The 230,686-nt window shown below is 59.0% G+C and carries 196 protein-coding genes and 2 tRNA genes; 110 read left to right on the top strand and 88 right to left on the bottom strand.

Annotation, left to right across the window (positions count from 1 at the left end; translation table 11 throughout):
• The first annotated feature begins 86 nt into the window (after positions 1-86).
• The 7 genes from pgaA (at position 87) to NL123_RS29945 (ending at position 17,569) form a co-directional block, all read left to right on the top strand.
• The gene (pgaA, locus tag NL123_RS29975; RefSeq protein ID WP_248485613.1) at positions 87-2,567 is read left to right on the top strand and encodes a poly-beta-1,6 N-acetyl-D-glucosamine export porin PgaA; all 2,481 of its coding nucleotides are present in this window, start codon (positions 87-89) and stop codon (positions 2,565-2,567) included.
• A 12-nt stretch (positions 2,568-2,579) separates the two neighbouring features.
• On the top strand, positions 2,580-4,577 hold the full coding sequence (gene pgaB, locus NL123_RS29970; RefSeq protein ID WP_494356930.1) for a poly-beta-1,6-N-acetyl-D-glucosamine N-deacetylase PgaB: 1,998 nt from the start codon (positions 2,580-2,582) through the stop codon (positions 4,575-4,577).
• A gap of 2 nt (positions 4,578-4,579) precedes the next feature.
• Positions 4,580-5,920: a poly-beta-1,6-N-acetyl-D-glucosamine synthase gene (gene pgaC / locus NL123_RS29965; RefSeq protein WP_071493227.1), complete on the top strand. Its 1,341-nt coding sequence runs from the start codon at positions 4,580-4,582 to the stop codon at positions 5,918-5,920.
• Positions 5,921-5,922: 2 nt separating this feature from the next.
• Complete coding sequence (gene pgaD / locus NL123_RS29960; protein WP_494356929.1) at positions 5,923-6,405, top strand: poly-beta-1,6-N-acetyl-D-glucosamine biosynthesis protein PgaD; 483 nt, start codon at positions 5,923-5,925, stop codon at positions 6,403-6,405.
• Positions 6,406-6,772: 367 nt separating this feature from the next.
• Positions 6,773-8,494 carry a ShlB/FhaC/HecB family hemolysin secretion/activation protein gene (locus tag NL123_RS29955; RefSeq protein ID WP_494356928.1) on the top strand — a complete coding sequence of 574 codons (1,722 nt, stop codon included), beginning with the start codon at positions 6,773-6,775 and terminating at the stop codon, positions 8,492-8,494.
• 30 nt (positions 8,495-8,524) lie between these two features.
• Complete coding sequence (locus NL123_RS29950; RefSeq protein ID WP_494356927.1) at positions 8,525-17,104, top strand: hemagglutinin repeat-containing protein; 8,580 nt, start codon at positions 8,525-8,527, stop codon at positions 17,102-17,104.
• Positions 17,105-17,110: 6 nt separating this feature from the next.
• Complete coding sequence (locus NL123_RS29945) at positions 17,111-17,569, top strand: SMI1/KNR4 family protein (RefSeq protein ID WP_494356926.1); 459 nt, start codon at positions 17,111-17,113, stop codon at positions 17,567-17,569.
• Positions 17,570-17,631: 62 nt separating this feature from the next.
• Here NL123_RS29945 and NL123_RS29940 read toward each other — a convergent pair whose 3' ends face one another.
• Complete coding sequence (locus NL123_RS29940) at positions 17,632-18,825, bottom strand: IS4 family transposase (protein ID WP_494356925.1); 1,194 nt, start codon at positions 18,823-18,825, stop codon at positions 17,632-17,634.
• 676 nt (positions 18,826-19,501) lie between these two features.
• On the opposite strand from NL123_RS29940, the gene NL123_RS29935 reads away from it, so the two are divergent.
• The 14 genes from NL123_RS29935 (at position 19,502) to NL123_RS29870 (ending at position 29,295) form a co-directional block, all read left to right on the top strand.
• Positions 19,502-19,717: an HNH endonuclease gene (locus tag NL123_RS29935; protein WP_071488113.1), complete on the top strand. Its 216-nt coding sequence runs from the start codon at positions 19,502-19,504 to the stop codon at positions 19,715-19,717.
• Positions 19,714-20,196, top strand: a complete 483-nt coding sequence (locus NL123_RS29930) for a DUF6985 domain-containing protein (protein ID WP_494356924.1) — start codon at positions 19,714-19,716, stop codon at positions 20,194-20,196. Before NL123_RS29935 ends, NL123_RS29930 begins: the two co-directional genes overlap by 4 nt.
• 341 nt (positions 20,197-20,537) lie before the next feature.
• Positions 20,538-20,930, top strand: coding sequence for a DUF2846 domain-containing protein (locus NL123_RS29925; RefSeq protein WP_305432626.1), 393 nt, complete (start codon positions 20,538-20,540; stop codon positions 20,928-20,930).
• 79 nt (positions 20,931-21,009) lie between these two features.
• Positions 21,010-21,705, top strand: coding sequence for a hypothetical protein (locus tag NL123_RS29920; protein WP_494356923.1), 696 nt, complete (start codon positions 21,010-21,012; stop codon positions 21,703-21,705).
• A gap of 58 nt (positions 21,706-21,763) precedes the next feature.
• Positions 21,764-22,645, top strand: coding sequence for a tetratricopeptide repeat protein (locus tag NL123_RS29915; RefSeq protein ID WP_494356922.1), 882 nt, complete (start codon positions 21,764-21,766; stop codon positions 22,643-22,645).
• A gap of 76 nt (positions 22,646-22,721) precedes the next feature.
• On the top strand, positions 22,722-23,195 hold the full coding sequence (locus tag NL123_RS29910; protein WP_494356921.1) for an RDD family protein: 474 nt from the start codon (positions 22,722-22,724) through the stop codon (positions 23,193-23,195).
• Between the two features lie 7 nt (positions 23,196-23,202).
• Positions 23,203-23,631 (top strand): RDD family protein, encoded by a 429-nt coding sequence (locus NL123_RS29905; protein WP_248485623.1) that lies wholly within the window; start codon positions 23,203-23,205, stop codon positions 23,629-23,631.
• Between the two features lie 192 nt (positions 23,632-23,823).
• Positions 23,824-24,405 (top strand): hypothetical protein, encoded by a 582-nt coding sequence (locus NL123_RS29900; protein ID WP_257103013.1) that lies wholly within the window; start codon positions 23,824-23,826, stop codon positions 24,403-24,405.
• Between the two features lie 45 nt (positions 24,406-24,450).
• Complete coding sequence (locus NL123_RS29895) at positions 24,451-25,131, top strand: CsgG/HfaB family protein (RefSeq protein WP_257103014.1); 681 nt, start codon at positions 24,451-24,453, stop codon at positions 25,129-25,131.
• Between the two features lie 29 nt (positions 25,132-25,160).
• Complete coding sequence (locus NL123_RS29890; RefSeq protein ID WP_494356920.1) at positions 25,161-25,523, top strand: DUF4810 domain-containing protein; 363 nt, start codon at positions 25,161-25,163, stop codon at positions 25,521-25,523.
• Positions 25,520-26,170 carry a DUF799 domain-containing protein gene (locus NL123_RS29885; RefSeq protein ID WP_248485625.1) on the top strand — a complete coding sequence of 217 codons (651 nt, stop codon included), beginning with the start codon at positions 25,520-25,522 and terminating at the stop codon, positions 26,168-26,170. The genes NL123_RS29890 and NL123_RS29885 overlap by 4 nt, the downstream gene beginning before the upstream one ends.
• A 186-nt stretch (positions 26,171-26,356) precedes the next feature.
• Positions 26,357-27,979 carry a vWA domain-containing protein gene (locus NL123_RS29880; protein ID WP_494356919.1) on the top strand — a complete coding sequence of 541 codons (1,623 nt, stop codon included), beginning with the start codon at positions 26,357-26,359 and terminating at the stop codon, positions 27,977-27,979.
• Positions 27,980-28,132: 153 nt separating this feature from the next.
• On the top strand, positions 28,133-28,705 hold the full coding sequence (locus NL123_RS29875; protein WP_058426352.1) for an RNA polymerase sigma factor: 573 nt from the start codon (positions 28,133-28,135) through the stop codon (positions 28,703-28,705).
• Positions 28,702-29,295, top strand: a complete 594-nt coding sequence (locus NL123_RS29870; protein WP_494356918.1) for a hypothetical protein — start codon at positions 28,702-28,704, stop codon at positions 29,293-29,295. Before NL123_RS29875 ends, NL123_RS29870 begins: the two co-directional genes overlap by 4 nt.
• A gap of 262 nt (positions 29,296-29,557) precedes the next feature.
• On the opposite strand, the gene NL123_RS29865 is transcribed toward NL123_RS29870, so the two are convergent.
• Entirely contained in the window at positions 29,558-29,779 is a 222-nt protein-coding gene (locus NL123_RS29865) for a hypothetical protein (RefSeq protein ID WP_494356917.1), read from the bottom strand.
• A gap of 345 nt (positions 29,780-30,124) precedes the next feature.
• Here NL123_RS29865 and NL123_RS29860 point away from each other — a divergent pair, with 345 nt between their 5' ends.
• The 6 genes from NL123_RS29860 (at position 30,125) to NL123_RS29835 (ending at position 38,807) form a co-directional block, all read left to right on the top strand.
• A complete protein-coding gene (locus NL123_RS29860; RefSeq protein ID WP_494356916.1) occupies positions 30,125-30,562 on the top strand; it encodes a hypothetical protein in 438 nt (145 codons plus the stop codon).
• Positions 30,563-31,916: 1,354 nt separating this feature from the next.
• Entirely contained in the window at positions 31,917-32,921 is a 1,005-nt protein-coding gene (locus NL123_RS29855; protein WP_240968540.1) for a hypothetical protein, read from the top strand.
• A 43-nt stretch (positions 32,922-32,964) separates the two neighbouring features.
• Positions 32,965-34,377 (top strand): hypothetical protein, encoded by a 1,413-nt coding sequence (locus NL123_RS29850; RefSeq protein WP_494356915.1) that lies wholly within the window; start codon positions 32,965-32,967, stop codon positions 34,375-34,377.
• Positions 34,378-34,499: 122 nt separating this feature from the next.
• Positions 34,500-35,252, top strand: coding sequence for a hypothetical protein (locus tag NL123_RS29845; RefSeq protein WP_168232156.1), 753 nt, complete (start codon positions 34,500-34,502; stop codon positions 35,250-35,252).
• 100 nt (positions 35,253-35,352) lie between these two features.
• Positions 35,353-37,080 carry a hypothetical protein gene (locus tag NL123_RS29840; RefSeq protein WP_494356914.1) on the top strand — a complete coding sequence of 576 codons (1,728 nt, stop codon included), beginning with the start codon at positions 35,353-35,355 and terminating at the stop codon, positions 37,078-37,080.
• Positions 37,077-38,807 carry a hypothetical protein gene (locus NL123_RS29835; RefSeq protein ID WP_256823158.1) on the top strand — a complete coding sequence of 577 codons (1,731 nt, stop codon included), beginning with the start codon at positions 37,077-37,079 and terminating at the stop codon, positions 38,805-38,807. Before NL123_RS29840 ends, NL123_RS29835 begins: the two co-directional genes overlap by 4 nt.
• Positions 38,808-38,939: 132 nt before the next feature.
• Here NL123_RS29835 and NL123_RS29830 read toward each other — a convergent pair whose 3' ends face one another.
• The 9 genes from NL123_RS29830 to NL123_RS29790 form a co-directional block, all read right to left on the bottom strand.
• On the bottom strand, positions 38,940-39,797 hold the full coding sequence (locus tag NL123_RS29830; protein WP_494356913.1) for a hypothetical protein: 858 nt from the start codon (positions 39,795-39,797) through the stop codon (positions 38,940-38,942).
• 89 nt (positions 39,798-39,886) lie between these two features.
• Positions 39,887-42,775 (bottom strand): DUF927 domain-containing protein, encoded by a 2,889-nt coding sequence (locus NL123_RS29825; protein ID WP_494356912.1) that lies wholly within the window; start codon positions 42,773-42,775, stop codon positions 39,887-39,889.
• Positions 42,772-43,044, bottom strand: coding sequence for a DUF3077 domain-containing protein (locus tag NL123_RS29820; RefSeq protein ID WP_256823161.1), 273 nt, complete (start codon positions 43,042-43,044; stop codon positions 42,772-42,774). Before NL123_RS29820 ends, NL123_RS29825 begins: the two co-directional genes overlap by 4 nt.
• Complete coding sequence (locus NL123_RS29815; RefSeq protein ID WP_122554707.1) at positions 43,041-43,325, bottom strand: hypothetical protein; 285 nt, start codon at positions 43,323-43,325, stop codon at positions 43,041-43,043. The genes NL123_RS29820 and NL123_RS29815 overlap by 4 nt, the downstream gene beginning before the upstream one ends.
• On the bottom strand, positions 43,322-43,807 hold the full coding sequence (locus tag NL123_RS29810; protein WP_133257337.1) for a hypothetical protein: 486 nt from the start codon (positions 43,805-43,807) through the stop codon (positions 43,322-43,324). Before NL123_RS29810 ends, NL123_RS29815 begins: the two co-directional genes overlap by 4 nt.
• A gap of 47 nt (positions 43,808-43,854) precedes the next feature.
• Positions 43,855-44,160 carry a hypothetical protein gene (locus NL123_RS29805; protein ID WP_256823162.1) on the bottom strand — a complete coding sequence of 102 codons (306 nt, stop codon included), beginning with the start codon at positions 44,158-44,160 and terminating at the stop codon, positions 43,855-43,857.
• On the bottom strand, positions 44,157-44,474 hold the full coding sequence (locus tag NL123_RS29800) for a helix-turn-helix transcriptional regulator (RefSeq protein WP_082463571.1): 318 nt from the start codon (positions 44,472-44,474) through the stop codon (positions 44,157-44,159). The genes NL123_RS29805 and NL123_RS29800 overlap by 4 nt, the downstream gene beginning before the upstream one ends.
• Before the next feature lie 556 nt (positions 44,475-45,030).
• Positions 45,031-46,266: a tyrosine-type recombinase/integrase gene (locus NL123_RS29795; protein ID WP_494356911.1), complete on the bottom strand. Its 1,236-nt coding sequence runs from the start codon at positions 46,264-46,266 to the stop codon at positions 45,031-45,033.
• A gap of 167 nt (positions 46,267-46,433) precedes the next feature.
• Positions 46,434-46,510, bottom strand: a tRNA-Arg gene (locus tag NL123_RS29790).
• A 371-nt stretch (positions 46,511-46,881) separates the two neighbouring features.
• Between NL123_RS29790 and gabD the strand changes: the two genes are divergently transcribed.
• The 3 genes from gabD (at position 46,882) to NL123_RS29775 (ending at position 51,132) form a co-directional block, all read left to right on the top strand.
• Positions 46,882-48,324 carry an NADP-dependent succinate-semialdehyde dehydrogenase gene (gene gabD, locus NL123_RS29785; protein WP_092248696.1) on the top strand — a complete coding sequence of 481 codons (1,443 nt, stop codon included), beginning with the start codon at positions 46,882-46,884 and terminating at the stop codon, positions 48,322-48,324.
• A 181-nt stretch (positions 48,325-48,505) separates the two neighbouring features.
• Complete coding sequence (gene gabT / locus NL123_RS29780; protein ID WP_494356910.1) at positions 48,506-49,783, top strand: 4-aminobutyrate--2-oxoglutarate transaminase; 1,278 nt, start codon at positions 48,506-48,508, stop codon at positions 49,781-49,783.
• Between the two features lie 140 nt (positions 49,784-49,923).
• Positions 49,924-51,132: an HDOD domain-containing protein gene (locus NL123_RS29775; protein WP_494356909.1), complete on the top strand. Its 1,209-nt coding sequence runs from the start codon at positions 49,924-49,926 to the stop codon at positions 51,130-51,132.
• 42 nt (positions 51,133-51,174) lie between these two features.
• Here NL123_RS29775 and NL123_RS29770 read toward each other — a convergent pair whose 3' ends face one another.
• Together NL123_RS29770 and desA are read right to left on the bottom strand one after the other, a co-directional pair.
• Positions 51,175-52,176, bottom strand: a complete 1,002-nt coding sequence (locus tag NL123_RS29770; RefSeq protein ID WP_058426340.1) for a sensor domain-containing diguanylate cyclase — start codon at positions 52,174-52,176, stop codon at positions 51,175-51,177.
• 188 nt (positions 52,177-52,364) lie between these two features.
• The gene (gene desA, locus NL123_RS29765) at positions 52,365-53,549 is read right to left on the bottom strand and encodes a delta-9 fatty acid desaturase DesA (protein WP_248485630.1); all 1,185 of its coding nucleotides are present in this window, start codon (positions 53,547-53,549) and stop codon (positions 52,365-52,367) included.
• Between the two features lie 166 nt (positions 53,550-53,715).
• Here desA and dibA point away from each other — a divergent pair, with 166 nt between their 5' ends.
• The 6 genes from dibA to NL123_RS29735 all read left to right on the top strand — a co-directional run bounded on the left by dibA (position 53,716) and on the right by NL123_RS29735 (position 59,922).
• Complete coding sequence (dibA, locus tag NL123_RS29760) at positions 53,716-55,629, top strand: phosphodiesterase DibA (RefSeq protein ID WP_494356908.1); 1,914 nt, start codon at positions 53,716-53,718, stop codon at positions 55,627-55,629.
• A 268-nt stretch (positions 55,630-55,897) separates the two neighbouring features.
• A complete protein-coding gene (gene oscA, locus NL123_RS29755) occupies positions 55,898-56,080 on the top strand; it encodes a sulfur starvation response protein OscA (RefSeq protein WP_003170956.1) in 183 nt (60 codons plus the stop codon).
• 65 nt (positions 56,081-56,145) lie between these two features.
• Entirely contained in the window at positions 56,146-57,156 is a 1,011-nt protein-coding gene (locus NL123_RS29750) for a sulfate ABC transporter substrate-binding protein (protein ID WP_016975030.1), read from the top strand.
• 77 nt (positions 57,157-57,233) lie between these two features.
• A complete protein-coding gene (gene cysT, locus NL123_RS29745; protein ID WP_016975029.1) occupies positions 57,234-58,052 on the top strand; it encodes a sulfate ABC transporter permease subunit CysT in 819 nt (272 codons plus the stop codon).
• A 13-nt stretch (positions 58,053-58,065) separates the two neighbouring features.
• Positions 58,066-58,938: a sulfate ABC transporter permease subunit CysW gene (cysW, locus tag NL123_RS29740; RefSeq protein WP_010214166.1), complete on the top strand. Its 873-nt coding sequence runs from the start codon at positions 58,066-58,068 to the stop codon at positions 58,936-58,938.
• A 3-nt stretch (positions 58,939-58,941) separates the two neighbouring features.
• Positions 58,942-59,922 carry a sulfate/molybdate ABC transporter ATP-binding protein gene (locus NL123_RS29735; RefSeq protein WP_034101869.1) on the top strand — a complete coding sequence of 327 codons (981 nt, stop codon included), beginning with the start codon at positions 58,942-58,944 and terminating at the stop codon, positions 59,920-59,922.
• Between the two features lie 64 nt (positions 59,923-59,986).
• On the opposite strand, the gene NL123_RS29730 is transcribed toward NL123_RS29735, so the two are convergent.
• Entirely contained in the window at positions 59,987-60,514 is a 528-nt protein-coding gene (locus NL123_RS29730; RefSeq protein WP_494356907.1) for an Mpo1 family 2-hydroxy fatty acid dioxygenase, read from the bottom strand.
• An 83-nt stretch (positions 60,515-60,597) separates the two neighbouring features.
• Here NL123_RS29730 and NL123_RS29725 point away from each other — a divergent pair, with 83 nt between their 5' ends.
• The gene (locus NL123_RS29725; protein ID WP_248485633.1) at positions 60,598-61,284 is read left to right on the top strand and encodes a Crp/Fnr family transcriptional regulator; all 687 of its coding nucleotides are present in this window, start codon (positions 60,598-60,600) and stop codon (positions 61,282-61,284) included.
• 37 nt (positions 61,285-61,321) lie between these two features.
• Positions 61,322-61,681, top strand: a complete 360-nt coding sequence (locus NL123_RS29720) for a response regulator transcription factor (RefSeq protein ID WP_494356906.1) — start codon at positions 61,322-61,324, stop codon at positions 61,679-61,681.
• 112 nt (positions 61,682-61,793) lie between these two features.
• On the opposite strand, the gene NL123_RS29715 is transcribed toward NL123_RS29720, so the two are convergent.
• A complete protein-coding gene (locus NL123_RS29715; protein WP_248485635.1) occupies positions 61,794-62,798 on the bottom strand; it encodes an AraC family transcriptional regulator in 1,005 nt (334 codons plus the stop codon).
• A gap of 101 nt (positions 62,799-62,899) precedes the next feature.
• Between NL123_RS29715 and NL123_RS29710 the strand changes: the two genes are divergently transcribed.
• Positions 62,900-63,994, top strand: coding sequence for a fatty acid desaturase (locus NL123_RS29710; RefSeq protein WP_494356905.1), 1,095 nt, complete (start codon positions 62,900-62,902; stop codon positions 63,992-63,994).
• On the opposite strand, the gene NL123_RS29705 is transcribed toward NL123_RS29710, so the two are convergent.
• Positions 63,885-64,820 carry a LysR family transcriptional regulator gene (locus NL123_RS29705; protein WP_494356904.1) on the bottom strand — a complete coding sequence of 312 codons (936 nt, stop codon included), beginning with the start codon at positions 64,818-64,820 and terminating at the stop codon, positions 63,885-63,887. The genes NL123_RS29710 and NL123_RS29705 overlap by 110 nt on opposite strands.
• A gap of 97 nt (positions 64,821-64,917) precedes the next feature.
• Complete coding sequence (locus NL123_RS29700) at positions 64,918-66,099, bottom strand: CynX/NimT family MFS transporter (RefSeq protein ID WP_494356903.1); 1,182 nt, start codon at positions 66,097-66,099, stop codon at positions 64,918-64,920.
• Between the two features lie 109 nt (positions 66,100-66,208).
• Here NL123_RS29700 and NL123_RS29695 point away from each other — a divergent pair, with 109 nt between their 5' ends.
• From NL123_RS29695 to NL123_RS29635, 13 genes are all read left to right on the top strand, one after another.
• A complete protein-coding gene (locus NL123_RS29695; protein WP_494356902.1) occupies positions 66,209-67,060 on the top strand; it encodes a LysR family transcriptional regulator in 852 nt (283 codons plus the stop codon).
• A 238-nt stretch (positions 67,061-67,298) separates the two neighbouring features.
• The gene (locus NL123_RS29690; protein ID WP_494356901.1) at positions 67,299-68,111 is read left to right on the top strand and encodes an energy transducer TonB; all 813 of its coding nucleotides are present in this window, start codon (positions 67,299-67,301) and stop codon (positions 68,109-68,111) included.
• Positions 68,112-68,162: 51 nt separating this feature from the next.
• Positions 68,163-68,885 carry a MotA/TolQ/ExbB proton channel family protein gene (locus NL123_RS29685; RefSeq protein ID WP_494358355.1) on the top strand — a complete coding sequence of 241 codons (723 nt, stop codon included), beginning with the start codon at positions 68,163-68,165 and terminating at the stop codon, positions 68,883-68,885.
• 1 nt (position 68,886) lies between these two features.
• A complete protein-coding gene (locus NL123_RS29680) occupies positions 68,887-69,288 on the top strand; it encodes an ExbD/TolR family protein (RefSeq protein ID WP_122489362.1) in 402 nt (133 codons plus the stop codon).
• Between the two features lie 180 nt (positions 69,289-69,468).
• The gene (locus NL123_RS29675; protein WP_014717988.1) at positions 69,469-69,771 is read left to right on the top strand and encodes a transposase; all 303 of its coding nucleotides are present in this window, start codon (positions 69,469-69,471) and stop codon (positions 69,769-69,771) included.
• Positions 69,768-70,604: an IS3 family transposase gene (locus tag NL123_RS29670; protein WP_068935174.1), complete on the top strand. Its 837-nt coding sequence runs from the start codon at positions 69,768-69,770 to the stop codon at positions 70,602-70,604. Before NL123_RS29675 ends, NL123_RS29670 begins: the two co-directional genes overlap by 4 nt.
• A 234-nt stretch (positions 70,605-70,838) precedes the next feature.
• Positions 70,839-71,420: an alpha/beta hydrolase gene (locus NL123_RS29665; protein WP_016975008.1), complete on the top strand. Its 582-nt coding sequence runs from the start codon at positions 70,839-70,841 to the stop codon at positions 71,418-71,420.
• Between the two features lie 49 nt (positions 71,421-71,469).
• Positions 71,470-72,396 (top strand): sigma 54-interacting transcriptional regulator, encoded by a 927-nt coding sequence (locus tag NL123_RS29660; RefSeq protein ID WP_248485641.1) that lies wholly within the window; start codon positions 71,470-71,472, stop codon positions 72,394-72,396.
• Positions 72,397-72,523: 127 nt separating this feature from the next.
• Entirely contained in the window at positions 72,524-73,306 is a 783-nt protein-coding gene (locus NL123_RS29655; protein WP_028615272.1) for a MetQ/NlpA family ABC transporter substrate-binding protein, read from the top strand.
• 492 nt (positions 73,307-73,798) lie between these two features.
• On the top strand, positions 73,799-74,464 hold the full coding sequence (locus tag NL123_RS29650; RefSeq protein ID WP_248485642.1) for an amino acid ABC transporter permease: 666 nt from the start codon (positions 73,799-73,801) through the stop codon (positions 74,462-74,464).
• Positions 74,445-75,104 (top strand): amino acid ABC transporter permease, encoded by a 660-nt coding sequence (locus NL123_RS29645; RefSeq protein ID WP_248485643.1) that lies wholly within the window; start codon positions 74,445-74,447, stop codon positions 75,102-75,104. Before NL123_RS29650 ends, NL123_RS29645 begins: the two co-directional genes overlap by 20 nt.
• Entirely contained in the window at positions 75,101-75,877 is a 777-nt protein-coding gene (locus NL123_RS29640; RefSeq protein WP_248485644.1) for an amino acid ABC transporter ATP-binding protein, read from the top strand. Before NL123_RS29645 ends, NL123_RS29640 begins: the two co-directional genes overlap by 4 nt.
• A complete protein-coding gene (locus tag NL123_RS29635) occupies positions 75,874-76,722 on the top strand; it encodes a transporter substrate-binding domain-containing protein (RefSeq protein WP_494356900.1) in 849 nt (282 codons plus the stop codon). Before NL123_RS29640 ends, NL123_RS29635 begins: the two co-directional genes overlap by 4 nt.
• 134 nt (positions 76,723-76,856) lie before the next feature.
• Here NL123_RS29635 and NL123_RS29630 read toward each other — a convergent pair whose 3' ends face one another.
• Positions 76,857-78,017 (bottom strand): AAA family ATPase, encoded by a 1,161-nt coding sequence (locus NL123_RS29630; protein WP_248485645.1) that lies wholly within the window; start codon positions 78,015-78,017, stop codon positions 76,857-76,859.
• 121 nt (positions 78,018-78,138) lie between these two features.
• Between NL123_RS29630 and NL123_RS29625 the strand changes: the two genes are divergently transcribed.
• The 4 genes from NL123_RS29625 (at position 78,139) to NL123_RS29610 (ending at position 85,744) form a co-directional block, all read left to right on the top strand.
• Entirely contained in the window at positions 78,139-79,221 is a 1,083-nt protein-coding gene (locus NL123_RS29625) for an efflux RND transporter periplasmic adaptor subunit (protein ID WP_494356899.1), read from the top strand.
• Positions 79,218-80,288: an efflux RND transporter periplasmic adaptor subunit gene (locus NL123_RS29620; RefSeq protein ID WP_494356898.1), complete on the top strand. Its 1,071-nt coding sequence runs from the start codon at positions 79,218-79,220 to the stop codon at positions 80,286-80,288. The genes NL123_RS29625 and NL123_RS29620 overlap by 4 nt, the downstream gene beginning before the upstream one ends.
• Positions 80,285-83,341 (top strand): efflux RND transporter permease subunit, encoded by a 3,057-nt coding sequence (locus NL123_RS29615; protein WP_494356897.1) that lies wholly within the window; start codon positions 80,285-80,287, stop codon positions 83,339-83,341. Before NL123_RS29620 ends, NL123_RS29615 begins: the two co-directional genes overlap by 4 nt.
• 228 nt (positions 83,342-83,569) lie before the next feature.
• Positions 83,570-85,744: a glycoside hydrolase gene (locus tag NL123_RS29610; protein WP_494356896.1), complete on the top strand. Its 2,175-nt coding sequence runs from the start codon at positions 83,570-83,572 to the stop codon at positions 85,742-85,744.
• 116 nt (positions 85,745-85,860) lie between these two features.
• On the opposite strand, the gene NL123_RS29605 is transcribed toward NL123_RS29610, so the two are convergent.
• The 12 genes from NL123_RS29605 to NL123_RS29550 all read right to left on the bottom strand — a co-directional run bounded on the left by NL123_RS29605 (position 85,861) and on the right by NL123_RS29550 (position 97,655).
• Positions 85,861-86,487 carry a class I SAM-dependent methyltransferase gene (locus NL123_RS29605; protein WP_494356895.1) on the bottom strand — a complete coding sequence of 209 codons (627 nt, stop codon included), beginning with the start codon at positions 86,485-86,487 and terminating at the stop codon, positions 85,861-85,863.
• Positions 86,488-86,527: 40 nt separating this feature from the next.
• Complete coding sequence (locus tag NL123_RS29600) at positions 86,528-87,172, bottom strand: methionine ABC transporter permease (RefSeq protein WP_058424826.1); 645 nt, start codon at positions 87,170-87,172, stop codon at positions 86,528-86,530.
• Complete coding sequence (locus NL123_RS29595; protein ID WP_494356894.1) at positions 87,162-88,277, bottom strand: methionine ABC transporter ATP-binding protein; 1,116 nt, start codon at positions 88,275-88,277, stop codon at positions 87,162-87,164. Before NL123_RS29595 ends, NL123_RS29600 begins: the two co-directional genes overlap by 11 nt.
• Positions 88,274-89,089 carry a MetQ/NlpA family ABC transporter substrate-binding protein gene (locus tag NL123_RS29590; RefSeq protein ID WP_025855519.1) on the bottom strand — a complete coding sequence of 272 codons (816 nt, stop codon included), beginning with the start codon at positions 89,087-89,089 and terminating at the stop codon, positions 88,274-88,276. Before NL123_RS29590 ends, NL123_RS29595 begins: the two co-directional genes overlap by 4 nt.
• The gene (locus tag NL123_RS29585; protein ID WP_248485653.1) at positions 89,086-90,465 is read right to left on the bottom strand and encodes an LLM class flavin-dependent oxidoreductase; all 1,380 of its coding nucleotides are present in this window, start codon (positions 90,463-90,465) and stop codon (positions 89,086-89,088) included. Before NL123_RS29585 ends, NL123_RS29590 begins: the two co-directional genes overlap by 4 nt.
• The gene (locus NL123_RS29580) at positions 90,465-91,658 is read right to left on the bottom strand and encodes an SfnB family sulfur acquisition oxidoreductase (RefSeq protein ID WP_494356893.1); all 1,194 of its coding nucleotides are present in this window, start codon (positions 91,656-91,658) and stop codon (positions 90,465-90,467) included. Before NL123_RS29580 ends, NL123_RS29585 begins: the two co-directional genes overlap by 1 nt.
• Positions 91,659-91,683: 25 nt before the next feature.
• Positions 91,684-92,925 carry an SfnB family sulfur acquisition oxidoreductase gene (locus tag NL123_RS29575; RefSeq protein WP_248485655.1) on the bottom strand — a complete coding sequence of 414 codons (1,242 nt, stop codon included), beginning with the start codon at positions 92,923-92,925 and terminating at the stop codon, positions 91,684-91,686.
• A 187-nt stretch (positions 92,926-93,112) separates the two neighbouring features.
• Complete coding sequence (locus NL123_RS29570; RefSeq protein WP_494356892.1) at positions 93,113-93,877, bottom strand: hypothetical protein; 765 nt, start codon at positions 93,875-93,877, stop codon at positions 93,113-93,115.
• Positions 93,878-94,170: 293 nt separating this feature from the next.
• Positions 94,171-94,917 carry an L-cystine ABC transporter ATP-binding protein TcyN gene (tcyN, locus tag NL123_RS29565; protein WP_248485657.1) on the bottom strand — a complete coding sequence of 249 codons (747 nt, stop codon included), beginning with the start codon at positions 94,915-94,917 and terminating at the stop codon, positions 94,171-94,173.
• A gap of 3 nt (positions 94,918-94,920) precedes the next feature.
• The gene (gene tcyL, locus NL123_RS29560) at positions 94,921-95,586 is read right to left on the bottom strand and encodes a cystine ABC transporter permease (protein WP_494356891.1); all 666 of its coding nucleotides are present in this window, start codon (positions 95,584-95,586) and stop codon (positions 94,921-94,923) included.
• Entirely contained in the window at positions 95,586-96,380 is a 795-nt protein-coding gene (tcyJ, locus tag NL123_RS29555; RefSeq protein ID WP_248485658.1) for a cystine ABC transporter substrate-binding protein, read from the bottom strand. Before tcyJ ends, tcyL begins: the two co-directional genes overlap by 1 nt.
• A gap of 279 nt (positions 96,381-96,659) precedes the next feature.
• Positions 96,660-97,655: a D-cysteine desulfhydrase gene (locus tag NL123_RS29550; protein WP_248485659.1), complete on the bottom strand. Its 996-nt coding sequence runs from the start codon at positions 97,653-97,655 to the stop codon at positions 96,660-96,662.
• A gap of 165 nt (positions 97,656-97,820) precedes the next feature.
• On the opposite strand from NL123_RS29550, the gene epsC reads away from it, so the two are divergent.
• The 4 genes from epsC (at position 97,821) to mgrA (ending at position 103,813) form a co-directional block, all read left to right on the top strand.
• The gene (epsC, locus tag NL123_RS29545; protein WP_071492510.1) at positions 97,821-98,747 is read left to right on the top strand and encodes a serine O-acetyltransferase EpsC; all 927 of its coding nucleotides are present in this window, start codon (positions 97,821-97,823) and stop codon (positions 98,745-98,747) included.
• A 333-nt stretch (positions 98,748-99,080) separates the two neighbouring features.
• Positions 99,081-101,042 (top strand): choline transporter BetT, encoded by a 1,962-nt coding sequence (gene betT / locus NL123_RS29540; protein ID WP_494358354.1) that lies wholly within the window; start codon positions 99,081-99,083, stop codon positions 101,040-101,042.
• 295 nt (positions 101,043-101,337) lie between these two features.
• Positions 101,338-102,666, top strand: a complete 1,329-nt coding sequence (locus tag NL123_RS29535) for an OprD family outer membrane porin (protein ID WP_248488163.1) — start codon at positions 101,338-101,340, stop codon at positions 102,664-102,666.
• Positions 102,667-102,775: 109 nt separating this feature from the next.
• Positions 102,776-103,813 (top strand): L-glyceraldehyde 3-phosphate reductase, encoded by a 1,038-nt coding sequence (gene mgrA, locus NL123_RS29530; protein ID WP_010214105.1) that lies wholly within the window; start codon positions 102,776-102,778, stop codon positions 103,811-103,813.
• Between the two features lie 142 nt (positions 103,814-103,955).
• On the opposite strand, the gene tauD is transcribed toward mgrA, so the two are convergent.
• The 7 genes from tauD to NL123_RS29495 form a co-directional block, all read right to left on the bottom strand.
• The gene (gene tauD, locus NL123_RS29525) at positions 103,956-104,792 is read right to left on the bottom strand and encodes a taurine dioxygenase (RefSeq protein ID WP_494356890.1); all 837 of its coding nucleotides are present in this window, start codon (positions 104,790-104,792) and stop codon (positions 103,956-103,958) included.
• An 11-nt stretch (positions 104,793-104,803) separates the two neighbouring features.
• Positions 104,804-105,640 carry a taurine ABC transporter permease TauC gene (tauC, locus tag NL123_RS29520; protein ID WP_248485661.1) on the bottom strand — a complete coding sequence of 279 codons (837 nt, stop codon included), beginning with the start codon at positions 105,638-105,640 and terminating at the stop codon, positions 104,804-104,806.
• Positions 105,637-106,416, bottom strand: coding sequence for a taurine ABC transporter ATP-binding subunit (gene tauB, locus NL123_RS29515; RefSeq protein WP_248485662.1), 780 nt, complete (start codon positions 106,414-106,416; stop codon positions 105,637-105,639). Before tauB ends, tauC begins: the two co-directional genes overlap by 4 nt.
• A 16-nt stretch (positions 106,417-106,432) precedes the next feature.
• Positions 106,433-107,410 (bottom strand): taurine ABC transporter substrate-binding protein, encoded by a 978-nt coding sequence (tauA, locus tag NL123_RS29510; protein WP_494356889.1) that lies wholly within the window; start codon positions 107,408-107,410, stop codon positions 106,433-106,435.
• Positions 107,411-107,659: 249 nt separating this feature from the next.
• Entirely contained in the window at positions 107,660-109,243 is a 1,584-nt protein-coding gene (gshA, locus tag NL123_RS29505) for a glutamate--cysteine ligase (protein WP_071493166.1), read from the bottom strand.
• A 214-nt stretch (positions 109,244-109,457) separates the two neighbouring features.
• The gene (locus NL123_RS29500; RefSeq protein ID WP_071493165.1) at positions 109,458-109,841 is read right to left on the bottom strand and encodes a PaaI family thioesterase; all 384 of its coding nucleotides are present in this window, start codon (positions 109,839-109,841) and stop codon (positions 109,458-109,460) included.
• Positions 109,841-112,177 (bottom strand): Tex family protein, encoded by a 2,337-nt coding sequence (locus NL123_RS29495; RefSeq protein WP_494356888.1) that lies wholly within the window; start codon positions 112,175-112,177, stop codon positions 109,841-109,843. Before NL123_RS29495 ends, NL123_RS29500 begins: the two co-directional genes overlap by 1 nt.
• A 357-nt stretch (positions 112,178-112,534) precedes the next feature.
• On the opposite strand from NL123_RS29495, the gene ompR reads away from it, so the two are divergent.
• Together ompR and NL123_RS29485 are read left to right on the top strand one after the other, a co-directional pair.
• Positions 112,535-113,275, top strand: coding sequence for an osmolarity response regulator transcription factor OmpR (gene ompR, locus NL123_RS29490; protein ID WP_016979041.1), 741 nt, complete (start codon positions 112,535-112,537; stop codon positions 113,273-113,275).
• A gap of 117 nt (positions 113,276-113,392) precedes the next feature.
• Positions 113,393-114,706, top strand: coding sequence for an ATP-binding protein (locus tag NL123_RS29485; RefSeq protein WP_021491614.1), 1,314 nt, complete (start codon positions 113,393-113,395; stop codon positions 114,704-114,706).
• 125 nt (positions 114,707-114,831) lie between these two features.
• Here NL123_RS29485 and rimK read toward each other — a convergent pair whose 3' ends face one another.
• From rimK to rimA, 3 genes are read right to left on the bottom strand one after another with little or no spacing between them, the layout of a single operon-like run.
• A complete protein-coding gene (gene rimK, locus NL123_RS29480; protein WP_025855543.1) occupies positions 114,832-115,737 on the bottom strand; it encodes a 30S ribosomal protein S6--L-glutamate ligase in 906 nt (301 codons plus the stop codon).
• Entirely contained in the window at positions 115,734-116,216 is a 483-nt protein-coding gene (gene rimB, locus NL123_RS29475) for a retropepsin-like aspartic endopeptidase RimB (RefSeq protein WP_494356887.1), read from the bottom strand. The genes rimK and rimB overlap by 4 nt, the downstream gene beginning before the upstream one ends.
• Positions 116,217-116,229: 13 nt before the next feature.
• Positions 116,230-117,009, bottom strand: coding sequence for a S6 modification regulatory phosphodiesterase RimA (gene rimA / locus NL123_RS29470; protein WP_058424806.1), 780 nt, complete (start codon positions 117,007-117,009; stop codon positions 116,230-116,232).
• A gap of 115 nt (positions 117,010-117,124) precedes the next feature.
• Between rimA and NL123_RS29465 the strand changes: the two genes are divergently transcribed.
• Complete coding sequence (locus NL123_RS29465) at positions 117,125-117,532, top strand: RNA-binding S4 domain-containing protein (protein WP_058424805.1); 408 nt, start codon at positions 117,125-117,127, stop codon at positions 117,530-117,532.
• A 133-nt stretch (positions 117,533-117,665) separates the two neighbouring features.
• On the opposite strand, the gene NL123_RS29460 is transcribed toward NL123_RS29465, so the two are convergent.
• Positions 117,666-118,469 carry a phosphatase PAP2 family protein gene (locus NL123_RS29460; RefSeq protein ID WP_248485667.1) on the bottom strand — a complete coding sequence of 268 codons (804 nt, stop codon included), beginning with the start codon at positions 118,467-118,469 and terminating at the stop codon, positions 117,666-117,668.
• Between the two features lie 104 nt (positions 118,470-118,573).
• Here NL123_RS29460 and hslO point away from each other — a divergent pair, with 104 nt between their 5' ends.
• Together hslO and NL123_RS29450 are read left to right on the top strand one after the other, a co-directional pair.
• A complete protein-coding gene (hslO, locus tag NL123_RS29455) occupies positions 118,574-119,476 on the top strand; it encodes an Hsp33 family molecular chaperone HslO (RefSeq protein ID WP_248485668.1) in 903 nt (300 codons plus the stop codon).
• 179 nt (positions 119,477-119,655) lie between these two features.
• Positions 119,656-121,197 carry a phosphoenolpyruvate carboxykinase gene (locus NL123_RS29450; protein WP_248485669.1) on the top strand — a complete coding sequence of 514 codons (1,542 nt, stop codon included), beginning with the start codon at positions 119,656-119,658 and terminating at the stop codon, positions 121,195-121,197.
• Positions 121,198-121,251: 54 nt separating this feature from the next.
• Here the strand turns inward: NL123_RS29450 and NL123_RS29445 are convergent, their stop codons facing one another.
• From NL123_RS29445 to NL123_RS29420, 6 genes are all read right to left on the bottom strand, one after another.
• Positions 121,252-122,115: an EamA family transporter gene (locus tag NL123_RS29445; RefSeq protein ID WP_494356886.1), complete on the bottom strand. Its 864-nt coding sequence runs from the start codon at positions 122,113-122,115 to the stop codon at positions 121,252-121,254.
• Between the two features lie 158 nt (positions 122,116-122,273).
• A complete protein-coding gene (locus NL123_RS29440) occupies positions 122,274-122,630 on the bottom strand; it encodes a DUF1493 family protein (protein WP_058424849.1) in 357 nt (118 codons plus the stop codon).
• A gap of 277 nt (positions 122,631-122,907) precedes the next feature.
• Positions 122,908-123,378 (bottom strand): hypothetical protein, encoded by a 471-nt coding sequence (locus NL123_RS29435; protein WP_076955258.1) that lies wholly within the window; start codon positions 123,376-123,378, stop codon positions 122,908-122,910.
• Between the two features lie 294 nt (positions 123,379-123,672).
• A complete protein-coding gene (locus NL123_RS29430; RefSeq protein WP_248485671.1) occupies positions 123,673-123,969 on the bottom strand; it encodes a hypothetical protein in 297 nt (98 codons plus the stop codon).
• Between the two features lie 301 nt (positions 123,970-124,270).
• Positions 124,271-124,870 carry a putative adenosine monophosphate-protein transferase Fic gene (locus NL123_RS29425; protein ID WP_248485672.1) on the bottom strand — a complete coding sequence of 200 codons (600 nt, stop codon included), beginning with the start codon at positions 124,868-124,870 and terminating at the stop codon, positions 124,271-124,273.
• Positions 124,870-125,040, bottom strand: coding sequence for a YhfG family protein (locus NL123_RS29420; RefSeq protein ID WP_016979054.1), 171 nt, complete (start codon positions 125,038-125,040; stop codon positions 124,870-124,872). The genes NL123_RS29425 and NL123_RS29420 overlap by 1 nt, the downstream gene beginning before the upstream one ends.
• 175 nt (positions 125,041-125,215) lie before the next feature.
• Between NL123_RS29420 and NL123_RS29415 the strand changes: the two genes are divergently transcribed.
• From NL123_RS29415 to NL123_RS29405, 3 genes are all read left to right on the top strand, one after another.
• The gene (locus tag NL123_RS29415; RefSeq protein WP_179030251.1) at positions 125,216-126,391 is read left to right on the top strand and encodes a tetratricopeptide repeat protein; all 1,176 of its coding nucleotides are present in this window, start codon (positions 125,216-125,218) and stop codon (positions 126,389-126,391) included.
• 223 nt (positions 126,392-126,614) lie between these two features.
• Entirely contained in the window at positions 126,615-128,552 is a 1,938-nt protein-coding gene (locus NL123_RS29410) for a RecQ family ATP-dependent DNA helicase (protein WP_494356885.1), read from the top strand.
• 22 nt (positions 128,553-128,574) lie between these two features.
• A complete protein-coding gene (locus tag NL123_RS29405) occupies positions 128,575-129,009 on the top strand; it encodes an acyl-CoA thioesterase (protein WP_248485675.1) in 435 nt (144 codons plus the stop codon).
• Positions 129,010-129,042: 33 nt separating this feature from the next.
• Here NL123_RS29405 and NL123_RS29400 read toward each other — a convergent pair whose 3' ends face one another.
• From NL123_RS29400 to NL123_RS29385, 4 genes are all read right to left on the bottom strand, one after another.
• Positions 129,043-129,519, bottom strand: a complete 477-nt coding sequence (locus tag NL123_RS29400; RefSeq protein WP_058424794.1) for a glycine zipper domain-containing protein — start codon at positions 129,517-129,519, stop codon at positions 129,043-129,045.
• 268 nt (positions 129,520-129,787) lie between these two features.
• On the bottom strand, positions 129,788-132,136 hold the full coding sequence (locus NL123_RS29395) for an FdhF/YdeP family oxidoreductase (protein ID WP_494356884.1): 2,349 nt from the start codon (positions 132,134-132,136) through the stop codon (positions 129,788-129,790).
• Positions 132,133-132,972 carry a formate dehydrogenase accessory sulfurtransferase FdhD gene (gene fdhD, locus NL123_RS29390; RefSeq protein WP_071492481.1) on the bottom strand — a complete coding sequence of 280 codons (840 nt, stop codon included), beginning with the start codon at positions 132,970-132,972 and terminating at the stop codon, positions 132,133-132,135. Before fdhD ends, NL123_RS29395 begins: the two co-directional genes overlap by 4 nt.
• Before the next feature lie 97 nt (positions 132,973-133,069).
• Entirely contained in the window at positions 133,070-133,957 is an 888-nt protein-coding gene (locus NL123_RS29385) for a LysR family transcriptional regulator (RefSeq protein ID WP_248485677.1), read from the bottom strand.
• A 132-nt stretch (positions 133,958-134,089) separates the two neighbouring features.
• Here NL123_RS29385 and lysM point away from each other — a divergent pair, with 132 nt between their 5' ends.
• Positions 134,090-134,530, top strand: coding sequence for a peptidoglycan-binding protein LysM (gene lysM / locus NL123_RS29380; protein WP_003187704.1), 441 nt, complete (start codon positions 134,090-134,092; stop codon positions 134,528-134,530).
• Between the two features lie 62 nt (positions 134,531-134,592).
• On the opposite strand, the gene yrfG is transcribed toward lysM, so the two are convergent.
• Positions 134,593-135,255, bottom strand: coding sequence for a GMP/IMP nucleotidase (gene yrfG, locus NL123_RS29375; RefSeq protein WP_494356883.1), 663 nt, complete (start codon positions 135,253-135,255; stop codon positions 134,593-134,595).
• Between the two features lie 87 nt (positions 135,256-135,342).
• Between yrfG and nudE the strand changes: the two genes are divergently transcribed.
• Together nudE and cysQ are read left to right on the top strand one after the other, a co-directional pair.
• Positions 135,343-135,909 carry an ADP compounds hydrolase NudE gene (gene nudE / locus NL123_RS29370; protein ID WP_248485679.1) on the top strand — a complete coding sequence of 189 codons (567 nt, stop codon included), beginning with the start codon at positions 135,343-135,345 and terminating at the stop codon, positions 135,907-135,909.
• The gene (gene cysQ, locus NL123_RS29365; RefSeq protein WP_248485680.1) at positions 135,906-136,742 is read left to right on the top strand and encodes a 3'(2'),5'-bisphosphate nucleotidase CysQ; all 837 of its coding nucleotides are present in this window, start codon (positions 135,906-135,908) and stop codon (positions 136,740-136,742) included. Before nudE ends, cysQ begins: the two co-directional genes overlap by 4 nt.
• Positions 136,743-136,771: 29 nt before the next feature.
• Here the strand turns inward: cysQ and NL123_RS29360 are convergent, their stop codons facing one another.
• Genes NL123_RS29360 through rfbB form a run of 7 tightly spaced genes read right to left on the bottom strand, consistent with a single transcriptional unit; the run spans position 136,772 to position 143,834 of the window.
• Positions 136,772-137,227 (bottom strand): YiiD C-terminal domain-containing protein, encoded by a 456-nt coding sequence (locus NL123_RS29360; RefSeq protein ID WP_494356882.1) that lies wholly within the window; start codon positions 137,225-137,227, stop codon positions 136,772-136,774.
• Positions 137,228-137,253: 26 nt separating this feature from the next.
• Positions 137,254-138,630: a sigma-54-dependent transcriptional regulator gene (locus NL123_RS29355; RefSeq protein ID WP_494356881.1), complete on the bottom strand. Its 1,377-nt coding sequence runs from the start codon at positions 138,628-138,630 to the stop codon at positions 137,254-137,256.
• Positions 138,627-140,435 (bottom strand): sensor histidine kinase, encoded by a 1,809-nt coding sequence (locus tag NL123_RS29350; RefSeq protein ID WP_248485682.1) that lies wholly within the window; start codon positions 140,433-140,435, stop codon positions 138,627-138,629. Before NL123_RS29350 ends, NL123_RS29355 begins: the two co-directional genes overlap by 4 nt.
• Positions 140,436-140,471: 36 nt before the next feature.
• Positions 140,472-141,341: a dTDP-4-dehydrorhamnose reductase gene (gene rfbD / locus NL123_RS29345; RefSeq protein ID WP_248485683.1), complete on the bottom strand. Its 870-nt coding sequence runs from the start codon at positions 141,339-141,341 to the stop codon at positions 140,472-140,474.
• Entirely contained in the window at positions 141,338-141,883 is a 546-nt protein-coding gene (gene rfbC, locus NL123_RS29340) for a dTDP-4-dehydrorhamnose 3,5-epimerase (protein ID WP_248485684.1), read from the bottom strand. The genes rfbD and rfbC overlap by 4 nt, the downstream gene beginning before the upstream one ends.
• A complete protein-coding gene (gene rfbA, locus NL123_RS29335; protein WP_248485685.1) occupies positions 141,880-142,755 on the bottom strand; it encodes a glucose-1-phosphate thymidylyltransferase RfbA in 876 nt (291 codons plus the stop codon). Before rfbA ends, rfbC begins: the two co-directional genes overlap by 4 nt.
• On the bottom strand, positions 142,752-143,834 hold the full coding sequence (gene rfbB, locus NL123_RS29330) for a dTDP-glucose 4,6-dehydratase (RefSeq protein ID WP_058426229.1): 1,083 nt from the start codon (positions 143,832-143,834) through the stop codon (positions 142,752-142,754). Before rfbB ends, rfbA begins: the two co-directional genes overlap by 4 nt.
• 150 nt (positions 143,835-143,984) lie before the next feature.
• Here rfbB and NL123_RS29325 point away from each other — a divergent pair, with 150 nt between their 5' ends.
• From NL123_RS29325 to NL123_RS29315, 3 genes are all read left to right on the top strand, one after another.
• Positions 143,985-146,885 carry an aminotransferase gene (locus tag NL123_RS29325; protein WP_494356880.1) on the top strand — a complete coding sequence of 967 codons (2,901 nt, stop codon included), beginning with the start codon at positions 143,985-143,987 and terminating at the stop codon, positions 146,883-146,885.
• A gap of 121 nt (positions 146,886-147,006) precedes the next feature.
• Complete coding sequence (gene aguA, locus NL123_RS29320) at positions 147,007-148,113, top strand: agmatine deiminase (protein WP_248485687.1); 1,107 nt, start codon at positions 147,007-147,009, stop codon at positions 148,111-148,113.
• A 234-nt stretch (positions 148,114-148,347) separates the two neighbouring features.
• Positions 148,348-148,563 (top strand): hypothetical protein, encoded by a 216-nt coding sequence (locus NL123_RS29315; protein ID WP_248485688.1) that lies wholly within the window; start codon positions 148,348-148,350, stop codon positions 148,561-148,563.
• A gap of 123 nt (positions 148,564-148,686) precedes the next feature.
• Here the strand turns inward: NL123_RS29315 and NL123_RS29310 are convergent, their stop codons facing one another.
• Positions 148,687-150,756 (bottom strand): TonB-dependent receptor, encoded by a 2,070-nt coding sequence (locus NL123_RS29310; protein ID WP_248485689.1) that lies wholly within the window; start codon positions 150,754-150,756, stop codon positions 148,687-148,689.
• Between the two features lie 412 nt (positions 150,757-151,168).
• On the opposite strand from NL123_RS29310, the gene NL123_RS29305 reads away from it, so the two are divergent.
• From NL123_RS29305 to NL123_RS29295, 3 genes are all read left to right on the top strand, one after another.
• Positions 151,169-152,470, top strand: coding sequence for an OprD family porin (locus tag NL123_RS29305; protein ID WP_058426224.1), 1,302 nt, complete (start codon positions 151,169-151,171; stop codon positions 152,468-152,470).
• Positions 152,471-152,675: 205 nt separating this feature from the next.
• Positions 152,676-152,879 carry a tautomerase family protein gene (locus NL123_RS29300; RefSeq protein WP_016979078.1) on the top strand — a complete coding sequence of 68 codons (204 nt, stop codon included), beginning with the start codon at positions 152,676-152,678 and terminating at the stop codon, positions 152,877-152,879.
• 20 nt (positions 152,880-152,899) lie between these two features.
• Positions 152,900-153,601, top strand: coding sequence for an SDR family NAD(P)-dependent oxidoreductase (locus NL123_RS29295; RefSeq protein ID WP_248485690.1), 702 nt, complete (start codon positions 152,900-152,902; stop codon positions 153,599-153,601).
• 15 nt (positions 153,602-153,616) lie between these two features.
• Here the strand turns inward: NL123_RS29295 and NL123_RS29290 are convergent, their stop codons facing one another.
• Positions 153,617-154,504 (bottom strand): AraC family transcriptional regulator, encoded by an 888-nt coding sequence (locus NL123_RS29290; RefSeq protein ID WP_494356879.1) that lies wholly within the window; start codon positions 154,502-154,504, stop codon positions 153,617-153,619.
• 122 nt (positions 154,505-154,626) lie between these two features.
• On the opposite strand from NL123_RS29290, the gene NL123_RS29285 reads away from it, so the two are divergent.
• The 9 genes from NL123_RS29285 (at position 154,627) to pelG (ending at position 168,743) form a co-directional block, all read left to right on the top strand.
• The gene (locus NL123_RS29285; RefSeq protein ID WP_494356878.1) at positions 154,627-155,121 is read left to right on the top strand and encodes a hypothetical protein; all 495 of its coding nucleotides are present in this window, start codon (positions 154,627-154,629) and stop codon (positions 155,119-155,121) included.
• A 470-nt stretch (positions 155,122-155,591) separates the two neighbouring features.
• A complete protein-coding gene (locus tag NL123_RS29280; protein WP_248485693.1) occupies positions 155,592-156,524 on the top strand; it encodes an SDR family NAD(P)-dependent oxidoreductase in 933 nt (310 codons plus the stop codon).
• A 62-nt stretch (positions 156,525-156,586) separates the two neighbouring features.
• Positions 156,587-159,400 (top strand): bifunctional glycoside hydrolase/polysaccharide deacetylase family protein, encoded by a 2,814-nt coding sequence (locus NL123_RS29275; RefSeq protein ID WP_494356877.1) that lies wholly within the window; start codon positions 156,587-156,589, stop codon positions 159,398-159,400.
• A complete protein-coding gene (locus NL123_RS29270) occupies positions 159,378-162,977 on the top strand; it encodes a tetratricopeptide repeat protein (RefSeq protein WP_494356876.1) in 3,600 nt (1,199 codons plus the stop codon). Before NL123_RS29275 ends, NL123_RS29270 begins: the two co-directional genes overlap by 23 nt.
• Positions 162,978-163,003: 26 nt before the next feature.
• The gene (locus tag NL123_RS29265; protein WP_494356875.1) at positions 163,004-163,522 is read left to right on the top strand and encodes a penicillin-binding protein activator LpoB; all 519 of its coding nucleotides are present in this window, start codon (positions 163,004-163,006) and stop codon (positions 163,520-163,522) included.
• A gap of 5 nt (positions 163,523-163,527) precedes the next feature.
• Positions 163,528-164,895: a PelD GGDEF domain-containing protein gene (locus NL123_RS29260; RefSeq protein WP_071497023.1), complete on the top strand. Its 1,368-nt coding sequence runs from the start codon at positions 163,528-163,530 to the stop codon at positions 164,893-164,895.
• Entirely contained in the window at positions 164,873-165,868 is a 996-nt protein-coding gene (locus NL123_RS29255; protein WP_494356874.1) for a HEAT repeat domain-containing protein, read from the top strand. Before NL123_RS29260 ends, NL123_RS29255 begins: the two co-directional genes overlap by 23 nt.
• Positions 165,858-167,372 (top strand): GT4 family glycosyltransferase PelF, encoded by a 1,515-nt coding sequence (gene pelF, locus NL123_RS29250; RefSeq protein ID WP_494356873.1) that lies wholly within the window; start codon positions 165,858-165,860, stop codon positions 167,370-167,372. Before NL123_RS29255 ends, pelF begins: the two co-directional genes overlap by 11 nt.
• Entirely contained in the window at positions 167,373-168,743 is a 1,371-nt protein-coding gene (gene pelG, locus NL123_RS29245) for an exopolysaccharide Pel transporter PelG (protein WP_310863161.1), read from the top strand.
• Between the two features lie 149 nt (positions 168,744-168,892).
• Here pelG and NL123_RS29240 read toward each other — a convergent pair whose 3' ends face one another.
• The 7 genes from NL123_RS29240 to NL123_RS29210 all read right to left on the bottom strand — a co-directional run bounded on the left by NL123_RS29240 (position 168,893) and on the right by NL123_RS29210 (position 179,856).
• On the bottom strand, positions 168,893-169,177 hold the full coding sequence (locus NL123_RS29240) for a DUF3077 domain-containing protein (RefSeq protein WP_494356872.1): 285 nt from the start codon (positions 169,175-169,177) through the stop codon (positions 168,893-168,895).
• 1,053 nt (positions 169,178-170,230) lie between these two features.
• Positions 170,231-173,818, bottom strand: coding sequence for a restriction endonuclease (locus NL123_RS29235; protein ID WP_494356871.1), 3,588 nt, complete (start codon positions 173,816-173,818; stop codon positions 170,231-170,233).
• Positions 173,819-174,331: 513 nt separating this feature from the next.
• Positions 174,332-176,341 (bottom strand): antiviral reverse transcriptase Drt3b, encoded by a 2,010-nt coding sequence (drt3b, locus tag NL123_RS29230; RefSeq protein WP_494356870.1) that lies wholly within the window; start codon positions 176,339-176,341, stop codon positions 174,332-174,334.
• Entirely contained in the window at positions 176,328-177,554 is a 1,227-nt protein-coding gene (gene drt3a, locus NL123_RS29225; protein WP_494356869.1) for an antiviral reverse transcriptase Drt3a, read from the bottom strand. Before drt3a ends, drt3b begins: the two co-directional genes overlap by 14 nt.
• Positions 177,548-178,165 (bottom strand): SLATT domain-containing protein, encoded by a 618-nt coding sequence (locus tag NL123_RS29220; RefSeq protein ID WP_494356868.1) that lies wholly within the window; start codon positions 178,163-178,165, stop codon positions 177,548-177,550. Before NL123_RS29220 ends, drt3a begins: the two co-directional genes overlap by 7 nt.
• 438 nt (positions 178,166-178,603) lie before the next feature.
• Entirely contained in the window at positions 178,604-178,879 is a 276-nt protein-coding gene (locus NL123_RS29215) for a hypothetical protein (protein ID WP_494356867.1), read from the bottom strand.
• Positions 178,876-179,856: a site-specific integrase gene (locus NL123_RS29210; protein ID WP_494356866.1), complete on the bottom strand. Its 981-nt coding sequence runs from the start codon at positions 179,854-179,856 to the stop codon at positions 178,876-178,878. The genes NL123_RS29215 and NL123_RS29210 overlap by 4 nt, the downstream gene beginning before the upstream one ends.
• Positions 179,857-180,643: 787 nt before the next feature.
• On the opposite strand from NL123_RS29210, the gene NL123_RS29205 reads away from it, so the two are divergent.
• A complete protein-coding gene (locus NL123_RS29205; RefSeq protein ID WP_494356865.1) occupies positions 180,644-181,285 on the top strand; it encodes a BRCT domain-containing protein in 642 nt (213 codons plus the stop codon).
• Between the two features lie 169 nt (positions 181,286-181,454).
• Here NL123_RS29205 and NL123_RS29200 read toward each other — a convergent pair.
• Positions 181,455-181,530 (bottom strand) — tRNA-Thr (locus NL123_RS29200).
• Between the two features lie 184 nt (positions 181,531-181,714).
• Between NL123_RS29200 and NL123_RS29195 the strand changes: the two genes are divergently transcribed.
• Positions 181,715-182,122 (top strand): hypothetical protein, encoded by a 408-nt coding sequence (locus NL123_RS29195; RefSeq protein WP_494356864.1) that lies wholly within the window; start codon positions 181,715-181,717, stop codon positions 182,120-182,122.
• 54 nt (positions 182,123-182,176) lie between these two features.
• Here the strand turns inward: NL123_RS29195 and NL123_RS29190 are convergent, their stop codons facing one another.
• Entirely contained in the window at positions 182,177-182,401 is a 225-nt protein-coding gene (locus tag NL123_RS29190; protein ID WP_494356863.1) for a DUF2790 domain-containing protein, read from the bottom strand.
• Positions 182,402-182,988: 587 nt separating this feature from the next.
• Here NL123_RS29190 and bcsQ (NL123_RS29185) point away from each other — a divergent pair.
• The 10 genes from bcsQ (NL123_RS29185) to bcsQ (NL123_RS29140) all read left to right on the top strand — a co-directional run bounded on the left by bcsQ (NL123_RS29185) (position 182,989) and on the right by bcsQ (NL123_RS29140) (position 198,609).
• Positions 182,989-184,023, top strand: coding sequence for a cellulose biosynthesis protein BcsQ (gene bcsQ / locus NL123_RS29185; protein ID WP_494356862.1), 1,035 nt, complete (start codon positions 182,989-182,991; stop codon positions 184,021-184,023).
• Positions 184,020-186,239, top strand: a complete 2,220-nt coding sequence (gene bcsA / locus NL123_RS29180) for a UDP-forming cellulose synthase catalytic subunit (RefSeq protein WP_494356861.1) — start codon at positions 184,020-184,022, stop codon at positions 186,237-186,239. Before bcsQ (NL123_RS29185) ends, bcsA begins: the two co-directional genes overlap by 4 nt.
• Positions 186,236-188,509: a cellulose biosynthesis cyclic di-GMP-binding regulatory protein BcsB gene (bcsB, locus tag NL123_RS29175; RefSeq protein ID WP_494356860.1), complete on the top strand. Its 2,274-nt coding sequence runs from the start codon at positions 186,236-186,238 to the stop codon at positions 188,507-188,509. Before bcsA ends, bcsB begins: the two co-directional genes overlap by 4 nt.
• Positions 188,506-189,702, top strand: coding sequence for a cellulose synthase complex periplasmic endoglucanase BcsZ (gene bcsZ, locus NL123_RS29170; protein ID WP_494356859.1), 1,197 nt, complete (start codon positions 188,506-188,508; stop codon positions 189,700-189,702). The genes bcsB and bcsZ overlap by 4 nt, the downstream gene beginning before the upstream one ends.
• The gene (locus NL123_RS29165) at positions 189,684-193,583 is read left to right on the top strand and encodes a cellulose biosynthesis protein BcsC (RefSeq protein WP_494356858.1); all 3,900 of its coding nucleotides are present in this window, start codon (positions 189,684-189,686) and stop codon (positions 193,581-193,583) included. Before bcsZ ends, NL123_RS29165 begins: the two co-directional genes overlap by 19 nt.
• A gap of 16 nt (positions 193,584-193,599) precedes the next feature.
• Positions 193,600-194,262 (top strand): SGNH/GDSL hydrolase family protein, encoded by a 663-nt coding sequence (locus NL123_RS29160; protein WP_494356857.1) that lies wholly within the window; start codon positions 193,600-193,602, stop codon positions 194,260-194,262.
• Complete coding sequence (locus tag NL123_RS29155) at positions 194,262-194,927, top strand: alginate O-acetyltransferase AlgF (protein WP_494356856.1); 666 nt, start codon at positions 194,262-194,264, stop codon at positions 194,925-194,927. Before NL123_RS29160 ends, NL123_RS29155 begins: the two co-directional genes overlap by 1 nt.
• 17 nt (positions 194,928-194,944) lie before the next feature.
• On the top strand, positions 194,945-196,360 hold the full coding sequence (locus NL123_RS29150; RefSeq protein WP_494356855.1) for an MBOAT family O-acyltransferase: 1,416 nt from the start codon (positions 194,945-194,947) through the stop codon (positions 196,358-196,360).
• Between the two features lie 12 nt (positions 196,361-196,372).
• Entirely contained in the window at positions 196,373-197,497 is a 1,125-nt protein-coding gene (locus NL123_RS29145) for an alginate O-acetyltransferase AlgX-related protein (RefSeq protein WP_494356854.1), read from the top strand.
• Between the two features lie 176 nt (positions 197,498-197,673).
• A complete protein-coding gene (gene bcsQ, locus NL123_RS29140) occupies positions 197,674-198,609 on the top strand; it encodes a cellulose biosynthesis protein BcsQ (protein WP_494356853.1) in 936 nt (311 codons plus the stop codon).
• Between the two features lie 242 nt (positions 198,610-198,851).
• Here bcsQ (NL123_RS29140) and NL123_RS29135 read toward each other — a convergent pair whose 3' ends face one another.
• From NL123_RS29135 to NL123_RS29115, 5 genes are all read right to left on the bottom strand, one after another.
• On the bottom strand, positions 198,852-200,039 hold the full coding sequence (locus NL123_RS29135) for a methyltransferase (RefSeq protein WP_494356852.1): 1,188 nt from the start codon (positions 200,037-200,039) through the stop codon (positions 198,852-198,854).
• Positions 200,020-200,709, bottom strand: a complete 690-nt coding sequence (locus NL123_RS29130; RefSeq protein WP_071497232.1) for an ABC transporter permease — start codon at positions 200,707-200,709, stop codon at positions 200,020-200,022. Before NL123_RS29130 ends, NL123_RS29135 begins: the two co-directional genes overlap by 20 nt.
• 38 nt (positions 200,710-200,747) lie before the next feature.
• The gene (locus tag NL123_RS29125; RefSeq protein WP_058426326.1) at positions 200,748-201,443 is read right to left on the bottom strand and encodes an ABC transporter permease; all 696 of its coding nucleotides are present in this window, start codon (positions 201,441-201,443) and stop codon (positions 200,748-200,750) included.
• A 74-nt stretch (positions 201,444-201,517) separates the two neighbouring features.
• The gene (locus NL123_RS29120) at positions 201,518-202,270 is read right to left on the bottom strand and encodes an ABC transporter substrate-binding protein (protein ID WP_003187758.1); all 753 of its coding nucleotides are present in this window, start codon (positions 202,268-202,270) and stop codon (positions 201,518-201,520) included.
• 13 nt (positions 202,271-202,283) lie between these two features.
• Entirely contained in the window at positions 202,284-203,057 is a 774-nt protein-coding gene (locus tag NL123_RS29115) for an ABC transporter ATP-binding protein (protein ID WP_012721734.1), read from the bottom strand.
• 554 nt (positions 203,058-203,611) lie between these two features.
• On the opposite strand from NL123_RS29115, the gene gabP reads away from it, so the two are divergent.
• Positions 203,612-205,003, top strand: a complete 1,392-nt coding sequence (gabP, locus tag NL123_RS29110; RefSeq protein WP_033896896.1) for a GABA permease — start codon at positions 203,612-203,614, stop codon at positions 205,001-205,003.
• A gap of 44 nt (positions 205,004-205,047) precedes the next feature.
• On the opposite strand, the gene NL123_RS29105 is transcribed toward gabP, so the two are convergent.
• Positions 205,048-205,461: a hypothetical protein gene (locus NL123_RS29105; protein WP_248485712.1), complete on the bottom strand. Its 414-nt coding sequence runs from the start codon at positions 205,459-205,461 to the stop codon at positions 205,048-205,050.
• Positions 205,462-205,486: 25 nt separating this feature from the next.
• Positions 205,487-206,452, bottom strand: coding sequence for an alpha/beta hydrolase family protein (locus NL123_RS29100; protein ID WP_494356851.1), 966 nt, complete (start codon positions 206,450-206,452; stop codon positions 205,487-205,489).
• Positions 206,453-206,635: 183 nt separating this feature from the next.
• On the opposite strand from NL123_RS29100, the gene relB reads away from it, so the two are divergent.
• The 6 genes from relB to NL123_RS29070 all read left to right on the top strand — a co-directional run bounded on the left by relB (position 206,636) and on the right by NL123_RS29070 (position 211,808).
• Positions 206,636-206,830: a type II toxin-antitoxin system RelB family antitoxin gene (relB, locus tag NL123_RS29095; RefSeq protein WP_058426337.1), complete on the top strand. Its 195-nt coding sequence runs from the start codon at positions 206,636-206,638 to the stop codon at positions 206,828-206,830.
• The gene (locus tag NL123_RS29090) at positions 206,817-207,128 is read left to right on the top strand and encodes a type II toxin-antitoxin system RelE/ParE family toxin (RefSeq protein WP_081049318.1); all 312 of its coding nucleotides are present in this window, start codon (positions 206,817-206,819) and stop codon (positions 207,126-207,128) included. Before relB ends, NL123_RS29090 begins: the two co-directional genes overlap by 14 nt.
• A gap of 40 nt (positions 207,129-207,168) precedes the next feature.
• Positions 207,169-208,134 carry an arsenic resistance protein gene (locus NL123_RS29085; RefSeq protein ID WP_494356850.1) on the top strand — a complete coding sequence of 322 codons (966 nt, stop codon included), beginning with the start codon at positions 207,169-207,171 and terminating at the stop codon, positions 208,132-208,134.
• Between the two features lie 87 nt (positions 208,135-208,221).
• Positions 208,222-209,814, top strand: coding sequence for an ArnT family glycosyltransferase (locus NL123_RS29080; RefSeq protein WP_494356849.1), 1,593 nt, complete (start codon positions 208,222-208,224; stop codon positions 209,812-209,814).
• A 157-nt stretch (positions 209,815-209,971) separates the two neighbouring features.
• Positions 209,972-210,532: an HI_0983 family protein gene (locus NL123_RS29075; RefSeq protein ID WP_494356848.1), complete on the top strand. Its 561-nt coding sequence runs from the start codon at positions 209,972-209,974 to the stop codon at positions 210,530-210,532.
• Between the two features lie 628 nt (positions 210,533-211,160).
• A complete protein-coding gene (locus NL123_RS29070; RefSeq protein WP_494356847.1) occupies positions 211,161-211,808 on the top strand; it encodes a DUF4145 domain-containing protein in 648 nt (215 codons plus the stop codon).
• Between the two features lie 619 nt (positions 211,809-212,427).
• Here the strand turns inward: NL123_RS29070 and NL123_RS29065 are convergent.
• Positions 212,428-212,652, bottom strand: coding sequence for a hypothetical protein (locus NL123_RS29065; protein WP_494356846.1), 225 nt, complete (start codon positions 212,650-212,652; stop codon positions 212,428-212,430).
• 146 nt (positions 212,653-212,798) lie between these two features.
• Positions 212,799-213,482, bottom strand: a complete 684-nt coding sequence (locus tag NL123_RS29060; RefSeq protein ID WP_177074514.1) for a hypothetical protein — start codon at positions 213,480-213,482, stop codon at positions 212,799-212,801.
• A 156-nt stretch (positions 213,483-213,638) separates the two neighbouring features.
• Here NL123_RS29060 and NL123_RS29055 point away from each other — a divergent pair, with 156 nt between their 5' ends.
• On the top strand, positions 213,639-214,370 hold the full coding sequence (locus NL123_RS29055) for a hypothetical protein (protein WP_064054109.1): 732 nt from the start codon (positions 213,639-213,641) through the stop codon (positions 214,368-214,370).
• 73 nt (positions 214,371-214,443) lie between these two features.
• Here NL123_RS29055 and NL123_RS29050 read toward each other — a convergent pair whose 3' ends face one another.
• Both NL123_RS29050 and NL123_RS29045 read right to left on the bottom strand, forming a co-directional pair.
• Positions 214,444-214,962, bottom strand: coding sequence for a hypothetical protein (locus NL123_RS29050; RefSeq protein ID WP_494356845.1), 519 nt, complete (start codon positions 214,960-214,962; stop codon positions 214,444-214,446).
• A 686-nt stretch (positions 214,963-215,648) separates the two neighbouring features.
• The gene (locus tag NL123_RS29045) at positions 215,649-216,155 is read right to left on the bottom strand and encodes a DUF4224 domain-containing protein (RefSeq protein WP_494356844.1); all 507 of its coding nucleotides are present in this window, start codon (positions 216,153-216,155) and stop codon (positions 215,649-215,651) included.
• 131 nt (positions 216,156-216,286) lie between these two features.
• Between NL123_RS29045 and NL123_RS29040 the strand changes: the two genes are divergently transcribed.
• From NL123_RS29040 to NL123_RS29025, 4 genes are all read left to right on the top strand, one after another.
• Complete coding sequence (locus NL123_RS29040) at positions 216,287-216,481, top strand: DUF4224 domain-containing protein (protein WP_494356843.1); 195 nt, start codon at positions 216,287-216,289, stop codon at positions 216,479-216,481.
• Between the two features lie 134 nt (positions 216,482-216,615).
• Complete coding sequence (locus NL123_RS29035; protein ID WP_494356842.1) at positions 216,616-216,828, top strand: helix-turn-helix transcriptional regulator; 213 nt, start codon at positions 216,616-216,618, stop codon at positions 216,826-216,828.
• 647 nt (positions 216,829-217,475) lie between these two features.
• Entirely contained in the window at positions 217,476-218,066 is a 591-nt protein-coding gene (locus NL123_RS29030; RefSeq protein ID WP_494356841.1) for a hypothetical protein, read from the top strand.
• 3 nt (positions 218,067-218,069) lie between these two features.
• On the top strand, positions 218,070-219,170 hold the full coding sequence (locus NL123_RS29025) for a helix-turn-helix domain-containing protein (RefSeq protein ID WP_494356840.1): 1,101 nt from the start codon (positions 218,070-218,072) through the stop codon (positions 219,168-219,170).
• A gap of 50 nt (positions 219,171-219,220) precedes the next feature.
• On the opposite strand, the gene mobV is transcribed toward NL123_RS29025, so the two are convergent.
• From mobV to NL123_RS28990, 7 genes are all read right to left on the bottom strand, one after another.
• Positions 219,221-220,189, bottom strand: coding sequence for a MobV family relaxase (mobV, locus tag NL123_RS29020; RefSeq protein WP_494358353.1), 969 nt, complete (start codon positions 220,187-220,189; stop codon positions 219,221-219,223).
• A gap of 513 nt (positions 220,190-220,702) precedes the next feature.
• Positions 220,703-220,954: a hypothetical protein gene (locus NL123_RS29015; protein ID WP_494356839.1), complete on the bottom strand. Its 252-nt coding sequence runs from the start codon at positions 220,952-220,954 to the stop codon at positions 220,703-220,705.
• 2 nt (positions 220,955-220,956) lie between these two features.
• Positions 220,957-227,079 (bottom strand): hypothetical protein, encoded by a 6,123-nt coding sequence (locus NL123_RS29010; RefSeq protein ID WP_494356838.1) that lies wholly within the window; start codon positions 227,077-227,079, stop codon positions 220,957-220,959.
• Complete coding sequence (locus tag NL123_RS29005; RefSeq protein WP_494356837.1) at positions 227,076-229,208, bottom strand: transglycosylase SLT domain-containing protein; 2,133 nt, start codon at positions 229,206-229,208, stop codon at positions 227,076-227,078. The genes NL123_RS29010 and NL123_RS29005 overlap by 4 nt, the downstream gene beginning before the upstream one ends.
• On the bottom strand, positions 229,208-229,747 hold the full coding sequence (locus tag NL123_RS29000) for a hypothetical protein (RefSeq protein ID WP_010563110.1): 540 nt from the start codon (positions 229,745-229,747) through the stop codon (positions 229,208-229,210). The genes NL123_RS29005 and NL123_RS29000 overlap by 1 nt, the downstream gene beginning before the upstream one ends.
• 2 nt (positions 229,748-229,749) lie before the next feature.
• Positions 229,750-230,208 carry a hypothetical protein gene (locus NL123_RS28995; RefSeq protein ID WP_494356836.1) on the bottom strand — a complete coding sequence of 153 codons (459 nt, stop codon included), beginning with the start codon at positions 230,206-230,208 and terminating at the stop codon, positions 229,750-229,752.
• Positions 230,205-230,666 (bottom strand): GNAT family N-acetyltransferase, encoded by a 462-nt coding sequence (locus NL123_RS28990; protein WP_494356835.1) that lies wholly within the window; start codon positions 230,664-230,666, stop codon positions 230,205-230,207. The genes NL123_RS28995 and NL123_RS28990 overlap by 4 nt, the downstream gene beginning before the upstream one ends.
• Positions 230,667-230,686 lie beyond the last annotated feature (20 nt).

The following is a 230,686-nucleotide window of genomic DNA, read 5'->3' as shown; positions in this document are numbered from 1 at the left end:
TCGGGTCACGAGACGCCGACACCCTGATGCAAATTGCTCAGGACCACCTATCGTTACAGCTTTCCGTGTGTAAGGAAGCTCACGATATGCTGCGAACACTCCCACTCAGTGCCTCAGGCCGTTTGCGGCTGCTCATCGGGGTAACCTTGTGCAGCCAGTTGCTGATGCCCACTTTCGCCTTGGCCGACCCGGCCTACGACGCCCTGATCATCCAGGCGCGCAATGGTAACTTCACCCCCGCCCTGACCCAATTGCGCCAATTGCCAGCCGAGCGCCAGACGCCAGGCCAGATCAGCGACCACCTGGTGATCGCTGGTTGGGCCGGCCAGGATGCCGAAGTGCTGAAGGTGTACGAGGCGCAGGGCCAGAATCGCAACCTGACCGCCCAGGCGCTGGCCACGGTTGCGCGCACGTATCGCAATCAGAAGCAGTGGGCGCAGGCCGAAGCGGTCTATCGCAAGGCGCTGTTGCGTGAGCCGAATAATATCGATCTGCAACTGGGCCTGGCCCTCACCGAGGCTGACGGTGGCAAGGCCAGCGAAGCGGTGCAGCGCACCCGCGCACTGGTGGCCGCCAAGCCCGACGATCCCAACCGCCGCATGGCGCTGGGCTACGCCCTGACCCGTGCAGGCTTGCAGTACGACGCCTTGTTTGAATTCGACCAGGCCTTTATCCGTGCCGGCGACAAACCGGAGGTCGCCCGCGAATACGTGGTCGCCCTGCAAAAGGCCCGTCTGCCGCAACCGGCGTTGCGCCTGTCGGCCCAGCGTCCGGGGCTGGTCGATCCGGTGACCCAGCGTCGCCTCGAAGGTGACCTGGCCGCAGAGCGCGTGCGCATCGCCGAGTTCGCCACCCGTACCGAAAAAGAACGCTATGTCATCGCCGACCGTGCGCTCCAGGACTACGACAAGCTCCTCGCCCGCTGGACCCCGGACGCCACCGCCCATGACGACGTGGTGATCTGGCGCATCGACCGCCTGGGCGCGCTCAAGGCACGGGCGCGTACCGCTGAGGTGATCCGCGAGTACGAGACCCTCCAGGCTGAAGGTGTGCGGTTGCCCACCTACGCCAAGCGTTGGGTGGCCGCGTCCTACCTCGACCAGCGTCTGCCGGAAAAGGCTGCACCGTTGTACCGCGAGGCGCTGGACGCACCCGATGCGGACGTGGGCGACCGTGTTGAAGACACCACCGCGCTGTTCTACGCCTTGCTCGAAAACGACCAGGTGGATGAAGCACGTGCGGTCGCCAAGCATTTGGCCGACACCCAGAAACCCCGGGTTGAACTCAAGGGGCTGCCGATTGGCAACCCGAACGATGAGTGGATGGACGCCCAACAATTGTCCGCGCAGGCCGGCACCTACGGCGCCGACCTGCCCTCCAGCGAAAAAGCCTTGGACGACCTGGTGAGCAAGGCCCCAGGCAGCATAGGCCTGCGCCTGGCGCAAGCGGAAATGTACCGCGCCCGTGACTGGCCTCGACGCGCCGAACGCTCGCTCAAGGAAACAGAGGCCCAGGCCCCACGCGACATTGGCCTGGAGGTGAGTCAGGCCTACACCGCCCTGGACCTGCAGGAATGGCGTCAACTCGACATCCTCACCGACGACGTAGTCGCCCGTAACCCCGACAACCGCCAGGTGCAGCGCCTGCAACGCCTGCGCGAGGTGCATGACATGGCCGAGCTGCGGGTCGAGGCCTACACCGGTAAAAGCTTCGGTGGTGGCAGCAACGGCGATGCCGGTGCTGTCTCGGGTAGCCGTGACTGGGGCATTGAAAGCCGGCTCTACACGCCGCCCATCGATGAAGACTGGCGCCTGTTCGCCGGCGCCGGCTATGCCCGCGCCACGTTCGAAGAGGGCACCGGGCAGCATCGTTGGCAGGTGGTCGGTGTCGAGCGGCGGACCCGCGACATGACCATTGAAGCCGAGGTTTCCAACCATTCCTACGGTGATGGCTCAAAACAAGGCGCCGCCGTGTCGATTGCCCGCGACATCAACGACAACTGGCAATACGGCGGCAGCCTGGGCTACCTGCTGTCCACCACCCCATTGCGGGCGCTGAATGACGGAATTACGGCCAACGGCGGCAGCGGTTTCATCCGCTGGCGCGCCAACGAAAGTCGCGAGTGGAAACTGACCCTCAGCCCGTCCCATTTCAGCGACGGCAACGACCGCTTCGAAGCCTTGCTCAGTGGCCGCGAAGGCCTCTACAGCTCGCCGAAAGTGCAAGTGGACCTGGGCCTGGAAGTCGGCGCCAGCCGCAACAGCAAGGAAGACACGATCTACTTCAACCCGAAGTCGGACTTCACCGTGTTGCCGGTCCTCAACATCAACCACGTGCTCTATCACCGCTACGAGACCCAGTGGAGTCAGCAGTTCCAGGTCGGTGCGGGTACCTACAGCCAGCGGGACTATTCCACCGGTGGCATCGGTCTGGTGGGCTACGGCCAACGCTTTCGCTGGAACGATGTACTGGAAGCCGGCGCCAACCTGAGCCTGGTCAGCCGACCATACGACGGTGATCGCGAACGCGATCTGCGTCTGCTCGTCGACCTCACTTACCGTTTCTAGAAGAGCCTGACCATGACCGTCTTCAGCCGTTGCCTGTTGATCCTGGGTGTAATGCTGGCCAGTGCCTGCGCCCAGCAACCCGCGCCTTTCACTCCACCCGCCGAGCGGCCGACTCCGGCCAACGAAGCGCCGTGGCCGAAAAACCATTTCCTGGGCATCGCCTACCACGACATCGAGGATCGCGACCCCGATCAGGCGGTGGTGGCGGTGCGTACCGAGCGTTTGATCGAGCAGCTGGCGTGGCTGCGCGAGAACGGCTACCAGGCGGTCAGCGTCGACCAGATCCTGGCGGCCCGCAACGGTGGGCCGGCGTTGCCGCCCAAAGCCATCATGCTCAGCTTCGATGACGGCTACTCCAGTTTCTACACCCGTGTGATGCCGGTGCTGCGCGCCTATCGCTGGCCGGCGCTGCTGGCGCCGGTGGGCTACTGGATCGATACACCGATGAACCAGCCGGTGGACTTCGCCGGCCAGCCACGGCCACGTGGCGAGTTCCTCACCTGGCAGCAGATCCGCGAAGTGTCGCAGTCGGGCCTGGTGGAAATCGCCGCGCACACCGACAACAACCACAAAGGCATCCTGGCCAACCCCCAGGGCAACCTGGAGCCGGCGGCAACCTCGCTGCGCTTTGACCCAGCCACCGGCAGCTATGAAAGCCAGGCGCAGTTCGATGCGCGCATGCGGGCCGACGTCGTAGCCATCTCCAACAAGATCCAGAACGTCACCGGCAAGAAACCGCGCGTGTGGGTATGGCCGTACGGTGCTGCCAAGGGCACCTCGCTGGCGATCATTGGCGAGCAGGGCTACCAGATGGCCCTGACCCTGGAAGATGGTCTCGACAGCTCTGCCGACTTGATGAACAGCCCGCGCTTCCTGGTGGCTTCCGACCCGGATGGCGAACACTTCGCCAACAGCATCGTCGCGGCGCAAACCAAGGCACCGATGCGCGTGTTGCACGTGGACCTGGATAACGTCTACGACCCGGACCCGGCCCAACAGGCACGCAACCTCGACCAGCTCGTACAGCGGGTGGTGGACATGGGCGCGGGCACCGTGTTCCTGCAAGCCTTCGCCGATCCCAAGGGCGACGGCCTGGTGCATGAACTGTACTTCCCCAACCGTCATCTGCCGGTACGTGCCGACCTGTTCAACCGCGTCTCCTGGCAGTTGCACACCCGGGCTCATGCTGCGGTGTATGCGTGGATGCCGGTGCTCAGCTTTGCCCTCGACCCCAAGCTGCCACGCGTGACGCGTTGGGACCCGAAAACCGGCCAGGTTGGCCTCGACCCGGACCAATACAAACGCCTGTCGCCGTTTGACCCGCAGGTGCGCAAGATCATCGGTGAGATCTACGAAGACCTGGCGCGCAACAACGCCATCGACGGCGTGCTGTACCACGACGATGCGGTGTTCAATGATTTCGAAGATGCCAGCCCTGCCGCGCTCAAGGCCTATGTCGCCGCCGGCCTGCCGGGCACGATCCAGGCCTTGCGTGCCGACCCTGCGGTGATGCAACGCTGGACGCGCTTCAAGAGCCGCTACCTGATCGACTTCACCAAGGAGCTGACCGCCAAGGTCCGCGCCATTGGTGGGCCGCAGTTGCTGACGGCGCGCAATATCTTCGCCGAGCCGATGCTCAACCCAGGCAGCGAAGCCTGGTTCGCGCAGAACCTCGATGACTTCCTCCAGACCTACGACTGGACCGCGCCCATGGCCATGCCACTGATGGAAGGCCAGGAATACAAGACCTCCAACGCCTGGCTGGAGAAGCTGGTGGCGACGGTCAAGGCACGCCCTGGCGCGCTGGAGCGCACCGTATTCGAACTGCAAGCCAAAGACTGGCGCACCAAGGCCGCACCGGACATCGACAGCCAACAGATGGCTGAATGGATGGGTGTGCTCAAGCGCCAGGGTGTCACCAGTTTTGGCTACTACCCGGACAACTTCCTGGAAAACTCCCCGGACCTGAAGACTGTGCGTCCGGCCCTTTCCAACCAATGGAACCCTTGACCATGTTCGATAGAATCCTGGCTTTATTCGTGCTGGCATTGGTATTGGGTGTGCCCCTGGGCCTGATCTTCCTGGTCACCGGGCAGTTCCTGATGGACTTTGTGTTTTTCTACCCGCTGTTCATGTCGGCGTTGTGGATCGCCGGCGGCCTGTACTTCTGGCTGCACTGGGAGCGCCACTGGCCCTGGGAAGAGGACACCCCGGCGCCAACGCTGGCCGGCAACCCGCTGATCTCGATCATCATCCCTTGCTACAACGAAGGCGATAACGCCGCCGATACCATTCATGCGGCGCTGGGTCAGCTGTACCCGAACATCGAAGTGATCGCGGTGAATGACGGCTCCAAGGACAACACCGCCGCCGTACTTGATGCCCTGGCATTGGAGAACCCGCGCCTGCGCGTGCTGCATCTGGCGCAGAACCAGGGCAAGGCCGTGGCCCTGCGCATGGGCGCCGTGGCGGCGCGCAGCGAATACCTGGTGTGCATCGATGGCGACGCGTTGCTCGACAAAAACGCCGCGGCCTATATGGTCGCGCCGATGCTCGACAACCCGCGTCTGGGCGCCGTCACCGGCAACCCACGCATCCGCACGCGTTCGACGCTGATCGGTCGAGTGCAAGTCGGCGAGTTCTCCTCGATCATCGGCTTGATCAAGCGTACGCAGCGGGTGTTCGGCCGGATCTTCACGGTGTCGGGTGTGGTGGTAGCGTTCCGTAAAAAGGCGCTGGACCGCATCGACTACTGGAGCACCGACATGATCACCGAGGACATCGATGTCAGTTGGAAGCTGCAGCTCGATCACTGGAGCATCTTCTACGAGCCTCGCGCGCTGTGCTGGATCCTGATGCCCGAAACCGTCGGCGGCCTGTGGAAGCAGCGCCTGCGTTGGGCCCAGGGCGGTGCCGAAGTGCTGTTCAAGAACATCCGTGGCATCTGGCAATGGCGCCATCGCTACCTGTGGCCGCTGTTGTTCGAGTACTGCCTCTCCACTGGTTGGGCGTTTACCTTCCTGTTGTCGGTGATCTTCTACGTGCTCGGCAAATTCATGGTGCTGCCACCGGCCATTACCGTGGACTCGCTGGTCCCGCCGGCGTTTACCGGGCTGGTGCTGGCGATGGTGTGCCTGGTGCAGTTCGCGGTGAGCATCATGATCGACCGCCGCTACGAGAAAGACCTGTGGAAAACCCTGTTCTGGACCGTGTGGTACCCGATGGTGTTCTGGCTGGTGAGCCTGTTCACCACCCTGGTCAGTTTCCCCAAGGTGCTGTTCAATCAACATCAGAAGCGTGCGCGCTGGGTCAGCCCTGATCGCGGCATCAAACCTACCGAAGAGGAGGCGTGATCATGAAACTGGTCAGAACCCGCCAGCGTTTGGTGATGTGGATTATTGATGTGGTGTTGACCCTGATGGCCTGGGCCGGGTTGATCTGGCTGCTGGCGCGCGGGATCACCTCGATGCTGGAGACTCACGGCGGGCCGCGCATTGAGGCGCCGATCTTTGCCGCGCTCAACACCTTGCAGGTGTACCTGTGGATTGCATTGTTCAACGCCGTGATCCTGGTCACTTGGGCGCGCTACCAGCAACGCAAGGGGCGCAAGTTTGCCCAGCGCCGTGCCGAGGGCAACGCCCTCAGTGACAAGCGCCTGAGCGAGAGCTTCAGCCTCGGTGAAGGGGACCTGGAGCAGTTGCGCCGACCTGGGGTGTTGGTGATCCAGAATGACGACGAGGGCGGTGTGGCGGGTGTGAAGTCCCATGTCTCCCGCGATGTGGAAAAACCGGGGCTGACCCTGGTGCCCGGCAAGGACCAGAACAAAGACGCCAGCTGAGCCAGTGCGCTGTAAGGTCGTTCCCATGCAACGTGGGAACGACCTCGGTTAATCCCGACAAGTGGGATCCAATTCACAAAACGCCCGCGAACTTTTCTGCTTTTTCCGGTACTAACTTATCTCGGCAAGAACTTGATGGCCAATTAATGGCAATTTATAAGTTCTCCGATGAATCGCGATCAATAGTGCTGCCGCTGGTCGGAATAATACTTCCGATGACAAGCCGCTTATCTATCTGATTAAATTTAGTTGTTATTAATCAACAGCTTGCGTGAATAACTAGTACGAATGTGCAACTAGCTCGTTGTTTTGAGTGGGTGCAAGTTCGATGTTAGTTTGCCGGCCCTTGATTTTCGACGGATCGAACATGTCTTTGTTATTGCCACGGACTCGGTACTTTCTGTGCACTTTCCTGCTTGCTTATTTGAGCCTGAACAGCGCCTCGGCCGCCCCTACGCCAGGGGATCAGGACCTGATCCGCGACCGCCAGAACCGTCTTCTGGAAGAGCAGCGTCGGCGCCTGGAAGAACTCCAGGACCTGCCTGGCAAAGAAGCCAAGCCCCAGGCTCCGGCCACGCCGGTCGACACCCGCTGCTTCCCGATCAAAGACATCGAACTCAAGGGCGCCGACAGCCTGTCCGGCGCCGACCGCACGCGTCTGCTCAAGCCCTATATCGGCCAGTGCCTGGGCGTGGCGCAGCTCAATGAGCTGCTCAAGGTGATCACCGACTACTACATCGCCAAAGGCCGCGTCACCAGCCGTGCCTACCTGCCGCAACAGGACCTTTCCAGCGGCCATTTGCAAGTGCTGGTGGTCGAAGGCAAGCTCGAAGGCTTGAAAGGCGCCCAAGGCAGTACCGTCACCGACCGCGAGTTGGCCATGGCCTTTCCTGGCAAGGTCGGCGAGGCGCTGAACCTGCGGGAGGTCGAGCAACTGGTCGACCAGCTCAGCCGCTTGCCGTCCAGGCAGGCGCAGATGGAACTGACCCCCGGCAGCCAGATCGGCGGCAGCGATGTGCTGGTCAAGAACACCCCGCAAAAGCCCTGGCGCGCCAGCCTGTCGCGCAACAACGACGGGCAGAAAAGTACCGGCGAACAGCAATGGGGCGCAGGCCTGGAATGGGACAGTCCCCTGGGCCTGGCCGATCAACTGATCCTGCGCGGTGGTCACGACGCCATCAGCGACCACCAGAAAACCTCGAAAAACAGCATGCTGTATTACAACGTGCCGTGGGGCTGGTGGAACTTCAGTTACACCTACAGCGAGAGCGACTACCGCACGCCGGGCGACCTTGACGGCTACAAGTACAAGCAGACAGGCGACAGCCAGAACCACCAGCTGCGTGCCGAGCGCGTGGTGCATCGCGATGACGTGAGCAAGACCTCGGTCAATGTCGGCCTGACCCATCTGCGCACCAACAACTACTTCAACGACGAGCGCCTGGACGTCAGCAGCAACCGCCTCAGCGAGTTCCAGGTGGGCATCAACCATGGACGCCGCATCGGCAGCGCCTTCGTCAACCTGGATGTCGGCATGCAAAACGGTACCGGCGCCTTTGACGCCCAGAAGGATGACCAGGAACGTATCCGCGGCAACCTCACCCCAACCCCGCGCTACCGCAAATACACCGCCACAGTGAGCTACCTGCAACCTTTCACGCTGTGGGGCGAATCGTTGAGTTTTTCCAGCCTGGCCACCGGGCAGCGCAGTGAAGACGTGTTGTACCCGGCGCAACGCATGAGCCTCGGCGGCTCGTATTCGGTGCGCGGGTTCAAGGACCAGCAACTGACCGGCGACAGCGGCGGCTACTGGCGCAACGAAGTGCGCTGGGCCCGCCCGGTGACCCTCGACTGGATGCGCCCGGCCTTTGTCGAATACGGCGCCAGCGTCGGTTACGACCAAGGCGTGATTCGCCACGATCGCTACAACGATGACCAGCACGGCCGGGTGTCGAGTAACTCCCTCGAGCTGTTCGCTCGCGGCAAAAACGTCAGCACCAGCGTGACCTTTGCCCACTCCCTGGAGCGACCTGGCGTGATGACCGAGCGCGAAGCGCCGATCTATTTCCGCCTGGATTTCTACCTGTAATTCAACGCCCGCTGCCTTGAGATTTTGAATATGGACGTTCGCCCTGTTACTGCCCTTAAAACCCTGAGCCAACGCGGCCTGGCCTTGATCCTGGCCAACGCGCTGTTCTGGCAGCCATTGCTGGCGAGCGCCGAAGGCATCGTGGTCAGTGGCCCCGGTACCACGGTCGGCCAGGCGGGCAACGGCGTGCCGGTGGTGAACATCGCCACCCCTAATGGCAGCGGCCTGTCCCACAACCAGTTCAAGGACTACAACGTCGGCCCCAACGGCGTGATCCTCAACAACGCCAACAGCATTGTGCAAAGCACGCAACTGGGCGGGATCATTGTCGGCAACCCGAACCTCAAGGGCGGCGCGGCGAATGTCATCCTCAACGAAGTCAAAGGCGGCAGCCCCAGCCAATTGCGCGGCTACACCGAAGTGGCGGGCCAGTCGGCCAAGGTGATCGTCGCCAACCCTTACGGCATCAGCTGCAACGGTTGCGGCTTCATCAACACCCCCAACGTCACCCTGACCACCGGTAAACCGGTGATCGATCAGGCCGGGCAACTGAAAAGCTACCAGGTCGACGGCGGTGCCGTGACCATCGACGGCAAAGGCCTGAACGCGAGCAACGTCGACCGTTTCGAGATCATCACCCGTTCGGCCAAGATCAATGCGCAGATCAACGCAAAACAACTCACGGTGATCGCCGGGCGCAATGACGTCGATGCCCAAAGCCTGAAAACCACCGCCCGTGCCGATGACGGCAGTGCCAAGCCGGAGCTGGCGATTGACTCGTCGGCCTTGGGCGGCATGTACGCCGGCGCGATCAAGCTGGTGGGCACCGAAGCCGGTGTGGGCGTGAAGCTCGACGGTACGCTGGCCGCCAGTGGTGGTGACATTCAACTCGATGCCAACGGCCACCTGAGCATGGCCCAGGCTGCCGCCAGCGGCGCAGTGGACATCAAGGCTGCCAGCCTGGAGACCAAGGGTGCGGTCTACGCCGGCACCACCCTCAAGGCACAGACCAAGGGCACCCTGAAAAACAGCAAGACCCTCGCCGCACGCGACAGCATCACCCTGGCCAGCAACGGCCAATTGACCAACAGCGGCATCATCGAAGCCGGGGTCAATCCCGACAACACGCGCAATGCCGGTGGCGATGTCAGCCTCGACAGCCAGCGCATCACCAACACCGGCACCGTGATCGCCAATCGCAGCCTCACCGCCACGGCGCAAAGCCTGGATAACCAGGGTGCGACCTTGAGCGCCAAGCAGGCGCTGAACATCACCGCCGCCAGTGTCGACAACCGCAACAAAGGGCGCCTGCTCAGCGACGGCACGCAGACGCTCAACGTCAGCGGCCTGCTGGACAACAGCCAGGGCGGCATCATCGACAGCAGCGGTGCGTTCACCCTCAACGGCAATAGCCTGGATAACAGCGCCGGTAGCCTGACCGGCGGTGGGGCGATCACCCTGGATCTGATCGGCGACCTGATCAACCGTAACGGCAAGCTGGCCAGCGCCGGGCCGTTGTTGATCCAGCGCGCCGCACACATCGATAACCAGGGTGGGAAGCTCGCCAGCCAGGGCTTGCTGACCGTGTTCGCCAACAGTGTCGACAACCAGAACAACGGCACCCTGGCCGCCAACGATGGCTTGACCCTGACCACCAGCGGCCTGTTGCAAAACAGCGGCAACGGCCTGATCCACAGTGAAAACGCTGGCGTGACCATCACCGCCGGTACCCTCGACAACAACGGTGGTCGCATTGCCGCCAAAGCCGGTGATGCGCAGATCGACGCCACGGATTTCAACAACGGCAACGGCGCGCTGTTCGCCCGCGATCGTGTACACCTGACCGGTATGAATGTGGATAACGGCGGCGAGATCGCCGGCAACCGCATCGACGTCAGCCTCAATGGCGCACTGACCAACCGTGGCCTGATAGAAAGCGCCACGGCCCTCGATGTCGACACCGCCAGCCTGAACAACAGCGGGCAAATGCGCGCCTTGGGCGCCAGCGGCAAGACCCGCTACGCCATCGGCGGCCTGCTCAACAACAGCGGCAGCCTGGAGACCGCCAACGACCAATTGAGCCTCGCCGCCACCCGCTTCCAGAACACCGGCGGCAAGGTGTTGCACGTAGGCACCGGCGTGCTCGACCTCAGTGGCATCAGCCTCGATGACGTCGGTGGCAGCCTGGTCACCAACGGTGACTTGACCTTCGACAAGGCTAATTGGACCAACAGCACGGCGATCCAGGCCGGGCGCCTGACCGTCAACGTGGATAACCTGCAACAGACCGCCACCGGCAAGCTGCTCGGCACCCGTGCCCTGGTCGGCAGCGGCCAGGACTGGACCGTGGGCGGCAGCGTCGCCAGCCAGGGCAGCCTGGATCTTTCGGTGGGCAACCTGCTCAACGACCACGGTTTGATCTTCAGCGGCGGCGACCTGAACCTCAAGGTCGACCGCCTGAAGAACCTCGGCGCCACGATCTACGCCATGGGCAACCTGCGCGTCGACCGCGACGGCCAGGGTGGCCTGGCCACCAGCATCATCAACAGCTCGGGCACCCTCGAAAGCGAGCGCAACCTGATCCTGGCCGCCAGCACGATCCAGAACATCCGCACTGTGCTCAACACCGAGTCCGGCATCTACAGCGCCTCCATCACGCCCACCGCCTGCATCTTTCGCGTGACCGGTGGCGACTGCGACGGCCCCAAGCAGAACCACCCGTTCCTGATTACCCAGCGTGATCACTTCATCGTCAGCCAGGCCACGGCAGCGTCCAGCATCACCTCGGGCGGCAACATGCTGCTCACCGGCGGCGACCTGCTCAACAGCAGCAGCAGCATTGCCGCCGGTGGCAACCTCACGGCCATCGTCAACCAGCTCACCAACGTCGGTGTCGTGACCCACGACACTCAGTACGATCGCGTCTTCACTTCCGAGCGCGAGCGTAAGCCGGGAGGCTGGTACCGCGAGGCGGCGGCCTTCACCCAGCGCTATTCGGCAGGCCAGGACATGGGCGGCGTCGAAGCGGGCCTGGCCTCGTTCATCGGTAAGATGGAGAGCGAGCAGATAGCCCTGCGCAAGACCACCCAGTTAAGCGCGCCAGACCAAAGCTACGCCGCTGTGATCCAAGCCGGCGGCAGCGTGGATGTGAAGGCCCAGGCCGGCATCGACAACAGCGTCGTGCACGGTGGCTACACCTACGTCGGCAGCGGTGCCAACACCCATGCGCCGGGATACTCGACCCTGGTCAGCCTCAACCCGCAACTGCCGCCGGACGTTGCCCAGCAACAGGTCAACCCGCTGGGCCTGCCCGGCTTCGACCTGCCCACTGGCGAGAACGGCCTGTTCCACCTCAACGACAGCGATGGCGCCAAAGGCCTGCCCACCAGCCAGTTCGCGGCCAACCCGCATAAGTACCTGATCGAAACCAACCCGCTGCTCACCGACATGCGCCAGTTCATGAGCTCGGACTACATGCTGAGCAAGCTCGGCTATGACCCGGACACGGCACAGCGTCGCCTCGGCGATGGCTTCTACGAACAGCGCCTGATCCAGCAAGCCGTGCTCGCCCGGACCGGCCAGCGTTTCATCGATGGCCAGACCAGCGACGCCGATCTGTTCAAGCACCTGATGGACAACGCCATCAGCAGCAAAAGCGCGCTGAATTTGTCCGTAGGCGTGAGCCTCACCGCCGAACAAGTCGCCGCCCTGACCCACGACATCGTGTGGCTGGAAAACGCCACCGTCGCCGGCCAACAAGTGCTGGTGCCGGTGCTGTACCTCGCCCAGGCAAGCAACCGCCTGGCGCCTAACGGCGCATTGATTTCCGGCACTGACGTCAACCTGATCACCGGCCGTAACCTCAACAACGCCGGCACCTTGCGTGCCACCGGCAGCCTGTTGGCGAACGCCGGCGGCAACCTCACCAACAGTGGGTTGATGGAAGCCGGTGGCCGCCTCGACCTGCTCAGCGGCAACAACCTGACCAACCGCGCAGGCGGTGTGATCAGCGCGGGCAACGTCAACCTCGCCGCCGGCGCCGACCTGCTCAACGAACGCAGCGTCACCACTCACGCAAGCGCCAGCAACTACCGCACCGAACGCAGCGACTTCGTCGACAGCGCCGCGCGCATCGAATCGGCCAACGATTTGGTCATGCAGGCGGGCGGCAACGTCAACAACGTCGGCGGCGTACTCAAGAGCGGTGCCGACACCACGGTCAAGGCCGTGGGCGACGTCAACATCACCGCCTCGAAAACCCTCGACAGCGGCGCCATCGGCAACCGTTCCAGCTTCACCACCATCGCCCAGCAAGGCTCCGTGGTCGACGCTGGCCGCGATCTGCATGTGATTGGCGGGCGCGATATCAGCGCCGTGGCCAGCCAGGTCGAGGCCAAGCGCGACGTCAACCTGATTGCCACCCGCGACTTCAACGCCGTTGCGGCGGCCAACGAGCAGCACTCCACAGGCAACACAAAAAAGGTCAAGAGCATCGAAGACCACGTGCAGCAAGTGTCCAGCGTGATCAAGGCCGGCGGCGACGCCACCCTGAGCGCCGGGCAGAACCTGCAACTGGTCGCCAGCCAGGTGAATGCCGGCAACGAGGCGTACCTGGTGTCCGGTAAGAACCTTGAGCTCAAAGCCGCGCAAGACCAGGACTACAGCTTCTACAGCAAGACCAAGAAAACCTCCCAGGGCAAAAAATTCCGCCTGGATGAAACCGATGCCGTGAACAACGTCGGCAGCCTGGTCAGCGCTGGCAAAAACAGCACCGTCGTCGCGGGTGCAGACCTGCTGCTGGCCGGCAGTGCTGTCACTGCTGAAAAAGGCGCCACCCAACTGGTGGCCGGCCAGGACGTGAACATCCTCGCGGTGAGCAACGCCGACAGCGCCCGCCACGAACGCAAGGAAAGCAAAAGCAGCTGGGGCGGCCTGAAGTCGAGCAAGGTCCAGGACAAAGTCGACGAAAAACGCACCACCGCCCTGGGCAGTATGGTTTCCGGTGAGACCGTCACCGTCGCCGCCAAGCGCGACGCCACGGTCACCGGTTCCAACCTGGTCAGCACCGGCGACCTCGCCGTCCAGGCCGGCCGCGACCTGACCATCGACGCGGCGCAGAACACCTTCGCCCGCACCGACATGCACAAGGAAAAAAATCGCGACCTCACCGGCGTGCTGACCGGTAACAAGCTCGGTCTGGATGACATGACCGGCAACCAGAAGCTGTACATCAACAGCTCCAAGCACAACGGCACCGCCAATGAAATGACCTTGACCGGCAGCACTATTGGCTCGAGTGCGGGCAATGTGTCGTTGACGGCGGGGCGTGAGTTGAAGGTGGTGGCCAGTGATCTGGTGAGCACCAAGAACATGGCGTTGAGTGGGGCGAATGTCACCGTTACTTCGGGGATGGAGACGGCCAGTCAGACCAGTAAGGACAGTTCCAAGAGTTTGGCGGTAGGGCGGGTGATCGCGGGCTCGGTGGTGGACACCGCCACCAGCATGCGCGACGCCGTCAAAGCGGCCCGTAGTGCTGATGACCCACGACTCAAGGCAGTCAAAATCGCCCAGGCGGCCCTCGCCGCTTACAACCTGAACGGCCAGGCCTCGGACGCCAATGCGCAAAGCTCCGGCTTTAAAAACAAAACCGGCGGTACGCCCGGCAACGGTTCGCTGATCAAGATCGGCACCGAACTGGCTAATAATCGCAGCAAGAACAGCAGCGAATACAACAGCATCACCGCCAAGCAGAGCACGCTCAACGCAGGGCAAGACTTGTCGATCGTTGCCACGGGCGCTGCGACGGGAACTCAGGGTGATATCCAGATCACTGGCAGCAGCTTGAGAGCCGCCAACACCTTGTTGTTAGCCAAAAACGATGTGTTGATGCAAAGCGCACAAAACACCACCGACCGCAAAAACGAAGGGTCGAAAAGTAAAACCGCTATTGGTGCCAGCTTCAATATTGGCGAGCAAAACGGCTTCACCCTCGACCTCGGTGCGCAGGGGGCCAGGAACAATGGCAACGGTAGCTCCGTCACTCAGGTCAACAGCACCCTGGATACAGGCAGCCTGTTGTTACAAAGCGGTGGCGATACCACCCTCAAAGGCGCCCAGGTTCGTGCGGACCGTATCAAGGCAGATATTGGCGGCAACCTCAATATCATCTCCCTCCAGGACACCGAGTCGTCGCGCAGCAAACAGAGCAGCGCAGGCTTCGGCGCGAGTATCTGCATCCCGCCGTTCTGCTACGGCTCTACCGTAGCGGGCTCGGCGAACCTTGCCGCTGCCAATATGAACAGCGACTACAAGGGCGTGACCGACCAGAGCGGTTTGTATGCGGGCACGGGCGGCTACGACATCAATGTCGGCAAGAACACCACCCTGCAAGGTGCGGTGATTGCCAGTGAAGCGTCAGCTGATAAGAACCGGCTCAGCACTGACCGCCTGATCGTCAGCGACATCAAGAATGTCAGCGAAATCAAAAGTCAGTCTGCCGGTATTTCGGTGTCGTCCAGCAGCACCAGCGGTGCCTCGATGGGCGGCAGCATCCCGATAGCGCTCAAGGAAAAAGACCATAGCTACACCCGTAGCGCGGTCAGCGAAGGCACGATTGTGGTTCGCAGTGCTGAAGGCGCCAATGATCTGGTGGGGCTGAACCGTGACACCGCCAATGCCAATCAGAAACTTGACCGGCCTGATGAAAAGGCTATGCAAGAGCGTATTGACCTGATCCAAAGCTCGGCGCAGTTGGCCAGTGGGGTGATCAGTGCGGTAGGCAGGGCGAAGGCCGATGAGGCCAAGAAGCTTGGGCAGGCGGCGAAGGAACAAGCAGACGCAGGCGCGCCTGGTGCTGCTGATACCGCCCGTGCCGCTGATCTGGCTTATTCGGAAGCCAAGCGTTGGCAGTTCGGCGGCGACAAGAAAATGATGGCCGATATCGCGACGGGACTGATCGCCGCGGGCCTTGGTGGCGCGCCCGTTGGTACGACAGTCGGTATCGTTGCCAATACGGCTTCCAGCGAGATCTTCAAGCGCGTGGGTGATTACGCCGAGGCGCAATCCCTCAACCCGAAATCGGACGCGGCCACTCGAGCCGCATGGGCTGAAGGTGGAGCAGCACGTGTCATGTTGCACGCGTTGGCAGGGGCGGCCATTGGGTTGTCCAGCGGCAACGTACAGAGTGGCGCGTTGGGGGCCGGTGCTTCTGCTGCGTTGATGCCCTCGATTGCAAAGGCGCTTGAGAACAGCAAATTATCTGAGGCCAGTCAGGACAACATAGCAGCGTTGGTTGCGACCGGTATCGGCGCTGGAGCAGGCGCCGGGAATGGCACCGGCGGCGCTGCTGTCGGTAGCGGGACCGGTTACGGCGTCGAAGTATTCAATCGACAGCTTCACCTGACCCAAGAGGTGCCGCTACTCAAGAAGAAAGCTGAAGAGTTAGAGAAAACCAGGCTCAAGCCGAAATCGGATGCCTCGTGGGAAGACTTGCTGCGTATGGCAGCAGGATCAAAGGTTGATGCCGTCGAAAACGCCCGTTTAGACGCACTGGAAAAGAACTGGGGCAACGACCCGACGCGGGATTGGTTGGATCGTGATTTGGTGATTGCCAGAGGCGCGATTCAAGAATTGGCTGATCAGAAAATTCCATTAACGTGGAAAGACGGTACCCCAATTATTGCCAATGGCTCTGCGGTGTATGCGTTCAATTCGACCAAAGAGCAGTTTGTAGACACAAGCCTGTTTAATGGTCTGGGCAAAGGCCTTTATGGCGAATTGCCCTTGGCTGACAAATGGGCTCAGTACGGTCGGGAGCAGGCAGATGCTCATGCGACGGAAATCATTAACGTCTCGACCAACGACTTGGCTTCAAAAGACGCGATGTCGAGGCTGTTGGTACTCGCCAGGAAATCGGCTGAATCGGTCACGGCGTTGGATGAGGCGGCCCTTTCGCTCACAGGTGTAGGTCTGGGAGCGAGGATTTCAGAGGTCGTGGCCGCTACCTTTGCGAAAAGGAAATTGGCGACGGAGGCGTCAGGTGAGGTTTTTGTCCTTGGGGCAAACGGTGCAAAAGTGCCAGGTTCTGCTGATACGGGCACGATGGCGGGTAGAAATGTCGCACTTACCACGCCTAAAGCTGATGGTTTTTGGAATAAAACAACAGTTCTAGATAGGACTGTTTATCAACGTAACGACCTCTTTGACCCAGAGGCCGTATCGACCTGGAGAGTACGAGGTAAAACTGTTCAAGGCTCAAACCTTGAGAGGATGGCCTCGGGTCGAGCACCAATTGGGTATGATGGGAAATCAGTTGAGTTACATCATCTCTCGCAAACTGAGGTTAATGGATTCGCTGGTACTCGTGGTTCACTTGCAGAAGTTGGTTCTGTTTTCCATAGCCAGAATAGCAGTGTTCTTCATGTCCCATCCAATGCCGCTCAAAGCTTTAGGTATACTCGTTACAAAGACTCTGCAGAATACAGAAATCCTACGACTGATTATGTTTCAGTTCCTACGGATTTGAATGCAAAAACATTGACAAAGCAGGCTAAAGAGTTTAATTCTTATCAGTCGGATTATTGGAAGTTGCGGGCTCGGAGCGGGGAGTAATTGGGCGTGGATTATTCGAGAATAATTAATCTTATTGAAGAGTCGGATTTTGTTGAGTTTGCTGATTATGGTGACGGGATTGCTGATGAGTGGATTTATAAAGCTGAAGCTCGCCTTGGGTTGAAGTTGCCTGATAGCTATAAATGGTGGCTGAGGTTTTATTCTGGCGGGGAAATATCTGGGGAGGAGATTTATAGTATCTACGAAATGGAATTTGATAGTGTAAGGGGGGGTGATATCGTTTATATGTCAATCGTTAACGGTCGAAATGGGTTGTGTGGGAAGGAGAGGCTATTTATCTGTGAACCGCCGGGTGCAGGGGAATCATTTTATTTTGCCACAGACGATGGTCTTAATGATGGGGAATATCCTGTTTATAGGCTTGATCTTTCTGATCAAACTTCTAGTTTGTATGCGAAAAACTTTATCGGTTTCTTAGAAAAAAGAATAATGTCTTTTAGTTGAATAATAATTCTGCGTTTAAAAAGGGGGAAATAGGGGTCAGACCCTGAGGGATCCCCACAAATTTACTCCAAGCTCTGCGCCTGATGATGCACCTCATCACGCAGAGCATGCTCCAATATTTCTAATTGCTTTCGGTCTCCGAGACCTGTGCAACTGCGCCAATACTCCAGGCCTAAACGCCACAGAGAAAGTACTCGCCGCTCCTTGAGGCTGTTGCTTTGATAACGCCGCTCCAATTGGTTCTCTCGTGCCTGCAACCCTGTTAAGAAGATCAGGTAGTTGGCCAAAGCGGCAATCAGCAACAACACTTCAATGCGCTTTGGACAGTGGCTTCGATGCAGGTTCAAGCCCCATCCCAGGTGCTCACTTTTGACATCCCGGAAGCCTTCTTCGATCTGCATACGCCGCTTATAAATCGCGACGATTTTTGCTGGATTCCACTCGCTTTGCGACAAGTTACTGGCAAGCAACCACGGCTCGCGCTCACGTCTAGCGGACTGCCGGCTTAGTTTGCTTCTAGCGACTGAGCCTGTAACACGTTGGTGTTTGCGGCCCTTTGCTGAATGACGGACACAGTACAAATCGATGAAGTGAGGGGCGCTACGTGTCATCTCGACACGGCCTAACGATTTGGCCGATGAGGTGGCCAGAGCGTACAAATTCTTCACTGGTTGCCAGTCATTGTCTTCGCGACGATAAAGCTCACGATTTCGTATACGGGCCACGTAATACCAGCCCTGCGCTGCTACAGCCTTCATCCAGGGGCGCCGGAAACCTGCATCAGTGACCAGGACTGGAACGCATCCATCAGGCAGTAACTCAGCCAACGTTTTGAGCAGACGGCTTTGATATCTTGGGCAACTTTCGCGTTCATGAACGCTTTCATAAATAGGAAATGAACGTCCCGCAAACGGGACCGCAGCTCTTAACAAAAAAGCGTCGCCAGGCGCATCAATTCTCGACCAGTCGACCAAGATTAAAGGGTGCTTCAAGGAGCCCAGCAATGCCCGCAGCATCGCCCAGTAGAACAATGGCCGCTCCGCTCTCAGGTGTTGATTACCCAACAATCGGTCCACTCGCTTGATTGCATGTTTTGGATACGCTTGACCTGGCATAAAACGTCCGAGCGCAGTCAGCGTCAGGCGACGACCTCGTAGTAACGAACTGACACAACTCACCAGCGTTGTCAGACGGCGAGAATGGATTGAAGGCAGTGCTTGAGCGAGTGCTCTGTGTAAAAATCGGATGGCCTGCATGAGTTCGGGGGTCTTGTTTTTGTGTGGTGCAAACCAAGTTGCCGACTCATGCAGGTGTCTTCAATATTCCAACTTCTTGATTTTCGGTAAGAAAAATCGGGGATCCCTCAGGGTCAGACCACGATTAGTGCACTTATGTATATTGCTGATCTGACCCCTGTTTCCCCTATTTCCCCCGAGTAAATGCACAGCTGGAACCTTCTGCACTTATAACGCCTCATGATTGTTATAAGGAATTGGGAAAAGATAGTGGTCAGACCACGGTTTTGCGCTTTTTAGAGTTCAGCAGAATTGCTCTTTTAAAATATGATTTATTTTTTGTAATTATTCGATTTTGTTGGCCTAGTGATGGGCGGCTAAGCTGTAAGCTCTTATTCATTTGGGGGTTTATATGGCTCGCCGTCCTAGAGTTATACTGCCGGATATCCCGTTGCACATTATTCAGCGGGGAAACAACCGGTCTGCGGGGAAATAGGGGGCAGACCACGATTAGTGCACCAATGTATATTGGTGGTCTGACCCCTATTTTTAATGGAGTCGAAGCGCAGCGTATGGCTAATTATTTACAGGCGCGTGAGGAGCAAGGTTTGCTTAAATACGAAACTGGGCGGCGTTGAAATTAAAACGGAATAGGGGTCAGACCCTGAGGGATGCTAATTTTCCCGCGTCTAACAAAATGTTGGCGAGTCAACTGGGTATTAAAGAAGCTGATGTGGCTCGGTTTATTAGAGAAGAGAAATATACGTGGCATGAGGTTGAAGATATGCGAACACTGCAGTTGGTGCCCTCGTTTATCCATACTGGCAAGGTCGGTTCGATGGATTTTGGTTTGAAATATGGCCATCTTGGCGGAATCGCTGAGAAAAGTTTGCTAGAGGCGCTTAAGAAATGACAGTTATATCAGATAGAGATTTTGGTGAGCTGCATTTTGACGAGGCTTGGACAGGATTGTGTGAAGTGTTTATTTTTGGACGTTTGTGTGAGGTTGAACTCATTGTCCAAACTTTTGATGGTGATTCTATCTCTGATATTCAGAGACTTGCGTTTCGAGAGTTTAGTTCAAATAAAGCTGTCGTCTCTTTGGCCGTAGAAAAGGCTATCTTTAGCTATTACATATGTAGATCTGAGGAATACCGAGAGCGCTTTGATGCTGATGAGGTTGATATCAAAGCCCCTAACGCCCATGCAGTTGATCATATGCGGGACTTGGTCACTCTGAAGTGTATTAAAGTATTGTCTCCCTTTGACGCGGGAATGCGTCAAATTGGTTTTATTTTTGATGCGAATTTTGATCCGCAGCTTGGCTTGGGGGTTCTAGTCACTGATGGTTCTGTGGAGACCGTTGATACTCAGGATATCTTACTAGGTTGATAAAAAAAGGAAAAATAGGGGTCAGTCAAAAAAAGGGGACAGTCTCATTTAATAATTACTTGCCGATCAGGAGAAAATCAGGGCCAGGCCACATTTTGTACAAACCCGCACACGGGATCACAGTGATGGCACAATGCCTCATGTGATGCCTTCCACTGCCGACACACTGGCGATGGCCAGACGCATCAGGAAAGGGTGAACCGGCCTTCGTCGGCGTTTTCGAAACCGCCCCACCGCTACCCACAAGGAAGAAATACATGATCAAGTTGTTCTGCAAAGCCGCTGTTGCTCTGTCCCTCGTCACTCTGTTTGGCTGCTCCTCGACGCCGTCGGTGGAGAAGATGCAAGCCGATGTGGCGAACTATTCGTTGCCTAAGGCTGCTGTCGCCGATAAAGGCTTGGTGTATGTGGTGCGTCCGAGCAACGTGGGGATGATGGTTCGCTTCAACGTGTTCCTGGATGACAAGGAAGCCGACTCGGAGATGGGTTACAACCGCGGTAACCAGTACATCTATTTTTTCGTGACACCGGGCAAGCACGTAATCAGTTCCAAGGCTGAAAACTGGGCGGACATGCCGATTGATGTCAAGGCGGGTCAGGTGGTTTACCTCAAGCAGGAAGTCGACATGGGCTTCGCCATCGCACGCAACAGCCTTAAAGTGCTGAGCGACCTCGAAGGCCGTTACCTGGTCAAGGATGCGTCACTGGGCACCGTGGCAAAAGAAAACAAGTGAGTTGAACCGTTGAAGCCTGCCGGGCTCCAGGTCCGGCAGGCCGTCATTTTTCACCCTGCGCAAACCTTCAAGGACTGATGTGAAAAACCTCCTCTTCATCCTATTTGCCACCCTTATCCTCGGCGGCTGTGTCAGCCATCCCCTTACGCCCGAACACCGCGCCCAGATCAAGACGGTCAAGGTGTTGCCGGTAAAGTGGGAGTCGCAACAGATGGTCTACATGGGCCGTGAGCAAGCATGGGGCGCAGCATTGGGGGCCGGGCTTGGCGCGGGCGTTGGCATGGCCAGCGGTGCATCCAGGTTGGGCACGGCGGCGTTGAGCGGCGCCGGGTTTGCAGGGGGTATGAAACTTGGGCAGTTGGCCGAGATGCCGGCGCCGGTAGCGATCCTTACAGTGATGGAGGCAGAAAAAATCGATTTGGGCGTGTTGCTCAAACAAGGCTTTATCGATGCGTTGGGCAAGACCTCAACCCTCAAAGTGGTGGGTGACGACGAACCCGCCGATGCGCAGATCCAGCTGACCGTGGCCGAGTGGGGCTTTCGCCTGACCCAAGGGTTCAGCAGTGTGGTGTACCCCACCCTCAATGTGCTGGCGCAGATGAATCGCGGCGATGAAATGGTCTGGCGCACCAGCGAGGCGGTCACGCCGTTCAATGGCCAGAACGTCTACGGCTACACGCCGCTCACCTATCGCACCGACCCCGAGGCGTTGCGCCGCGCGCTCACGGGGATTACGCAGATCTCCAGTGGGTATTTGGTGAAAGAGCTCAAATAAGCCAGCGCGTGCGTTAATGCTGGCCTGCCCCTGTTTCCCGATTCCACGGACGCATCACATGAAAAAAGCAATTGTTCTACTGGCAATCACCGGCCTCGTCACCGGGTGTCAAGCTTCCAGGCCGCCAAGCTCCTTTGAGCAGAGTCTGGCCAACGTTCAATGCATGCTGTCCGAGGGCGAGAAAAGCCCCACAGCCGATCAGGTTCAGTTCATTCGTCAAGCCAGCGATAACGGCAACGTGCGCTGTAAGACTGCGCTCGGTGGTTTGTACGAATCCGGTCGTGGCGGCGTGCCACAAGATTTTGCCAAGGCCAGATCGCTTTATGAGTCCGTTGCCGCCGTGGATGGCGTCGGTTACGAAAGGCTGGCGCGCATGGCCGAGGAGGGCCACGGGCAAGTGCGCAACGATGTGGAGGCGCGACGGCTTTATCAGTTGGCGCTGACCAACAGCGACAGCGATAAAAGCAAACTCGCCTTGGCCCGATTGATGGAAGAGGGTCGAGGTGGCCCGCAGGATTTGTTCGGGGCCATGATGTATTACGTGGAGGCCAGCCAGCATGCCGGCGATGTTGCCTGGAAGGGCCTTCAGCGCATTCGCGCTCAACGACCGGTGCTGACGCCTGAACAGGCACAGCGCTACAACGAGGTCTGGGATGACACCAGTCGCAAGAGCCTCAATCGTACGGCACTGGACATCGAGATTGCCTTGAACAAGCAAATCAAACGCGGCAGCGCGAGCAAGCCGGTGACGCTGCAAGTGCAAGGCCAGTCGGGTTCGAATGTGCCGAAAATCCTATTGATCGAAAGCTCGGGCAACGCCGAGGTAGACCAGGCCGTGGTCAACGCATTCGGTCAATACCGCATTCCTGCCGAGCCGCTATTGCAGGCAGGCCAGGACTCCTGGTCGTCCGAGCGGTCTCTCAAGGTCGGTTTGAATTGAAGGGCTGGAGCCCAAATGCCATGACCCGTTCAAACTCAACACAGACCCAATCACCTTGAATCTGGAGCAACACCGAATGGATGCAAGCACCCCCCCTAAGCGCCCGACCGTCCTGGCCAGCATCGGTCGTCGCCTGGCTGCACGGGTCATCGACTGTGCCATCGCAGTACTGATCTTTTTCATCGTGAAGTTCAGCGCCGGTCTGCTGTCAGCCCACGTGCCTGCGGTCACCCCCAAGGCCGGTTTCCTCTCGGCCTTTTTTGCGGCCTTTGCCTACTTTTTGCTGGCCGACGCGCTGCCCAACGGCCAGAGCCTGGGCAAGCGCCTGCTGAGCATCGCCACGGTCGACCGCAAGACCCGCAAAGGTTGCAGCGTTTCGCAGTCGTTCACGCGTAACTCCGGGGCGCTGGTGGTCATCGATTGGGTGTGGATCTTCATGGAGTCCAGGACGCGCCTGGGTGACATGTTCGCCAAGACCATCGTGATCCAGACCGGCAACCTGACGAGCGTGCGCGGCCTGGCAGATATTTATGACAATGGCAGAGGGTAAGGACGTTATGAACGACTCAGTAGCGACTAAAGAAACCTGGGACCTCGCCAGCCCGTTCAGACGGTTACTCGGCTATTTCATCGATATGGCCGTGGTGTTGTTCCTGCTGTTTTTGAACAGAAGCCTGGGCTCTGTCTATCTGGACGCCGCAGCAGGCTCGGCATTGCTCAATGGCCTGCACTACGCATTGTTGTTCCTGGCCTTCGGGTACGGCTTGTTCTGCGATGCGCTACCCAATGGCCAGAGCTTGGGTAAGCGTGTATGCCGCACGGCGGTGGTGGGGTACCCGTACCCCATGAACTGCACGCTGTTCCAGTCGTTCCTGCGCAATGCGCCGAAATTGCTGTTCAGCGTATTGGATGGTCTTTTTGTGTTGTTCGGCATGCGTCGTCGTTTGGGCGATATGTTGGCCAAGACGGTTGTGATCAATACGTAGGCAGGGTGATAGCTTAGAGCCATCACTCTTTCTTTTTGCGGACAAGGCCTTAGCGTCGTTTGCCGGGCTTGCAGGGCAGAACGCCAGCAAAACGGCGCCGCTCAGGCTTTAAAACAACTTGAGAACGCCTTTCAACTCCGTAGAATGCCGCGATTGTTTAAAGCACGATACTTTTCAGGGACGAATTCAGACATGCGCGTGTTTGCCGTATTTCTCGCCGCCTGCCTCATGGCGGGCTGTGCCTCCAAGCCGGCGTATTACATCTCCCCGGCGCCGGTGACTATTCCCAAGACCGCTACCTACTGGCTCGACAACTTCGACGTTGAGGTCAGGGGTAAAAGCAAACACTTCATGGCCGACGACAATGTTCGCAAGGCGTTGGGCGTCGACCTGGTCGATCGTTTGCTCAAGGCCAAGCGCTACGCCGCCAGCAAGGAAACCGCCGATTACTTGCTGGACGTGGATATCGTCTATGTGCGCCACATCATCGACTCCAATGGCGGGCTGAGCAATCTGGTGATCGACGACGGCACCATCCTGCAAAGCATCGATTTCGGCTACAAGGTCAAGGTCAAGAAAGCCGGGGCCGAGGTGTTGCACTTCGGCCAGGGCCGATCAGGCCTGGTGCCCAACAACTGGGTGGGCCAGGCGCAACAATGGAAGACCCTCGGCGGCATCATCACCAATACCGGTAACGCCAGTGTCGAGCGACATTTCACTGACGGCTTGAGCCGCTACATCATCGATGACCTGCGTGATATTCCTGCTCGATAAGCGGTCATCGCGATCATTCTGGATTTCCCTACCTAGGAGCACCCTGTGAACACACTGTCCAAAATCCTGCTGTCCGGCCTCACCGCCGCAGCGCTGCTGACCTTGGCCGGTTGTGCCACGGAGAGCAACCGCGCGATGCCGGTGGAACAAGTCGCCAGCGCCAACGTCGCTTATTCCGGCGTGCGCGTGCCGATTGCCGTGGGCAAGTTCGACAACCGCTCCAGCTACATGCGCGGCATCTTCTCCGACGGCGTGGATCGTCTCGGCGGCCAGGCCAAGACCATCCTGATCACCCACCTGCAGCAGACCAACCGCTTCAGCGTGCTAGACCGCGACAACATGGGCGAAATCTCCCAGGAAGCCGCGATCAAAGGCACCGTACAGAAGCTCAAGGGCGCTGACTACGTGGTGACCGGCGACGTGACCGAGTTCGGCCGCAAGGAAACCGGCGACCGCCAGCTGTTCGGCATTCTCGGCCGTGGCAAGACCCAAGTGGCCTACGCCAAAGTCGCGCTGAATATCGTCAACATCAGCACCTCCGAAGTGGTGTATTCCACCCAGGGCGCCGGTGAGTACGCGCTGTCCAACCGTGAAGTGGTCGGCTTCGGCGGCACCGCCAGCTACGACTCCACCCTCAATGGCAAGGTCCTCGACCTGGCCATGCGCGAAGCCATCAACCGCCTCGTCGACGGCATCAATGCCGGCGCCTGGAACCCGCGCAACTGATCAGCAGCACCTCAAGGAGCAGTACAAGGATGAGCAAGGCAGTCAAGTTGGCGCTGATGCTGACAGCAGTGGCGACGGTCGCCGGGTGCCAAACCGCGCCCCAGCCGTTGTATCAATGGGAAAGTTATCAGCCGCAGGTTTACGAATACTTCAAGGGTGAGCCCAAGGAAGCGCAGATCGAGGCACTGGAGCGTGATCTGCAGAAGATCAACGCCAGCGGCCGCAAAGCCCCGCCGGGTTACCACGCCCACCTGGGCATGCTTTACCTGAGCATGGGCAAGGATGACCAGATGGTGCAGGAGTTTCGCACCGAGAAGGCGCTGTTCCCTGAATCCGCCTCGTACATGGACTTTCTGCTGAAAAACGCCAAGACCGGAGTCGCCACTAAATGAGCCTGTTGAAACTTACGGGCGCCTTGCTGGCCCTGGCCCTGCTCGGCGGTTGCGCAGCCCCCAAGACCATTGATTACACGGCGTACAAGCAGGCACGACCGAAGTCGATCCTGGTACTGCCGCCGCTTAATGAGTCGCCGGAAGTGCAGGCGTCCTACAGCCTGGTCTCGCAAGTGACCTACCCGTTGGCGGAAGCCGGCTACTACGTGTTGCCGATTGCCCTGGTGGATGAAACCTTCCGCCAGAACGGCCTGACCACCGCCAACGACATTCAGGCCCTGCCACCGACCAAGCTGCATGACATCTTCGGTGCGGACGCCGCGCTGTATATCACCGTCACCGAGTACGGCACCAAGTACATGCTGATCTCCAGTGACACCGCCGTGACGGCTTCGGCCAAACTGGTGGACCTGCGTACCGGCACCACCCTGTGGACCGGCTCGGCGCGGGCGTCCAGCGAGGAAGGCAACAACAACAGCGGCGGCCTCATCGGCATGCTGATCACGGCGGCGGTCAAGCAGGTGATCAACAGCTCCACCGATGCGGCACACCCGATTGCCGGTATCACCAGTGCGCGCCTGCTGTCACCGGGGCAACGTGCGGGGATCCTGTACGGTCCGCGTAACCCGAAGTACGGCACGGACTGAGTTCATGTGGGAGGGGGCTTGCCCCCGATAGCGGTAGATCAGTCAGTACATGTTTGACTGACCCACCCCATCGGGGGCAAGCCCCCTCCCACAGTTGGACTGTTATTTGAATCAGGGTTAACCCGAACATCCCGCACCTCGCGTCTGACCTTGTGAACGGATCATTTCATTCACGAGGTTCAGCCCATGTCCCGTCCTCTGCTCTTCCTGCGTCCTGCTGCCCAGGGCTTTGCGGTTACCGTACTGGTAACGCAGGCCGGGTGTGGGTTGTCCTCTTCGCCTGAGCTGGCCAAGCCGGCCGAGCCCGTCGCCGAGCTGCAAAGCGCGTCACCCCAGGGTGCGTTGGTCAAACGCATGGCAATGCCTGCACCGATGCGTATGCAGGAGTCAGCCGCGATGGACTACCGCAGCGAACCCCGCGAGCAATACGAAAACCTGCCGGACAACCCGGTGCACCGCGTGGCCGAGACGCCGGTGTCCACCTTCAGCGTCGACGTCGATACCGGCAGCTACGCCAATGTCAGGCGTTTCCTCAACCAAGGCAGCCTGCCGCCCGAAGGCGCTGTGCGACTGGAGGAGATGGTCAACTATTTCCCCTACCACTACGCGCTGCCCACCGATGGCTCGCCTTTTGGCGTGACCACCGAAGTCGCCGCCACACCGTGGAACCCGCATACCCAGTTGCTGCGCATCGGCATCAAGGCGTCCGACCGCGCCTTGGCGCAATTGGCACCGGCCAACTTGGTGTTCCTGGTGGATGTGTCCGGCTCCATGGACCGCCGCGAAGGCTTGCCGCTGGTGAAAAGCACGCTGAAGTTGCTGGTGGATCAACTGCGCGACCAGGACCACGTTTCGCTGGTGGTGTATGCCGGTGAATCCCGTGTGGTGCTCAAGCCCACCTCCGGGCGCGACAAGGCCAAGATCCGCAACGCCATCGACCAACTCACCGCCGGCGGCTCCACGGCGGGCGCGTCCGGTATCGAACTGGCCTACCAGATGGCCCGTGAAGGCTTTATCGACAAGGGCATCAACCGCATCCTGCTGGCCACCGACGGTGACTTCAACGTGGGCATCAGTGATTTCGACAGCCTCAAGCAAATGGCGGTAGAACAACGTAAAAGTGGTGTGTCACTCACCACCCTGGGCTTCGGTGTGGATAACTACAACGAACACCTGATGGAGCAACTGGCCGATGCCGGCGACGGCAACTACGCCTATATCGACAACCTGCGCGAAGCGCGCAAGGTGCTGGTGGATCAGCTCAGCTCGACCTTGGCCGTGGTCGCGCGGGATGTGAAGTTGCAGGTGGAATTCAACCCGGCGCGTGTCAGCGAATATCGCTTGCTTGGCTATGAAAACCGCGCCTTGAAGCGTGAGGATTTCAATAACGACAAGGTCGACGCCGGTGAGATTGGCGCAGGGCATACGGTCACGGCACTGTACGAAATTGTGCCGAAGGGCGAGAAGGGGTGGTTGGAGCCTCTGCGTTACGCCACTGCGCCTGTGGCCGGGGATAAATCCGCTGAACTGGCGATGCTGCGGGTGCGCTACAAACCTGCTGCGGGCGGTGCCAGCCAACTGATCGAACGGCCCATCAGCCAGGAACCCTCCAAAGCCAGCGATGACCTGCGCTTTGCGGCGGCAGTGGCTGCCTTTGCCCAACAGCTCAAGGGCGATGGCCGCTACACTGGCAGCATGAGCCTGCAGGACACCGCCGCACTGGCCCGCTCGGCCCGGGGTGATGACCCGTTTGGCTTGCGCAACGAGTTCGTGCAGCTGGTGGAGTTGGCCCAAAGCCTCAAACCCTGATCACAGCCATGACAACAATCAAATGTGGGAGGGGGCTTGCCCCCGATGGCGGTGTATCAGTATCAAGTGTGCTACTGACCCACTGCTATCGGGGGCAAGCCCCCTCCCACAGTTAGACCAGCTTCGGCTGATAAAAAGGAGTTCGCCCCCTACATGGCTGTTCCAGATGATCTACCCAGCGACGAATCACTGCTGGCCCGCTACCGCACCGGCGACAGCGCCGCGTTCGAAGCCTTGTACGCACGGCACCGCCAGGGCCTGTACCGATTCCTTGTGTCCTTGAGTAACAAGGCCGAACTGGCCGAGGAAATCTACCAGGAGACCTGGCTCAGTCTGATCCGCAGCGCCACCCAGCCACAAGGCCGGGCGAGTTTTCGCACCTGGCTGTTCCAGATCGCCCGCAACCGCCTGATCGACCACTGGCGCAAGCACGGTGTCCATAACCCATTGCACGACAGCTACGACGAACAATTGCATGCCCAGGCCGACGACAGCGCCGGCCCCGAGCAGCAACTGAGCCTGAGCCGCGACCAGGCGCGGCTCGATGCCGCGCTGCAAGACCTGCCCGAAGACCAGCGCGAAGTCTTCCTGCTGCGCCTGCACGGCGACCTCGAGGTGCCGCAAATCGCCGCCCTCACCAACGCCCCGCTGGAAACCGTGAAAAGCCGCCTGCGTTACGCCCAGCAGAAACTGCGCCGTCTGCTGGCCGAGGAGATACCCGCATGATCGACTCCCGAAACACTCCCGATTCCGACGACGAATTGCTCCAGCACTATCGTCAACACAATACCGTCGAGCCGCCGGCGTCCCTCGACGCCTTCATCCTCAACGCCGCCCGCCGCGAAGCCCCGGCGCCGCAGCCGAACCTGTGGCAACGCTGGCTGCAAGCCTGCCAACGGCCACGCTGGCAGATGGCATTCGCCACCGTTGCAGGGTTGGCCCTGATGATCGGCGTGGTGATGCGCTCGCCTGTGCCGCAGCCCGACATTTCCACCGCGACCTTCTCTGCGCTGCACGACGAAGCACCGCGTCCCGCTGCACCCGCGATGTCCGCGCCAGCCCCCGTCGCCCCAATGGCCGCCGCGCCCCAGGCAGAGAGCGCGCAAGTCATGGGTTCGATGGCGGATGAGTCCAGCGCCAAATTCAGCAAGCGTGCGCCGGTGGCGTTGCCTTCGTTGGAGGAGGGGTTGCAGGAGATTGTTAGGTTGCGTGAAGTGGGAGAAAGCAAGGCGGCAGATGAATACCTGCTGGCACTCTACAAGCGTTTCCCCGAAGAAGATTTGCCTGCGCGGTTGGAGGCACTGCAAAAGCGTTAGGCGGATGCGGCTGGTTTGAACTCTCCGCAGAGTTAATACAAAAAAAGCCCCAGGCCTTTCGACCTGGGGCTTTTTCATCTGTATATGGTGCCCCGGCGTCGTTTGAACTGGACAGTAAAAGGCCCGTATTCATTGGGTATGTTTGGTTGTTATTCGGTTAGGCATACACGTGGGCATACACGGTGCTTCCTTCTGGCCACTTTTTCGAGGTAGATAAAGCAACACCAAATGGTTGCTGATGTGTTGCCATCCATCTGAGTAGTTACTTCTTCGTTCGACCTTCTGCCGCAAGTGAGGCAAGCGCAAGGGTGATAAATCCTGCATTTCCATCCAGGGTATCCAGTGCCCCTCGAATGTTCTGTGCCACTTCTGTAGATACTCTTTGCTCAACCCAGTTTGACAGCTCCTCGATAGCTGCCCCCAGGGCCAGTTGGTTTTCATTCATGCGCTTGAGCAATGACGCAAGCAAAGGGGTGTCTTCCATGATGTTCTCCCGCCGTGTTGTCAGGTAGTCAATCTACCTCGAGCCAGTCGCATTGCATATCAGCTGTCCTCACCACCTGGTGATCGGAAATCTCGCTGGTCATCTTGATTCCCTGATGCGTAGTTGCATGGACTTGACCAGTCGTTTGCATCGGATTTGACCAGCACACTGGGTGGCCTTGATCGGCAAAAAACGGCCAGAAGCGGACGTAATGGCGTTTGTGTAGTATCTGTCTCTCTTCCCACCTGTATGAGGTGTCCGATGTCTAGCCGACACTCCCCATCCCCTACAAGAGCTGCCCTAGACCTGCAAAACGCACGTTCGCTTTTGGGAAAGCGGCTGAGTGTGCTGCTGCACGATCAGTACTATTTCAACGACGAGAAAGATCTAGGATACATAGGTTCTCTAGAGTGGCGTTTTGGCGAGCGAGAAGTTGTATCCATGTATCTCTTGAGTGATGGCGAGAGAGTAGGCGCCGACTTGTTGCCTTCTGATACGCCGGCTTCCTTCGAGATAGAGTCGAACGTGACCTGCTCCTGGAAGAGGGAAAACCTACTTGCAGGTCTATCAGCAACCCACCTCGAGAACACAAAAATTTGCGCAGTTGAGGGGATTCTTGACTCTTTCAACGGGCAAGAGCCTTGGCTGGCCGGATTCAGAGTTACGTTCGAGACCGGTGACTCATTGATCTACCTTAACCAGGGCGACGACGCCGTCGTATTGATTAATGCGCTACCGCCAGTAAGTGTAGGTCTCGAAACCCGCTTCGTTACCTCAATTTAATGACAGCTATGGGTCGACTTCTGCCAATCAGGGCCACCAACCTAGAGGCCAACAATGTGATGTAGGGCCAATTTGGAAAGGCAGCATCAGAGCACATATCCAGCCCCCTCCAAAACTGGTGTAACCGGTGTTACGAGTGTAACGCCCTTCACCAAACGCCCTGTTTCATTGGCTTTCATGCCTGTTACACAGTTGAGCGACATAGCGTACACCCGATGTAACGCTACCCCTGCGTGTAACGCTAAAGTCAGCATCCGGGTATTGTGGGCAGGCGCTTTGCGCTCGAGCCTACCAAGCGAATTTCGCTGGCTCCCCCTTTTGATGAGAGGAAATCAGGCTGGGGACCCTGAGCGCTTTAGCTTCACACGGGGCATGAAACCCGCGGGATCGAGTTAGTGGGAGGTGCCTGAAGTTACTGAAATTTCAATCGTTGAAATTGAAAGGATGTTGAAGAAAAAGGGCCATCGTTACAGCTTCGGTAAAGGTGGCTGTATCTGTTGCTGATAGTGAACACCCGCAGGGCGTCAACCATGGTGATGGGTGTCAACCACGTCAACCTGTCAACCTGTCAACCAACTTAAAAAATCCAGCCGCTAACACGAACGCGCGGGTTTTGTGCCCCGTGTCTGTCCGAACTGCCCAGGGTCCCCAGCGGCTTCCCGATTCATAGGGCAAATGCACGGGTGAACAGCAGTTCACCCGGTTCACCTGTTCACTAAGCTGGGCGCCTTTCCGCTGACACGATCAGGCGGGTTTTCTACCCCGTATCGAGTCAAATTCGCGAGGGACCGGTTGAGTTTAACGTCATAGAAGCATGGTCATGACCTCCGTCGCTGAAGGCTTTTCCTCAAAAGGGGCAAGGGGGGCTAAAAATCGGTGTTACAGGTGTTACTTGTGTAACGGAGCTGGTTAACATATTGATATTTATGATTTTTATAGTCGTTACACTTCTGTGAGACGCTCGCGTGATGAGGTGTTACAAGTGCTAGACGTGTTACATCTGATGCGGCTTGATCTGGCTGCTATTAGTAAGATGGGGTTTGGCTCGGGACCACTTCAGGCATGAGCGGGGAGCTTGGAGGTTTTTAGAGTTCCACCTCGTCAGTATTTGAAAAGCCGATTTAAGCGCGGCTTCCAATAATGGCCGCTTGCCAGTTTATTTGGACACTGCTTGTGTTTTGACCTCACTATAGGCGGCTCCCGCAATTAGAGCGCAGGCGGAGCTCGCTGGTGATCTGCTGTAAACGCGCTGACGCGAGCACGCCATATAACAACTAGGAAGTGCTGGGCTTTTATTGGAGATCGTATGAGCTTTTTTACGGACGAAGAATCAGAGTCGTTGAGGATCAGTAGAATGATCCTACACGTGGTTGGCCCCAAGGACTTTCTGGCGATGCCTGAGCGCTCTTTGGAAGAGGAGGCGTTCTTCATAGGCAAGATACAGGACATGGCGGCTACGCCAGTCTTCATGTTCAAGTCGGTCTCCACAACGCGCCAAGAAATCGAGTCCATAGCGACCGGCGATGTCTCTTTTGAGCATGGAGCGCAGAGTTTGGCTGCCAGCTTTAATCGCAAACACGTCGGCGGCAGCGCTGACGGCGTTCTGTGCATGTTTGAGCTTGAAGTCGCAGATCCAGATGTGAAAATCTACAGCCTGATCAAATATGACTACAAGCTTGCCCTTGAGCAAAATGAGTCATCTCCAGGTCAAGCCTTTCGCAGAATAGTTACGGCCCTGGTGGATGATAAGAAGGCCATCCAGAAGACGGCGCTGGTGCGTGTCGTCGATGGCGTAGCAGATCACAATATCTCAGCGACTGACCGGACCAAGCAAGGTGCTGACCTTGCAGACTATTTCGCCGATTTCCTTTCTGTTACCAGAGCTGTCTCCGATACAGAGCTGAGTGAGATAGCTCGAAAATTGATAAAGGGTGCTCTACAAGCTTGCAAGGCTGATTTGCCTGACCAGGATGTGCCTCGGGCCGTTAAGAGGGCACAGGCTTCCCTGGGCGCTCGTAGAAAAATTGATGAAGAGGCAATTGTCGAGGCGGTCATGGCGGCGGCGGGCCATCCGGAAGACGATAAAGTTGCTAACAGGCTGGAGCGTGAAACCCGCAGGCGTGTGAAGGGGAGCAAAATCCATGAAATAAGCTTCAAGCCAGATCGGCGGATTTTCCGGCAGCCCTACATGCGCAAGATTATGACGGTCGAGGGCGTGACGATTCTGTTCCCGGACAAAATCGAGAATCCTAATGTGCTGGTAGTCGACCTTGACGGAGACAGAAAACAGATCATTGTTGACACCGATAAGGTCATGGAGGACAGCGTTGTCACACCTAAGCCTGGTCAAACTACTTAATTGTCTAGCGAGAACTCAAAAAGCTTTGATCACGGAAGGGGCGATGAGTCTCGTCGCCTCAAATTTGTCAGCCGAAACCACTCTCGAAGTAGCGTGTGCTGCAGCCGAAGGGGGTTGGCCATTCAGCATTGCCGATAGCCATGGCACTGAATACGGTATTGAAGAGGTTGATGCTGATTTTGGACCTTTTCGTATTGCGCTCGAAAAGCCCTTATCTTCCGAACAAAGTGCTTCTGATGATCTGTTTATCGCCACCGAGATTGGGTACAGGGGCTTTCTCCGCAGGGGCCATAGTGCGTCATGCTGGCGCATCCTTGGGTTGACCTCTGCGTTCAGCACCCGGGCCAGGATCTATTGTGGATGGACCGAATCCTTACCATTGATGGAATCACCAGCCACCAAGCCGCCTCGTCTACTGGTTAAAGAATCGGCGAACGTTCGCACTGTTCCAGAAGACGTTCGGCATTGGTTGCTTGCAGAAGGTTATGCCCTCGAACCAAGTGACCCATTCCAAGTGATCTGGGCAGCGCACGCGCTCAATTATCTAACTCGCTGCTTTGCAAACGAGATCGACTCCACTGGTACCACGCTCACCTTTAAAGGACCACCTAAGCTAAGCCTCACGATCAGCCATATGGCAGATGGAGGTGAGGAAGCGTCGCTTGAAAGTTTTGAGATTGTCCAGGAAGCAGCTGGTTGGGTCTTCGACAGTGCGAGGGAGGCTGAGGTAAAACACATCCTCCTATCAGCGGAAATCGCCCGATCCGGTAGGGCCGACGGCTTGGCAGGGGATTACTTCAGGGAATACCTCAGAGGCGCACTTGATTGCGCCAAGATCGCCTATCAAATGGCAGTGTCGGAGATCACCAAGGACACCCTTAAGTCCTTAGGGGAACTGCGCAAGGCTGTCACTGAGGAAACGTCAAAAGCGACAGATGCAACCCGCCAAGCTGTAGCCGCGATAGCTACAGCTTTAACGGTCGGCCTTGGCCTGATCGCAGCCCGACTCACAGTGCAGATCAATCCCTACCTAATTTCCCTAGTCATGGGCGTGGCGTTTGGCTATACCATCATGAGCGTGGTGTCGGGACGGAAATTCATTACCATTCAACAGAGAGTGCGCCAAGAGTGGCAGCCAAAGCTATACCGTTTTCTATCCGGCGAAGAATATAGAAAAATGGTTGCTGAGCCTATTGGCGAAGTAGAAAAGCTGTTCACTCGCGTAAGCAGGTGGGGCTTATCGATGCTGGGCGTGAGTGCTTTAGGGATCGTCATTTTTGCATTCGTTTACGAAATCCCAGCCATTTCCAAAGGCGGTTCTACGGTCCAACCTCAGCATCAGGTTGAACCTATGAAACCGATGCCAAAAGTTAGGCCTCCGATTCCTCTTAACTTCGGCATGGGGATAAGGGCGTACTTCAAGATTACCTCGTTTATATTGGTAACTTACGTGTGATGATGTGTAGCATATCTTTGCTCTTGGAGATCAGCTCAATTTCAATGTTTTTCGTGAGATACAAATAAAGGCGTGTAGTTTTAAACTTCGACTCTCCATCTAAGTTTCAGGCAAGGGATCAAATGAAACCAGTTAAGCCCTCAGATACTCAAGCCAGTAATGATTGGAGGCTTCAAACATTTTCCTACTTGGCTGAGGACTGGGTTTCACCGTGGTCCGGAATTTTATCGCCTAAAGGTACGCGCATTACAGTATCTACAATAATTTCTTTAACAAAGAAAAAGCATCTAACAATTCCGTTGCCTAATGCTTCGGCCTTGCTTCTTAATGCATCTGCGTTAGCATTCATTTCAGCAGGTGAGATTCGTGACCTAAGCGGTATAGACAAAACGCTCCATAAGGAAGTCAATTTTCCGACTGATAAGGACGCATTTAACTATATTGAGAAAATGATCGAGTCGATTGTCTTGGCTTTCACCGCTATCGAGGCATTCGCTAACGAAACAATACCTGCAGATTATTTTTATGCGCGTCATAATAAAAGTAAAGTCATTCTAGAGGCTGCTAACAAAGAGACAATAGAACGCTTCACTTCGTTAGACGAAAAACTGACAGAAGTTCTGCCGGAGATTTTGTGTTGCGCCTCACCAAAGGGCGGGCGATGCTGGCAGGCTTATAAGCAGCTAAAGAATACTAGAGACCGAATAGTTCATATGAAAACTGAAGATCGTCGGTCCTCCGGACCGGAAATAGATACAGTATGGAAGGCAATTATTCTTACGCCGGAACCCTATCTGTCAGCAAAAAAAATTATTGATTATTTTATAAGTGCTATGCAAGAGAAACCGAACTGGCATAAAAATTTCCCTTATTGAACTTAAGTGTTTGGCTGAAGATTGGATATGACGTTAATTGGAATGCTTGTATGGTTCGCGCTCTCAAGCTAGGGGCGAAAATGAGGGAGGGGAAAATTTTATGTCATTGTTATTAGAGCAATTAAGGGAGGCAGCTTCGCGGGGCCAGTTTATGCATGTCTTGAGAGGTAAATTAGAGGAGGATAAGGCTAAAGCTGGGGTGGTTGGAGTATTGGTTGAGCTTCAACGCAGCGGCGATCTTGATGTGTTGTCAGAGTTTAAATCTCTAGAAAAAGTAGATATTGGTTATGAGGCTTTTGCTTTAGTTTCATTATTTAATAAGTTTTTGTTGGCGATTTCAGCTCCTATTGCCGATGTGTTAGATTGCGTGGTGCATGTTGAAGGGCTGATGGAGGGGGCAGGAACTATCCAAGCTTTTGAAGATTACTGTAAAAAAGATCTCGCTCGTTCGCGGAGCGCTCTTGAAGTAGCGCAAGAGTCGTCAATTTTACTCCCGCTCATTAGCCCTATTCTGATCGCGGGATCGACTTATGATTTTCCTTTTTTTCACACCAGAGCCTTGTTACTTTTAAAGTCAGAGTGCGCCATAACTCGTATTCAGGCGCTGATGGCCTGTGCTAGGTTTTCGTATGAAGGTGTAGATGGAGCTCTAGAGAAAACTATTATTTCCATTGATAAGCTTGTCTCGGTCCCGAGTGATGAAGAACAGAGCTCCATAGCCTTAAGAGCATTAATTTCAATAGCGAGTACTCCGGGCAGCAATAATGAGTCATTGAGTCTTGCAGTTATCAAGAAGATTTTACTAGATCATCGCCCTCTCGTTGTTCGAGCCGCAGCGCATGCGTTTGCGATGATAGATATTGTGAAAGCTCCAAAGCTTGCCTATATGTTATTGGGCTTTCTTGAAACAATTGAAGTTGTTGATAAAACTATTTTGGACGTTGTGAGTGTTGGTCTGCACAAATATTTTATTGCTGATAGGTTTTTAGAGGCGTTGGAGTTTGTAGAGAAACTTTTAGAAAAGCATGAGGACTTAACTCTTTCAGGTTTTGGCCATTTTTCATATCTCCTATCGCAGGCAGAAAACAGGTCGTTTCTTGAGATTTTAATTACTAGATGGTTACTATCTAATAATTACAAATTGGCCGGATCTATAGCGACTTTAGTAGCAGGTGATGGCCGCTCGGGGATTCCTATTTCTGTTGATGCAAATATTTTAAGAGCCTTGACTCCTGACTCATACGTATTACTTGCAAAAAAAGCCTGTGCTTATTTTTTTGTATATCCTGTCAGTGCCGCCAGCTATATCATATCTATGATGGCTATACTGCCTGAGAAGGCAGATGCCTTAGTCGGTGTTTTATATTATCCATTAGGTATGAGCTATCCTTCTAGTGTGAAAAAATATATAAATTGCTTGTCGGGGCCGCATCCTAGCTTTTTTCAGAAGGCTCTAAATGCATTCGACGACGCGCTCTCCGAATATCACAATGGATTGAGTGTTGCTGAGGGTGCGGAGGAGTTGCAGCCCTCCGCTGCACAGAGAGAAACATACAATTTGAAATTTCACAGAGAAATGCTGGAATCTTTTAAGGGGGCTAGAAAAGATTCACTCCTTACTCAGTTAATGGGTAAGCCATCGGTGATACTTTACGGCAATAGTTCGATTAACTATATATATCCTGGAAGCGGCAGCGAAAGGCTGAGGCAGGAAACACCAATGCACAGCGTAAGTGCCTCAATGGAATTTCCCTCCTTGGATTACCTAGAACATCACCAGCTCGAGTATTTTCTTCGAGTGTCCAAAGCGACGAGGATTTCTAAGTGAAGCTAATTATTAGAGAGTATTTATCTTCGCTAAAAGAGAGAGGCGAACTGGACGCGCTGCTGCCAGATCTTTTGTCCCAGATGGGACTAGATGTTTTTTCAAAACCAGGTGTAGGTGGTCGTCAATACGGGATTGACGTTGCAGCTGTTGGCAGCATTGATGGCGCACCGGAAACCGTTTACTTATTTTCTGTTAAGTCTGGCAATCTGGGTCGAACAGATTGGAATAACACCGATCAGGCTTTAAGGCCTTCGCTTGATGAAATCCAAGATGTTTATATTCAAACACATCTTCCTCTCGAGCATCGTGACAAACCAATTGAAATATGTTTGTGTTTCGGTGGAAATATAAAAGAGACAGTCCGGTTAGAAGTTAGTTCTTATATCAAACGTCATACCAAAGATAACTTGCGGTTCAGCGAGTGGGATGGTGAAAGGCTCGCGAATTTAATTGAAAAGCATTTTCTTCGAGAGGAATTACTTCCCGAGAACTGCAGGAAATTATTAAGAAAGTCGCTAGCTATTCTTGACGAGCCTGAGGCCTCTCATGGATTCTTTAAAGAGTTGGTTGGTCTGGTTTTAGATGTCGATAGATGCAATCCAGAAAAAGTTTTGATGGCAAGCCGTCAGCTTTATATCTGTCTGTGGATACTATATTCTTGGTGTCGTGAGCAAGGCAATATTGAAAGTGCATATCTAAGTTCGGAATTTGCCGTGCTGCAGGGATGGGATGCCACAAAGGCTCACACACAAGGAACTATTAAAATTTGCCGTGCCGTTACGGCTATTTACGGTGCGATACGCAGCTTGCAGCTTCAGATATCCATTCAATATATTACTTCCGTTATCATGCCGCGCACATCAAATTTGCACGCATTATCGGCTGCTATACGTGGCTCCGCATCAATTGATGTGAATTTGAAGCTATTTGATATATTGGGGCGGTTGGCAATCGCAGGTTTGCATCTTTGCTGGCTGTTCGAGAGGTACTCTCAAGAGCAGCGAGAAACTGAAATAGGTAAAAGTACAGTTCAACAGATAGTTACGCTTCAGCAAGTCATGGCAAATATGATTGAAAATAACCCAGAATTAAATTCGCCAGTTAAAGACGATCATGCTATAGATATAGTGCTCGCATTTTGGTTTATGGGGCTGGATTTCGGCGTTGATAATAATTCAGCGGAATGGTTGCAGCAGATCGTTACTGGTTCCATGTTTCGGTTGGCAATCAAAAGTACCTATCCATGTAACTTAAGCGAGTATCATGAGCTTATTCATCATCCTCGCGCAGACTCAGGCTATTTTGAAGAGGTTACAGCAGGCTCCATACTTTATCCGAGTTTGGCGATGCTCTGTGCTCTTACAGCTGCCGACGAATCGTACAATAATATTCGCGGTTTGAAATCCGAAGTTTTACAACATTGCAATTTTCAAATCTGGTTTCCCGATGCCGCTTCCGAAGATAATTTCTTATCCGGCAAGGCGGCGCACGGGGCTACGCTCTCGCACGTGAAGATACCAAGTGACAAGTTTGAGTACCTACGGGCGATTTTTGATGAGGCAGATCTCTCGTCTAGCTTCTATAGATTAAGTGCGATTGAGCGATCGCAATTCCCATTATTGCTTATAGCATGTAGATATTATCGATACCCGATCCCAGTCCACTTTTTTAAAGCTAGCTATGAAATGGCTATTTCAACTATAGGCGGAGGCAGTAGCGCTAATTAAATTACCTCGACTGCGCTGGGCTTCATTTGGCGCAGTGGCATAAACGTTAGATGATAGTCGTTCCGCTTATTCGCCAAGTGATGCGCGATATTGGCAAGAGTAAACAGCCCGCGAGCGCGGGCTGATTCGGGGTTACGCGGCTAGCAGCTCGGCCAATGAGATATTACGAGCGACCGCTGCCAAATCGGAGCGCTCAAGCCTCGAATGGAAGGGGCCGAAGCGAGGCACCTCCAGCCCAGACAGCCCATCTCCCATTCCGCCTTTTTGGTAGCTGACGGCAAGTAACCGTGCGCCTACAGCGAGCAGTTGTTCGGTCACCGCGTTCCACTCCTCATCCAATGCAAATCCAACCGCGCTCAACGCGGCTGTCTTGGACTCATCTCCACGCTGGCGAGCACTCGTGATTTGAGCCTCAAGAGCATCAAGCTCGACTTGCAGAGCACTGAGGATCAGGTCTTGCCTCCTTACCTGCTCGTCCGTTGTTGCCAGTTGCTTAGCGGCCCTTTGCATTTCGCCGCTTGCTGTTTTTTCCCCTTCGGCATCACCGCTTGCGAGGCATTTGGCGTAGGACGTTGCAGCATCGCGCTCGGCTTGTTGCGCCTTTTCCAGGGCTTGATCGGCCTCTGATTGAATTGTCTGAAACCGCTCGTTCAGGTGCGATTTTTTCCGTTCCAGCGTTTCGACTTCAGCGGTTGCATCAGTCATCGCTTGAATAGCGTCAGCTTTGATCTGACCAATTTTTCCCATCTTCTCCAGGTGTTGAAGCTTGCTATCAATTGATGCCAGCTCACGGGGAATCACATCTATGCGGGCTTTGACGCTTGATAATTTTTCCATAGCCTCGCGGCTTTCAGGGCTTCCAATTATGTTGCCATTCGCACTGAATCCGCTGGGTGCGTTGCGCCATTCGGCCTCCAGTTGTGGCAGGCTTTGTTCCAATGTTTCCAGTTCTTGAATCAAAGCGACTTGTTGCTGTTTTAGCTGGTCCATGTTGCGTTCCTAAAGGCAAAAGGTTGATTGGTTTTTTTCGTTGGCGGGCCAGGCCAAGGTGAGCCTGCATCCTCATGGAGTGGCCGTTATTACGCCGCCTGGGCGCCGTGATCACCTTGTTCTGGCACTGCGACAACCACATAGCAGCGCTGCAAGCCCAGCCCTGGCAGTCGTACTGCGGTCGAAGCTTTGCCATCCTTTCCAGGCTCTAAAACGCCTCGTCGCAGGAGCTCTTTGTTAACCGCACTCAGGTTCATGCCTCGGAAGATTTCGGAGCGCCATGCTTCCGGCAGCACGTAGTAGGTGTTGGTGGTGTGCAGGGCATCGCCCATGCCGTGTTCCATCGTCTTGCGAAAGCCCAACCGATCAATCGTGCGTGGGCCGTGTTCATCGATCTTGGCGGCGGCGGATTCCCAGCGGGTAAAGCGGCTTTCTCCAAATCGCTCGATGACTTGGCGTAGCCGGGCCAAGATTGCATCGCCCTCGAAATTTCCGGCGCCGCCACGCTCTGACAGCCACGCATGCAGGCATACCCTTGCGGCAGTCGTGGCCGTACCATCAGGCCAACCGGTGACGCCGAAGGCGGTGGCCAACTCTCCGGCCGCTGCTGCGAGGCCAAAGCGAAGGGCGGCACGTTGGGCTTGCCCACTGGCCGATGCGGGGAGGTTTTGGGTGATGAACTGCTCCACAGTGCGGCGAATGATCACCGACCACCTGAGCATTTCTCCTGGCGCGCACAGTGCTTGTAGGAAGGCGGTGAGGGGTGTGCCGTAGTATTTGGCGACACGGGCCTTGAGCGCATCAGAGAGGGCGGCAGCATCCTCAAAACCATTCAGCACATCGAACATGCCGAGGCCCTTGCTAGCATCCGCTGGCACCGCAAGCATGCGAACCTCCATGCCCGCTTTCAGCTCCTTATTGGCGTCTGCCATGTGCTGTGCCAACGTCTTCTCGCCCGTCGAGAGAAACAGCAAGCGCCACTCCTGCACCTGTCGGCCTGCTTGTCCTCGATCATTCGCCCGAGCCTTACCGGTGCCGTTGCCGAGCATGTACACCGTCTCGCCAATAATGCGTGGATCGCACATGCCGATTTCATCCAGGACCAGTAGGCCGTCTGAGTGTGCGGCGGCGATGGACTCCAAAGCGTTGTCTGTCGAGCGCCACGAACGCACCAGACGCGGCCCGCCATAGACCGAGGCAGCAACTTGCAGGTGGGTGGTCTTGCCCCCGGAACTGTCGCCATAAAGGTGGAAGCCGCCCGACTCATGCCCCAGCAGGTTCAGCAGAGGCCCTGCAAACGCCACAGAGACGACAAACGCTAAGCGGTGGTTACCGATGCATAGCGCGCCGATTTGCTGCTGCCACTGCTCCAGAGAACCCGCCTCGTTGATGGGTGGAAGCTGCGCCCCGGCTTCATAAAAATGCAGGTGTTCGGCGTGCGAGCCGATCTGTTGCTCGGGCAATAGAAACGCATTGTCGTGCCAGCCCAAGCGCGTCACCAAGCGTGCGCGCTGGGCGCTGTCGAAGCCGCCAAGGTAACTCTGCAGGTCATTGCGTGCGTTGCGCCCTGATCGGCTTCCGGCAAGGCGCAGGCCCATGTCTACCAGCGGGCCGAGTACGTCTTTGCCGAAGTCGCCGGTCATGGTTCGGGCTGGAATGTTCCAACGTTTTTTAGCGCCGTCCGGGTCGTCGAACTCAACCAACAAGCCCCAGTTGTGGCCCTTGTTGTCGCGAGTGCGAGCGATGATTTCTAGAGGCGAACACACGGGGCGTGCCTCACCATCATCGCCGGAATAAAACACTCCTTCGGGAGTCAGGCGAAAGCCGCCCGGCAACAGGTCATTTTTCGATTTAGCAGGACGTTTGGCGGGCGCCTTGGCCTTCGGTTCTTGGGGCTCAGTGGGCTCAGTGACAGTGCCGAAAAACTCGCCGTTACGCACCAGCTCGGTCAGGTGGTCAGCGGTCCATCCTTTGGCTAACGCATCCGCTGCATCATCGCCATCCGCCCATTTGCCACCCTTGATCAGTGTCGGCTTGCCACCTTTGCTGCTGGGCTTGAGCTTGAACACGTCGAGCGAGATTCGTTGCACCGAAGCGGCGCCCAGCTCAATCACCTTGAGCTCGATGGCGTCCATGCAGGCCTTGCCGCTGGCATCGTTATCCGGCCACAGCACAACGCTTCGCCCTTTGAGTGGCGTCAGATCGGCCTTGTGCCAAGAGTTGGAGCCGTTCGGCCAGCAGGTGGCTACGTGGTCGGGCATGAGTTCAGCAGCGGCGTCAGCGGCCTTTTCGCCTTCACACAACACCACAGGCGCATCGGTGCGCTGTACCAGCTCATTCAGACGCAGCAGGGGCCGGGGCTCAGGCAGGCCTTGCCAGCGCCATTGGGTGGTTTGACCATGGGAACGCTTGCACCAGGTCAACGGCGCGAAGACCTTTCGCGGTTTGCCGTCTTCATCTGGACCTAGGTCGAAACGATACAACGCCATGATCGGCTGGCCCTGAGCATCCCGATAGATCCACACCTTGGACGGCACACCGTGTTGCCGGTGTTTGGCTGGGCACTTTTTCATGGCCTCGGCCGGGATCGGCTGAATCGCGATCCACTCCGGCGTTGCGCTCTTGGCCGGTGCGCTTTTGGTGGTCGCAGATCCTGCGGAAACGCTGAGCAGATCCGCCAGCTTTTTACAGGCCTCAACGTCGGTGCCGCCGTCGATGTAGCGCACCAGGTCGATCAGGTCACCGCCCTTATCGCCGGTGGCAAAATCCGCCCAGGTGCCTTTGCTCAAATTGACCTTGAGTGAGCCTGCACGTTTGTCCGTGCGCGTGGGGTTCGGTGCGGTGTATTCCTTTCCGCCGTCGACGCGTTTGCCATTCGGCAGCCAGTGAGTAAGGACGCGGTCGATACTCTTCAAAGCGGCGCTTTTTACGTCGGCAAAGCTGGGACGTTTTGAGGTGTTGCCGGTACGCTGGGTCATGGCGTGGTACTCGCTGCACACAGTGCATCGTTCACGTCATCAATCAGCGCTTTAGCCATCTCGCCCAGGTAGAACGCCGGCCAACTGAAACGCTCGCCTTTGTCACTCATGGCGGCGTCGAAGGTTAGTTGATTGGCGTAGTGCTGAAACAGTGAAATTGCTTCAAGCGCATCTTCAAGCGGCACACCTGCGTTGACCCGGAATAGCTTCTGGTGAGTGTCGTTAGCACATGAGAATTCGGCACGCCCGAGAGTAGTGGCAGTGTTCACAGGGCACCGCCTTTCTGGCCCATTGGCACAGAGGAGGCATCACCGTACAAGGCGAGTGTTTTGATCAAGCCCAAGGTGCCGCGCACGTCCCAAATGACGGATGAAAGCACGCGGTTGGAGAGTACGGGTTTATCGCCGTCTAAATGATCTTCCAGCAGCATCAGAACTGAGTCGGCACGGTCGAGGGCGCAGGTGATGGCATCAATGGGAATACCGGCTTCAACGTCCTGGCTGACGCAGAGCAGATCCTCGGGAAGTGAGAAGCCTGGGAGCATGCTCATTGGGCACCCCCAGCGGCTTCCAGGGCGCGAGCCTTGGACATATGGGCGTTGTAACGGGAAAGGCGTGTAGCGAGGCTGGAGTTGGCGTGTAAAGCGGCGAGAGCCATTGCTCGATGAGCAGCAGCGCGAATTTTGGACGGATTGAAGGCGTGTTTCATCTGTGTAGCTCCTTGATTTGAGGAGCTGCCACGTTCGTTACCAAGCGAATGGGTGGCAGCTGTGCGCAGGTTGGTAAACCGGGAATCAAGGAACCCGGCAGGCACGAATGCCTCCCACGCACAGCCGCCATAACACGTAACTGCGGGCACAAAAAAAGCGCCTGCAATCGTAATGGGGGCGCTGTTGCGCCTTGATTTCGTCGGGTTACCAAGCCCGGTCGCTGAATTTGCAGCGACAGCCAGAGAGTAACGCCCGTTTTTTGAAAGTGCAACTGTGCAGATCACTTGCGGATTTTTTCGATGCGGCATAAATTGATCAGGCATGTAGATTTACCTCAACGCCTCCGGTTGCCGCCGGGGGCGTTTTCGTTTCAGGCATGGATGTCCCAGCGCAGGGAGACAAAGGGCAACAGGTCGTCTTCGAGGCACGCGCGCGCATCCTCGTAGGCATCGATTTGTTGGCCTTCGTCGACGATGATTGCTTGAGGGGCTTGGCAGGGAACTGACAATGCGCACCAGATGCCATCTCTCCATCGCATCACCATCACGTCCCGGTTCAGGCGTTTTTGCTCTGTGCGGTAACGTTCAAAACGCTGCATACCGCGTGATGAGAATCCGACTGTTCTGAGTACAGAAAAGGGCTGCAAAATGGCGTTGTTAGCGGCTCGATTTTTCATGCCGCCACCCTGTCTCGAGCTGCGATTCGTGCACGCGTCCAATCTAAAACTTCAGCCAGTACCCATGCGACGGGAGCGCTACGTGCGCTACTACCGCTTAGTTTTACTGGAATTGGGAAGCCGCTATCCGCTTGCTGCATAAGTTTGTAAATCGTTGGACGTGCTAACCCGACTATGCCCATTACTTCCGGCATACGGATCAGAATCGCTGAAGGATCTGCAGCAGGGTGACTGGTTCGCTTGGCGCTCAGATCGCTCGTTTCGTAAGAGCGGATTTCGGTGGGATTTGCGTACTTGCGGGTATGGTCTTTCATGGATAACCCCTGGTTATGGATACAGGGGTATCTATCTATACATTTATCTAGACGAAGAAAACCACTTTTCCCCTAGACCGATCAATGTGTAGTCAATATGGGGGCAACGCAGGGTGAACGCGGCGGTTTAGTAATTGCGCAGCTAGCACTGTTCGATCAGGTGGCAGGCGTCAGCGACCTGTCCACGGCAGAGATCATAGAGCGGTTGCGCTGAGAGAGATTTGAGCAGACCGCTGGTTAGCGCCGAATGCAGTACGGTTTGGCGATCAGTCATTGCCAAGTGTCTCCTGCGCTGTGTAACCGAAAGTCCCACGCCCTGCGCTTGAAGGGCGGAGCCAGCGAAGGTAGCTTGGTAGGCTCGGGTGAAAAATGGCTGCCCGCAGGACCCGAGCGCTGACTTTTGCGTTACACGTTGGGGCTGTGTTACATCGGATGTACGCTATGTCGCTCAACTGTGTAACGGGTGTGAAAGCCAATGAATTCGGGTACTTGGCGAGTGGCGTTACACGAGTAACACCCGTTACACCGGTTTTGGAGGGGGGCTGGGTATGTGCTCTCATACTGTCTTTCCAAATTGGCCCTGCACCACATTTCCACTCACTAGCGCATCAAGATGATCGGCGTACCACTGCATCATCACTCTACGTTGAGGCAGGTACACCGCTTTGTTATAGACCCCGGCAATACCCTCTTTTGCATGAGAGAGCTGGGCCTCAATGTGATTCTCATCGAAACCCTGCTCATTGAGTATGGTGCTCGCGATGTGACGAAAGCCGTGGCCTGTTTGCCGACCGGCATATCCCAGTCTGCGGAGCGCCATTAGAAAGACGGTGTTACTACGAGGGATTGTCCTGTCTTTCCTGCCTGGAAATAGGAGAGGGTACGCACCTGTAAGTGTTCGTAACTCAGTGAGCGCTTCGATCGCCTGTCGAGAGAGGGGCACCACATGTTCGCGACGACGTTTCATTCGCTCGGCTGGGATCGTCCATAGCTTTTTGGAGAGATCAATTTCTGACCAGCGTGCTTCTCGGATCTCGCTCGGGCGCGATGCTAATAAGGAAAGCAAGCGAAGCCCTATGCGAACGTCCTTTGCGTGAGGGTAGGAGTTGATCGCCCGAAGTAGTGCAGGCAGTTCTTCAATCGAAACGTGTGCATAGTTTTCAGCGCTACGTGATTGCAGGAATTTGCTGAGACCTTCAAGGGGGTTGTGGACGGCTCGTCCTGTTACGCGGGCCAGGTCATAGATCTCTTTGCAAAAGGCGCGAACTCGGCCCATTTGTTCAATGATCCCCTTCTGCTCCATGCCACGTAGAAACTCCATCCATTCCAGGGGCAATATTTCTGTGTACACGCGCTTGCCGAAGACAGGGAACACATGAAGCTCCAGTGCTCCCAGTACTCGTCGGGACGTACCTGCTTCCCAGCTTGTGCGTCTGGCTTCAAACCACTCACGGCCTAACGCCTCAAAAGTGTTGTTGGCAGCAACCTGGTCGGCAACCTTGCGAGCTTGCTTGCTCACTAATGGATTTTTGCCGGTCGATGCGTCTTCCCGCAGTTGAGCTGCTTTCTGTCTCGCCAATGAGCCACTGATATCGGGGTAGCCGCCGAGGCCCAGCCACGACCATTTCCCGTCTGGCTTTTTGTAGCGCAGCTCCCATGATTTTTGCCCGTTAGGTTTCACTCGGAAGTACAGGCCATTCCCGTCCTGCTCACGATACGTAGCGTTCTCCGGCTCCAGTCCTGCAAGTGTGGTGTCTGCTAAGGGGCGGCGTTTGATTTCAGTGCGCTTCACTGCATGTATGCCTCCAGTTATAGGAATCTCAAAGCATACACGTGGGCATACACGGCGGGAAGTTATAGGGGTAGACAGGGATGGATAGCCAGAAACAAGAAAGCCCGCACGGGGCGGGCTTCTTGGGGCGTTTCGTAGACTGTCTGAGACAGCCCGAGACTGCTATATGGTGCACCCGGCGGGATTCGAACCCACGACCCCTGCCTTCGGAGGGCAGTACTCTATCCAGCTGAGCTACGGATGCTTGTGCGGGCGACATCATACCCATGTCGACCTTGGGCGTCCATGCTGGTCTTTGGGCATCCAAGTGTAGGAATTCGCTGCATAAAGGCCCTGGGCCGGGCACCACTCATCAGAAGGGTAGAACCCGGACCAACGACGCTGATCAGAAAGATCGACTAAAAGCGCCGTTTTCGTTCTTTTTTTCGAACAGACTATTGCCCTGCCCCCCCATTGATCCTAGGATTCGTTTGAGATTTCAAACGCTCTGTCTCCCGCGCGCTATTCACGCTATCCCGCGTGCTGGGGCTGATTTCCCTGACGGCAGCCCACAAGGCGCCTTTCAACAACTCTAATTCGCTCCGCGTGCGCGCGGTGCTGTTAAGGAAACCCGACATGCAGCTCAAAGATACCCAGTTGTTCCGCCAGCAAGCCTTTATCGATGGCGCTTGGGTCGATGCGGACAATGGACAGACCATCAAGGTCAACAACCCGGCCACGGGCGAGATTCTTGGCACCGTGCCGAAGATGGGCGCCGCTGAAACCCGTCGCGCCATCGAAGCCGCCGACAAGGCCCTGCCGGCCTGGCGTGCACTGACCGCCAAGGAGCGCGCCAACAAGCTCCGCCGTTGGTTCGAACTGCTGATCGAAAACCAGGAAGACCTCGGTCGCCTGATGACCCTCGAGCAAGGCAAGCCACTGGCCGAAGCCAAGGGTGAAATCGTCTACGCCGCCTCCTTTATCGAGTGGTTCGCCGAAGAAGCCAAGCGCATCTACGGCGATGTGATCCCGGGCCACCAGCCGGACAAGCGCCTGATCGTGATCAAGCAGCCGATCGGCGTGACCGCCGCGATCACCCCGTGGAACTTCCCCGCTGCGATGATCACCCGTAAAGCCGGCCCGGCCCTGGCCGCCGGTTGCACCATGGTGATCAAGCCTGCTTCGCAAACCCCGTTCTCGGCCTTGGCCCTGGTTGAACTGGCGCACCGCGCGGGTATCCCGAAAGGCGTGTTGAGCGTGGTCACCGGCAGTGCCGGCGACATCGGCGGCGAGCTGACCAGCAACCCGATCGTGCGTAAATTGTCCTTCACCGGCTCGACCGAAATCGGTCGCCAGCTGATGGCCGAATGCGCCAAGGACATCAAGAAAGTTTCCCTGGAGCTGGGCGGCAACGCGCCGTTCATCGTGTTCGACGACGCTGACCTGGATAAGGCCGTCGAAGGCGCGATCATCTCCAAGTACCGCAACAACGGCCAGACCTGCGTCTGCGCCAACCGCCTGTACATCCAGGACTCGGTGTACGACGCGTTCGCCGAGAAGCTGAAAGTGGCAGTGGCCAAATTGAAGATCGGCAACGGTCTGGAAGAAGGCACCACCACCGGCCCGTTGATCGACGAAAAAGCCGTGGCCAAGGTGCAGGAACATATCGCTGACGCCCTGAGCAAAGGCGCCAAGCTGCTGGCCGGTGGCAAAGTGATGGAAGGCAACTTCTTCGAACCGACCATTTTGGTCGACGTGCCGAAAAACGCGGCCGTGGCGAAGGAAGAAACCTTTGGCCCACTGGCGCCGCTGTTCCGCTTCAAAGACGAAGCCGAAGTGATCGCGATGTCCAACGACACCGAGTTCGGCCTGGCGTCCTACTTCTATGCCCGCGACCTGGGCCGTGTGTTCCGTGTGGCTGAAGCCCTGGAGTACGGCATGGTCGGCGTCAACACCGGGTTGATCTCCAACGAAGTGGCGCCGTTCGGCGGCATCAAGGCCTCGGGCCTGGGCCGTGAAGGCTCCAAGTACGGGATCGAGGATTACCTGGAAATCAAATACCTCTGCCTGGGCATCTGACCCGGCAAGAGCTTGCAGCAAACGCAAAGGGCACGAGAGCGCTGACCCTTTGCGTGTTTTACCCCGCAATTCGTAGTGACCGGGAAAGCTGTGGCAGTCGATCATCGCATGCTGCCGTAGTTGCCTCCCCGCCACGTATTCCTTGGACCACGCCACCCGATGAGTGGCGAATGAGGACTTTATGAGCAAGACCAACGCATCCCTGATGAAACGCCGCGAAGCCGCTGTACCGCGCGGTGTTGGCCAGATTCACCCGATCTTTGCCGAATCGGCGAAGAACGCCACCGTGACCGACGTTGAAGGTCGCGAGTTCATCGACTTCGCCGGCGGCATCGCCGTGCTGAACACCGGCCACGTGCACCCGAAAATCATCGCCGCCGTGACCGAGCAACTGAACAAACTGACTCACACCTGCTTCCAGGTACTGGCCTATGAGCCTTATGTGGAACTGTGCGAGAAAGTGAACGCCAAGGTCCCAGGCGATTTCGCCAAGAAAACCCTGCTGGTCACCACCGGTTCCGAAGCGGTGGAAAACGCCGTGAAAATCGCGCGTGCCGCCACGGGGCGTGCCGGTGTGATCGCCTTCACCGGCGCCTACCACGGCCGCACCATGATGACCCTGGGTCTCACCGGTAAAGTCGTGCCTTACTCGGCCGGCATGGGCCTGATGCCAGGCGGCGTGTTCCGCGCGCTGTTCCCGAACGAGCTGCACGGCGTGAGCGATGATGATTCCATCGCCAGCATCGAACGCATCTTCAAGAACGATGCCGAGCCGCGTGATATCGCTGCCATCATCATCGAGCCGGTGCAGGGCGAAGGCGGTTTCTACGTCGCGCCGAAATCCTTCATGAAGCGCCTGCGCGAACTGTGCGACAAGCACGGCATCCTGCTGATCGCCGACGAAGTGCAAACCGGTGCCGGCCGTACCGGTACGTTCTTCGCCATGGAACAGATGGGCGTTGCTGCCGACCTGACCACCTTCGCCAAATCCATCGCTGGCGGCTTCCCGCTGGCCGGTGTGTGCGGCAAGGCTGAATACATGGACGCCATCGCGCCAGGCGGCCTGGGCGGCACCTACGCCGGTAGCCCGATCGCTTGTGCAGCTGCGCTGGCGGTGATGGAAGTGTTCGAAGAAGAGCACCTGCTTGACCGCTGCAAGGCAGTTGGCGAGCGTCTGGTGACCGGTCTCAAAGCCATCCAGGCCAAGTACCCGGTGATCGGCGAAGTGCGTGCCCTGGGCGCGATGATCGCGGTCGAGCTGTTCGACGACGGTGACACCCACAAGCCAAACGCGGCGGCTGTTGCTTCCGTGGTGGCCAAGGCGCGTGAGAAGGGCCTGATCCTGCTGAGCTGCGGCACCTACGGCAACGTGTTGCGTGTACTGGTCCCGCTGACCTCGCCGGACGAGCAGTTGGACAAAGGCCTGGCGATCATCGAAGAGTGCTTCTCCGAGCTGTAAGAGAAAGTTGACCTGTTCGACAGAAAAAACCCGCTTCGGCGGGTTTTTTTATGCCCATTGCCGCACATTCAGCCCGTGTTCATTGTACGTAGGCGGCTCCATTGACTAAGGTTGCAAGCATTGCCGATGGAGCGTGCTGGATGACTGCTGTTGATTTACCCGCTGTACCCCGCGTGTTGATTGCCGAGGCGGACCCTTGGTCGCGGGACCTGCTCAAGCAAGTGTTGTTGAATGTGCGCTGCGATGCGCGGCTGGATGTGTGTGCGGACGGCCAGCAAGCGGCGACCCTGCTGCGGGATAAGGCCTACGACCTGATCCTGGCCGATTGGGAGCTGCCGGGCATCGATGGCCTGAGCCTGCTGCGCAGCGTGCGCCAGAAGCGTCGCTCGCCTTTGCTGCCGTTCATTCTGCTGAGCAGTCGCAATGACAGCGCCAGCGTGCGCGAAGCCTTGCCCCTGGCGCCCACGGCGTACCTGACCAAACCCCTGAACATGGAAGGCCTGACCCAGCGCCTGCAGGACCTGCTGCTCAACGAAGGCGAAACGGTGTACTGCGAGATCCCACCGTTGGCGCCCGGCATGACCTTGCCAGTGTTCCTTGAGCGACGCCGCGAAGCGTCCGACGGCGCGCCATTGCGGGTCGATGTGAAAGCCGCCGTGCAACACAGCCTCGGGCCGGAAGGCCTGGACCTCAAGCATCTGGAAGACCAGGTGCGCATGGACCCGCAAATCACCGCCGTGCTCATCGCCGCCGCCAACAGTGCCGGCCATCACGGCGCACCGGTGCAGACCCTGCCCGGCGCCCTGCACAAGCTGGTGCCGGGGCAAAGCATGAACCTGATCCTGGGCCTGGCGCTCAAGCACAACGTGGTACTCGGGGACCCGGCGCTGGTCGCCTATGCCGAGCGGCACTGGCAAGTGTCCCAGGACACTGCCGACTACGCCCGGCGCCTGGCCCGCATGCTTGAGCTGGATCACGAACGCTGCTACAGCGCGGGGATCCTCCATCGGCTGGGCGACCTGGCGCTGTTGCGCTGCCTGGAGGACTGGCGCCAGGATGGCGGTGAACTGGATGACGAAGCGATTGGCGAGTACCTCTACACCTTTGGCGCTGCCTATGGCTCGGCACTGCGTGCGCGTTGGCGCTTGCCGTTGGAGCTGCGCCAGTTGATTGCGGCGATTTACGCGTTGGAGGGCGGTGTGTATGCGCGGGATGCGCTGGTGGTGAACCTGGCGGCGCAGATGGCGCGTTTGACTGAGAACGAAGGCCTAGAAGAACTGGCGGCGGGCAAGACGGCGCGCTTGCTCAAGGTGGGCTTGTCGGAGCTGACCCGAGTGCGCAAATCCTGATGTGGGAGGGGGCTTGCTCCCACCTTTGATCGGTGTTGGCTACTAGCCCGCGATCACGCGGTTCTTGCCCAGGCGCTTGGCCTCGTACATGGCCGCATCGGCGCGGGCGAACAGGCTGTCCAGGGTCGAGTCGTGCTCGGTGAGGCTGGCCAGGCCCTGGCTGATGGTCACGCTGAAGGCCTGGCCTTCGTAGCTGAAGCTGAGTTCCTGGATCTCCCGGCCCAGGCGCTCGGCCACCTGCAGTGCCATCTCCGGCGCACAGCCGGGTAGTACCGCAGCGAACTCTTCGCCACCGATGCGCCCGAACAGATCGCCACGGCGCAGCACCCCTCGACCGCTCTCGGCGATACGCCGCAGCACCTGGTCGCCCTCCAGGTGGCCGTAGCTGTCGTTGATGTCCTTGAAGTCATCGATGTCCAGCAGCAGAAAGGCCAGCGGCGCACCTTGGGCACAGGCACTGTCGAAGGCCTGGTTGGCGCATTCGAAGAAGTGCCGGCGGTTGCTGCTCTGGGTCAGCACGTCGGTGGTGGCGAGACGGTGCAGCTCCAGTTCCAGCTGTTTCTTTTCGGTGATGTCTTCGGCCATGCCCACTACGATCAGCGGCTCACCGGGCTCGACCTGCTGGTTCATGTAGCACTTGTCACTCAGCCAGCGGATCTGCCCGTCGGCGGTGATGATGCGGTACTCGCGGTCTTCCACGGCGCCCTGTTCCAGCACACGAGCCAGGCTGTGTTCGGCGTAGTCGAGGTCTTCGGGGTGGATGCTGTTGCGCCATTCCCGGTGGTCGGCCAGCAGCAGGCCGGCAGAGCGCCCGAAGACGCGTTCGTAGGCCGGGCTCACGTACAGCACGCGGCGGGTTTCCCAATCGATGGCCCACAGCACGGCATTCACGCTGACCAGCATTGAGCTCAGCAGTTGCTCACGTTCGCTCAGTCGCTCGACTTCGCCCTGGGCATGCACCAGCGCCAGCAGGGTCGCCGCCGCTGCTGGGCGGGGATGCTCAGCTGCTGGCGCGTCGATTAAGGAGGACTTTTCGTGAACCATCGGCACAACTCTCTCTGGGCGCGCCGCAAACAGGAGCAGCGGTCACTACAAGGGGCCACCATGATGGCGAAGTGTTCATTGAGAGAGGCGAATTTCAGTGAAGTTCCGTCAACAGGACCGATTGCCGGTGCCCGGTAAATGACGCCAAAAAGCTGATAGGTGGGAGGGCAAGCCCTCCCACCGCAGCATCAGACCGCCGCAGGACGCAGCGAATAAGTCTTCAATTGGTGAGCAAAATCCCGCAGGGACTGGATGCCGCTGGCCTCGGCCTCATGCACCCATTCCTTGATGGCCGCCAGCATATCGTGGCCATTGGAGCTGGTCTTGAGCCAGATCTGCTGCAGCGCAAGGCGCTTTTCGTAGATCACTTTCAGTGCATGGCTGTGTTCCAGCAGGCTCTGGATGCGCACGTGATGGCGGTCATCCAGCAAGCTGGTTTCCCGCGACAGCAGGCGCTTGGCGCGGTGGAACTGATGGCGCACCGAGTGATCGACCTTTTCCAGCTCCTGCTTGACCAGCGGGCCGATCACCAACTTGCGGTATTGGGCCATGATCTGGAAGCGGTTGTTGAGGATGGCCATGGCGGTATCCATGTCCAGGTGGCCCTTGCCTTCCACGCGGTGGGCAATAGGGGCGACACGCTGCACCTTGGCCAGGCGCAGGAAGCTGAACACCTTGATCCACGCCCAGCCCAGGTCGAACTCCCACTTCTTCACCGACAGCTTGGCGGAGTTGGGGTAGGTATGGTGGTTGTTATGCAGCTCCTCGCCGCCGACGATGATGCCCCACGGCACCAGGTTGGTCGCCGCGTCACGGCATTCGAAGTTGCGATAGCCCACGGCATGCCCCAGGCCGTTGATCACGCCGGCGGCCCAGAACGGGATCCACATCATCTGGATCGCCCAGATGGTAATGCCGATGGTGCCGAACAGCAGCAGGTCGATCACACCCATGATCGCCACGCCCAGTAGTGGGTAGGGGGTGTAGATTTTGCGTTCGATCCAGTCGTCCGGGCAGTTCTTGCCGTAGATACGCAGGGTTTCGGGGTTTTCGGCTTCGGCGCGGTACAGCTCGGCGCCTTTGCGCAGCACAGTGGACAGCCCCTTGATGACCGGGCTGTGCGGGTCATCGACGGTTTCGCACTTGGCGTGGTGCTTGCGGTGGATGGCAGTCCACTCGCGGGTGTTCTGCGCCGTGGTCAGCCACAGCCAGAAGCGGAAGAAGTGTTTCAGGCCGGCATTGAGCTCCAGGGAGCGATGGGCTGAATAACGGTGCAGATAGACCGTGACCCCAACAATGGTCACGTGGGTCATCAACAGCGTGACTGCCACCAGTTGCCAGGCTGACAGGTCAAGAAAACCGTTGTACCACATAGGCTGTATGGCCCTCAGATAAAGAAAAGAACAGCTCAAGCATTATCACTAAGCCTACAGAGAAAACCAGCGACCCTTTCAGATAAGACTTACGAGATGTTACTTATTCTATAATCCGCAGCGTTTATAGGGCGATTATGTTTTTTTGGTAAGGATTACTGACCATATGCTGTTTTCATACCGTGGTGCCCTACGCGCGGGGCTGGTATACCTGCTGGTTTCTGTCGCATGGCTCCAGCTCAGCAACCACTTATTGATCAGCTTTCTCGATGAACCGCGGGAGTTGGGACGCTGGCTGCAAGTGCGGGGCTATGTGTGGGTGGCCCTCAGCGCCCTGGCGATTTACCTGATGTGCGCCCGATTTGCGCGTGCCAACCAGTTGCAGCAACCGTTGAAGGAAAACCGCGAACGCCTGCGCCAGGCCGCCGCCGTGTTCGACTGCACCCGCGAAGGGGTGCTGGTCACCGACGCACAAGGGCGGATCGTGCACGTGAACCGCGCCTTCATGGCGATCACCGGCTACAGCCGCGAAGACGTCATGGGCCAGCAGCCCAGCTTGTTCAAGTCCGGGCGCCATTCGTCGCATTTCTACCAGCAGATGTTCCAGAGCCTGGAGCGTACCGGCGAATGGAGCGGTGAAATCTGGAACCGACGCAAAAGCGGCGAGATTTACCCCCAGTGGCAAACCATTCGCGTGATTCACGATGACCAGGGCCACGTCAGCCATTACGTCGCGGTGTTTTCCGATATCAGCGCCATCAAGGACTCCGAGCACGAACTGGCCCACCTCGCCCATCACGACCCGCTGACCGACCTGCCCAACCGCCTGCTGTTCACCGACCGTGCCGAACAGGCGCTGGCCTCGGCGCAGATTCACAAGCGTGGTTGCGCCTTGCTGTTGCTGGACCTGGACCACTTCAAAATCATCAATGACAGCCTGGGCCATAACGTTGGCGACCAGTTGCTCAAAGTCGTCGGCGAACGGCTCAAGGCGTTGTTCGGCCCGGGCGTGACCCTGGCGCGCCTGGGTGGGGATGAGTTCGCCGTGCTGGCAGAAAGTTGTCCACAGGTGGCCCAGGCTGCGGGCCTGGCGCAACGCATACTGGAGGCGCTGAAACAGCCATTTATCTTTGACGGCCACCAGCTGTTTATCAGCGCGAGTATTGGCATCAGCCTGTTCCCCAGCGACGCCTTGAGCGCCGAGCAGTTACTGCGCAACGCCGATTCCGCGTTGTTCAAAGCCAAGAGTGCTGGCCGCGAAGGTTATGCCCTGTACACCGAAGAACTGACCGCCCATGCGCAGAACCGTGTAGAGATCGCCAGTGAGTTGCGCCGTGCGCTTGAACAGCAGGAGCTGTGCGTCTACTACCAGCCGGTGCACGACCTGAACGGCAGCCGCCTGATCGGCGTCGAAGCACTGGTGCGCTGGCAGCACCCGGAGCGCGGTCTGGTGCCGCCGGGCGAGTTCATCCCGATTGCCGAGCGCACCGGCCTGATTGCCGATATCGACGCCTGGGTCATGGACCGGGCCTGCCGGCAAATGTGCGACTGGCTGGGGAATGGGGCGCCACTGAGTTTTATCGCCATCAACGTGTCCAGCCGCCTGTTTGCCCGGCGCGAGCTCTACGAACAGGTCGCCCAGGTGCTGCACGACACGGGCCTGGATCCGGCTTTCCTGGAGTTGGAAGTCACCGAAAGCGCGGTGATGGACGACCCGGAAGTAGCCCTGGAACAACTGCACCGCCTGCGCGAACTGGGCCTACGCCTGGCCATCGACGACTTCGGCACCGGTTATTCCTCGCTGTTGCGCCTCAAGCGCCTGCCGGTGCAGAAGCTCAAGATCGATCAGGGCTTCGTCGCCGGGTTGCCGTGGGACGAGGACGATGCAGCGATCGTGCGCGTGGTGATCGCCCTGGCAAAAAGCATGGGCATGCAGGTGCATGCCGAGGGGATCGAGCAGGTGGAACAGGCGCGGTTCCTGTTGGATCAGCAGTGCGATATGGGGCAGGGGTATTGGTTTGGCCGGCCGATGCCGGCGGGCGAACTAGATTGGTCCAAGGCACCCGCGATCCGAACCTGAAATGCCTTCAAATGTGGGAGGGGGCTTGCCCCCGATAGAGGTGCATCAGCCCCTCATTAGTTGACTGACACTCCCTCATCGGGGGCAAGCCCCCTCCCACATTTGAGAGCAATCTGCGCGCAACCCCGCGTCCCACCAGAAAATTCTTTCTGGTTATATAAACATTCTTAAATAGTATTTTTAAGAATATCTGCGCTTATCTACTATCGCCCTCACGCCGCAAGCAGTGCCGCCACTGCGAGGCACTATTCATTTCAGGAGCGAGACCATGAGCGCATCTCTACGTAGCGTCGACGGCCAGGACGAAGCAGCCATTTTGCGTGAGATCCAGAGCGCCCTGCGCGATCTGCGGTTTGGCGCGGTGGAAATCACGGTGCACAACGCCCAAGTGGTCCAGATCGAACGCAAAGAAAAATTCCGCCTGCAGAACCCGGGTAACAAACCGAGCTGAGCAAGAACGGCGATAGACCCGCAACTATAAAAAAAGCCAACACCCCAAGAATTTCAGGAGCTTCTATGTCGTCGATTCGCCGTTACGCCCTGGCCGCCCTGGCCAGCGCCGTGTTTGCAGGTTCCGCGGTTGCCAAGGACTACGAGTTGCTCAACGTCTCGTACGACCCTACCCGTGAGCTGTACCAGGACTACAACGCTGAGTTCACCAACTTCTGGAAACAGTCCCACCCAGGCGACAACGTCAAGATCCAGCAATCCCACGGCGGTTCGGGCAAGCAAGGCCGTGCCGTGATCGACGGCCTGCGCGCCGACGTGGTCACTCTGGCCCTGGCCGGTGACATCGACGAAATCGCCAAGCTGGGCAAGACCCTCCCGGAAAACTGGCAGACCCGCCTGCCGGACGCCAGCACCCCATACACCTCGACCATCGTGTTCCTGGTGCGCAAGGGCAACCCTAAAGGCATCAAGGACTGGGGCGACCTGATCAAGAAAGACGTATCCGTGATCACCCCGAACCCGAAAACCTCCGGCGGCGCCCGTTGGAACTTCCTCGCCGCCTGGGCCTATGGCCTCAAGGCCGGTGGCAGCGAAGCCAAGGCCCAGGAATACGTGAAGGAGCTGTTCAAGCACGTACCGGTGCTGGACACCGGCGCTCGCGGCTCGACCATTACCTTCGTCAACAACGGTCAGGGTGACGTGTTGCTGGCCTGGGAAAACGAGGCGTTCCTGGCCTTGAAAGAAGACGGCGGCGCCGACAAGTTCGACATCGTCGTGCCTTCCCTGTCGATCCTCGCCGAACCACCGGTTGCCGTGGTCGACAAAAACGCCGAGAAAAAGGGCAACACCGAAATCGCCACTGAATACCTGAAGCACCTGTACAGCCCGGCTGGCCAGGAGATTGCGGCGAAGAACTTCTACCGCCCACGCGATGCAAAAGTGGCTGCCAAATACGCCCAGCAGTTCCCGAAACTGGACCTGGTGACTATCGACAAAGACTTCGGCGGCTGGAAAACTGCCCAACCGAAATTCTTTAACGACGGTGGCGTGTTCGATCAGATTTACACCGCGCAGTAAGCCGAGCAACAACCCGCCCACAGAGCCCGCATTCACCTGCGGGTTTTGTGTGTCAGTTCCCTTAACCAAGGACTCTTATGTCGCGTCGTATCTCCCCCGTCATACCCGGCTTCGGGCTGACGCTGGGCTACACCGTGGTGTACCTCAGCCTGATCGTACTCATCCCGCTGGCGGCGATGTTTGTACACGCTGCTCAACTCACCTGGGATCAGTTCTGGAACATCATCTCCGCACCGCGTGTGCTGGCGGCGTTGCAACTGAGCTTCAGCACCGCACTGTACGCCGCGCTGATCAATGGCGTGATCGGCACGCTGCTGGCTTGGGTGCTGGTGCGCTACACCTTCCCCGGTCGCAAGGTCATCGATGCGATGATCGACCTGCCGTTCGCCTTGCCCACCGCTGTCGCCGGCATCGCACTGACTGCGCTGTACACGCCTAACGGGCTGGTCGGCCAGTTCGCCGCCGACCTGGGCTTCAAGATCGCCTACACCCCGTTGGGCATCACGCTGGCGCTGACCTTCGTCACCCTGCCGTTCGTGGTGCGCACGGTGCAGCCGGTGTTGGCCGATATCCCCCGGGAAGTCGAAGAAGCCGCCGCCTGCCTGGGTGCCAAGCCGTTGCAGGTGTTCCGCCACATCCTGGTGCCGGCGCTGCTGCCCGCCTGGTTGACCGGTTTTGCGCTGGCGTTTGCCCGTGGCGTCGGTGAGTACGGTTCGGTGATTTTCATCGCCGGCAACATGCCGATGAAAACCGAGATCCTGCCGCTGCTGATCATGGTCAAGCTCGATCAATACGACTACCGCGGCGCCACGTCCATTGGCGTGTTGATGCTGGTGGTTTCCTTTGTCCTGCTGCTGCTGATCAACTTGTTGCAGCGGCGCATCGAACGTCCATAAGGAGGCGCGGAACATGTCCCAATCGTCTATTTCCGCCGCGTCCTCGGCCAACGCTGCCCGCCGTGGCAGCGCCGCGTCGCGACGCATCCTGATCGGCCTTGGCTGGCTGGTGTTCGCCCTGTTCCTGTTGTTGCCGCTGTTTATCGTGGTGACCCAGGGCCTGAAGAACGGCCTCGGCGCGTTCTTCACCGCGATCCTCGAACCCGACGCGCTGTCGGCGTTGAAACTCACGGTGATCGCCGTGGTGATCTCGGTGCCGCTCAACCTGGTGTTCGGCGTCAGCGCCGCGTGGTGCGTGAGCAAGTACTCGTTCCGTGGCAAGAGCATCCTGGTGACGCTGATCGACCTGCCGTTCTCGGTATCGCCGGTGATCGCCGGCCTGGTCTATGTGTTGATGTTCGGCGCCCAGGGCTTCTTTGGCCCGTGGTTGCAGGACCACGACATCCAGATCGTGTTCGCCTTGCCCGGCATCGTGCTGGCGACCATCTTCGTCACCGTGCCTTTCGTGGCCCGTGAACTGATCCCGCTGATGCAAGAGCAGGGCACCCAGGAAGAAGAGGCCGCGCGCCTGCTCGGTGCCAATGGCTGGCAGATGTTCTGGCATGTGACCGTGCCGAATATCAAATGGGGCCTGATCTACGGCGTGGTGCTGTGTACCGCACGGGCCATGGGTGAGTTCGGCGCGGTGTCGGTGGTGTCCGGCCACATTCGCGGCGTGACCAACACCCTGCCGCTGCACGTCGAGATTCTCTACAACGAATACAACCACGTTGCCGCGTTTGCGGTGGCGAGTCTGTTGCTGATCCTGGCGCTCTTCATCCTGCTGCTCAAGCAGTGGAGCGAGAACCGTATTAACCGCCTGCGCGCCGGTGCGGCTGAGGAATAAGTCATGTCGATCGAAGTCCGTAATGTCAGCAAGAACTTCAACGCCTTCAAGGCCCTGAACAGCATCAACCTGGACATCCAGAGTGGCGAGTTGGTGGCCTTGCTTGGCCCGTCGGGCTGTGGCAAGACCACCTTGCTGCGCATCATTGCAGGCCTGGAAACCCCGGATGACGGCAGCATCGTGTTCCACGGTGAGGACGTCTCCGGCCACGACGTGCGCGATCGCAACGTCGGCTTTGTGTTCCAGCACTATGCGTTGTTCCGCCACATGACCGTGTTCGACAACGTGGCGTTCGGCCTGCGCATGAAACCGAAGAACCAGCGCCCGAGCGAAAGCCAGATCGCGGTCAAGGTCCATGAGCTGTTGAACATGGTGCAACTGGATTGGTTGTCGGATCGCTACCCGGAGCAGCTTTCCGGTGGCCAGCGCCAACGTATCGCCCTGGCCCGCGCCCTGGCGGTCGAGCCTAAAGTGTTGCTGCTGGATGAGCCCTTCGGCGCCCTCGACGCCAAGGTGCGTAAAGAACTGCGCCGCTGGCTGGCACGCCTGCACGAAGACATCAACCTGACCTCGGTGTTCGTGACCCACGACCAGGAAGAGGCCATGGAAGTCGCCGACCGCATCGTGGTGATGAACAAGGGCGTGATCGAGCAGATCGGCTCACCGGGCGACGTCTACGAAAACCCGGCCAGCGATTTCGTCTATCACTTCCTCGGTGATTCGAACCGCCTGCACTTGGGTGAAGACAAGCACGTGCTGTTCCGTCCACACGAAGTGTCGCTGTCGCGGCATGAGCTGGAAGACCACCACGCCGCTGAAGTGCGGGATATCCGCCCGTTGGGTGCGACAACCCGTGTGACCTTGAAGGTCGAAGGCCAGAGCGAGCTGATCGAAGCCGAAGTGGTGAAAGACCACGACAGCCTGACCGGCCTGGCACGCGGCGAGACCCTGTTCTTCAAGCCCAAGGTCTGGCAGAAAGCCTGATAACCCCGCACTACCCAATGTGAAAATGGGGCCAATGTGGGAGGGGGCTTGCCCCCTCCCACATTTAGGCCTCTCTCGGCTTCAGATCGCGTCGAACCACCGGTCCCGAGCGCTCCTCTATCTGTTGCTTCAAACCCTGCCGCAACCCCAGCAGAAACGCCAACTCCGCCACCACAAACAACGGCCCGACGATCAGCCCCGACACATCATCGACAAACGCAGGCTTCCTGCCTTCGTAGTAATGCCCGACAAACTGAATCACCCAACCCACCACGAACAGGCCGATGCCGCTGCTGAGCCACACCAGCGTGCTCTGCGCCGCCAGCACGTGTCCGGCCCACACCGACAGCGCCATCAGCACGGTCATCAACACGCCCAGGGCCAATTCCAGGCGCAGGTAAAACCACGCAGAGAACAGCGCGAGAAGAACGGCGGGTGAGATCCATATGCCAGCGACGGCCCATTCCGGGCGTGACAACAACACCGCAACCGCCACCACGATCAGCGGGATGCCAACAAAGTGGCTGGCGATATTGCGCGGATCGCGGTGGTAGGCAGCGTATTGACTCAGGTGATCGACGAGGCTTTTCATTGTTATTCCTCCTGTAGGATGTTTGATCATGCCCCGTCAGCCTGTGGCGAACTGTCAGCTGGGCGACAATCTTCGGAGTTCACATGGACGCAGAACAATGGCGCGCCCGGTTGGCCAGCGGTCACTGGTTCAGCCACCTGGCGGCGCCTTTTCAGCATAGTCTGCTGGCCCATGCCCGGCTGCGGCAGCTGACGGCGGGGCAATACCTGTTCAAGCGCGGCGACCCGCCCTGTGGCTTGTATGCGGTGCTCGACGGCACCCTGCGGGTCAGCGCGGTGAACGAGCAGGGCAAGGAGGCGATACTCAGCCTGGTGGAGGCACCTTTCTGGTTCGGCGAAATCTGCCTGTTCGATGGCCTGCCGCGCACCCACGACGCCTGCGCGGTAGGTCCCAGCACACTGTTGCAGGTGCCGCAGCAGGCGCTGCTGGGCATCCTGGACGAGACCCCGCGATACTGGCGCGACCTGGCCCTGCTGATGAGCCAGAAGCTGCGCCTGAGTTTCATCGGCCTCGAGCAGCTCAGCCTGATGCCGGCCCCGGTGCGGCTGGCCCACCGCTTGTTGATGATCGTCGAGGGCTACGGCGACAACGAACATGCTAAACGCGTGCTGCAATTGCCCCAGGAAGACCTGGCGGCCATGTTGAACCTGTCGCGCCAGACCACCAACGCTTTGCTCAAGGACCTGCAAGCCGCCGGCGTCGTGCGCCTGGGCTACGGCGAGATCGAAATCCTCGACGTACAGCGGCTACGGCAGGCGGCGCACCCCTGAGGGTGTTAGCCTGCACGCCTATCAATCGAGGTGTGTTATGCGCGTGCTGTTAGTGGAACATGAATCCGACGAGGCACAGCGGATGGCCGTGGGCCTGAACGAGGCCGGCTACACCGTGGAGGTGGCGGCCAATGGCATGGCAGCGTTGCGCTTGGTTGAAAGCACCGAGTACGACCTGGTGATCCTGGATGTGATGCTGCCGGGGCTCAATGCCTGGAAGTTGCAGCAGGCGATTCGGCAGAAGGGCCAGACGCCGATGTTGTTCCTGACCACGCCCGGCGGGATTGAAGACCGCCTGCGCGGGTTGGAATTGCATGAGGATGACTATTTGCTCAAGCCATTTGCGGCCAAGACGCTGGTGGCGCGAGTGAAGAAGCTGCTGCGGCGGGGGCGGTGACTATTCTGATGCTATCGGGGGCAAGCCCCCTCCCACATTTTTGAACGTATTCACAGATCAACAGTGGGAGGGGGCTTGCCCCCGATGAGGCCCTCCCAGCCACTACAAATCCCTACCTCAGCCCATCCCGAAACTGCCCCGGCGTCATTCCCGTCCAGCGCTTGAACGCCCGGTTGAAGCTGCTGGTATCGGCAAAGCCGAGCAAATGACTGATCTCGGCCAATGAGCACTGTGGGTCGCGCAAGTGCAGCAAGGCCAGGTTCTCGCGGCACTCATTGAGCAGCGCATCAAACCGGCAGCCTTCATCCGCCAGGTGACGCTGCAAGCTGCGCAGGCTCAGGTGCAGCGCCTGGGCGACGCGTTCGGCACTTGGCTCGCCGTCGGGCAACTGCGCTTCGATCACTCGACGTACCTTGCGCTCCCAGGTCAGTGGCTGCAATTGAGCGAGGGTGCGCTTGAGCACGGTTTCGTTGTGCTCGGCCAACTCAGGGTTGGCGTCGTCGAGGTGGCTGTCGAAATCGATGGCGGCAAACTCCAGGCGGTCTTCTTCGGCGCCGAAAAATACCGGCGCACGAAACACCGTGTGCCACGGCTTGGGGTCTGCGGGCTCGGGTCTTCGCAGGTACACCGCCAGCGGCGCGTATTCACGCCCCAGGCGATTGCGGCAGGTGCGCACGTAGATTGCTGCAAACGCATCGATGGCTTCGAAAGCCGGCGCCGGGTTGCCGGGCAGTTGCAACAGGCGAAACCGATAGCGCTCGCCATCGCCGCTCAGCTCCAGGGTCAGCGCATCGCTGACCACCTGGTGGTAGCGCACGATGCGCTCGAACACTTCCCGCAGGCTGCCGCTGGCCACCAGCGCATAGCCCAGCGCGTGAAAGGTGGTGGGGCTGACGAACCGCGACACCCGCAAACCAATCGCCGGGTCGCCGCTGGCCTGCACCGCCAGCGCCCACAAACGCGTGGTCGCCGACAGCGGATAGCGCGCGTTGGGATCGTCCATCAGCTGCGGGTCGAGCCCGGCTTGCAGGCACAACGCGGCGCTGTCTAGGCCCAGGGCGTCGAGTTGCTTGCGCAGGGCGCGGGTCCAGCTGGCGAGGGAGGTGGGCTCGGTCATGGCGATTGGCGCTTGCGGTCAACAGGTTGGCGTGTGTGGCCGATGCCCTGGCGGACCGCTTGGGCCAGGATGCATCCATCAATACACCAGAGGATGGAAGCATGGACGGTACTTCTGCAAGTCCCCAGCAGATGAACGCACAACAGCGCTCGGCGCATATCCGTGACGTGGTGCTGGCCGAGGGCGTGCGCCTGCGCCAGCAGCATCCCTGGCTGCTGCATCAGGACGCGTTGGGCGCGGGCATCCTGGCGTTTGCGTTGCTGGGCATGCTCGGGTCGGCGGCGCTCTACATCACTGGTCATATGGCTTGGTGGGTCTGCCTGCTGCTTAACGCGTTCCTGGCTTCACTGACCCACGAGCTGGAACACGACCTGATCCACAGCATGTACTTTCGCAAGCAGCGCGTGCCCCACAACCTGATGATGGGCCTGGTATGGCTGGCGCGGCCCAGCACCATCAACCCGTGGGTACGCCGGCATCTGCACCTCAACCATCACAAGGTCTCCGGCACCGAAACCGACATGGAAGAGCGCGCTATTACCAACGGCGAGCCCTGGGGCTTTGCGCGCTTGCTGATGGTGGGCGATAACGTCATGTCGGCCTTCATCCGCATCCTGCGGGCCAAGACCTGGACGCACAAACTGACGATCCTCAAGCGCTCGCTGCTGGTGTACGCGCCACTGGCGCTGCTGCATTGGGGCGCGTGGTATGTGTTCCTCGGCTTTCATGCCGCCAATGGCGTCGCCGGCCTGCTGGGTGCGCCGATCGACTGGTCGGCCGGCACCTTGCAGATGATGCAGGTGATCGATATCGCCGCCGTGGTGATCATCGGCCCTAACGTGCTGCGCACCTTTTGCCTGCACTTCGTCAGCTCCAACATGCACTACTACGGTGATGTGGAGCTGGGCAACGTGATCCAGCAGACCCAGGTCTTGAACCCCTGGTGGCTGTGGCCGTTGCAGGCGTTCTGCTTCAACTTCGGCAGCACCCATGGCATCCACCACTTTGTGGTGAAGGAGCCGTTCTACATCCGCCAGATGACCGCCAAGGTGGCGCACAAGGTCATGGCGCAGATGGGCGTGCGCTTCAATGATTTCGGGACGTTTGCACGGGCCAACCGGTTGGGTTTTCCAGCGCCTGCAGGGTTTCGATCAACGCCTTCGCCGCAGGCGACAAGCGCACCCCAGCGCGGCTGATCACCCCGCAGCGGTTGCTCAGGCTGTCCAGGGCGTGCGGCAGGTTGCGCCAGTGCAGTGCGTGCAGCTCGCCCTTGATGAACTCCTCGACAAACGCCTCTTCGGCGCCCAGGCCAATGGCATCGGACTGGCGCACGATGGTGGCCAGTGCGGCAAGCTGCTCCAGCTCGATGGCGGGCGCGAAGTCGACGAGCCCGCTGAGATTGGCCAGCAGTTTTCGGATGCCCGGCGCGATCAGCGGTGTGGCCAGCGGGTAGCCGAACAGGTCGTTGGTGGACAGGCTGTCCTTGGCCAGCAGCGGGTGCCCTGCACGGCAGAAAAACACGCTGCGCCGAGGTGTCAGGGCCAGGGTCTGGAAGTTCGGGTCCGCCTCGAAGTGACGCACATCGGCGATAAAGAATTCGATCTCTTCACGGCTCAGGCTGCGCCCGAGTTTTTCCCAGTTGTCCACCTGCAACACGGTGCGCACTCTGGGGTAAACCGTGATGAACCGCGCCATGGCCTGGGGCGCCAGGTTCACCGCGGCCACGGCGTCGCTGCCGAAGCGCACTTCGCCGGCGTCGAGTTTGGTCATGCGCGTGACTTCATGGCTCAACAGGGCCGCGCCTTGCACCAGGCTCAACGCGTGTTGCAGCACCACCTGGCCTTCGGGTGTGGGGCGCAGGTCTTTATGGGCGCGGTCCACCAACACGCAGCCGAACTCTTGCTCCAGGCCCTGGATGCTGCGGCTGAAGGCGGGCTGGGTGATGCCCATGGCGTCCGCCGCACGCACAAAACTACGGTGCTCGTTCAGCGCGATGAAATAGCGCAGTTGGCGAAGGTCCATGGTGTGCCCGGCATCCTGTAGGAGAGCCAGGATTTTAAGGGCACTACTTATTCCGTCAACGAAGCATTTTTGTTTTATCTAGATCTTAAATGTATATCTATAGAGCAGGTGCCGTGCGGTACGTCGCCGGGCTGAACACCCGCGTCACCAGCAGCATGGCCACGGCTGTCACCGTCAACACCACCCACGCGCTGACAAAGCTGCCGGTGAGTTCACGCAGCCAGCCGGTCATCCATGGCGAAATCGCATTGATCAAAAAGCCCACGCCCTGCACGAACGCCGCCAGTTGCCCGGCCTGGCGCGGGTCGCGGTGGTGGTCGAGGGTCAGCAACAGGCTCAGGGCAAAACATGCTCCCAGGCCAAAGCCGCACAGCGCCACCCACAGGTGGGGAAATTCCAGCGGCGCCAGCAACAGGCCGAGGTAGCCGAGGGTCTGGGCCAGCAGGCTGATCCACAGCAATGGCCGACGGTCGACCCCGCGTTGCGCCAGCACCGGCATCAACAGCGCGGCGATCACCTGGAAGATGGTCATGAACGCCAGCAGCGAACCGCTGGGCAACACGCCCCAGCCCAGTTGCTGGTAGTAGGCCGGCAACCACGCCACCAGGCTCATGTAGCCGCAGTTCACCAGCCCGAAATACAGCGCCAACAGCCAGGCACGGCGATTGCGCAGGCCCTTGAAGGCAGGCGGCACCTGTGGGTTTTTCGCTGCGCCCAGCGGCAACCAGGCCCACAGCAATAACGCCGCCAGCGCGGGTAACAACCACACACCCAACCCGGCTTCCCAGTGCTGGAAATACGTGGCGGCCACCGGGCTGAGCAGCGCCGCCAGACCGCCTCCCGCCATCAACGAAGCCGAGTAAACGCCCATCGCCACAGGCACGCGGTGATGGAATTCGCGCTTGATCATCGCCGGCACCAACGCCTGGATCAGTGCCACACCGGCGCCGCCGAGCAAGGCCGTGACCAGCAGCGTCGAGCCCTGGCCCATCAGCCAGCGCGCCAGGCACGCCAGCAGGATCATCAGCAGGCCCAGGGCGATGCCGCGTCGCTCACCCAGTTGCGCTTCAACGCGCACGCCCACCAGCGCCACCAGGCCCATGCACACCACGGGCAGGCTGGTGAGCAGGGCGCTGCTCTGGAAGCTGAGGCCGGTGGCCAGGCGGATCTCGCCGAGCAACGGGCTGATGGAACTGAGGATCGGCCGCAGGTTCAGTCCCAGGACCACCAGCAGGCCCCAGCCGGCGAACCGGCCTGCGATTGAAGAGTTAAGCGACATGCAGAACCTATGGCGTGTGCAAAGGAGGCGTGAAGTATCGCCAGTCGCCGAGGTATTCTGAAATTAAATATAACCATGCCAATCAGTGGAAAATGGAATGGTGAGCGACATGTTCGATCCTGTGTTGTTGCGCAGCTTTGTCGCCGTGGTGGACTGCGGCAATTTCACCCGTGCCGGCGAGCGACTGCACTTGACCCAGTCCACCGTCAGCCAGCAGATCCGCCGCCTGGAAGACGCGGTGGCGTGCCAGCTGCTCGACCGCGACCAACGTCGTGTGGTGGCGACGGCGGAAGGCGAGCGCCTGCTGGCCTATGCGCGGCGCATCCTTGCGTTGCATGAGGAAGCCGCCGATGTCTTGATCAATCAGCAAAGCGACGGCGTGCTGCGCCTCGGTGTGCCCGAAGACTTCGCCGCCGAACGCCTGATGCCGCTGTTATCGGCTTTTGTGCTGGCGTATCCCCGGGTGCGCCTGGAAGTCACCAGCGGTCTTGGCCCCGAGTTGCAGCGCCAGTACCGCAGCGGGGAGTTTGATGTGTTGCTGGTCAAGCAGATGGGCGACAGCGATGACTGCCTGGCCTCCTGGCCGGAGCCGTTGTGCTGGGTAGACAGCCGCAGTACGCCCTCCCTGAGGCGCGACCCTTTGCCGTTGGTGGCCTTTCCGGTGGGCGGTCTGTACCGCAATGAAATGCTGCAACACCTGGAAGTGGGCGGCTGGCGCTGGCGCATCGGTTACTCCAGCGCGAGCCTGGCCAGCGTGTGTTCGGCGGTGGCGGCGGGGTTGGGCATCAGTCTGTTGCCCCGGCGTGTGGTGCAGGCCGGGCATGTCGTATTAGGTGCGGACAGTGGTTTGCCCGCGGTGCAGGGCGTGCGGCTGGCGTTGTATGGGCGCACTGGCCTGGGGGCGGCGGGGCAGAGCCTGCAGCGTCAGTTGCTGGATTTGTGCGCAAACAGCCCTGCCTGAACCATGCCTTTGCCGAATATTTTTTATGCCTGGAAAGCATGCAAAAACATCGCCTGGACGCCAGCCCTTGCAGGACGGGGCTTTGGCGTTTCAGCATGGTTTGTTTATTCGTTCTAGATCTATGTATAACTTCAAAGATTACTTTAAGAGATAAGCGTCTGGCCCGGATGATTCACTCCTCGACGGCCTTCCATGCAGGCCTGTCGGTTTTTTGTTTTAAAACCGTAGGAGTGAATCAATGGGCAATGTCCAGACCGCCGCCAGTGCACACGAGGCGCCGTGGCGCCAGGCACCGGGTGGTGAGTTGGTCGACCTTGGCCGGCCGCACCGGGCGCCGTTGGGGCAATTGCGCACGCAGAAAACGCCAAAGCGTTTCTCCAGCCGTCGCGAAGGCATTCTGCTCGGCCTGCTGGTGCTGGCCCTGCACGGTGCGGTGATCTACTGGGTGAGCCAGAAGCCGACCCCGGTGCTGCCGATTGTGCCGCCGGAAATTCCGCCGATGACCATCGAATTTTCCCAGCCGGCGCCGCCGGTGGTGGAACCACCACCGCCTGTGCCACCACCACCGCCGCCGCCCGTGGTCGAGCCACCGCCGCCGGTGGTGGATGAGTTGGCCGCCAAACCGGCGCCGCCTAAACCGATTCCAAAACCCAAGCCGAAGCCAGTGCCAAAGCCTGAGCCCAAGCCCGCACCGAAACCGGTCGAGCAGCCGCCTGCGCCACCGACACCCGCGCCGCCTGCGCCTCCCGCTCCACCGGCGCCGGCCCCGGTAACGCCTGCTTCGGCCAACGCCGCGTACCTGAAGAACCCTGCGCCGGAGTACCCGTCACTGGCTCAGCGGCGCGGTTGGGAAGGCACGGTGTTGTTGCGGGTGCATGTACTGGCCAGCGGCAAGCCGGGCGAGATCCAGATCCAGAAGAGCAGCGGTCGCCAGCAACTCGATGACGCCGCACTGACCGCCGTGAAGCGTTGGAGCTTCGTGCCGGCCAAGCAGGGCGATGTGGCCCAGGACGGCTGGGTCAGCGTCCCGATCGATTTCAAGATTCACTAACTATTCGGCTGCGGTGTGTTGCACACGCCGCGACCCGCACAGAGGGAAGACATCATGGCATTAGCATCTCCACTTGAATCCATCGAAAGCGCGGTGATCTGGCTGCTGGTGGTTTTTTCGGTCGCCACCTGGGGCCTGGCCCTGCTCAAGGGCGTGCAGTTCGGTCGCCTCAAGGCGCAGGATCGCAAGTTCCATAAACAGTTCTGGGCGGCGTCGAGTCTCGACGCTGCCGCCGAACTGGCAGAAACCCAGCCGGGCGCTGCCGCCCGTGTCGCCCAGGCCGGTTACGCTGCGATCCAGGTGGGCGAAACCCCACACGCTACCGACCTGAGCCAGGCGATCAACCACCAGGACCGCCTTGAACGCGCCCTGCGCCAACAGATCGTGCGTGAGCGGCGCTCCCTGGAAACCGGTCTGGCGGTGGTCGCCAGTATCGGCAGCACCTCGCCGTTCATCGGCCTGTTCGGCACCGTGTGGGGCATCATGGAAGCGCTCAAGGGCATCAGCGCCGCCGGTTCCGCCAGCCTCGAAACCGTGGCCGGGCCGATCGGTGCAGCCTTGGTGGCGACCGGTGTGGGTATCGCCGTCGCGGTACCGGCGGTGCTGGTCTACAACTATTTCCTGCGTCGCCTCAAGCTGACGGCTGCCGACCTTGACGACTTTGCCCACGACTTCTACAGCCTGGCGCAGAAGAATGCCTTCCGCGTATTGCTGCACCCAACCCTGAACAAAGCCGGCGCCGGCACCCCGCAGAAAGTGAAGGAGGCCTCCTGACATGGCCTTCTCCACGCAAGACAGCGATGAAGTGCTGAGCGAGATCAACGTCACGCCGCTGGTGGACGTGATGCTGGTGCTGCTGGTGGTGTTTATCGTCACCGCGCCGCTGTTGACCAACGCGATTCCGATCAACCTGCCCAAGACCGAGGCCGTGGCCCCGGTGGAGCAGAAGGACCCGTTGGTGGTGAGCATCGACGGCGCCGGCAAACTGTTTATCAACAAGGACGAAATCCAGCCGGACCTGCTGGAATTCAACCTGCAATCGGCCAAGGCCAAGGACCCCGATGTGCGGGTGCAATTGCAGGCTGACGATGGAGTGAACTACGGCGAAGTGGCGCGAGCCATGGCGTCGATTGAACGCGCGGGCATTACCAAGCTGTCGGTGATTACCGCCCGTTAATTGCAAAAGCCTCGACAATTTTTTGGCCGTCTCCTTGGCAGGGTGCGGCCTTTTTTTTTGCCTGCTTTTCAATCCTCTACTTGAAATGCAATCAATGTGGGAGGGGGCTTGAACTGGCCTAATGATTTTGGACACTTCAATCGGGCGCTATGATAGCGCCCAAATCTGAGGTGTTTGGATATGCGTAAATCTTATTCGAGTGAGTTCAAGCTCAAGGCTGCCAGCATGGTGTTGGATGAAGGTCAGCCGGTTACCGAAGTCTGTGCCAGCCTGGATATCGGCCCCACAGCCCTGCGCCGCTGGGTTGATCAAGTGCAAAAAGAACGCTTGGGCTCGACTCCGGTGGGGGCCAAGGCGATTACCGCTGATCAACGAGAAATCCAGAGACTCAAAGCTCTGCTCAGAGAGAAAGACCTGGATATCGAAATCCTAAAAAAGGCCAGTGCTCTCCTGCTTTTGGACGCCAAGGATCATTCACGCTGATCAATGAGCTGGACGAGCAGTACGGCGTTAAAAGGTGTTGCCAGGCGTTTGGGGTCAACCGCAGTAGCTTCTACGCCTGGCGCCAGCGCCAAGGCAGAGCAAATCCTGAACGGGACAAGCTCAAAGCCGCGCTGGTCAGGCACCACAAGGCGTCCAGAGAGTCAGCCGGCGCACGTACTTTGTCCAAGGAGCTACAAGCCAAAGGGCATCGTATCGGACGTTATATGGCTCGCAGTTTGATGCGCGAAGCTGGCATCGCTAGTCGTCAGCGCAGGCGCCATAAGTACAAGTCGCCGGGCGTGGAGGCCTTGGTGGCGCCGCACGTGCTCAAGCGAAAATTTGATGTGACGGCGGTTAATCAGGTGTGGTGTGGCGACGTGACCTACATCAAGGTCGGCAAGCGGTGGATGTACTTCGCCGCCATTCTGGATCTGTACGCTCGCAGGATCGTAGGCTGGTCGTTCTCGATGATTTCTGATGCCAACCTGACCTGCGAAGCGCTACGCATGGCGGTTGAGCTGCGCGGCCATCCCCAGGATGTGTTGTTTCATTCTGACCAGGGTTGCCAGTACACCAGTCATAAATTCCGAAACGCGCTTGTGAAGCATGGGTTTAGGCAAAGTATGAGCCGTAAAGGCGAGTGCTGGGACAATGCCCCGATGGAGCGTTTCTTTGGTAGCTTGAAGTCCGAGTGGGTGCCTGAAACGGGCTACAAACTGGAGCATGAGGCGCGGGCAGATGTGCAGCGCTATGTCTCGCGCTACAACATCAGCAGGCCTCACAGCTATAACGACTACAGGTCGCCGGTCGTGAAGGAAAGGTTGGCGGCGTGAACCGTAATCGGTGTCCAAGATTACTTGACCAGTTCAGCTTGCCCCCGATTGGAGTATGTCAGCCAATCAATCTGTAACTGATACACCGCCATCGGGGGCAAGCCCCCTCCCACATTTTGAACTTCATTAATTTTTATTTTTTGGTTATTAATAAATAGCTTCTTATTCCTTAACGAATATAACCCCCGTCCCTATACTGTTCAGCAACGTTAAACGCTGCAGGAGGGCACACCCATGCACAGCGAGTCGATTCGTTACCTGATCGTGCCGGGCTGGCAAGGATCGCCAGAAGATCATTGGCAAAGTCACTGGCAGAACAGCCTGCCCAACAGCGCTCGCGTGGAGCAGGCTGACTGGCTGACCCCGCGCCGCGAAGACTGGGTCGCCGCGCTGGCCGAGGCCATCGCGGCCGACAGCACGCCGGTGATCCTGATCGCCCACAGCCTGGGTTGCATCACGGTGGCGCATTGGGCGGCCACCGCACCGGTGCAGTTCCTGCGCCAGGTACGCGGTGCCTTGCTGGTGGCCCCGGCCGATGTCGAACGGCCCGCCTGCTCTCCTGCGTTGCGTAATTTTGCGCCGATCCCGACCGACCTGTTGCCGTTCCCCAGCCAGGTGGTCAGCTCCGACAACGACAGCGCTGTCAGCGCCCCGCGAGCCCTGGAATTGGCCCGCAACTGGGGCGCCGAAGCCGGCATTCTGTCGGGGGCGGGGCACATCAATGTGAAGTCCGGCCACCAGCGCTGGGAACAGGGGTTCGCCTACCTCTATCGCCTGCAAAGCCGCCTTGAGCATCACGCCCGGCGTACTGCCTGAATTTTTTCAACGCCCCGTCCCTTGAGTGGATTGGGGGCGGGAGCCTGCCATGAGTCTGCATGAAACCTACGGCCAGCCATTGCTGACCTTTCCCGACGCGGAAAAAAGCCCGCTGAGTATCCGCGCCAAGGCGTTGGTGTTTGTCGACCCGCGTTCGCGGCAACTGCGCGAAGACCTCGAAAGCCTCGCACCGCGTGCCTTGCCCGTGCTGATCCGTGGCGAGACCGGCAGCGGCAAAGAATTGCTGGCGCGGCATATTCACCGGGGCAGCGACCGCACCGGTTTGTTTGTCTCGGTCAATTGCGGCGCGATCAGCCCGACCTATGCCGATGCCGAATTGTTCGGTTATGCCGCCGGCAGCCACAGTGGTTCGGCCAGCAGCCGGGCCGGCTGGTTTGGCTCGGCGAATGGCGGCACCTTGTACCTGGACGAGATCGGCGACCTGCCGCTGCCGATCCAGGTCAAACTGCTGGCCGCCCTGGAAAACCACGAAGTCACCCGCGTCGGTGCCCATCAGCCGAGCCCGGTGGATGTGCGCCTGGTGGCCGCCACCAGCATCGACTTGGCCCAGGCCGTGGCCGCCGGTAAGTTCCATGAGCGCCTGTTTCACTACCTGAGCGAAGGCCGGTTGGAGTTGCCGGCGCTGCGCGAGCGGGTCGGTGACATCCTGTCCCTGGCCGAATACTTCCTGGGCATCTACAGTCAGCGCCTGGACCTGCCGGTGCCGCTGATCAGCGATGCCGCGCAGCGTGTGCTGGAACACCACAGCTGGCCGGGCAATACCCGCGAGCTGGAAAACGTTATCCACTTTGCCTTGCTGGTCAGCAGCGGCGACGAGATTTTGCCCGAACATTTGAATCTGCCGGTGGCGGGTTCTGCGCTGGAACAGGTGCAGCGGATCTTTGAGCGCGCCAGCCCCGCCGAGCGGGAAACGTTGAGCAAATTCCTGCATGAACAAAATGGAATATCAACGTGAATAAAAGATATTGTTCGGGAATAAAAAAACTAGGTATTGTCCCTCCCACGCCGCGATAGCACTTCGCTGGCACACTACATAAAAAACGGTCGTCAGAGACGCCCCGGAATTTCGATAAGGACACTGCATGAAAAAGGTTCTGTTGTTTACCGCACTGGCGGCTGCCCTGACTGCAAGCTTCGCCCAGGCCAACGAGAAACTGGTGGTGGCCGCCACGCCGATCCCGCACGCCGAGATCCTCGAACTGGTCAAGCCGACCCTGGCCAAAGAAGGCGTGGACCTGGAAATCAAAGTCTTCACCGACTACGTGCAGCCAAACGTACAAGTCGCAGAAAAGCGTCTGGACGCCAACTACTTCCAGACCCTGCCGTACCTGGAAAACTTCAACAAGGGCAAGGGCACCAACCTAGTCACCGTGGTCGGTGTGCACGTTGAACCGTTCGGCGGTTACTCGAAAAAGATCAAGAACATCTCTGAACTCAAAGATGGCGCCACCGTGGCCATTCCTAACGAAGGCTCCAACAGCGGCCGCGCCCTGTTGCTGCTGCAGAAAGCCGGCGTGATCACCCTCAAAGACCCGACCAACGCCCTGGCCACGCCAAAAGACATCAAGGACAACCCCAAGCACCTGAAATTCAAGGAGCTGGAATCGGCCCTGCTGCCACGTGTGCTGGACCAGGTTGACCTGGACCTGATCAACACCAACTACGCCCTCGAAGCCGGCCTGAACCCGGCCAAGGACGCGCTGATCATCGAAGACGCCAAGTCGCCGTACGTGAACTTCCTGGTGGCTCGCCCGGACAACAAGGACAGCGACGCGATCCAGAAGCTGTCCAAGGCCCTGACCAGCCCGGAAGTCAAAGCCTTCATCGAGAAGAAGTACAACGGCGCTGTAGTGCCTGCGTTCTGATGTAGCCCAAACCCCCTTCAAGGTTTGAACGCCGACGGCTGTTACAGCGTCGGCGTTTTTTTATGCCTGAAATCTGGAATGCAATCCAAATGTGGGAGGGGGCTTGCCCCCGATTGCAGTGGTTCAGTCAGCATATTTTTTGCTGACCCACCGCCATCGGGGGCAAGCCCCCTCCCACATTTGATCCGCTTTGATCTAGAGAACTCTGCTATTGATCGCCCTGCGCAGCGCCATCAACCACTTCACCAGTTCCTGCGGGTCCATCGGTTTCGCTTCGTTCATTGTTCGATCCCTCGAATCTCAGACCTCCAAACCATAGCTCTCACCCGCCAAACCCGCGAATCCGCCGGTTATCTTTTTGGGTGATATCAATATGCTATTTAGGTATTTAAAATTTGCTTTTTATACCTTTAAAGTTCGCGCTACCCGGCGTTACCCACGCCGGATCGGATTGCGCTCGCTGCATTACCCTTGCGGCGTCATGGACTGGAAATGACCTTCGATTTCGCTTTTATCCTCAGCACCCTGCCGGCGTTTCTAAAGGCCGTGGGGGTGACGCTGCAAGTGGGCCTGATCGCCATTGCCACCTCCCTGCTGGTGGCGCTGATCAACGCGGCGCTGCTGGTGTTTCGCACGCCGTACCTGTCGCGCCTGGTGGCGCTGTATGTGGAGCTGGCGCGCAACACGCCGCTGCTGATCCAGCTGTTCTTCGTGTACTTCGCGCTGCCCGCCCTGGGCTTCAATATCTCCGGGTTCTGGGCGGCAATCATCACCATGACTTTCCTCGGCGGCGCCTACCTCACCGAAGTGCTGCGCGCCGGTGTGGAAGCGGTGCCGCTGGCGCAGATCGAGTCGGGCAAGTCCATCGGCCTGTCCGACTGGCAGCTGCTGCGCCATGTGATCCTGCCCCAGGCCGGCATCCTCAGCCTGCCGGCGCTGTTCGCCAATTTCATCTTCCTGCTCAAGGAGACCACCGTGGTCTCCGCCGTGGCGGTGCCGGAGATTCTCTACACCACCAAGAACTACATCGCCCTGTACTACAAGACTTACGAAATGCTCGCCGTGCTGACGCTGATTTGCGTGTTGCTGTTCCTGCCGCTTTCACTGTTGCTCAGCCGTCTGGAAAGGAGGCTCCAGCATGGCCAGTTCGGGTCTTGAGTTGTTGTGGGTGTCGTTGCCGCAACTGGGCAAGGGTGCTGCGCAAACCCTGTCGATTTCATTTTTGAGCATCGCCTTCAGCACTGTCGGCGGCGTGTTGTATGGCGTGCTACGCACCTTGAACAACCGGCTGGTCAACGGCGTGCTGCGGGTTTACCTGGAGTTGTTCCGTGCGATCCCGGTGCTGGTGTGGTTGTACCTGCTGTTTTTCGGCCTGCCGATTTTCTTTGGTTTGAGCATTCCGAGCTTCTGGTGCGCGGTGCTGGTGCTGTCGCTGTGGGGCGCCAGTGAAGTGGGCGAAGTGGTGCGCGGCGCGTTGCATTCGCTGCCCCGTGGCCAGCGTGAAGCGGGCTTGTCGATTGGCCTGTCCGACCCGCAGCTGTACGGCTACGTGCTGCTGCCGCAAGCGCTCAAGCGCATGACGCCGCCGACCATCAACGTCTACACACGCATTATCAAGACCAGTTCCCTGGCGGTGCTGATCGGTGTGGTGGATGTGATCAAGGTCGGCCAGCAAATCATCGAGCGCACCTATGAGTCCGTGTTGATTTACGGCGTGCTGTTCCTGTTTTTCTTCTTTATCTGCTACCCGTTGTCGGCCGCCTCCAAGGTGCTGGAACGGCGCTGGGGCCAGGCATGAACGCATTGATCGAGTTCCAGGGTTTCAACAAATTCTTCGGTGAGCAGCAGGTGCTCAAGGGCATCGACCTGAGCGTGCAAAGCGGTGAAGTGGTGGTGATCCTCGGCCCCAGCGGCTGCGGCAAAAGCACTTTATTGCGTTGCCTCAATGGGCTGGAAGTCGCCCATAGCGGCAGCCTGCGTTTCGCCGGCAAAGAGCTGTTGGACAAGCACACCGACTGGCGCCAGGTGCGCCAGGACGTCGGCATGGTGTTCCAGAGCTACCACCTGTTCCCGCACATGAGCGTGCTCGACAACATCCTGCTCGGCCCGCTGAAAGTGCAAAAACGCGACCCCCGTGAAGCCCGCGAACAAGCGGAAAAATTGTTGGCCCGCGTCGGCCTGGCGGACAAGCGCGATGCCTTCCCGCGCCAGCTCTCCGGCGGCCAGCAACAACGCATCGCTATCGTCCGGTCGCTGTGCATGAACCCCCAGGTCATGCTGTTTGACGAAGTCACCGCTGCCCTTGACCCGGAGATGGTCAAGGAGGTGCTGGAAGTGATCCAGGGCCTGGCCCGCGATGGCATGACCCTGCTGATCGTCACCCACGAAATGGCCTTCGCCCGCGCCGTCGCCGACCGCGTGGTGTTCATGGAGGCCGGTCGCATCCTCGAACACAACACCCCCGAGGCATTCTTTACGAACCCGCAAACCGCACGCGCGCAGCAGTTCCTGGAGAAGTTCTCCTTTGTTTCAACACTGCCGAAGAAAACCCAGGAACTGGAGCTGATATGAAAAAGTTACTGCTGCCACTGTTTGCCGTCGCCCTGCTGGTCGGTTGCGATAAAAAGGCCGAAGAGCCGGTAAAACCTGCCGCTGTCAGTTATATCGAAAAAATCAAAGCGCGCGACAAGCTGATCGTCGGCGTGTTCACCGACAAACCACCGTTCGGCTTCGTCAACGAAGCGGGGCGCTACGTCGGCTTCGATACCGACATCGGTCGCCAATTCGCCAAGGACCTGTTGGGCGATGAAAACAAAGTCGAATTCGTCGCCGTGGAGCCGGCCAGCCGCATTCCGTTCCTGCAAAGTGACAAGGTCGACCTGATCCTCGCCAACATGACCGTGACCCCGGAGCGCAAGCAAGCGGTGGACTTCACCAACCCCAACCTGAAAGTCGCGGTACAGGCCCTGGTGCCGAATGACAGTGCGGTAAAAAGCCTGGATGACCTGGCCACCCGCACCACCATCGTCACCACCGGCACCACCGCCGATATCTGGCTGACCAAGAACCACCCGGACTGGAAACTGCTCAAGTTCGAGAAAAACTCCGAGTCGCTGCAAGCGCTGTCGGCTGGCCGTGGCGATGCCTACGCACAGGACAATCTGGTGCTGTTCAGCTGGGCCAAGCAGAATCCCGGCTACCGCGTGCTGGAAGAGAAACTCGGCGACGAAGCGCCGATTGCACCGGCGGTGAAGAAGGGCAACATCGAATTGCGTGACTGGGTGAATGCCGAGTTGGCGAAGTTGGGCGAGGAGAAATTTTTGCTCAAGCTGTATGACCAGTATGTGCGTAAAGAACTGAGCGATGACACCAAGCCTGAAAGTGTGATTGTTGAAGGCGGGAAGTGGCAGGGCTGATTGTTGATTGATTGTTCTGGCCTCATCGGGGGCAAGCCCCCTCCCACACTGGGTTGGGTTCACAAATTTTGATGTGTGAATACCGTCAAATGTGGGAGGGGGCTTGCCCCCGATGAGGCCAGAGCAGCCACCGCCTATTCCGGCCAATGCCAGGCGGGGGCATCCAATATCCCCTGCCCGACGATCCGGGTTTCCCCCAGCACCTTCTCCAGCACAATCGAATTACACCCCTCGTCCTGCTGCAACGCCGCAATCAACCGGCTGGCATGGGACACCACCCATACTTGGCACTGCCGCGACGCCTGGATAATCAAGCGCGCCAACGCCGGCAGCAAATCCGGGTGCAGGCTGGTCTCCGGCTCGTTCAGCACCATCATGGTCGGCGGCCGAGGCGTAAGCAGCGCGGCGATCAGCAGCAGGTAGCGCAAGGTGCCGTCCGACAGCTCCGCCGCTGACAAGGGCCGTAGCAAGCCTTCCTGGTAAAACTCAATCGCAAAGCGCCCCCCCTGCAGCGGCTCGATATTCAAGCGTGCGCCGGGGAATGCATCGCTGACCGCCCGCTGCAGTGCGTCCGGGTCGCCAATCTCCCGAATCGTCTGCAACGCCGCCGCCAGGTCGCGCCCATCGTGATGCAGCACTGGTGTGCGCGTGCCCAGTTGGGGTTGACGTACCGGCGCATCCACATCGCTGCGAAAGTGATCGTAAAAGCGCCAGCCACGGATGCTTTCGCGCAGCAGCAACACCTCCGGCGAACCGCGCAGGCTGCCGACCTGGTCGAACAGGCTGTGGTAGTTGGGCGTGTGCTGGGCCAGTACATCCCAGGCGCGGCCCTCGCGGGCGCGCACCATGGGGCCGGAGCGCTGCACCAGCAGGCTGGCGGGGCGATAGATATGGCCGGCCCAGATGCATTCCTTCTTTACTTCCGGGTCCAGGGAGAAATACGACAAGGTCTTTTCCGGCAGCCCCAGGGAGATGGCGTAGCTGAAATCTTCAGCGGCAAAGCCCAGGCGCAGGCGTTTGACGCCTTGGCGCACGATGGGCTCCACCGGCACTTCCCCGTTGCGCATGCGTCGGCTGATACTTTCCGGCCCGGCCCAGAAGGTCGAATCCAACCCACCCTCACGGGCCAACGCATTGATCACCCCACCCTGGGCGGTTTCCGCCAGCAGGCGCAGGGCGCGGTACAGGTTGGACTTGCCGCTGCCGTTGGGGCCGGTGATCAGGTTCAGCCGGTCCAGGGGCACCACCAATTTATTGATCGAGCGGTAATTGGCCACCGCGAGGGTCTTGAGCATGGGCATCCAGTCGGCGTGGGAACCATTGGAGTATGGGAGCCTCCATGCAGATAAGGAACCCTGAACTAAGCTCACAGTCGCATACACACTGGCACGTCGGCATCACGCAAAAGGAGCCTGCATGGGCGCTCGCATTTCCACCTGTATTTTCGGCCTTGGCCTACTGGCGCTGTTGAGCGGCTGTGGCGAGGACAAGGCTGAACCCAAGGCCCATTCGCGGGTGTTCGTGCAGACCGTGCAGCCGGCGGATTTTGCCGCGGCGGTGACCCTCACGGGTGATATCCAGGCCCGGGTGCAAACCGACCTGTCCTTTCGCGTGGGCGGCAAGATCATCCAGCGCATGGTGGACGTGGGCGACCGCGTGACCGCCAAGCAAGTGCTGGCCAAGCTCGATCCCAAGGACTTGCAGACCAACGTCGACTCCGCCCAGGCCCAGGTCGTGGCCGAACAGGCGCGGGTCAAGCAGACTGCCGCCGCCTTCGTGCGCCAGGAAAAACTCTTGCCCAAGGGCTACACCAGCCGCAGCGAATACGATTCCGCCCAGGCCGCATTACGCAGCAGCCAGAGCGCCCTGGCTGCCGCCCAGGCCCAACTGGCCAACGCCCGCGAGCAACTCGGTTACACCGCGCTGATCGCCGAAGCGCCCGGGGTGATTACCGCGCGCCAGGCCGAAGTCGGCCAGGTGGTGCAGGCCACCGTGCCGATTTTCAGCCTGGCGCGTGATGGCGAGCGTGATGCGGTGTTCAACGTCTATGAGTCCCTGCTGGTGGAGCCGCCGCCGGATGCGCCGATCACCGTCAGCCTGCTGGATAACCCCAGCATCAAGGCTGTGGGCAAAGTCCGGGAGGTCACCCCGGCAGTGGCCGCCAACACCGGCACCGTACAGGTCAAAATCGCCCTGCAAGCCTTACCCAAGGGCATGGAGCTGGGCTCAGTGGTAAGCGCCACCGCCAATGGCCCGGCCAAGGCCAGTATCGAATTGCCGTGGGCCGCGCTGACCAAAGACCTCAGCGAACCCGCCGTGTGGTTGATCGACGGCGATGGCAAGGCGCAGCTGCACAAGGTCACCGTGGCGCGTTACCTCACCGGCAAAGTCATCATTAGCGACGGCCTCAAGGGCGGCGAAAAAGTCGTGGTGGCCGGCGGGCAATTGCTGCACCCCGGCATGATTGTCGAGATCGCCCAGCCAGGAGCCCAGCCATGAAGCGCCTTATGGGGATACTCGCCGCCAGCCTGCTGCTGGTGGCCTGCTCCAAGGAAGAACCTCCGCCCGAGCCGGTGCGCCCGGTACTGTCCATGGAAGTGAAGGCGGAAGACCAGGAAAACCTCGGCCGCTTCGCCGGCACCATCCAGGCGCGCTACGAAAGTAATTTAGGCTTCCGCGTACCCGGCCGCATTGCCCGCCGCGCCGTGGACGTGGGCGCCGAGGTGGAGAAGGGCGCCTTGCTCGCGGTGCTCGACCCCACCGACCAACAGAACCAATTGCGCTCGGCCCAGGGCGACCTGGCCCGCGTGCAGGCGCAGTACATCAACGCCCAGGCCAATGCGCGCCGCCAGCAGGAGCTGTTCAACCGTGGCGTCGGCGCCCAGGCCCAACTGGACATCGCCCAGACCGACCTGAAGACCACCCAGGCCTCGCTCGACCAGGCCCAGGCCTCGGTCAACCAAGCCAAAGACCAGCTCAACTACGCCGAACTGCGCACCGACCACGCCGGCATCGTCACCGCCTGGAATGCCGAGGCCGGCCAGGTGGTCACGGCCGGTCAGCAAGTGGTGACCCTGGCGCGCCCGGATATCAAGGAAGCGGTGATCGACCTGCCCGCTGGCCTGGCCGAGCGTTTGCCGCCGGACGTGGTGTTCCTGGTTGCCGGGCAGCTAGACCCCAGCGTGCACACCACCGCCATCGTGCGCGAGATCGAACCCCAGGCCCAAAGCGCCACGCGTACCCGGCGTGCGCGCTTGACCCTGGCCGAAACGCCGCCCGCGTTCCGCCTGGGTACGGCGATCAGCGTAACGTTGAGCACTGCCATCGCCCCGCGCATCGAAGTGCCCCTGAGCGCCTTGCAGGAGGTCGACGGCCAGACCCGCATCTGGCTGCTCGATATCCAGAACCAGACCGTGCAACCGCGTGACATCAGCGTGATCAGCCGCGATGCCGACAGCGCCTTGCTCTACGGCGGCGTCAAACCCGGCGAGCGCATCGTCACCGCCGGCGTGAACAGCCTGAAACCCGGGCAAAAAGTCAAAATCGACGAGGACAGCCCGCGATGAAAGGGAGCTTCAACTTATCCGACTGGGCCCTCAAGCATCAGTCCTTCGTCTGGTACCTGATGTTCGTCGCGCTGCTGATGGGCGTGTTTTCGTACATGAACCTGGGCCGCGAGGAAGACCCTTCCTTCACCATCAAGACCATGGTGATCCAGACCCGCTGGCCGGGCGCGACCCAGGAAGAAACCCTCAAGCAGGTCACTGATCGCATCGAGAAAAAGCTCGAAGAGCTCGACTCCCTCGACTACGTGAAAAGCTACACCCGGCCGGGCGAGTCCACGGTATTCGTGTTCCTCAAGGACACCACCAGTGCCAAGGACATCCCCCATATCTGGTACCTGGTGCACAAGAAGATCGACGACATTCGCGGCAGCTTCCCACCGGGGTTGCAGGGGCCGTCGTTCAACGATGAGTTCGGTGATGTGTTCGGCTCGGTGTACGCGTTTACCGGCGATGGCCTGTCGATGCGCCAGTTGCGTGACTACGTTGAGCAGGTGCGCGCCGAGATCCGTTCGGTGCCGGGGTTGGGCAAGGTCGAGATGATCGGCCAGCAGGACGAAGTGATTTACCTGAATTTTTCTACGCGCAAACTCGCGGCACTGGGGATTGACCAGCGCCAGGTGGTGCAGAGCCTGCAATCGCAGAACGCGGTGACGCCGGCCGGGGTGATTGAGGCCGGGCCTGAGCGGATTTCGGTGCGCACCTCGGGGCAGTTCGCCTCGGAGAAGGACCTGGCCAACGTCAACCTGCGGCTCAATGACCGGTTCTATCGCCTGGCGGATATCGCGGACATCAGCCGGGGTTATGTGGACCCGGCGCGGCCAATGTTCCGCTTCAACGGCAAGCCGGCCATCGGTCTGGCGATTGCCATGCAGAAGGGCGGCAATATCCAGTCGTTCGGCAAAGCCTTGCATGAGCGCATGGACGAACTGACTGCCGACCTGCCGGTGGGCGTCGGTGTGCACAAGGTGTCCGACCAGGCGGAAGTGGTCGAAGAGGCGGTCGGCGGTTTTACCAGTGCCTTGTTTGAGGCCGTCATCATCGTGCTGGTGGTGAGTTTCATCAGCCTGGGCATGCGCGCCGGGCTGGTGGTGGCGTGCTCGATTCCGTTGGTGCTGGCGCTGGTGTTCGTGTTCATGGAATACAGCGGCATCACCATGCAGCGCGTGTCGCTGGGGGCGCTGATCATCGCCCTCGGCCTGTTGGTGGACGACGCGATGATCACCGTCGAGATGATGATCACGCGCCTGGAAAAGGGCGAGACCAAGGAACAGGCGGCGACCTACGCTTACACCTCGACGGCGTTCCCCATGCTCACCGGTACGCTGGTGACGGTCGCGGGGTTTGTGCCGATCGGCCTCAACGCCAGCTCGGCGGGCGAGTACACCTTCACCCTGTTCGCGGTGATTGCCGTGGCGATGCTGGTCTCGTGGGTGGTGGCGGTGCTGTTTGCGCCGGTGATCGGCGTGCATATCCTGAGTGCCAACGTCAAACCTCACAACGCAGAGCCGGGGCGGATCGGCCGGGCGTTCAATGGCGGCATGCTATGGGCCATGCGCAACCGCTGGTGGGCGATTGGCATCACCGTGGCGCTGTTCGTGGCGTCGGTGTTTTCCATGCAGTTCGTGCAGAACCAGTTCTTTCCCTCGTCGGACCGCCCGGAGATCCTTGTCGACCTCAACCTGCCGCAAAACGCCTCGATCAACGAGACGCGCAAGGCTGTCGACCGCCTGGAAGCGATCATCAAGGACGACCCGGACATTGCGCGCTGGAGCACCTATATCGGCCAGGGCGCGATCCGTTTCTACCTGCCCCTCGACCAGCAACTGGAAAACCCCTACTACGCGCAGTTGGTCATCGTGAGCAAGGGCCTGGAAGAGCGCGGCGAGTTGATCGCGCGCCTGCAAAAGCGCCTGCGTGATGACTTCGTCGGCATCGGCAGTTACGTGCAGCCGCTGGAAATGGGCCCGCCGGTGGGCAGGCCGATTCAGTATCGCGTGTCGGGCAAAGACACCGACCAAGTGCGCAAACACGCCATCGAACTGGCGACCTTGCTGGACAAGAACACTCACCTTGGCGAGATCATCTACGACTGGAACGAGCCGGGCAAAGTGCTGCGTATCGACATCGCCCAGGACAAGGCGCGCCAACTGGGGCTGTCGTCGGAAGACGTGGCGCAGTTAATGAACAGCGTGGTCAGCGGATCTTCGGTGACCCAGGTGCATGACGATATCTACCTGATCAATGTGGTCGGCCGTGCCGAAGACGCTGAACGTGGCACGCCGGAAACCCTGCAGAACCTGCAGATCGTCACGCCCAACGGCACCTCGATTCCGCTGCTGGCCTTCGCCACCGTGCGCTACGAGCTGGAGCAGCCGCTGGTATGGCGTCGCGACCGCAAACCGACCATCACCATCAAGGCCTCGGTGCGCGATGAGATCCAACCGACGGACCTGGTCAAGCAGCTCAAGCCGGAAATCGACAAATTCAGCGCCGGCCTGCCGGTGGGCTACAAGGTCGCCACCGGCGGCACCGTGGAAGAAAGCGGCAAGGCGCAGGGTCCGATTGCCAGCGTGGTGCCGTTGATGCTGTTCCTGATGGCAACCTTCCTGATGATCCAGCTGCACAGCGTGCAGAAGATGTTCCTGGTGGCGAGTGTCGCTCCGCTCGGGCTGATTGGCGTGGTGCTGGCGTTGATCCCCACGGGCACGCCCATGGGCTTTGTGGCGATCCTTGGCATTCTGGCGTTGATCGGCATCATCATCCGCAACTCGGTGATCCTGGTGACGCAGATTCATGAGTACGAGGTGGCCGGCTATACGCCGTGGGATGCGGTGGTGGAAGCCACCGAGCACCGGCGCCGGCCGATCCTGCTTACGGCAGCGGCGGCGAGCCTGGGCATGATCCCGATTGCCCGTGAAGTGTTCTGGGGGCCGATGGCCTACGCGATGATCGGCGGGATCATCATCGCGACTTTGCTGACGTTGTTGTTCCTGCCGGCGCTGTACGTGGCCTGGTACAAGATCCGCGAACCCAAGCCGGAGCAACGCGGTTAACCAGAAAAAATGCAGATCAAAAGTGTGGGAGCGGGCTTGCCCGCGATAGCAGTCGGTCAGTCAACAATGGGAGTGGCTGACCCACCGCAATCGCGGGCAAGCCCGCTCCCACATTTGGATCTCCATAGGGCTGGGGGGCTGTGAGAAACTTCCTGAAATATCTATCACTGCCATGTCAGGCAGCAGTCTGTTTTACCCTCCCGACCTCCACCCACCCGGTCGAACGTTATGAACTGGCATCGTCATTGCTTACTGCTCTGCACATTCCTCATCTCCCCGCTGGCCCTTGCGAGCACTGTCCTTGAAAACCCGCTGTGGCGCGTCGAACTCGACCCCGCGACCCTCTCCATCCGCGTCACCCCCAACGGCCAGGCGCCGGTGCAGGCCAGCAGCGGCGTTGCCGCACGCGCAGTCAGCGAACTCGTGCAGAACGCCCAACAAGCCAGTTGGCAGTGGGGGGCCTTTCGTGTGGCAGCCAGCCTTGCGCAACGCGACCTGACGCTTGCCATCACCGCGCACGAACCCACCGAATTGAAGATCCTTCAACAACCCGCCAGCGCCCTGGGCAAAGGGCTGATGTGGCCATTGGCCGAAGGGCATTACGTGCCTGCCGACAACGCTGTGTGGAAAACGTTTTTGCAGGAACAAGGTGACCTCAACACCACCCAGGACCTCAGCCTGCCGCTGTGGGGCCTGGACCACGGGCGCTTCACCTTGAACTGGTTGCTGACCAACCCCTACAACAATCGCCTGCGCTGGCAGGCAGGGATGGCGCTGTCCGTGGCCCACGAATTCACCGCGCTCGACCCTGCTGCGCCGATGACCCTGCTGTTGCACCTGGGGGAGGCCGATCCCTTGGCCGGCGCCAAGCGCTACCGCCAATGGCTGGTCGAGCAAGGGCGTTATGAACCGCTGTCGGACAAGCTGCGGCAGACGCCCGAGGCACAGAAGCTGCTGGGTGCCAGCCATGTCTACCTGTGGGGCAATGACCTGCTGGCAGCGGAGGATGTGCGTGACTGGCCGTTGTTGCTCAAGCGCCTGCGTGGCCATGAGCTCAAAGGCTTGCTCGACAAGGAATCGACGAAAGTCCTGGCGCAGGCCACGCCCTTGAATCGCTATGAGCAGACGGCGCTGTTGCGGGGGCTGAATGCGGCCATCAACCGGAAGGCCAGGCAGAGTTGGCAGGTAGATGAGCCTGACATGCCGCGCCTCGCTGCACGTTATGGTGAGCTGCGCGGCGAGTTGGCTGTCGCGTTTGCCGGGGCGCTGAGCGATACCCCTCAAACCTGGGGCAGCCGGGCGATCCAGTCGCTGCGTGACTCAGGTCTTTCGCGCTTGCTGCTGACCCTGGGCGAAGGCTGGGAGGGCGGCCTGTGGCACCCCGAAGCGATCCGCGCCGGGGTCGATGCGGGTTACCTGATGGCGCCCTACGATTCCTATGAAACTGCGTTGTCCGCCACGGAAAATCCGGATTGGACCACAGCCCACCTGGGCAGCCGGGCCTACCGCGAGTGCGCGATTGTGCTGAAGGATGGCAAGCTGAAAACCGGCTTCCAGCAGTCCGGCCACTACACTGACCCGCGCTGCGTGCGCCCTCTGTTGGAGGCCCGCGTAAAGGCTATCCAGGCCAAGGCTGGCTTCAACGCGTGGTTCCTTGATGCCTATGCCACCAGCATGGTGTTCGACAGCTACCGCGACGGCGCCCGGATGACCCAGGCGCAAAACGCCGAGGGCAATATCGACGCCTCGCGCTGGCTCAACACCGTGCTCAAATTGCCAGCGGGCTCCGAAGACGGCAACGCCATCACCACCCAAGGCATTCTGTTCGCCCATGGCATGCAGACTCCGGTGATTGGCTGGGGTGACCAGGCCATGACCAAAGACAAGCAATCGCCCTACTACGTGGGCAATTGGTACCCGCCGGAGCAGCCGACGGTGTTCTTCAAGCCGGTGCCGCTCAAAGAGCCGTTTCGCACGGTCTACTTTGAGCCGAGCATGCGCCTGCCGTTGTACCAGGCGGTGTTCCACGGCTCGGTGATCACCACCCACCACTGGCTGTTCGACAGCCTGAAGCTGAGCAATGTGCAGGCTGAAAACGAGCTGACGCAACTGCTCTACAACGTGCCGCCGCTGTATCACCTGAATGCCTCGACCGTTAAGCAGCGCCTGCCGCTGATCCTGCGTCAGGATCGGTTTTTCCGGCCGCTGCACCAGCGTTTGGCGACCCAGGCGATGACGGATTTTCGTTGGCTGACGCCGGACAGGCAGGTGCAGCAAACCACCTTTGCCGATGGGACGCGGTTGGTGGCGAATTTTGCTGTCGAGGAAAAGGAGGGTTATGCCGGGCGCAGTGTGACTGCATATGGGGGGGGTGAGAAACCGCTGGTGTATCAGGTGGAGTAGGGTTGCCTCAGCGGGCGTCATCGGGGGCAAGCCCCCTCCCACATTTTAAATGTATTCACAAATCAAACTGTGGGAGGGGGCTTGCCCCCGATGGCGTCAGGCCAGGCAACGAAAATCTACCTCTTGCGCCACACACTCGCCAACCAGGGCTGCTGCGCCCTGGGCAACCCCGCCGGCCGGTAGTAATGCTCCAGCTCCACAAACCCGGCCTCGGTCAGCAGCGCTTGCCAAGCCTCAAGGTCGTGATAAGACCCATACCGCGGCCCATTCCAGCCTTCCTGGTTCTCACCCCGAGGGTTGGAACTGAACAACACGCCCCCCGCTTTCAACGCACCATGCAGTTGCTCGAGCACACGGGGCAATTCCTGCTTGGGGATATGAAACAACACCGCATTGGCGAAGATCCCGTCGAAGCGTTCAGCCGGCAGGTCCAGCTTGAGAAAATCCTGCTGCAACACTTCGCAGCCACTGTCCTCCCGTGCCATCTGCGCAAAGCGCTCCGAGCCGTCGAGCCCCACCGCGATATGGCCCATGCGGGTAAAGGTCTGCAAGTCACGCCCTGGGCCGCAGCCGAAATCCAGCACAGTGAACGGCGCCGTACCCTGGATATGCCGCAGCAGCGCGTCGATGTTCTGGCTCACATCGTGATCGCGGGTGCCTTCACGGAAGTCCTCGGCCACTTTGTTGTAGTGGCCGAGGGTGGTGGCGGTGATGGTGCTGAGGTCGTCGGGCTTGAGTGTCATGACGGGGAATACCGTGCGTCTTCGATGGCCCGACTATACCTCACCTCTTGTTAAGGACCCGCGCCAACCGATCCCCACCCAACTGAATCACCGCCACCAGCGCCACCAGCAGCACAATCACCGTCAACATGATCTGCGTATCAAAGCGCTGATACCCGTATCGGTACGCAATATCCCCCAAGCCCCCCGCGCCAATCGCGCCGGCCATGGCCGATGAGTTGATCATGGTCACCAGCGTGATGGTGAACCCGCCGACGATCCCCGGCAGCGCTTCCGGCAACAGCACGTGCCAGATGATGTGCCAGCGGCGGCAGCCCATGGCTTGGGCAGCTTCGATCAGGCCGTGGTCGACTTCGCGCAGGCTCACCTCGGCGATTCGTGCAAAGAACGGCGTGGCGGCGATGGTCAGCGGTACGACTGCGGCCCACACGCCGTAGGTGGTGCCGACGATCAGGCGGGTGAACGGGATCAGCGCCACCATCAGGATCAGGAACGGAATCGAGCGGAACAGATTGACGAACGCCCCCAGCACGCGGTTAAGCGCTGGCGCCTGGTAGATGCCGCCTTTGTCGCTGGTGACCAGGAACACCGCCAGCGGGATTCCCACCAGCAGCGCGATCAGCGATGACACGCCGACCATCAGCAAGGTGTCGATGGCGCCTTGTACCAATCGATCAAACCACATAGCCCAGCACCTCCGTCTGTTGTGCCCAATTCCCGGCCCGTTTGCGCAGTTCTTCGGCGCTGTGGGGCGAGCCATTCACCGCCAGCAGCAATTGCCCCAGGGCATGCCCCTGGATGCGTTCCACGCCGCCTTGCAACAGGCGCACGCGGCCGCCGAGGGCGCTGAACAGGGCGGCCAGGTCGGGTTCGTCGGTGTCGCCGCCGGTGAATTGCAAACGCAGCACCAGCGCCGCGTCGGCCGTCGCCGGTGTGGCCTGCAGGCGGCTTTGCAGTTCATCCGGCAGCCCGTGTTGCAGCGGTGCCAGCAGGGTTTGGCTGACTTCATGTTGCGGGTTGCCGAACACCTGCCAAACCGGGCCTTGCTCGACGATGCGCCCATGTTCCAGCACCACCACGCGGTCGCAGATCTCGCGGATCACCGCCATCTCGTGGGTGATCAGCACGATGGTCAAACCCAGGCGCCGGTTGATCTCGCGCAGCAGGCAGAGGATCGATTGAGTCGTCTCCGGGTCGAGGGCCGAGGTGGCCTCGTCACACAACAGGATCTCGGGGTCGTGCACCAGCGAGCGGGCAATGCCCACCCGTTGTTTCTGCCCGCCGGATAGCTGCGCCGGATAAGACTTGTGCTTGTCCTGCAGCCCCACCAGTTCCAGCAGCTCACGCACCTTTTGCTCGCGCTGCTGCTTCGGTACGCCCGCCACTTTCAACGGCAACTCGACGTTCTGCCACACCGTCTTGGCCGACATCAGGTTGAAGTGTTGGAAAATCATGCCGATGCGCCGACGCAGGGCCACCAGGCGGTCTTCGTCGAAGTCGCCGATGTCCACCTGATCGATCAGCACCCGCCCGCTGCTGGGTTGTTCCAGGCGATTGATGGTGCGGATCAGCGACGACTTGCCGGCGCCGCTGCGACCGATGATGCCGAACACTTCACCGCGCTGGATCGCCAGGTCGATGCCTTGCAACGCATGCACCGTGCCGTCGTAGCTCTTGCCCAGGTTGATAAAACGCACATGGGCGCGATTGAGCTCGGGGTGCAGTTCGGTCTGTTCGGCGTCCCTGGGCGGCAGGCCCAGGTCGCGCAGTGGGGCATGGGCGGCGGTCATTTTTTATCTTCCCAGCCGACTTGGTAGAGCTTGCCGAGGGACTTATCCAAGGCGGCACGCACCACCGGCGAATGCTGGTAGATATCCACAAACTTGATCACCCGTGGGTCGGTCTTGCTTTTGGGTTGGATCACGAACTGGATCACGTACTCCGGATGGTCGAGGCCGTCGAACAGCAGCGCCGACTCGGCATCGAAGGTCTTGGACAGGCGGATATACGCCGGGTAGCCCTGCACCAGGTCGGCATCGTCATAGGCGCGCACCAGTTGCACCGCTTCGACCTGCAGGATCTTGATCTTCTTCGGGTTGGAAACGATGTCCTCTTCGGTGGCCTTGTAGCCCACGCCCGGCTTGAGCGTGATCAGCCCCGCCTTGGCCAGCAGTTGCAGGCCCCGACCGCTGTTGATCGGGTCGTTGGCAATTGCCACGCTGGCGCCCTGGGGCAGGTCGTTGATGCTCTTGTACTTCTTTGAGTACAGCCCGACGTTGTTGATGATGCCCGGCGCATAAGGCACCAGGTCAAAACCGGCGGCGGCCTTGGCGTTTTCCAGGAACGGGATGTGCTGGAAGTAGTTCACGTCGATATCGCCAGCAGCCAGGCTGACGTTGGGTGCGATCCAGTCGGTGAACTCCACCAGCTCGACTTTCAGGCCTTGCTTGCCGGCTTCGGCCACGGCGGCTTCCAGAGGAATCGCAAAGGCGGCGGTGGTGCCGATTTTCAGCGGTGCATCGGCGGCGAATACCGCCGAGCTGAACAGTCCGAACGCCAGGGCCAGTGCTTTGACTGGATGGGTGAGCAGTGTCTTTTTCATTGGGTATTTCCAGTCAGAGAAGCAGTTTGTCGGTAGGTGGAACCGGTGTGTTGTTCGGGTAGGCGGGCGCTGCCCTGGAAGACTTTTTCCCGCAGCGTTCCCTGTTCGTATTCAGTTTTGTACGACCCGCGCTTTTGCAACTCCGGCACCACCAGGTCAATGAAGTCCACGTAGCTTTCCGGCGTAACGATGCGCGTGAGGTTGAAGCCATCCAGGCCGGTTTCGCCGATCCAGGATTCCAGCTCATCGGCGACCTGTCCGGGCGAGCCGACCAGGGTGATGTAGCGCCCGCCCAGGGCGTGCTGCTCCAGCAATTTGCGTCGGGTCCAGTCGTTGTTCTGCAGGTTCTTGGTGGCTGACTGGATCGCGTTGCTCTTCACGTATTGGATCGGTTCGTCCAGTGCGTATTGGGCAAAGTCGATAGCGGTGGATGCGGAAAAATGCGCCACGCCAGCCTCCGCGCTGGCGTAGCTCAAGTATTCCGCGTGCTTTTCCCAGGCAAGTTCTTCGGTGGCGCCCACGATCACGTTGAGGCCCATGAACACCTTGATGTCATCCGGGTTGCGCCCGGCCGCGACCGCGCTGGCGCGCACCTTGTCCACCTGGACCTTGGTCGCCGCCTTGTTCTGCCCGCTGATGAACACGCACTCGGCATGCCGCCCGGCGAACAGCAAACCGCGCTCCGAACTGCCGGCCTGGAACAGCACCGGTGTACGCTGCGGCGAGGGTTCGCACAGGTGATAACCCTCCACCTGGTAGAACTCGCCCTGGTGCGCGACTTTGTGCACCTTGCCCGGCTGCGCGTACACCCGCGCCTTGGGATCGTTGAGCACCGCGTCGTCTTCCCAGCTGCCCTCCCAGAGTTTGTAGAGCACCTCCAGGTATTCATCGGCCTGGTCGTAGCGACGGTCATGTTCGACTTGTTCATTGAGGCCCATGGCCTTGGCGGCGCTGTCGAGGTAGCCGGTGACGATGTTCCAGCCCACACGGCCACGGCTCAGGTGGTCCAGCGTGGACATGCGGCGGGCGAACAGGTACGGCGGCTCGTAGGTGAGGTTGGCGGTGAGGCCGAAGCCGAGGTTTCTGGTGACAGCAGCCATGGCTGAGACCAACAGCAACGGATCATTCACCGGCAGCTGGATCGACTCTTTGAGCGGCACATCAATCGAGTTCTGGTACACGTCGTACACACCGACGATATCGGCGATGAACAAACCGTCGAACAGCCCGCGCTCGAGGGTTTGCGCCAGCTCGGTCCAGTACTCGATCGTCTTGTACTGGGTCGAAGTGTCCCGTGGATGCGTCCACAGGCCGTGGTTGATATGCCCGATGCAGTTCATGTTGAAGGCATTGAGCAGGATTTTTTTCTTCGCCATCAAATGGTCCCCCGCAGTGGCGGGTTTTCATCGTTCAGGTAGTAATTACCCACCGCGTGGTACTTCCAGCGCACCGGGTCGTGCAGGGTGTGCACGCGGGCGTTGCGCCAGTGACGGTCCAAGCCATGTTCAGCCAGGGTCGCCTGGCTGCCGGCCAGTTCGAACAGGGTGCTGCCGGCGGCCAGGGAAATTTCGGTGCTCAAGGCGCGCACTTCCGCGACCGCAATCGAGGCGGCAGCGACGGTCTCGGTGTTGCTGTCGGCCTGGGCGCGGTCCAGGTATTCGCCTGAGCGCTCCAGCAGCGCCTCGGCGGCGTGCAGGCGGATGCTCAGGTGGCCGAAGCTTTTCAGGGTCAGTGGGTCTTCGGTGGCCTTGTCGTTGCCGGCGTCGATCCACGGGCGGGTCTTGGTGCGCACAAAGTGCAGCGCATCTTCAAAGGCCGCGCGGGCGATACCGGTGTCGATGGCGGCATGAAGGATCTGCGCCAGCGGGCCGACGGTGGTCGGGCGTTCGAAGGCGCGCTGGAACGGGATCACGTCCTGCGCGGCTACCCACACATTGTCGAACACCACCGAACCGCTGCCGGTGGTGCGCTGGCCGAAGCCGCTCCAGTCGTCGATCACGCTCAGGCCTTCACTGTCACGCGGCACAAAGGCCAGTTGCTGTACGCCGTGTTCATCCACCACCGAGGTGGGAATGCGCTGGGCGTAGATCGCGCCGGTGGAATAGAACTTGCGGCCGCTGATGCGGAAACCGTCACCGTCGCGGGTGATTTTAGTGACGCGGTCATGGGCCGTCTTGGTGCCCAGTTCCGCCAGGGCGTTGCCGAAGCGCTGGCCGGCAAGTACCTCGGCGTACAGGCGTTTTTGCTGCGCCGGGCTGCCGTTTACGCGCAGCACTTCCAGGGCGTAGAAATGGTTCTGCGGGATCTGCCCCAGGGACGCATCGGCCTGGGCTATCAAGGCAATCACCTTGGCCAGGGTGACGTTGGACACGCCCGCGCCACCGTACTCCTTGGGTACGCTGATGCCCCACAGGCCGGAGCGTGAAAACACGTCCAGTTCGGGCAGCGGCAGGCGGCGTTCGCGATCGCGCTGGGCGCTGTCGCGGCGAAAGTCTTCGGCCAGATCACTGGCGACAACAAGGGCTTGTTCGTCGCTGGTGATGACCGCGACGTTTGCAGAGAAAGTCATAGGTGTTCTCCAGAGGTCTGGTCGGTCAGATCCAGGAATGGCGAGCTGGCAAGGTGCCGTTCAATCGATAGGCGCCGACGGCGTGATACTTCCAGCGCACCGGGTCGTGCAGGGTGTGCACCCGGGCATTGCGCCAGTGGCGGTCGAGGTTGAATTCGGCGAGGGTGGCGCGGCTGCCGGCCAGTTCGAAGAGTTTCTCGCTGACCAGCAGCGACACTTCGGTGGTCAGCACCTTGGCCTCGGCCACGGCGATGGAGGCACGCGCGGCGGATTGCGCGGTGATCGGTGCGGCGCTGACCTGGTCCAGCACTTGTCCCGCCTTGCGCAGCAGGGCTTCGGCGGCGTGCAGTTCGATCTTGAGCTTGCCGATGTCGGCGATCACATACAGGTCGTCACTGGCGCGTTCGACCTTGGCGTCGATCCAGGGGCGCGAGCGTTCGCGTACGAAGGCGATGGTGTCATCCAGCGCACCACGGGCGATACCGGCGTCGATGGCCGCCTGGATCAGTTGCGAGACGGCGCCCTGGATATTTGGTGTCTCGCCGATGCGCCAGTTTTCTACCACCAGCTCGGCCTCCACCGGCACCTGATCCAGCAGCACCGTGCCGCTAGCGGTGGTGCGCTGGCCGAAGCCGGACCAATCGTCAACGATGCGCAGCCCTTCGGTACCACGGCGCACAAATGCCATGACCTGCTTGCCGTCATCGTTCAACGCCTTGACCGCCACCCAATGGGCAAACAGTGCGCCGGTGGAATAGAACTTTTGGCCGCTGATTACGTAACCGTCACCCTTGGCGGTGATGCGCGCCTTGAGCTCCAGGGTGTTTTTGGTGCCGCGTTCCGGGCCGCCATTGCCGATGCGCCAGCCGTCGAGCACGCTCTGGAACAGCTGTTTTTTCTGGCGCTCGGTGGCGGCGCCCTGCAACAGGTGCAGGATGCCGAAGTGGTTCTGCGGGATCTGCCCGAGTGCCGGGTCGGCCGCGCTGATGATTGCGAACACCTCGGCCAGGGTCACGAAAGACACCTGCGGGCCGCCGTACTCACGGGGAATGGAAATACTGCCGAGCCCACTGCGGGTGAACTGCTCGATCTGCGCCCACGGCAGTTTGCGTTGCTGGTCGCGCCTGGCGGCTTGCAGGCGCGCCGCCTGGGCCAACTCATGGGCAGCCTTCAGCGCCTCTGCATCGTTGCGCAGCACGGTGGCCGGCAACAGCAGGGGGGCGACGTCCAGATCATTCTGGGGGGGGGTTAGAGCCAAGTTAGACATCAGCGCCGCTCCTTGGCTGCACGTAATGCCCTGGCGTTGCGCACCGGGGTAATTCTGACCATACCGACCTCGCATTCAATGAAATAAAAACAGAAAAATCAGAGATGTCCGGTGGTCCGGTGCATATACCCTAAGCGTGTTAAATATTTAAATAAACTAACTTTTGGGAATATGCATAGAAGGTCTGTCACCCAGGTTCGCAGGGAGAGCCCAGAGTTCGTGGCTGGTAAATCAGCGCGCTCCCGGCCGGGCGGGACGGTGCTCCTGCTGCGATGCGCAAGGTGCGCGCGGGTGCCCAGAGTGAATTGTTGCCGACACGATCGAGAATGCAGTACGTCACCTCCAGCCGGCAGTCGTCACCGCCTTCGAGAATCACCGTCGAAGGCACCCAGACCTGCACGGCCTGACCGACTTCCCGGGCCTGGACCTTGGGCAGGTCCAGGCGCACATCGCCCCAGCGCAAGGTGATGGCGTCGCCGCTGGCCATGTTCAGGTACGGCTCGATGGTCAGGGGAATGCCGCGTCGCCCCTGCCCGGCGTTGACGCCGTAGCGGCGGATGGTGTCGGGCAGGCCCACGGGGGCGAGGTTCTGGTTCTCATCGAGGTACAGGGGCGACGGCTGGCCGCCCGGGTAGAGGGTCTTGACGCGGACTCGGGTCACCGCTGAGCGAGCCGGAGCATGACCGACCTGCATGACCTGGTAATGCACACGCGCCGGGCCATTGAGCACGAAACTTTCCGGTACTCGCAGGTGAGTGACCGCGCCGATCCTGCCGGCGGTGACCCGGCGTGAAGCGGCGAAGCAGTTGTTCCAGAACAGCTCGATCAGGTCGCCTTCATCCATGCCGGGATACGCAGCGATCTCGACCTGCAAGTGGGTGGCGGCCAAGGCATTGATGCCATTGCCGATGGCCTGGGGCAGTGTCGGGGCAGTGAGCAGGGGGCGTGTCATAAGTCATCTCCTTGATGCAGCCAGCAGCCATCGTTCCGGCCCTTTGGCGTGGGTGCACGCGGTGGGCCGAAAAGAACGATTCAGTGAATAGCCGGGATAGGATCCAATCCTCTGGGCGCTAGATAAGAGGGTTGGCCGAGGGCCGTCAATGGCGGCAAAGGGCTAAATGGCGGGTTTGGAGATATTCAGAACGGTCCGACTGAGGCGGGGATATTCAGGTAGGTGCGCTGGGGTGTTTTACCCGCGGGAACGACGATCCCTTGTAGGAGCGAGCTTGCTCCTACAAGGGGGTATCAGTGGGCGAGGAATTTGCTCAGGAACTGCTTGGTGCGCTCTTCCCTGGGGTTGGCGAACAACGCCTTGGCTTCACCTTGTTCGACGATCACGCCCTTGTCGAAGAAGATCACCCGGTTGGCCACATCCCGCGCAAAACTCATCTCGTGGGTGACGATGACCATGGTGCGGTTTTCTTCGGCGAGGCTGCGGATGGTCGCCAGCACTTCACCGACCAGTTCCGGGTCCAGCGCCGAGGTGGGTTCGTCGAACAGGATCACCTCCGGCTCCATGGCCAGCGCACGGGCAATCGCCACGCGCTGCTGCTGGCCGCCGGACAGGCGCCGTGGGTAGGCGTCTTCCTTGCCTGCCAGGCCGACTCTGGCCAGCAACTTGCGCCCCAAAGCGATAGCCTCTTCGCGTGGCATCTTCTTGACCACGGTGGGGCCTTCGATGACGTTTTCCAGCGCGGTGCGGTGGGGGAACAGGTTGAAGTTCTGGAACACAAAACCCACGTGCTGGCGCAGGCGCCGCACCAGGCTTTGTTGCTGGTTGATCGGCTTGCTGGTGTCGATCTCGATGTCACCCACCTTGATGCGGCCGCTGGTGGGTTGTTCGAGGAAGTTCAGGCAGCGCAGGAAGGTGGTCTTGCCGGAACCGCTGGGGCCGATGATGGCGATGACTTCGCCTTCCTTGACCTCCAGGTCGATGCCGTTGAGCACCACCTGACCCTTGAATTGTTTGGTCAGTTTTTCAACCACGATCATGCTTCAGGACTCCAGGTCATGCCGGTTGACCCGGTCTTCCAGGCGGTTTTGCAAATGCGCCAGGATGCTCGCCAAAATCCAGTAGATCAGCGCAGCGGAGAGATACATGGTGAAGATTTCGAAGGTCCGTGCCGACACCAGTTGCGCCTGGCGGAACAGCTCGGGCACCTGGATAGTGGCGGCCAGCGCCGTGTCCTTGACCAGCGAAATGAAGCTGTTGCCCAGCGGCGGCAAGGCCGTGCGCATCGCCTGCGGCAGGATGGCCCGGCGCAGGGTCTGCGCGCGGGTCATGCCGATACTGGCGGCGGCTTCCCATTGGCCGCGCTCGATGGAACCGATGGCGGCGCGCAGGATTTCACAGGCGTAGGCGGCCATGTTGAGCGAGAAGCCGATCATGGCGGCCGGGATCGGATCCAGCTCGATGCCCACTTGCGGCAAGCCGTAGTAGATCAAGAACAGCTGTACCAGCAAGGGCGTGCCGCGAAAGAACGACACATAGACTCGGGCGAGCCAGCTCACCAGCTTGAAGCGCGACAGGCGCATCAAGGCCAGGCCGAAGCCCAGCAGCAAGCCGAAAAACATCCCGCCGAGGCTGAGGATCACCGTGAAATACGCGCCCTTGAGCAGAAAGGGCGCGGAGTCCAGCGCGAGTTGGAAACCTGCTTCCATTATTGAGTGACGTCAGCGTTGAAGTACTTCTCGGACAGCTTCTTCAAGGTGCCGTCGGCGCGCAGTTTGTCGAGCGCCTTGTTCACTGCATCCAGCAGTTCTGGCTCACCCTTGCGCAGGGCGATACCGGCTTCCTGGCGGGAGAAGGCGTCGCCGGCAGCAGCGGTGTCCGGGGCTTTCTTGGCGTATTCCAGGGCGGCCAGGCGGTCGATCAGGATGGCGTCGATACGGCCGATGCGCAGGTCCTGGAACTTGGTCGGGTCGTCGTTGTAGGTCTTGATGATGGCTTTGGGTTGATTGTCCTTGAGCCATTGTTCGTAGTTGGTGCCCAGGCCCACACCGACTTTCTTGCCGGCCAGGTCGTCGGCGGTCTTGATGGTGTCGACGTTTTTCTTCAGGACCAGCGCCTGGATACCGGAGACGGTGTAAGGCTTGGAGAAGTCGTATTTCTTTTTACGCTCATCGGAGATGGTCACCTGGTTGACCACGGCGTCCAGGCGCTTGGATTCCAGGGCGGCGAGGATGCCGTCCCACGGAGTCGCTTGCAGCTTGACCTTCACGCCCAGCTCTTTAGCCAGTGCTTCGGACAGCTCCACTTCGAAACCGCTGAGCTTGCCGCTTTCATCGACGAAGCTGAACGGCGGGTAGGTACCTTCCAGGCCGATCTTGATCTCGCCGGCTTTCTTGATGTTGTCCAGCTGATCACCCGCGACTGCTTGGCCGATCAGGCCAGCCCCGAGTGCCAGGCCCAAAGTGCCAACCAGCAACGTGCGACGGAATACAGAAATAGTCATGAAGAGCCCCTGTGTTTTTATGGTGTGCGAAGCAGGTGACGCAGTAGTCGTATCCTGCCTTAAAGCGCGTAGCGCGTCTTCGCCTACGGCGCGACTATAAAGCCGGTTTTTAAGACTTGAAAATAATATAAATAAAATCTGATATTCCAATATTGAATATCAAGAGATTCTAATGTGGGAGGGGGGCTTGCCCCCGATAGCGGTGTATCAGCCACAGAAGTCATGACTGATACTCTGTCATCGGGGGCAAGCCCCCTCCCACATTTAGTCCGCGTTTATTCAGTTGAAGGCACTGTTGTAGGCAAACAACGCCGGCGCCCCGCCGGTATGCAGGAAAATGATCGAGCCATCCTCGAAGCGCTGGCGCCCGATACCGTCCAGCAAGCCGGCCATGGCCTTGCCAGTGTAGACCGGGTCCAGCAGCAGGCCTTCCTGGCTCGCCAGTAACTTGACCGCAGACAGGGTGCCGGCGTTCGGTTCGCCATAGCGCGGGCCGAAATATTCGTCCCACAGGATCACCTTGAAGGCCTCGGGAATATCCACACCCAACAATTCGGCGGTGCGTTCGGCCAGGCCCTGCACTTTCGGGAACTGGGCTTCTTCGGTGCGCGATACGGTGATACCGATCACGGGCAACTGCGGCAGCACTTCACTCAACGCCAGGGCCAGGCCGCTGTGGGTACCCGCGCTGCCGGACGCCAGCACCACGGCGGCAAACTCGATGCCGCTGTCTTCGATCTGCGCGGCCAGCTCCAGGCCGGCGCGCACATAGCCCAACGCACCGAGGGCGTTGGAGCCGCCGATAGGCACCAGGTACGGCTGCTTGCCGTTGCTGCGCAGGCGGTCGGCGAGGGCGTTGAGCTGGTCGTCGACGTTGTCGAGGTTCTCTACCAGCTCCACCTTGGCGTCGAACAGGTCCAGCAGCAGGCGGTTGCCGTTGCCCAGGTAGTTGGGGTCTTCGGTGCCGGTGGGGTTCTCCAGCAGCGCGACGCAGCCCAGGCCGAGCTTGGCGGCCAGCGCGGCGGTCTGGCGCACGTGGTTGGACTGGATCGCACCAGCGGTCACCAGGGTGTCGGCGCCTTGGGCGATGGCATCGGCGGCCAGGTATTCGAGTTTACGCAGCTTGTTGCCACCCATGGCCAGCGGTGTGGTGTCGTCGCGCTTGACGTAGATGTCTCTGCCCAACCAGGCCGACAGCCGCTCGAGTTTTTCCAGGGCGGTGGCGCCACCCAGCAGTTCCAGGCGGTTAAAACGGTCGAGCTGTTGTTTGATCATGGCTACGCACGGTTGATGAGGATGGGGCGACTATAGGCAGGCACTTTTCATCGGGCAACCGCCAATCGCTTATTCCGGATGGTTCTTAGTATTGCACCATTGGTTCTTAAGGGCGGCCAGGGTGCATACCGTAAAGTGAGCGCCATTACGTCAGGAGTGAAAACCGTGAGTGAGCGTTCCAGTCATTGGCAATTACAGACCATCGTCAGCCAGTTGCGCGGCGCCCGGGACCAGTGGCGCACGCGCAATGGTCGCTTGAGCGGTGAGCATGGTGGCCGCGAGTTACCTTCTCGCGAGGCGGTGGCGCAGATTCTGGAGTCGCTGTGCGGTGCGTTGTTTCCGATGCGCCTGGGGCCGGTGGACCTGCGTGAAGAAAGCGAAGATTTCTACGTCGGCCACACCCTGGATGTGGCGCTCAATGCCCTGCTCGGCCAGGCGCGCCTGGAACTGCGCTACGCCGCGCGCCAGAGCGGCGAGGACGACAGCGCCGTTAACGCCCACGCCATCCGCTTGATCCAGGATTTCGCCCTGGCCTTGCCGTCCCTGCGCAGCCTGTTGGACACCGACGTGCTGGCCGCCTACCACGGCGACCCGGCGGCGCGTAGCGTGGATGAAGTGCTGCTGTGCTACCCCGGCATCCTGGCGGTGATTCACCATCGCCTGGCCCACCACCTGTACCGCGCCGGTCTGCCGTTGTTGGCGCGCATCAGTGCCGAGATCGCGCACTCGGCCACCGGGATCGACATCCACCCCGGCGCGCAGATCGGCCCGAGTTTCTTTATCGACCATGGGACCGGTGTGGTCATCGGCGAAACCGCGATCATCGGCGAGCGCGTGCGCATCTACCAGGCCGTGACCCTGGGCGCCAAGCGCTTCCCGGCGGACGAGGACGGGCAGTTGCAGAAGGGCCATCCGCGTCACCCGATTGTCGAGGACGATGTGGTGATCTACGCCGGGGCGACGATCCTGGGGCGCATCACCATCGGCAAGGGCTCGACCATTGGGGGTAACGTATGGCTGACCCGCAGCGTGCCGGCGGGAGCGAATATCACCCAGGCCAATCTGCAACATGATGACGGTACGCAAAAATAAGCAGCATGCTTACCGAATGTGGGAGGGGGCTTGCCCCCTCCCACATTTTGTGTGCATTTCACCTCCAGACTGCTGAACGATTTCCTCTTCTCGCCCGTCATACCAATCCTTGAGCTAGTGTAGGAATCACCTACCACTCAGCCCTGCGATTAGTCCCAGACCGCCTATCCATGTTTAACTTGAATGTTCGTTCAAGTTAAACCCGGTGGTTCGCTGCCCGCTCACAACAGGAGGCTTACCTTTGCTGAGTCCGTTATTGACAGCCACATCCCTCACCCTCGGGGTGCATCGTTCATGAGTGCATCGTCCACCCCATCCAGCGGCCTGGTGCGCATGAATGCGCCGGTCTTCTACTTTGCCGCGACGTTTATCCTGCTGTTCGGCATTACTGTCATCGCTATCCCGCAACAGGCCGGTGCCTGGCTGCTGGCAGCGCAAAACTGGGCGGCCAACACGGTCGGCTGGTACTACATGCTGGCGATGACCCTGTATCTGGTCTTCGTGGTGGTCACCGCGCTATCGGGCTACGGCAAGATAAAACTCGGTGCCGACCACGACGAGCCCGAATTCAGTTACCTGTCCTGGGCCGGCATGCTGTTCGCCGCCGGGATCAGCATCACGCTGTTCTTCTTCTGCGTCTCCGAGCCGCTGACGCACCTGGTGCAACCGCCGCAAGGCGTGCCGATGAACGCCGACGCCGCACGCCAGGCCATGCAGATTCTGTTTTTGCACTGGGGCCTGCATGGCTGGGGCGTGTTCGCCTTTGTCGGCATGGCCCTGGCGTACTTCGCCTACCGGCATAACCTGCCGCTGGCGTTGCGCTCGGCGTTGTACCCGCTGATCGGCAAACGCATCAATGGCCCCATCGGTTACGCAGTGGATGGCTTCGGCATCATCGCCACGGTGTTCGGCCTGGGCGCGGACATGGGCTTTGGGGTGCTGCACCTCAACTCAGGGCTGGATTACCTGTTCGGCATTGCCCATACCCAGTGGATCCAGGTTGGCCTCATCACCCTGATGATGGGCGCTGCGATCCTGGTCGCCGTGGCCGGCGTCGACAAGGGCGTGCGGGTGATGTCAGACATCAACATGCTGCTGGCCTGTGCGCTGTTGCTGTTCGTGTTGTTCGCCGGCCCCACCCAGCATTTGCTCAACACCCTGATCCAGAACATCGGTGACTACCTGGGAGCCTTGCCGACCAAGAGTTTCGACGTGTATGCCTACGACAAACCCAGCGACTGGCTGGGCGGCTGGACCGTGTTCTACTGGGCCTGGTGGATTGCATGGTCGCCGTTCGTGGGCCTGTTCATCGCGCGTATTTCCCGTGGCCGTACCATCCGCGAATTCGTGTTCGGCGTGTTGCTGATCCCGCTGGGTTTCACCCTGGCGTGGATGTCGATCTTCGGCAACAGCGCTATCGACCAGGTGCTCAACCACGGCATGGCCGCACTCGGCCAATCGGCCATCGATGACCCGTCGATGAGCCTCTACCTGCTGCTGGAAACCTACCCGTGGAGCAAGACCGTTATCGCGGTCACGGTGTTTATCAGCTTCGTGTTCTTCGTCACCTCGGCCGACTCCGGCACCGTGGTGCTGTCGACCCTGTCGTCCAAGGGCGGCAACGCCGATGAAGACGGGCCGAAATGGCTGCGGGTGTTCTGGGGCGCGATGACAGCGCTGGTCACCAGTGCCTTGCTGTTCGCCGGCAGCATCGACTCGCTCAAGTCAGCGGTGGTGCTGACCTCGCTGCCGTTCTCGATGATCCTGCTGCTGATGATGTGGGGGCTGCACAAGGCGTTCTACCTCGAATCGCAGAAGCAGATCGCCCAGTTGCACTCGCTGGCGCCGGTTTCGGCAGCGCGCAAAGGCCGGGGCGGCTGGCGTCAGCGGTTGAGCCAGGCGGTGCATTTCCCGTCGCGGGATGAGGTGTATCGCTTCCTGGAATCAACCGTGCGCCCGGCGATTGAAGAGGTGACGGCGGTGTTCGTCGAGAAGGGCCTGAGTGTGGTCACCCAGCCCGACCCGTCCAACGACAGCGTCAGCCTGGAAATCGGCCATGGCGAGCAACATCCCTTCGTCTATCAAGTGCAGATGCGCGGCTACTTCACGCCGTCGTTTGCCCGTGGTGGCATGGGCTCCAAAGAGATCAACAACCGTCGCTACTACCGGGCGGAAGTGCACTTGGCCGAGGGCAGCCAGGACTATGACCTGGTCGGCTATACCAAGGAGCAGATCATCAACGACATCCTCGACCAATACGAGCGACACTTGCAGTTCCTGCACTTGGTGCGTTGACGCTCAACGCAGACCTGTCAGAGAAGCTTTATGTGGGAGGGGGCTTACCCCCGATAGCGGAGTGTCAGTATCCGATGAGCTGGCTGGCCTACCGCAATCGGGGGCAAGCCCCCTCCCACAAAAGTATGTGCAAGGCCCTGAATTTTCGGGTTTTCTTAAATTTAATTTCATCCGTCGCCCGCCTGTTTTGACGCGCAACTGTCATCTGGCCACTGCGTAATTGTGTGAAGCGTTTGACGCTTTCATTTCAGAACAGTGACGGAGACCGGTACCAATGAAGACGTTGATAAGCCCTATGGTGGGTGCCGCCATGGCGAGCTTTATGCTGTCCGCCCATGCCGATTTTATCGATGACAGCCACGCCGATGTGACCCTGCTCAACCGCTACCTCAACCAGCAGGGGCGTGACGTGGTGAACAGCAACGCCAAGGCCCACAGCATTCGCGATTGGGGCCAGGGGTTTGAGTTCAACTTCAAGTCCGGCTACACCGAAGGCCCGGTGGGGTTTGGCCTGGACCTGCAGGCGTTCTACGGGTTGAAGCTAGACTCCGGTGGCGATCTCAACGACAAGGATCACCAGGGCCGCTACCCCGGCAGCATGTTCCCGCTGGACAACGGCAAGTCCGCCGACCAGTTCGGCGTGTTGAGCCCGACGTTCAAGATGCGTTTCGCCAAGGACGAGTTGCGCCTGGGTACGCTCTACGGCAACAACCCGGTGCTGGCCAACACCGACGGGCGCCTGTACCAGCAGACCAATACCGGTGTGCAACTGGTGTCCAAGGACCTCAGTGATTTCACCTTCACCGGTGGCGATATCTTCAAGACCAAGATCCGCAACGAAACCGGCGACCAGGGCATGATTACCGCCGGTGGCACCAAAGAGAGCGATCGTTTCCTGTTCGGCGGTGCGGACTACACCGGCATCCAGAACACCACGGTCAGCCTGTGGTACTCCAACCTTGAGGATTACTACCAGCAGTTCTTCCTTGGCGCCAAGCGCCATGATGCCTTGTCGGTGGGCGCTATCGACACCGATGTGCGGGTGTTCCGCAGCCTGGGCGTGGGCGGCAACGCCGACGGAGACAAAGACTTCGCGGCGGCCGGCCTCTACGGTGACGGCACGGGCAAGGGTCGCATCAACCAGACCACCGCCAGCCTGCTTGAGAGCTACAGCCTGGACGGGCATACCGTTGGCCTGGGCATCCAGAAAAACAGCGGCGACAGCGACTTTCCGTACCTGGATTCCGGCCTGAACAGCGGTGACAACCGCCAAGGCCCAGGCTCAGGCGCCGACACCCCGGCGCTGACCAACATGCAGTTGAATAAATTTCAACACGCCGGTGAGCGTACTTGGCTTGCGCAGTACAAGTATGACTTCGGTAAGCTGGGCCTCACGGGCCTGACGTTCTCCGCCGCCTATGCCCACGGCGATGACATCCGCACCGTGCAGGGCACCACCAGCGAGTGGGAGCGCAACATTGCCGTGGCTTACCAAGTACCGACCGGCACCCTTAAAGGCCTGGGCGTGACCTGGAAAAATGCGCACGCCAGCCCGGATATCACCGGTGCCACCGTGCAGGATGAAAACCGCTTCTATGTGAGTTATGTCGTTCCCCTCTGGTAGGCAATTGCTGTAGAACGGAACGGCAGACTTAAGCGATTCAGCTGCTTAAAAGGCCTGGGAATAGCGTTATTCCCGGGCCTTATTTGTCCCAAGTTCAAGAGAGGATTCGATGACTTACATTGCTGCCGAAAACCGCTATGAATCTATTCCGTATCGCCGCGTAGGCCGCAGTGGACTGGTGCTGCCCGCACTGTCCCTGGGGCTGTGGCACAACTTTGGCGACAGCACCCCGATCGACACCCAGCGCGCCCTGCTGCGCACCGCGTTCGACCTGGGCATCAACCACTTCGACCTGGCCAACAACTACGGCCCGCCCTACGGCAGCGCCGAGATCAACTTCGGCCGTTTGCTGCGCGAAGACTTCAAGCACTACCGCGACGAACTGATCATCTCCAGCAAAGCCGGCTGGGACATGTGGCCCGGCCCTTACGGCCAGGGCGGCGGCTCGCGAAAATACGTGCTGGCCAGCCTCGACCAGAGCCTGCAACGCCTGGGTGTCGACTATGTGGACATCTTCTACTCCCACCGTTTTGACGCCGACACCCCCCTGGAAGAAACCGCCAGTGCACTCGCTACTGCCGTGCAACAAGGCAAGGCGTTGTATATCGGTATCTCGTCCTACTCGGGGGTAAAAACCCGCGAAATCGCCGCCCTGCTGAAAGAGTGGAAAGTGCCGCTGCTGATCCATCAGCCGGCCTACAACCTGCTCAACCGCTGGGTGGAAAAAGACCTGCTGGACACCACCGAAGAACTCGGCGCCGGCGTGATTGCCTTCACGCCGCTGGCCCAGGGGTTGCTGACCGACAAGTACCTCAACGGCGTACCGGCGGATGCGCGGGTCAACCGTCCGGGTGGTGGTTCGTTGCAGGCCAAGCACTTGTCCGAAGCCAACATCGCCCACGTGCGTGCGCTGAATGAAATCGCCCAGCGGCGTGGCCAGAGCCTGGCGCAACTGGCGTTGGCCTGGACCCTGCGTGACCCACGGGTGACCAGCGCGCTGATCGGTGCGAGTCGGCCGGAGCAGATTATCGAGAACGTCGGGGCGTTGAAAAATTTGAGCTTCAGCGCGGAAGAACTGGCGGAGATTGATCGGTTTGCGCAGGAAGGCGGGATCAACCTGTGGGAAAAGCCGTCCACGGCTGAATAACTGGTCATCACTCGGCCATTGTGGGAGGGGGCTTGCCCCCGATGGCGGTGGGTCAATCACTGATTAGTTGGCCGACAATCTGCTATCGGGGGCAAGCCCCCTCCCACACTTTGATCTTCAGTGTTGCTGAGATTGTGTGGGCCTAGAACGGCACATCCCCCAAAATCGTCGCCCGATGCATCACCCGCCGCTGCGGCCGGTAGTCATCCACCGCGTAGTGCTGGGTCACGCGGTTGTCCCAGAACGCCACGTCATTCTCCTGCCAGCGCCAGCGGATGGTGAATTCCGGACGCGTTGCGTGGGCGAACAAGAGCTTCAAGATTGCTTCACTCTCCGCCGGTTCAAGCTCATTGATCTTGGTGGTAAACCCATCACTCACGAACAGCGACTTACGCCCGCTCACCGGGTGCGTGCGCACTACCGGATGCGACAACGGCGGGTTCTTCCTGCGGGTTTCTTCCCAGCGAGCCAGGTCTTCGGCGGTGTTGCCAAAACGCTCCAGCGGGAAGGACTTGGTGAAGTCATGGGTCGCCGTCAGCCCGTCGAGCAAGCGCTTCAACGGTGCGGACAATGCTTCATAGGCCGCAATCCCGCTGGCCCACAGCGTATCGCCACCAAACGCCGGCAGCAGCTTGGCGCTGAGCACCGCGCCGAGCGCCGGTGTCGGCAGGAAGGTCACGTCGGTGTGCCACACGGCGTTGTCGCGCACGTCGGTGACGGCGGTGTCGAGGATCAGCACTTCGGGCTGGTCCGGCACGTTGGGGTAGATCGGGTGAATATGCAGGTCACCGAAATGCGCCGCGAACCGTGCTTGCTGTTGGGGGGTGATTGGTTGATCACGGAAGAACAGCACCGAGTGCTGGAGCAACGCCTGTTCGATGGCATCGCGCTCTTCAATGTTCAACGGCTGGGTGATATCGACGCCACTGATCAGGGCACCCAATGCGGTGTTAATGGGGGTAACGGTCAGGCTGCTCATGCTGTTCTCACTCAATGTGCCTGGCCATGCCACGGCACCAGTTTACGCTGCAGGGCGCGCAGGCCCATTTCCATGGCGAAGGCGATCAGGGCAATGACCAGGATGCCCAGCACCACCACGTCGGTGACCAGGAACTGCGCCGCCGACTGCACCATGAAGCCCAGGCCGCTGGTGGCCGCGATCAATTCTGCGGCGACCAATGTCGACCAACCCACACCCAGCCCGATGCGCACGCCGGTGAGGATGTCGGGCAGTGCGCTCGGCAGGATCACATGCCGAATCAACTGGGCACGGGTGGCGCCCAACGACTGCGCCGCCCGCAGCTTGGCCGGGTCGACGGTGCGCACGCCGGTGGCGGTGGCAATGGCTATCGGCGCAAAAATCGCCAGGTAGATCAGCAGCACCTTGGACAGCTCGCCGATGCCGCACCAGATCACGATCAGCGGCAGGTAGGCCAGCGGCGGGATCGGCCGGTAGAACTCGATCAGCGGGTCGAGGATGCCACGGGCGATTCGGTTGGAGCCGATGGCGATCCCCACCGGCACGGCGGTCAGCACGGCAAAGCCCAGGCCCAGGCCGATACGGCTGAGGCTCGCGCCCAGGTGCTGCCACAAGGTGGAATCCATATAGCCGCTGGTCGCCAGCAGCCAGCCCTTTTGCAGCACGGCGGACGGCGGTGGCAGGAACAGCGGCTCGATCAAGCCACTGGCGGTCACCGCCCACCAGAGGGCCAGCAACGCAAACAGGGTCAACACGCTGATCCAACGCGTGCTCAGGCTGCGGCGTACCGGGACCACTGCGTGTGCCGCCGGTTTGGTCACCGTGGCGGGAAGTTCGTAGCTGCTCATGCGGACACCTGGCGTTGGGAGAACACTTTGCCCAGTACGTGTTCGCGGGTTTCGATAAAGCGTGGGTCGGACTTGATCGCCCGCGCCGACTCACCGGCGGCGTAGCGTTGGCCGAAGTCCAGGTGCAGGCGTTCGACGATCTGGCCGGGGTTGGGCGCCAACAGGATCAGGTCGGTGGCGAGGAACACCGCTTCTTCGATGTCGTGGGTAATCAGGAATACCGGCTTGGCCGTGCGCCGCCAGACCTGCAGCAGCAATTCCTGCATCTGTTCGCGGGTGAAGGCATCAAGGGCGCCGAAGGGCTCGTCCATCAGCAGCACACGAGGGTCGGCCGCCAGGGCGCGGGCCAGCCCGACGCGTTGCTTCTGGCCGCCGGAAAGCTGCCAGATACGGCGGCTGTCGAAACCGGCGAGGTCCACCAGCGCGAGCATTTCCCGGGCGCGGACTTCACGTTGCGCCTTGGGCACGCCAGCCAGCTCCAGGCCGAAGCCGACATTGGCCAGCACGTCTTGCCAAGGCAGCAGGGCGTCGTCCTGGAACACTACGCCACGTTCGGCACTGGGACCTTTGACCGGCACGCCATCGAGGGTGATGCGCCCGGCGCAAGGTTCGACGAAACCGGCAATCAGGTTCAACAGCGAAGTCTTGCCACTGCCGGACGGGCCGAGAGCCACCAGCAACTGCTGGGGCCCCAGGTCGAGTGAAATATCTGACAGTACCGGTTCTGTGGCGCCTGGGTACTGTGCGCTGATGCGCTCCAGCTGTAGCAAGGCCATCGCGATGAACTCCCGATCAATTGGTGATGAATTTGGCGCTGACGTAAGGGGCGTAGTCCGGCAGTACAGCGTCGACCTTGCCTTGTTCCTTGAGGAACGCGGCGGTGTCGGTCACAGCCTTGGTGGTCGGTGCGCCCAGCAGGGTCACCTGGTCAGCGGCCAGCGGGTAGACGTTGCCTTGCAGCAGCAGTGGGATGTCGCTGGCCTTGGCGCCGGAGAGTTTCACCAGTTTGTCGACGTTGCCTTTATCGGCGAGCCAGGCTTGTGGGTCTTTGCGGTAGGCGGCGTAGGCATCCAGGGTGACTTTGGCGAACGCGGTGACGATTTCCGGGTGCTTCTCGGCGAAGTCCTTGCGCACGATCCAGGCATCGAAGGTTGGCGCGCCAAATTTGGCCAGTTCGCCGGAGGTGATCAGCACCTTGCCATTTTCCTTGGCCACGCCCAGGGCGGGGTCCCATACGTAGGTGGCGTCGATGTCACCACGCTTCCAGGCGGCGATGATTGCCGGTGGCGCGAGGTTGAGGATGGTCACTTTGGAGGGGTCGATGTTCCAGTGCTTGAGTGCGGCCAGCAGGCTGTAGTGGCCGGTGGAAACGAACGGCACGGCGATTTTTTTGCCGATCAGGTCCTGCGGGCTGTTGATGCCCGAACCGTTGCGCGCCACCAGGGCTTCGGCGCCGCCGATCTGGGTGGCCACCAGGAAGGTTTCCACCGGTACTTTGCGGGTGATCGCGGCGGTCAGCGGGCTGGAACCGAGGTAGCCGATCTGCACGTCACCGGAAGCGATGGCGGCGATGATGTCGGCGCCATTGTCGAATTTGCGCCAGTTGATCTTGGCGTGGGTGGCTTTTTCATAGGCGCCATCGGCTTGGGCGACTTTGGCCGGGTCCACGGTGGTCTGGTAAGCGATGGTCACGTCCGCCGCCTGGGCAAACAGGCTGGCACCGGCCAGGGACAATGCGGCCAGGAGACGCAGAGGGGTTAACAGTTTCAAGGGGAAGCTCCTCAATCAGGCGGCCGAGGGTCGGCGTGTGAGGAGACTAAATGATCTAAGAATCCGAAAATAAATAACATTTTCGAATTAGCTTATGAGAAGAGTTGTGAGCGCTGACCTTCAATCGGGTGGAAGTCAAATGTGGGAGGGGGCTTGCCCCCGATAGCAGCATGTCAGCCACTGTATAGGTAGCTGACCCACGCCATCGGGGGCAAGCCCCCTCCCACATTTGCCCCGATTTCAGCTTACTTAGTTGCTGATGGCGAGGATGCTGGCTTGGTACGAGCCGACAAACACGTCAAAGTCGCCCACTTCGTTTTGCTCCAGCTCGGCTTGCTGTGCCAGTGAGGCACGCGCGAGTTCTTCAAAACGCGCCTGCTCTTCAGCCGCCAGCGGCTCCTTGCGGAAATGCTCGGCGTGCAGCTGGCTCTGATGCAGGGAGAATTGCGCAAAGCTCTCTTTACGCTCGGCCATCGCCGCCAGCACCTGGGCCGACGGGGTCAGGGACGAATCGTTGACCTTGGCCAACTGGGCGTCCAGCGCCTGGCTGTGCTCGGTGATGCCGTGGCTCTCATCCAGCAAGGCAGCCAGTGGCGCAATCTGTTCGAGCAGCTCGGCGGCCCATTCCTTCATGTCCACCGGCTGGCCCTGGCGTTGCAGTTGCAGGCCCGGACGGCGACCTTCCTTGACCACGCTGAGGAAGTTGGAGGTGGCGTTGCCGCACTCGTTGTTGGCGAACAGCGGGCTGTCGTTCAGTGCGCAGAACAGCAGGAAGGCGTCGAGGAAGCGCGACTCTTGCAAGTCGATACCCATGGGCAGGAACGGGTTGATATCCAGGCAGCGTACTTCGATGTACTGGATGCCACGGGCCATCAGCGCCTGGATCGGCCGCTCGCCGGTGTAGGTCACGCGCTTGGGGCGGATGTTGGAGTAGTACTCGTTTTCGATCTGCAGGATGTTGGTGTTGAGCTGTACCCACTCACCATCCTTGTGCGTGCCGATTTCGACGTAGGGCGCATAGGGCGTTGCCACCGCTTCGCGCAGGCTGTCGGTGTAGCTGGCCAGGTCGTTGTAGCACGGCGTGAGGCCGGCCTGGGCATTGCTCTGGTAACCCAGGTCACTCATGCGCAGGCTGGTGGCGTAGGGCAGGTACAGGGTATCGGCGTCGAGCACTTCCAACTGGTGCGAACGACCACGCAGGAACCCGGCGTCCAGGGCCGGTGACGCACCGAACAGGTACATCAACAGCCAGCTGTAGCGGCGGAAGTTACGGATCAGCGCGATATAGGCGTTGGACTGGTAGTCGCGGTCGGTGCCGACAAACCCTTCGGTTTCCTTGAGCAACGGCCACAGTGCCTCGGGCAACGAGAAGTTGTAGTGGATGCCGGCGATGCACTGCATGGTCTTGCCGTAACGCAGGGCCAGGCCCTTGCGGTACACGTACTTGAGTTGGCCGATATTGGACGTGCCGTAGTAGGCAATCGGGATGTCTTCCTCGGCCGGCAACGGGCACGGCATCGAGGGGCTCCACAGGTATTCGCTGCCGAGCTTGGTGTAGGCAAAGCGATGGATCTTGTCCAGGCTGCTCAGGGTATCGGCCGGGTTGGGCAGGGCGGGAGTGATGAACTCCAGCAGCGATTCCGAGTAGTCGGTGGTGATCTGTTCGTGGGTCAACGCGGCGCCCAGGGCTTCGGGGTGCGGCGTTTGCGCCAGTCGACCCTCACCGGTGACACGCAGGCATTCGCGCTCGATGCCGTGCAAGCACTGCTCTAGCAGGGAGAGGTGTTCGCGCTTGCCGAGCAGGGCCAGGCGGCGGTTGAGAAGTTCGCTCAAGTTGGATTCCTTCACGCGTCAGTCGCCCCAATATGGGGGTGGGCAGGACGGTCTACAAGGGTGAAGTTGAAACTGGCGTGATCGCCTGGTTTTGAGTCGATTTGACCCGCTCTGAATATGCCGACTTCACTCCATGAATTTGGCTACAGCGCAGCGAGAAAATTCCGACGCCGTTAGTGCAGCGCCGAAATTAACTCAAATCGGGGGTGGGGAGCTATAGGACAGCGAAGGTGCCCTGTGCTTTTGCGACAAGTCTTTCGTCCTGATACACCTCCGCCTCGACCACCAGCGTACGGCGGCCGGCATGAATCACCCGGCTGGTACACAGCACGTCACCGTCCGACACGGCGCGGATGTAATTGATCTTGCACTCGATGGTCGCGCTCTGCTGGTCGAAACCATGGGAGCTGGAGCAGGCCAGTCCCATCGTAATGTCCACCAGGCTGAAAATCGCCCCACCATGGAGCTTGCCCGCGCGGTTGCGCAGTTGCGGCTCCAGGGTCAGGGCCACCTCGGCAACGCCTTCTTCAAGGCGTTGCAGGCGGCAGCCGATCAGTTCGCTGAAGGCGCTCTGGGTCAAGCCGGCCGGGATTTCCATCAACGTTTCTTCAGCTGTTTGGCGTTGGCGAACAGCGAAGCCATGGCATTGTTGCTTGGCGCGGCGGGGGCGGTTTCCTTGCGCGGTGCATTGTTTTCAGAGCGGTTCTGCGACTGGCGCGGTGCCGAGCCTGGGCGTGCACCACGGGCACCGTCGATTTTCTCGCCGGGGGTGTCGCTCATGCGCATCGACAGGCCGACGCGTTTGCGCGGGATGTCGACTTCCATGACCTTGACCTTGACCACGTCACCCGCCTTGACCGCTTCGCGGGGATCCTTGATGAATTTCTCCGAAAGCGCGGAGATGTGCACCAAACCGTCCTGATGCACGCCGATGTCCACAAAGGCGCCGAAGTTGGTCACGTTAGTCACCACGCCTTCGAGGATCATGCCCGGTTGCAGGTCCTTGAGGTCTTCGACACCGTCCTGGAACTCGGCGGTCTTGAACTCGGGACGTGGGTCGCGGCCCGGTTTTTCCAGCTCTTGCAGGATGTCGGTGATGGTCGGTACGCCGAAGGTTTCGTCGGTGTACTTCTTGGGATCCAAGCGCTTGAGGAAAGCGGCGTCGCCGATCAGCGAACGGATATCGCGGTCGGTCTCGGCAGCGATGCGTTGCACCAGCGGGTAGGCTTCCGGGTGGACCGCAGACGCATCCAGCGGGTTGTCGCCATTCATGACGCGCAGGAAGCCGGCGGCCTGTTCGAAGGTTTTTTCACCCAGGCGTGCGACTTTTTTCAGCGCGGCGCGGGTTTTGAACGCGCCGTTTTCGTCACGGTGACTGACGATGTTCTGCGCCAGGGTGGCATTGAGGCCGGAGATTCGCGCCAGCAGTGCCACGGAGGCAGTGTTCACGTCCACGCCCACGGCGTTTACGCAGTCTTCCACCACCGCATCCAGGCCGCGCGCCAGTTTCAGCTGCGACACGTCGTGCTGGTACTGGCCGACACCGATGGATTTAGGGTCGATTTTCACCAGCTCGGCCAACGGGTCCTGCAGGCGACGGGCGATGGATACCGCGCCACGGATCGACACGTCGAGGTCCGGGAATTCCTTGGACGCCAGTTCCGACGCCGAGTACACCGAAGCGCCGGCTTCGGAAACCATGACCTTGGTCATCTTCATGGCTGGGTATTTTTTGATCAGTTCGGCGGCCAGCTTGTCGGTTTCGCGGCTGGCGGTGCCGTTGCCGATGGCGATCAGGTCCACCGCGTGCTTGGCGCACAGGGCGGCCAGGATCGCCAGGGTCTGGTCCCACTTGTTGTGCGGCACATGCGGATACACCGTGGCGTGGTCCAACAGTTTGCCGGTGGCGTCGACCACGGCGACCTTGCAGCCGGTACGCAGGCCCGGGTCGAGGCCCAGGGTCGCGCGCGGGCCGGCCGGGGCGGCCAGCAGCAGGTCGTGCAGGTTGTGGGCGAACACGTTGATCGCCTCGGTTTCGGCGCCGTCGCGCAATTCGCCGAGCAGGTCGGTTTCCAGGTGGGTGTAGAGCTTGACCTTCCAGGTCCAGCGCACCACTTCGCCGAGCCACTTGTCCGCAGGACGGTTCTGATTCTGGATGCCGAATTGTTGACCGATCATGCCCTCGCACGGGTGCATGGTGCCTGGCAATTCGTCGCCGACCTTCAGCGCGGAGCTGAGAATGCCTTCGTTGCGGCCACGGAAAATCGCCAGCGCGCGGTGGGACGGCATGCTTTTCAGCGGCTCGTCGTGTTCGAAGTAATCGCGGAACTTGGCGCCTTCTTCCTCTTTGCCGGCGATGACGCGGGCGCTGAGGATGGCTTCCTGCTTCAGGTAGCTGCGCAGTTTTTCCAGCAGGCTGGCGTCTTCGGCAAAGCGTTCCATGAGGATGTACTTGGCGCCTTCGAGGGCGGCCTTGACGTCGGCGACGCCTTTTTCTGCATCAATGAAGCGGGCGGCTTCAACTTCCGGGGCCAGCGACGGGTCGTTGAACAGACCGTCGGCCAGCTCGCCCAGGCCGGCTTCCAGGGCGATCTGGCCCTTGGTGCGACGCTTCTGTTTGTACGGCAGGTAGAGGTCTTCGAGGCGGGTCTTGGTGTCGGCGAGCTTGATGTCGCGCTCGAGTTGTGGGGTCAACTTGCCCTGTTCCTCGATGCTGGCGAGGATGCTGATGCGCCGTTCGTCGAGTTCTCGCAGGTAGCGCAGGCGCTCTTCCAGGTGACGCAGTTGGGTGTCGTCGAGGCTGCCGGTCACTTCTTTACGGTAACGGGCGATGAAGGGCACCGTGGAGCCTTCATCCAGTAGAGCGACGGCCGCTTCGACCTGTTGTGGGCGTACACCGAGTTCCTCGGCGATGCGGCTGTTGATGCTGTCCATAAAACCACCTGAAATTCTGAAAAGCAGCTCGCAGGCCCGGAAAACAAGGCCCTGGGAGGCTGGTTGAGCGGCCCGACTGGCGCCGCTGCCTGGGTCAAGAGGCAGCCTATTGACCCTCGAAATCGAAAAATTCGCGACAAGCGGGTAAAAAAAGCCCCGGCAGCAAACGGTAACGATCTGACGTTGCCCTGCACGGCGGCGGCGCATTATAACCAGCGTTCTGTCCTTGGGGGGGATTGCGCCAACGGTTGTAGGGCGCGGGTTCGCTGGCGGTAGAGGAAAAATCTGCTAACAATGCACACGGTGCGTATAACGGCAGCTAGGCCATAATGCGCGCCGAGATAAGAGGAGCATCCAATGAGCAGCACTGCACAAACTGCTGAAGGCGAAAAAATTCTCATCGTTGATGACGATCCGGGGCTGAGCAGCCTGCTGGAGCGTTTCTTCAACTCCAAGGGCTACCGTGCCCGCGCGGTGCCGAATACCGAGCAGATGGACCGCCTGCTGGGGCGCGAAGTGTTCAACCTGGTCGTACTCGACCTCATGCTGCCCGGTGAAGACGGCCTGACCGCCTGCAAGCGCCTGCGCGGCGCGAACAACCAGATTCCAATCATCATGCTCACCGCCAAGGGCGATGAGTTGAGCCGTATCAAGGGCCTCGAACTGGGCGCTGATGACTACCTGGCCAAACCCTTCAACCCCGATGAGCTGATGGCACGGGTCAAGGCCGTACTGCGTCGCCAGGCCCCGCCGGTACCGGGCGCACCGGGCAGCGAAGACGAAAGTGTCACCTTTGGCGACTACGAACTGTCGCTGGCGACCCGTGAGCTCAAGCGTGGCGATGAAGTGCACATGCTCACCACCGGCGAATTCGCCGTGCTCAAGGCCCTGGTGATGAACGCTCGCCAGCCGCTGACCCGCGACAAGTTGATGAACCTGGCCCGTGGCCGGGAATGGGATGCCCTGGAGCGTTCCATCGACGTGCAGATCTCCCGTCTGCGTCGGATGATCGAGCCGGACCCGTCCAAGCCACGGTATATCCAGACGGTGTGGGGCGTAGGTTATGTGTTTGTGCCGGATGGCAACAAAACCAGTTGACCGATGATTTGCAGTTACGGGCCTCCCGGTGTCTGACTCCATGAGGGTCGACGGGATGCCCGGCGTCTGCAATTCTGCGAGCGCCGCTCGTTTCTGCAAGGTATCCAGCTGTCTTCTATGAAAACCCCGTTGTGGTTCCCCCAAAGTTTCTTCTCCCGCACCCTCTGGCTGGTGCTGATCGTCGTTCTGTTTTCCAAGGCACTCACGCTGGTTTATCTGTTGATGAACGAGGACGTGCTGGTGGATCGACAATACAGTCACGGCGTAGCCCTGACGTTGCGTGCCTATTGGGCCGCTGACCCCGAGAATCGCGAGAAAATCGCCAAGGCCGCCACTCTGGTGCGTGTGGCGGGCGCGGGTGTGCCGGAAGGCGAGCAGCATTGGCCCTACAGTGAGATCTACCAGCGCCAGATGCAGGCCGAGCTGGGTGAAGACACCGAGGTGCGGTTGCGCATGCATGTATCGCCGGCATTGTGGGTGCGTGCGCCGAGCCTGGGCGAGGACTGGTTGAAAGTGCCGTTGTATCCGCATCCGCTGCGCGGGCAGAAAATCTGGAACGTGCTGGGCTGGTTCCTGGCGATCGGGCTGCTTTCAACGGCGTCGGCGTGGATCTTTGTGCGTCAGCTCAACCAGCCGCTCAAGCGTCTTGTGTTTGCCGCCCGCCAATTGGGTCAGGGACGCAGTGTGCGCCTGCCAGTCAGCGATACGCCCAGCGAAATGACCGAGGTGTATGGCGCGTTCAACCAGATGGCGGAAGACGTCGAACAGGCTGGGCGCGAGCGCGAGCTGATGCTGGCGGGGGTGTCCCACGACTTGCGCACACCGTTGACGCGATTGCGCCTGTCGCTGGAGTTGATGGGCAACCATACGGATCTCACCGATGACATGGTCCGCGACATTGAGGACATGGACGCGATTCTCGACCAGTTCCTGGCGTTTATCCGCGATGGCCGTGATGAGGTGGTGGAGGAAGTCGACCTGACGGACCTGGTGCGTGAGGTGGTCGCTCCCTATAACCAGAACGGCGAACAGGTGCGCATGCGTCTGGAGCCGATCCAGCCGTTTGCGTTGCGTCGAGTGTCGATGAAGCGCCTGTTGAACAACCTGATTGGCAACGCCTTGCACCACGCCGGTTCCGATGTGGAAGTGGCGGCGTATGTGTCTGGCGACAGTGCAGCGCCCTATGTGGTGCTGAGCGTGATGGACCGGGGGGCAGGCATCGACCCGGATGAGTTGGAAGGCATCTTCAACCCCTTCACCCGTGGCGACCGTGCCCGGGGTGGCAAGGGCACTGGCCTTGGGTTGGCGATTGTGCGGCGGATTGCCTCGATGCATGGGGGCAATGTTGAGTTGCGCAACCGCGAAGAGGGTGGCCTGGAGGCGCGGGTGCGCTTGCCGCTTGGGCTGATGTTGCCTCGCGACGCGGTCTAAGCACCGACACAGGTCAAATGTGGGAGCGGGCTTGCCCGCGAATGCAGGGGGTCAGTCGATACATATTTGACTGATCCACCGCTTTCGCGAGCAAGCCCGCTCCCACACTGGTTTGTGGCGGTTGATCAGCCCTTGCCCTTGGTCCTGGTCATATTTGGCCCACCATTCTTCTCCAGATGTTGAATGATGATCCCCGCGACATCCTTCCCGGTGGTGGTCTCGATCCCTTCCAGCCCCGGCGATGAATTCACCTCCATCACCAGTGGCCCATGGTTGGAGCGCAAGATATCCACACCCGCCACGGCCAACCCCATGACCTTGGCCGCCCGCAGTGCGGTCATGCGTTCTTCCGGGGTAATCTTGATCAGGCTGGCGCTACCGCCACGGTGCAGGTTTGAGCGGAACTCCCCCGGCTTGGCTTGGCGCTTCATCGCCGCAATCACCTTGTCGCCCACCACGAAGCAGCGGATATCCGCACCACCAGCCTCCTTGATGTATTCCTGCACCATGATGTTCTGCTTGAGGCCCATGAACGCCTCGATCACGGATTCGGCCGCCGTCGCGGTTTCACACAGCACCACGCCGATACCCTGGGTGCCTTCCAGCACTTTGATCACCAGCGGCGCGCCATTGACCATGTCGATCAGGTCAGGGATGTCGTCGGGGGAGTGGGCGAAGCCAGTCACCGGTAGGCCGATACCTCGGCGCGACAGCAGCTGCAGGGAGCGCAGCTTATCCCGCGAGCGGGCAATGGCTACCGATTCGTTGAGGGGAAACACCCCCATCATTTCAAACTGGCGTAACACCGCGCAGCCATAAAACGTCACCGAAGCGCCAATACGCGGGATGACGGCATCAAACCCCTCCAGCGGCTTGCCCCGGTAGTGGATCTGCGGCTTGTGGCTGGCGATGTTCATATAGGCACGCAACGTGTCGATCACCACCATTTCGTGGCCACGTTCGGTGCCGGCCTCAACCAGGCGGCGGGTGGAATACAGACGCGGGTTTCGCGACAGCACAGCAATCTTCATGCAGCACCTGGGACAGATAGGGTAGAGACCGGGAACACCGGCTTGTCTTGAACGTACTTGATACCGGGATTGACCACCAATTGGCCGTCAATCAAGGCTTTGGAGCCCAGCAACAGGCGGTAACGCATGGCTTTGCGGCAGGCCAGGGTAAATTCCACCCGCCATACCCGATCACCCAGCGCCAACGTGGTGCTGATGACATAGCGCACCTGCGCATGGCCATTGGAGCTCTTGATGGTTTTCATCGTCACCAGGGGCGCTTCGCAGCGGCGGTGACGCAATTGCACGACGCTGCCCAAGTGCGCGGTAAAACGCACCCACTGCTCGCCGTCGCGCTCAAACGGCTCAATGTCGGTGGCGTGCAGACTTGAGGTGCTGGCACCGGTGTCGATCTTCGCGCGCAGGCCTGCCACTCCCAGATCGGGAAGTGCCACCCACTCACGCAGACCCACAACGGTCAAATGGTCAAATGTCTTCAATATGGATAACCGATCAATTCGCCCAGGCCTGAGGGGATACCTCGGCCAGGGCTTTAAATGCAGGCTTGGCGAACCAGTAGCCTTGCATCAGAAATATTCCACAGTCGGAGAGAAAGTCCCGTTCGCCGGCACTTTCGATGCCTTCGGCGATGACAGTAACCCCCAACTGCTCACAGATTGTGACAATCCCCTGGACGATGACCTGACGAACACGATCCTGATCAACATCGCGGATCAGCGCCATGTCGAGTTTGATCAGGTCAGGTTGGAAATCAGCCAGCAGGTTCAGCCCCGAATAGCCCGCGCCGAAATCGTCGATGGCGGTCTTGAAGCCGAATTCGCGGTATTCACGCAGAATATTCGTCAAATGGCGATAGTTATCTACATGCTCGCTTTCCAGGGTTTCGAAAATCAGCCGGTTCAACGGAAAATTATGTGCGCGAGCCGCCTCCAGGGTGCTACGGATGCACAGTTCCGGGCGGTACACGGCATTGGGCATGAAGTTGATCGAAAGGTGCGTTTGCATGCCCAAGGTCGCCGCACCGGCGATCGCCTGGGTTCGGCAGCGTTGGTCGAAGCGGTAGCGGTTGCTTTCGTTGACCTGGTCCAGCACCGACAGCGCCCCTTCGCCTTGTGTGCCACGCACCAGGGCTTCGTGGGCAAAGATCGAATGGTCCCGCAGGTCTACGATAGGCTGGTAAGCGAACGCAAAATCGAACCCGAGGGGCTCGCTTTGCTGGCAACCCACACAGCGCTGGTTGGGCGAGGTGAGTGAAAGGGGAAATTCGGTCACAGCATACCTCGCGAAAACAGGGTGCTACCTGGCGTATCTTAGGTGAGCCTTGGGGTTTATGCGTCGAAGGGTTTCAACGGTAAAGTTGCGACATTTTTCAGAGCGAGGAATTCAAGTGGCTCAAAAGCAGGAAGAGGAAGAAAAGGTCCGTCTGGACAAGTGGCTGTGGGCGGCGCGTTTCTATAAAACCCGTGCCCTGGCCAAGGCCGCCATCGAAAGCGGCAAGGTGCATCATCGCGGCGAGCGCTGCAAGCCGGGCAAAGAGCCACGTGTCGGTGATGAGTTTCAGATTCGTGCAGGGTTTGATGAAAAGACGGTCGTAGTTCAGGCGCTATCCATCGTTCGTCGTGGCGCACCTGAAGCGCAAGCGTTATACGCCGAAACCGAAGCCAGCATCGCCAAGCGTGAAAACGCGGCGGCGATGCGCAAGGCCGGCGCCACGGGCATGACCACCGATGGCAAACCGAGCAAGAAACAACGCCGCGACCTGTTCAAGTTTCGCGGCAGTGGCAACGATGACTAGCCTCAATCGAACGGGCCTTTGTGGCGATCGGGCTTGCTGTGGTGAGCGGGCTTGCCCCGCGCTGGAGTGCGCAGCGCTCCCGTTTTTTGGAGCCGCTCCGCAGCCCAGCGCGAGCAAGCTCGCTCACTACAAATTATTGCGCAGGCCTGACAACGCTCATTCGCCCCACTATGGGTAAACGAGCAGCCAGCCCAAACACCGGCGCCGTCACCCGCAACAACCCACTCGATACCGTCGCCGCAAACGGTGTGTAGTATCCCCAGCCCAGCGCCAACAGCGCCAGCAACACACCGCCGATGTAATCGTCCTGCCCCCAATGCGCCCCCGCCACCAGGCGCGGCATCATGAACAGCAGCGCCAGGCCCCAGATCACCAGCACCTGGCCCGCGCGCTTGGCGAACACGGTCATGAACATCCCCCAAATCAGCAGCACCGAGGCGTGGTCCCCGGGGAAGCTCTGGCTCGAACGGTCCTTCAACTCCCAGGTCTTCTCCAGGCCTGGGAAGTAGTCACTCATCTGGATCGCCCCGCTGATCACCATGGACGGGCTATGGTGTTGCCAGCCCATGTGCGCAGCGAGTTTGGAAAACAGCATGCGGATAAACAGCAACAGCAACAGAATGCCGACAAAACCTAACAAAGCCTGGCGCACCTGCACCGCCTTGAACACCCAATCGCCGCGAATCAACAGCGTCAGCAGAATCACCCCGACCACCGCATCGAACGGTCGCAAACTCGCTACAGCCCACACGTGCAGCCATGCGGAGTTGCTCGCCAGCGGGTCGTTGAGCAGGTGAAACAGCCACTCGTCGAACATCACACACAGCATCTGGCCCGTGGGCCACAGCCAAAAACACAGCAACCCGACAGCGAGTAGATTGCAAACGGCCCATCGCCCGAGGTTCCACTTGGCTTGGAACAAACCCGGATTGTTCATAAACTGTCCCCCACGGCTTCAGAAAACTGCACCAAAACGGTGCTAAAGCGTTTAATTCTATAAACCTTGTAATCAATTTGTCATCAATTCAGATACCCAGACCTATGACTGATCTACCGGATACCGACTTCACCCAACGCTTCATCTTCGACGAGAGCGACGCCCGCGGCGAGCTGGTCTCGCTGGAGCGCAGCTATGCCGAAGTCCTCGCCAAGCACCCCTATCCGGAGCCGGTCGCGCAACTGCTCGGTGAACTGATGGCAGCGGCAGCGTTGCTGGTGGGCACCATGAAGTTCGATGGTTTGCTGATTCTGCAGGCGCGCTCCGAAGGCCCGGTGCCGATGCTGATGATCGAATGCTCCAGCGAGCGTGAAATCCGTGGCTTGGCCCGTTATGAAGCCGACCAGATTGCGCCGGATGCCACCTTGTCCGACCTGATGGCCAACGGCGTGCTGGCAATTACCGTCGATCCGACCGAAGGCCAGCGCTACCAGGGCATTGTCGATCTGGATGGCGAAACCCTGTCGGACTGCTTCACCAACTATTTCGTGATGTCCCAGCAGGTGGGCACCAAGTTCTGGCTTAACGCCGATGGCAAGCGCGCCCGCGGCATGCTGTTGCAGCAACTGCCGCCCGACCGCATCAAGGACGAGGATGAGCGCACCGACAGCTGGCGCAAGCTGACCGCCCTGGCCGGCACCCTCACCGCTGAAGAGCAACTGGGCCTGGATAACGAAACCATCCTGCACCGCCTGTACCACGAAGAGGCCGTGCGACTGTTTGACGCACAGGGCCTGCGCTTCAATTGCAGTTGCTCGCGTGAGCGTTCGGCCAATGCGCTGGTCAGCCTGGGCCTGGAAGATGCGCAAAACCTGGTGGTTGAGCACGGCGGCCATATCGAGATCGACTGCCAGTTCTGCAACGAGCGCTACCTGTTCGATGCGGCCGATGTAGCGCAATTGTTCGCCGGCGCAGGCATCGACACGCCTTCCGACACCCGCCACTAAAACGTTTAAGCACAGGTAAATCACCTGACAAACGCCGGATTAGCGCAGTTCTGACGGGAGGGCCCTACTCTTTTTGGGCTTTTCTGGCATAATCCGGCCCACTTTTTTCGCGGTAGTAGTGCGCAACTTTCTACTACAAAACGTTTGGAGCACTCGGCCATAGGCCGACGGGGAACCTCATGACGCAAGCCAACAACGCCGTATACACCGATCTGAGTGTTGACGATCTGGTTAAAGAAGCCCTGCAGCGTGGTGAAGGCGTGCTCGCCGATACTGGCGCGCTGGTCGTCGAAACCGGTCACCGTACTGGCCGTTCGCCGGTCGACCGTTTCATCGTTGAAGAGCCTTCCACCCAGGCTTCCATCGCCTGGGGCCCGATCAACCGCAAGTTCCCGGCCGACAAGTTCGATGCGCTGTGGGCTCGCGTCGAGGCATTCAACAACGCGCAAGAGCATTTCGTTTCCCACGTTCACGTAGGGGCTGCCGAAGACCACTACCTGGCTGTGAAAATGACCACCCAGACGGCCTGGCAGAACCTGTTCGGTCGGTGCCTGTTCATCAACCCGGCCCAGTACAACCCGGCCGGTCGTGAAGAGTGGCAAGTGCTCAACGTGGCCAACTTCGAATGCGTGCCAGAGCGTGACGGCACCAACTCCGACGGTTGCGTGATCCTCAATTTCGCCCAGAAAAAAGTCCTGATCGCCGGCATGCGCTACGCCGGTGAAATGAAAAAAGCCATGTTCTCGGTGCAGAACTTCCTGCTGCCGGCTTCCGACGTACTGCCGATGCACTGCGCCGCCAACATTGGCGAAGCAGGCGACGTGACCCTGTTCTTCGGTCTGTCGGGCACCGGCAAGACCACCCTGTCCGCCGACGAAAGCCGTTACCTGATCGGTGACGACGAACACGGCTGGGGCGAAGGCGTGGTGTTCAACATCGAAGGTGGTTGCTATGCCAAGTGCATCGACCTGTCCGAGAAGAACGAGCCGGTCATCTGGAAAGCCATCAAGCACGGCGCCGTGCTGGAAAACGTGGTGATCGACGACGCCAAGCACGCCGACTACACCAACGTCAGCCTGACCCAGAACAGCCGCGCCGCCTACCCGCTGGAGCACGTTGCCAAGCGTTCCGAGAAGAACCTGGGCGGCGAGCCAAACGCGGTGATCTTCCTGACCTGCGACCTGACCGGCGTACTGCCACCGGTGTCGATCCTCAGCGAAGAACAGGCGGCCTACCACTTCCTGTCCGGCTACACCGCGCTGGTGGGTTCGACTGAAATGGGTTCCGGCGGCGGTATCAAGTCGACCTTCTCCACCTGCTTCGGCGCACCGTTCTTCCCGCGCCCGGCTGGCGAATACGCTGAACTGCTGATCAAGCGTATCCGTGGCTTCGGCTCCAAGGTCTACCTGGTCAACACCGGCTGGACCGGCGGCGGCTACGGCGTCGGCAAGCGCTTCAACATCCCGACCACTCGCGGCGTGATTGCAGCGATCCAGAGCGGCGCGTTGGTCGGTGCTGAAACCGAGCACCTCGACACCATCAACCTCGACGTGCCATTGGCCGTACCGGGCGTTGAAACCAGCCTGTTGAACCCACGTAACACCTGGGCCGACAAGGCTGCCTACGACGAAGCGGCGAAGGCGCTGGCCGGTCTGTTCATCGAGAACTTCAAGAAGTTTGAAGTGAGCGATGCGATCAAGGCGGCAGGTCCTAAGTTGTAAGATTCAGTCGTTGTGAAAAAGCCGCCTCTTGTGAGGCGGCTTTTTGTGTGCGGTTTAGTCGGCGATATGTAAAACCACCGCGCCGGCCAGTACCAGTCCAACCCCCAGCACCTGCACCGCCGACAACCGCTCCTTGAAAAATACGAACCCCAGGATCGCCGCGATCCCGCCTGATAACGTACTGATCACCGTCACCACCGACACCGAACCCGCCATTGCCCCCCACGAAAACGCCGAGAACCCGCCGAGGTTCATCAGGCTTGCCCCGGTCAGCGTCGCACAGTTTTTCAGCGCTGGGATTTTCAGGCCGTCCTTGATCTTCAACACCATCACCACCAGCACGCACAATCCAACCATGTAACCCAGCCACAACATGGTGATCGGCCCCAGCGCCGGCAGTGTGTAGCGGCCTTGCAGCCAGAAGCTGGTGCCATACAGCAAGGCGGCAAGCATGGCGTAGGCGATGGACAGGCGTGGACTGTTATGGGGGGTGCCGTTGTCCTTGTGAATGCTGGAGAAGATCACGCCGATCACACACAGGGCGATACAGCCCAGTTGCGTCAGGCTGATCTGTTCACCGCTGGCCCAGGACAGCAAGGTGGTCACCACGCCGTAGGAGGTCACCAGCGGCGCCACGATGGCGGCTTTGCCCAGGGCGAAGGCCTTGGACAGCGCCAGGGCGCCGGAGACGGTGAACAGGGCGGCAGCGATGCCCAGCAGCCAGACGCTCAGCGCGGCGTCGAGGGCTTTGAACAGGAAGGTCGGGAGGATGACCAGCAGCAGGGTCATGATCAGGAAGCCCAGCGCCTGGCCGAAATACACCGCACGCTTAACACCCACGGCGCGGGCGTTGAGGCCCACGAGAAAATCCGTGCCGCCCCACAGCAGGGCGGCCAGCAGGCCCATAGTTACGTCCATGTAAGGTCCTTGTTGTTTTGAGCACGCTCATCGAATGTGGGAGGGGGCTTGCCCCCGAAAGCTGTTTATCAGCCTGTATATCTGTGCCTGACGCACCGCTATCGGGGGCAAGCCCCCTCCCACATTTGAGTGCCGGTGTGCCTGGAATTTGTGTTCGCTCAGCTCAGGTTTTCCAGGGTCTGCGTGTCCCAGCTGTGAGTCTTGATCGCCAGGTAGAGCATGCCGATGGTCAGCGGCACTTTTTCGCCGCGCCCCTTGGCCCGACGCTTTAGAAATACATCAAACACCGGCGGGTTGAAGTAACGATAAGTGTCGTAGTCACCCAGGTCGAGCGCAAATTCCTGCTCCAGCGCTTCCATCAGTTGCTTGGCCTCACTGCCGTCACAGCCCAGGTCGAAGTTGATCGAGGTTTGCAGGCGGATCGTCTTGTGTTTTGGCAGGCCGATTTCTTCGTGCAAGAGCTGCAGGAGTTGCTGCATGACGGGGTCTTCGGGGAAGTTGGGGGCGAGGTTCATGGTGGGGGCACGCAGGAGTGGGTGAGGGGATCGGTTGCGGTGGATCTGGTATTGGTTTCGAGTGAGGAAGAGTGCCAAGCCTATCAAGAATACGAAGACAGGTAGGAAAGGCATTCTGAGGATCACCGCGACGTAGGGTAGTAGGAACGTCAAGGTGAAGCCTGTTGCAAGGAATGTGAGGGCGAAGCGCTTTCTGAGGACGGGGTCGGTGATTTGGTAGTGCAGCACCAGATAGAAAATGAAAAAAACGACGGATTGCAGGTACAGGGCCATGTGATTAAGGCTCGTCCGAGTAGACATGCATTGATAGTGTTGACCGCTGAGGACCTATGCCGCCTCTCACACTGGCATCCAGACCAATGATGATATCCCCTGCGTGATACCTGCGAAGCTTGCTGTCAATCGTATCGCGAACAAAGCCTGCCGTAGCTGCAGAGATTACAATTGCTGGTGCTGCAACCGCTCCAGAGATTATTTGCTTGATCAGTATGTTTTGGTCGTTAAACCGATCGGCTTGATTGCGCCTTAGTGGGTACGAAATTGCGATCGCCATTTCGCATGGCAAATCTCTAGCCAGCATTCTTTCGTAAAGTCTGCGTACATGATCGCGAACTTGCTGTGCTGCCGCTTTTGCTTCCAGCAAGCACAGATTGACTAAAGCCTGCTGGTTGCTACGTACAACAGTGAAGCGAATCACTGTGAATATCACACCGTGGTGGCCGATATGTTGAGTCCTTTCGATGTTCACTAGTATTTGCCGGGGCTGTTGAAAGGGCGCCAGTTTCAGTCAGAGAAAGGTGAGATTTATAGAGGGGTGGGCAGGAGTTTTAAGCAGTTTCGGAAGGGGATTTCGCGGTATTTGGAGGTTTCTTACAGGGCTTTCCGTGATTATTTGTATGGCAGTGATTTTCGGTGGTTAAAGCGTTCAGTTGTAGGAGCGAGCTTGCTCGCGAAGAACCCCAGGGCGCCGCAGTTTTCCAGGTTTACCGCGTCATCGTTGACGATCTTCGCGAGCAAGCTCGCTCCTACAAAAGGTTAGAGCTTAGGTGTATAGCTGTTGAGGTTGTAGCTGCACGTGCTGCGCTGCTTCCAGCAAATCACAGCCGTCCTGAACGAGCAGGTACAGGGCGTTAGTGATGTGGGAAATGTCTTTGAGGTCTGCGTGTTCGAAGGTCAGGCAGGAGAAGGTTTCCAGCAAGTCTGTGGCAGCGCGGATGCGTTGATGCGCGGCGGACTGGATGTCTTCGGCTTTGGCTTGTGTGTCGATGATAAGCGGATGGGTGTCGGTGAAGTTGGTGCGTAGCTGACGATAGCGGTCCATCGTTTCAGGTATTTGCATTTGAAGGTACTCGGTTTGCTGTTAAGTAACCGACATCACCGTGGCCAAACGGTGGGTGGCGGACTGTGCGCGGGTTGGCCAGCCGGAAACAGCACTCCGGCACGTCCGAAGACGTCCCCCACACAGCCGCCATAGCACTGCGATACGAGACGATAGACGTTCGAAGAGTAAGTAATGGCACTTATGTGTGCTGTTTTTCGAGTGACCAAACCCGGTCGCTGATTTGGCAGCGACGGAGCGAACCTTAGAAGTCAGTTAGTTCTCGGGCAATAAACAGATGGTTTAACTGTGCGCGGTCCGATCAGGCACCGACCGGCCTACTCACACACCGCTCAAAAATCGCCTCCAACCCCCGATAATCACAGGCCACCGCATCAATATTCGCGGGTATCCACGCCGCGTGTTTCACCAGCCACCAGTTCACGGAAAACCCGGCATTCACGATGATCTGCTCGAACAAAATCCGTTGCGCCCGGCCGTTGCCTTCGCGGAAGGGGTGGATAACGTTGAGGTCGCCATAGGCTTCGGCAATCTGCGTCACCAGCTCGGTCTGGCTCGCCCCGACATACCAGTTCGCTGCCTCCATTTGCCGGATGATCTTCGCCGCTTCCGGCGGGATGCGTTCCGGGGTGCAGAACAGGGTGTCGCCTTTCTGGATGTTGACGCTGCGCAGTTCGCCGGCCCAGTCGTAGAGGTCGTTGAACAGGACGCGGTGGATGTGTTGCAGGCGTTCGAGGTCGTAGGGTGGTGGGAAGAGGGGGAGGTTGCCTACGGCGATTTCGGATAACTCCCGCTCGGCCTGGTGCAGTCGGGTTTCATCGAGCAAATTGAGGCGGTTGCGCAGGACGCTGCTACCGGGATAGCAGTACGGGTCCTGGCCCACCCCATATTTGTCGAGCATCAGCGTGGGGTGTTGCGGTACTTGGCAAGGACGGCTTCGCGGGTCGGCAGTGGTTTGTCGACGTCGGCCGGTTGGGTGTCGAACCCTTCCAGGCGCAGGCTGGCCAGGTAATTGGAACGGCGGATCTTGTGGTAATGATCCTGTTTTTGCTCAAACGTCGGTTCGCTCATGGCAGCGTACTCCTGGGTAGCAAGGCTTGATTGTAGCGCAATGCGTCAACGGGCAGGCGGGATAAAAACCACGTCACATTCTGTATAAATAATCCTCCAGTGGGCGCATTTAAGAGTATGTTTCACCGCAAAATCTTGCAGGGCGATTCCGCCCGCTACTTAAAGGGAGTTAAGCATGGGTTTGCTGCGTGTTGCTTCGGCGATGTCATTGTGTGCGGTCGCGTTTTCAGTCCAGGCGGCGCAATTGCCGATTGAAGTGCTCAGTGCGGTGGTCAAGGACCAGAAGATCGCGGATGCCGAGGTGTTGCTGCAACGCAACGGTGCGCAGAACGTAGTGGGCCGCACCAACGCCCAGGGCCAGGTGACCCTCACCAGCGAAGCCGCAGATGACGCCACCAATCTTCTGATCATCAAGAAGCCTGGCTACTCGAACCTGGTGGTGAAGTGCCCGTGCGCCGGCATGACGTATGCCATCAGCCCGGTGATGGAAAACCTCGACGGCCTGCGTGTGGTGTTGACCTGGGGCAAGACCCCGGAAGACCTCGACTCCCACATGATCTTCCCGGGCAACAATATCTATTTCGAGAACAAGACGGGCACCGACGCCGAACTGGACGTGGATGACGTCGACAGCTACGGCCCGGAAACCATCACCCTGCAGAAAAAACACTACGGCGAAAGCTACGTGTATGCCGTGCATGACTTCACCAACGGCGGCAATCCCGGTTCGCGCCAGCTGTCCAACAGCGAAGCCAAGGTGTTCGTGTACATGGGCCAATCGCTGGTACGCACCTACTACGTGCCGAAAAACCGCAGCGGCAACCTGTGGACCGTATTCCGTATGACCGGCAGCGGCGATTTCCAGGACATCAACACCTTCAGTGGCGTGACGGTTAACGCGGCGAACGTGCTCAACGAAGTCAAACCGTTGCTGGATGACAGCGTGGCCGTTACCGCTGTTGCGGTCAGCTCTTCTGCACAAGCCGATGCGAAACGTCTGAACGTGCAAGGTGAAGCGGCCTACCAGGCCGCCAAGCTGGACCAGGCCATCGATCTCTTCCGCCAGGCTATCGAGCTGGACAACGGTTTCGGCAAGGCCTACGGCAACCTGGGCCTGGCGTATCAGAAGGCCGGCAACACCGCCGAGTCGATCTGGGCCAACCGCAAGGCTATCGCCCTGGCAACCGGCGCGAACGCTGCGACGGTGCGAGCGGGCGCCTACTACAACATTGCGCGGATCTACGAAGCGGCGGGGCAGTTCCCGGATGCGTTGCGTCACTATCAGTTGGCCAAGGAGCAGAAGGCCAACCCGGTGTATGACACGGCGATCGAGCGGGTGCAGAACCGCTGATTCAGCCCTGATACAGAACTAAATTGTGGGAGGGGGCAGGTCCTCTCCCACATCGGGTTTGTATCCTTCCTGTTCCTCCCTCGGATTATTCCCACTTCGGCCCTAGGCCATCCTTCGCCCTGTGTATCATCCTGTCTCTTTTTTCCATGCGACCTTTCTCGATTCGCCGAGATTCCCAGGCTATGTTTTTGAGCCAACTCAGCGGTCAATGGAGTGACAGCCTATGCACGACACCCTCCAACAGGTCTTTGGTTATCCACAGTTTCGCCTGGGCCAGGAAGAAACGGTCAGCGCCATATTGGCGGGGCGTTCGGCGGCCGCTATTTTCCCTACCGGGTCGGGCAAGTCCCTGTGTTACCAGCTGTCGGCGGTGCTGCTGCCGCACCTGACGCTGGTGGTGTCGCCATTGTTGGCGTTGATGCAGGACCAGCTGGGTTTCCTGCAGCGCCATGGCATTTCGGCGGGCAGTATCGACTCGGCCCAGAGCCGCGATGAGGCCAATGAGGTCATGGCCCGTGCGCGGTCGGGGGAGCTCAAGATCCTGATGATTTCGGTGGAGCGCTTGAAGAACGAGCGCTTCCGTAACTTCCTGCAAAGCGTGCGGATCTCGTTGTTGGTGGTGGACGAGGCCCACTGTATTTCCGAATGGGGCCACAACTTCCGTCCGGACTACCTGAAGCTGCCGGACTACCAGCGTCAGTTCAATATCCCACAAGCACTGTTGCTGACGGCGACAGCCACGCCCAAGGTGATTGCCGATATGCAGGCGAAGTTCGCCATTGCCCCGGACGATGTGGTCACCACGGGTTTCTACCGGCCCAACCTCAACCTGCTGGTGGAGCCGGTCAGCGGTGCAGACAAGCGTCGCCGGCTGGTGCAGTGGATGAGTGAGCGCGTCGGCCAGCCGAGCATTGTCTACGTCACCCTGCAGAAAACTGCCGAACAGATTGCCGAGCACTTGAATCGCAACGGCATCCAGGCCGAGGCCTATCACGCCGGTTTGCCCCACGATAAACGCGAGGGCATCCAGCAGCGCTTCATGGGTGGGCGCTCCAATTGCATCGTCGCCACCATCGCGTTCGGCATGGGTATCGACAAGAGTGATATCCGCAACGTGGTGCACTTTGACCTGCCCAAATCCATCGAGAACTACAGCCAGGAGATTGGCCGGGCCGGGCGTGATGGGCAGCCGTCAGACTGCCTGGTACTGGCCAATCGCGACAGCCTCAACGTGCTGGAAAACTTCGTGTACGGCGATACGCCGGAGCAGGAAGGAATCCGGCGGGTGCTGGTGGAGTTGCAGGCCGCGCGGGGCGATGGACAGTGGGAATTCTTGCTCAGGTCGTTGTCGGACCACAGCAACATCCGCGAGCTCCCATTGAAGACGCTGCTGGTGCAGTTGGAGCTCAAGGGCGTGATCGCGCCGCGCTACGCGTTTTATGCCGAGTACCGTTTCAAATATCTGGTCGAGCCTGAGGTTCTGCTGGCGCGATTTTCCGGTGAGAGGCAGCAGTTTGTTGCAGCGATCATCCAGGTGTGCAAACGGGCGAAGACCTGGGCTACGGTGGATTTCGATGCACTGTATCAACAGCACAATGCCGAGCGCGGACGGGTGGTGAAGGCGCTGGATTACTTCCAGGAGCAGGGCCTGATCGAGCTGGAAAGCAAGCAGATGACTGAGGTCTACAGCCTGCTGGAGACCGATTTCGATCCACAGGTATTGAGCGCTGAGTTATACACAGGCTTCAAGCAGCACGAGGTGGGAGAAGTCGCGCGGATTCACGCGATGCTCGATCTGTTCGCCACCGAATACTGCCTGGGGCAGAGACTGGCGAAGTATTTTGGCGATGAAAACGCGCCGCAGCGCTGTGGGCATTGCTCAGTGTGCCATGGCCATGTTGCGCATCTACCGCCGCCGCCGGGCTTGCCGCCACTTGTGGATAAGAACTTCATGGGGCTGTGCGGTGATTTTATCCACAGGCATCATGAACACACCGGCCAACTGCCAGGGGCGGAACGCCTGACGCGTTTCTTGGGGGGCATCAGCGTGCCGCTGTTCACCAGGTTGAAGGCGCGGGGTATTCCGGGTTTTGCCGTGCTGGAAGACTATCCGTATGCCGAGGTGCGCGAATGGGCCCAGGCCCATTTGAATGATCTGTAACTCACTTTCACGAGATGACCCGATGCCTGACACCGTACCGCAACGCGCCGATTACCCTCACTTCCAGCCGATCATCACGCGCTGGCACGACAACGATGTGTATGGCCATGTGAACAACGTGACCTACTACAGCTTCTTTGACACGGCAGTGAATACCTACCTGATCGAGCAAGGTGGTTTGGATATTCATGACGGCGACGTGGTGGGGTTTGTGGTGAGTTCGGCGTGCGACTATTTTGCTTCGATCGCCTTTCCCGAGCGCATTGAAATCGGCCTGCGGGTAGGCAAGTTGGGCAACAGCTCAGTGCAGTACGAGTTGGCGGTGTTCAAGGCGGGCGAAGAAGACGCCTGTGCGGCGGGGCGGTTTGTGCATGTGTTTGTGGATCGCGGGTCGAACCAGCCGGTGACGATTCCAGCGCGGTTGCGCGAGGCGTTGCAGCGGTTGATCACGCTGTAGGAGCCGGCAAGCCGGCTCCATATTCAGCAACAATCAGTCGCGGTAGTGGTGCTTGTTCTTGCGATGCCCATAGGCATGACCGCGCCCACGATGATCATCACGGTCATAACGACGGTGATCACGCCCACGGCTGCGACGGTCGTCGTCATCGCTCTTGTTGCCCATGTAGTTGCCCAGCGCGCCACCGGCACCACCGCCAGCCGCTGAGCCGATCAGTGCGCCGGTGCTGCCGCCGACACTGCGGCCTACAACGTTGCCGCCCGCCGCGCCCAATGCGCCACCAATGGCGGCTTCGCCACGGCTGCGCTTGTCGGCGCCCACCGCACTACCGCCCGCGCCACCCAAGGCTGCGCCGATGGTCGAACCGGTGTTGCCGCCTAGCTGCTGGCCAACGACCGAACCCAGAACCCCGCCCAATGCGCCGCCCACACCGGCTTCGGTGGTGCCACCGGCCATGGCTGCGCCACTGACCAGGCCAAGGGACAACAAGAGAATCGAGGAGAACTTCATTAGGGAGACCTCAAGAGGATGACGGCGCGATCCTGAGGCTGTATCTGAATTGTGACAATAGAAATCCGACCAGTAGCACGAGTTGTACACAATTCCATAACTTATTGTTTTTGCTGGGGAACTTAAGTCAAATTCGTGAGTCTTTAGCTACTTCGGAACGGCCGCTTTTATGCAAAAGCGGCCTTTTTTGTGCCCGGAATTCCTTTGGCGGGGTAATTCCCTGTGGCAAGCCCGCTCACCACAACCAAAGCAAACCGACGGATTTGTGTCAGGCCGAGCGCGCCATGATCAAGCCGTTGTCACTCGCCGCTTCCAACCGGATAGCCACGAACTTCGACGTCGGCGTATGGCTGCCATCCCCGGTGCTTTCCAGCGGCACCAGCGGGTTCACTTCCGGGTAGTAAGCCGCTGCCTGCCCCGCCGGAATATCAAATGCCAGCAAGGTGAAACCCTTCACGCGACGCTCACGGCCGTCCTCCCACAACGACACGATGTCGGCCTTCTGCCCTGGCTTGAAGCCCAGGCGGATGATGTCGGCTTCGTTGACGAACAGCACGTCACGCTGGCCCTTGACCCCACGGTAGCGGTCGTCCAGGCCATAGATGGTGGTGTTGTACTGATCGTGGGAGCGCATCGACTGCATGATCAGGTCCGGTACGCGGCCGGTCGCGTGGGTGCGTTCGTGGATCAGGTCCTTGGGCAGGATGTTCGGGCGGAAGTTGGCGCGGCCCGACGGGGTGTTCCAGCGGCGCGCGCCCGCGGAGTTGCCCAGGTAGAAACCGCCCGGATGCTTGATCTTCTCGTTGAAGTCCTTGAAGCCGGGAATGGTGTCGGCAATCAGGTCGCGGATGCGGCTGTAGTCGGCCACCAGCCAGTTCCAGTCCACCGGCTTGCTGCCCAGGGTCGCGGCAGCGATACCGGCCAGGATCGCCGGTTCGGACTTCATGAATTTCGACAGCGGCTGCAGCTGGCCATTGGAGCCGTGGACCATGCTGAATGAGTCTTCCACCGTCACCGCTTGCGGGCCTTCGGCCTGGATATCGATGTCGGTACGGCCCAGGCACGGCAGGATCAGTGCATCTTTGCCGTGCATCAAATGGCTGCGGTTGAGCTTGGTGCTGATCTGCACGGTCAGGTCGCAATTGCGCAGGGCTTCGAAGGTACGCAGGCTGTCCGGCGTGGCTTGGGCGAAGTTGCCGCCCAGGCCGATAAACACCTTGGAGCGGCCTTCGAGCATGGCGTGGATGGCTTCCACCACGTTGTGCCCGTTTTCACGCGGCACCTGGAACTGGAAGCGACGCTCCAGGGCGTCGAGGAATGCCACCGGTGGGCGTTCGTTGATGCCCATGGTGCGGTCGCCTTGCACGTTGCTGTGGCCGCGCACCGGGCACAGGCCGGCGCCTGGGCGGCCGATATTGCCGCGCAGCAGCATCAGGTTGGCGATTTCCTGGATGGTCGGCACCGAATGGCGGTGCTGGGTGATGCCCATCGCCCAGCACATGATCACGTTCTTGCCTTTGGCGTACATGCGCGCCGCTTGCTCGATCTCGACCAGGGTGAGGCCGGACTGTTCGACGATCTCATCCCAGGAGGTGTCGTCGATCTTGCCCAGGTATTCCAGCACGTTGGCGGTGTGTTCGTTGAGAAAATCGTGGTCGAACACGGCCTCTTTGCCTTCGGCCTGGGCCTGGCGCTCCCACAGCAGCAGGAACTTGGCCATGCCGCGCAGGATGGCCATGTCGCCACCCAGCGCCGGGCGGAAGTAGGCGGTGTTGGTCGGCTTGTCGCCGTTGGTGAGCATTTCCAGCGGGTGTTGCGGGTGCTGGAAGCGTTCCAGGCCGCGCTCTTTGAGTGGATTGATGCACACCACCTGGGCGCCGCGTTTAACCGCTTCGCGCAGCGGTTCGAGCATGCGCGGGTGGTTGGTGCCGGGGTTCTGGCCCCAGACGAAAATCGCATCGGCATGTTCGAAGTCATCAAAGGTCACGGTGCCTTTGCCGACGCCCACGCTTTGCGCCAGGGCAACGCCGCTGGCTTCGTGGCACATGTTCGAACAGTCCGGGAAGTTGTTGGTGCCGTAGGCGCGCACGAACAGCTGGTACAGGTAGGCTGCTTCGTTGCTGGCGCGACCCGAGGTGTAGAACTCGGCCATGTCCGGGCTGGGCAGGGCGTTGAGGTGCTTGCCGACCAGGTCGAAGGCCGCTTCCCAACTGATGGGCGTGTAGCGGTCGGTTTCGGCGTCATAGCGCATCGGCTCGGTCAGGCGGCCCTGGTATTCCAGCCAATAGTCGCTCTGTTCCAGCAAGGCGGTGACGCTGTGCTTGGCGAAAAATGCACCATCCACGCGGCGCTTGGTGGCTTCCCAGTTGACCGCCTTGGCGCCGTTTTCGCAGAACTTGACCATGCCGCTTTCCGGCGAGTCACCCCAGGCGCAGCCCGGACAGTCGAAGCCGCCGTTCTGGTTGGTCTTGAGCATCATGCGCAGGTTTTTCAGCGCGTTGTCGCTGGTCAGCCAGGCCTGCGCCACGCTGATCAGTGCGCCCCAGCCGCCGGCCGGGCCTTTGTAGGGCTTGTAGCGCGGGGTCGGGGTTTGGTCGGCTTGGTGATGTTGGCTCATGGCTGGTTCTCCATCGCAGGACTGTAGACCCGCGGCGCACTTTTCTGCGGCAGGTGGATGAGATTGAGGTTATGCCGGCGCGCCCATTGCAGGGCGAGGCCGGTGGGTGACGACAGGCTGACCAGGGTCTGGATACCCGCGCGCAGGACTTTCTGGATCAACTCCAGGCTGCAACGGCTGGTAACAATCGCCAGGCCGCCTTCGGTCGGAATTTTTTGGCGGATCAATGCACCGATCAATTTATCCAGGGCGTTATGCCGGCCGATGTCTTCGCGGCCCAGCAACAATTCGCCCTGGCCGTTCATAAATACGGCGGCATGCACGGCGCCGCTGTACTGGCCCAAGGGCTGGAACGCGCTGATGCGTTGGCGCAGGCCATCCAGCCACTCGGCGGGCGGCAATGGCGCGCCCGGCAACACGTCTAGGTCGGGCAGCGCTTGTTCGACCGCTTCCACGCCGCACAGGCCGCAGCCACTGGTGCCGGCCAATTGGCGGCGCTGCTGCTTGAGGTTCCAGAAGGCGCGGCTGGATATCTGCACCTGAGCGTACTGGGCAGAGCCTGATCCGCTGAGCTTTAGGTCATAAATGTCGCTAACGTCGGCGATAATGCCACTGCCGATGCTAAAGCCGACGATAAAGTCTTCCAGGTCTGTCGGCGTCACCAGCATTACCGCTTGGCTGATGTCGTTGTAGGCAATCGCCAACGCCACTTCCTCGGCCAGGGCTGTGCTGGCGAATTCCGTGTGTTCGAGATTGCAATACTGGTAGCTCTGGCTGGCGGCGGGCGCTGGCGTTTCAAGAGCGGGCGCCGCGCAGACTGGGCGCTTGGCGTTCATGGGGCAGTACCACCGGCGGATTGATCAGTGTTTAGACTAGGCGCGACAAAGCGTCGCGTCTAATTGCCAGTACTGATCTACCGATAGATGACGTCGATCAAGGCTCGTTTTGCGATTTTTGATACAGCGCGAAACACGCCTCGGCCAACGCCGAGCGCGGTGCACCGCGGCGCATGATCAAGCCCAGACGAGCGAGTGTATGGGCGTCCTCGATCGGCTGCAGGCGCAGATGCTCGGTGAGTGCGTCCAGGCCACCATCCAAAGGCATCACGGCACAGCACAGGCCGCCATGCACGGCTTGCAACAACTGATGGACGGCATCGGTCTGCAACAGCGGCTGCGGGTTGAGCCCACGGCTGTGGAAGTTGTGGTCGATGGACTGACGAAAGTGCATGCCGCTGGTGAGCATGCCCAGCGGCAGTTCGATCAGGGCTTCCCAGCTCAACGGCGTGTCGCCAAAGCTGAAGAAGCGTTGGTCGTAAAGCAGGCCCATGCGGGTTTCGCCCAAGGCCAGGGAGTCGAAGCGCTCGTTGTCCAGGCGCTCCAGGTAAGACACGCCCAGGTCCAGGCGATTGCTCGCCAGTTGCTCAAGGATCTGTTCGGAGCTGAGCGCCGACAACTCGAAGCGCAAGTTCGGGTGCTCTTTATGCAGTTGCTGCATCAACGCCAAGGGATCGAAGCTCGACAGCGGCACCACGCCCAGGCGCAATGTGCCGACGAGGTTGCCGCGACAGGCGGCCGCTTCGGCCTGCAAACCGTCATACGCCGCCAGCACCGTGCGCGCCCAGGCAAGCACGCGTTCGCCGGGGGCGGTAAAGCCCTCGAAGCGCTGGCCGCGATTGACCAAGGGCAGGTCCAGCTCTTCTTCAAGGCTGCGCAGGCGCATCGACAGGGTCGGTTGAGTGATGTGGCAACGCGCCGCCGCCTGGCCGAAGTGACGCGTCTCGTCGAGGGCGATGAGGAATTTCAGCTGCTTGATGTCCATCTTCGCTCCAGGGCTTATTCCAATGGCGGGGGGATTCTAGCGCGTTTGGGTCTTTTGCCGGGCTGGAACCCAAGTCTGTAGGACTGGTCTAGTCTTGGGCATCTGGAATTCAATTAACAAGGAGCGCGCACTATGAGCATTTTCAGTTTTATCAAGGAAGCCGGCGAAAAGATTGTCGACCTGTTGACGCCGGGTAATGCAAACGCCAGTGAGCAGTTGAAGGAGCACGTGTCCAAAGTGGGTCTGGGTAATCCGAATGTGCAGACCACCGTGGATGGCGACAAGGTGACCGTGACCGGTGAAGTCGCCACCCAGGAAGAGAAAGAGAAGATCCTGCTGGCGCTGGGCAATATTGCCGGTGTGGCCAGTGTGGATGACCAGATCACCGTAACCGGTCCGGCGGTTACTGCCGCCCGTTTCGTCGTGGTGAAAAAGGGCGACACCCTCAGCGCTATTTCCCTGGCGGTGTATGGCAACGCCAACCAGTACAACAAGATCTTCGAAGCCAACAAGCCGCTGCTGTCGCACCCAGACAAAATCTACCCAGGGCAGACACTGCGTATTCCTGAGTAAAACGCAGGACGAAATGTGGGAGGGGGCAAGTCGAATCGTCGCACCGCCCCTCCCACATGGGTTCAGAGTCCGGCAATGAGATCTCGGTAGTCGTCGACCGCCGCAAATTCCGCTGTGTCCTTCGGCCCCTTCTTGCTGTCCGGCTCCTTCACCGCCAGCAAATGCCCCACGCCAAACGCCTGGGCGCTGCGCAGGATCGGCAAGGTGTCATCGATAAACAGACTACGTGCCGGGTCGAAGCCGATATCCGCTTGCAGGGCATCCCAGAACTGCGGGTGTTCCTTGGCGAAACCATAATCGTGGGAGCTGATCAACCGTTCGAAATACGGCGCCAGTTCAATGCGTTCCAACTTCAATGACAGCGAATCACGATGAGCGTTAGTGATCAGGATCACACGCTTGCCAGCCTGTTTGATCGCCGCGAGGAAGGTATCGGCATCCGGGCGCAGGGCGATCAGGTGAGCGGTTTCCAGCTTGAGTTCGCGTACCGGGATCTTCAGCTCAGTGCTCCAGAAATCCAGGCAATACCATTGCAACTGTCCCGCGTTACGCTCGAACAGCGGCTGCAACTCCATCTCGGCCATGGCGCGGCTCACGCCATGCAACTCGGCGTAGCGCTGGGGCAGGTGTTCCATCCAGAAGTGGTTGTCGAAATGCAGGTCGAGCAGGGTGCCGTCCATGTCCAGCAGGACAGTGTCGATGGCGTGCCAGGGCAAAGAGGGCATGGGGCGGTCTCATGTAAGTAAAGATATCCGACACAGACAATCGGAAAAGCCACGGTATAGTAACCCGATCACGCCAAGGAGCCGCTCATGCGCCAGAAACCCACCGTCCTCGCTCGCGAAATAGTCGCCAGTAGCCGTTTGTTCCGCGTGGAGGAAGTGCAATTGCGCTTTTCCAATGGCGTTGAGCGGACCTACGAACGCCTGGTGGGCCGCGGTGCCGGCTACGGCGCGGTGATGATCGTGGCGATGATCGACGCTGAGCATGCGTTGCTGGTGGAAGAATACTGCGGTGGCACCGACGAATATGAGCTGTCCTTGCCCAAGGGCTTGATCGAACCCGGCGAAGACGTGCTGGCGGCGGCCAATCGCGAACTCAAGGAAGAGGCCGGCTACGGCGCACGGCAGTTGGAGCACCTCACCGAACTGTCGCTGTCGCCTGGCTACATGAGCCAGAAAATCCAGGTGGTACTGGCCACCGACCTCTATGAAGAACGCCTGGAAGGCGATGAGCCTGAGCCGATGCGTGTGGACCGGGTCAACCTGCGTGAGCTGTCGATGCTGGCGCAAAATGAGCAATTCAGCGAAGGCCGCGCCCTGGCCGCGCTGTACCTGGTACGAGACCTGTTGACCCAGCGAGGAGCTTTTAACGCATGAGCGAACTGTTTTTAGGCCACCCGTTTATTGCCCCGGTTATCGAGCTGGCCCGTCAGGCCGGTGAAGTGATCCTGCCGTACTGGCGCGCTGACGTGGCCGTTACGTCCAAAGCCGATGATTCGCCGGTTACAGCAGCGGACCTGGCCGCTCACCACCTGATCCTGGCCGGCCTGACCGCGCTGGACCCGAGTATTCCGGTGCTGTCCGAGGAAGATGCCGATATCGACCAGAGCGTGCGTGCCGGCTGGCAGCGCTGGTGGCTGGTGGACCCGTTGGACGGCACCAAGGAGTTCATCTCCGGCAGCGAAGAATTCACCGTGAACATCGCCCTGATCGAACAGGGTCGCGTGGTGTTCGGTGTGGTTTCGATGCCCACCAATGGCCGTTGCTACTTCGGTGGCGCTGGCTTGGGGGCCTGGCGCTCCGACGTGAAGGAAGCGCCCAAGCAGATCCAGGTGCGTGAAGCGCCGGCAGCGGGCGAGTCGTTCACCGTGGTCGCGAGCCGTCGGCACACCAGCCCGGAGCAGGAGCGTTTGCTGGGCGGGCTCAGCGAAGGCCTGGGCGCGTTGAAACTGACGAATATCGGCAGTTCGCTGAAGTTCTGTCTGTTGGCCGAGGGCAGTGCAGACTGCTATCCGCGCCTGGCGCCGACCTCGCAGTGGGATACGGCTGCAGCCCAAGGCGTGCTGGAAGGCGCGGGGGGCGAAGTGTTGGAATTGAGCGGTGAGCCGTTCAGCTACCCGGCGCGGGCATCGCTGTTGAACCCGTTCTTTCTGGCGTTGCCGGCCAAGGCCGCGTGGCGCGAGCGCTTGCTGACCCTGGCCCGATCCTAAGGCCAAAGGTGGGAGGGGCGGTGTGGCGGTCAGCGGTGCAGGACGTACTGCCCGGTAAAGGCCACTGCACGCTCCTCGCTGCCCTCATTTACAACCCATGTCTCCAGCGTCAATCGTGCCCGACCATAGCGCTTGTACGTCGCGACAAAGCGCTTCCACACCTTCTCCTCCGGTGCCTGGCACACCACCGTCGCATCCCGCGTGACCGGCAGCGGATAGCTGATCTGCCCTTCCTGAATCACGATGTGTCCGTCTTCGATGCCTTCTTCACGCAGTTGCAAGTGCAGCCAGCCCCAACCCGCCAGCACTGCGCCGCAATACAGGCTGCCGCCGAACATGGTGCTCTTGTGGTTGATGTTGGCTTGCAAGGGCAGATGCAGTTCCAGCCGCCCGTGTTGCCAGTCGAGCACCTTGAGGCCCATTTCCCGGGTGAGGGGGATGTCGTGGTGAAGGATGGATTCCAGGTAACGGCTGTCGCGGTTCATGGGGGCCTCTTGGCGAGTGGGGGCGGTCATTCGTCATCGCCGCTTTGGTTGGCGAAATTCAGGCCGTGCTTGCGCAGCTTGTCGTGCAAGGTCTTGCGTGGTACGCCGAGGGCTTCGGCGAGGCTGCGCATGGAGCCGTGGGGGCGGGTCAGCTCAGCGGCGATCAGGCTTTTTTCGAACTGCTCGACCTGTTCGCTCAGGCCACCCGAGGTGGACGTCAACACACCGGCGGCAGGGTTGTCCGGCGTGGCATCCAGTGCCAGTTCCAGGCCCAGGGCAAAGCGCTCGGCGGCGTTTTGCAGTTCGCGTACATTGCCCGGCCAGTTATGGCGCAGCAGCAGGGCGCGCTGGCCCGGTTGCAGTTCGTGCAGCGGCAGGCCGTGACGACTGCTGGCCTCATCGGCGAAATGCTGGAACAGCATCAGTGCATCCTCACCCCGCTCACGCAGCGGCGGAATACGCAGCGGCGCGACGTTGAGACGGTAATACAAGTCGGCACGGAAGCGGCCCTGGTCGGCGGACTGGCGCAGGTCTTCCTTGGTGGCGGCGATGATGCGGATATCCAGCGGGATCAGTTGATTGCCGCCCAGGCGCTCCACCACACGCTCCTGCAGCAGGCGCAAGAGTTTGACCTGCACGTCCAGGCTCATGCTTTCGATTTCATCGAGGAACAAGGTGCCGCCGTTGGCAAACTCGAACTTGCCGATGCGGCGTTTCTGCGCGCCGGTGAAGGCACCCGGCTCGTGGCCGAACAGCTCGCTTTCGACCACCGATTCAGCCAGCGCCCCGGCGTTGATCGCCACGAACGGCCCGCTGCGGCGGCTCGACAGGTCATGCAGCGCACGCGCCACCACCTCTTTGCCGGCGCCGGTTTCGCCGAGGATCAGCACATCGGCCTTGGTCGCAGCCAGGGCGCCGATCTGTTCACGCAGGCGCAGCATTTGCGGCGAATGCCCGACCAGTCGCGTGCTCAATTGCTGACGATCGCTGAGCGCCAGGCGCAGGCTGCGGTTGTCCAGTACCAGGCGGCGCAGGGCCAGGGCACGGCGCACGCTGTCGAGCAGGGCGTCGCTGGCGAAGGGTTTTTCCAGAAAATCATAGGCCCCGGCGCGCATGGCTTGTACCGCCAGCGGCACATCGCCGTGGCCGGTGATCAGCAGCACCGGCAGGTCCGGGTCCTGGCCGTGCAGTTCGGCGAGCAGCTCCAGGCCGTCCATGCCGGGCATGCGGATATCACTGACGACCACGCCCGGCCAGTCCCGCGACAGGCGCGCTGTGAGGCCGCTGGCTTCGCCCAGGGTCAGGACTTTCAGCCCGGCCAGGTCCAGGGTCTGGCACAGGGCCTGACGCAGGTGTGGATCGTCGTCGATCAACACCACCTGAATCTGGTTATCGATACTCATACACTGCGGTCCTCGGACGGTTGCAGACTGACGCCCGGCGAGCCGGCACGCAATTTCAAGGTTAACAGCGCGCCGCCTTCCTTGTGGTTGGCAAACAGCAGTTCGCCACCGAAGGCACGCATCAGGGTCTCACAGATCGCCAGCCCCAGGCCCAGGCCCTGGGTGCGCGTCTTGGTGGTATAGAACGGCTCGCTGGCGCGCCCCAGGGCTTCCATGCAGAAGCCCGGGCCGTTGTCACGAATGTACAGGTTGACGCCCTGTTCGGTGGTTTCGGCACTCAGCCAGAGTCTGCGCGGCGGGCCTTTTTCGGTGAGGGCGTCGAGGGCGTTGGCCAGCAGGTTGCCCAGTACCTGGCGCAGGCGGGTTTCGCCGGCTTGTACCCACAGGGTGGCTTCCGGCAAATCGCGGATCAGTTCCACCTCCATCGACCGTCGCCGCTTGGCCAGCAACGCCAGTGCATCGTCCAGCGCCGGTTGCAGGGCCACGCTTTCGGGCGCGTGGCGGTCGCGGCGGGCGAAGGCGCGCAGGTGGGCGATGATCGAGGCCATGCGCCCGGTCAGTTCGCTGATCAGCTTGAGGTTGCCGCGGGCGTCATCGGTGCGTTCATGGTCGAGCAGGATTTCGGCGTTTTCCGCGTAGCTGCGAATCGCCGCCAGGGGCTGATTGAGTTCGTGGCTGATGCTCGCCGACATGGTGCCCAGCGCCGACAGTTTGCCCGCTTGCACCAGGTCGTCCTGGGCGCGTACCAGCTCCTGCTGGGCGTGTTCGCGCTCCAGCACTTCCTGTTTCAGGCGCCGGTTGAGGCCTTCCAGGTCACTGGTACGCTCGACCACCCGCGCTTCCAGCTCGCGCCGGGCCTTGGCTTCGAACGCAATGCGCTCCAGATAGTGACGGCGACGTTGCATCATCAAGCCTAACAACAACATCAACACCAGCAGCGTCGCGCCGCCGACGGCAACCACAGTGCGCACCGGACGGCTAATCAACGAACGCGGCGCGAGGATCTCCACGTTCCAGCCGGTCTCGGCGATGGCCGTGGATTGACGCAGCCACGCGGTGCTGCTCAGGCTCAGCGGCTGCGGGTCGCGAGTCGGGTAGGGCTGGATAGCGATGATCGCCTGGCGTTCTTCAGCGGTCAGCGGGCGGGTCGCGCGGAATCGCCATTGCGGGCGCGAGGTCAGGATCACCACGCCGTTGTGGTCGGTGACCAGCAGTTGTTCCGGGGTGTTGCCCCACAGGCTTTCGGTGTGGTCCAGGTCGACCTTGACCACCAGCACACCGATGATCGTATCGCCGTCGCGCACGGCGGCGGCGAAGAAGTAACCGCGCTTGGCCGAGGTTGTGCCCAGGCCGAAAAACCGCCCCAGGCGCCCGGCCATGGCTTCGCTGAAATACGGGCGGAACGAGAAATTGCGCCCGACAAAGCTGTCTTGTTTATCCCAATTGGACGCCGCGAGGGTCTTGCCGGTGGTGTCCATCAGGTACATCACTTCCACCCCGGCCTGGGCGGCAACCTCTTTGAGCAGCAGGTTGGCGTTGACCAGGTTGGTGCTGACGTTGGGCGCGTCCAATGCAGTGCGCAGGGCCGGCAGGTCACCCAGGATTTGCGGCAGCACTTCATAGCGGTGCAGGGTGCCGAGCAGGTTGGCGACGTACAGGTCGAGGGTCTGGCGGTTCTGGCCGGCCAGTTCGCTGCGGTAATAGCGCTCGGCCAGATGCTCCAGCGGCCACAACAGCGGTGCCAGGCACAACGCCAAGAGGGCGAGGCTGCGCCAGCGGGGTCTACGCGGGAGGGGTGGAGTCATGGGAGTCGTGCGCCTGTGGGTACAGGCGCATTATGCCTAGTGCTGCTGTGCAAGACACTCGCGCAATGCGTCTTGCCAATGTGGCTGGCTGACGTGCCACTGTTGTTGCAAGCGACTGCAATCGAGGCGTGAGTTCAGTGGGCGCTGGGCGGGTGTCGGGTAGGCGCTGGAAGGGATGGCTTCCAGCTCGGCGCAGGCTTTGCCTTGCTTGCGCAGATGCTCGCCGATGGCCTCGGCAAAACCGAACCACGAAGTTTCACCTTGGGCGGTCAGGTGATACACCCCCCATTCCCCCGCTGTGCCTGCTTGCCAGCGTTCGATCAATGCAAGCGTACTGTCGGCGATGCTGCCGGCCCAGGTTGGTGCACCGATCTGGTCGGCGACGATGCGCATCTGCGGCTTTTCCTGCAGCAGGCGTTGCATGGTCAGCAGGAAGTTCTTGCCGTGGTTGGAGTAGACCCAACTGGTGCGCAGGATCAGGTACTCGCCGCCCACGGCCGCAATCGCCTGCTCGCCGGTCAGCTTGCTCTGGCCATAGACGCCCAGTGGGTTCGGGGTGTCGGCTTCGATGTAGGGCGCCGGTTTGCTGCCGTCGAACACGTAGTCGGTGGAATAGTGGATCAGCGGGATGCCCAGGGCCTTGGCTTCCTCGGCGAGAATGCCGGGGGCGATGGCGTTGATGGCAAATGCGGCGTCTGGTTCGCTTTCGGCCTGATCGACAGCGGTGTGAGCCGCTGCGTTGATAATCAGGCTGGGGCGGTGGGCGCGCACTTGCTGGCGGATCTGCTCTGCATTGGCCAGGTCAAGCTGGTCGCGGCCCAGGACGATGAGTTCGCCCAGGCCCTGGAGGCGTTGTTGCAGTTCGCGGGAGACTTGGCCGTGTTGGCCACAGATCAGGATCTTCATGGGAACAAGTCGGCTTCCTTCAGGGGTTTACCGGCCTGGTCCTTGGCGGACAACCGGGGCGCTTCGGTCAGCTCCCAATCGATGGCCAGCGTCGGGTCATTCCACAGGATGCTGCGTTCGGCGCTGGGCTGGTAGTAATCGGTGGTTTTGTACAGGAACTCGGCGTGATCGCTCAGTACCACGAACCCATGGGCGAAACCTTCCGGCACCCACAGCTGGCGATTGTTCTGTGCTGACAGCCGCACGCCGACCCACTGGCCAAAGTTCGGCGAGCTGCGGCGGATGTCCACGGCCACGTCCAACACTTCCCCGGCGATGACGCGCACCAGTTTGCCCTGGGTGTGTTCGAGCTGGTAGTGCAGGCCCCGCAGCACGCCTTTTTGCGAGCGCGAGTGATTGTCCTGCACGAAGTCACGCTTGAGCCCGGTGGCCGCTTCAAAGGCGCGGGCGTTGAAACTTTCGTAGAAAAAGCCGCGTTCATCGCCGAACACTTTGGGTTCGAGGATCAGCACGCCGGGCAAAGTGGTTTCAACGACGTTCACTGGTTCTCTCCGGCCAGCGAGTACAGGTACTGGCCATAGCCGGTCTTGCCGAAGTACTTGGCACGTTCCAGCAGGTGGTCACGGTCGATCCAGCCATTTTCGTAGGCGATTTCTTCCAGGCAGGCCACTTTCAAGCCTTGGCGGTGTTCAATGGTCTGCACGTACTGCGAGGCTTCCAGCAAGCTGTCGTGCGTCCCCGTATCCAGCCAGGCAAAGCCACGGCCGAAGCGCTCTACCTGCAGGTCGCCGCGCTTGAGGTAGGCGTTGTTGACGTCGGTAATCTCAAGCTCCCCTCGAGGCGAAGGCTTGACTGCCTTGGCGATCTTGATCACGTCGTTGTCGTAGAAGTACAGGCCGGTCACTGCGTAGCTGGACTTGGGCTTCGCAGGTTTTTCTTCGATGGACAGGGCACGGCCTTCGCTGTCGAAGTCGATCACGCCGAAGCGCTCCGGGTCCTTGACCCAGTAGCCGAAGACAGTAGCGCCCGTCGGCCGCTTGGCGGCGCCGAGCAATTGCTCGCCGAAGTGCTGACCATGGAAGATGTTGTCACCCAGGATCAGGCACACAGGGTCATCGCCGATGAATTCCTCGCCAATGATGAAGGCCTGGGCCAGGCCATCCGGGGTTGGCTGTTCGGCATAACTGAAACGTACGCCAAACTGGCTGCCATCGCCCAGCAGGTTGCGATACTGCGGCAAGTCCACCGGTGTTGATATCACCAGAATCTCTTTGATCCCCGCCAGCATCAGTACCGAGATCGGGTAGTAGATCATCGGCTTGTCATACACCGGCAGCAGTTGCTTGGACACGCCCAGGGTAATGGGGTGCAAACGCGTGCCGGAGCCGCCGGCCAATACGATTCCCTTCATCATGCAATCAGATCCTTAAGGTCGGTGTTGCCCAAACGTTCACCCTGGTAACTGCCGTCCTGGACCCTGCGGCACCATTCCAGGTTATCCAGGTACCACTGCACGGTTTTGCGCAGCCCTGTTTCAAAGGTTTCTTCGGGGGTCCAACCCAGCTCTCGCTCGATCTTGCCTGCATCGATGGCATAGCGCTGGTCGTGGCCCGGGCGATCCTTCACGAAGGTAATCAGGTCGGTGAACTGCTCGACACCAGCCGGGCGCTGTGGCGCCAGTTCTTCGAGCAGGGCGCAGATACCACGCACCACGTCGATATTCTTCTGCTCGTTGTGTCCGCCGATGTTGTAGGTCTCGCCGACCACACCTTCGGTGACCACTTTGAGCAATGCGCGGGCATGGTCTTCGACGAACAGCCAGTCGCGCACCTGCAAACCATCACCGTAGACCGGCAGCGGCTTGCCCGCGAGGGCATTGAGTATCACCAGCGGGATCAGCTTCTCGGGGAAGTGGAATGGCCCGTAGTTGTTCGAGCAGTTGGTCAGCAGCACCGGCAAGCCGTAGGTGCGCTGCCAGGCGCGGACCAGGTGATCGGACGCCGCCTTGCTGGCCGAATACGGTGAGCTGGGTGCATAGGGTGTGGTTTCAGTGAACAGGTCGTCCACGCCATGCAGGTCGCCGTACACCTCATCGGTGGAGATGTGATGGAAGCGGAACGCGCGCTTGGCGGGCTCGTCGAGCGTCTGCCAATAGGCGCGGGTGGCTTCCAGCAAGCTGTAGGTGCCCACGATATTGGTCTGAATGAAGTCCGACGGGCCATCGATCGAGCGGTCTACATGGGACTCGGCCGCCAGGTGCATGATCGCCTGGGGCTCAAAGCGCTTCAGTACGGCACTGACAGTGGCCTGGTCGACAATATCGGCCTGGACGAACTCGTAGCGGCTGTTGGACGCGATGCTGGTCAGCGATTCCAGGTTGCCGGCATACGTGAGTTTGTCCAGGTTGAGCACTTCGTGCTCGGTGTGTTGAATCAGGTGGCGGATTAAGGCAGAGCCAATAAAACCGGCGCCACCGGTGATGAGAATGCGCATGTCAGAGGGCCTTTTCCTTAGACGGACATCAAGCGAATGGAGCATAGCTTGAGTTGTGACGCCGAGCGGTGCAAGCGTGGTTTGCGCAGGGGGTTGCGTAAGCCCCCTGAACAATGGCGATATACACCCCTAAAAACCGAGGCCACCCCCATGTTGCTCGCCACCCTGATCCATCGCGCCAGTCTACCCTGCCCGCAAGTCAGCCCCGATCAGGCGGCTCGATTGCTTGAGCAGTATTACGGCCTTAGTGGCACGTTGCGATCGCTGGGCAGCCAGCAAGACCTTAACTACAAAGTCGACAGTGCCCGTGGCCGGTTCGTTCTGAAAATCTGCCGGGGCGACTACGCTGCCGTGGAACTTCAGGCCCAGCACGCGGCGCTCAACAGCCTGCAGGCGGTGCGCGTACCCAAGGTCATCAAGGCCCTGACAGGTGAGGAACTGCTGACCCTGACCCTCGACGGCCAAACCCTGCATGTGCGGGTGCTGGACTATATCGACGGCCAGCCGTTGACCCATCTGCCCCACTTGGGGCGCAGGGTGATCGCAAGCTTTGGCGACCTTTGCGGTCGGATGAGCCAGGCGCTGGCGTCGTTTGAACATCCGGGCCTGGAGCGTACGTTGCAATGGGACCCGCGCCATGCCCTGGAATTGATCAGGCATCTGCTGGCAACCCTGGAAGATTTGCCTCACCGCCAAGCGCTGGAACAAGTGGCTGAGCAGGTCCAGGACCGTATGCGTCCCCTGGCCGACCACCTGCCGTGGCAAGCCGTGCACATGGATATCACCGACGACAATGTGGTGTGGCAGCGTGATGCGCAACGCCACTGGCAACTTCAGGGCGTGATCGATTTCGGCGACCTGGTGCGCACCTGGCGCATTGCCGATCTGTCGGTGACCTGCGCCGCGCTGCTGCACCATGCCGAGGGCGACCCCTTTGCTATCTTGCCGGCGGTCCAGGCTTGCCATGCGGTGACGCCGTTGCAGCATGAAGAATTACAGGCGCTATGGCCGCTGATCGTCGCCCGCGCGGCGGTGCTGGTCTTGAGCAGCGAGCAGCAACAACGGCTGGATCCGCATAACAGCTACCTGTTGAAAAATGCCGAGCATGAGTGGGAAATCTTCCATGTAGCGACCTCGGTGCCGTTTGAGCTGATGGAAGCGGCGATTCTCAGCAGTGTTGGCCAGGCACCCGCACCCATCGCCAGCCAAGGCTTTGCTCCTTTGTTGCCGGGGTTGGTAGGCCGCGAGTTCGCGCTGATCGACCTGGGCGTGCTCAGCCCGCATTTCGAGGCCGGCAACTGGGAGCAACCCGGCATCGATCAGCGCCTGTTGCAGGAGGCGGCGGCGGTGCATGGCTTGGCGGCGAGTCGCTATGGGCAGTACCGGTTGTCGTGTACTCGGCCCGACAGTGCGACCGAGCCGGAGACGTTCCCGTTGCACGTTGAACTGCACGTGTCGTTGGCGACTTCCGTCGAAGCGCCGTTTGCCGGTGTGGTGCGACGGGGGGCCAATGGCGAACTGCAGGTGCATAACAGCGAAGCGACCGTGCGGCTGTGGGGTGTAAAGCCGCTTTTGCAGCCGGGGGCTGCGGTGCTCAAGGGCCAGGTGATCGGTGAGGTCGAGGGGCCGCTGACGGTACAGCTTTGCCGGGCTGACTTGCCCGCACCGCTGTTCTGCGCACCGTCCCGGGCACTGGCGTGGCAAGCACTGTGCCCATCGCCGGCTGCGCTGCTGGGGCTGGCCTGCGACGCCGAGCCCGAGCTGGACCCCGAGGCCCTGCTGGCCCGGCGCGACGCCAGTTTCGCCCGTTCGCAAAAGCACTATTACGTCGACCCGCCGCGTATCGAGCGCGGCTGGCGCAACCACCTGATCGACATGCAGGGCCGCTCCTACCTGGACATGCTCAATAACGTGGCGGTACTCGGCCACGGCCACCCGCGTATGGCGGCGGTGGCGGCGCGGCAGTGGTCGTTGCTCAACACCAACTCGCGCTTTCACTATGCGGCGATTGCCGAGTTTTCCGAGCGCTTGCTGGCGCTGGCACCGGAGGGCATGGACCGGGTGTTCCTGGTCAACAGCGGCACCGAGGCCAATGACCTGGCGATCCGCCTGGCCTGGGCCTACAGCGGCGGGCGCGACATGCTCAGTGTGCTGGAGGCCTACCATGGCTGGTCGGTGGCGGCGGATGCGGTGTCCACCTCGATTGCCGACAACCCCCAGGCCTTGAGCAGCCGGCCGGACTGGGTGCACCCGGTGACGGCGCCGAATACCTATCGCGGCGAGTTTCGCGGGCAGGACAGTGCGCCCGATTACGTACGAAGTGTGGAGCACAACCTGGCGAAAATCGCTGCAAGCAAACGCCAGTTGGCCGGTTTCATCTGTGAGCCGGTGTACGGCAATGCCGGTGGTATCTCGTTGCCGCCGGGCTATTTGCAGCAGGTGTATACGCTTGTGCGTGCCCAAGGCGGCGTGTGCATCGCCGATGAAGTGCAGGTGGGCTATGGCCGCATGGGGCACTTCTTCTGGGGCTTTGAAGAGCAGGGCGTGGTGCCCGATATCATCACCATGGCCAAGGGCATGGGCAATGGCCAGCCCCTGGGGGCGGTGATCACCCGGCGTGAAATCGCCGAAGCGCTGGAGGCTGAAGGTTATTTCTTCTCGTCGTCAGGAGGCAGCCCGGTCAGTTGTCGCATCGGCATGGCCGTGTTGGATGTGATGGAGGAAGAAAAACTGTGGGAAAACGCCCAAGTGGTCGGCGGGCATTTCAAGGCTCGCCTGGAAGCTCTGATCGAGCGCCATCCATTGGTTGGCGCCGTCCACGGTTCCGGGTTTTACCTCGGCCTGGAATTGGTACGCGACCGGCAAACCCTGGAGCCCGCCACCGAAGAAACCACCTTGTTGTGTGATCGTCTGCGGGAGTTGGGAATTTTCATGCAGCCTACCGGCGACTATCTGAACATCCTCAAGATCAAGCCGCCGATGGTCACGTCGAGGCGCAGCGTGGACTTCTTTGTCGACATGCTGTCGAAGGTGCTGGATGAGCAATTGTGATTAATCGATTGTTATCGGTTATTTGCTGTCATATTTACCGCCTATGATTTTCTGTTGCTTTTAAAGCCGATTTTTATCCGTTATAAAGTCGGCATTTACCCCATTCGGAGCCCTGACCGCCATGACCACCCTGCACAGTACCCCTCGCGCCGATGGCTTCCACATGCCCGCCGAATGGGCGCCACAGACGCAAACCTGGATGATCTGGCCCGAGCGCCCGGACAACTGGCGCCTGGGCGGCAAGCCGGCGCAGGCTGCCCATGTGGCGGTGGCCAAGGCGATCGCACGTTTTGAACCGGTGACCGTTGCCGTATCCGCCGGCCAGTACGAAAACGCCCGCGCCCGCCTGGATGTGCCGAATATCCGCGTGGTGGAGATGTCCAGCGATGACGCCTGGGTGCGCGACACCGGCCCGACCTTCGTGATCAACAACAGCGGCGAAGTGCGCGGCGTGAACTGGGATTTCAACGCCTGGGGCGGTTTTGACGGCGGCTTGTATGCGCCGTGGAACCGCGACTCCCAGGTTGGCGGCAAGATCCTCGAGATCGAACGCGCGCCGCGCTACCGCACCGAAGGTTTTGTGCTGGAAGGCGGTTCGATCCATGTTGACGGCGAAGGCACCCTGATCACCACCGAAGAATGCCTGCTCAACCGCAATCGCAACCCGCACCTGGGCCGGGCCGAGATCGAAGCAGTGCTGAGCGCCAACCTGGCTGTGGATAAAATCATCTGGTTGCCGGATGGCCTGTTCAACGACGAAACCGACGGCCATGTGGATAACTTCTGCTGCTACGTGCGCCCGGGCGAAGTGTTGCTGGCCTGGACCGATGACGCGCACGACCCGAACTACGCGCGCTGCCACGCCGCCCTGGACGTGCTGCAAAGCAGCACCGACGCCCAGGGCCGCTCGTTCACAGTGCATAAAATGCCGATCCCGGGGCCGCTGTACGCCACCGAGGAAGAATGCGCCGGTGTCGACCCGGTTGACGGCTCCCAGGAGCGCAATCCGACCGTGCGCCTGGCCGGTTCCTACGTGAACTTCCTGATCGTCAACGGCGGCATCATCGCCCCAAGCTTCGACGACCCGCTGGACAGCCAGGCCAAGGCGATCCTGCAGGACCTGTTCCCGCAGCACGAAGTGGTGATGGTGCCGGGCCGCGAACTGTTACTGGGGGGCGGCAATATCCATTGCCTGACCCAACAACAGCCTGCTCCGCACAAAAATTGAGTGCAGTTGTAACAGTGCTTTAACCGGAGCCAGGGGCTATCTGGTTCGAGCGCTTACAGCAAGCCCGCGGCCCAGCAAGGTCGCGGGCTTTTTTGTGTGCGTATGCCTATAAACACGAGACATTGGCATAGCTCTTGTATCGGTGTCGTCACAGTGGCCCAAGTTAATGACTGCGCAGTTCTGTCATAAACCTTGAGTAAGTTAGCCGCTCACGCAGTAGGAGAGAGCGCTGAAATGAATGCCGATATCAACCTGATGTACACGCGCACGTTCCACCCCTTGCGGGTCAACGGCGACGCGATCCATGCGCTGGCGCTCTGGTTGAAGGAAAACGGTTCGCGACAGATCAGGCAACAGCCTGACTTGCGCAGCGTGATGAGTAAACGCTATCCGGCGGGGTTGTTCAGTGAGGATGAAGTGCACGCGTTGTGTGACCTGCTGAAAAACTAAGCAACACAGAGAACAAATGTGGGAGGGGGCTTGCCCCCGATAGCGGCGTGTCAGGCAAAAATATCAACCGACCGGTTGCCATCGGGGGCAAGCCCCTTGCTACACCTTTTGGATGTATTCGGTTTAGAAACTGTAGGTCCCAGTCACCACCACGCTGCGCGGCTCTCCCGGCTGGATCTGCGCCACGCTGGTCGCCGACGCATAGTAGTTTTTATCCGCGATATTGTTCAGCGCCGCCCTCACGTCCCATTCCTTCTGGCGGAACCCGGCCAACGCATCCCAACGGCCATAACCCGGCAGCACCACGGTGTTGAGACTGTCGGCGTAACGATCCCCCACCAGCGTCAAACCGGTTTCGGCGTACCAGCCCATTTCTGGTTTCCAGGTGATAAACAGGCTGCCGTTGCGCTTGGCCACATCACTGACGCGCTTGCCTTCAAAGCCGTTGTTGTCCTTCACCACCGTGGCGTCCTGCAGGCCGATACCGCCGCGTACGTACCAGTTGCCGACGATCTTGCCGGTGGCAGTCAGCTCCACGCCGCGTGAGCGTTGCAAACCGCTGAGCAGGGTGATGGTGCGGTCCAGCGGGTCGCTGGTGCGGCGGTTGTAGAGTTCCAGTTCGTACACCGCCAGGGTGGTGCTCAGGCGGTCGTCCAGCCAGTCGCTCTTGACCCCGATTTCCTTCTGTTTGGTCAGTTCGGGGCTCAGGTCGTTGGCGCCGCTGGTGGCGCTCGGGGTGATGCCGATCAGGCCGCCGCCGGCTGGGGAGAACGTCTTGCTCCACGAGGCGTAGAACGAGTGGTTTTCCAGGGGCGTCCACACCAGGCCGATGCGCGGGCTGGCGTTATGGCTGTCGACATCTTGCTGGAGGTTGTTGAGTTTGTTCTTGGTATCGACTTCAAAGCGGTCGTAACGCAGGCCAGCCAGGAGCTGCCATTGATCGTTCAGGCGCAGTTGGTCTTGTATATAAACCGCACGACTTTCCACTTCGGTGTGGTTGTTGCTGGATACGCTCATCCGCCCGGTGTGGCTCAGGTGGCGGTTGGGCTGGTTGAGGTTGAGGCTCGGCACGGTGTTGCCACCGTTGTAGAGCTTCGGATCGCGGCGTTGGCTGCCCATTTCGACGCCGGTGAGCAGGCGGTGTTCCAGGCCGAAGGTGCTGAAGCCGCCTTCCAGTTCGACGTTGTTGAAGAGGTTCCGCGTGGTCAGGTCTTGCTGCCAGCGCTGGCGTGTCACGCTGTTGGTCGCAGGCACGTAGGCGGTCTGGTAGGTGTTGTCGAAATCACTGTCGAGCTTGAACACGCCCAGGGTCTGGCGCAGTTGCCAGTTGTCGTTGAGCTCATAGGCCAGCTTGGAGCGCAGGGACTGGGATTTGTCGTCGATGTAGTCGCGGCTGTCGCCGTAGGTGGTGCTGCGGCTCACATCCGCCGGCCGGCCGTTGACCCCGGGAATGCCACGGTCCGGCGTGCGGTTGTAGCGGCTGTATTCGTATTGCACCAGCCAATTCAGGTCCGGCGTGAGCTGCCAGCTCATGGACGGTGCGAACAGCTGGCGATTGCCGCTGACGCCATCGCGGAAGCTGTTGTTGTCCTGGTTGCCCATGTTCAGGCGCAGGCTGATGTTATCGGTGGGGTCGGTGCTGAGGTCGGCATACAGGCTGCGCAAATCGTTGCTGCCGCCTTGGGCCTCGATACTCGATTTGTGGCCGGCGGTAGGCAGTTTGCTCACACGGTTGACGATCCCTCCCTGACCGCCTCGCCCGTAGAGTACGGCAGCTGGCCCCTTGAGCACTTCGATGCGCTCGATGTTGTGCAGGTCGCGCACGTACTGGCTGTCATCGCGGATGCCATCCAGGTAGAAGTCGTTGCTCGCATCGAAACCCCGGATGCGCAGGCTGTCGAAGCGCGTGTCGGCGCCGCTGCTGACGTTGGGAATGCCGCTCAACGCCTGGCCCAGGTCATTGGTGCCGTAGGCGCGCAGGCTTTCGGTCTTAACCGAGTCGATGGCCTGGGGCACATAACGCACCGGCGTAGCGGTGCGGGTGGCGGTGCTGGTTTCCTTGACGCGTGGGTCGTCTTCGTCAGCTTCGGCGCTGATCGAGGTTTCGGGCAAGGTGGTGGCCGCACAGGCAAAACCGGCAGACAGCAGAACGGAAAGCCCAAGGGTGATGGGCGTCAGGCGAGGGGCAGGCATTAAGGAATGTATCCGAATGGTTTGGGAGGAAAACTACGCGTTAATGGTAATGCTTTGCATTTGCGCGCGTTATCAATTGCCAAACGTATCGGCTTTTAAATATGTTACGGAATGTGTTTTTTGCCGTTTTGCATGCGGTTTTTTGTCGCTTTCAATGTGGTTGTAGGCCTGCGCTTAGAATTATTTCGCCTAAATACAGACGATTCGCGAAATTGACACATAGTTCCGGGCGCGACTAGGATTGCGCCCAACGCCTGTGGCTAACCGCCATGACTCATCCAATAAAAAAGGCCCGCGGCATGTTCAGTCGTCCGCGGGCCTTCTTTTTTCCGGATTCAGTCGACACCAGAAAAAGCATTACGGAGCCTGGTGTCACAGCGCGTACTCAACCAGGAATAAGGAATACAAGAAAATGTTGAAGCAACGGATGAGTCTGATCGCTCTGGGGATTTTGAGCGCATCGACAGCAATGGCAAACGACCAGGACCAGTCCAAGGGTTTTATCGAAGACAGCCACCTGAACATCGCCGCACGTAACGCCTACATCAGCCGCGACTACAAAAACGGCAAGCAAGACAAAGCCGAATGGGGCCAAGGCTTCATCGGCAAGCTGGAGTCCGGTTTCACCCAGGGCACCGTCGGTGTGGGTGTGGACGTGATCGGCCAATACGCTATCCGCCTGGACGGTGGTAAAGGTCGCGCTGGCGCGGGCGGTATCGACTTCTTCAAACCGGGTAATGGCACTGCCAACAACCCTGGCTCGGCACCACACGACCTGGCCAAAGGCGGCGCTGCCGTGAAGTTCCGCGTTTCCAACACCGTGCTCAAGTACGGTGATCAGTTCCCGGCCGTGCCTGTGCTGCAGTACGACAACTCCCGTCTGTTGTCGGAAACCTACACCGGTACCTCGATCGTTTCCAAAGAGATCGCCGGTCTGCAACTGGACGCGGGTCACTTCACCAAAGAAGCGCGCAAGAGCACGGAAGGCACCGACAGCGGTCGCCTGAAAAGCATCGACTACATCGGTGGTAGCTACAAATTCACCGAAAGCCTGTCTGCCGCGCTGTACGCCTCCGACATGCAGGACGTGCTGAAGAAGCAATACGTCAACGTCAACTACGTACTGGCCCTGCCAGAGAAGCAGTCGCTGACTTTTGACTTCAACGGCTACAAAACCAAGCTGGACAAGAGCTTCGCCCTGGAAAACCAAGGCAGTGAAGACGCGCGCGACAACAAGATCTGGAGCCTGGGCGCGACCTGGGCCGTTGGCCCGCACAGCTTCACCGTGGCTCACCAGCGCAGCACCGGCGACACCGGCTACCTGTACGGCGGCTACCGCAACGCTGGCGGCATCGGCGACGGTGGCAACACCATCCTGCTGGCTAACTCCTACTGGTCCGACTTCAACGGCAAGGACGAGCGTTCGTGGCAAGTGGGCTATGGCATCGACTTCGCCACCTTCGGCGTGCCGGGCCTGACCTACAACGTTGCCTACGTGCGTGGTACCAACATCGACGACGGTACCAACCGCGGCGACGGCACCGAGCGCGAAATCTGGAACCAGTTCAAGTACGTGGTCCAGAGCGGCCCGGCCAAAGACCTGAGCCTGCGCGCGCGCGCGTCGTGGTTGCGCGTGTCCAACAACGCCAGCAACTACAACGTAGGCGGTAACGAAATCCGTCTGTTCGCCGACTACCCGATCAACGTTTTCTAATTGATCCGGCGTCGCGCCTGAGTTTCAGGCGATAAAAAACCCCGACTGGTTCGGGGTTTTTTTATGCCCGTCTGTGCAGGGCAGACTTGTTACATCGAATCACTAATGAAGTACCCGTGCCCACCTTTATCCCCTCCCGGCGCAAGCCTAAATTGGCCCCACTGCCTGCCCGTCACCCCGATGGTCGGCCACTGGAGTCTTCGCCATGCCCTTTGTCAGCCTGCGCATTACCCGTGACGGCGTTACCCCGGAGCAAAAAGCCCAGGTCATCGCCGAATTCACTGAAACCCTCGAACGGGTCCTGCACAAACGCCCGGACCTGACCCATATCGTCATCGAAGAAGTCGACACCGATAACTGGGGCTACGCCGGCATCACCACCACCGAATACCGCAAATCCCAAGCCTGAATCCCTACCGGAGCATCATCATGAAAAAAGTCGTCATCATCACCGGCGCGTCCCAAGGTATCGGCGCCGCTGTGGTCCAGGCCTACCGTGCCCTCGATTATCGCGTGGTCGCCACCTCGCGCTCGATCCAGCCGTCCACCGACCCCGACATCCTCACCGTCGCCGGCGACATCGCCGACCCGGCCACGGCCCAGCGCATCATCCGCGACACCCTGGCCACCTTCGGGCGCATCGACAGCCTGATCAACAATGCCGGCATCTTCATCGCCAAACCCTTCACCGCCTACACCCAGGAGGACTACGCCAACGTGCTCGCGGTGAACCTCAATGGTTTCTTCTACATCACCCAACTCGCCATTGCCGAAATGGAAAAACACGGCGCCGGCCACATCGTCAACGTCACCACCAGCCTGGCTGACCACGCCATTGACGGCGTGCCGTCGGTACTCGCCAACCTCACCAAAGGCGGCTTGAATTCGGCGACCAAATCCTTGGCGATTGAATACGCCAAGCGCGGGATTCGCGTGAATGCCGTGAGCCCGGGGATCATCAAGACACCGATGCACGGTGCAGAAACCCACATGGCGTTGGGGCAATTGCACCCGGTCGGGCACATGGGGGAAGTGAGTGACATCGCCCAGGCAATCGTCTACCTGGAAACCGCCGGCTTTGTGACCGGTGAGATTCTGCATGTAGACGGCGGGCAAAGCGCCGGGCATTGATACACACGTCCCGGCCTAACCCGGCCGGGCGTTGTCATCCCGTGGCGAGCGGCCGAAAAAGGCTTTGTAAGCCCGGCTGAACGCGGCTTCGGACGCGTAGCCAATCGCAAAACCCACTTCCCCGATGCGGCCGTCCTGTTTGGCCAGCATGGTTTTTGCCAGGGTCAGCCGCCATTCATTCTGATACCGAAGCGGCGAGCGGCCGACCAAGGCGCTGAAGCGTTCGCAGAAGTTAGACCTCGACATGCCCGCCACCTCGGCCAGATTGTCGATGCGCCATTGCTTGCCTGGTGTTTCGTGAATGGCTTTCAGCACGCGCGCGATACGCGCGTCCGACAGCCCACCCAACCATCCGGAAGCGGCGCCCTGGTGCACCCAGGTGCGCAGGATGCGAATCACCACCAGGTCGATCAGGCGCGAAATCATCAACGCGCCGCCCGGTTGCGTGTCGTGAGCTTCGAGCAACATGAAATGCAGAATGCCTTCCGCCCACGCGGCGGCGTCGGCTTGCTGGATATGGATCAGCCGCGGCAGGGCGAACAGCATGGCCTGGAAGCTGCTCGCGTCGAACCAGAAGCGGCAGATGACCACGGTTGCCGGCCCATTCAGGGCGGTCAGCGTAATGCCCTTGGGGTCGTGGGGCAGCAGGATCACATCGCCTTGCTGCAGCGTCAGGGGTGGCTGATGGGCAACGTTCAGATGCAACCGACCGTGCTGGAGCACGCAGATGTGCGCGCTTTTTTCATCCAGCGTGAGGGGCTGTGCCTCCGTCAGCGTGCAGGAATAGACCCGATCACCTGTCAGGCGGATCTGCGCCAGTACCTGGGACAGCAGGTCGCCCTTGGCCAGCCCTTCCAGCTGCATTTGTGGATGAATGATCAAGTTTTCCAGGGGATTCATCATGTCGGTTCGACCCCGCCCTCACTAAGCTGACCGCCGAGATCATAGCGCGCCGGCGCCATCGGGATGAGCCTTTCCCGCGCTGACCGTTTTTGCACATCATCCAACCACATGGGAACACCACTATGTTCGGAATCTCCGCTCTCGGCTGGCTGCACACCCTCGGCAGCTTGCCGGCCATTCCACTGGCCGCCTACATGTTTATCCGGCATGGCCGCATCGTGCCGCGCTCAGTGCCGGGCGTGTTGTATTTTGTGTCGATGTTGATCGGCGGCCTCACCGTGTTCCTGGTCGCGCATCAGCCCGTCAGCAACGCCATCGGCATTATTACGATTACGCTGCTGTTGGCGGGTTATGGGGTAGGGCGCGTGGCCTGGCTGGGGCAAGCCCGGGTGTATGTGGAGACGATCTTGCTGAGCCTGACGGCTTTTTTCCTGATGGTGCCCACCGTGTCCGAGACGTTGCGTCGCGTTCCCGATGGCCACCCCTTCGTCACTGACCTGAAATCCCCGGTGCTGCTGGGTGCGCAGGCAGGCATTGCGTTGGTGCTGGTGATCGGCGTGACGGCGCAAATGGTGTTCCTGCGCAGGCAATCGCGCCTCAGCACTGCCCAACACTGAAAAACCGGGCAGAAACTGCCCGCTTTCATCGCCCAACACCGTGTAGCCGCCCATGAAGTCGGAGGCAGCAATCGTCACGCAAGTCGTTTCGACCACACAGCCTGGGACACCAATATGGGTGCAGTAGACGTGATGCCTTGAAGGGTGACAAGCAGGCTGCGCCCTATTACCAGCGTCAAATAAGTGGCTGATTTTGTCGCTTGTTGCCGTTTAGCGGCAAATTAGACAATTCATTGACAGTCTCTTTTGGATCCACCATGATCGCCACGAATTTGATGGCTCTAAGCCATTAAAATGACATTAGCAACGCGCATTCGTCCCATGCTGTGGTTCTTCAAGATTCAGGGATAAGGCGGCTTGGACTCGGATGGCCAGGCGACGTTGGTCAGGGTAGCCCTAAAACACTGTCACCTTTAATTAGCAGGCTCGTTTGTCGCTGCCTGCGCTCGGGTCTTTAGGAAGTAAACTTCATGGCTGTAGGACGAATTCTGGTCACCGGTGGTGCAGGTTTTATTGGTTCACATCTGGTCGATGCGTTGCTGGGCAAAGGCTACAAGATTCGCGTATTGGACAACTTGTCGACCGGTAAGGTGGCTAACCTGCCCGCCGGTAATCCTGATCTGGAACTGCTGGTTGGCGATGTCGCCGACAGCGCCGTGGTCGAGCAGGCCATGCGTGATTGCAGCGCAGTCGTGCATCTGGCGGCGGTTGCGTCGGTGCAGGCCTCGGTAGACGATCCTGTCGCCACTCACCAGGCCAATTTCGTCGGCACACTCAACGTGTGCCAAAGCATGCTCAAGGCCGGTGTGGCGCGTGTGGTGTTTGCCTCCAGCGCGGCGACCTACGGCAACAACGGCGAAGGCACGGCCATCGCCGAAGACACGCCCAAGTCCCCACTGACGCCTTATGCCAGCGACAAGTTGGCCAGTGAGTATTACCTGGACTTCTACCGTCGCGAGCATGGCCTTGAGCCGGTGATCTTCCGCTTTTTCAATATCTTCGGCCCACGCCAGGATCCGTCTTCGCCGTACTCCGGTGTGATCAGCATCTTCACCGAGCGCGCGTTGGCGGGTAAGCCGATTACCGTCTTTGGTGACGGCGAGCAAACCCGCGACTTCGTCTACGTGCAGGACCTGGTGAGCATCCTCGTCCAGGCAGTCGAGACCCGCGAACCGGCACCTGAAGCCATCAACGTAGGGCTCAGCCGTTCGACCAGTCTCAACGACCTGATCGCTGAACTGGGCAATGCCACCGGCACCGCGTTGAACGTGACCTACCAAGCTTCACGTCAAGGCGACATCCGTCATTCGCGCGCTGATAACGCCCGTCTGCTGGAGCGCTTTGCACTCCCGCAACCGACCTCCATTGGCCAGGGTTTGGCGCAGCTTTTGCGCAGTTTGTAGCTCGCCGGTCACTTCGCCCGACGTCTACGCAGTATCGGCTCAGTCATCTTCAAGAGTGAATTATGGAAATCGTTTTCCGCAGGACGCGTATCCGCGCGATCGCTGAGCGGCTGTTGGCTGCTCTTGCCTTATTTGTCGGCGGGCCGAGCGTGCACGCTGCCACCATGGCCCCACCGAACAGCGTGGCTTTCTGGTACGCCGAGCAACCACCGCTGCCGGAACTGGCGCAATTCGACTGGGCCGTGGTCGAACCGGGGCACATGACCCCTGGCGATGTGAAAACCTTGCGGGCGTTGGGCAGCGCGCCGTTTGCCTACCTGTCCATCGGTGAGTTTGACGGCAATAAGGCCGAGGTCGAGAAAGCCGGGTTGAGCAAAGCGGTTTCCCCTGTGCGGAATGACGCCTGGAACAGCCAGGTGATGGATCTCACCTCGACGGTCTGGCGCGAGTATCTGTTCGGACGTGCCAAGGCCCTGGAAGCGCAAGGCTATGCGGGCCTGTTCCTGGACACCCTCGACAGTTTCCAACTGATGCCCGAGGCTTCGCGCGAGAGCCAGCGCGTCGGCCTGGCCAGCTTGCTGCGTGAGCTGCACAAGCGTCAGCCGAACCTCAAGCTGTTCTTCAACCGTGGTTTCGAAGTGTTGCCTGAGCTGGACGGCGTTGCCGCCGCCGTGGCGGTCGAGTCGATCCATGCCGGTTGGGATGCTTCCGCCAAACGCTATCGCCCGGTGTCCGAGTCCGATCGCCAGTGGCTCGAAACCCACCTGCAACCGCTGCGCGCCAAGGGTGTGCCGCTGGTGGCCATCGACTACTTGCCACCCGAGCGTCGTGAGGAGGCGCGCACGCTCGCCAAGCGTCTGCGCGATGAGGGGTTCATTCCCTACATCAGTACCCCGGACCTCAACACCCTGGGCATCAGCAGCATCGAGGTGCAGCCGCGCCGTATCGCGATGATCTACGACCCGCGCGAAGGCGCGCTGGAAGATGCCGCCGGCCATAGCAACCTGGGCGGATTGCTGGAGTACCTCGGTTACCGAGTCGATTACCTGCCTGCCGACAGTGACCTGCCGCTCTACGGTTTCAGTGGCTTGTACGCGGGTGTGGTCACCTGGATGACCAGCGGCCCGCCGCAGGATGCACCGGCGTTCAATCGCTTTATCAACGCCCGTCTCGACGAACAGGTGCCCGTGGTGTTCTTCAGTGGCCTGCCGGTTGAAGACAAGTTGTTGCTCAAGCGCCTGGGCCTCAAGCGGGATGCGCCGCCCGCCACTCAAGTGTTGACCATCACCCACCAGGACAAGGCCCTGCTGGGCGCATTCGAGGCACCGGTGGTGCCGCGCTCCCGTGACCTGGCGGCGGTCTCTGTATTGCCCAACGGCCCAACCCCGGCGTTGTCCTTGAGCGGTGCCAATGGCGCTGTTTTCAACCCGGTGGTGGTCGGTAAATGGGGGGGCCTGGCGCTGGCGCCTTACCTGCTCGAAATCAACAACGAGCGTAGCCGCTGGATTCTTGATCCGTTCGCGTTCCTTCAGGCCAGCCTGCGTCTACCGGCGCAACCTCGGCCGGACACCACCACCGAGAATGGCCGGCGCATTGCGACCGTGCACATCGATGGCGACGGGTTTCCCTCCCGCGCCGAAGTGCGTGGCACGCCCTATGCGGGTCGTCATACGCTGGACGATTACATCAAGCCCAACCCGTTCCTGACCTCGGTGTCGATCATCGAGGGCGAGATCTCGCCGCGCGGCGCGTTCCCGTTCCTGGCCCGCGAGCTGGAGCCGATTGCCCGTGAGATCTTCGCCAACCCTAAAGTCGAAGTGGCCACGCACACCTACAGCCACCCGTTTTTCATGCAGCCGGAGAAAGCCAAGAAGCGCGAGAATTTCAACGCGGAATACGGCTTGAACATGAAAATCGTCGGCTACGACAAAATCGATTTTCGTCGGGAGATTTTTGGCTCGCGCGATTACATCAACCAGAACCTGACGACGCCACAGAAGCCGGTGAAGATGGTGTTCTGGCCAGGCGATGCGCTGCCATCCGCCAGCACCATCAAGCTGGCCTATGACGCGGGCTTGAAAAACGTCAACGGCGCCGAAACCATCATGACCAAGGCCAACCCGTCGCTGACCGGGCTGAACCCGTTGCTGCGGCCGACGCCTGGGGGGTTGCAGTACTACGCGCCGATCATCAACGAAAACCTCTACACCAACCTGTGGAAAGGCCCGTACTACGGCTTCCGTGAGTTGATCGAGACGTTCGAGCTCACCGACAGCCCACGCCGCCTGCGCGGGCTGCACCTCTACTACCACTTCTATTCCAGTACCAAGCAAGCCTCGATCAAGGCCATGCACGAGATCTACGGCTACATGCGCGAGCAACAGCCGATGTCGTTGTGGATGAGCGACTACGTCGACCGTCTGCATGGCTTGTACCAGGCGAGCCTGGCCCGTACGGCCGACGGCGCCTGGCAGATTCGCGGGATGGACGCGCTGCGTACCGTGCGCCTGGATGCACAAATGGGCTGGCCGGACTTGCTCAAATCCCAAGGTGTCGCGGGTGTACGTGACTTGCCGCAAGGGCGCTATGTGGCCCTGAGCAGCGACAAGGCGTTGCTCGCATTGCGTGCGGACAGAGATCCCCGTCCTGCGCTGGAGGAGGCCAACGTGCCGTTGCTCGATTGGCGTTACCTGGACGATCGTCGCGTGAGCTTTTCCTTCGCCGGTCAGTTCGACCTGACCTTCACCGTGCGCTCGGCAACCGCCTGCCGCGTGGAAGTCGATGGGCAACGATTCGCGGGCAAGGCTTCGGCCGGCCTTTGGACTTTTCAACTTCCTATGAAGCAGGTGAGTAATGGTCAACTCCTCTGCAACTAAAAGCAGCCGCCTGCTCAACCCATGGGCACTGGCGGTGGTCGCGGTCGCCGTGGGCGGCCTGCTGTGGGCAACCTTCCAGCGTGAAGAAGTGTTCCAGCCCGACGGGCGCGAACCCGACGCCGTGTCGGCCAACTATGCCGAGCTGTTGCTGACGGCGCACCCGGATGACGACCACCTGCGTTTGCAATTGGTCGACTTGCTGATTCGCCTCGGTGACTACACCAAAGCGCGCCAACACGTGGACGCCTGGCCCAAGCCGCAGCCGGAGATTCAGGCCTACTATCGCCTGGAACTGGACGCGCTGGTCGCCGCCAGTGGCAACGACCTGATTGCGCAGCACGCGTTGGTCGAGCGCCTGCAAAGCTTCGATCATCGCAAGCTGCCGGTGGCCCAGCTGCAAAGCCTGGCGAAGCTGGCGCTGACCCTGCAGGCGCCGGCGTTTGCCGCCAGTGTGTTCGAAGAGATCGCAGGGCGTGACCCGGCGCAACGCACCGAGGCGCTCAAATCAGCCGCGCAGTGGTACTTGGCGGGTGAGCAGCCTGCGCGCGCGGCAGACATCTATCTGCAACTCAAGCGTGACGCCCAGCAGCCGGGCGAACGGCGGGAGTACGCGCAACTTGCGTTCAACAGCCTGCTCTCGGCCGGTCGTGACGAGCAGGCCGCGCAAGTGCTGGCTGACGAGTTGCCCCAGCTGACCAACCCGCAGACCGACGTGGCGTGGCTGGAGCAGGGCGTGGATATCGCCGTTGCAACCAAGCAGTTCGACCTGGCCCAGCGCGTGCTCCAGCAGTGGCATGACCTGGAGCCTGACAACCGCAAGATCCTGGTCAAGGAATTCCAGGTGCGCCTGTCCATCAATGATCTGGCGGGTGCGTGGGAAACCGGTCAGGAGTTGGTCATCGATTACCCGGATGACACCGAGTTGCTGGAGCAAATGGCCAAGCTCGGTGAGTGGCGCGGTGATAACGAAGCCGCGCTGGATTACTGGATTCGCTTGCTCAAACTCAAGGAAGACCCGAAAACCCGCGAGCACGCCTGGCGCCTTGCCAGCCTGCAATTCGACTTCGCCCGCTCGGTCCCGTTGCTCGCCGACATCATGCAGCAGCGTGCGCTCACGGACATCGAGCTGGATGCGTTGATCTACGGTCATGAGTCCCGTGGCACACCGGCCGAAGCCGAGGCATGGCTGCGCACCTACCTGCGCAAGTACCCGGCCCATCGCCTGGCCTGGACTCGCTTGCTGCAGAACCTGGAAAACACCGGGCAGTTCGCGGCCAAAGGCAAGCTCTACAAGGACTATGCAAAACGCTACAAGCTGACCACCGCCGAACGGGTCGATTGGGCCAGTACGGAAATGAAGTTGTTTGATGAGCCGGCGGCCTGGGAAGTGGTCAAGTCGGACGACTCATCCATCGATGATCCGGAATATTGGCGCACCCGTGCCGCGCTCGCCTGGGACCTGGAGCGCGACGAGGACTTGCGCGTCTCCCTGGAAAAACTGCTGTCCCTCAACGGCAAGCTGACCAGCGGTGACGAGAGCCAGTTGATCACCCTGTATCGCACCAGCGACCCGCAGCGCGCCTTGAAGTTGATGGTCGACAGCTGGCACCGCGCCCAGGATCCGCAACGGTTGGTCGAGGCACTGCAACTGGCCCAGGAGCTGCAGGAGTGGGATCAGGTCGTTACCCTGCTGGAAGACGCCAAGCAATACCCGCAGGCCTACGAGCAAGCCCAGGTTCTGGCGGTACGCGGTGCCTTGGCGGTGGAGCAGGGCGATCCCTCCGAGGCCGAGCGCCTCTATCGGCTGGGCTTGTCGCGCTACCCCGATGACAACCTGTTCCGCGAGCGTTTGACCTGGCTGTATGTCGACCAGGCCGACACGGCAAAACTCAAGCCCCTGCTGGCCAAATGGCGTGCCTATGCACGGGCAGACCGCCTGCTCTGGCTGCCGTTCGCCAGTGCCAGCCAGCTGTTGGGGCGCGATGCCGAGGCGTTGGCCTGGTATCGCATGTACCTCAAGCTCAGCCCGAACGACTGGCTGGTGCAGGCTGCGTATGCCGACGCACTGGACACCTCCGGCTACCAGGACGCCGCCCAGCGCCTGCGCTTGAAGTTGCTGCGCAGCCCCGAGGCCGACAACTTGCAACCGTCGTCCCAACGCTATGCGATCTGGCTGCGCTTGATGTCGAGCAGCTACTTGCCGCAGAAGGCCCAGCAAGAACTGCTGAAGTGGAAAGACGGTTCGCCGTCGATGAAACAGCTGTGGTTCGAACGCCTGCTGGCCCGCCTGGATGCGACCAACCAGCAAGCGCAGAAAGACGACTGGCTGGCCTGGGCGCGCACCCAAGGGCTCAAGGTCGACCGTTACGAGCAAATCCAGGAAGCCTTGCGCAGCCGCAATAAAGCCCAGGTCGAAACCCTGTTGGCCAGCAGCGACCTGAACCCGGCGCAGCGCGCACAGGCGCTCAGCCGTTTGGGGCGTACCAACGAGGCACTGGAAACCAGCCTGTCGGCACTGGGCGACGACCAGCCGGATTCGGTGAACGAGCAACTGCGTCGCCAGGCGGTGGAGATCCACGAAGCCACCCCGCAAGGTGCGTTGCTGTCGTATCAGAAGCAGGATTTCGGTGGCTTGTCGTTTGACGCGCCGCGCCTGGAAATCGCCCACAACCTGGGTGACAACTGGTACGCCGATGTCGAGATGGAACACGGCAACTATAAAGGCGACGACGTCATCTCTTCGCGCATCGGCGACGAGAGCAACGCGGCCCTGACCTTGGTGCGCTCGGTAGAAAACGGCAGCTGGAAGCTGTTTGCCGACACCAGCCAACGCAAGGACGACGACCGTAACGGCCTGGGCCTGTCGCGCCTGTGGCAGTTGGGCAACAGCCACCAGATCGAGACCGGGCTGGACTGGCATCGCAAGAGCGACGACAGCGGCCTGATGCGGGCTTTCGGCCAGCAGGACCGCGCCTGGGTCGGCGGCCGTCATGGCCTGACCGCGCGGGACCAGTTGAGCTGGGAAGTGGCACAGCGCTCGTTCTCGACCCGTGCCGGCGACTCGTTGGGCAGTGGTCATGCGCTGAAGCTGGAGCTTAACCACACGCTGGAATTTGCCGGGCCTAACTGGACGGTGCGCAGTGGTGTGGATTACCAGAAGAACAACGTGAAGGATCGCAACCTGGATTACCTCTCCAGCGATTTCAAAGGCCCGATACGAGTGCCTGATGTCGCGCCGCCTGAGCCGGGTGACCCGATCGAGTTGCAGACCATCCCGTCGGGCGACCTGCTGCAAAGCCGCTACGGGCAACTTTACGTCGGCACGTCCTGGCGTCGCGGCATCCCCGGTGCGCTGGTGCGCAGCAAGCCGCAATACACCTGGCTGGTGGACATGACGGCGGGCTGGCAGTGGACCGACCAAACCTTCAACTATGGCGTCAACACGGGCATTGGTTTCGAAGTGCTGGGTGACGACGAACTGGCCCTCACCTTCGGCTACCAATCTGCGCCACAAGGCGGGGATGGCAAGTCCGGCGGCACGCTGGGCATGAGCTACGGCGTGCGTTTCGGGCGCTGATTACAGAATCTACGGGAGAAAAACCTATGCAAGCAATTCGTAACCTGAGCCTGGCCCTGACAGTGCTGTTCGTCGCCGGCTGCTCCAGCTTCACCAGTGAAAACAGCCCTAACCTGCCGCGCAGCGCGCAGTGGGGGATCGTGCCGATGATCAACTATTCGCAGACCCCGCAAGCTGGTGAACGCAGCGAGCAGATCCTGCTCAGCGTACTCAGCAGCCATGGCCTGCAACCGCGTGTTTACCCGACCAGCACCCAGGGTGAACAGGCGCTGATGGACGACAACGAGCGCCTGAACGGTGCCCTGGAATGGGCACGTGAGCAGAAGCTCGATTACGTCGTCGCCGGCAGCGTTGAAGAGTGGCAGTACAAGAACGGCCTGGATGGCGAGCCGGCGGTGGGCATCAGCCTGCGCGTACTCGACGCCAACAGTGGTCGTGTGCTCTGGAGCAAAAGCGGCGCGCGCGCCGGTTGGTCCCGTGAAAGCCTGGCGGGCAATGCTCAGACGGTAATCGACAAACTGGTTGGCGCCCTTCGATTCGAGTGAACGCAATGAATTCTCCACACATGGATTACAGCCTGGCGCCTCGCGCCAGCGGGCCGGTGTCTTGGCTGGAAACACTCCTGGTAACGGGCTTGGCCATTGGCCTCGGCTTCTGGCTGACCCCCGAAGACCCGTTGCAAATGCACGGTGGTTTCCCCTGGCCAATCCTGGCGCCGCTGCTGTTGGGTGTGCGTTACGGTTTTGTGCGCGGCCTGTTCAGCGCCGTGCTGCTGGTGGCGGCGCTGTTTGCCCTGCGCTACACCGGGCATGCAGGTTATACCCAGCTTGAGCCCTCGTTCATCGTCGGTGTGCTGGTGTGCGGGATGTTGGTAGGCGAGGTTCGCGACCTGTGGGTGCGCCGCCTGGAGCGTCTGCAGATGGCTAACGAATACCGTCAGTACCGCCTCGACGAGTTCACCCGTGCCCATCAGATCCTGCGGGTGTCCCATGACCTGCTGGAGCAACGCGTGGCCGGCAGTGACCAGAGCCTGCGCAGCTCGTTGCTGGGCCTGCGTGAAAAACTGCGCGGCATGCCGGTCGAAGGCGACGCATTGAGCGAGCTGGCCGAGCCGATCGTGGCGATGCTCGGCCAATACGGTGCATTGCGCGTGGCAGGTTTGTACCGCGTCGACGACAGCGAGAAAAACCTACTGCCTCAGGCCTTGGCAATGATCGGCGTGATGGGGCCGCTGGAAACCGATGACGGCTTGATCCGGCTATGCCTGGAGCGCGGCGAACTGGTGAGCGTACGCCAGGAGCTGATCGACGCCGGTAACGCCGCGCAGTTTTCCGCGCTGCAGGCCTGCATCCCGTTGATCGATGCCGAAGGCCGCTTGCTGGCGATCCTGGCGGTTCGGCAGATGCCGTTCTTTGCGTTCCAGGACCGCACCTTGAGCTTGTTGTCGCTGCTGGCCGGTCACATTGCCGACCTGTTGCGCCGCGATCCGCAAGTGCTGAGCCTGCCCGATGCGCACGCCCAGCAATTTTCGTTGCAGCTCAAGCGGTCGCTGGTAGATGTGGAACAACACACGTTGCCCGCCGGGTTGTTCGCGTTCGAGATGACGCGCGCCAATGAGGAACTGTCGCGCTTGATGGAGCGCAGCCAACGTGGCCTGGACTTGCACCTGGCGGTACGCAACAACCGCGAACATCGTCTGCTGCTGGTGCTGTTGCCGCTGACCAGCCCGGAAGGTACCGAAGGCTACCTGGCGCGGATCGGCATGTTGTTGCACGAGCACTTTGGTATCGATACCGACCTGGACAGCCTGGGTGTGCGGGTCATGCCTTTCAATCTGGAGCCTGGCTGTGATCGCAACGGGCTGCGTAACTTCCTCTACAACGAGTGTGGCCTGAATGATCAGCAAGTGGCTGTTTAGCGGCGCCGTGCTGCTGGAGGCGGGCAGTTGGGCCAGCCTGTGGCTCGACGCGCCGCAGATGCACCAACTGCTGGTGTTCACCTTCAGCCATGGGTTGGCCTGCCTGATGCTGTGCGGCGCCGTATGGTTGCTGTTGCCGGCGCGCTACCGGGCGCCTCTGCCGTGGAGCCCACTGTTCATTTTCAGCCTGGCGTTCTTTGTGCCGGTGATCGGCACCCTGGGCGTGGTCGCGTCGATCTTCCCGGCGCTGTACCTCCCGCGTAAACGCGACCAGCAAGCGTGGCAATCGGTCGGCATTCCCGGCCTGCCGTTCCGTGCAAAGGCCCAGACACGCACGCCGATCTTCGCCGATGGTGGTTTGCAGGACGTGCTGCGCCACGCGCCCGATCCCGATCAGCGACTGGCCGCTTTGCTGGCGACTCGCCGCATGCCTGGCAAGGACGCGGTGCCCATCCTCAAGCTGGCCTTGGGTGACCCCAGTGATGACGTCCGTCTGCTGGCGTACTCGATGCTCGACAAGCAGGAAAGCGACATCAACCTGCACATCCAGATGGCGTTGGAACAGTTGGCCGGCGTCGGCCCCCGAACTGCCGGCCCGGTGCACAGCATGCTGGCGCGCTGGTATTGGGAATTGGCCTACCTCGGCCTGGCCCAAGGCAGCGTGCTTGAGCACGTGCTGAACCAGGCCAGCGAACATGCCGAACAAGGTCTGGCGGCCGGTGAGGGCGGCGAGCTGTTGCTGCTGGCCGGCCGTATTGCCCTGGAGCGCGGTGAAAACGAGCGGGCTGAGACCCTGTTGCACGAGGCTGAGCGAAACGGTCTGGGGCCGGCTCAGTTACTGCCTTTCCATGCCGAGCTGGCGTTTGAAGCGGGTCGCTATCACGAAATCCCCGGGCTGCTCGCCAGCCTGCCGGAAGAAACCCGTCAGCGGCCACCGTTTGCTGAGTTGGTGAGGAGCTGGAATGAATCATAAGGAAACCACCCCGACGGCCGACATTTGCCTGCTGCTGGAAGGCACCTGGCCGTACGTGCGCGGCGGTGTATCGAGCTGGATCCACCAGATGATCCTCGGCCTGCCGGAGCTGACTTTTTCGGTGATGTTCATTGGTGGTCAGCGTTCGGCGTACACCTCGCGGCGTTATGAAGTGCCGGTGAATGTGGTGCACATCGAAGAGGTGTTCCTCGAAGACGCGACGCACCCCGCCGATATCCGTGGCACGCCACGCGATGCCAACCCGCAGCAGCTGGCCGACCTGTATCGCTTTTTGCACCACCCGGACCCGCCCGAGCGGGAACTGGGCGAGCGCCTGCTCAACTGCATCGCCGAGGGCCATATGACCCTGGATGATGTGCTGCGCAGCCGTGCCAGCTGGGAAACCCTCAGCGAAGGCTACCGCCAGCATTGCGCCGACCCGTCTTTCGTCAACTATTTCTGGACGCTGCGTTCGTTGCAGTCGCCGTTGCTGATGCTCGCCGAGGCCTCGCGCAAGATGCCGCCGGCGCGGGTGCTGCACTCGATTTCCACCGGTTACGCCGGGCTGCTGGGGTGCATCCTCAAGCACCGCTGGAAATGCACTTACCTGCTGAGCGAACACGGTATCTATACCAAGGAGCGCAAGATCGATCTGGCCCAGGCCACCTGGATTGCCGAAACCTCCGGGCAGGCGCTCAACCGCAGCCTCGACGGGGGCTCGGGGTATATCCGGACCCTGTGGGTACGCTATTTCGAACGGATCGGCCAACTGGCCTACAACAGCGCCGACAAGATCATTGCCTTGTATGACGGCAACCGTCAGCGTCAGATCAAGGACGGTGCCGACCCGAGCCGCACGGCGTTGATCGCCAATGGCATCGACCTGTCGCAATGGTCCCGTGCCATGGAAACCCGGGAGCCGGGCATTGCGCCCGTTGTCGGGTTGATCGGCCGCGTGGTGCCGATCAAGGACGTAAAAACGTTCCTGCGTGCCATGCGCGGCGTGATCAGCGCCATGCCGCACGCCGAAGGCTGGATTGTCGGCCCCGAGGAAGAAGACCCGGAATACGTGAGCGAATGCCGCAGCCTGATGGCGAGCCTGGGGCTCGAAGGCAAAGTGCACTTCCTGGGTTTCCAGCGCATCCAGGACATCTTGCCCAAGCTTGGCCTGATGGTGCTGACCTCGATCAGCGAAGCACAACCCTTGGTGATCCTCGAAGCCTGGGCCGCCGGTACGCCGGTCGTCAGCAGCGACGTCGGCTCATGCCGCGAACTGATCGAAGGTGGCAGCGCCGAAGACCGCGACCTCGGCGTGGCGGGCAAGGTGGTGGCAATTGCTGACCCACAGGCGACGTCCGCCGCCATCCTCGAACTGCTGCGCAGCCCCGAGCGTTGGAAAGCTGCACAGGCCGCCGGCTTGCTGCGGGTCAACCGTTACTACACCGAAGCCTTGATGCTGCAGCGCTACCGCGACCTGTACCAGGCCGCCATGGAGAACAGTTAAATGGCCGGTATTGGCTTCGAACTGCGCAAGATCCTCTCGCGCGACTCATACACCGCCACCTTGCACGCCTATGTGTATGCAGGCCTGATCAGCTCCGGCCCGTGGGTGCTGTCGATCATCAGCGTGATGCTGGTGGGGATCATCAGCCTGGGCCTGCTGTTGCCCAACGCATTGGTGGGGCAGTTTCTGGTCACGGTGACGTACCTGATGGCCAGCTCATTGATCCTGACCGGTGGCCTGCAGTTGTTCTTCACCCGCTTCGTGTCCGACCAGTTGTTCGAGCGCAACTACGATCAGATCCTGCCCAACCTGCTGGGCATATTGTTGATGGTGACGGTCGGTGCCGGGGTGCTGGGGGTGATCGTGCTGGCGCTCCTGTTCGATCAACCGCTGATCTACCGCGTGCTGGTGCTGTCGAACTTCGTGGTGCTGTGCAACCTGTGGCTGGTAATCATCTTTCTCTCGGGGATGAAAAAGTACAACCGCATCCTGCTGGTGATGGTGGTGGGTTACTCGCTGATGGTCGCGTGCGCTTACCTGCTGAGCTTCCTGAAAATGCCCGGCCTGTTGCTGGCGCTGTTGATCGGCCACGGCAGCCTGTTGTTCCTGTACCTGTACGACATCCTGCGCGAGTACCGTGCCGAGAAAATGATTGCGTTTGATTTTCTCAATCGTCGCAACGTGTTCGTCAGCCTGCTGGTGACCGGCTTCTTCTACAACTTTGGCATCTGGGTCGACAAAATCCTGTTCTGGTTCAACCCAGGCACGTCCAACACGGTGATAGGCCCGCTGCGCGCCTCGATCCTGTACGACATGCCGATCTTCATCGCCTACTTGGCGATCATCCCCGGCATGGCCGTGTTCCTGGTGCGTATCGAGACCGACTTTGCCGAGTGGTACGACCGCTTGTTCCGTGCCATCCGCGATGGCGAGACCTTGCAGCACATTGGCTCGCTGAAAACCGAGATGACCCTCTCCATCCGCCAGGGCCTGCTGGAAATCTGCAAAGTCCAAGGCCTGACCGTGGTGCTGCTGTTCCTCTTCGCCCCGCGCCTGCTGGAATGGATCGGCATCTCCAGCTACTACCTGCCACTGTTCTACATCGACTTGATCGGCGTGAGCATCCAGGTGGTCTTCATGGCGTTGCTCAACGTGTTCTTCTACCTCGACAAACGCCGCGTGGTGCTGGAACTGTGCGTACTGTTTGCCGTACTCAACGCAGCCCTGACACTGCTCAGCATGCACCTGGGGCCTAGCTTCTTCGGCTACGGGTTTACGTTGTCGTTGCTGGTGTGTGTACTGCTGGGGCTGGCGCGGTTGTCGTCGGCGCTGGAAGATCTGGAGTATGAGACGTTTATGTTGGCGCGGTGACTGGGTTGCAGGTGGTGTGAAAAAGGCACTTGGCGTTCGCGGCAAGTGCCTTTTTTGTTGGAGGCCGGATGGCGCTTTATAGGGAGCGATAACAAACCTCGCCACAAGTTGAACTGCACCATGGCGAGGACAGGCCTTTTCAGTGAGGCCTACTGCGAGCTATTGCCGGGTGACTCCAACACCTTCACCACATCATCAATCACCGCCTTGCTCATCTCCTGCAAGTAATGCGAAGCCCAGGCATAACGGTCCGTCTCCCGCGTCATCGCCGCATCTTCTGCGAGCAGCTTGGCGACATGGAGCAGGTCGGAAACGTGGTGCAAGGCTTCATGCAGGGAAACACCGCTATTGACGCGGAACAGAGGTTGGTCGGAGTGAAAGGAGAAGGGGGTGACGCCGAGGGTGGTTAACGCAGACGGACTTGTAGCGGTCATTGGTAAAACTCCCATATCTGGTGAGAGCTACCACATTCGTTATCAGGCGAATTGGGTGGCAGCTGTGCGCAGGCTGATAAACCGGAGATACAGGAACCCGGCAGACCCGAAGGTCTCCCACGCACAGCCGCCATTGCACGAAATGGTGGGCGAAAAAAAACGCCTGCAAATCGGGTTTTGGGGGCGCTTGGTGCGCCTGCATCTTGCCGGGTTATCAGGCCCGATCGCTGAATTGGCAGCGATGGAACGGAGGGTAGCGTGGTGGGACGTGGGGAGCAATCAGGAATATTGATGGGATGGTTTTCAGGGCCTCATTAGGGGGGAAGGTTGCTACTGAAATTGTTGTTTTTATGGCTGGGTCATAATTATTGGCAGTTCATAATTTGGCATAAAGGCTGAAAGATGAAGCTTTGAGGCTGAAGTGGTGTTTTTTAAGGGAGTAGAGATTGGTTGAAGCGAGGGGCGGGGTGTGATTCAGCTATGAACACTCCAGAAACAACAAAGCCCTCACATTTCTGTGAGGGCTTTGTCTTATATGGTGCGGCGCCAGACTGACGGTTGTAGGACGTGAGGGCACGGTTTTCGCGGGGCTGGAATTGGGTGAATTTCTAGCCGTACCTCATAAGGTTTCTATAAATAAATCAGCTAGATATAGACTTCAATGGAATCGAATCGTAATTTTTACTCCCATTCATTTTCGAATTACTCAGGGAACGCAGCCACTTAGTGATGCTCGAGAAGAGACGTGCAGCCATGGTAAAATAGGCTACTAGATAATTAATGCTTGACAGTTAATTCTTGCGGTCGTAGTCAGTTTCCATGACGTCGAAACTGAAGACAAGCCAAGAGTATCGCTAGCGCTGGAAGAGTTGCTGAAAGATTGGAATATTACTGCCAGGCATGAGTAAAAGTATGAGACTTAATGATTTAAAGCGCTCTAATATTTTATGTGGCTGCTTTGTAGGATTGTCGCCGAGTGCGCATTGAATACATATAGTAGAAATTTCAAAGGTTGCAGAATTGAATGTCTGCAACCTGCCTAAACCTATATGGCTATCGCATAGATAACTTATTAGACTCAATGAATATTTTGTAAGTTCGCTCAATGTGTTCGTTTACAGGAGTTGTCCGAGAATCCTCAAAATCTTCCAACTGTTCCCTCGTAAGTAGCTTGAGATAGAAGTCTGTGTAGCGATCAAACATTTGCACTTGGTAAGGATTCCAAGCGAATCTGCAAAGCTCGTTAAGAAATATATTCGCTAATTTGTCATTCCAATGTTTGGCACAAAGGGATGCTATGGCGGAGTAGAATGCATGATGTGAGAAGAATACAGAGAAATGATTCTCGGCTAGAGTTATCGGATCTTGGGCGAGATTGTTTTCAAGCATGTAGCTTATAACCCGTAATTTGGCACCACCATCTTCAATTACGCTCAGGTAATCTGCTATTTTTGACTTTTCTATCTTAACCAATACTTGAAGTTTAGCCTGTTTAGATTTCTGGTCTAAAAAATCGGTATTAATGAGTAGCAGTTTCAATGAGTCTTCGGTGCTAATGCATGTCTCGCCTGAGAACATCGATATCAAATCAAACACTAAGTTATATTTGAAAACTCCATTGGCTGTATAGCTGTCAGATGTTAAGGCATCAGGGCTTAAGCCTCTGAGTAAAACGGCTATTTTTTCACGCACCAGATCTAGCACATAGGCCTTATTTTTGATTTTTTTATAGTACATTAGGTAGTTATGATAAATTCCTAGGTGGTGCTCGGCTATTAAATTGAAATAGTCTTCAATTTCGCGCTCAAGCTCCGGGTCTATCTCTATGCCTACGGACTGAGAAAGATACCATATCGCGTTATTTATTTCGTGCGAACATTTTCTTGAGTAAGCCAATTTTACTAGGGGGATTAAACAGCCCGGCTCTCCACGTAATCCGAGTTGCCATATCAGATTGTAGTAATAGTAGTCTTTTGTCAGCGCTGGGATTGTATACGTTGATATTAATGCGTCAATCTTGTTGCTATCTAGATCGGCATCTTTTAATAGGTCTACAATTTTTCTAGCGACTTCTGCTGTGTGCTCGCTAGCTAACTGCTCATCTCCTTGAAGGCCCAGATGAATGAAATATTCAAATTCTTTATCAATGTTAAATCGAATTCCTATTGCTGCGAGTACTTGCTTAGACCAGTATGAGACTACAGCATCCTCGTTACTCAAGGCGATCAGAGTTTCGCACGCTAACCGCCTATCGATTTCCAGCAGTGCGCGGGACGCGTCAAAAAACTCTCTAATATACCCTGTGTTTTTTAATACATGTAGAAGGTTGTCGCGATCAGTGCTATCACCAAAAAGTTGCAATGTCCGTAAGCTCATGCATAATTCGGGTTGCCCATCGGACATCCAGGTGGTTATTCGATTTCTTGCTAGGTTGGTTATTTTAGTTGGGGGGCATCTAAACCATAGGTCATATTCCCCTCCGGAAATTTTAGCTGGCATTTGAGCGCGTGGTTCATTATCGCGGAGTATATCAATAAGTGTCTCTTCGTCGCCATTTAGTGCTAATGCTCTTCTGCGTTGATAATATTGCTGAAAGTCTTTAAGACCATACTTTGATTTGAGTCTTCGCAGACTGCCATCAGTGCCTAATATTCCCAGCGCATATATTGCATTGCTTCTGGTGATTACCTTTTCGCTTGTTTCAAGCTCAAGAATTTTCTCCTCGGCGTAGGTGAGGAAATCGCCCTGGAATTTTCGCGCAACTTTCGCCGACAAAGAGATATCGAAACTTAAAACAGTGTCTAAATAGTCGCGTCTATCCGATGCCGCAATGAAGTTACTACTGAAAAACCAAATATCATGATGAGAGTTTTTATAATCGGACGTCTGGTGCTCGCGCCAATTCTTAGCTAATGCTCTGGAGGCTAAGTAATCAGAAATAATAAGGTGTGGTGTCGAGTAGTGCCCGTCTGCGTACTTATACAACACTTCATAGTTAGTGATCAATTTTAAGAACTCATCAAAACTCAATGCTTTTGCAAGATAAGCGTCTGAAGCAATTACCTCGTCGTGGCAGGCCACCATTAAATCTATGTAACTGTCCTCAGGAATAGATGATACTCCGCCACCAAAGTTGGCTTTGTAGAGGACGGTTGACAAGGTTTCAACCACTTTGTGAATGGGAAGTTTATTTATCTTGACAGATGTGTCTGTTACGCGAGACTGGTCATTTTTCAGCTTGCTGGAGATCCAGTCGTCGAGAATCTCCTCAGTGCTGGTTGGGAGTATTTTGTTTTTTTTGTAGTAGTCTATTGATCTCGAAAGTACAAATGGAAGTGAGAACAAGTTGAAATCTACAGAATTTAGTCTGTTTCTATATTGTTCGTAAAACTGATCGAGTTCAGGGGATTGGAATATTGAACTGGCTATGCTGAATGCGCTCCTATAAGAGAGCGGCTGTATGGCTAGACAGAAATCTATCGAGTTGGAGTTTGTCTCTATACTTACCCCGCGATCTCTTAATGTTACTACGTAACTGTATTCATTGATGGTCCTTTCTATGTCGTCGAACAATGCTTGCGTGTCGTATTCAAGCATCTCGTCCAACCCGTCGAGAAGAAAGATAAATTTAAATGGAAGGCTACTCCAGGATCCATAATTTATACCAAGAGCATTCTCGATCATCTGGTTCAGCGTGTTTCTAGAATAGCTTCTTAGTCTTAGCTTTACTGGCAGCCATCGTATATCTGTTGCTGGTTGAATAAGTTGTTGTTCGATTATAACTAAAGTAGATGACTTACCACTTCCTCCTTGGGATGACAGCACTACGTTCTTTCCAGTTTTTAAAATTTCAAGAAGGTCGTATATCGTAATTACTCTATCACCTAGATCTACCACATTATTACTAACTAAGTTTGAAGGTAGTATGGTCGAAAAGTAGTTTAGGGGCGTGAGCTTAACTTCATCATTCGCGAGTTTATGTAGATAGGCTCTGAGGTCAAAGTCCGGCGTAGGGCGATCTATCAGGACTTTTTCAATAGAGAAATTTTGCTCTAGAGTGTCGGATAGTTGACCCCAGATAGTGATGAGTTCGTTCTGGAGATCAGTGCCTGACCAAATGGTGAGGTTTTCTAATGTGTTCAGATAATCCATCATGACCTGAATCGGGTCAAGATTTAGGCTTTTGGCCTTTGAGATTAGTTTAGACTGAAGTTTCTGCTCGCTTATTAATTTTTTGCACTCGCTCCTCAGATCAATTAAACCATCTTGACGTTGAGCTTTCCGTAAATTTCCAGTGACTTCTCCAGAAGTAATTATATAATGCTGCTTGGTATTTGAGCCGTTTAATTCTTTGTCTAGTGCAACTTTGATAATTTCCTCAGCAACTGTTTTTAGACTGAGGGCTGCATTGTATCTTTTGCACTGAATGCAAATTATGTGTTTGTCAGTGGTCGATTCAGCCGTGCAATCATACCCTTGGTCAGTTGATTGAAGTGGGCCGCTCTTCATTTTGAAATCGTGTTTCGTTCCTAGAAGAGACAAAGCTTGGTATGTGAAATTTTCAAATGCACTTGAAGAAAGGTCATTAAGTGGAAGAGGTTGTCCACGGTATAAATTTGGTTTGATTGCATTCGCTTGCATATTTTCGCCTCACTGGAGTACCACTTAGGGATCGGATGGCCGACATTCAGTGGTTAGTAGTGATGCTTTTTTGCCATTGCTGGCATCATCCTGTCAATAATCTAATGGATGCTGGCTTTGAAGATCCATCAGATCCATCAGATCCATCAGGTCTGGCAGGTCGGATTTTGAATATTAATTTTAGGGCGATGGCTGTGGAGAGTACGGCATACGCTGGTTAAGCTGTAGAGCCGTCAGAGGTACTGATCTGCCTGATCTCCATAGAGTACAAATAGATGAGTAGTCTGCGGGAGCTTTCTACGACGAAAGCTATACGACTGAGCCTAACGCGGCTTCCACAATGACCGCGCGTACCAGCTTGCGTTCAAAAGGTGAAGTATGGGAAGAGGCAGGCGCTGAGGTTAAGTCATTGGTGTGTGTCCGGCACGAATGCCGGAGTCATCATGGGAGAAACAGCCTCGCATGGGTATTTGGCTCTTAACCTGTAAACACGCCCGCAATGCCATTGTGCCGCTACTCGTATGCGGTTTTCAACTCCTTTTTCTGCAGAAGCCTTTCGATCTTAATTCCCGCTTCACTCCAATCTATAAACCAATCATGCATAGATATAGCTTTGTATTCTTTTTTCAGTTCTGATGAGGTTGGACGCCTGCCGAACTCCGTCTGGAATGAGCAATTTATCATCCGCGCTTTAAATGCCCTATCCAGATACGGGCAGCGTACTAAGTCCAGCAAAAGGTGTGATGACTCAGAGTAAACAGATGCTCTCTGAGCTTTTAAGATTGTGATAATAATAGATTTTAGCTTTGTTTTAAGATCGCCATAGTCTGCATTATTTTTTATATAAAATAATACAGATATTAATTGAAAGTAATTGCCATTTTTTATTTTTTCAATCGAGTCATTAAATACAAACCTTGAAATATCTTCAGCTGAAACCAAATCTTCCCCTCCAGATATCTCTCTGAGAGCAATAAGAAGATTTATCACCTCCACACCTGAAGATACTTTGTCCGCCCTTTTATTCTTCATGGTGAATGTTATTTCATCTTGAATTTTTTTTACTATTTCATCGCCATACACGGGATTCATCAACTTAGCAATTCTACAGCAGATTATTGAAATCTGACTAACCAAGAATGTGCTTCTAACCCTTACATCCATCGAGTACACAAAAAAGGTTACATCTATAATCACCAGTAGAAATTTCAGAACGTTTTCTTGTTGGCCTTCATCAAGTGCAGCACTATAACCATACACTTCATGAGTCTTATTTTTTATGACCGTGAAAAAGTACCCGGTAATAGTTTCAAACTCAACCTCATTACTTCGAACAATCGCTTTGATGTCTCGGATAAGTCTATTTGCAACAATCCCAGGCCCTTTGAAATACTTAATAAATGTTATTCTTTCTTCAGGCTGGTCAACATGACTGTCTGCCCCCTCAACCACATCTGCGTCTGGGATCACACCTTTCTTGGATTCGTCGAAGGTATCAAATAATGCGGAGAAAATATCTTGAATATCTTTCTTCGCCATGGTGATCCCAGTTAGGAATGGGGCCCTGTGGCGCGAAATCTTTGATTCATTTAAATATAGCTTAACTTTTTCTAATGAGTTCTGAAATTCGTCCAACACATGCTCACCAACCTTGTCATCATTGTAGAATAAAAAATAATCGTCGACATAACGCCTTATGTCGTAACTACCTTGAAGGTGGAGATTTCCTTGAAGCACATTTTTATCTACATTTTGGAGTATTATCTCGGCAAAAATCCGACTAAATTCAGGTCCTATCACCAGGCCATCATTTCGGCCGAAATTTGCAGATTCCATTAACTTCGAGAACTTGTTCTCAAAGTTACTCGCCCCAAAGTGCTCCTTATGGTAGATCTCGTCTTTGACAGCCTCTCCAAGTCGTTTTGTAGAGATGTTATCAAAGCACTTTGATATATCAAACTTTATAAGTTTCTTGAATTTCTTTTCCAGCCTATGAAACTCATATGAATCATAGAACTTATATAGGAACGCGTATTTTTTATACAAAAAAAACGAGCTTGCGTATTTGAACTGCACAGCCATAGCGTCATCGACGTTAGCTTCAGCTCCTTCGTCTCTTATTGAGTTGTCACGTAGAGTATTATCTGGCTCATAGTACCACGTTGCAACTTCAGCAGGCGCGCGCAAACTGAACTCACTCCTGGCAGTAAGTCCGCACATCAAGCTGCTGTAAGTTTTGTAGAATCCCACAAAGTCTTGTTGGCTAGAGGGATGTATAAGATGGAGTGTTCGATAGCTTGAAGAGCTCTTAACTATCTTGTAGATGAATGGATGTGTCTCCTTACCCTGCTTTAATATCTCGCCTAGAAGGCCTTCATCTTTTTGATCGCCTGATCTTGAATAGAACCCCTCATTTGTGAGTAAAATTGGAACCTCGTACGGGAGGACCTCCGTCAGCAGTACTCGGCGATAATTAGACTTATAGACTCTTTTAAGTTTTTCTTCTTTCCTACTGCTTCTCATATTCGCCTTCTCTTTTCCAGCACTCTTTTATTAATGCAAATTCAGTTTTGGCGATTGGGTAAATCACCCTTTGATTAAATCCCTTGCTAAAACTTATGCCTTGCGTTGCGATACTGGCTTCCCGCATACATTTTGAGCCCGCCGCTCTATATATGCTGCCTCGCTTAGAGCGGCAGAGCTTCATTAGATATGTATCAAGGTCTTTTATTTGCTGGATATCAGACAAGGTTTTATTATTATAGTAGAATCCAGCCATTAAACCTTGTGACGAGCCATCTTCTTTGGATGGCTCACGAATGAGATAGTTGCCAGTAATAAATTTTAGCCGAAGGCACAACAAATCTACGTCTTTGTTTTTGGCAAGATCCAGAAAAGCTAAGGCGATACGGGTCTTCAGTTTTCTTATTCTATTTTTTGAAATGCGTATGATAGGGGACGAGGCAGTACCGATAATATGCTCATAGCCCAAAAAGCTGAGGCAATGAGCCTTTTTAAACATATCATCTGAATTAATTATTTTAATTTTTTTATGATTAACGTCAAGCTCAAGCTGCTTGAGCTTTCTTTCGACTTCTCCTTTAACTCTATCGCTTTCCGCATGGCAAAAAATTATAAAATCATCAACATACCTTGCATAATAATAGACCCCCTCTAATGCTCTAACATGCCTGTCAAATTCCCGGATATATAACTCCGAGAGTGAGGCGCTTATGCTGATACCCCTTGGTAGCCCAGGAGTAGCCGACACCGCAGGGCAGGAAAATACCTGTCTTATGATTCTTCTGTTTTGGTATGAAAGAATTCGGTTCGACTCTACTTTAGCGATAACTGTATCTCTAGGGATTGCCTCATAAAAACTCTTGATATCTCCTTTTATTATAGTGTAAGAACTAGTATCTGAGGCCAGAGAGCTTATTTGCTTTGTAATAGTATCACGATCCGCTTGTTTAACCTTATAGATCCGCCCTAATATTTTATTGACGCGCCTTAGGCTGTACACGCTCTCCAGTGACTGGGGCTTAAATACCATCTTTCCTTTTTTAGTATAAAAAGCAAGACTAGAGAAATCGCACCCCTTGTCCAAAATATTTTTGGCGACTAGATCAAGCTTCTCCAGATAGTCACTGCGTTTCCTGCCTAGCCTGAATCTGATGATGTCTTTAATAGACGTCAACCGCAATAAGCTTTTCCCAGTAAAGTTCTGATCTAGCAAGGTATAACTCCTTTTATTGCTAGGTAAATCCCAAGAAACATCCAGCCGACTGACATTAAAGACATCAATATGTAGAAATAGTAAAGCATTCCCCGCCCAATCAAACCAGCAACTAGCTCTGCAAGAGGCTTTGGGAAAAACCAACACGTCGCGCCCCTGATACTTTCTATGCTCAAGTCTACTTTGCTGTGATTTTCATATTTGGCAATTATTTCAGCATATTTTTCTGCATAACTCTTGAAGTTTTCTGCGGAGGGAGCGAATGCACCATCTTCAATTTTGTACTTTAATAATTTCTTGAAGTGGTTTAGCGATTGGGCGCATTCATGTATTTTTTCTGCGCGCGCACCATACTTCGCCCCAGACACCAATATTGATAACGCCAAAATAATTACAGGAAGACAATTCTGTCCGATATTTACATATATTTCATCTTGCCCTAGGTTTTTGCTATACAGAGCGACTATGAAAGATACAACTATTAGCGCAGTAGACGCCAATATTAAGGCAACATTTGACGCCCCTTCCAAGCTATTTAGTCTTCTGTATGAGTTAAATCTGTAGTCCGCCGTTAAATCAACTGAACTATAGAGTTTAAGGTACGCCGCCAAATTCTTTTGAGTAATAACCCACCCCTCTTATATGCAATTTTTTCTATGTATATTTTTCTAGCCAAAAAATCACGTGCCATGCGCTCGTGCTCAGGGGCCGCGCATCTGCAGAATATACGATAATGATATTGAAATGCCATGCCTCCCCCCTCCCTCGTAGACGCTGGCATGAAAATATTCGTAAGATTTAGCCAAGGGTGAATCAAATTACGCAGTTGGACGAATTTCGATAAGCCAGGAAATCTTTTGCGAAAGACGTTAGTTATCCGTATCTAAGAAATCAAAATCCACCAAAAAACCTGCTCTTCGGGTATGCGCTTATGGAGCACAAAAATACAGCGGGCGGTTTGAAATGTTCGTACGCGAGCGTGTAGGAATTGCTTCTTTTAGCGTTTTCGGCGAGCAAGCCTATAGGTTTCTTCGAGATCACAAACTAGATTAGGACCTGAACACCCACTTTTTCTCTAAGCGAAGTGTGAGTAACCGCACGGTCAACAAATAGTAATACCGAGTCGGCTGGCAGTGCCGATCTAGGTAATGCTCAAGAAACCAAGCCAAATGTTTTCTCTGCCAAGCCCAAGGTGTCTGTCTCTGCCAGCGATCTGCAATTTGAGCGTGGATAAGTTTCGCCTGCCGTACATGGTGTTGCCGCGTCGCGTGCGACCCGGTTAGCACGCCAGCCAAGAACAACTCCATATCGAATGGCTTGCTCATGTCCGTCCTCCAATGTAAGCCGCGACCACATCGATCCGACCGTGCCCCAGCTCGTAGCTAATTTGTCTCCGGGCCTCACGATCAAGGTTCCGATCTACCTGGCAACATTGGCCGCTGTTGATAGGCGCGCGGTTATGGGTGATTTGTTCATAACGCTCACACGAGTATGCCGCCCGTGGCTCATGGAAGCCTTTGAGGTTGTGTACATGCAGGATACCCCGTGCCGGGCGGATGATTTGTTGCAGAAGATCCACGTAGCTATAGTGGGCCGCAATCAGGTTGCGGCTACTCGTAGGCGAAACCTGTCGTGCAAACGCAAGTGCGCCTCGAATATGGTTGTTCATTGCAATCCAACGAGGTGCCGAGGCGCCGGCGCGCCCCCTTTTGATACCGTCCTGGATGTTGATCTTGCCGCAGGCTTCAGCCTCATGGATTAGCCGCGGCAGATCGGCCAAGATGGCTTTACGCAAGCGCATGCCGGTAGTTCGCGCTAACAGGACAATCGCTTCGGACCTTCCCTGATCGCGGCTGCAAAGCGCATCAACGATCTGCTTAACCTGTTCGCGGTATCTGCCCTGCGGCACCGACTGTCGAACCCCGCTGCGCCGCATACCCAACGCCTTGCTCGGGCTTGGCGCCTTCACGTCCTGATCACCGCGAAGCGCCGCCATGGTCCTGTTAACGCTGGATAGGCGGTTTTGTGCGGTGCTGACGGCGAGATCACCGCGCCTAACCATGTTGCGCAGATACGCCGCGTAGTCGGCCAACACCTTTCGATCAATCTGCCGCGCATCATTGATACCGGGCCCCTGTGCGGAGCGGCACCATTTCACAAATGCCTTCCGCTGATCAGAGTGCGCCTTGACCGTGCCGTAATGACCGCCGCCGAACATGTCTTTCAAAGCCTGCGGCCCCGCGTAGCTCAATTGCCTGCCGTAGCCGAAATTGCGGCTATCGCGTCTACCCACCAATGCCATGTCGGTCACCTCATCTTCTGCTCTCTAGTCCTCGCCCCACGTCATCCCGCCAAGAATGCTGAGTGTTATCAGGGATCAAGGCCCCTGCGACCTGTGAGGGTTGTCCACTAACGCGGGACTGACGGCTCCTTACGACCAGAAGCTTGGTCATCTAATGATCTGGCCTCCTGAACACTCCTGAAGGAGTGGGCGGGTGGAGGCTGCACTGGCTGACGAGACCAGCGCCGCGAGATCCTGAGTCAGGTGAAGGCTGTGACGCGATGACCGGGGCATGCCTGACTGTCAGTCAGGTGCAGTCCATTCCTTGGGCTGCGGCACCATCATCTGCATCGCTGTTGCTGGTGACTTCGGTGTTTGTCACGCCGATTGTCACGAGGGGCAATGCCGCAAAGCCTTGTACGAGTTGGGCTGCAGCAGCGGTAGGAGCGCCCGTCTCTTTCCCGGAGAAAGAGACGGGCGCAGGTTGGCGCAATGAAATGGCCAAACGGATAGGTTGCTGCAGGGCAGCCATGACAGGGGATGAGTTGCCGCAGTGGGCACACTGGTAAAAGTAGGCATCCATCACATTGCTGTGAGCGTGCGAGCCGCCGGACGCTAATCGCACTTTGGGAGAACCACCACGGTGTGGCGTAGCCTTAAAGGTTTTGGCTATCTGTGGGAAAGGGGACGGATCTATTTTCCAGATTCAAAATGGGATATGTACGCGCAGTGGTGCTAGCGTTGAATACAACATCTACTTACTAACGCGTCGATATCAAGCCAGTTCCCACCCCAAGGAAAACCCGTAATGGATCTACACCACGAGTTCGAAAACAGTAAATTCTTCAACCGTGCCCGTATCGATCGTCGCGCCGCCGACGCCTTGGTGGGGTTGGCCGCTGGAATTACGGCGGATGGTGTGGTGAACACATCGGAAGCGGTTTTTCTAAAGCAATGGCTGGAAAACAATCTCGCGCATCTGAACGATCCGGTGATCAATCTGCTGTATTCGCGTTTGGCGTGCATGCTTCAGGACGATGCGCTAGACGTGGATGAGTCCCAGGAGTTGCTTAACATTCTGCGTGGTTTTTCTGGAGTGGACATTGAGAGAGCGAAGGTCGGCGGCACAGTTGCCGTTACTCCTACGGACCTGCCCTTCAATTCACCAGCCCCTGATTTGGTGTGGGATGGCCGGATGTTTGTATTTACGGGTGTCATGAGCTTTGGGCCGCGCAAGGATTGTCAGGCGCTGGTCGAAGAACGAGGTGGTTTGATTGGGGGCGGTGTGAGCAAGAAGGTGCATTACCTAGTGGTCGGAAGCGTGGGTAATGAGCAGTGGCGCCACAGTACCTATGGGACGAAGATCATGAAGGCAGTGGAGTTGCGGGAGGCAGGAGCTTCGATTGCCATTGTGGGTGAGGATCATTGGCAAAGGATGCTGTTTGGTTGAGGTCGCTGCGTTTTTGGTGTCTTGGGAAACGCAGGCCTTTCTTTGGTGAATAGATCGTCGCTGGGTTTGATGGTCTCATCGCGAGCAGGCTCGCTCCCAAGGGTTTCAGGGGGGGGGACGTTTCAGAAACAACAAAGCCCCTGCATTTCTGCAGGGGCTTTGTCTTATATGGTGCCGGCACCAGGAGTCGAACCCGGGACCTACTGATTACAAGTCAGTTGCTCTACCAACTGAGCTATACCGGCGTGTTAGGGCGACGATTATAGCGATTGGCAAGGTTCTGTAAACCCCTGAATTCTGACTATTTTTGCAGACCCCACGCTTTTTCCACGCACGCCCCTTTTTCCTGCTGGCGAGTGTAGGATTTCTCCCTTGCCATCGAAGGGTCTACCCCGGCAAAAATCTTCTCCAAACCCAAGGAAGCCCCACGTGAAACGGACTCTCTCGCTGTCCCTCATCCTCCTCACTGCCGCGCTCGCTGGGTGTTCGTCCAACAAACCCGCCAACGACCCCGCGCTGGTGGGCACCTGGAAGGGCCTGCGCACCGAGACCGGTAAATGTCAGTTCCTGTCGTGGACCAATACCCTCAAGCCCGACGGTCGTTTTGTGATTACCTTCTACCGCGATGCGCAGCAGACCAAGGTGATTCAGACCGAGCAGGGTTCGTGGTCGGCAGCCAATGGCAGGAATGAGTTGCGTACCGACGGTGTGCGTTCGCCGGATGTGTACACCTATAAGCTGCTGGACGCAGACACGGTGCATTACGTGAGTGTGGCGTCGGATCCGACCAGCGATTGCCAGGATGACTACGCGTTCACCGAGCGTCGTGTGCGCTAAGCCTTCAGAAAACGCTCCGAAACCGGGCACTCAGGTGCCCGGTTCGCGCAAGCCTCAACTGCCTTCTGCGCAGTTATCTGCAAACTTCTTGTAGTCCAATACCTGTTGCTGCCCGTGGGAATCCAGGTAGGTCATGTGCGCATTCACGATCCCACACGCTCCGTTTGTGTCTTCGACAGTGGTCAGCACGCGCTGGACATCCAGCTTGGGCTGTACGTCGGCGTGGGCGTTGACGGCAAAAGCCAGCAGGCTGACGGCGATCAAGGTGTTCCAGTTCATGGTGGGTATCCTCCGGGTTCAACAAGTGGGTGTGGGCTTATTGAGCGCCCTGGAGGTATCTGCACTGTGTCATGCGGCGCGGGTTTTGCTTCGTTGTGTAGCGAGACCTTGGCTGCATACAAAGCGATACATCGGCCGTAGCCGTGTGGGTCATTTGGATCGACCGCTCAGCCGGTTTTCCCTTGAATACAGGTGCGGTTTCCGTATTCTGTGCCGCGATATAAACCGTCAGTTTAATCGCGGTTTCGTGTAGGCAAATTTTCGAGACAATGTAGGGCAACTGAATATCTGTTGATGCATATGTCAGTTTTGTGTCGTTTTTGTCCAGTCGGCCAAGATTTTTTGTGAAATAACGATGCAAGTACATGTTCTTAAAACGAATGGGTTTTTCTTCATAAAATCGTCGTAAAAATGGCGCCAGGCCGTTCGTCGGATTAAATTGAACTTAAAACATCAAAATACTGACACCATCATTGTGATATCACAGAATGCGCCCGACACCACATAACTAGAAAAAACCAGGTCAGCTCCTTGCTGGCCTTTTTATCGCCTTTATAAAGCGCAAATCAGGTGGGGAGGGGCAGTGAGTGAGTCGGGCAGATGACATTTCAAAGCTATTCAACAAGCTCGGTGCCAACCCGAGTGGCTATCGCGAGATCGACTTTGTCCATGAGTTCATCGAGGACGAAGTCGAGGTCCTGGAAGCCCCCGCAGTCACTCCAGCCCCGCTTGAGATCGAAGCCCCCTCGGCGCCTCTGCTGCGCTTGCTGGAGGAACTGAGCCAAGGCGAAGCCGACCACCTGCAGCCGCCCGAAGTGGTGGAAGGGCGGGACGGCCAGGTGTACTCCGAGCAATCGAGCCCGAAAGTCGTGGTGTTGGTCTCGGTCAAGGGCGGCGTCGGTCGCAGTACCCTCGCGGCTGCACTTGCCAGTGGCTTGCAGCGCCAGGGCCGCCCGGCACTGGCCCTGGACCTGGACCCGCAAAACGCCCTGCGCCACCACCTGTGCCTGGGGCTCGACATGCCCGGCGTTGGCGCCACCAGCTTGCGCAACGAAGGCTGGGAAGCCCTGCCCGAACGTGGTTTTGCCGGTTGCCGACTGGTGGCATTCGGCGCCACTGACCACGAGCAACAGCACAGCCTCAATCGCTGGTTGGGCCAGGACAGCGAGTGGCTCGGCAAGCGCCTGTCCGGTCTCAAGTTGAACGGCCAGGACACCGTGATCATCGACGTCCCCGCCGGCAATACCGTCTACCTCAGCCAGGCCATGTCAGTCGCCGACGCGGTGCTGGTGGTGGTACAGCCAGACGTGGCCTCGTTCAGCACGCTCGACCAGATGGACAGCATCCTGGCGCCATACCTCCAGCGTGCCAAACCGCCACAACGCTTCTACGTGATCAACCAGTTGGACTGTGCCCACCGCTTCAGCCTGGACATGGCCGAGGTGTTCAAGACCCGCCTGGGCGCTGCGCTGTTGGGGACGGTCCACCGCGACCCCACGTTCAGCGAAGCCCAGGCCTACGGGCGTGATCCCCTCGACCCAACCGTCAACAGTATCGGCAGCCAGGACGTCCACGCCCTGTGCCGCACCTTGCTCGAACGCATCGACTCGGACCTTCCATGACCGACACTACGTCCTCCACGCCCTTCGTCGAAGGGCGCGCCGAACAGCGCCTCAATGGCGCCATCGCGCGCTTCAACCGGTGGCCTGCGGCGCTGCGTACGGTACTGGTTGTCGCCAGTTGCGTGCTCGGTGCCCTGCTGTTGATGGGCATTATCAGCGCGCCGCTCGACCTCTACAGCCAGTGCCTGTTCGCGGGTGTGTGCTTCCTCGCGGTGCTGGTGCTGCGCAAGATCCCGGGGCGCCTGGCGATCCTCGCGTTGGTGGTGCTGTCGCTGGTGGCGTCGTTGCGCTACATGTTCTGGCGCCTCACCTCCACCCTCGGCTTTGAAACCTGGGTCGACATGTTCTTCGGCTATGGCCTGGTCGCGGCTGAGTTCTACGCCATGGTCGTGCTCATCTTCGGCTACGTGCAAACCGCCTGGCCGCTGCGCCGCACGCCGGTGTGGCTCAAGACCGAGCCGGAGGAATGGCCGACGGTCGACGTGTTCATCCCCACCTATAACGAAGCGCTGAGCATCGTAAAGCTGACCATTTTCGCCGCCCAGGCGATGGACTGGCCCAAGGACAAGCTGCGCGTCCACGTACTCGATGACGGCCGCCGCGACGACTTCCGCGACTTCTGCCGCAAGGTCGGGGTGAACTACATCCGCCGCGACAACAACTTCCACGCCAAGGCCGGTAACCTCAACGAAGCGTTGAAAGTCACCGACGGCGAATACATCGCGCTGTTCGACGCCGACCACGTGCCGACGCGTTCCTTCCTGCAAGTGAGCCTGGGCTGGTTCCTCAAGGACCCGAAGCTGGCGATGCTGCAAACGCCGCACTTCTTCTTTTCGCCGGACCCGTTCGAAAAGAACCTCGACACCTTCCGCGCCGTGCCCAACGAGGGTGAGCTGTTCTACGGCCTGGTGCAGGACGGCAACGACCTGTGGAACGCCACGTTCTTCTGCGGCTCCTGCGCCGTCATCCGCCGTGAGCCGCTGCTGGAAATCGGCGGCGTGGCCATCGAGACGGTGACCGAAGACGCCCACACCGCGCTCAAGCTCAATCGCCTCGGCTACAACACCGCCTACCTGGCCATCCCGCAAGCCGCGGGCCTGGCCACCGAAAGCCTGTCGCGCCACATCAACCAGCGGATTCGCTGGGCGCGGGGCATGGCGCAGATTTTCCGCACCGACAACCCGTTGCTCGGCAAAGGCCTGAAGTGGGGCCAGCGCATCTGCTACGCCAACGCCATGCTGCACTTCTTTTATGGGTTGCCGCGCCTGGTGTTCCTCACTGCGCCGCTGGCCTACCTGGTGTTCGGCGCCGAGATTTTCCACGCCTCGGCGCTGATGATCGTCGCCTACGTGCTGCCGCACCTGGTGCACTCCAGCCTGACCAACTCACGGATCCAGGGGCGCTTCCGTCACTCGTTCTGGAACGAGGTCTACGAGACCGTACTGGCCTGGTACATCCTGCCGCCGGTGCTGGTCGCGCTGGTCAACCCCAAGGCCGGTGGCTTCAACGTCACCGACAAGGGCGGCATCATCGACAAGCAGTTCTTCGACTGGAAACTGGCGCGCCCGTACCTGGTGCTGCTGCTGGTCAACCTGATTGGTATTGGTTTCGGCGTGCATCAGTTGGTGTATGGCGATGAGTCCACCGCTGTCACCGTGGCGATCAACCTGACCTGGACCCTCTACAACCTGATCATCACCAGCGCCGCCGTGGCGGTGGCCTCCGAGACGCGCCAAGTGCGTTCCGAGCCGCGTGTGAGTGCGAAGCTGCCGGTGAGTATTATTTGTTCCGACGGTCGTGTGCTTCACGGGATCACCCAGGACTTCTCGCAGAATGGCTTCGGCCTGATCCTCGATGATGGTCACTCCATCACCCAAGGTGAACGGGTGAAGCTGGTGCTGTCGCGCAACGGTCAGGACAACCTGTTCCAGGCGCGGGTGGCGTTCAGCAAAGGTACACAGATTGGTGCGCAGTTCGAGTCATTGACCCTGCGCGAGCAAAGCGAACTGGTGCGCCTGACGTTCTCACGTGCCGACACCTGGGCCGCCAGCTGGGGCGCCGGCCAGCCGGACACACCGCTGGCAGCCTTGCGTGAAGTCGGCGGTATCGGCATCGGCGGTCTGTTCACGCTGTGCCGCGCCACCCTGCATGAATTACGTATGGCCCTGCGCCGCACGCCCTCACAACCGCTTGATACGTTGATGGACAAGCCATGACCTCCACCCCTTTTTTCGCGCGCGCTCATTCGCGCGCCGCACATGCGTTGCTGATCGCTTCGCTGCTGGGCCTGAGCCCACTGCTGCAAGCGGCCGACAAAGCAGTGATTGCTCCCGCTGCCGTGCAAGGTGCCGAGAACGGCTACAGCCTGACGCTCAAGCAACTGGGGCGTCGCGACAGCATGAACCTGCAGGGTGTGGAGTCATCTGACAGCGTCAACTTCGACATCCGTGCTGACCAGGTCGTGACGGGCGCCCAACTGTTGCTCAACTACAGCTATTCGCCGGCGCTGCTGGCGGAGCTGTCGCAGATCAACGTGCTGGTCAACGACGAAGTCGCCGCCAGCCTGCCGTTGCCAAAAGAGGGCGCCGGCACCCCGCAACAGGCCGTCGTGCAAATTGCGCCGCACCTGATCACCGAGTTCAACCGCCTGCGCTTGCAGTTCATCGGTCACTACACCATGTCCTGCGAGGACCCGCTGCACAGCAGCCTCTGGGCAAAAATCAGCAACACCAGCGAGCTGAAAGTGCAGGTCTCGCCGATCCTGTTGAAAGACGATCTGTCGGTGCTGCCGCTGCCGTTCTTCGATAAGCGTGATGCGCGTCAGGTCAACCTGCCGTTCGTGTTCGCAACCGCACCGGATAACGCCACGCTGGAAGCAGCGGCGACGCTGTCGTCATGGTTTGGCGCAATGGCCAGCTACCGTGGTGCTACTTTCCCCGCTGCCTACGGCACGATCCCGGCCAAGGGCAACGCCATTGTGCTGGTGCTCAGCCCGAATGCGGTCGACGTCAATGGCGTGAAAGTGGCGCAAGCCAGCGGGCCGACCCTGAGCCTGATCGCCAACCCCAACGACCCCCAGGGCAAGTTGCTGATCGTGTCGGGGCGCGACGGCGCCGAACTCAAGCGCGCCGCCACGGCGGTGGCGCTGGGCAACCCGGTGCTTGCCGGCAACAGCGTGGTCATCGACAAACTTGAAAGCCTGGCTCCGCGCCGCCCCTATGACGCGCCGAACTGGGTGCCCAGTGATCGCCCGGTACGTCTGGGCGAACTGGTCGAGCTGAAAAAGCTCAGCGTCGCGGGCTACAACCCGGGCGCCATCAACGTCGACTTCCGCCTGCCGCCCGACCTGTTCAACTGGCGTGAAGAAGGCGTGCCGCTGCACCTCAAGTACCGCTACACGCCGCAGCAAGTGTCGACCAATTCGTCATTGCTGGTGGGGCTGGATGACCAGTTCATGAAGTCGATGCCACTGCCGTCGATCACCAGCCTGGCAGACGGCAAGACCCTGTTGAGCATGATGCAGAAAGACAACACGCTGCCGCGCGAAGCCACGGTGTTGCTGCCGATCAGCTCGGCGTCGCCGATGTCCAAGCTGCAGCTGCGCTTTATGTACGACTACATCAAGGAAGGCGAATGCCGCGACATCATCGTCGATAACATGCGCGGTACCATCGACCCGGATTCGAGCCTGGACATCAGCGGCTACCAACACTTCATCGCCATGCCCAACCTGGGCGTGTTCAACGATGCCGGTTTCCCGTTCACCCGCCTGGCGGACCTGTCCGAGTCGGCCGTGGTGTTGCCTGACACCTTTGGCACCGACGAGTTGAGTGCCTACTTGACCATCCTGGGCCGCTTCGGCGAGTCCACCGGTTACCCGGCGACCGCCGTCAAAGTGGTGCAAGCCAAGGACGTGCAAAGTGTGGCTGACAAAGACCTGCTGGTGATCGCCACCGGTGCCGACCAGCCCTTGTTCAAGCAATGGCAGCAGTACCTGCCGGCGACGGTCGATGGCCCGCAGCAGCACTTCAAACTGTCGGACCTGCCGCGCTACGTCAGCAACTGGGTCAGCCCGGACGCCGAAGCCAACAAGCACGCGGCCAACGCCGCCATCAGCTTCAACAGCTTGAGCACCAGCACGTGGTTTGCCGGTTTCGAGTCGCCGCTCAAGGTCGGGCGCAGTGTGGTGCTGATCTCCAGTTCCAGGCCCGAAGGCCTGCAAGCCGCGACCGCTGTGCTGATTGGCGGCGATCAATATAAAGAAACCATCCAGGGCAGCCTGGCGGTGGTGCAGGGCACGCAGGTCAGCTCACTGGTGGCTGACCAGCAGTACTACGTCGGCAAATTGGGCTGGTTCAAGTCGGTGCAATGGCAACTGTCGCAAAACCTGGGTTGGATGTTGTTGTTCACCTTCCTGGGCCTGGCGATTGTCACCTGCCTGATCTACCTGTCCTTGCGTGCCCGTGCAAAACGGCGGTTGGCATGATGCGTCCAGCCGCTTGGGCCTGGGTGGGCGCCGCGATGTTTGCGGGGGCAGCCCAGGCCCAGACGTGTGATGCGCAATGGCCGCTGTGGCAGAACTATGCCACGCGCTTTGTGCAGGATGACGGGCGGGTGTTGAACTCGTCCCTGAACCCCAGCGAGAGCAATTCCGAAGGCCAGTCCTACGCCATGTTCTTTGCCCTGGTCGGCAACGATCGCGCGCGCTTCGACAAGCTGTGGACGTGGACCAAGTCCAACATGGCCGGCAATGACCTCAGCCACAACCTGTTCGCCTGGCTGTGGGGCAAGAACAAAGATGGCCAGTGGGGCGTGATCGATGCCAACTCCGCCAGCGATGCCGATCTGTGGATCGCCTATGCGTTGCTCGAAGCTGCGCGCATCTGGAATGTGCCGCAGTACCGTGCCGACGCGCAATTGGTGTTGGCCAATGTGGAAAAGACCCTGATCGTACGTGTACCGGGCCTGGGCAAGATGCTGTTGCCGGGGCCTGTGGGCTATTCGTATCCGGGTGGTTTGTGGCGCTTCAATCCCAGCTATCAAGTGTTGGCGCAATTGCGCCGCTTCCACAAAGAGCGCCCGAACGGCGGCTGGAATGATGTGGCCGACAGCAACGCGAAGATGCTGGCCGACCCCCAAAGCAACCCTCATGGCTTTGCCGCCAACTGGGTGGGCTACCGCGCCACCAGTACCAATACCGGCGTGTTTGTGGTTGACCCGTACTCTGACGATCTGGGCAGTTACGACGCTATCCGCACCTACCTGTGGGCCGGGATGACGGCGAAGAGCGACCCCCTCGCGGCGCCGATGCTCAAGGCGTTGGGTGGGCTGTCACGGGCGACGGCTGCGTCGGTCAATGGCCTGCCGCCGGAGAAGGTCCATGTGCTCACCGGCGAAGTCGAGAAGAACAATGGCTACTCGCCGCTGGGGTTCTCGGCGTCGGCCATGGTGTTCTTCCAGGCACGGGGCGAGACCGCCCTGGCGCAACTGCAAAAGCACAAGCTCGACGACGTGTTGGGCAAGGCCATGGCCCCCGACGCGCCCGATGCCGCGCAGCCGGTTTATTACGACTACATGCTTAGCCTGTTCGGCAAAGGTTTTGCCGATCAAAAGTACCGTTTCGAGCAAGACGGTACGGTCACATTATTCTGGGAGGGCGCATGCGCCGCCACACGCTAGCCCTTGCGATATTGGCCACCCTGGCGTCCAGCGCCAGCCTGGCTGCAACCAGCGACCCACAAGCCTTGCTGATCGAGCAGGGTAACTATTGGCAGTCGAAGAAAAACCCCGAGCGCGCCCTGGAAAGCTGGCAGAAACTGCTCAGCCTGAGCCCCGAGCAGCCGGACGCGCTGTATGGCATCGGCCTGATCCAGGTGCAACAGCAGCACCCGGAAGAGGCGCAGAAATACCTGGCCCGCCTGCGTGCAATTTCGCCCCTGCCGCGCCAGGCCTTGCAGCTTGAACAAGACATTGCCGTCAACACCCCCACCAACGCCAAGTTGCTGGAGCAAGCCCGTGAGCTGGGTGAGCCGGTTGAAGATCGCGAAAAAGCCGTGGCGCTGTACCGCCAGATTTTCCAGGGGCGCCAGCCTCAGGGCCTGATCGCGCGTGAGTATTACAACGCCTTGGCGTTCACCCCCAAGGGCACGGCCGAAGGGATCGCCGGCCTGCAACGTGTCACGCGTGAGCGCCCGAATGATTCGATCGCCGCGCTGTTCCTGGCCCGGCACTTGGCGCGTAACCCGTCCACCCGCGTCGAAGGTATTCGTGCGATGGAGCGCCTGTCGACCGACAACGACGTGGGCGGCGCCGCCGATGAAGGCTGGCGTTTTGCACTGGTGTGGCTCGGTGCACCGAACCGTGACCAGGTGCCGTTGTTCCAGCAGTTCCTGGCCAAGCATCCGGATGACACTGAGATCCGTGCGCTGATGAACAAAGGCATTGCCCAGAGCAAGGGCGATGGCGGCTGGCAGCGTGATCCCAAGTTGGTCAAAGCGTTCAAGGCGCTGGACGACGGTGACCTGAAAACCGCCGAGCCGCTGTTGGCGGCGCGCCTCGCGGAAAAGCCCAACGATGTCGATGCCCTCGGTGGCATGGGCGTGGTGCGCCAGCAGCAACAGCGCTTCAGCGAGGCGGAGCATTACCTCGGGCAAGCCACACGCCTGCCTGGCGGCGCTGCCTGGCAAAAGGCCCTGAACGAAGTGCGCTACTGGAGCCTGCTCAACCAGGCACGCGACGCGCAAACTGCCGGCCGTAGCAGCCAAGCCCTTGACCTGGCGGCCCAAGCCGAGCGCTTGAACCCGAGTCGCGCCGACGCCGCCGTGGCCCTGGCCGGCTTCCAGGCCCAGGACAATCAGTTCGACGCCGCTGAAGCCACGTACCGCAAAGTGCTGGCGCGCAACCCTGGCGACCCGGATGCCTTGAATGGCCTGATCGGCGTGCTGTCCCAATCGGGTCGCCCGGACGAAGCGTTGAAGCTGATCGATTCGGTGTCGCCGGCCGACCGTGCCAAGTTCTCCTCGACGGCCAAGATCAAAGCCATGCGCGCCACCCAGTTGGGCAAGTTGGCCGATCAGCGCGGCGACTTGAAAGCCGCCCAGGCGGCGTATCAGCAAGCGCTTGATGCCGATCCGGAAAACCCCTGGACACGTTTCGCCCTTGCGCGGGTCTACCTGCGGGATGGCCAGATCCGCAACGCCCGCGCCTTGATCGATGGCCTGCTCAAAAGCCAGCCGAACCAGCCGGATGCGCTGTACACCAGCACCTTGCTGTCGGTTGAGCTGGGCGAGTGGAAGGCGGCCGACGCCACCTTGTCACGCATTCCGGTCGGCCAGCGCACGGCGGATATGAATGAGTTGGCGAGCGATATCGCCCTGCACAAACAGACGGACATCGCTGTCGAAACCGCGCGCCGTGGTCAGCGTCCCGAGGCCTTGGCCTTGCTCGGTCGCAGTGCCGCGCTGGCCGGTAAAAAACCGGAACGCCTGGCGGTGCTGGCGTCTGCCTATGTCGATGTGGGCGCACCGGAAGAAGGCCTGCAGATCATGCAAGGCGTGCTGGAAAAGACTCCGAACCCGACCGCCGACCAAAAGCTGCTCTACGCCAGCGTATTGCTCAAGGCCAATCACTACACCGAAGCCGGCGATATCCTGCGTGAGTTGCAGGGCCAACCCCTGAGCGACGCCGGACGCCAGCGCTACGAAGACCTGATCTTTCAATACCGGGTCAAGCAAGCCGACGCATTGCGTGAGAAGAACGACCTGGTGGCGGCGTACGACATGCTCTCGCCAGCCCTGGCCCAGCGACCTAACGACACGTCGGCCATTGGTGCACTGGCGCGCATGTACGCTGCGGGCGGCGATGGCAAAAAAGCCATGGACCTCTACCGGCCGCTGGTCCAGCAAAACCCGGGTAACGCTCAGTTGCAACTGGGTCTGGCGGACATCGCCTTGAAGGGGGGCGACCGTGGCCTGGCGCAATCGGCTGCCGACAAGGCATTGACCCTGGAACCTACGAGTGCCGAAGTGCTGACGTCGGCTGCGGGTATCTACCGTGGCCTGGGTCGCAATAACGAAGCCACTGAATTGCTGCGTCGCGCGCTGGCCATCGAAAACACCCAGCGTGCCCAGGCGCGGTCGGCCCTGGCAGACGCCCAGGGCGTGGCCTACAACCCCTTCGTCGGCTTGCCTGGCCAGCGTCGGCAAATTACCGACCTGGCGGTGGATCGCGGCACCGTGCCGCCGCCCATCGATGCGCCGGCCAACGTGATGCCAGCGCCGGTCGCGGCCACTGTTCCGACAAATGCCATGGCAAGCAACGGCTATGCGCCGTCGAACAACTTGAGTGATCCGTTTGTGCCGCCAACGCGGATTGCCGCGCTGGACAACCCGACCTTGAGCCCTGCGCAACGGGCCCTCGATTCGATGCTGCGTGACCGTAGCGGTTACCTGGTCCAGGGCCTGAGCGTGCGCAGCAACAACGGTGAAAGTGGCTTGAGCAAAATTACCCAAGTGGACACGCCGTTCGAAGCGCGCATGCCGGTGGGCGACATGAACGTGGCGTTGCGTGTGACGCCGGTGAGTTTGAGTTCGGGGACGGTCAAAGCCATTTCGGCTGCGCGTTTTGGTGGTGGCAAAGGTACCGATGATTCCAAGCGAGAGAACGGTGTCGGCCTGGCTGTTGCCGTTGAGGACCCGGCGCAAGGCGTCAAGGCTGACATCGGCGTGAGCCCCCTGGGCTTTACCTACAACACGGTGGTCGGTGGCGCGAGTGTGAATCGACCGTTTACCGAAGGCGGCAACCTGCGTTATGGCGTCAATGTTTCACGGCGTCCGGTGACAGACAGCGTGACCTCGTTTGCCGGTTCGACCGCCAGGATCACTGAGGCTGATGGCCAGGTCCACGATAAGAAGTGGGGCGGCGTCACCGCTAACGGCGGGCGTGCCGAGCTGAGCTACGACGACCAAGAGGTGGGTGCATACGGCTACGCGTCATTGCACAAGTTGCTTGGCAATCATGTCGAGGATAACACCCGTATGGAGTTGGGCAGCGGCGTCTACTGGTACCTGCGCAACACGCCGACCGACACCCTCACCCTGGGCGTCAGCGGCATGGCCATGGGCTTCAAGGACAACCAGGGTTTCTACACCTATGGGCAGGGCGGCTATTTCAGCCCGCAACGCTTCTTCTCCCTGGCCGTACCAGTCCGATGGGCACAGAGCTTCGACCGTTTCAGCTATGAGTTGAAAAGTTCGGTGGGCGTGCAATATATCGCGCAAGATGGCGCCGATTATTTCCCGAAAGACAGCGATCTTCAGGAACGCGCTACGGGTACCAAAAAATACGACAGCAGCAGCAAGACCGGCATCGGCTACAGCCTCAACGCGGCTGCTGAATACCGTCTTTCTTCACGCTTTTACCTGGGTGGCGAAGTCGGTGTCGACAACGCCCAGGATTATCGCCAGTACGTCGGCAACGCGTACCTGCGCTACCTGTTTGAAGACCTGAGCGGGCCTATGCCGCTGCCGGTCAGCCCTTACCGTTCCCCGTATTCGAATTGATTGATAGGAGTCATCCATGCCTGTTTCCGCAATTGCCGGCCTGACCCTGCTGGTACTCGGCGAAAGCCACCTGAGCTTCCCGGACCATTTGCTCGATCCGCTGCAAGCCAACCTGACGGCGCAAGGCGCCAAGGTCCACACCATCGGCGCCTGCGGTGCCGGCGCGGCCGATTGGATCGTGCCGAAGAAAGTCGACTGCGGCGCCGAAAACCTGCCGGGCGCCAAGCCACAGGTGTTCGGCAAGAACGCCATGAGTACCACGCCGGTCAAGGACCTGATCGCCAAGGACAAACCCGACCTCGTGGTGATCATCATTGGCGACACCATGGCCTCCTACCCGGACCCGCAGTTCCCGAAAGTCTGGGCGTGGAAAAGCGTGACGTCCCTGACCAAAGCCATCAGCGAAACCGGCACCAAATGCGTGTGGGTCGGCCCGGCCTGGGGCAAGGTTGGCAGCATGTACAAGAAGGATGACGCGCGCACCAAGCTGATGTCGTCGTTCCTGGCGACCAACGTGGCGCCGTGCACCTACATCGACTCGCTGACCTTCTCCAAGCCAGGCGAGTGGATCACCACCGACGGCCAGCACTTCACCATTGATGGCTATCAGAAGTGGGCCAAGGCCATCGGTGGCGCGCTGTCGGCATTGCCGGCGGATGCTGTGAAGGGAGCCAAGTGATGAAGCGTATTTCCCTGGGCCTGGCGACCTTGTTCGCCAGCGTCAGCGCTTACAGCGCCGACATCCCGTTGTACCCCACCGGGCCGGAAAAAGACTCGGCGTTCCTGCGCTTTGCCAACGGCACCAGCAGCGAGTTGAAGCTGGTGGCCGAAGGGTCCAAGGCCAGCCTGGTACTGGGTGGCGACAAACTTGTCTCCGACTACCTGCCCGTGTCGGGCGGCAGCGCGCCGATCAAAGGCGTGTTGAGCCAGGGCGGCAAAAACGCTGATTTGGCTGTCGCTGTCGCCCCAGGCGAGTTCGCTACGGTGATCGCCGTCGCCGATGCCAAAGGCAGTATTCGCCAACTGGTGATTCACGAGCAACCGGATGACTTCAACGCGCTGAAAGCCTCGCTGGCCTTCGTCAATGCCGACGCCGCGTGTGCCGATGCCAGCCTGGAAGCCGTGGCGCAAAAGGCCGAGCTGTTCAAGAACGCCGCCGAAGGTTCGGTGCAGCGTCGCATGATCAACCCGGTGGAACTGTCGGTACAGCTCAAGTGCGCCGGTGCGCCCACCGGTCAACCGTTGACCTTCGCCCTCAAAGCCGGCGAGCGCTACAGTGTGCTGGCATTGCCAGCGGCTGCCGGTACCCGGTTGTTGTTCGCGCCTGACACGCTCGCTAACTGATCAGGCCCGACACCACCATGGTCTTTGCCTCACTCGAATTCCTCACACTGTTCCTGCCGGCCTTCCTGTTGATCTACGCGCTGGCTCGTCCGAGCTGGCGCAACGTCATCCTGTTGATCGGTAGCTGGCTGTTCTACGGCTGGTTAAGCCCGCTGTTCCTGTTCCTGCACATGGTGTTGACCGTGGTGGCATGGGTCGGCGGCTTGCTGGTGGACCGCTCCCGTGAGGACGGCAAAGGCCGCGTGCGCCTGTTGATCGCGTTGATCGTGTTCAACACGGCGGTGCTGTGTTGGTACAAATACGCCAACATCGTCGCTGGCACCGTGAGCGAGGTGATCACCTGGTACGGTGCGATGCCGCTGGACTGGCAGCGCGTGGCCTTGCCGGCCGGCTTGTCGTTCATCGTGCTGCAGGCGATTTCCTATCTGGTGGATGTGCACCGGCATACGGTGCCGGTGGAGCGCAGCTTCATCAACTACGCCACCTATATCTCGATGTTCGGCCACTCGATTGCCGGCCCGATCATCCGTTACGACTGGGTTCGCCGCGAGCTGAACCAGCGTTATTTCAACTGGGCGAATTTCTCCCTCGGCGCGCGGCGCTTCATGATCGGCATGGGCATGAAAGTGCTGGTGGCCGACACCCTGTCGCCGCTGGTGGATATTGCCTTCCACCTGGAAAACCCCAGCCTGGTGGACGCTTGGATCGGTTGCCTGGCGTATTCGCTGCAACTGTTCTTCGACTTCGCCGGCTACAGCGCCATGGCCATCGGCCTGGGCCTGATGCTGGGCTTCCACTTCCCGGAAAACTTCAATCGGCCGTACCTGGCCAGCAGCATCCAGGATTTCTGGCGGCGCTGGCACTTGTCGTTGTCCAGCTGGTTGCGCGACTACCTGTACATCGCCCTGGGCGGGAACCGCGACGGTGTGTGGCGCACCTACCGCAACCTGTTCCTGACCATGGCGATTGCCGGGTTGTGGCACGGCGGCGACAGCTGGAACTACTTGCTGTGGGGTTCGGCCCATGGCGTGGCGTTGTGTGTCGACCGGGCCTGGTCGCGGTCGAGCCTGCCGAGCATTCCGCCGGTGTTGTCGCACGTCCTGACCTTGCTGTTTGTGTGCCTGGCCTGGACCTTGTTCCGTGCGCCGGACTTCCATTCGGCACTGACCATGTACGCCGGCCAGTTCGGCCTGCACGGCATGGCCTTGGGTGACGCGATGGCCGTGGCCATGCGCCCGGCCCATGGCATGGCGGCGTTGCTGGGCCTGGTGTGCATCATCGCGCCGATCTGGCAGGTGCGTTGCGAACAGCGCTTCGGCACCCAGCCGTGGTTTGTGCTGGCGGCTTCGCTGTGGCCGGTGGCCGGGTTTGTGTTGTCGTTCGCGCTGATCGCCAGCCGCGACGCCGTACCGTTTCTGTACTTTCAGTTTTAAGGACGCCCGACCATGCCTGCTCCTACTGCGCCCACGCCTCCGAGTGAACTGGCCGTCCGCACCAGCCCCCTGGCGGCCTGGGTGCTGGTGCCCTTCTTGGCGGCGGGGCTGCTGTCCTGCGCCTGGTTGATGGTGAAGGGCCCGATCAGCTTTGTGCCGGCCAAGGTCGACAGCGACATGCTGCTGCACGGCGACCTGACCCACCGTTTCGCCAAGGAACTGGCCAAGGCGCCGATGGCGATCCAGGCCGCCAACCTGGAGCGCGGCGGCAGCTGGCTGGCGTTCGGTGATACCGGGCCACGGGTACGTCAGGGTTGCCCGGGCTGGCTGTTTATCAGCGATGAACTGCGCATCAACCGGCATGCCGAGGCCAATGCCCAGACCAAGGCCCAGGCGGTGATCGACCTGCAAAAACAACTGGGTCAAAAAGGCATCGACCTGCAAGTGGTGGTGGTGCCGGACAAGAGCCGCATCGCCGCTGCCGAACGTTGTGGCCTGTACCGCCCGGCGGTGCTCGACGGCCGCATTCAGGACTGGACCAAACGGCTGCAAGCTGCCGGCGTTTCCGCGCTGGACCTGACCGACACCTTGAAGCCCCTGGGCGCCAATGCCTACTTGCGCACCGACACCCACTGGAGCGAAATCGGTTCCAACGCTGGCGCCCAGGCGCTCGCGCAGCGCATCCGGCAGCGCGGCATCCAGGCAACGCCGGAGCAGACCTTCCATATCACCCAGGCGCCCCTCGCCGTACGCCCGGGTGACTTGGTGCGCCTGGCCGGTCTGGATTGGTTGCCGCCCAAGTTGCAGCCGCCAGGGGAGTCGGTCGCGGCCAGCACCGCCCATGAAACCGGCGGCGCAACCAGCAACGCCGACGACCTGTTTGGCGACGCCGGCCTGCCCAATGTGGCGTTGATCGGCACCTCGTTTTCGCGCAATTCCAACTTTGTCGGCTTCCTGCAAAAAGCCCTGAATGCGCCGGTCGGCAATTTCAGCAAGGACGGGGGCGAGTTCTCGGGGGCGGCCAAGGCCTATTTCGAAAGCCCGGCCTTCAAGCAAACACCGCCCAAGCTGTTGATTTGGGAGATACCGGAGCGGGATCTGCAAACACCCTACGATGTGATCACGCTTGGTCAGTAATTTGACGATTTGCCGTTTGTCTAAAAAATATACAGCTTTATCATCAAAATAATGACACTTTTGCGCGCCTGAAGCAGACTGCTTGCACTAGGGCGACCACAAAAAGACCTGCGGTAAGCAGTCGTATCAGCTGACCTTTTCACGTCTTTGGGCTTCGCCGTGATGAGGAATTCGCTATGAGCTTTACTGATGGTCTGCTTGTGTTGCTTGGAAAAGATGTCAGCCGTGACGTTCAGGGGTTGAATGCGCGGCTGCATTTTTTTGGCAGCATCCCTGTGGATGACGGCACCCCGTTCCCTTCGCAAATCCCCAGTGCGAATGCACAGTCCCAGCCGGTAGATAAGGCTGTGCGGCGTGCGTGCGTGGTGGCATTGGTGTCGGTCAATGGTGGAGTGGGGCGCAGTACCCTGGCCACCGCGTTGAGCAGCGGCCTGCAGCGCCTGGGTGAATCAGTGGTCGCCGTCGACCTGGACCCGCAGAACGCGCTGCGCATGCACTTCGGCGTCAGTCCGGGTTCGCCGGGTATCGGCCCGAGCAGCCTGCGCAATGCGCACTGGGACGCTCTCCAGCAGCCCGGCTTTGTCGGCAGTCGCGTGATCACCTTTGGCGACACCGACCTGCGCCAGCAAGACGACCTGCAACGCTGGCTCAAGCATGAGCCGGATTGGCTGGCGCAACGCCTGTCCGCCTTGGACCTGAGCGCCCGTCATACCGTGATCATCGACACCCCCGCCGGTAATAACGTCTATTTCCATCAAGCCCTGAGCGTGGCCGATGTGGTGTTGGTGATCGCCCAGGCAGATGCTGCATCCCTGGGCACCCTGGACCAACTCGACGTGCTGTTGGCACCGCACCTTGAGCGCGAGCGTGCGCCACACGTGCATTTCGTGATCAACCAACTGGATGAAGACAATGCCTTCAGCCTGGACATGGTCGAGGCTTTCAAGCAGCGCCTGGGCGCTAAAGAACCACTGGAAGTGCACCGTGACCTGGCGATCAGCGAGGCGCTGGCGTTTGGCACCGACCCCTTGGACAGCCAGGCATTGACCTTGGCCGGGGACGATATCAATGAGATTTGCCGGCTGTTGATAGCGCGCAGAAAACAACGGTAAAGCGCGCTTTTATACGCTTGACGCCAGATGCTTATGCACAATTGGTTGGATGCACCTGTCACCCAACAGCCATTTTGTGGAGCCGTTCTCATCACGCTGCAACTGCCTGTTTTGCGTGCGTTTTATTTTGTGAACAAAAAATGATCAGCCCGGCTTTTGGCCTGTAGCGCAGATGCCTACAGGCTCCGTAAAGAATCCATCAACAGAGTTATCCACAGGCTGCACTGCGACAATTTTGCCCTCTAATCGCGCTCGGCAAGCACCATCAAGTTGCGCGGTGTCAGTGTGGGATCGCAGAAGGTGCCTACGTCGACCTGGTAGCCGTGCTCGCTGAGAAACAATGCCCGATCCAGCACCAGCCACAGCTCCAGCGGGCGCCGAAACAGACCACGCACCAACTCCAGGTTTCTCACCTCAGCCAGGCGGCGCCAGCCGTGGGCCTCCAGCGCCGCCCAATCCGGTTCACCTGTGGATAACCCTTTGAGGTTCGCCAGCTCCCGGCAGTAGTCGGCGAAGGGCTTGTCCAGCCAACTGGCGGGCAGGGACGGTGTGGGCAGGTACTCGTCGAGGTTGCGCAGTTCGCGTTGCAGTTGGTCGAAGCCCAGGCGCCGTGCCATGGACGTATCGCGTTGCAAGCGCACGCGTTTGCCGGCGGTGACGGTTTCGCTCAACGGCAGGCCGAGGTCATCGAGGGACAGTTGCAGGGTCGAAGCACGGCCTCGTTTGGACAATGGCTGGTAAGTGTCGGCATTGATGCGGTTGTAGCAGCACGGCGCCAGCGCCAGCTGCTTGCAGCCGACCGCGCTGGCCAGTTGCAGCAGGCGCACATGCAGGTCGCCACAGGCGTGCAGGGCGACGGGGGTGTGTTCGGCGCGGATCGCCACATCGGCCATCACGTCTTGCAGGCGATGGGTGGCGGGCAGGCCGTGGTGATCGCTCAAGGCCTGGCCCGCCGCGATCAGTGCGGGGTCGTATTCCAGGCAGGTCAGGGCTTGATCGGCGTGCACCAGCCGGCGGCCCAGGTGGCCCTTGCCTGAACACCAGTCCAGCCAGTGGGTGGTGGCTTGCGCAAACAGCAGCGCACTGCCGAAGGCTTCAATTTGCTCCCACTTGCGACCTGGAACATCGACATTCAGGCGATGGCGAGCGGGAGCCAGGGGCTGCGTCGGTAACTTATCCACAGCACTGATCGCGCGAGCTTGCGCGGCGAGCTGCGCAAACGGTGCCGGTGCCGGCAGGTCATGGGGGTGGTTGTGACAGGTTTCGGCATCGTCCAACGAGCGCTGTCGCAGCCACTGTGCGAGTTCGGGGTGCTGGGTTTCCCAAGGCAAGTACAGATGAGTAAAGGGCCGTGGTTTCCACAGCCCTTGGTGCTCGAACAGGAACGCATCCAGCGCCTGGAAGCGTGCCTCAACGTCCTTGGCAGGCATCGACGCGCAGCCAGCGTTCCAGCAGTTTGAAGGCGCGTACCAGCACGTAGGCCATCAACAGGTAGAACAGGCCCGCAGCGAAGAAGATCTCTACCGGCAAGTAGGTACGGGCAATGATGGTCCGTGCCATGCCGGTCAGTTCCAGCAGGGTGACGGTACTGGCCAGGGCGCTGGCCTTGAGCATCAGGATCACTTCGTTGCTGTACGCCGGCAGGCCGATGCGCGAGGCACGCGGCAGGATGATGTAGAACAGCGTCTTCGGCTTGGACATACCCAGCGCACGTGCGGCTTCGATCTCGCCGGGCGGGATGGCCTGGATCGCGCCGCGCAGGATCTCGGCGATATAGGCGGCGGTGTGCAAGGTCATGGTGGCGGTGGCGCACCAGAACGGATCGCGCAGGTAGGGCCACATGAAGCTCTCGCGCACTGCATCGAACTGCGCCAGGCCGTAGTAGACCAGGAACAACTGCACCAGCAGCGGCGTGCCACGGAAGAAGAAAATATAGGCATAGGGCAGGGCGCTGACGTACCAGCGGCGTGAAGACCGGGCGATACCCAGCGGGATCGCCAGCAACAGGCCGGCGATCACTGCAATGGCGACCAGCTCCAGGGTCAAGATGGCGCCCTGGGCCAGCTTGGGCAGCCACTTGATGATCACGGCCCAGTTCAGGCCCAGGTCGAAATGCGCCAGCCAGCTGTAGTCGCCGCTCATTGGGTGCTCCTTGCAAAGCCGCGGGCGGCGCGTTTTTCCAGGAAGTGCATGCCGGTCATGGCCAGCACGGTGAGGCCCAGGTACATGAAGGCGGCGACCATGAAGAAGGTGAAGGGCTGCTTGGTGACGGTCACGCCGATCTGCGCATGGCGCATGATTTCTTCCAGGCCGATCACCGATACGAGGGCGGTGTCCTTCATCAGGATCATGAACAGGTTGCCCAGGCCCGGCAGGGCGATGCGCCACATCTGCGGCATGATCAGCCGGGTGAAGATCCGCAACTTCGACATCCCCAAGGCGACACCGGCTTCACGGTGGCCCTTGGGAATGGCGAGGATCGCGCCACGGAACACTTCCGTTGCGTAGGCGCCAAAGCACAGGCCCAGGGCGATCACCCCGGCGGCAAAGGCGCTGAGGGAAAGGTCGGGGTTGCCGAAGAACTCACCGAGGGCACGCATCAGGTTGACCGTGCCGAAGTAAATCAGCAGCACCCACAGCAATTCGGGAATGCCACGCACGATGGTCGAATACGCACCGCCCACCCATTGCAGCGGCTTGTACGGCGAAGTCTTGGCCAAGGCCCCGGCAAGGCCGAGCACCAGCCCCAGGCACAGGGCCGTGAGCGCCAGTTTGACGGTCATCAGCGCGCCAGCGGCAAGCGCCGGGCCGAATCCGTAGAGATCGAAATTCATGGTGTTTTCATATCGCGGCAGGCATTGCAAAAAGCCGACGCGCTCAACTGAGCGCGCCGGGCATACCGTTCAGATCATTCGATGCTGAACGGGAAGTACTTGTCGTTGATCTTCTTGTAGGTGCCGTCTGCCTTGATCTCTGCCAGGGCTTTGTTCAGGCGCTCGCGCAGTGGGTCGCCCTTGCGCACGGCGATACCGATCTTGTCGCTTTCTACCACCGGGTCGCCCTTGAACTCGTAGGCCGAACCGTCTTTGCTCTTGAGCCATTCGTACTGCACGTACTTGTCGGCGAGGATGCCGTCCAGGCGACCGGAGGTCAGGTCGAGGTAGGCGTTTTCCTGGGTGTCGTACAGCTTGGCTTCGGTATCCGGCAGCTTGTCTTCCAGGTAGGTGCCGGCCAGCGTCGCGCGTTGTGCACCGATGACCTTGCCTTTCAGGTAAGCCGCGTCGGTCTTGAAGTCGGCGGTGGCTTTAGGCGCGATGAATTGCAGCTTGTTGGAGTAGTACGGGTCGGTGAAGTCGACGGCTTGCTTGCGCTCGTCGGTGATCGACAGCGAGGACACCAGGAAGTCGAACTTCTTGGCGTTCAGGGCCGGGATGATGCCGTCCCAGTCGGACACATACACTTCGCATTTCTCGACTTTCATCTTGGCGCACAGGGCGTCGCCGATGTCTTTGTCGAAGCCGACCACGTTGCCGCTCGCGTCTTTATTGTTGAACGGCGGGTAGGCGGCTTCGATCCCCATTTTCAAGGTTTCTGCCATGGCCGTGGCGCTGAACGCCATCGAGACGGCCGCGGCCAGAAGGAATTTTTTATAGTTCTGCATGCATGTTGCTCCGTTAGCGGTTGCTGGACATGAATTGTTTGCAGCGCGCCGAAAGCGGGTTTTCAAACACCTGCTGTGGCGATCCTTGCTCTTCGACCAGGCCCTGGTGCAGGAACACCACCTCACTGGACACCTGGCGGGCGAAGCCCATTTCATGGGTGACCAGCAGCATGGTGCGACCTTCTTCGGCCAGCGCGCGGATCACATTAAGTACTTCCTGAACCATTTCCGGGTCAAGCGCGGAAGTGGGCTCGTCGAACAGGATGACTTTAGGCTGCATCGCCAGGGTGCGCGCGATGGCCGCCCGTTGTTGCTGGCCACCGGACAATTGCGCGGGGTAGGCGTGGCGCTTGTCGGCGATCCCGACCTTGTCCAGCAGGGCTTCGGCGACTTCGATGGCTTCGGCCTTGCTTTGGCCGAGCACGCGGCGCGGGGCCTCGATGATGTTGTCGAGGATGCTCATGTGCGGCCACAGGTTAAAGTTTTGAAACACAAAACCGATTTCGCTGCGCAGGCGGTTGATCTGCTTGCCGTCGGCGGCCATCAGTTCGCCGTTTTTCGCGGCCTTGAGCTTGAGTTCTTCGCCGGCCACCAGGATCTGACCCTGGTGTGGGTTTTCCAGCAGGTTGATGCAGCGCAGGAAGGTGGACTTGCCGGAACCGGAGGAACCCAGGATCGAGATCACATCGCCGTCGCGAGCGGTCAGCGAGATACCTTTGAGTACCTCCAGCTCACCATAGCGTTTATGCAAGTTGCGGATTTCAAGCGCGGGCGTGGCCTCGGCCATGTGGGGTCCTCATTGTGTTCGTTGCAATCCTGCTGTTGGGCCGCCTTCCTGGCGAGGCGCCAAGCTAGCATAGCGTCCTGATGGCAGCCAACAGCGCGGCCGGCGGTAAACCGGTGGTGTGCGGCGGGGTGTCGCATCGGCACAGCAGCGTGTCGCGCCATCAACAACCGAACAACCGTTTGAACCCGGAAAACCGCAGGCTTTGCGTAAAAAAGGGCGCGATGGTGCCAGCTTTGGCCGGGTGTTGGAAGGGTTAACCGGGCAAACGGTGCATATCAGCCCTTTTGTGGGGCGTCACGTACTTTTTGTGTGTGTTTATGGTGCGTTTATTCGTCTTCAATGTGGGTCGCACGGTAACGCTATAGCGGAATGCCATTGTTCTCAATGACTTGCGATGGTTGTTGAATCGTCCTACAGCCCGCGTCAATCGCGGCTCTGTAACATTTTGGCGCAAATCTTGCGTAAAAAATAAAGAACGCCCTGTTGGTTTCTTTTCACGAGAAAGATCCCGGGCCGGGTGGACCGTTTTCGCAATTCCTCGCAAAGGTGTGTCAATGAGTAGTACGCAAAGCTCCAATGACCTCGAACAGGGGCTCAAACCGCGTCACGTCACCATGCTGTCGATTGCCGGCGTCATCGGTGCCGGTCTGTTTGTCGGCTCCGGCCACGCGATTGCTGCCGCCGGCCCGGCCGTACTGCTGGCGTATGCCGCGGCGGGCACGCTGGTGGTATTGGTGATGCGCATGCTGGCCGAAATGGCCGTGGCGTCGCCGGACACCGGTTCGTTCTCCACTTATGCCGACCGTGCGATTGGCCATTGGGCCGGCTTTACCATCGGCTGGTTGTACTGGTGGTTCTGGGTCTTGGTGATTCCTTTGGAAGCCAACGCCGCCGCGACCATCCTGCATGCCTGGTTCCCGGATGTGGCCATCTGGGCCTTTACCCTGATCATCACCTTGCTGCTGACGGCGACCAACCTGTTCAGCGTGAAGAACTACGGCGAGTTCGAGTTCTGGTTCGCGTTGATCAAGGTCGTGGCGATCGTGGGCTTCGTGATCCTCGGCTTGGCGGCGATCTTCGGTTTCCTGCCGACCAGCCAGGTCAGCGGCGTTTCGCACTTGTTCGACACCCAAGGCTTTATGCCCAACGGCATGGGCGCTGTGTTGGCTGCGATCTTGACCACCATGTTTTCCTTCATGGGCACCGAGATCGTCACCATCGCCGCCGCTGAATCGAAGAACCCAGGCCAGCAAATCACCAAGGCCACCAACTCGGTGATCTGGCGGATCGGTTTGTTCTACCTGCTGTCGATTTTCATCGTGGTGTCTCTGGTGCCTTGGAACGATCCGACCCTGGCGGCCGTAGGTTCCTACCAGACCGTGCTGGAGCGCATGGGTATCCCGAACGCCAAGCTGATCGTCGACCTGGTGGTGCTGGTTGCCGTAACCAGTTGCTTGAACTCGGCGCTCTACACCGCTTCGCGCATGCTGTTCTCCCTGGGCCGTCGCGGCGATGCACCGGCTGTGGCCAAGCGCACCAACAAGAGCGGCACGCCTTACTGGGCGGTGTTGCTGTCCACCGGCGCGGCGTTCCTGGCGGTATTCGCCAACTACGTAGCCCCGGCGGCGGTGTTCGAGTTCCTGCTGGCCAGCTCCGGCGCCATCGCGCTGCTGGTGTACCTGGTGATCGCAGTGTCGCAGCTGCGCATGCGCCAGAAACGCACGGCGGCGGGCGAAAAGATCGTCTTCAAGATGTGGCTGTTCCCTGGCCTGACCTATGCGGTGATGGTGTTCATCGTGGGGACGTTGACCATCATGCTGTTCCAGGAAGCGCACCGGGTCGAGATCATCGCGACCGGCGTGCTGAGCTTGCTGGTAGTGGCGGCGGGGCTGATTGTGGCGAGTCGTCGCAAGGCACAGCGGGTGGGTGCAGCGGTACTTAACTGACCCAATGTGGGAGGGGGCTTGCCCCCTCCCACTTTGTTTTCGCGTCAGGCTTCTGGGTTGATCAGCGCCTGGGACGCCGCGACGTAATCCGCCTGAAACGCCGGTGACTCGATCCATGCCAGTGCAGCCGCCTCATCATCGGTATCCGTCGCCCACTGTCGATACTCGATCAGCGCTGCGAGGATGAAATCGGTGGCTTGCTCTTCACCTTCCTGCTCCAGCACCAGCGCCAACAGCGGGTGCGCCAGGAATGCCGCGCACAAAGCCTGCTGGCTGGTTTCGCCTGCAGTGCGCATCTCGATGAACATCTCCGTTAAATCCACCGACTCCAAGTCGATGCGGCTGTCATCGCCGGCAAATGCATCCGGTTTGACTGCGACGGCGCGCTGGGTGCGGTTCTGCTTGGCCTTGGCCTTTGCCCGGTGGGCGCGTTTTTGCTGCTTGTTCGGCGAGGCCATGGGGTTGGCGTCCTAGGGTTCTGAGTCAGGGTGGAGTATTGAAGCGCAGGTTGGGGGAAATCCCAAGGGTATCCGCGGCCAATTGACCGTTTTGAAGCCACGCCAATGCAATCGGCCACAACCGGTCCTGATATTCGCTGCGGAAAAAAGCGAAATGCCCGACCTGGTTTTCGCCGATGTCTTCCGGCGCTATGCGCAGATGCGTACGTTCGCTGCCGTCAAAATAACCCAGTAACCGCTCAATGGCCGCCACGGTGCCGAAGGGGTCATCCGTGATGCTGATCGCCAGTATCTGCGCCTTCACACGGCTGAAGGGCAGGTCGCCCAGCGCTCGGCCGCTGGGGCGTGTTTCATATCGGGGAGTCGGCGTGCTCCAGTCGCGCACTACGCCGGCTGGCGTATCTTCCAGCCAGCCCAGGCGCTTGCCGGGGAAGTATCCGCACAGTGCCGTCAGCAGCGGCATTACCACATGCCACTTGGCAAACATGCGCCAGCGTCCGCTTGGCGCGTAATCGCGCCAGTAGGCGAACTGCGCGCCTACCGTGACGATCCGACGAATAACCGTGCCCGACTCCCCTAGCCCGGCCGCGCAGCCGCCGAAGCTGTGGCCGACTACGTCAACGGGCTGGCCCGGGAATTCTCGTTGCGCCCGCTTGAGCATCGCCTCGAAATCCAGCACGCCCCAATCCGACCACGAGGCCTGGAAGTGGCGCAGCGAGCCGTTGCGGGATTCGCCAATGCCCCGGTAGTCATAGGTGATGACATCGAAGCCGTTGGCGAACAGGTAGTCGGCGAAGCGCGCGTAGTGGCGGCAGCGTACGGAGGTGGCGGCGTTGATGATCACCACCGGGCGTGCGGGGTCGGTCCTGATATGGCGCCAGGTGAAGCCGCCCAGGATATGGCCGTCGGCGGCGGGCTCCTTGAAGGGGGTGCTGTGATCGCGTGCGGGCGGGGCCGGAGGCAATTGTAAAGAGGCGTCGTTCAAATTCATTGGTTTCTCGACCCTGATCGGTTTCTTATTTTTTTAGTAACAGTTGGTCAGTTTGCCAGTACTTGTGCGCTGTCTGGCGAGGTTATTAACCTTCGACACCCGCTGATAAAGCCACACATCCGAGAGGAACGACAGCAAGCCATGGACCGATTAGACTGGCAGGCATCCATCAAGGAGGCCCCTATGAGCATCCCACTTTCTCCCATCGTTTCAGAGTTTGAAACCGAAGAGCAGGCTGCCAGCTATGACCGTTGGTTTCGTGCCAAGGTGCAGGCTTCAATTGATGATCCGCGTCCTAGTATTCCACACGATGAGGCGATGGCTGAGGTCGAGAGGATGCTAGACGAGAGGCGCAAGGCTCGCCGTGCTTCTCGTTAAATGGCGGCCCGAGGCTATTGTCGCCTTGACGGAAATCATTGATTACATAGAGCAATACAATCCGGCTTCTGCCGCATCGCTGCACCGTAGCATTGTGGTGGCCACCGAGCATTTGTCTTCGATGCCATACGGATTCAAGCAAGGCCGCTTGGCGGGTACTCGGGAAATGGTTGTCCACCCAAACTATTTAGTGGTTTATCGCGTGATGGAGCAGGTTGAAGTTCTGACTGTGCTACATACACGTCAAGAATACCCCTCTGATACAAGCGCTCCGTTTCACTCGACCTTGCGCCAATAGATGCATAGGCTTGCAGCTTTGTGATCTATTGGGGCGCCTAATGACCCGCGACACCCTTGAACAAAACCAGATCCCGGTCTACTTCTTAGCCGTGCTGCTGGCCAGCATCTTCGGTCTGCTTGCTCCCTCATTTGCTCATAGCCTCAGCGCACTGGTCACCCCCGCCATCGCCATGCTGATGTACGCGATGTTCCTGCAAATCCCGTTTCTGGACCTGCGCCAGGGCTTGGGTAACAAGCGCTTCCTGTCGGCATTGCTGCTGGCCAACTTCATCCTGGTGCCCTTGCTGGTGTGGGCCTTGACCCAAAGCCTGCTGGGGCGCCCGGCGTTGCTGGTCGGCGCGTTGCTGGTGTTGCTGACGCCCTGCATCGACTACGTGGTGGTGTTTACCCATATCGGCAAGGGCGATTCGCGGCTGATGCTGGCGGCGACGCCGGTGCTGTTGCTGCTGCAGTTGGCGCTGCTGCCGTTATACCTGGGGTTGATGCTGGGGCCGCAGTCTGAGGTCGTGGTGGCGGCGGGGCCATTCGTCGAGGCATTCCTGTTGTTGATTGTGCTGCCGATGATTCTGGCAGTGCTCACGACTTCCCTGGCGCGGCGGTCATCTGTCTTCAACGCGTGGAGCAGCGCCTGGGCATGGTTGCCCGTACCCGCGATGGCGCTGGTGTTGTTTGTGGTGATCGGTTCTCAAATCACTTCAGTGGTGCGGGATATCAACCTGCTGTTGCCGGTGATTCCGGTGTATATCGGCTTCCTGTTGCTGGCCCCGTTGATGGGGGCGCTGGCGTCGCGGCTGTTTGCACTCCCTGCTGCAACGGCGCGGGCGGTGACATTCAGCGCGTCAACGCGCAATTCATTGGTGGTGCTGCCCTTGGCACTGGCCCTTCCCGAAGAGGTGCGCGGGTTGGCGGCGACGGCGGTGATCCTGCAAACCCTGGTCGAACTGGTGGGGGAGTTGATTTACGTAAGGTTGATCCCGAAGTGGGTGTGGCCCGCAGGTCGGTAGGCGCGGGAATCTTCCAGTCTGTTCAGGCGCTATTCAGCAGGGCAGTCGGCACCATAAGTCGGCGCCCCTTACCTGACAGGTCAACCGATGGACCACCGCAACCGTTTTCGCCTGGAATCCTCAGGGATTTTTCTCTTCGCTCTGTTGTTGTTCACCTTGGGCATCTGGGATCAGCAGCCCCAAGGGTTTGACGGGCGTTGGGCGCTGTTCCTGCAAGAGATGTTTCGCCATGGCGTGAGTTTTTTCCCTACCACCTATGGTCAGCCCTACGCGGATTACCCCGGCACCGCGACCTTCTTCAGCTATGTGTTTGCCCGGCTGTTCGGTGCACCCAACCATCTGGCGAATATCCTGCCGACCGCCCTGGCTTCTGCTGGCGTAGTTGCGGTGGTCTACCGCTTGTTGGTGCCTGCAAGCCGGCCTTGGGCGCTGCTCACGGTGCTGCTGACCTTGCTCACCACCCAACTGCTCGAAAAGTCCCGCTCGGTCTGCCTGGACCAGATGGTGGCGTTGCTCTGTGTAGGTAGTTTCTACCTGCTGCACAGCGGCGGACGCTGGAGGCGGATTGCGGTGTTCCCGCTGTTTGTCCTGGGTTTTGCGATACGCGGGCCATTGGGGTTGATCGAGGTCTGTGGTGTGGTGTGTGTGTATTGGGCGCTGGGCAAGCCTGGCGAGCGCGTGAAACAGGTGCTGATTCACGGTGTTGTCGGCCTGGTGCTGCTGGCAGTGTGTTGGTGGCTGCTGGTGAAGTTGGCGCGTATCAGCGGGGGCGATGCGTTTGCCGATGAAGTATTCAAGATGCAAGTCGGCGGACGCCTGGATGAAACCGGCGAGCCGTTCTACTTCTATTTCCAGCTGAGTCTGTACCGCTACTTCCCGGTGGTGCCGTTGGCGCTGGCCACGATGATTGCCCTGCGTCATCGCTGGCCCGAGCGGTTTGAGGGCGACATGCAATTGGTCGCGCGGCTGGGTGCCTGCGGCTTGATGATCTTGCTCGGGCTGTCGATACCGCACTTCAAGCGCGCTTATTACATCCTGCCCATGGTGCCGATGTTCGCGGCTGTCGCGGCCTATGGGCTGCTCCAGGCGCAAGGCTGGCTTGCGGGTGTGCGCCGCTGCTACGAAGGGCTTGTCGTCGCGCTACCGGCGTTGTGTGTGGTTGCGATCTTTGTGTGTCGGCATGGCTGGCAGAAGCATGGTTACTGGCCGGACGTTTCACTGCCGCTGCTGATTGGCGGGCTGGTGGTGCTGCAAGTGGCGGCGCTGATCGCCTGGCATCGGGTAGGGCGGTTGGTGTGGCTCAGCCTGATCGCGTTGATGGCGCAGTGGGTGTTGTTGGTCACTGTGGTAGAGCCGTCCAAGGATATGCAGTTCGATACCCGCAAGTTTGTCGGCCAAGTGGAGGCGCTGCGTGCCACGCAGCCGGGGCCGCTGGTGTTCATCAATCTCGGCCGGGACACCTGGGCGGTGCGCTACATGATGAACCTGGATCACGATGAGCAGCCCGTATTTATCCGCAGCAATGAGCTTGAGCGGCTGGGCAACTTGCCCCGCCCGGCCTGGGTGATCGTCGCGCGCAAGGAAACCGCGCTGTTGCAGGGAACGCCTGTGGAACACCTGGCGCCAAGCTTCGAAGGGCGGTTGAACGACAACCCGCTGATGGTGTTTTTGCTGGAGTGAATCAGCACGGACTTCCTGGTCTGGGGGGCGTGTGATGGGCGGAGCGAGCCAGGCCTTCTCCAAGTGAATGCGGTTCCCGATAAAGGAAGTATTCAGTGATGCGTTGGGCTACTGTTGCCTGCGCAAAATTCACTGACGCACATTTTCAAGGATTGAAATGAAAGCCACATTTCTCGTGTTATCCGCCTTCCTTCTGCTGCTCTGCGGCTGCACCACGCCGCTGACCTCTGACATGTCCAGCCCTTCAATTGCCGACACCAAAACGGTGGTGTTCGGCGGCAAGACGTTCGTCTTGAAATTCCAGAAGCCGGGTTTGTGGGAGTATTTCCCCGCAGAGGAAAGCATCGATGCCTGGAATGAAATGGTGGACTTTACCGTCGTCCCTCGCGAGATGAACCGCTTCAAGCCCCTCGACCTCGGCAAGCGCGCCATCCAGCTCCACCAGCAAGAAAATCCGAACATGCCGGCGATCCTGCTGACCGACAATAAAACCGGAATCGATTATTCGATGATGTTTTATCCCACGTCATTGCGTAAAGACGGGCAATTCTCGGAAATCAGTTATTTCAAGTATTACAGGGACGGCACCACCGGGCAGACCATCATCTTTCACTTTGCCAGGAATATCCCAAGGTCGAGCAATCCCTCGGAAAGCGCGATAGAGGCCGGCCGGGAAATAGTGCCGCTGATAGAGGCGTTCCCGCTGTATCGGCCCTGATGCCGTTGAGCGGGCAGTACGAATCGATTCCCAGGCGGTGATTGCCGGAAAAGCGTCTACAGGATTTTGGGTGGGATCGCACCCGCTGGTACGACGTAGGGGCGCAATTTTTAAGCCCTGAAACGAGAAAACCCCTGAGACCTTGCGGAATCAGGGGTTTCGGTATTTGGTGCCAGAGACGGAATCGAACAATTGGCTGCAGGTCACGTTTTTTAAGGATTTTTCTTTGGTCGATATATAAATCTACTCACATATCTACTCTCTTTTTAAAATGTGGCCCTATTTTGAACCCACACACGGCGGCCGAAAACGGTGTTGATTTCCTCTTTCGATGCCCGACGAGTGGTAAGCGCTCTTGAATCGCCTCATTGGTTGGCTCCTCACTTTTGCGGTGGCTGTGATGGCGCCGCCGCGTGGCACTTCCACCGCACTGAGGCGTTCTTGCCATTCCCCTGTGTCAGCACCACTCCGGATCAGGGTAGTGGTCATTCATGGGGTCGGTTTTCACAGCCTAGGCCTGCGATCCGAGAGCGGTTTTTTTTACCCTGTCTTGATCTCGCTTCCTCGAAGCTGCTGCCGATTTGATTCATTTGGCTTAAAGTTGTTCTTTTTCCGCAAGGATTGCACCTTGAAACACATCCTGCCCAAATTCAACGAAAGCATTTTCACCTGCCCGCATTGCCAGGCGAACTCCCACATGGAGTGGCTAGGATCGAAGAACCCTCCATTCAACGTCCTCATGGCAGCCACATGCGCATGCGGTGACTCGAGCTTTTGGTTGGGTACCGGGCGGCCAAACATAATCGGTCAGTATTCAGACGGTAAAATGATCTTCCCTGTGATCGTAACCGCACCTCCTGCTCATGAGGATATGCCCGAAAGCTGCAAAGCTGATTTTAATGAGGCGAGGGAGGTGTTCTCCGTATCACCTCGCTCCTCTGCTGCCTTGCTAAGGCTTTGTTTGGAAAAGCTCTGTAATCAATTGGTCGGCACGGAGGACAGGATCAATGACCAGATTAAGAAACTGGTAGTTGCTGGGCTTCCTGTAGGTGTTCAGCAGGCATTGGATAGCACCAGGATTGTTGGTAACAATGCGCTTCACATCCTTGAGCTCGATGTTGCCAATACACCGTCGCTTGTAGTGCCTCTCTTTGGGTTGATAAATTTTATTGTGGAAAATCGGATCAGCCAGCCGAAACAGATTGCTGCTTTTTATCAACAGATGCCGGAAAAAGCTGTTGAGGCTGTGGCGAGGCGAGATCAACCCAAACGCTGATCAAGGCTTCAAATAAGCCCGCTAAGATTTGCAGGCAGGTCGCTGAAAGCCCCGGCAAATGCTTGCGAGCCTCAAGCACCAGCACGCCACCGTTAGCGCTGGAAGCTGGGCATTGCTTGGGCTGCGGACAATTTGCCCGTGGTCAGTCGGCTAAAATCTGTCTAGAGCCTGTCTAGTATTGCCAGGCGCGCTAAGCATTTTTCTGGCCCGGTATTTCACCACTCCATCGCGCCAGGATATTGATCGAGCACCCACCTTGACGGCCACCTCCCGAATTTTAGACGGGGCTGGTGCTGGTCAGGCAGCCCGAATGCTCGCAAAGCCTTGAACTGCGTGGATTTCAGCGCGCTAACCGCTGACGGCGCCGGATAAATCCGTCAAGACCTGTCAAAAATTTCGTCAACGCTGGTCAAGGATTATGGCCGCGTTTGCCTGGGTCGACGCTGAGCCAGTTGTCCCGGAAGTGACTTCCGCTATTTGCCCCTGTTTCTGGACGAGGTAGCTACCAGGCCGCATGTCCGATCTGCCGCCAGCCTTTGCTGGCTTTGGCCCGCGGGCCGATTTGGATGAGCTGCGGCCTCTCCAGCCGTCCAGAGCCTGTCCAGAATCCTAGCCTGCGTCACGACTGCCCCAGGCTGCCGGCGACGGTCAGCTCAGCAATGCCTTGGCGAATGAACACCAGGTTTTCGTCGAGCGTTTCCAGCGCGCCGCGCACGTTGTCGGCAATGTCCGCCGATCCGCGCTGCTCGACCCAATTGGAAAGCTCCTCCACTGCGGCGCCCAGGGCGAGCTGGTTTTGAGTGAGGCGGTCGAACAGGCTGGCTATCAGTTTGATATCCGTCATTGTGGCTCTCCGTGTCTCGAGGAAGCCTAGCACTTTAAAAAACTCTGAGCTTCTCGGGTGTCCACTCGGCCATGATTGACCCTCGAGGTGATCAGGGCGGTTTTATGCCTGAGTGGAAAGCAAGAGTCTTGATAGATGGGCGGGGCTCACGTGGGTGCAAGGGCGGGCACCAGTCTCAACAGATCTAGTCGGCCCATCAGCCTTGGGTAATCTTCATACCATTGACAGTAGTTCTGGAAGTCTCCATCCATGGGAGCTGTCAAAACCTTCTGGTGATAAACCAGCCCGGTTAGCATCGGTATATGGTGAATCACTGGGGTATTCGGCTTGCCGGTGTAATAGATGGCGTCTTGAAAAGACAGTAACTCCGATGGATTCAAGCTTTTACGATGCTGCGACGCGAGCACCGTTGCATCGATGACACAGCCGTTCTCCAGCGTTATCCAGGCGTGAGCATCAATTGGCCGTCCCACGGGGCGGCCATCCATAAAGTCAAGTTGATACCCCATCGAGACATCGCTCAGCAGCTTATCTGGCGCCACGCCCGCATATAGACCATCAATCAGTGCAACGTCTCCAACTGTCACGGTGTGCCTGATGCCGAGATGGAACAAAACATAGGAAAGTTCACGCGCAACTCGGAAGCACTTGCCCGGCAGGACGTCGGTGTGAGGTAAAAACTCTGCGAAATCCTTGGCAATAGCTGCCACAACCGCGACCTGGTTTATCGTCATGCTCGTATCGAGCTCAAGCGGGTAGTTTGACATTCGACCGGTTAAATCATCGGTTCGCGCCATCGCCAATTTAAAAGACTCTGTGTAATTCTGCATCGAGCAATAATCCTACGCTGCCTGAAAAAATCTCGACCTGCGAACGCGTTAGGTAGCGCCTAGAGGCTGCTCAAAGCACGTTCTTGCTGATTGTGGGTTGCTGATAGGATCACTCGCTTGCACCCAAACTAGCTTTCGAGCCAAGGAAGAACACTAATGGATAGCACAGACTTCAACAGCCCGATCACTTACTCCGAGAGGCTCGTCGTTTTTTTTGACGTCATGGGCTGGAAAACACTTGTCACAGATGCAGGCAGCGATCCCGTAAAAGTCGGGAATCTCTCGCTGATACCTAGACTGCTGAAAAGCTCGACAGTCTTGCAGGCTGTAGGGGCTGGAGAGGCGCGGATCACTTCTTTCTCCGACTGCTGCGTGATCAGTATTCCATTTAAGCAGGAGGAGCTTTCTCAAGTGATTTATGGTCTATCCAACGTGTTTGTAGGGGCAGCCTTATCGGGATTTCTGCTACGAGCAGGTGTCACCGTCGGAGATATCCATCACGAAAACGATATTGTATTTGGCCCAGCGCTCAACGTCGCTCATAGCCTAGAGTCCAATGGGTTCTACCCTCGAGTTATCTTGGATAAAAGCATCCTGGGGCTGAAAGACGTCGAGCTCGTTGAGGGTATGGTGGGCGCTGACGCCCTCGGAGTGTACGTCGACCCTTACACGCTGGAGTTCATCAAGTCAGATTATCTAAGGAAGGAGTCGATTCCAGATGGTACGTTCATGGGGATTCCAACGAACAAGGCAGTCGAAATCTATACTAATTTGCTGTTGCGTCTCGAGGATTTGTTAAGGAAGGCAGAGGGTGAAAAACCTCAGAAACAGGTGAATTGGCTGTACGCTCGAGTAAGGCAGCAGCACAAAAAAATACTTGGCGGCTAGCAGCGTTTCTTCCACAATTTGCAGCAATAAGGTTTGTTGTTGGTGATGTCGGTTGTGGTCGCGACGGTTTTAATTATCCGTCAACGTGATGTGCGCAGCGGCCCAGCTCTTTCCCATCGTCTGCAATTGAGTAGCCGCATTCATAATTGAGTGTCTCGATATCGGCTTCCTGCTCACCGTTCACACCACCATAAATCGTATGTGATTGACGGCCGGCCAACGGATCCCCACATTTGGGGCACACTAAATCGCTTTTACGGATCAGTTCGGATAGGGCTGACAGCTTGTCCTGAATGCCTTGGAGTTCTCCCTTCTTCAGCTCGATCTCGCTGCGATGTACGTCCCTGTCTGCTTCGAGGCGGCTAATTTCATCTTGAGTGATCTTGATCCGATCATTGAGGATGGACACCAGTGAGTCGGGCGTCTGAGCTTTTAGCGCCGCAATCTGCTCGTCCTTATTGATCAGACGTTCTTTGAGCACCTGGATCGATGCCTCCTTTGCCTGTACCAGGACGCTATAAACTGTGAAAAGGGCGATGATGAAGGAGACGATTGAAGCGAGCTGGGTGTAAAAGATTACTTCGTTAGTCATGGCCATATTCCTTGGCGTCAGTGCCTGTGGCCGCAGCTTACCTTTGTGGAACACGTTTTGGCATGGGTCGGCTAATCATGGCCTCTTTTTCCCCCTCACGAGGTCGAGCACTCTCTGGAATTCTTCTTTCGATTTCGCATGAGGATCTGGCGCTCCTGCAGTGTTTGATTTACTGGAGGTGACCTGTGGCCTCTTCAGCGCCGCATGCGGCTTAGACGGCAATGCATTTTGAGATGGCGCGCGCTTATCAATCGAGTGAGCAGCAATGTATGCGTCTGCCCATGCGTCCAGCTCTAGTCGGTCAAACCCTACGCCCTGTTTGCCGATGGGGAACTCGCGGACGTGTGGCCTCACGGTTTCATTGAACACGGCTCGACACATGCCCAGATATTTCGGAGCCTCATGGGCTCGGAGGATTCGAGGTAGTAGTGACTGCATAACCATTGTCGCTCCTTGTTCATTCGACTGAGGGGGATCGCATTGGATGGCGTCAGTTACAGCGCTGCCAGCTTGGCAGACCGACCGATAAGCACTTGTCGCCGATTCCTTTATTACGACTGCGCTTGCGAAGGGCCAGGAGTAGAGCAGGAGGCATGAGGGGCCGGAAAAATATCCGACCCACCTCGGAAAAATATCCGATCAGGGTCGGAAAACTTTCCGGTCTGGATCGAAAGTAATCCGTAAGGTCATACCAGTTTGTGAATGATCTTGCCCGTGCCTTGAGTTGCCTGTTTCCGGCGAGCCGGTTTCTTACCTGGGCTCCTTGCAAGCTCGACAAACGGCGGCCAATGTCCCTCAAGGAAGGCCTCATAACGCTTCATGCTGTACATCACTCGACCATCCACCTTTCTCCAGATATCCCCCGGGATTGATCCATTAGAGCGCCTCCCTTCTAGGGCGCGTTGTGTGACACCTAAAAGCTCGGCCATAAGGCTTTCCGTGACCTTGTCCCAGTTGTCCGTTATCTCGACGAGGCTTGGCATAGGCGTGATCGGTAGTTCGGGGTCAGGTGTAGCCTGGTCAAGTTTGTTGAGTAGCGTTTGCCGAGCAACCTTGGGCATGCCATCGCCACCGAGGATGAACGGCATTCCATTTGCTCGCAGCCATCGGGCCTGGATAGACGGACGAGCATTCCCTGTCAGTTCGACAATGTCCTGAGCGTTAATGAACATCGACTCGGAGGGGATATCCATATTTTGATTCCTTAAGCGCCAGACGACCGCTGGTGGTTGCATATGGCGGGGTTGGCGGCAATGAAATTGACTATTTCTGCTACTTTCCCGCGAGCAAATCAACCAGCCGGAAACGACTTGGAGAACCCTGCATGTTCCTGACCCATGAGGAAGTAGCCGAACTCACAGGCTACGTTAAATCGAGCGCCCAAATTAAGTGGCTTAAGGCCGGGAGATATGGATTTGCCATTGATGGATACGGAAAACCAAAGGTACTGCGACAGGTAGTGATCGCCCGGCTCGGCGGTGCTGAGGAGAAGAGGCAACCGGAACTACGGTTTAAATAGGGATAACGCCACAGTCAGGCAAGCAATATTGAGCGCGCTGACTCGGCATCGCATGCAAGGACGGCGCATGTCGGCCAGCATGCGATGCGACAAAGTGGCATCTAGTTGAGGCCGATCAAAGCGAGGAAATACCCGTGGAGCAAAAACGCACCGCCCTAGTGGGCAACGCAGAAGTAATCAAGATGCTAGGCATGCAAAGCGTGTCCGGCCTCAATAAGCTGCGGGTTCGCGACAAGACCTTCCCTGTACCGATCAAAACCAGCGATGCGCGGGGTGCTCGATGCCGCTTCGATCCGGTCGAGGTCGAACAGTGGATCGCCAACAAGAAGGCTGCTCGCAACCAGTAATGAGATGTGAGCAGCAATTGCCCTGTGACTATGTGTGACGCTGCGTGACATTGGTGTTATTCGCCTTTGTCACCGGGGGAGCACCTATTTTGCGTGATACGCCCACCAATCGTGGATCGAGACCATAGGTACTGCCGTTCTGTCGCGCCCGGTCACGTTAGTCCAGAACGTTAGCAGTCGGTCGCCTTCGGAGTGTCGAGGTTCAGCTCCCTGCTTCCAGCCGATCAACGTGGTTCGGGCCACCCCGATTGACTCTGCAATCGCCTGCATCGGAAGGCCTGCGCGTGATATTTCGTTGATCACTTGAAACCAATCAATTGAGCGCGCCGGCGGCGCACGACGGCTCATCAATCACCCACAAACGCGCGCGCGCGCGAGGCAGACCGTTTGAGGTGCGATAAAAACGTCTTCAAACGCTCACCTTTCATAAAAATATCTACTGGCTACATTGGCCGCAGGGCCAGGGCTGACTGCCACTAAGATGCTTGCCGAGAGTTTACGTTTCCTCATCTGCCGAGGTGAGGGTAAACGCGCAGGAGATGTAGGCATTTGGTTGACAAAAAAAGAAATCTGCAATCTTTTCAGGTTGACAGATCCTGTTATCTGCCAGATTATTCTCGGAAACCAGACCCAGCAGGCTTTCCTCCATGGCTATAAAGAAACCCTCACATTTCAGCCCGGACTTATCTAATGAGCGTCTCGAGGTCATCGCTCGGGCTTTGCTGGACATTCGTCACACGACGATCCGGGAACTAAATTCAAAATATGATTCGAATTATAGCCGTGAAGGGACTGCGTTTGAGCGATCTCGCAACCTGTTGATAGATATGTGTCTAGAGAAAGGGCATGACTGGTTACGCTTGGCCAGTTCCGCGATGGATGTGACCTTTCGTATTGGTAGCATTCCGTGCAGGTTTTTCAGGGATGATCCCGAGTCGCCCAAGAAAAGAGGGTTCTTCAAACGAAATCTGGTCGATAACCTCTTCGCGACTGATGAGGGCGAGCCAGTCATGTGGCGATTCGTTGTAGAACGTGCGGAGACTGACGAGGATGAGGATCGTGTTCATCTGATAGGTTTTAACGCCTTTCAAGAGAAAGTATCGCAGTGGACTTTTGGTGATTCGATTCGTTCTCTTCACTCTGTGGATAAAGAAGTTCCTGTGGCTAAAAGCTTGCGGCCTGCTGCTGTCGGCTTGCTTGATGATGAAGCTGCTAGTGATGAAGCGGTTAGTGAGTAATTGATGAGCGCAATTTTTGATGGAGCCTCCCTTCGGCTAGCTAGAATATTCAATGCCATGGCTCTGGAAGAGGTTGCCGAGCAAGTAGGGAAAACTCGGCAATACCTACATAAGTTAGAAACAAATCAGAGTTCCCCCACTGATGCGTTGTCGCAAGACCTAGCTGATGCGTTGAACGTCGAAGTTGGCTTTTTTTCGTCCAGGCAGCACAGATTGCATGAAGATCAGTTTCATTTTAGAAAACTGATGAGCACCACGAAAACGATAAAGCAGGTTGCAATTGCTCGCGGTGAGGTAACAAACCTCTTTATCAAGGCGTTAGAAAAAGAGCTTCGACTACCTACGGTAAATATTCCCAGCATCCCAGAAATTCACAGCACCGACTGTATCGAAAAAGCTGCTGAAGCATGTAGACAACAATGGGATCTTGGGCTCGGGCCGATTGAAAATATGACGCGTCTGGCCGAAAATCTGGGTGCAATCGTGATGTCTTTCGATGGTATCTCTCAAGAGATTGATGCTTTATCGGTAGCGGTTGAGCGGCCTTTTATTGTGCGGAACACTGCCAAGGAAAGTAATAGCAGACAACGGTTTGATCTAGCTCATGAGTTGGGCCACCTAGTTATGCACGAAGGCGTTGTTACAGGTGATAGGTTAACCGAGAATCAAGCGAACAGATTCGCTAGCTCATTTCTTGTTCCTCGTAGCATGATGATAAAGCTGTTCCCTAGACCTACAGGTACGCGACTGGATTGGAAGGGAATAAGGGAGTTTAAACAAACTTGGAAGGTGAGTAAGGCCGCTATCTTGTATCGCGCTCGACAGCTTGAGTTGATCTCAGATGCACAGTATAGAACTGGCGTGATTACCCTGAAGAAGCATGAAGGAACACATGAGAAAGATGATTATCTAATCCCTTCAGAACCGCCTGAAATAATTGGCGCCTCCCTCAATCTTCTAGCTAAACGTAAAGGGATAAAGCTTTCTGATATTGCTACCATACTTCAGGTCAAGCCTGAGTTTTTAAAAGAGCTTCTCGGCACTGGATATGAAAATCACTATGCGGTTACTCCTATCGGGGGGCATCTCCGCTTGGTGAAATAGCCAGGGTGGTTCCCTTTTAATTTGAGCCTGGCCTTGAGCCGGGCTTTTTATTATCGAAATGCCGGGTCTGCGCTATCCAAGGTACTTAGGGAGCTGGCAGGTATGTTTCTACAGATCCGCTGTAGTTTTGCTTCTAGGATGTCAGCCCGCCCCCTCTCCCTGTCTGCTATCAGACCCGCTTGCTGCAACGCATAATCAACCTCTGCTAACTGATCAATCCGTTTTTCTAACGCAACCTCACGACCATCGAGTTCACGCTGAAGGAATTCGAGTTGTGTCTTTTGTCGCATGAGTGCAATCCGCCGATTCTGTAGGGCCGCCTCAGCGGCACTTTGGAGCTTGACCTGTGTTACCGAAGCCTTAGCCCGAGCCAGTAACGCCGTATAACCCTGCGTATGTATGCCCATAGCGGCCGCCGCTAGGTCTGATCTGGCAATACTTGGTTCGACTGCAACGAGGGATTGGTAATACCGGGAAACCTTCTGGTGAGGCGCCTTGGCCCCCTCAACGCCGCGAGACAGTCCGAGAGGCTTCCCACACCAATGATGGAAGTCGGTTTGCATCTTACGCAGCTTGGCGGGGCCTCCGAGGAAGTCGCGGGCCGACAAACGCCCGTCACGTGTCAGAGGTGTGACGTAAGCAACGAGGTGCGGGGTTCTCTCGTCCAGGTGCACCTCGGCGCACAGGATGTTTGCTGACCCATGACGCGCCTTGAGCCATGCCAAGGCTCGATCAAAGTAACCGCCGGTGTCAGGCATCGCCCCGCCATGCATGGCGAACGCCTCAGGGCTTGCTGTGATCAGGTATTCGATGCAGATCACTGCGTCCTTCCGTCGCTTTTGCGGAAGCCTGGCCAAGACTGCGCGACCCAGTTCGACGGAGCTTGTTGCACCAGCCATATGCATGCTGGGGGTGCCATCGGAGTTCGGCGTTGGCATCTCTCGGAATGTGTGCCGCCCCGATCCCAGTACCCCTGTGATCGCTTTGAGCTTTTTTGTTCTTAGTATTGCGTATGGCATACCGGCCCCCGTGCTGACGGTGTTCATCTTCAGCCTGCGGGTGGAGCAAAGATCAGCGCAAGTCACCCCAAGCCTTCAGCTTGTGTACTCACTACACAAAGCAAGCTTTGTTGTTCGCCACGTGCCGTGGAAGATCATTGGAGCAGGCGCACGCATCTGTGGCCGGCTATCAGGCTTCACGCTCTTATGATGCCAATGCGGAGCATCCTAGTCGGCGGCTCGGTGTTGGTAGCGACGGCCGTCATTCAGATGTTTGATATTTGGAGAGAACGATGATCAGCAACCGATGAGCAACCAAGGCTAGTTAGCGGTGGAGTGCGCGACCTTTGGGCTTCTGCGGTTGGAATTGCTACGGAAATTGAGGGATTAGCAACCAACGGTCGTTGAACGCTCGTTGACGCTTTGTTGCAACGAACTTGCATCACCGTTACATGAAACGTTACTGCGCCGTTACAGCTGGGAGCGGGAAGCAAAAGACCCGCATCAGCGGGTCTTCTGTTCTGTGTCACCAGGTTACTTTTTCAGTTCTGCGATCTTCTGGCGCTCTTCCAAAGCCTTTCGTTCCAGGTAAAGGGACAACAGCCCCTGACCGTTTGATTGACCAGCGTAGCTTCGCAAAAGCACCAGGTTGAACAATGGGGCGAGCACTAGCAGCACAACCAAAGCAATCTGCCACCCTCCACTCGGCATCCCTTCTTCGCTGATTAGGAATACCACCACCCCGATCAGGGCCAGATTCAAAACGATACCGAGCAGTCGCATCATGGCTATTTTTTCCCTGTGAGAAGTCCTTTCATGAACGCAGCAGCGTCCTCCGGCTCTTCATCCCCAACCGTTATATCCCACAGGTAAGTGCCTTGCCTGGTGAGCGGTTTGACCGGGATGCCTAGCAGGTAGCCAGTTGCCGTTACAGCAGATTTGACCACTTGCCCTGGGTCTTTGTCACCACTTGCTACGCCAGCGACGGCAGAGGTTAGCTGGCGGCCTGCATTGATCGCCTGCCATGCAGGTGACAACGACCCTGCGTGACCGCTCAGTGCGGAGCCGATAGTGTCCCGAATGACCGGAAAGCCAGAGACACCGAAACCCAGTGTGCTTTTCGCCATCCAGGCTGCGGTGTTCTCGTCCTCTTCTGGGCCCTTACCCGTCAGCAGATCGCCGATTACTCCCTGAAAGAACGCCAACGCCAGCATTGAAGCTGCGGCACTGGCGACAGTTCTTGTCCCTTGGCGAGCCTCAAAGGCCAAGTCTCGGTTCTGGTTGTAGTAGGCGCTGAACGGTGTGTAGAACATCGTCAGCAAGCGCATTGCGGCGCCCTGGTCTTTGCGTTGGATTGCCGCGATGTCCATGGCTCCGGTGCCGCCTTGGGATTGCCGTACAGCCTTGTCACCATCCAACACTGCGGCCGTGCTTTCCTTGCCTGCTGCAACACCTTCACGGTAAGCCGCGAGCCAAATCGCGCCCGAGATGCCCCGATCTAGATACCCCAGCAGATTGAACGAGAACCGTACCAGGTCGGCTTTCTTGCGGAAGAACGCATTGCGGCCGATGAGGGCGCTCATGTTGGATTGCAGTCGGCCGTCTTCCATGTCCCAGCGTAGGCGCATCGCAGGAGAAGCCTCGGTGATCATCCGGTAGGTATCAACCGGCGACCGCACGCCTTCAAGCAGGGCCGTAGCGAGTTCACGAGGCTTCACGTACAGCAGGCCAGGTATAAGTCCAGCTGCCTGGGCCAGTAGGGTTGTTGTCGAAAGTCCTAGTCCTACGATGGACGTGTTTGTCCGTGCCGTGTCGAGGAACTGGTTGAAGTTGCCAGTCTCCGGAGGGTTTCGGTCATTAGCGATGGCCCTCAACCAGGGCAGGAATGCATCAGCTCCGCGTGGGCCAAGCTTATTGATGAGCACAGCCCGGACGTAGGGATCCTGCGTAAGGCGGTGGGCGTCCTGCAACGCTTCCCGGTGGGTCAGGTCGTGGACATGCTGGGCCAGGCGCTGGGGGATGGCGCTGAGGTCGAGCAGTAGTGGCCCTGACACGCTCTCGTTACGCTGGTTGGTGAAACCGTTACCCGGTAGCGCTCCTTCAAACCCTTCACCGAACAGCTCGCCGCCGACTGCCGCTGGCGGTGCGCCTGCACGCTTGCGGTCATAGATGATTGGGAAGTAGCCACCACGGTATTCACCGAAGGCAGTTGTGATTGGTTTCGGCTCAATGCGGGGAGGCTCCACACCGGAGAGGCGTTTGTACATTGCTGCGATATCGGGCCACAGGCCGCCGAACGAGTCCCATACAGACTGCACCAGATCCCAATCCTGTTTGTCGAGGCGTCCCAGCATGTCAGCCAGTGATGCTTCATCGACCTTGTTCCCTTTCAACAACTTGTTGCGGTTTGACTCGTTGCCGGTGTTGAGCGCGTGCATGATTAGCTCGCGGCGGTTGAATGATTTTCCAAGGCTGGGGATGTGGAACCGATCTGCCAGGCGTTCGGCGTTCATGTCCGCAAAGCGCTCAACTATCGAGCGGATGCCGGCATTGAACAACTGACGCTCATTGGCTTGGGCCTCTGCGAGTGGGCTCCAGATCAACTGGTGCCAGGGGCCGCTGGTGTCCCTGCCGTCTAAGCGGTTGATCACGTTTTCCATCCGCGTCAATGAGGCATCCAGCCCCTGCAGAAGACCTACTGCCTTGTCACCGATGGTTTCGCTGCTTTCGGATACAGCCACTTGTCGTGCGCGTACGGGCACATTTGTGTCTAACGCAGCTATGAGATCAGTCCTTGCCTGTTCGTAATCGCGCTTGTCCTTGCGGTTCAGCAGCTTGTTTTTCAGCCTGGCCATATGCTCGATGTTTGCCACTGCGTCACGTAGGCCGCCAAGCTCCTCGAATGTCAGTTCCCGATAGTTGACGCGGGCGCTCTGTTCAATCAGGTGTTGCGGTACCGCGACGATGTTGCCGGCGGCCTCTTGCTCCCTGACGAACTGGGCGAGGCTACGGCGACGATCAACCTGCGGGCCGCTGACCTTGCGGAACTCGTACTGATCCAGCAGTCCCTCGATTTGCTCCAGGTAGCTGGCCCCGGCTTTGCCTATGCGCTCCCGGGTTGCTGGCTTCTCAAAGCGGCGCATGAAGGTATAAATCCGGTCTTCTTCCTTTCGGGCAGCTGTCGCTTCCCGGAACAAGTAATGATTCAGCAACTCCCGTTGTTTGGCCTCGGCGGCCTCTTGCCAGCGGTTTTTCGTGGCGAAGTTGAAGGCGTCCCGGTTGGCCTTGCGCTCGGCATTGAGATACAGGTGAGGCTGGATATCTCGCACAACCTTGTCCGCGATCACCTGTTTGGCAACTGAACGGATAGCCTCCAGAGGAGGTATGGCATCGTAGGCATCGTAGGCATCGTTGCGCAGAGCCCGAGAGTCCGCATCCTGAGCCCTCTGCACCTTGTCGACCTGGCGGCGAAGACGATCAATAGCACGCAGCTCTTCGCGTAGAACCCTGGCACGATCATCGTTGTGCACTGCCTCAATGGCACGGTCGGCCAGAGAACCATCGTTAAGCATGTCGCCATACTCGGCGCGCATCCTGGCGTCTGTTTCCGCTTGGATGAGCTCCTTTCGTGCACGGGCACCTACCATGGCCTGCACCAGTTCATCACCTGATGTGTACCCGAACTGTTCGGCAACCAGGTCGGGATGAATCCCATCGTCGCCTGTCATGCCGCGCAGGCGTGTTACGACCGTCTTGCCGTAGCGTTCCAGCAGCGGTTCGCGCAGCAGTTTTACCGGCTCGCCAATCGTCCCATCGGTCTGCACCCCTTTGCGCAAGTAGTCTTGAACGCGATACACCGGCTGTGAGTCGACGTCTTTGGTGACGTCACCCAGCATCTTCTCGCGTGCATCTTTCCACCACTTTTCCTGTTCACGGGTCAGCTCGCGTAGCGACTCGGCTGTCAGCCGTTCCTCTGCAGCCTGGCCAGCTTTGTTGGCAGCAGCGTGATAAATCTCAAACTCGGCCGGTGACATGCCGGCGGCCTGGGCATCGCTGAACAGAGTGCGGAAGGGGGCTTGAGCAACAGCAATTTCATCATCGGTGGCCAACAGTCGATCAAACACCCGACGTACGTCGTCATTGAGTTGGACGTTCAGCCGACTGGCATCGCGATAGATCTGGGTCAGCCACGCCTTGAAGCGTGAAAATGCCGACTGCAATGCTCCGCTGGGTGCCTTCCCTTCGCGCAAGTACGCTTCAAAGCCCCGCGCAAACTGTTCATGCTGATCGACTTTGATGTCGGTGCGCTCATTGACGCCGAACCAATCCAGAATTGTCTGGTAGTCCTGTTTCACCTGATCCGGGACATCCGTGCGCGATGCGAGATCACCCATCACTTCAAGGTAAAAATGCCCGGTTTCATGTAGGAAGGTAGAAAGGTTCGCCTTGTCGGTCAGTTTGATTTCGAACTTGCGGTCGGCGCCGAACTGGATAAAGCCGCGTGTACCGTCCTCTGATTGATCGAAGCGGACGGCGTCGCTCCCGAGCAATGCTTTTCGTACTGCGGCGTTGTCCAAGACGTTCAGATCAAGGCCAGATTGATCAAGTGCTCGTTGCAGGTCATCTAGCGAGCCGCGTGCATTGAGAAGCTCTTGGTTGAGATTGGCGGGCGCTGATTGGCGTTGGCCGCGCAGTTCTTTGTCCAGTGAGGCCAAGAGCATTTCCGGCGTTGCGGTTGGCACATTTCCCAAGTATCCGGCTTCTGCAGCTTGAGTGGCCATATCGTCCAGACTGCGCCCACCCTTCCTGGCAATTCGGTTGTTACCTCGACGGCCCACATCAGCATCACGGGCCGCCAGCTCGCCACCATCGTCGCGTATGCCGCCGCGCTCACGAATGAAGTCGATTAGCGAGGCGCCGTAGATCTTCGCGTCGTCGGGAACATCGGCGGCGCGCAGGCGATCAATCAGCAGGTCAAGCTGATCAGATCCGCCAGGCTTGCGCAGCACCTCAGGAATATCCTGACCGATGCGGAGCCGATACTGGTTGAACAGATCGTAAGGGTCGATACCTGAGCGCTCTCCCAGAGAGCGAAAGGCGGACTGATAAAGCGATGCCTCTCTGTCTGCTGTCTGTGCTTCGCGACCAATACCAAGCAGCTGACCGCGAACATCCTCAAACACTCGGCGATCCGATGCGGCGACATGGTCTTGCTCAACACGATCACGAAGGCGCTCAAGCTCCTCAGGGGCGCGTTGCTGGAACTCAGCAAGTTCTCGTAGCGTCATCGCGTCGGGAGTTGCGCGCATATCCTGCTCAAGGCCTCGGTGGTGCCCATCCTTAGCAATGACCGACGCCCACTTCTCCAGTGGAATTGAGATATCTGCACCGAGGGCGAGGGCTTCTCCAAGGGCATCGGGGTTGCCTGTCGCCGCTTTGGCGAACTGCTCAGGATCGAGGTTGTTTTCTTGGAAGTAGCGTTGGAACTGCTCGGCGGGTATCAGGATGTTTTCTACGGCACCACCTGCCTGCTCTTTCAGCCTGGCCACGAGTGCTTCGGCGCGTTGTGGCGAGCGTTTGAACATCTTGGAGTTCTGAGCCATGTCACCTAGTTGTTGCACGGCAGCCAGATCCTTCTCGATCTGCCAATACCGTCTGCCAGAGCTGGCACTTGCGATAGCGACATCAACCGGTGACGTTGCCAGGCCCAGGAAGGCGTTCAAGAACATTTCTCCCCCAGTTGCCTGTTCGCCGACGGCAGCAGCACCTGCGACCGTGCCACCAACAGCGCCTGCAGCTTGGGCTACACCTTCAACTGCGACGTTGCCCAGCTTCCCTGCTATGCCGCGGCCGGCAAACGGAATCGGCACCATGCCGCCTAATGCGTTGATCGCCGCTTCGGCCGCAGTGCGCTTGAAGCTGTAGGCGTATGCCTGGTCTAAGTCGCCGGTTTTCTTGAACCCTTCGGCGAGGTTCTCTCCTGCACCGCCGGCGATGCTGGTACCGAGGTTTACCCCTCCCACTACGATTGCCTTCTCAGCAGCACGTTGCGCAAAGGTGCTGGCAAGACGACTGACAGCGAAGTTCTTCACCGGTTGCGCCGCAATCCCGCCTATAACCCCGCCTGCCAAAAGGCTAGGTAGCGATTCAGTCAGTGCGCTGCCGATCAATCCAGGGTTGCGTAATGCGTACAGGGCGGTATCACTCGCCGCGCCACCCACACCAGCACCGCCGTCGCGGGCTTTGTCGAATATCTGTCCTGCGAAAGCAATACGTTGGTCGCGTGGTAGAGCCAGGTATCCCTGGGCGGTGTTGGTGATGTTGCTTTCTGTGCGGCCCGTATAGTTCGGCTCTTCTCCCTTGTTGCGATCCAAAGCGCTCTGTGGTGCCAGTGCGTTCACGAAAAAACCACCAACCGAAGACAGCGCCCTGTCCAGCATGTTGGCGCCGGCCTCACCGATTATTCCCAGCTGACCAAAACCCTTGGTCAATGCATCGTTCTTACTTGTTGAGTGCTGCTGACCGGACTCTTTGACGAAGTTACCAAAGGCACCTTCGACGTTCGACAGCTCGTCGATATCGTCGTGGGCCACGCTGGCGTTGTCCGGGTCAGTTAGAAACTGGTTGGTGGCGGGCGCTCGTTCGATCAGGGCGTCATAGTCCACCGATGCCAGCTTGGCTTGTCGCTCAACCTGCTTACGGTTACGGACAACCATGTCAGGAGCGAGCCCTGTCAGTTCGGCCAGGCGTTGAATGCTGGCTTGCTCATCCGGGTTGGTATCAGCAACGTAGCTCAGAGCCGTGCGGGGGTTGGGCTTGCTCTGCTGGCGCTGGATGGCAACGTCGTACTTGTTTGCCTCTACGCCCTGAGGTTCTTCTTTGCCGGCGAGGATGTTGTCGTACTGGCTCATTGGTTGGCCTCATTGAACAGGTTGAGGATGTCGGCATCACTCGCAGGGCGGCCGTGGCGCTTAAGCGCCGCGGTAATCTGCTCGTGCTCATCGGCGGGAATCTGCTTGATGTCCGTGACCCGAACGTTGTCCCCAGGCTTCCGCTCAAACGCGCGTTGCTTGTCGGTGAAGAAACCGAACAGTCCTGATCCCTCAACCGTTCCTTCGATGAAGGCGTGATCCACGATCTGTTGCACCTGCTCGTGTGTGGCCTTCTTGTTCTGTTGCGCCTCTAGCCCCCGGATCTGGTCATCCACATAGCGACGTGCCGTTGCCACTTGCTTGGCTACCGCTGATCCCGGTTTAGGGCTGGAAGGCATGCCTGCGTTGCGCAAAGCGTCGTTGAACAGTGCTGTGCTCGTCGAGATCGATGCTGTTGCTGCTGGCCCGCCGGTCAGCCGCTTAATCTGCAGGTCGGTCAGGCGGGTGAAGTCCTCATTGCTCAGCTTGTCACGCATGTCGAGCAGGTTGACTTCGTTCCCTTGGGCGATGAGATCCCTGGCATTGGTATACACCTCAGGATCGGTTTGCTGATTCTGCTTGTACGCCATCAATTGTTTGCGGTCTTTTGCAGGTAGCTTGGCCCAAAGGTCGGGATCCAAGTCTTGCCATTTGTTGCCCTTGAGCATGAAGTCCCAAGCCTGCCCTTGGTTCTGAATGTGCTCCTGCTTTTGCTGATCTTGCTGCCAACTGAATCGGTCGCGTGCATCAGCGATGGCGATGCGTTTCTGATCAGGGGTTAGATCGCTGCGAGCATCAATGCCTTTGGCGATTTGGCCGAATGTCGGTTCGGCCTCCTGCTGGACGCTGCTGAGAACTTTCTGGGTATAGTCCTTCGTTTCTTTGAAGGGGATACCCTTGATGAAGTCGGCTTCGCTGATTTCGCCCTTCCTGGGGTCACCCAGTTTCAGCTTGCTTTCATTCTTGCCCGTGGTGTTGGTGCCGTTGATCCAATCGTTAACCATTCCAGGGCCCGCGTTATAGGCGGCGACGGCCAGCGCGTCCGAACCATCGAACGTTTGGCGCAACTTCCCGTAGTACGCCTCTCCAAGTGAGCGGTTGTAGTCTGCGTCGGTCTTGAATCGCTTTTCATCCCAAGGCAAGCCAGCAGCCTGAGCAGCCTCAGGGCCAGTGCTTGGCATCACCTGGGCGATGCCTACCGCTCCACGGTTGGATGTAAGTGGCGCTCCGGATGCGTCGACCTGGCGACCGTCGCTCTCGGCCTGAAGCATTGCCGCGAACACCGATCCGCTCCCGCTTTTGGCTTGCTCGACCGCCTGTGCTCCAACGCTGACGCCGATGCTTCGATCCAGCAGCGGGTTCAGGGTTTTAATCAGGCTTTCTCGGTTCTTCAGGGTGAGCGATGAATATGGGCCGTCGTCCCAGTTAGACAGATCACGCTGGATTTGCTGCAGTTGTTCCGGATTGTTCCCTGCGTTGTGGATACGCGCCAGTGCGTTAGCGGAATAGGCCGACTGTTCAAAGGTGCGCACCTCTTTATCCCAGCCATCGATGCCATAAGCACTGCGGCCAACGGTCTGAACACCATCCGCCCGCGCTCGATTGAGGATCTGGCCCAGGTCAGCATCCGGCCTGGCGGCTGCGTTCTCCAACAGATCAAACCGAGACCTGAGCTCACTTTTAGCCACGCCTGTGCGGGCCTCCAGCACCGATCCTTGGATCTGTTGAAGCTTGTTTGCCTGCATCTTGCGTACAGCGAGATTCAAATGCTCTTGGTCAGATGCATCCAGGCCCGCGACTTTCACCGGCTCCAGCTTGCTGATGAATTGCTGATAGCTTGATTCGCCTTTATCAGGTTGGACTTCCAGGGTTTTCAGCTTGCCGCTGAGTTCGTTTACCCCGGTGTCTAGTTGGCTCTCATAGTCCAACAGCGCGTTGCTTACCTTGACCTTAGAGAGCTCCTGGTCTTCTTTGTTTTTTTGGTCAAGGAAGGAAAGCGCTGCGTTCTGAACTGTGCCGGCTAACTGTTGCGCGCCACGATTCAGATTATTTGGGTCTGGTGTAATAACGCGATTTTGGGGCGCCTCTGGCAATACACGTACGCCCGGGCCAAGTGGTATCTGTGCCATCAGGAATTCCTCACCCAGGCTGGATTGGTATTCAGTTCTTGCGTTTGGCCCTGCATGTCTCGACCTGCAGCGGATGCTTTCCACCCGCTAGCGATCCGAGCCCCACTGGAAAGCACGGTGCCAATGGATTGGGCGTTCGCGTTGGATCGAGCCTGGCTTCCTGCCAGCTTGTAGTTGCTGGCATCGACGGAGCCGCGGGCCTTTTGGTTCTGGCCATTGAAGATGGTCAACACCGCGTCTTCCTCGGCATTGCCGATGATTTCTTCGTTGATGTTGACCGCGGTGCCTTCACCAACTTCAACACCAGACCCTGCAAGGGCCGTGTTGGCCTCACTGGCCTGGTTGCGGGCAATCCGTCGGATACGGTCGGCTTGCACCATTGAGGCACTGGCGGCCGCATTGGCGTCGTTTTGTGCCTGCTCGGATTGAGCATCAGCGTTCAAGCTGGCCTGCTTACCGGCCTGCTGCGTTGAGTAGACCGAATAGGCCGTACCGGCAACGGCAGTGGCTAAAGCGACAGCGGTGGTGTATCCAGACATGGTTATTCTCCAGTGGTGATGGTCAGGTCGTTGCTTTGCTGGCGCGACATGAGTGCTGTGGGTTGATTGGTAAATTCAGATTCGGCGTCTTCAACCGTTTTGGCCTGGGTGGCAAAGGTCATGGTCAGGTCGGTATCGGCATGCGCTACAAACACCTGCTTGCGGCCGGCCTGTCCCGGGACGATGTGGTATCCCTTCAGCTCAAGTGTTTCGCCACCGATGAAAACCGTGACGTGGCCCGAGACAATCAGCAGAGTGGGGATATTGATCAGGGCGCCAGTGATCATTACGCCGGCGGGAATGCGGATGGTTCGGGAGTAGAGTCCCGCGTGAAAGTGGTGCTGGGTCTGGATGGCCACTTGCGCCATACCAAGCAAATGCGACTCCAACCCTCGAACTTTCTCAACGTCGGCACTTGTCATAGCGGGGAGTGATGGAGCCGCGGAGGCGATGCTGTTCATGCGAGCACCTTCAGGAATACCTGGTTGGTTTCGCGGTATCCGGAGCGGGGCAAAACCATCGCCAGCCTGCTGCCGATGGGCGCGCTGATCATCAGGGCAGATGCGCCCAGTGCTAGGGCGCGGGCCTCGGCTGCACGCAACAGCTTGATACCTGCCCCGCCCTTGCGTGCATGCGGCTCAACGAAGAATGACTCCATCGCGCAGATGCGACGGCCCGCGTAGTGCGGCAACCCATACACCAGCAGTGAGGCAAGCCCGACCAAGTCAGGGCCGAACGCACCGAGAATGTGGAGTGCGCCGCTCGCCTCCATTGCCCGATACGTTGAAAAGCAGGCATCAACCTCGCCGAACTCAGGGATGCTCGATTCATCGCCATAGGCAGCCAGTAACTCAGGCAATGCGCCGGCCTGCTCCAGTTCGGCCACCGTGCAGGTTCGAATAATCGTTTCAATGCCCATGACTTGGTTCCTGTGCGTGT

Source organism: Pseudomonas sp. FBCC-B1565 (assembly GCF_059133265.1).
The sequence above is the reverse complement of the archived record's forward strand: the minus strand, read 5'-3'. Positions and strand labels throughout refer to the sequence as shown.

What these genes read in the sequence shown, in the direction of transcription:
- pelG (WP_310863161.1), top strand. Translation starts at nt 167,373, where the DNA reads ATGGCCGGTATTGGCTTCGAACTGCGCAAGATCCTCTCGCGCGACTCA.
- NL123_RS29265 (WP_494356875.1), top strand. Translation starts at nt 163,004, where the DNA reads ATGCAAGCAATTCGTAACCTGAGCCTGGCCCTGACAGTGCTGTTCGTC.
- gabP (WP_033896896.1), top strand. Translation starts at nt 203,612, where the DNA reads ATGAGTAGTACGCAAAGCTCCAATGACCTCGAACAGGGGCTCAAACCG.
- NL123_RS29925 (WP_305432626.1), top strand. Translation starts at nt 20,538, where the DNA reads ATGCAAGCCGATGTGGCGAACTATTCGTTGCCTAAGGCTGCTGTCGCC.
- NL123_RS29485 (WP_021491614.1), top strand. Translation starts at nt 113,393, where the DNA reads ATGAAAACCCCGTTGTGGTTCCCCCAAAGTTTCTTCTCCCGCACCCTC.
- dibA (WP_494356908.1), top strand. Translation starts at nt 53,716, where the DNA reads ATGCTGTTTTCATACCGTGGTGCCCTACGCGCGGGGCTGGTATACCTG.
- pgaD (WP_494356929.1), top strand. Translation starts at nt 5,923, where the DNA reads ATGAAACTGGTCAGAACCCGCCAGCGTTTGGTGATGTGGATTATTGAT.
- NL123_RS29045 (WP_494356844.1), bottom strand. Translation starts at nt 216,155, where the DNA reads ATGGATATCCCCTCCGAGTCGATGTTCATTAACGCTCAGGACATTGTC.
- NL123_RS29900 (WP_257103013.1), top strand. Translation starts at nt 23,824, where the DNA reads ATGCGCGTGTTTGCCGTATTTCTCGCCGCCTGCCTCATGGCGGGCTGT.
- pgaA (WP_248485613.1), top strand. Translation starts at nt 87, where the DNA reads ATGCTGCGAACACTCCCACTCAGTGCCTCAGGCCGTTTGCGGCTGCTC.
- NL123_RS29955 (WP_494356928.1), top strand. Translation starts at nt 6,773, where the DNA reads ATGTCTTTGTTATTGCCACGGACTCGGTACTTTCTGTGCACTTTCCTG.
- NL123_RS29240 (WP_494356872.1), bottom strand. Translation starts at nt 169,177, where the DNA reads ATGACCGCTACAAGTCCGTCTGCGTTAACCACCCTCGGCGTCACCCCC.
- mgrA (WP_010214105.1), top strand. Translation starts at nt 102,776, where the DNA reads ATGACTTACATTGCTGCCGAAAACCGCTATGAATCTATTCCGTATCGC.
- NL123_RS29150 (WP_494356855.1), top strand. Translation starts at nt 194,945, where the DNA reads ATGGTCTTTGCCTCACTCGAATTCCTCACACTGTTCCTGCCGGCCTTC.
- NL123_RS29885 (WP_248485625.1), top strand. Translation starts at nt 25,520, where the DNA reads ATGAGCCTGTTGAAACTTACGGGCGCCTTGCTGGCCCTGGCCCTGCTC.
- NL123_RS29385 (WP_248485677.1), bottom strand. Translation starts at nt 133,957, where the DNA reads ATGGACATCAAGCAGCTGAAATTCCTCATCGCCCTCGACGAGACGCGT.
- NL123_RS29665 (WP_016975008.1), top strand. Translation starts at nt 70,839, where the DNA reads ATGCACAGCGAGTCGATTCGTTACCTGATCGTGCCGGGCTGGCAAGGA.
- tcyJ (WP_248485658.1), bottom strand. Translation starts at nt 96,380, where the DNA reads ATGACTATTTCTGTATTCCGTCGCACGTTGCTGGTTGGCACTTTGGGC.
- mobV (WP_494358353.1), bottom strand. Translation starts at nt 220,189, where the DNA reads ATGCCATACGCAATACTAAGAACAAAAAAGCTCAAAGCGATCACAGGG.
- NL123_RS29750 (WP_016975030.1), top strand. Translation starts at nt 56,146, where the DNA reads ATGTCGTCGATTCGCCGTTACGCCCTGGCCGCCCTGGCCAGCGCCGTG.
- NL123_RS29040 (WP_494356843.1), top strand. Translation starts at nt 216,287, where the DNA reads ATGTTCCTGACCCATGAGGAAGTAGCCGAACTCACAGGCTACGTTAAA.
- NL123_RS29115 (WP_012721734.1), bottom strand. Translation starts at nt 203,057, where the DNA reads ATGGCCGAGGCCACGCCCGCGCTTGAAATCCGCAACTTGCATAAACGC.
- NL123_RS29050 (WP_494356845.1), bottom strand. Translation starts at nt 214,962, where the DNA reads ATGACTAACGAAGTAATCTTTTACACCCAGCTCGCTTCAATCGTCTCC.
- NL123_RS29100 (WP_494356851.1), bottom strand. Translation starts at nt 206,452, where the DNA reads ATGAATTTGAACGACGCCTCTTTACAATTGCCTCCGGCCCCGCCCGCA.
- NL123_RS29865 (WP_494356917.1), bottom strand. Translation starts at nt 29,779, where the DNA reads ATGGAAGACACCCCTTTGCTTGCGTCATTGCTCAAGCGCATGAATGAA.
- NL123_RS29940 (WP_494356925.1), bottom strand. Translation starts at nt 18,825, where the DNA reads ATGCAGGCCATCCGATTTTTACACAGAGCACTCGCTCAAGCACTGCCT.
- NL123_RS29065 (WP_494356846.1), bottom strand. Translation starts at nt 212,652, where the DNA reads ATGACGGATATCAAACTGATAGCCAGCCTGTTCGACCGCCTCACTCAA.
- NL123_RS29950 (WP_494356927.1), top strand. Translation starts at nt 8,525, where the DNA reads ATGGACGTTCGCCCTGTTACTGCCCTTAAAACCCTGAGCCAACGCGGC.
- betT (WP_494358354.1), top strand. Translation starts at nt 99,081, where the DNA reads ATGAATGCGCCGGTCTTCTACTTTGCCGCGACGTTTATCCTGCTGTTC.
- NL123_RS29660 (WP_248485641.1), top strand. Translation starts at nt 71,470, where the DNA reads ATGAGTCTGCATGAAACCTACGGCCAGCCATTGCTGACCTTTCCCGAC.
- NL123_RS29615 (WP_494356897.1), top strand. Translation starts at nt 80,285, where the DNA reads ATGAAAGGGAGCTTCAACTTATCCGACTGGGCCCTCAAGCATCAGTCC.
- NL123_RS29715 (WP_248485635.1), bottom strand. Translation starts at nt 62,798, where the DNA reads ATGACCGAGCCCACCTCCCTCGCCAGCTGGACCCGCGCCCTGCGCAAG.
- NL123_RS29145 (WP_494356854.1), top strand. Translation starts at nt 196,373, where the DNA reads ATGCCTGCTCCTACTGCGCCCACGCCTCCGAGTGAACTGGCCGTCCGC.
- NL123_RS29825 (WP_494356912.1), bottom strand. Translation starts at nt 42,775, where the DNA reads ATGACCCAGCGTACCGGCAACACCTCAAAACGTCCCAGCTTTGCCGAC.
- NL123_RS29270 (WP_494356876.1), top strand. Translation starts at nt 159,378, where the DNA reads ATGGTCAACTCCTCTGCAACTAAAAGCAGCCGCCTGCTCAACCCATGG.
- NL123_RS29700 (WP_494356903.1), bottom strand. Translation starts at nt 66,099, where the DNA reads ATGTCGCTTAACTCTTCAATCGCAGGCCGGTTCGCCGGCTGGGGCCTG.
- NL123_RS29360 (WP_494356882.1), bottom strand. Translation starts at nt 137,227, where the DNA reads ATGAACCGCGACAGCCGTTACCTGGAATCCATCCTTCACCACGACATC.
- NL123_RS29595 (WP_494356894.1), bottom strand. Translation starts at nt 88,277, where the DNA reads ATGACCGCCGCCCATGCCCCACTGCGCGACCTGGGCCTGCCGCCCAGG.
- NL123_RS29495 (WP_494356888.1), bottom strand. Translation starts at nt 112,177, where the DNA reads ATGGACAGCATCAACAGCCGCATCGCCGAGGAACTCGGTGTACGCCCA.
- NL123_RS29105 (WP_248485712.1), bottom strand. Translation starts at nt 205,461, where the DNA reads ATGGCCTCGCCGAACAAGCAGCAAAAACGCGCCCACCGGGCAAAGGCC.
- NL123_RS29935 (WP_071488113.1), top strand. Translation starts at nt 19,502, where the DNA reads ATGTTGGCGAGTCAACTGGGTATTAAAGAAGCTGATGTGGCTCGGTTT.
- NL123_RS29310 (WP_248485689.1), bottom strand. Translation starts at nt 150,756, where the DNA reads ATGCCTGCCCCTCGCCTGACGCCCATCACCCTTGGGCTTTCCGTTCTG.
- NL123_RS29580 (WP_494356893.1), bottom strand. Translation starts at nt 91,658, where the DNA reads ATGACTTTCTCTGCAAACGTCGCGGTCATCACCAGCGACGAACAAGCC.
- NL123_RS29460 (WP_248485667.1), bottom strand. Translation starts at nt 118,469, where the DNA reads ATGAACAATCCGGGTTTGTTCCAAGCCAAGTGGAACCTCGGGCGATGG.
- NL123_RS29445 (WP_494356886.1), bottom strand. Translation starts at nt 122,115, where the DNA reads ATGGACGTAACTATGGGCCTGCTGGCCGCCCTGCTGTGGGGCGGCACG.
- NL123_RS29210 (WP_494356866.1), bottom strand. Translation starts at nt 179,856, where the DNA reads ATGGCATTGGTGGGTAGACGCGATAGCCGCAATTTCGGCTACGGCAGG.
- tcyL (WP_494356891.1), bottom strand. Translation starts at nt 95,586, where the DNA reads ATGGAAGCAGGTTTCCAACTCGCGCTGGACTCCGCGCCCTTTCTGCTC.
- NL123_RS29290 (WP_494356879.1), bottom strand. Translation starts at nt 154,504, where the DNA reads ATGATGAATCCCCTGGAAAACTTGATCATTCATCCACAAATGCAGCTG.
- tcyN (WP_248485657.1), bottom strand. Translation starts at nt 94,917, where the DNA reads ATGATCGTGGTTGAAAAACTGACCAAACAATTCAAGGGTCAGGTGGTG.
- NL123_RS29675 (WP_014717988.1), top strand. Translation starts at nt 69,469, where the DNA reads ATGCGTAAATCTTATTCGAGTGAGTTCAAGCTCAAGGCTGCCAGCATG.
- NL123_RS29000 (WP_010563110.1), bottom strand. Translation starts at nt 229,747, where the DNA reads ATGTCTGGATACACCACCGCTGTCGCTTTAGCCACTGCCGTTGCCGGT.
- NL123_RS29255 (WP_494356874.1), top strand. Translation starts at nt 164,873, where the DNA reads ATGATCAGCAAGTGGCTGTTTAGCGGCGCCGTGCTGCTGGAGGCGGGC.
- NL123_RS29120 (WP_003187758.1), bottom strand. Translation starts at nt 202,270, where the DNA reads ATGCAGAACTATAAAAAATTCCTTCTGGCCGCGGCCGTCTCGATGGCG.
- NL123_RS29550 (WP_248485659.1), bottom strand. Translation starts at nt 97,655, where the DNA reads ATGATCAAACAACAGCTCGACCGTTTTAACCGCCTGGAACTGCTGGGT.
- NL123_RS29060 (WP_177074514.1), bottom strand. Translation starts at nt 213,482, where the DNA reads ATGCAGAATTACACAGAGTCTTTTAAATTGGCGATGGCGCGAACCGAT.
- NL123_RS29285 (WP_494356878.1), top strand. Translation starts at nt 154,627, where the DNA reads ATGTTCGGAATCTCCGCTCTCGGCTGGCTGCACACCCTCGGCAGCTTG.
- rfbD (WP_248485683.1), bottom strand. Translation starts at nt 141,341, where the DNA reads ATGAAGATCCTGATCTGTGGCCAACACGGCCAAGTCTCCCGCGAACTG.
- NL123_RS29890 (WP_494356920.1), top strand. Translation starts at nt 25,161, where the DNA reads ATGAGCAAGGCAGTCAAGTTGGCGCTGATGCTGACAGCAGTGGCGACG.
- bcsZ (WP_494356859.1), top strand. Translation starts at nt 188,506, where the DNA reads ATGATGCGTCCAGCCGCTTGGGCCTGGGTGGGCGCCGCGATGTTTGCG.
- NL123_RS29420 (WP_016979054.1), bottom strand. Translation starts at nt 125,040, where the DNA reads ATGAGCGAACCGACGTTTGAGCAAAAACAGGATCATTACCACAAGATC.
- NL123_RS29735 (WP_034101869.1), top strand. Translation starts at nt 58,942, where the DNA reads ATGTCGATCGAAGTCCGTAATGTCAGCAAGAACTTCAACGCCTTCAAG.
- NL123_RS29405 (WP_248485675.1), top strand. Translation starts at nt 128,575, where the DNA reads ATGCCTGACACCGTACCGCAACGCGCCGATTACCCTCACTTCCAGCCG.
- NL123_RS29125 (WP_058426326.1), bottom strand. Translation starts at nt 201,443, where the DNA reads ATGAATTTCGATCTCTACGGATTCGGCCCGGCGCTTGCCGCTGGCGCG.
- NL123_RS29710 (WP_494356905.1), top strand. Translation starts at nt 62,900, where the DNA reads ATGGACGGTACTTCTGCAAGTCCCCAGCAGATGAACGCACAACAGCGC.
- NL123_RS29205 (WP_494356865.1), top strand. Translation starts at nt 180,644, where the DNA reads ATGGATCTACACCACGAGTTCGAAAACAGTAAATTCTTCAACCGTGCC.
- NL123_RS29500 (WP_071493165.1), bottom strand. Translation starts at nt 109,841, where the DNA reads ATGGAAATCCCGGCCGGCTTGACCCAGAGCGCCTTCAGCGAACTGATC.
- NL123_RS29855 (WP_240968540.1), top strand. Translation starts at nt 31,917, where the DNA reads ATGATCCTACACGTGGTTGGCCCCAAGGACTTTCTGGCGATGCCTGAG.
- NL123_RS29805 (WP_256823162.1), bottom strand. Translation starts at nt 44,160, where the DNA reads ATGAAAAATCGAGCCGCTAACAACGCCATTTTGCAGCCCTTTTCTGTA.
- NL123_RS29430 (WP_248485671.1), bottom strand. Translation starts at nt 123,969, where the DNA reads ATGCAAATACCTGAAACGATGGACCGCTATCGTCAGCTACGCACCAAC.
- aguA (WP_248485687.1), top strand. Translation starts at nt 147,007, where the DNA reads ATGACCACCCTGCACAGTACCCCTCGCGCCGATGGCTTCCACATGCCC.
- NL123_RS29875 (WP_058426352.1), top strand. Translation starts at nt 28,133, where the DNA reads ATGGCTGTTCCAGATGATCTACCCAGCGACGAATCACTGCTGGCCCGC.
- NL123_RS29880 (WP_494356919.1), top strand. Translation starts at nt 26,357, where the DNA reads ATGTCCCGTCCTCTGCTCTTCCTGCGTCCTGCTGCCCAGGGCTTTGCG.
- rimK (WP_025855543.1), bottom strand. Translation starts at nt 115,737, where the DNA reads ATGAAGATTGCTGTGCTGTCGCGAAACCCGCGTCTGTATTCCACCCGC.
- NL123_RS29590 (WP_025855519.1), bottom strand. Translation starts at nt 89,089, where the DNA reads ATGAAAAAGACACTGCTCACCCATCCAGTCAAAGCACTGGCCCTGGCG.
- NL123_RS29905 (WP_248485623.1), top strand. Translation starts at nt 23,203, where the DNA reads ATGAACGACTCAGTAGCGACTAAAGAAACCTGGGACCTCGCCAGCCCG.
- NL123_RS29165 (WP_494356858.1), top strand. Translation starts at nt 189,684, where the DNA reads ATGCGCCGCCACACGCTAGCCCTTGCGATATTGGCCACCCTGGCGTCC.
- NL123_RS29720 (WP_494356906.1), top strand. Translation starts at nt 61,322, where the DNA reads ATGCGCGTGCTGTTAGTGGAACATGAATCCGACGAGGCACAGCGGATG.
- NL123_RS29410 (WP_494356885.1), top strand. Translation starts at nt 126,615, where the DNA reads ATGCACGACACCCTCCAACAGGTCTTTGGTTATCCACAGTTTCGCCTG.
- NL123_RS29800 (WP_082463571.1), bottom strand. Translation starts at nt 44,474, where the DNA reads ATGAAAGACCATACCCGCAAGTACGCAAATCCCACCGAAATCCGCTCT.
- rfbB (WP_058426229.1), bottom strand. Translation starts at nt 143,834, where the DNA reads ATGCGCATTCTCATCACCGGTGGCGCCGGTTTTATTGGCTCTGCCTTA.
- NL123_RS29015 (WP_494356839.1), bottom strand. Translation starts at nt 220,954, where the DNA reads ATGATGCGACTGCTCGGTATCGTTTTGAATCTGGCCCTGATCGGGGTG.
- cysT (WP_016975029.1), top strand. Translation starts at nt 57,234, where the DNA reads ATGTCGCGTCGTATCTCCCCCGTCATACCCGGCTTCGGGCTGACGCTG.
- NL123_RS29275 (WP_494356877.1), top strand. Translation starts at nt 156,587, where the DNA reads ATGGAAATCGTTTTCCGCAGGACGCGTATCCGCGCGATCGCTGAGCGG.
- cysQ (WP_248485680.1), top strand. Translation starts at nt 135,906, where the DNA reads ATGAGCGAACTGTTTTTAGGCCACCCGTTTATTGCCCCGGTTATCGAG.
- NL123_RS29260 (WP_071497023.1), top strand. Translation starts at nt 163,528, where the DNA reads ATGAATTCTCCACACATGGATTACAGCCTGGCGCCTCGCGCCAGCGGG.
- NL123_RS29570 (WP_494356892.1), bottom strand. Translation starts at nt 93,877, where the DNA reads ATGACACGCCCCCTGCTCACTGCCCCGACACTGCCCCAGGCCATCGGC.
- NL123_RS29910 (WP_494356921.1), top strand. Translation starts at nt 22,722, where the DNA reads ATGGATGCAAGCACCCCCCCTAAGCGCCCGACCGTCCTGGCCAGCATC.
- NL123_RS29025 (WP_494356840.1), top strand. Translation starts at nt 218,070, where the DNA reads ATGAGCGCAATTTTTGATGGAGCCTCCCTTCGGCTAGCTAGAATATTC.
- fdhD (WP_071492481.1), bottom strand. Translation starts at nt 132,972, where the DNA reads ATGAACGCCAAGCGCCCAGTCTGCGCGGCGCCCGCTCTTGAAACGCCA.
- NL123_RS29350 (WP_248485682.1), bottom strand. Translation starts at nt 140,435, where the DNA reads ATGACTCCACCCCTCCCGCGTAGACCCCGCTGGCGCAGCCTCGCCCTC.
- NL123_RS29770 (WP_058426340.1), bottom strand. Translation starts at nt 52,176, where the DNA reads ATGGTTCACGAAAAGTCCTCCTTAATCGACGCGCCAGCAGCTGAGCAT.
- NL123_RS29815 (WP_122554707.1), bottom strand. Translation starts at nt 43,325, where the DNA reads ATGAGCATGCTCCCAGGCTTCTCACTTCCCGAGGATCTGCTCTGCGTC.
- tauD (WP_494356890.1), bottom strand. Translation starts at nt 104,792, where the DNA reads ATGAGCAGCCTGACCGTTACCCCCATTAACACCGCATTGGGTGCCCTG.
- drt3b (WP_494356870.1), bottom strand. Translation starts at nt 176,341, where the DNA reads ATGAGAAGCAGTAGGAAAGAAGAAAAACTTAAAAGAGTCTATAAGTCT.
- NL123_RS29450 (WP_248485669.1), top strand. Translation starts at nt 119,656, where the DNA reads ATGACGCAAGCCAACAACGCCGTATACACCGATCTGAGTGTTGACGAT.
- relB (WP_058426337.1), top strand. Translation starts at nt 206,636, where the DNA reads ATGAGCATCCCACTTTCTCCCATCGTTTCAGAGTTTGAAACCGAAGAG.
- NL123_RS29575 (WP_248485655.1), bottom strand. Translation starts at nt 92,925, where the DNA reads ATGTCTAACTTGGCTCTAACCCCCCCCCAGAATGATCTGGACGTCGCC.
- NL123_RS29630 (WP_248485645.1), bottom strand. Translation starts at nt 78,017, where the DNA reads ATGCTCAAGACCCTCGCGGTGGCCAATTACCGCTCGATCAATAAATTG.
- ompR (WP_016979041.1), top strand. Translation starts at nt 112,535, where the DNA reads ATGAGCAGCACTGCACAAACTGCTGAAGGCGAAAAAATTCTCATCGTT.
- NL123_RS29280 (WP_248485693.1), top strand. Translation starts at nt 155,592, where the DNA reads ATGGCTGTAGGACGAATTCTGGTCACCGGTGGTGCAGGTTTTATTGGT.
- NL123_RS29620 (WP_494356898.1), top strand. Translation starts at nt 79,218, where the DNA reads ATGAAGCGCCTTATGGGGATACTCGCCGCCAGCCTGCTGCTGGTGGCC.
- pgaC (WP_071493227.1), top strand. Translation starts at nt 4,580, where the DNA reads ATGTTCGATAGAATCCTGGCTTTATTCGTGCTGGCATTGGTATTGGGT.
- tauB (WP_248485662.1), bottom strand. Translation starts at nt 106,416, where the DNA reads ATGGCCTTGCTACAGCTGGAGCGCATCAGCGCACAGTACCCAGGCGCC.
- NL123_RS29215 (WP_494356867.1), bottom strand. Translation starts at nt 178,879, where the DNA reads ATGAGCAAGCCATTCGATATGGAGTTGTTCTTGGCTGGCGTGCTAACC.
- NL123_RS29680 (WP_122489362.1), top strand. Translation starts at nt 68,887, where the DNA reads ATGGCCTTCTCCACGCAAGACAGCGATGAAGTGCTGAGCGAGATCAAC.
- oscA (WP_003170956.1), top strand. Translation starts at nt 55,898, where the DNA reads ATGAGCGCATCTCTACGTAGCGTCGACGGCCAGGACGAAGCAGCCATT.
- NL123_RS29830 (WP_494356913.1), bottom strand. Translation starts at nt 39,797, where the DNA reads ATGGACCAGCTAAAACAGCAACAAGTCGCTTTGATTCAAGAACTGGAA.
- cysW (WP_010214166.1), top strand. Translation starts at nt 58,066, where the DNA reads ATGTCCCAATCGTCTATTTCCGCCGCGTCCTCGGCCAACGCTGCCCGC.
- bcsB (WP_494356860.1), top strand. Translation starts at nt 186,236, where the DNA reads ATGACCTCCACCCCTTTTTTCGCGCGCGCTCATTCGCGCGCCGCACAT.
- bcsQ (WP_494356853.1), top strand. Translation starts at nt 197,674, where the DNA reads ATGAGCTTTACTGATGGTCTGCTTGTGTTGCTTGGAAAAGATGTCAGC.
- NL123_RS29295 (WP_248485690.1), top strand. Translation starts at nt 152,900, where the DNA reads ATGAAAAAAGTCGTCATCATCACCGGCGCGTCCCAAGGTATCGGCGCC.
- NL123_RS29915 (WP_494356922.1), top strand. Translation starts at nt 21,764, where the DNA reads ATGAAAAAAGCAATTGTTCTACTGGCAATCACCGGCCTCGTCACCGGG.
- gabT (WP_494356910.1), top strand. Translation starts at nt 48,506, where the DNA reads ATGAGCAAGACCAACGCATCCCTGATGAAACGCCGCGAAGCCGCTGTA.
- NL123_RS29645 (WP_248485643.1), top strand. Translation starts at nt 74,445, where the DNA reads ATGGCCAGTTCGGGTCTTGAGTTGTTGTGGGTGTCGTTGCCGCAACTG.
- tauC (WP_248485661.1), bottom strand. Translation starts at nt 105,640, where the DNA reads ATGAGCAGCTACGAACTTCCCGCCACGGTGACCAAACCGGCGGCACAC.
- NL123_RS29355 (WP_494356881.1), bottom strand. Translation starts at nt 138,630, where the DNA reads ATGAGTATCGATAACCAGATTCAGGTGGTGTTGATCGACGACGATCCA.
- NL123_RS29840 (WP_494356914.1), top strand. Translation starts at nt 35,353, where the DNA reads ATGTCATTGTTATTAGAGCAATTAAGGGAGGCAGCTTCGCGGGGCCAG.
- NL123_RS29930 (WP_494356924.1), top strand. Translation starts at nt 19,714, where the DNA reads ATGACAGTTATATCAGATAGAGATTTTGGTGAGCTGCATTTTGACGAG.
- NL123_RS29725 (WP_248485633.1), top strand. Translation starts at nt 60,598, where the DNA reads ATGGACGCAGAACAATGGCGCGCCCGGTTGGCCAGCGGTCACTGGTTC.
- NL123_RS29695 (WP_494356902.1), top strand. Translation starts at nt 66,209, where the DNA reads ATGTTCGATCCTGTGTTGTTGCGCAGCTTTGTCGCCGTGGTGGACTGC.
- NL123_RS29625 (WP_494356899.1), top strand. Translation starts at nt 78,139, where the DNA reads ATGGGCGCTCGCATTTCCACCTGTATTTTCGGCCTTGGCCTACTGGCG.
- NL123_RS29730 (WP_494356907.1), bottom strand. Translation starts at nt 60,514, where the DNA reads ATGAAAAGCCTCGTCGATCACCTGAGTCAATACGCTGCCTACCACCGC.
- gabD (WP_092248696.1), top strand. Translation starts at nt 46,882, where the DNA reads ATGCAGCTCAAAGATACCCAGTTGTTCCGCCAGCAAGCCTTTATCGAT.
- NL123_RS29400 (WP_058424794.1), bottom strand. Translation starts at nt 129,519, where the DNA reads ATGAAGTTCTCCTCGATTCTCTTGTTGTCCCTTGGCCTGGTCAGTGGC.
- NL123_RS28995 (WP_494356836.1), bottom strand. Translation starts at nt 230,208, where the DNA reads ATGAACAGCATCGCCTCCGCGGCTCCATCACTCCCCGCTATGACAAGT.
- rfbA (WP_248485685.1), bottom strand. Translation starts at nt 142,755, where the DNA reads ATGATGAAGGGAATCGTATTGGCCGGCGGCTCCGGCACGCGTTTGCAC.
- NL123_RS29655 (WP_028615272.1), top strand. Translation starts at nt 72,524, where the DNA reads ATGAAAAAGGTTCTGTTGTTTACCGCACTGGCGGCTGCCCTGACTGCA.
- NL123_RS29440 (WP_058424849.1), bottom strand. Translation starts at nt 122,630, where the DNA reads ATGAACCTCGCCCCCAACTTCCCCGAAGACCCCGTCATGCAGCAACTC.
- NL123_RS29080 (WP_494356849.1), top strand. Translation starts at nt 208,222, where the DNA reads ATGGACCACCGCAACCGTTTTCGCCTGGAATCCTCAGGGATTTTTCTC.
- NL123_RS29075 (WP_494356848.1), top strand. Translation starts at nt 209,972, where the DNA reads ATGAAAGCCACATTTCTCGTGTTATCCGCCTTCCTTCTGCTGCTCTGC.
- NL123_RS29845 (WP_168232156.1), top strand. Translation starts at nt 34,500, where the DNA reads ATGAAACCAGTTAAGCCCTCAGATACTCAAGCCAGTAATGATTGGAGG.
- NL123_RS29705 (WP_494356904.1), bottom strand. Translation starts at nt 64,820, where the DNA reads ATGGACCTTCGCCAACTGCGCTATTTCATCGCGCTGAACGAGCACCGT.
- NL123_RS29155 (WP_494356856.1), top strand. Translation starts at nt 194,262, where the DNA reads ATGAAGCGTATTTCCCTGGGCCTGGCGACCTTGTTCGCCAGCGTCAGC.
- NL123_RS29425 (WP_248485672.1), bottom strand. Translation starts at nt 124,870, where the DNA reads ATGCTCGACAAATATGGGGTGGGCCAGGACCCGTACTGCTATCCCGGT.
- pelF (WP_494356873.1), top strand. Translation starts at nt 165,858, where the DNA reads ATGAATCATAAGGAAACCACCCCGACGGCCGACATTTGCCTGCTGCTG.
- nudE (WP_248485679.1), top strand. Translation starts at nt 135,343, where the DNA reads ATGCGCCAGAAACCCACCGTCCTCGCTCGCGAAATAGTCGCCAGTAGC.
- desA (WP_248485630.1), bottom strand. Translation starts at nt 53,549, where the DNA reads ATGTGGTACAACGGTTTTCTTGACCTGTCAGCCTGGCAACTGGTGGCA.
- NL123_RS29160 (WP_494356857.1), top strand. Translation starts at nt 193,600, where the DNA reads ATGCCTGTTTCCGCAATTGCCGGCCTGACCCTGCTGGTACTCGGCGAA.
- NL123_RS29600 (WP_058424826.1), bottom strand. Translation starts at nt 87,172, where the DNA reads ATGTGGTTTGATCGATTGGTACAAGGCGCCATCGACACCTTGCTGATG.
- bcsA (WP_494356861.1), top strand. Translation starts at nt 184,020, where the DNA reads ATGACCGACACTACGTCCTCCACGCCCTTCGTCGAAGGGCGCGCCGAA.
- NL123_RS29605 (WP_494356895.1), bottom strand. Translation starts at nt 86,487, where the DNA reads ATGACACTCAAGCCCGACGACCTCAGCACCATCACCGCCACCACCCTC.
- NL123_RS29775 (WP_494356909.1), top strand. Translation starts at nt 49,924, where the DNA reads ATGACTGCTGTTGATTTACCCGCTGTACCCCGCGTGTTGATTGCCGAG.
- lysM (WP_003187704.1), top strand. Translation starts at nt 134,090, where the DNA reads ATGAGCATTTTCAGTTTTATCAAGGAAGCCGGCGAAAAGATTGTCGAC.
- NL123_RS29325 (WP_494356880.1), top strand. Translation starts at nt 143,985, where the DNA reads ATGTTGCTCGCCACCCTGATCCATCGCGCCAGTCTACCCTGCCCGCAA.
- NL123_RS29235 (WP_494356871.1), bottom strand. Translation starts at nt 173,818, where the DNA reads ATGCAAGCGAATGCAATCAAACCAAATTTATACCGTGGACAACCTCTT.
- pgaB (WP_494356930.1), top strand. Translation starts at nt 2,580, where the DNA reads ATGACCGTCTTCAGCCGTTGCCTGTTGATCCTGGGTGTAATGCTGGCC.
- NL123_RS29610 (WP_494356896.1), top strand. Translation starts at nt 83,570, where the DNA reads ATGAACTGGCATCGTCATTGCTTACTGCTCTGCACATTCCTCATCTCC.
- NL123_RS29395 (WP_494356884.1), bottom strand. Translation starts at nt 132,136, where the DNA reads ATGAGCCAACATCACCAAGCCGACCAAACCCCGACCCCGCGCTACAAG.
- NL123_RS28990 (WP_494356835.1), bottom strand. Translation starts at nt 230,666, where the DNA reads ATGGGCATTGAAACGATTATTCGAACCTGCACGGTGGCCGAACTGGAG.
- NL123_RS29810 (WP_133257337.1), bottom strand. Translation starts at nt 43,807, where the DNA reads ATGCCTGATCAATTTATGCCGCATCGAAAAAATCCGCAAGTGATCTGC.
- NL123_RS29085 (WP_494356850.1), top strand. Translation starts at nt 207,169, where the DNA reads ATGACCCGCGACACCCTTGAACAAAACCAGATCCCGGTCTACTTCTTA.
- NL123_RS29135 (WP_494356852.1), bottom strand. Translation starts at nt 200,039, where the DNA reads ATGCCTGCCAAGGACGTTGAGGCACGCTTCCAGGCGCTGGATGCGTTC.
- NL123_RS29640 (WP_248485644.1), top strand. Translation starts at nt 75,101, where the DNA reads ATGAACGCATTGATCGAGTTCCAGGGTTTCAACAAATTCTTCGGTGAG.
- NL123_RS29010 (WP_494356838.1), bottom strand. Translation starts at nt 227,079, where the DNA reads ATGAGCCAGTACGACAACATCCTCGCCGGCAAAGAAGAACCTCAGGGC.
- NL123_RS29535 (WP_248488163.1), top strand. Translation starts at nt 101,338, where the DNA reads ATGGTGGGTGCCGCCATGGCGAGCTTTATGCTGTCCGCCCATGCCGAT.
- NL123_RS29190 (WP_494356863.1), bottom strand. Translation starts at nt 182,401, where the DNA reads ATGAACTGGAACACCTTGATCGCCGTCAGCCTGCTGGCTTTTGCCGTC.
- NL123_RS29585 (WP_248485653.1), bottom strand. Translation starts at nt 90,465, where the DNA reads ATGGCGAAGAAAAAAATCCTGCTCAATGCCTTCAACATGAACTGCATC.
- NL123_RS29305 (WP_058426224.1), top strand. Translation starts at nt 151,169, where the DNA reads ATGTTGAAGCAACGGATGAGTCTGATCGCTCTGGGGATTTTGAGCGCA.
- NL123_RS29055 (WP_064054109.1), top strand. Translation starts at nt 213,639, where the DNA reads ATGGATAGCACAGACTTCAACAGCCCGATCACTTACTCCGAGAGGCTC.
- NL123_RS29690 (WP_494356901.1), top strand. Translation starts at nt 67,299, where the DNA reads ATGGGCAATGTCCAGACCGCCGCCAGTGCACACGAGGCGCCGTGGCGC.
- yrfG (WP_494356883.1), bottom strand. Translation starts at nt 135,255, where the DNA reads ATGCCCTCTTTGCCCTGGCACGCCATCGACACTGTCCTGCTGGACATG.
- hslO (WP_248485668.1), top strand. Translation starts at nt 118,574, where the DNA reads ATGACTGATCTACCGGATACCGACTTCACCCAACGCTTCATCTTCGAC.
- NL123_RS29415 (WP_179030251.1), top strand. Translation starts at nt 125,216, where the DNA reads ATGGGTTTGCTGCGTGTTGCTTCGGCGATGTCATTGTGTGCGGTCGCG.
- NL123_RS29870 (WP_494356918.1), top strand. Translation starts at nt 28,702, where the DNA reads ATGATCGACTCCCGAAACACTCCCGATTCCGACGACGAATTGCTCCAG.
- NL123_RS29005 (WP_494356837.1), bottom strand. Translation starts at nt 229,208, where the DNA reads ATGGCACAGATACCACTTGGCCCGGGCGTACGTGTATTGCCAGAGGCG.
- NL123_RS29850 (WP_494356915.1), top strand. Translation starts at nt 32,965, where the DNA reads ATGAGTCTCGTCGCCTCAAATTTGTCAGCCGAAACCACTCTCGAAGTA.
- NL123_RS29635 (WP_494356900.1), top strand. Translation starts at nt 75,874, where the DNA reads ATGAAAAAGTTACTGCTGCCACTGTTTGCCGTCGCCCTGCTGGTCGGT.
- NL123_RS29315 (WP_248485688.1), top strand. Translation starts at nt 148,348, where the DNA reads ATGAATGCCGATATCAACCTGATGTACACGCGCACGTTCCACCCCTTG.
- NL123_RS29650 (WP_248485642.1), top strand. Translation starts at nt 73,799, where the DNA reads ATGACCTTCGATTTCGCTTTTATCCTCAGCACCCTGCCGGCGTTTCTA.
- NL123_RS29300 (WP_016979078.1), top strand. Translation starts at nt 152,676, where the DNA reads ATGCCCTTTGTCAGCCTGCGCATTACCCGTGACGGCGTTACCCCGGAG.
- NL123_RS29030 (WP_494356841.1), top strand. Translation starts at nt 217,476, where the DNA reads ATGGCTATAAAGAAACCCTCACATTTCAGCCCGGACTTATCTAATGAG.